The sequence below is a fragment of the Pedobacter cryotolerans genome (genome assembly GCF_005116475.1).
Taxonomy (GTDB): Bacteria; Bacteroidota; Bacteroidia; order Sphingobacteriales; family Sphingobacteriaceae; genus Pedobacter; species Pedobacter cryotolerans.
The window spans coordinates 1-183,449 of sequence record NZ_SWBO01000008.1 but is presented as its reverse complement, the minus strand read 5'-3'; the positions used below and the strand labels follow the sequence as shown (position 1 = coordinate 183,449).

Below are 183,449 nucleotides of genomic sequence, written 5' to 3'. Positions count from 1 at the left end.
TCACTTATCATTACCTCACAGCTGCCAGTAAGCAAATGGCATGAAGTGATTGGTGAAAAAACCATTGCCGACGCAATATTGGATAGGATTGTTCATGATGCCAACCGTATTGAACTCAAGGGAGAATCAATGCGGAAGAAAAGGGTGCCTGTGCAAGAAAATAGCTTCCAATAAAAAACAACTTTAAATAACTACTTTTGTTAACGCTTCTATAGCATTTGCAACGTTCGTTCGCCAGCAAATTAGGTGGTCAGTTTGCCACGGAATCACATGGTCAGTTTCTCCGAAATATACAAGCTCAGCCGAGAACTGATGGTAAATAATCCCGAGTTTTTACACTTTAGTGGTCACGGGGATGCCAATGGCATCGTGATGGAAGATCACAGCGGACTGACATGCTATGTTACTATAGATGCACTAGATCAGCTGTTAACCAATAACAGATCTGTAAAATGTATTGTGCTCAATTCGTGTTACTCCTCAGATCAGGCAAAAGCACTCTCATCAAAGGGTATTTATGTGCTGGGAAATTCAGATAGTCTGCCAAGCAATGTAGCAGAGGAATTTTCGGTAGGCTTTTACCAGGCGATTGTAGAAAGGAAAGAAGTATATCATGCCTTCGGAAATGGAACTGCCCATAGCAGATTGGCAACAGGATTCGAGGAACAGATGCTGATGAAACTTTGGTTCAACGGTGAACTAGTCTAGTTACTTGAACTGCCAGTACTGAAATTTATCAGTTTCGATATTCAATAGATTTCTGTTTTCAGGCGCATGGTTGAATCTGAAAAGCTGATAGATATCATTTATAAGGGGCGATGTGGAAGCAAAATAGCCATGCCCTAGAAACGAAGGATCCGTATTACTAGCATCAACTGTATCAATCCCGTGACAACAGGTAATGTAATCTCCAGATTCACCTAGACGGATGATTGATTTGTGAATCGACCTTGACAGTTTTAAGGCCCTATCTTCCGAAGATGCATATAGAGTAATTCTCTGAGAACATTTTTGCATCTTGGGAACTATAGTGCTCAAAAAAACTTGAACATCTATATCAGGTGCTGCGAGAATTATCTGGTTAAATATGAACTCATCAAAGAAGCCTTCTTCCTTGAGCCCCACTATCGCGTTTGTCAGCCCCCTATTGCCCATACTGTGGGCGATAACATGAATTTTTTCTGCTTTGGTTTTGGCACGGATGTCAATGAGAAAATCTTTTAGATGGCTAGAACTATACTGGATGCTTTCTTCATCGTATGGATAACTAATAACCTTGCCATCAGAGGGCCAACTGTAAGTTACTGGTGCTCCTTGAAAACCAAGATCATATGCGATCTGTGCAGTTCTCATGATGGCGTCCTGAAAATTTGTATTAAAACCATGTATGAAAACAAAAAGATCATTTTCGTCCGACAGTGTGATTCTTTCGCCCAGGCTCACAAAAAATTCATCAATATTCAATTCCGAACCCCCTAAAATCAAAAAGTGTTTATTGGGATTTTCCTGAAACTCAAACTTCCACCAGGCTGGTCTTGACAATTCTCCAATTTTTCTTTTCTTTGGAATATTGACTTCACAGATCCCATAGCTTAGCATCGAGCGTTCGCCATTATAATCTGGGAACAATTCGTCTTTGCTCTCTATCTTGCCTCTATCAGTGGCAAAGTATACAAACACAGAAGTGTTTTCCAACGGAACAGTTTTTTCGATATTGTGCTTAAGGTAAGTTCTATGGTTCGACTTTTGATGATCTCCGTCGCTCACTGAAGTCCAATCAAATTGGCTGTCACCTGTTTTGCCAAGATTGACTGTATAGGTGTTTTCAAATCCTGAAACTTTCAGTATTCTCGCTCTACTTTGCCAGATTAGATTATCGGCATGATCGATAATTTTAATATTTATCGAGGAACCCATTAATCCGTTAAAACTGACCCTCAAGGAAAGTGATAAACCTATTTGATTTGGTATCTCAAAAACATAAAAATTTTTGTTTACACGTTCAAATTTGGAAATAGGGATTTTTTCTTCATTTATAGAAAATCTAACCTCGAGTAAATCGTTTAGTTCTACTAATAAATAATATTTTTCCATCGTTTGAGCGTTATTTTTTTGAAATTATAAAAAATTACTGGTATCGCAGAATGCAAATTAAATAAAACCTTAATATCATAGACAGCTGTAAGATTTTTAATGATAGTCTTTGATGGATAGGCCAAGATCTGGCCTGGATAAAATAAGCCTTTAAAGGTTCTTCAACCTAATTGCCAATTTTTTCAACTTTTCAATTTTACGGATCTTTCCCATTCAATAATTGAGAGCTTTAGTTAAAGGTTACTTCATTTAAGACATCCTCTGACAATAATGGTTGTTTCCTAGGCTATATATCATTAGTTATTTCTCATTTTATCAGAAATCCAAATCCATCTAATAGTCTGCACTTTCAAAGCCATGGTAAACGTTTTTAATCTTGGTGGAAATTTTACGTTATCCTTTCCACTTGAACTGAATACTCATTACATCAATCTTTGTTTTGTGATATACATGTAGCATACTTATATCTTTTAACGCTGCAAATGCACTGAATTGAACGCTCGTGGTCTGATCTTTAATCAGCAGCAGCAAGCTGTGCAATTTTCTTTATTATGGTATCAACGGTAGCAGAAACACTTTTAGGCGAGCTCTTGGAAAAGATAACGCAATTGGAACAGGAAAACATAAGAGAAATTGTTGATCCTAGCTCTTTTATGAAAATCACGAACCATTTCATGGAGGCGTTGCAATCATTGGTGCTGGAAGGAAATTTCAGTGACCAACAAGAGGAAATTATGTTCTTTAAAACGGTAAAGCCCAAGTTCCGTAGCTTGCAGATCTATTATTTGACACTACAGGAAATTATTTTAAGGAAACCAAGTGGTTGCAAGAAAATCCTGGTTAAATTCTATACAGATGAGATCCGTAAGATCTGCGTTTTCCGCTGCACTAACCAGCAGTTGATCAATTATTATCATTCAGGGGCAACTGACATGGATGCCCTGCTTTTCCTGAGAAAAGTTGAGGTGCATCCCCACTGGCTGCTCAGACCAAGGCTTGAACGTGATGAACGCTTTTCAACACCTGCGGACTATCTGGTGGCAAAATTTATCGCAACGGAAAAGATCCAGACCTTTCTGTGTGCAGAACTGGCAAAACTGGAATTTCACAATCCTACCGAAAATTTTAATGGTGGTAAAAAAGAATACCGATGGACAGGGGAGGCCATTAACCTGGTTGAACTTGCCTATGGTTTGTATTACACTGGCGAAATTAACAACGGCAATGCCGGAATAGCTGAGATTGTAAGGTTATTTGAAACGACATTTAATATTGCGATAGGTAAACCTTCAAGGAGATTTGCTGAAATCAAGCAACGCAAAAGGCTAAGCAAGACCAAATACCTCGATCAAATGAAAACAGCTATTGATAAAAGAATAGATGACGACGATGAATTTGTTCCTAGACCTAATTTCAGGTAATTAGTAATGGATTGTTTATTAGGATGTTGTGTTTTTATTTTTGGGTAGTACCCAACTGGTTGCCAAACATAAAATCGAAAGCTTAGAAACTTTGCTTCATCAAACCCCAATGCAATGGTGCTTGGGAGAAAAGCAAAGAATTTATGTTGGCACAATTTACATGGCAGGAGTTTTGGCTTGCAATACTTCTACTCACCTTGCTCTGGTATTCGGGTATCATCCTGTTTTACTTCCGTAAAGAACTTAACCTATTTTTTAGCAAAGGATCACCTTTCAAAGAACCGTTTCCTCGCCGCTGGGCAGATAAGGTAGAAGAGCCTATCCAGAAATTTGAAGAACATGATGGGCTGCTGGGCGCTTCTAAACTAGCTGAAGGAACGAGTACGGTAAGTATGGGGCAAGTCAGTTTTAGAGAGGATGAAAATGCCAAATCTGAACAGCTTGGACTAATACCAGATGTACTTCAGGAGCTGAAAGAAATTTTTTCCATTCTGGAAAAAGAGGACGGTAACAAACAGGACTTTTTCAATATGATGGAAATGGTCAGGGCAAAATATGGACAGATTGGTTCCAACCCACGCATAGTTCAGATTAACCAGTTTATTGCTGAACATGCCCCATTCCACCTCTCGAAAGAAGAATTGGAAAATCTCTGGGATTAACATCTACCAATTAGCATCAAAATTTATTCTCAAGCTGTAAAATCAAAAACATTATGAAACGTCAATCCAATAATAACGGCAACCAAAATTTAGGCAAGTCTCTATTGCTATTATTTACCCTTTGTATCTACAATTTGTTGACCAGTCTGTCTCTTTTCGCCCAGGATGGAAATGCAGGGATACAGGAAGCAACCAACAAGGTAAAAGGCTATTTCGACACGGGAACCGACCTGATGTATGCCATCGGTGCAGTTGTTGGCATCATAGGGGCAATTAAAGTTTTCAATAAGTGGAATGCCGGAGAGCCTGATACCAACAAGGTAGCTGCAGCCTGGTTCGGTAGCTGTATCTTTTTGGTGGTAGTGGCAACTGTTCTTAAATCATTTTTCGGGATATAGCCATGGCCAGCGTTTATAAAATCAATAAAGGTGTAACCAGACCTATAGAATTTAGAGGCTTAAAGGCACAGTACATTGCCTATCTAGCTGTAGGACTGGTTCTATTACTCATCAGCTTTGCCATTCTCTACATTTCTGGACTGAGCCTTTTGGTGCTATTACCATTGATCATCACCCTTGGAACAACACTTTTTTTCGGTGTATTCCGCTTAAGCCACCGTTTTGGTGAGCATGGCTTGATGAAATTTTGGGCAAAACGTAGCCTTCCAAATTACTTGAAATTCCGTTCCAGACGATTGTTTACCTCGCTCAAAAGCAAATCGAATATTCCAACAACATCATTTAAAAACTAATCCAATGGTAGAAGCAAAAGACATATTGCCCATTTACAAGGTGGAGAACAACGCCATTATTTCGATGCATGGCGATGTAACCATTGGCTATAGAGTGGAGCTTCCAGAAATCTTTACCTTATCAGAAAGAGATTACGAGGCGTATCACCAGACTTGGGTAAAGGCAATTAAATTGTTACCACAGCACAGCATTTTCCTAAAGCAGGACTGGTTTACCGAAACCAAATACAAAGCTGATTATACTATTGATCGCAGTTTCCTATCCCGTAGCAGTGAGGTATTCTTCAACGAAAGACCATTTTTGGATCATGAGTGCTATATTTTCCTAACCCAGAAACCAAAAGAAAGAAAGCTTTCCAGTTCGGTATACAGTAATATTTTGCGAAAGTCCATTGTACCCAGCCAAACCATTTCTCCTATACTTTTTAAGGATTTTCTGGACAGTGCGGGGCAGTTTGAGCGCATACTGACTGATAGTGGATTTGTTGGACTAAAAAGTTTGAACGATGATGAGTTGGCTGGAACTGCAAACAAAGCTGGCATTATAGAAAGATATTGCTTTTTATTGAACAAGAATAACCAACCAATGATCCGTGATATCCACGTGAAAGATGAGATCGTAGTTGGCGATAAAAAAGTTGAACTCTACACCTTATGTGATACGGAAAATATGCCTGCACTTTGCGGAAGCCGTATCAATTATGATAAGTACAGTACGGACAGGAGTAAGTTTTCCGTTGGTTTTGCAAGTCCATTAGGTTCACTCTTAAATTGCAACCATATCTTGAGCCAATATGTTTTTGTATCAGATGTGCAGAAAACCATCAAAAGATTGGAAGCCAAAAAGCTCCGTCTACAATCCTTATCTGCCTATTCGAGAGAAAATTCAATTTCAGGAGATGCCACAAACGACTTTCTGAACGAGGCAATTGCCCTGCAACGATTACCTATCAAGGCACATTTCAATGTATTGGTATGGTCGGAAGACCAAGAAAAAAGCAGAGACCTTAAAAATCTCGTATCGTCGGCAATGGCACAGTTGGATGCGGTTGCCAAACAGGAAACCGATGGTCAAGCTCAAATCTGGTGGGCTGGACTTCCCGGAAATGCTGCCGATTTTCCTATGAACGATACCTTCGACACTTTTATAGAACAGGCAACCTGCTTTTTCAATCTGGAAACGGGCTACCGTTCTTCTCTCAGTCCATTTGGATTACGTTTAGGTGATCGTCTTTATGGTAGGCCCGTACATGTCGATATTTCTGACGAACCTATGAGGATGGGTTTTACTACCAACCGGAACAAGTTTGTTTTGGGGCCAAGTGGTAGCGGAAAATCATTTTTCACCAACCACATGGTTCGTTCCTACTATGAGCAAGGGGCTCATGTGGTATTGGTGGATGTGGGACATAGCTACAAAGGTTTGTGTGATCTGGTAGGAGGCTATTATTTTACCTACAGCGAGAGCGACCCCATTAAATTCAATCCATTTTACCTTTCTGAAGGTGATGTTTTGGACACGGAGAAAAAGGAAAGCATTAAAACGTTATTACTTGCCTTATGGAAAAAAGACGATGAAAATTTCAGGCGTTCGGAATATGTAGCCTTATCAAATGCATTGACGCTTTACTTTGCCCAACTGGCAAACAGACCTGATATTTTCCCTTGTTTCAATACATTTTATGAGTTTCTGAGCAATGAATATGTACAGGTGTTGGAAACCAGTAAGGTAAAAGATAGGGATTTTGATATCAATAATTTTCTGTATGTCCTTAATCCATACTACCGTGGAGGCGAGTTTGATTACCTGTTGAACGCATCTGAAAATCTGGAATTATTGCATCAGCCATTTATTGTAATAGAGTTGGACAATATCAAAGACCATCCGATATTATTTCCCGTGGTTACACTGATCCTGATGGAGATGTTCATTTCCAAAATGAGAAAGTTGAAGGGGATACGTAAGGTTTTGCTAATTGAGGAATGCTGGAAAGCCATTGCAAAAGAGGGTATGGCAGAATACATCAAATACCTCTTCAAAACGGTAAGAAAGTATTTTGGAGAAGCCATTGTGGTAACCCAAGAGGTAGAGGATATCATCAGTTCGCCGATTGTAAAACAGGCCATCATCAATAATTCAGACTGTAAGATTTTATTAGACCAATCCAAATACCAGAACAAGTTTGACGCCATACAGGAACTTTTGGGTCTTACAGAAAAGGAAAAGTCGCAGATACTTTCGATGAACAAAGCCAATGATCCCAAGCTTAAATACAAGGAAGTCTTTATTTCTCTCGGTGGCCAGTACAGCAAGGTTTACCGAACAGAAGTATCAACAAGCGAGTATCTCGCCTACACCACTGAGGAAAGCGAAAAGCTACAGGTTCAGAAGTATGCGCAGCAATATGGAAGCATCCAAAAGGGTATAGCGGTACTAGCAAATGAATTAAAAAATAAACAATAATCAGTTATGATAACCATTCACAAAACTGGTGCGTTTGCCTGCATCAGTGCAATCAAAAAAGTTATGAAAAAATACATGGTCATCCTTCCGGTGAGTGCCATGACGCTATTTGTATCGATACCCACAGGGGCAAATGCACAGATAGCCGTTTTGGAAGTCATCAAGGCAGGAGTAAAAAAAGTAATCAAAGCTGTAGACCTTAAGGTTCAGCGCCTACAGAACGAAACCATCTGGCTACAAAATGCGCAAAAAGTATTGGAAAACCAGCTTTCAAAATTAAAGCTGACTGAAATAGCCGATTGGACGGAAAAGCAGAAAGAACTCTACAAAAATTATTACGAAGAGCTATGGAAAGTTAAATCGGCCATTGCCTATTACAAGCGAATTAAAGACCTGACCGAAAAACAGATTGCCATTGTAGATGAGTACAAATGGGCTTGGGGCTTGTTCCAGAAAGATAAACATTTCACCGCTGATGAGCTGGAACACATGCAGAAAGTCTATTCGGGCATACTGGATGAAAGTATCAAAAATTTAGACCAGATCCTGCTCGTGGTTAATTCATTTAAAACGCAGATGAGCGATGCCAAAAGACTGGAAATCATCAGTGCTGCCGCCGCTCAGATGAATACCAACTTTAGCGACCTAAAATCTTTCAATACCCAAAATAGCCTGTTGAGCATTCAAAGGGCAAAATCGTTGGATGAGGTAACCATTTTAAAAGAATTGTATGGAATTCAATAGACAACAACAAAGTAGTTATAGCCATAAAGGTATGTCTGTATCGAAACCAATCAGCCTTTTAGGGCTTGTATTTCTATTACTTTTTGTAGGTACAAACGCTTTTGGTCAAACCTGGGGCGAATTCTTTAGCCAAAAAAAAACGCAGAAAAAATACCTGCTCGAACAACTTGTTGCTTTGAAGATGTATGCAAGCTACCTCAAGAAAGGCTATGATATTGTCGGCAGTGGAATAGGTACTGTTAGGGATATAAAGAATGGCGAGTTCAGTTTGCACAGCACCTTTTTTTCCTCGCTCAAAAGCGTTAACCCTGCCATCAGAAAAAATGCAAAAGTTTCCAGTATTATTTCTCTGCAAATATCCATCGTAAAGGCTTTTAAAAGTATTGGCGATAATGATGGACTGAAACTTTCTGACAACCAGTACATATTAGATGTAAAGGATAGGGTAACCGATGAATGCCTTGGTGACATGGAGGAACTACTGCTGGTTATTACTTCTGGAAGGCTGGAAATGAGTGACGATGAACGGATAGAAAGATTGGATAGTATTTATGAAAGGATGCGGGATAAAGCTGTATTTGTGCAAAGTTTTACAGGCGAGGTAAACCTGCTCATCCAGCAAAGAAAGAACGAACAAAAATCCATTAACCATTTAAGAGAAATTTATGGAAACAATTAGAATAATTAGAGTAAAGAGTGTAAAAAGCACTCTTTATTTAATGCTGACTTTATTTGTCATTTGCCTTTCATCTACGTTTTTTAAGCTAAAGGCACAGTCTACAGAAGTGCAGCAGCTCCTGCTAAATGTAGAAAAGCTCAGCCAATTAAAAAATATCCTTTCAGATATGAAGCGTGGATATACCATTGTCGCCAATGGATATAATGCGGTGAAAAATATTTCACAGGGCAATTTCTCCATACATGAGATATTCCTTGACGGTCTGATGCTGGTCAATCCCGAAATCAGGAAATATGAAAGGGTTGCGGACATCATCACCTATCAGCAGCAGCTGATTTCAGAATACAAATCTGCCTACAACCGTTTCAGAAATGACGACACTTTTAGTCCTGAAGAACTAAGTTACCTATCCGGTATTTATGGGCGGCTTTTCGATCAGAGCATTGATAACCTGGATGAACTTTTAACGGTGATTACCTCATCGAAATTACGAATGAGCGATGATGAACGCTTGCGGGCAATTGACCGAATTTTTCTGGATATGCAGGATAAGCTCATCTTTTTAAGAAGTTTCAACAAAGAGGCGAGCATACTGAACCTACAAAGGCAAAAAGAAAAATTGGATATCAATGCCACCAGAAGATATTATAACCAAAATTGAGCTGTGATGAAAAAAATAATTATGTTATGCATCGGGATATTTGCCTTGCTCTCGCCATTGGGCTCATATGCACAGGGCATATCGGAAACACTGGGTGGAATGCAACCCGTTCTTGACAGGGTGTACAGCGAGATGTTGCCATTATGCAGTCGGCTTATCGATGTGGGCAGGGGGATAGCTGGATTTGGTGCGCTATGGTATATCGCCAGTCGCGTATGGCGCCAGATTGCCAGTGCCGAACCCATAGATTTTTACCCATTGCTCAGACCTTTTGCATTGGGAATGGCTATCATGATATTTCCGCTGGTTATTTCAATGATGAACGGAGTGTTACAACCAACGGTTTCGGCAACGGGAAAAATGGTAAGTGATAGCAACAAAACAATAGAACGCTTGCTTAAAGCCAAGGAAGCGGCCATTAAAAAAAGCAAGCATTGGCAAATGTACGTTGGAGAAAATGGGAGTGGAGACCGTGAAAAATGGTTGAAGTATACTTTTCCGGAACAAGGTAGTGAAGGTATATTGGATGGTTTAGGGCATGATATCCAGTTTTTTATGGAGAAGCAGTCCTATAACTTCCGCAATTCCATCAAGCAATGGATGAAAGAAGTTTTTGAGGTGCTTTATGCGGCCGCTTCACTGTGCATCAATACCGTAAGAACGTTTTTTCTGATCGTTCTGGCCATTTTGGGACCTCTGGTATTTGGTTTTGCGGTATTCGATGGTTTTCAGAATACCTTAACGGTTTGGCTGGCAAGATATGTGAACATATTCTTGTGGCTTCCCATAGCTAATATCTTCGGAAGCATCTTGGGAAAGATACAGGAGAATATGTTAAAACTCGATCTTTCGCAAATCGAACAGCAGGGCGATACCTTTTTCAGCGGAACAGATACGGCTTACCTCATATTTTTGCTGATTGGCATCATAGGCTATTTTTCTGTGCCGAATGTGGCAAACTATGTCGTTCATGCGGGTGGTGGAAATGCTATCCTCCAAAAGGTAAATGCCATCATTAGTAGTACCAACAGTACGGGAATGAAAACCGCATCATCTGGAGCTGGAATGGCTGCTGATATGATGGGCAATGCTTACCGCAATATGCAGCAAGGTTTTGCCGCTTCCAGTAATGGCGATTATCTGCCAGATCAAACTCCGGGACAACATCAGCACGATAAGCTAAGCGGCAAGGATGAAAAATCATAATTATCAATAATAACACCTAATCTATTTACCCATGTTCAGTCAACTAAGAAATATAGATACCGCATTTAGGCACATTAAAAGGTTCAGTCTCTTTCTAATCATTGCCTGCATATTCATATCCGGATTTGCCATTTACAAAAGCTATGAAATGGTTGGTAATGCACAGGCAAAGGTTTACATTCTTGCTAACGGAAAAGCCATAGAAGCTTTTAGTACCGAACGAAAAAGCAACCTGCCTGTAGAGATCAGGGATCACGTAAAGATGTTCCATCACTACTTTTTTACCCTTGATCCTGATGAAAAGGTCATCCAGCGCAACATCAGCAAAGCTCTGGAACTATCAGACCAGAGCGCAAAGAAAAGTTACGATAATCTGAAGGAACAGGGTTTTTACAGCAACCTGATCTCTGCCAATATCTCACAGGAAATAACGATTGATAGTGTTCAACTTGATATTGAGCAATACCCCTATTATTTCCGATGCTATGCCACCCAACAGCTCATCCGTTCAAGTGCCACGGTAAATAGAAAACTGGTTACACAAGGGTATTTGAGAAATGTTGGACGCAGTGATAATAATCCTCATGGTTTTTTGATACAACGCTGGGAAACTCTGGAGAATAGCGACTTACCCTTAAAGCCCTAAACGTATGAAACTCTTTAGGAAAAACAGTACATCAATTGGTGGCGATGCGATCGCCGAGAAAATTGCCCAAAAGATTATCGATAGGCAAAGGATATTAGCCATTTATCTGAACAGAAAAACCAAGAACATTTCTGGCAAGTTATGGATGGCCATACTGATAGGTTTTTGTACAGCTTTTGGGAGCTATTGCATATTCCTGCTCATTAGGGCGCTAGGCTGATTTAATCAAATTCAGAAAAATCATTTAAAAATAAGATTATGGAAACAATCAACAAAAAGGACAAACGGAAACAGCTACTCATCATTCCGTTACTTATCATCCCATTTTTGGCACTGGCCTTTTATGCCATGGGCGGGGGCAAAGGTAGCGATGCAGATCTTCAAAAAGGTCATCGGGAAATCAATGCCGACCTGCCAGATGCAGCTTTCAAAAAGGAAGAGCCAACTGATAAAATGGGTTTTTATAAGCAGTCTGATACGGACAGCTCTTACATTAAAGAAATTGGAGGGGATAGTAGCTTGAATAGGATTAATGCCCGTTTATCAAGAAATGGGGACGAGCATGATATAAGAACTGATGCCATTAATCAAAAGTTGCAAGATTTGAACAAAGAGCTTAACCGGCCAGAAGAGCAACTTTCAAATCCTAATACTCAGCCAAAGGGAAGACAGGAAATATCCATTAAAAATGATGTGGACAGGTTGGAAGCCTTGATGAAAACCATGCAGTCTGGAAAAGAAGAAGACCCCGAAATGGCACAATTGAGCGGAATGATGGATAAGATTATTGCTATTCAGAACCCTGAAATCGCTCGTTCAAAAGAACAGCAAACTTTGACTAGGGACAGTCAGTTTAGGGCTGTACCAGCAACAATTGTAGAAAATCAAAAGGTGGTACAAGGAGCAACGGTTAAGTTACGATTGAGTGACAGCGTTCGGCTGAATGGTCAGTTAATTCCAAAAGGACATTTTTTGTTTGGAACCTGCAACATTACCAATCAACGCTTGTTGCTTCAAATCAAAAATATCAGACTCGGAACTTCTATTGTCCCTGTTGATCTGACAGTGTATAGTCTGGATGGAATGCCTGGTATTCCTGCACCGGAAGCTGAATTGACTGGAGCAGTCAATGGTGGTGCAGATGATGCAGTGCGAAGTATGCAGTTTCTTTCCATGGATCAGTCCCTAGGTATTCAAGCCGCTGGAGCTGGGATTGATGCCGCAAAATCCCTCTTCAGCAAAAAATTAAAGAAAATAAGGGTCAAGCTCAAAGCTGATTATCCGATACTCATCCGCATCAATAGAAAATAAGACCATGCGTCGGGACGAAAATAGCATAGCGCCAATTGTAGATTTACTAAAGGCAAGTGGATTATATGACCAAGGTGTGGAACAAAAGATTTTGGACACAATAACCTTCAGGACAGGCGAGCCAATTGAAGTAACCAGGGTATTTGAAGGAAAAGAGGTAACAATAGAACCATATCTAAATTTCTCCTATGGTCATCCAACACTCTCAAGTTACGCTATTTGGTTGCCCGATAATTATAAGGCTTACCATCATTTGGAACATGATGGGATAAATACGGTAATAATTGAACAGGAGCTAAAACAACTGCAATCAGGCTACACAAAGAGCATTTTGGACAATAGGATGATGTATAATGATCAGCAGGACAAAGTAATTTTCCAATTGGAGGAGCTTTATCGTATGGGCGAAAAACTGATGGATAAAGATTATTCAAAGGGATCGGAGATGCAGAATACAAGCACCTCGCTGATGTTAAAATATTTTACAGGGACACCAATGGAAGGCAGCATGGGCCCCAAGTGGTTGAATTGGAACGAACGGTATGAGCGTTCGGTTCTTTTTCCAATCCATATTCATATCAATCTGCCAGGAAACAGGATTAATAACAGGGAAGAACTTGAAAAACTTAGTCAAATGGCTTTTCAGAACAACCCAAAAAATCAATTTATTATGAATTTGAACAATTTGGAAAATCTCAAAGAAGAGATGAAAAATTTAGGCTTCAAGGATAAGCTCATTGAGAAAATGGAAGAGAACATGAGAAAAGATGTTCCCGAATTTACGCTTAATGATAGCGTTGCCGCAACTAAAGGGCAGGTTGATCTTGCACTTCATTTTAAGCAATCTGGACAATCCGATTTTTATTACTTCAATAAGTTTACCGTTAGCCATAACCAAGGCAAACCATTGGAAGAAGGCCAGCAGTATATGGTCATTACCAAAAATGAAGAAGGAAAAAATATCGTTAAGAAACATGAAAATGTGAGCGATGCACTTGCTTTCTTTAAGGAGCAGAAAGGTAACAGTGAACTTGCGGTAGGGAAAGATGCGGCCAATAAAGTAATGGTAGCCAGCATGGAAAATGGTAAGGTAAATTATGTAGCAAAGGAGTTCAACCGTACCTATTATGCAAGCCCTGCAACCCAGACCATTTGGCTGGAGCGTGGTAAAGGCTTTACAGCTGAACAAGCGGCCAATTTGATACAAGGTCGTTCGGTTTATCGTGATGACATGATGAATATGGGTGGGGAGACTTATAAAGCATGGATTAAATTGGATTTTGATAAGGGTAAAGACCGTTTTCAGAATTATAGTATCAACCAATACCATGATCCATCCTATGGTTTCGATATAAATAAAGTATTAGATAAGTTCAATATCAAAGAGTTGGAAGATCCTGCTAAAAGAGTGCTGCTTGAAGCATCATTGCGTAATGGCAACAGACCACTTGTAACAGTTGAAAAAGAAGGGCAGGAGGTGAAGGTGTTTTTGGAAGCCGTACCGCGTTACAGCCAGTTGAACATGTACGCAGAGAACGGTAAACCAGAAAAAAGGGAACAGTTTTTGAAAGAGACTGCACCTTCAAGTAAGCAGGAAAACACTAAAGGTCAAGAAAAAGAAATGAGCGAGAGCCAAGGCGTGAGGAGATAATTTAATATCCTAGTTTTTTGTACTTGTAGATTTAATAGATTTAAATAAAGGAATTGTTGAAAGGCAATTCAAAACCATAAAAACTTAATTTAAAATAGCATGGAAAAATTCACAGAGTTAAAGGCGCTGATTGCATCGGCAGAAGCAGATGCCACTGCATTTTTTGAAAAGAATAATAAAGCAGCTGGAACAAGGTTAAGAAATGCGCTACAGCAGACAAAAGCTTTGGCACAGGATATCCGTAACGAAGTTACCGCCAAAAAGAACGAAAAATAAACAGTAATGCTGTTTTGGTAAATGCCTGACTGGAAACGGTCAGGCATTTTTTTTGTATTTTTTTTCAGGTTTTATGCTCTTAAATCTCTTATTAAATGACAACTCAGCGGTAAAACCGCTTTGCTCGTACCTCGCTTCAGCCGATTTTCCGCATTTATGCAACAATGGCTTCGTGCCTCGCCACCGTTGCGCTTTCTGATACCTCATATCAGCATTCATCTTCCATAAACTTTTAAAAAGATCAGGGTAAAAATTCCACCTAGGCTTTTTGTTGCAAAATTTCTGAACAAGCCCTTTGACGTCAAGGCCAGGCCCTACGGGTTTGCTGAAAAAAAATCTTCCTCTCTCGCTGCGCTCGGAGCGTATTTTTTTTCGCAAAGCCTTGCCTTACAAAGGGCTTGTGTCAGGAGCGGTGGTTTAACAAAAAGCCAGGAGGCCCTGCCGACTGGATTTATAAAAAAGATAGCCACATGATAGCAACAAAGGACAGAAGCCCACCCACCCAAAGCGGTACAGCAAATAGCGACCGCCTAAACAGGACTGCCCCAATAGGGGAAATTATTCAAATCATTATCAATAAAAATTTAAAATCAAAAGTTATGAAAACTGCACAATTAAACGGTTCAGGCGTAAATGGAAAATCAGAAATTAAAACTACTCAACCTGTAAACAATGGTACAGCAAATAAGGTAGAGACAAAAGCCGAAGAGGTTAAGGACATTGCACAATCAATCGATTTAAAAAATGTGGAACAGGTAAAACCCGAAGCAGAAGCACCAAAAGTTGAACCTACCAAAATAGAAATCAAGGAACAGTTGAAAGATGAAAAACCTGCCCTTAATTTAGAAAAAACCATCAAATTGGCATTGGACTTAAACCGCCGTATCAATCAGAGAGGTAAATTATTGGAAACAATAAACACCTTGGAAGCCTTTGAGGTAGCGCAAAAAGATGATGCAGACGAAACAGATACCAACTTTTTTCAAGGCTGTACCCTTACCCTTGAAGATGATAAGGGTAGGGAGTTTACCACCAAAAACCCATTTATCATTCGTGAAGTAGCAAGCAGGGTAAATGCTTTATGCGTTGCCAAATTGGCTGAAATCGAGGGAGAGATTTTCATTCCTGCCTAATCCCAACTACGCCCTTTGCATTTTGCAGGGGGCGTTTATTCATTTATCAAATTTTAAAAAAATGAGATACGAAACTATATTTATTATGGTTCGGGTGGCAGTTCATGCCGACCATACAAATTTGGGTGAGATTGTACATGAGATAGAGACCCAATCAAAGTTAACATTAAGCGATACCGCAAATATTAACATTCTAGAAACCGAAATTTTGGTATCACGAGTGCGGAACATTAAAAATATCAACCATGGCACACAACCTAAATTATAATAGCAAGACTGAAAAACATAGTTTTTTTTCGGTCAAAGAAAAAGCCTGGCATGGATTGGGACAAATCATTACCGATTACCCAACAAGTGCAGAGGCGATAAAACATGCAGGACTAGATTATCTAGTAGCAAAAAGAAGCTTGATTACTTTTTCTGAATACATCGACCAACAGGGATTACCAAATAGTATTCCTGATATCGAAGTAGATAATTTTTATGCAAATGTAAGAACCGATACTAACGAAGTTTTAGGCATTGTCGGTAAGGATTACAATATTGTACAAAATGTAGATGCATTTGCCTTTTTTGATAGTATCGTTGGCGGAAAGGATGGGACTTTATATGAAACTGCAGGGGCTTTGGGTAAAGGAGAGCGCATTTTTATTACTGCAAAACTACCAGAATATATCCGTGTAGGTAGGGTGGACTGTATTGAAAAATATTTGTTCCTTACCTCCTCTCATGATGGTTTTGGTAGTATTACCGCATCTTTTACCCCTGTTAGAATTTGTTGCCAAAATACTTTAAATGCTGCGCTAAGGAACCATACTAATTCGATTAAGATACGTCACACCGCAAGCGCACAGGAAAGGCTAAAACAGGCGCACCAACTTTTAGGAATTACTAACCAATTGGCTAACGAATTAGAACAGGTTTTTAACCATTGGTCAAAAGTTAGGATTACGGATAGGCAGGTTAAAAGATTGGTTCAGTTGGCAATGGCTCCAAATAAAGAAATGTTAAACAACCTTAAAACCAATAAACAAGATGATTTTTCAAGTGCATATACCAATATAGTAAATAATGTTTTGGAATATGCATTAACAAGTCCGACCCAGCAGGAAGTGAGTACAAAAGGAACTGTGTTTGGTGCTTACAATGCGGTGACAGGTTATTTTCAAAATGTAAGAAATTATAAAGACGATGAAAGTAAATTCAAATCCATCATGTACGGAACTGGTTTGCAAAGAAGTCAAACCGCATTTGATTTATGTAGTAGCTTTGCTAAAAATGGCGTAGATGCTTTAAATTAAGCTGAAATAGTAAATAAATGCCCACTTCATTAATTTAATGGAGAGGGCATTTTTATGCCGGCGCCTTAAGTGCTTTGAATGTTTTTAAAGGTGATTTTTTTAATAAAATGTTGAACAAACTTTAATAATCGAAATCAGTAAATTTGAAATATGGAAATTATAAAGTCTTTATTAATATTTGTTCTGGCTGGACTGTGCGAAATAGGTGGTGGTTATCTTATTTGGCTTTGGTTAAAAGAAGATAAACCAATGTGGTTTGGTTTAATTGGTGCAATTATACTAATTGCTTACGGAGTTGTAGCAACATGGCAATCAGCAAATTTCGGTAGGGTTTATGCTGCCTATGGAGGAGTATTCATTGTTATGGCACTATTATGGGCTTGGAAAGTCGATGGTTTTAAGCCTGACAACTACGATATTATTGGAGCAGCCATAGCATTGATTGGTGTATGTATTATAATATATGCTCCAAGAACAACGTAACTAACATTTTAAGTTTTTTTATTATACTGATTTACTTGATTTACGAAATTTATTTGGTTGAATTAGAAATCATCTGATATCCTCCATTCGAATACAAATAAGAAGCCAATTGGTAATTGGCAATTGCCTCATCCGTTAGCCAACGTTCAGGAGGGATCGATTTCGAAGCTCCAGTTTTAAAATTCGGGATAAATGTGCTTAATTTCTTGTTTGGATCTAAGATTAGAAGTTTATTATTCTTGATGTAACCCAAGCTTTGATAGGTGCTGATAAATGCCCGTTGCTGCTCATCTTTCATCTTAAAAACATCCTGCCCAAAGAATTTACTTAGATAACTGAAGTTGAGCAAACCGAGTATTGAGGGGCCGATATCAATCTGCGCCACAAGTTTTTCAAATTTGCCCGGTTTGATATGTTTTGGAGCATACATAATCATTGGGATATGATATTTGTCCACAGGCAGTTCGACCTTTCCCGCACTTGATGCACAGTGATCTGCGACGATTACAAATAATGTGTTCTTAAACCAAGGCTTAAGTTTTGCTTCCCTGATAAATCTGCCAATTGCATAATCGGTATATTTTACCGCACCTTCCCGCCCGGTATGGGATGGGATGTCAATCCGTCCCTCTGGATAGGTGTAGGGGCGATGGTTGGAAACTGTCATGATCTGCGCAAAGAAAGGCTTTCCATTTTTATAATCTTTATCCAATTCCCTGAGCGACAGCGTAAAAAGATCTTCATCTGCTACGCCCCAGGTATTTTCATAATGGATTTCCTTCTCACTCAATGCATTTCTATCTGTCACTTCATAACCATTCTGTGAGAAAAACTCATTCATGTTATCAAAGTAGCCGTAACCCCCATAAATAAATCTACTGTTATAGCCTTTCGATCTAAATACACTTCCCAATGTAAACAGATTTTTATTATCCTGCCGCTTAAGGATAGACTGCCCTGGTGTTGGTGGAATACAGAGTGATAATGCTTCCAGGCCTCGAACGGTTCTTGTTCCCGATGCATATAGATTGGTAAACAGAAGTCCTTCTTTCGCAAGGGAATCCAGGTTTGGTGTAATGCCCTGCATATTGCCATAACTGCCCAAGAATTCTGCGCTCAGGCTTTCTACACTGATCATGACCACGTTCATTCTTTTTTCTACCGAATCTGATGTGATATTTCTAATCGTGTTACGGTCTCTTTGATCACCAGGTACAAACTCAAGGTTCTTTCTGATGATTGACAATGCCTTTTTTATTGGTACAGTCTTATAGAAGGTGTCATAATCCAATTGGTTGTGCCAGAATGCAAAGCCAAAATCGAACATGCCATTGCCCGAAAGCTCGTTTACATATTGGTTGCGGCTGTGATTTTTCCAGTTATGGCTGACCAAAAAATAGGTGGCAATCGGAGCAATCAAAAAAAGTAACAGAAACTTTGAACGTTTGGTAAAACGCATTGGTATGGTAGTGGATTGCCATACTTTTTCCCTCAATAAGTATGTTATCAATGTCGATACAATAACAAGTATTGTTAATAGCGTGTTGACAGGATATGACTGCCTAATGTTTCCAATTACTTCAGTGGTGTAGACCAGATAATCAACCGCAATGAAGTTATAGCGTACCGAAAATTCTTCCCAGAAAATACATTCTGAAACCGCATTGAATAGGAGCGTGATGATTACAACAAAAAAATAGGAAATCAGCAAAATCCTGTTCAGTTTTTTACCGTACCATCTGGATGGAAATATCCACAGGTAAAGAACTAAGGGAATAATTGCATAGGATGCAGCTGCCAGATCATATAATAATCCAATCACAAATACCTTTAAGAGATTGATAAAACTCCACTCAAAAGATGCAGAAGAATAGACCAATAGCGTAATCCTGGTAAGCAGGGAAGCGGTGCATAACAATATTACCGCTAGAAGTACAGGTCCAAACCTGTACTGGAATAAAGTATTCAGTTTTTTAAAGGTGTTCATTGGTATTGATATATATTGGCCGACGGCTAAAGCTAACTTTGAATTCTGGAGAGAATCTGAACTTGCCTGCTCCAACATTGCTACAGATTCTAACCGTACCCTTGTGTACATCTTTTATCCTATGGAGCTGAAATTCCTTGTTGAACTTTCAAGCAAGTTTGTAACTACACTTTTTGCTGATGAACTAAGCTTACAGCTTAGTTTTCATAGCGCCCATCATACGGGGAATGTGGTGATAGCCGCACAAGAAATCGGGGTTAAAGTTGGATTGTCTCCTGAAGAACTTGACCTTGTGACCATTGCGGCCTGGTTCCATGATACTGGTTATACCAAAGGATATGCAGGCCATGAACAATTGAGCGTAAACATCGCAAGGGATTTTTTAGCTGATAACGGACTTGATGCCCTGTATATTGAGCAGGTAACTTCTTGCATACTGGCAACCACGTATCCACAAAGCCCAAAAAACATTTTGGAGATGGTACTGTGCGATGCAGATTTCTACCATTTTTCCAGGGCCAACTATCCAACATTTGAAGCTTCACTCCGCAGGGAATGGGAAACCTGCCTGAATATACATTACACAACTGAGCAGTGGAATGCGCTCAATTTGGCGATGCTAACAAACCATGAATACTTTACTGTTTATGGTAAAACAGTTTTACAGGCCAGAAAACAGAAGAATATCGACAACCTTAAGAATACTTTAAATCATAGCTTATAGGTAAGCCTATAGCCCAACTGGTGGTGTTCGTATGCTGGCGTAAAACTCAGGTTCTGTTTCTGTCCATGCCCACCAATCCATCTTTTGATGTGGGGATAGACTAGGTAGCCCAGTTTGGTGGAAGCAATACCAAAACCTGCTCCTGCCACTACATCACTGAACCAATGTTTGTTGTTGTACAATCTCAATGTACCTGTTGCAGTTGCAACAAAATAACCTGCATAGCCAATCCATGGCGATTTATATTTAAACTCCTGGTATAAAAACTCTGCCGCGGCAAAAGCTGAAGCTGTATGCCCAGATGGGAAGGAATTATATCCCGAATCGTCCGGTCTTAAACGATGCACACCTCGTTTTACAAAATGGGTAGATAGACCCATAATGGCTGCAGAGGTTACATACAACATGGATGCGTCAAAAAGATTGTGTCTGCCTTTTATACCTGCTAGGTTTAGCCCATAAACAGCAAGTGCGGGAGCAAATTGGGCATAGTCATCAACATGGTAGGCAAATCTGGGATGGTCCTCCTGTAGTTCGGCCTTTGTGCTAAGGTCAAGTTCTTTTAAGGCGCCATGATCGTAAACTGTTGCAAATCCATAGCCCATCAGCACCACTGGAGCAATAAAATGGGTAATCTTAAATTTTTCTGGTTTGATTTCTTCGGTAATGTTTGTAACCGCTATTGGGTTTAGCCGAACATTTGAGGTGGTATCCTGTTGTTGTGCTAAACAATCAGTTGCCATTGTTGCCAACAGCAAACTGATTGTTATTTTACCTTTCCAAATGCCCATTGTTACAACTTAACAGGATTTCCGTTGGCATCAAACAAAAGATCTTTTCCTTTAATCTCTGCTTCATAGACAACCGAACCATTAGCTCTGGTAATTTTTGCTGCTTCGGTAATTTTTTGGTCTTTCAGTTTCATCTTAACTGCGGCAGGCAGTTCAGAGGCTTTCATCTCTACTTCTGATTCTACAAAAACTCCCGTTGCTGAGTAAACCTCACTTGTCTCTTTACCATTCAAGGTAAATTCAGCTTCGAAATTTGCATCCTCTTTGCTCCAACTTACTTTAGATACTTTGGCGTGTGTTTTTGAAAAAGCAGACTTAACGGCTACCGGCACTTTAGCAGCATTTAATTTTTGGGCATGGCTGGTTGTCACAACAAACATCAGCAATGCGATAACATAAACTATTTTCTTCATGGCTTTATAATTTTGATATAAAACTAGGTGTAGATTATGTAGCAATTCTGTAGCTGTGTACCAGCTTAGATCTATCTAGAATATAACCAGAAATTGGTGCCTGTTTTCAAGATGTTGGTAGGTTAGGGTAAATCCATAAAGCGTACAGATCTGCTTGCTTATGGCCAGGCCAAGGCCCGTTCCTTCAGAAGAAGCCGATTTTGAGAACCGTTCGAAAAGCTGGTTATCCAGTCCTTCGCTTTTTCCGGTATTTGAGATAGTAAGCAAACCTGCCCGTAAAACAACTTCAATGCTTCCCCCAGAATGGTTGTGCCGAATGGCATTTGAGAAAAGATTGTTCAATAGGATGTCTGCAAGATATTTGCTCATCCTTATATTACAGGGTTGCATTTCTTGTTCCAATGTCAGCCGATCTTTTTCGAAAAGTTCCTGAAACTGCAGCGCCTTATCTCGGACCAACTGCTGCATATCAATATCCTGGACATCGGAAATCAGCTTGTTTTCAATCTTGGCCAATAGCAACAATGATTGGTTCAGTTTGATCAATCTTCCGATGGCAGTATAAATGTTTTCTATTAGCGCTCCCTGTTCCGATGAAAAAGTGCCTGTCTGAAGTAGGCTGTCGAGTTTTGAATTGATGATGGCCAAAGGTGTCATCATTTCATGTGAGGCATTATCCGTGAAATTTTTAAGTTCCCGATAATCTTTCCTCACCCTGGCAGCCATCGCATTTGCCGATTCATTCAGTTCATTAAATTCATCGATCTTGGTCAGTTGAGGTCTGATTTCCTCTTTTTGGGCGATATTAAAAGCTTTCATCATACCCAGTGTTGAATAGAACGGGCTCCAGATACGCTGAAGCACGAACCTGTTGATGAGCAGCAATGAAACCAATAATAGGATGGTCACGGCCAAAGTGATCATAAAGATCAATTGGATCAAGTCTTCTGATTCTGCTCTGGATTTGCTGATGGTTACCTGATAGTTCTGCCCATTTAGATTCACGCTTGTAATCAGGCTTCTTCCAGGCTCAATTTCCTTCTCATCTTCATTATAGAATTCTGCATAATGGAAATTACGTTCGATGGTTTGTCCAGTAGTTAGCTTTTGATAAGTAACTTTTTGGTGCAGGAAATCTCCCGGAGAAAGGAGCTTACCATAATTCCTTGCATACGCTTCAATTTCCTTCTCCTCGATTACCAGATCTTTATCCAGTTTCCCAGTAAGGATAAAGTGGATGGCTATATAATAGATGACCCCGGTAATCGTCAAAATAATGAACGAGGTAATTAGGTTTGCCCTGTTATATCGCTGTGCTAATTTCATCTGTGTCTATTTATTGTTTTTATTGTCAGATGGAGCCTTTGATAATCAAAATAATAATTGTCAGGAAAGAAATGATTATTTTGACCATGTCGGGTTCATACATTCTCCAATTTGTAACCAACGCCGTACATCGATCTAATATAATCTTTAGCCCCAGCTTCTACCAATTTTTTTCGGAGGTTTTTGATGTGGGTATAGATAAAATCAAAATCATCGGACATATCGATCTCATCGCCCCAAAGATGTTCGGCAATGGCATTTTTGGTGATGACCTTGCCCTGGTTGGAAATAAAATAGATGAGCAGATCGTATTCCTTTTTAGTGAAGGTAACCAGCTTCTCTTTTATCCTTACTTCCATGGCCAAAAGGTCTAAGTTTATTTCGTTGAAGGACATTAAATTGCTTCCGCTAAAATTCTTTCTCCTTACTATGGCCATGATCCTAGCCTTCAGTTCTGAAAGATGGAAAGGCTTGACCAGATAATCATCTGCACCCATTTCCAGCCCACTTAGTTTATCATCCAGGGAATGCCTGGCGGAAATGATCAGCACACCTTCGGTTTTGTTCAGGTTTTTGATTTCGCTCAGGATCTTAAGCCCATCGCCCCCGGGAAGGGTAAGGTCGAGCAGAATGCAGTCATAACTATAAAGGTTGATCTTCTCCATGGCATTCCAATAAGTGCCTGCCACTTCACAAATGTTGCCTTCACCCTTTAGATAGGCAACAATACTTTCCCTAAGCGATTCTTCATCTTCTATGACCAATATTTTCATTAGCGTTTACTGCTTTTAATGGTAGGTGAGCTATAATTGGCATGTGCCAATATTTTTAAGAGGTATGTCAATTATGGTTCATTAAGTAAATTAACGTTTAAATTCTGTAGCAAATCAGTATTCCTATAAAATTATAACAATTGTTCCAGCTATAATAAGTGTAGCCCCAATCAGGGTCTTGATTTCGATAGGTTCTTTTAAGATCAAAAATGCCAAACCCAGTGCAATTGCTACGCTCAGTTTATCTATCGGGGCAACCTTTGAAACCTCTCCGGTTTCCAGTGCCTTGAAATAGAAGATCCATGAAAGACCAGTTGCTATCCCAGATAGCCCAAGGAATAGGAGGTTGTTCCTTGTAAGTGTCTTTAATTCGCGGACTTCTCCTGTAACCAAGATTATTCCCCAGGCAATAAAAAGGATAATGATTGTTCTTACTGCGGTTGCAAGATTTCCGCTAACCCCTTTGATACCGATTTTGGCCAAGATTGCAGTTGCAGCCGCAAAAAAAGCCGAAAGTATTGCATAAAATTTCCACATGGTGTTTTCAACTTCTAAATTCCAACAGATTTGCCTATTAACTATGTACTGAAATTACGGAATCTATTAATACCCCATAAATTTAAGTTATGATTTTTAAGAAGAAATTTTTGCTGCTCCTGTTATTGATTTTTACAGCATACTTTTCAAAAGCACAAAGTATAAAAGTAACCGTATCTGGAATTGTTAAGGATGCAAAGAACAGGGCACCGATTGAATATGCCAATGTTGTAGTTAAACAGAAAACTGATCAGAAATTTGTTACAGGTACGATTACCGACTCGCTAGGTCGTTTCAAACTGGCTGATCTTTCTGCTGGAAACTATTCGCTTGAATTTACCATTGTTGGGCATCAGAAGAAAAGCCAAGATATCACAGTTGGCTCACTAAATGCTTTTTTAGATCTGGGCGAAATCATCTTAACAGAAGATGCACAGACCCTGAATACGGTTAATGTTGTCGGACAAAGCAATGCAGATGGACTATCGGATAAAATGGATAAAAAGACCTTTACACTTGGCAATAATGTGGCGCAATCTGGAGGATCGATTTTACAGGCTATGCAAAATCTGCCAGGGGTAACCCTGCAGGATGGCAAGATCCAGCTTCGTGGAAATGACAAGGTTGCGGTTCTGGTAGATGGAAAACAGAATGCAATGACAGGTTTCGGAACCCAAACAGGCTTGGACAATATTCCAGCCTCTGCAATTGAAAAAATAGAGATCATCAATAATCCTTCTTCTAAATATGATGCGAACGGAAATGCAGGGATTATCAATATCATCTATAAAAAGAACAAACAGGAAGGCTTTAATGGAAAGATCGGATTGACGACAGGACTTGGCTCACTTTGGGAAAGAAGAGAAAATCTGCCTACCATCCGTCCTCAATTTCAGGCAACTCCAAAAATCAATCCTTCGCTCTCTCTAAATTATATGAAAAACAAGCTGAACACCTTTTTGCAGGGCGATTACCTGTACACGCAAACTTTAAATAGAAACGAATTTGCAACAAGAACCTATAGCGATGGAACAATCATCAACCAACAGGTGAAAAGGAACAGGACAACTGATTACACGACCGTAAAAACAGGAATTGATTGGAATCCCAATGAGCAGAATTCCTTAACTATCTCTGGTTATTTTAACAGGGAAAAGATTATTGATAGGGGAGATATACCGTATTTCAATGGTGAGATGCAACGGTTAAGATTGTGGCAGTTTTTAGAGGATGAAGTAAAATATACCGCTACGGGTTCGGCAAGCTATCAGCATAAGTTTTCTCAGCCTGGGCATTTGCTTAACATAGGATTTAACTATACATGGCATAGGGAAGACGAAAAATATTTCTTTACCAACATTATGCCCACTTTTACTGGTGAGGACTCTTTTGCATTGCTTTCTGATGAACATGTGGCAGATTTCAACCTAGATTACATTAGGCCTCTAAAACAGGGACGAATAGAAATGGGATTGAAGTTTAGGAGAAGAACCATTCCTACCGATATGCAGTTTTTCCCAGGGCTTAATTCACCAATCGATGTAAACGCAGGTGGTTGGGCAGATTATAAGGAAACCATTCCTGCCGCTTATGCTAATTATGTGCTAGAAACCAACCATTTTGAAATGGAAGCGGGCTTGAGATTTGAATATGTGAAAGTACAATATGATGTTAATCCCAACCACAATACCTATCAGAGCGATGGCTATGACTATGCCCGTCCGTTTCCAAATTTAAGATTGGCCTATAAAATTGATGATAACAACAAACTATCGATATTTTATAATAGAAGGGTAGACAGACCAAATGAGGTTGATATCCGTATTTTTCCAAAGTATGATGAGCCAGAACTGTTAAAGGTTGGTAATCCGACATTGCGACCGCAGTTTACAAATACCGTTGAATTAGGCTACCGTTTAAACTGGAAAAAGGGAAATATCTATTCATCTCTCTACCACAAAATGATCAATGCAACAATTACAAGGATTGCAACACAGGTTCCAGGCAACACCATCCTTTATAATATTTTCCAGAATGCTGGAAGAAGCTACCAAACAGGTGGAGAGGTTGTATTACAACAAGAATTGGCTCCTTGGTATTCATTTAATACAAGTACAGCCATTTATAAAAACAAGATCAATGCTTTTACAATAACAAATAGATATCCGGTACCAACTGTTTATAACATGGCAGAAGAAAGCATCACTTCTGGAAATTTTAAGCTCAATAACATGTTCAAACTGAAAGGGCAAGCGCAGATACAGCTTTCGGGTGTCTATTTAGCCAAGGATATCATCCCACAGGGAACAATAGGTTCGAGGTTTTTTGTGGATATGGGCATTAAAAAACAGATCCAAAAAGGAAAAGGCGAACTCTTCCTAAATGGAACAGATATTTTGGGTACACTTAAAACAAAGAGGAGCATTATTGGAAATGGTTTCACCTACAACAGTACAGATTACTTGGAAACACAGGTTTTTAGGCTAGGGTATAGCTATAAGTTTTAAGCGTTTAAGCCACAGGATTACTATGGATTTCCATTCTATTTTTCGTGTCAGTTATATAGATCACGGAAAAGGAATGGGAATTAATTTTAAGGCGTTACTGCTCAGAGTATTCGTTATTGGAGGTACAAACATAGCAAAATCACAGGTTTACGCCGTGAAAGCAGATAGCATTGAAGTTGCTAGGTGCAAATTAAATCTTCAGTAATCTCCTCTGTAAGCATTAAAAAATGCTTTAGATGTCAAAAATAATCTCCCTGATCGGTAGCTAATTGGTCTATTGAAAAGTGTTTCTCAGTTCTCCTTTTTTATCAAATAATATACTTTTTGATTCATTCATCTTTTTACCAATCCTGCTTTTCTTTACTCTGGCATATCTCTGAGTAGTGCGAATGTTCTTGTGCCCCAACATTTTACTTACATCCTCTAATGAAAAGTTTAGCACATTTAGCATCATATCGGCAAATGTGTGCCTCGCTAAATGACTATTTAAAGATCTTCCTATGTTACATATATCAGATAGTTCTTTTAAATAGGAGTTATACCTAAAGTTACTGTTTACTGGGATTAAACGGTTATACACTTTACAATAAGGATGATTTTTATACTTCTCTATTAGTTCGGCAACAATGGGAAGTACCGGAACCATCTCTGTAACCTTAGTTTTACCACGTTCTTTTACTAGCCAAGGTTCATTTTCCGCTCCAACATATTTGATGTGCTCATTACTTAGATTATAAATATCTTGATAGGCAAATCCTGTAAAGCATTGAAATATGAATGCATCCCTAACTTTAGCCAAACGATCAATGCTAATTTTCTTCCGCCATAATTTTTCTACCTCAAAAACTTCAAGAGGTATGATTTCAGGATCTTCCGAGCCACACCTGAATTTCTCGATGGGGTTTTTAGAAATCCAATTATTTGTCTCGGCTAAACTAAGAAGCTGTTTTGTATTTTTTATCTGTTTCATTGCTGCACTATCTCCCAATACAGGCGTTCTTTTTACAGCAAGGTATTTATAGAATTTTTGAGCGAATGAATATTCAATAGCTGATAGGTCACAATCGTCGACTTTGAATTCAAATTTTAAAAACTCAGCTATTTTCTTTTGAGTAGCTTTCCACTGTTTTAATGTCTCTTTTGATCGCAATTTCTTCTCTACCAATTCGCAGAAATCCTTGATATGGCCTTCAGTTAATTCTAATAATGATGGTGTTTTTTGTTCTGTTTTTTTGCCTTTATCTTTTTTGTTTTCAATTGGTAGATTCTGAAATGCATTTTTCAGCATTAATGGACTTACGCAATCATATTGGGTTTTCAATACAGTAAAATTGACTTCAAGTGAACTCTCAATGTGATTAAGGGCTGTATTGATTTTTTTTGAATCAGTTGATCTAATAACTTTTTTTGTTTCAACGTTCCAGTCTTCAATATGTACCTTTTGTGATGTTGAAAATTCTACATCTTTTCCATCTATAGAAATTCTACAGATAATAGGGGCAAAGCACTTGGAATCTGCCTTAGATTTACGGTGCCAGAATAGGATTTTTAGGGCTTGGTTACTTTTCATTTCTCAATCTTTTGGTAAAACACGTTTTGTTTGTTTTCAGATTGTTCTTCTTACTTTAAATCAATTTGATCTGGTATGACTGGTGCCCAAATTTACCGATTACAATTGGGCACCAGTTAGGGCACCAGTTTGTATGATTTAAGATGGTTTGAAATGACCTATTATTTTTTCAGAATTGCGGTTTAAAATATCTTTTAAACAGAAAAGGCGCAATCTCTTGCGCCTTTCGTGATCCCGCTGGGATTCGAACCCAGGACCACTACATTAAAAGTGTAATGCTCTACCAGCTGAGCTACGGAATCAATTAAAGCTTCGGATTAAATCGTTTGCTTTAATGCGTGCAAATATAGGGTTCTCCTTAAAGTTGTGCAAGCATTTTCTAGTGATAACTTGTACTCTATTGATTTATAAGGTGATTAATTACAAAACCATGATTTTTTATATACTCATAGGTGATTTTAAGCCAGAAATTGTTTAAAATTGTTAACCAAAAAAGCTTATAAAACATCCCGTATGCGTAAAGTTCTCTATTTTTTATATTTAGTATGCTCGTGTTTATGTAGCACTGCTCAAGAAACCCCATACCTAAATTCCAAACTTCCTTTAGAAACTCGTGTGCAAGATTTATTGAAGCGAATGACTTTAGAAGAAAAAGCTGCCCAAATGAACAGTAAAACACCTGCAATAGAACGACTAAAAATGCCAGCTTACAATTGGTGGAATGAGGCTTTACATGGCGTAGCTAGAGCAGGTTTGGCTACATCTTTTCCACAACCGATTGGTTTAGCTGCAACATTTAATATCGATGCTATTTTTACAATGGGTACAATGGTAAGTGATGAGGCAAGAGCAAAGCACCATCAATTTGTTAAAGAGGGCAATCGTGATATTTATACCGGATTAACTTTTTACTCGCCCAATGTAAATATTTTTAGAGACCCACGCTGGGGCAGAGGACACGAGACTTTTGGCGAAGACCCCTATTTAACTGGAAAATTAGGCGTAGCATTTGTAAAAAGTATGCAAGGCGATCATCCTAATTATTTTAAAACAATCACCACAGCAAAGCATTTTGCCGTACACAGCGGGCCAGAACCTAGTAGACACGAGTTTGATGCTAAACCCTTAAAAAGAGATTTATGGGAAACTTATTTACCTGCCTTTAAAATGCTTACACAAGATGGACATGTATATTCGTTTATGTGTGCCTACAATCGCCTTTATGGCAAACCTTGTTGTAGCGATACTTATTTATTAAATGATATTTTACGCAAAAAATGGGGATTTAAAGGTTTTGTAGCTACAGATTGTGGTGCAGTTTATGATTTTTTCATGTTTCATAAAACAGCAAAAGATAGTGTTGAAGCAGTGGCACAAGCTATAAAAGGAGGGGCTGATAACCAATGTTGGGGTTATGCTGGTGCAGTAATTCCCGCTATAAGGCAAGGACTTTTAAAAGAAAGCGAACTAGATACTGCTGTTGCTCGTTTGCTGAGGGCTAAATTTAAACTAGGTGTTTTTGATGATGATGATATAAACCCCTATGCAAAAATTCCTTATAGTGTAGTTAATAACCAAAAACATCAAGCTCATGCTTTACAAATGGCCAAAGAAGCTATTGTATTGCTTAAAAACAATAAACAAACATTACCACTTTCTAAAAACATTAAAAATTTAGCGGTAATTGGACCAAATGCCAATGATGCAGAAATTTTATTAGGCAATTATAACGGAGATCCAGCACACATTGTAACACCTTTAGAAGGTATTCAAAAAACATTTTCATCCACCAGTGTGAGGTATGCAAAAGGCTGCAATGTAATTGATACACCTGGTTATAACAGACAAAAAGATTTTGATGAAGCTTTAGCTATTGCAGCAAAGGCTGAAGTGATTGTTTTTATTGGTGGTATTTCTCCTAGGTTAGAAGGTGAAGAATTGAAAGTGAAAGTGCCAGGCTTTTTGGGTGGAGATAAAACTGATTTAAACTTACCAGTAATACAAACAGATTTACTAAAGGAGCTTAAAAAATTAGGTAAACCTATTGTTTTGGTATTATTAAACGGTAGCGCATTATCTATCAATTGGGAACAGCAAAATGTAGATGCTATTGTAGAAACTTGGTACGGCGGCGAAAAGGGTGGTGCCGCATTAGCGGATGTATTGATTGGTAATTACAATCCCGCAGGGCGATTACCAGTTACCTTTTACAAATCCATTGATGATTTACCAATATTTGAGGACTACAGTATGACTGGAAAAACATATAGATATGTCACTAAGCCTGTTTTATATCCATTTGGTTATGGTTTAAGTTATACTAGTTTTAAATACAGCGATTTAAAATTATCCTCTGATCAACTCGATCAGCAAAAACCGTTAAATATCAGTTTTACTGTAAAAAATACGGGCAATTTTGATGGTGATGAAGTCGTTCAACTTTACATCAGCCAGGCAGGACAAAACATGCCAGTTAAAGAATTAAAGGGTTTTAAACGCATCAATATTAAAAAAGGAGCACTACAAGAGGTGACTTTTGAATTGAAAGCTTCTGATATACAACACTATAACGAGCAGTTAGATGATTTATCAATAGTGCCTGGTAAAATTAAATTGATGATAGGTTCCTCATCTGCAGATGTGCGTTTAGCAGGAGTTTTTGATTTAAAATAGCGCTTTTATTTATTTTGGTTTTATCAAGATAATGGCAAGATCCCTTGAATATTTTTCCTTTTAGTATTTTAACTTTAAAACATTCAAACTTTTCAACATCTTTACCAAATGAAGCAAAAGGCAATATTCTTAGATAGAGACGGAGTGTTAAATCACGAAAGGCATGATTACATTTGTAGAGTTGAAGATTTTGAAGTTTTGGAATATCAAATCCCACCTTTAAAGAAATTTTACAACGAAGGTTATTTGCTTATTGTAATTACCAACCAAGGTGGCATTGCTTTAAAACGTTATACTGAAGAAGCTTTAGCAGAAATGCACCAAATTTTATTCGACACCTATAAAAAACAAGGAGTTGAATTTAAGGATGCCTACCATTGTCCACACCACCCAACCATAAACGAACCATGTTTATGCCGTAAGCCAGGTTCTGGTATGTTATTAGATGCCATTGCAAAATATGATATCGACCCAGCTTTATCTGTAATGATTGGCGATAAACCACGTGATGTAGAAGCCGCAAACGGAGCAGGAGTGAAGGGAATTTTAATCGAACCTGATGAGCAGATTAATTATGAGCAGGTTAAAGCGATTTTGGCGAGTTAAGGATTTTCGTCATTTCGAAATGAGCTTTTCGCGATTGAGAAATCTTTTATTGGGTACAAGCTCCTTTAACAAAAGCATGTAAAAGTAACAGATATCTCCTCGCTGCGCTGCGTTCGATATGACGAAACGTGTTATACTTAGTTAACAAAAACCCACTGTCATTTTGAAATGAGCTTTTCGCGATTGAGAAATCTCCTTTGAAGTGCTCAGCGAAGCTAAATCTTTTATTTTATTGAGCACAAGCTCTTTTAACAAAAGCACGTAAAAGTAACAGATATCTCCTCGCTGCGCTGCGTTCGATATGACGAAACGTGTTATACTAAAAAGAGCTTCACAAAATTGTGAAGCTCTTTTTAGTATTTTATAATAGATGAACACAAAATCCATCTTACATTTCAATTTAAAATCTATTTACCGCTTGCTTTAGCATGATCTGCTAAAAATGTAGCTAAACCGCTATCCGTTAATGGGTGTTTTAACAAAGCAGTAATTGCAGCTAAAGGAGCAGTAATTACATCAGCACCTAACTTAGCACAAGCAACAATATGTAACGGACCACGAATTGATGCAGCTAAGATTTGAGTAGGGTAGCCGTAGTTGTCAAAAATTAAACGAATATCTTCAATTAAAGTTAAGCCGTCTGTAGAAATATCATCTAAGCGACCTAAAAACGGAGAAACGTAAGTCGCACCCGCTTTTGCAGCTAATAAAGCCTGACCAGCAGAGAATATTAGTGTACAATTTGTTCTAATTCCTTTACCAGAGAAATATTTAATTGCTTTTATACCATCTTTAATCATTGGTACTTTTACCACAATTTTAGGGTTTAAAGCAGCTAAAGCTTCACCTTCTTTAATAATATTTTTATAATCGGTAGCGATTACTTCTGCACTTACATTGTCATCAACAATATCACAAATAGCTTTGTAGTGGGCAATTACATTAGCATCGCCAGTAATACCTTCTTTAGCCATTAAACTAGGATTGGTAGTTACACCATCTAAAATGCCTAAATCTTGTGCTTCTTTAATGTTATCAAGATTTGCTGTATCAATAAAAAATTTCATAATATTTAATTCTGAGTTAAAATCGGTCAAGTTTATACCCTGAAAATTTCAATTCCCCCTTCAGGGGGTTAGGGGGTGGGAAAAGAAAAAATGGGCAAGCAACTTTTATCGCACCGCTACAACCTTCTACCCTTGCTTCGTTCCCGCCCTGGGGGAGTTCAAAGGGAGCTGATCGTAAAAGACTTGCCCGCCACAAAGGTAGAAAAAGGAAGCGTTTTACAAAAAGAAATCTGCTAAATTTTAAGAATAAATCTATCTGTTTGATTGATAGTTTGTTATAATTATATTGTCCTACTGATAAATTGCTTTAATGTTCAAAAACTAGAATTAATAAGAATTTGAAAAACATTGGCAATGCTTTTCGGCAAATGCAGCCCCTCTTTTCATTCCAAGTCCCTTGATCTTCGACTACCTGCCTACCGCAGGCAGGCGCTCAGATTGACAAGGGAGCTTTCCATTTCAATAGGGTTTATAAATTAAAGTTAGTAGCATTTGGCAAGTAAAAACCCCTCATAGTCTTTCCGTCATACCCAACTCGATTGGGTATCGTAATGCAAAAGATGGTTTTGTAAACCACCGTCTTAAGATATTTTTTTGACCTAAACATGCTTTACGATTGCCAGTCGAGCTGGCAATGACGCTTAACTTTTTTGATTCCGTCATACCCAGCTCGATTGGGTATCGTAATGCAAAAGAAGGTTACGTAAACCACCGTCTTAAGATTTTTTTTTGAGCTAAACATGCTTTACGATTGCCAGTCGAGCTGGCAATGACGCTTAACTTTTTTGATTCCGTCATACCCAACTCGATTGGGTATCGTAATGCAAAAGATGGTTTTGTAAACCACCCGTCTTAAGATATTTTTTTGACCTAAACATGCATTACGATTGCAAGTCGAGCTGGCAATGACGATATGTCTATCGCAACCTATAATAGTAGCAAAACCCTTTGTAATTAAACTGGATTGAAATGGCATACTTTTCCTGTCATACTGAGCTTGTTGAAGTACAGGAAAAGATACAATGTAAAGCCAGACAAACTTCAATAGTAGTAATGTAAAACCTTTTCTAAATGCTCTATTCGCATTTCTTATGCACGAATAGTAATACATAGCATTGTAAATATGGCAATTGTTATCGATGTCAATTATCAAATTCGTAATTTAATTAACTTTAATTATCTATTACATTAATATTTCATAAAAATTTTATCAATACTGAAATTTAACAAGTTTTTTAACTATCTTAGTGTTTCCTATACACTAACTAAGACCAATACAAGTGAACCAATGAATGAACAACAAGGATTATACCGTAAAAGCTTTGAACACGATGCATGTGGCATCGGTTTCGTAGCTCATGTGAAAGGGAGAAAGTCACATCAAATTATTTCGGATGCTATTACCATTTTAGAAAATTTAGATCACCGTGGCGCTTGTGGCGCAGAACCAAATACAGGCGACGGAGCAGGAATTATGATCCAAGTTCCGCATGAATTTTTATTCGACGAATGTTTAAGAACAGGTTTCAGCTTACCTGCTTACGGCGATTATGGCGTTGGCCAACTATTTTTACCAAAGGAAATTCGTGCTCGTGAAGAATGCCGTGAGATTATTTATCGCACTGCAGAAAAACTAGGACTAGAAGTTTTAGGTTTCAGAAAAGTACAGATTGATACTACTGATATCGGCAACATGGCGCTTTCTGTTGAACCAGAAATTGAGCAGGTATTTGTTGCTAGACCTTACCACATTGCCGAAGGTGCAGATTTTGAGCGCAAACTTTTTGTTCTAAAAACTTATTTAACCAAAACAATTTACAATACAGTTGAAGGAAGTAAAGAAGATTTTTACATTGTTTCTTTTTCATCTCGTACCATTATATATAAAGGTCAGTTAACTTCCCTACAAGTTAGAACCTATTTTACAGAGCTAAGCGACAAACGTATGGTTTCGGCCTTCGGTTTGGTTCACTCACGTTTTGCTACCAATACTTTTCCGTCTTGGCGTTTAGCGCAACCATTTAGGTATATCGCCCACAATGGCGAGATTAACACCTTGCAAGGAAATTTAAACTGGTTTAGATCGAGCGTTAAATCTTTTGCATCACCATATTTTACACCAGAAGAATTGAACATGATTCTTCCAGTAATTGATGAGACGCAATCAGATTCTGGCTGTTTAGATAACGTAGTTGAATTATTATTACATGCTGGTCGTTCATTGCCACATGTTTTAATGATGTTAATTCCTGAAGCTTGGGATGGCAACGAGGATATGGATCCTATTAAAAAGGCATTCTATGAGTTTCATGCTTCGCTAATGGAGCCATGGGATGGGCCTGCTGCTATTGCCTTTACAGATGGCAGATTAATCGGTGCAACTTTAGATAGAAACGGTTTGCGTCCTTCTCGTTATGCGCTAACCAGCGATGACCGAGTAATTATGGCTTCTGAATCTGGCGCTTTGGCAATCGATCAAAGTACAGTAATCGAAAAAGGTCGTTTAACGCCGGGCAAAATGTTCGTGGTTGACATGCAACAAGGTAGAATCATCTCTGATGAGGAAATCAAACAACAAGTTTGCAGTCGCCGCCCTTATGCCGATTGGATTAACCAATATCAAATAAAATTAGAGGAATTACCAGAACCAAGGGTAATGTTTACCAACTTGGCTGAGGATTCTATATTTAAATACCAACAAGTTTTCGGTTATAGCCGCGAAGACATCGATTTATTGTTAAAACCGATGGCAATTGAAGGTAAAGAAGCAATTGGTTCGATGGGTACAGATACGCCATTGGCGATTTTATCTAAACAACCTCAACATCTGTCATCTTATTTTAAACAGTTATTTGCGCAGGTTACCAATCCACCAATCGACCCAATTCGTGAGAAAGTGGTGATGAGTTTGGCTGGATTTATGGGCAACAATGGTAATTTATTGGAAGAAAACCAAATGCAGTGCCACTGTGTGGGCATCAAACATCCAATATTAACCAATTTAGAATTAGAGAAATTACGTAGTATCGATACCGGTTTATTTCAATCTAAAACACTGCAAATGTATTTTAGAGCCGATGGCAAACCGGGTTCATTGCAAAAAGCTTTAGACCGTTTGTGTCGTTATGCGGTTGATGCGGTAGAGGATGGTTTCCAAGTAATCGTGCTAACAGATAGAGCAATTGATTCTGAACATGCGGCAATTCCATCTTTATTAGCAGTTTCTTCTGTCCACCATCACTTAATTAGAAAAGGTTATCGTGGTGCTGTGGGTATTGTGGTTGAGGCTGGTGATGTTTGGGAAGTACACCATTTTGCAACCTTGATAGGTTTTGGTGCAACGGCTGTTAACCCGTATTTAGCTTTAGAAACCATCCGTAGATTTGACGTAGAAAGCGGTATCAAACCTGAAAAATTAATCTCGAACTATATTTATGCGGTAAATAATGGCTTGTTAAAAATTTTCTCTAAAATGGGAATTTCAACTTTACAGTCTTATCATGGCGCACAAATTTTCGAAATCTTAGGTATCAATCAACAAGTTGTAAATACACATTTTACTGGTGCGGTTTCTCGCATCGGCGGATTGGGATTAGACGAAATTGCGCATGAAACGCTGATTAAACATCGTCGTAGTTTTGGACCAAAAACACAAGCAGAACCTATTTTGCCAACTGGCGGAACCTACAAATGGAGAAGACGTGGAGAGAAACATTTATTCAATCCAGAAACCATCCACTTGTTACAAAATGCCACTAGAACTAACAACTACGCCACTTTTAAAAGATATTCGAAGTTAATTAACGAGCAAACGCAACAAGCTTATACCATTCGTGGTTTATTAGAATTTGATTATTCTCGCCCTGCGATAGGATTAGAAGAGGTAGAATCTACCGAATCTATCTTAAAAAGATTTGCAACCGGAGCAATGTCTTTCGGTTCAATTTCTCACGAAGCACACTCTACTTTAGCCATTGCCATGAACCGCATCGGCGGAAAAAGCAATACCGGCGAAGGTGGCGAGGATGATATGCGTTACCAGAAAATGGAGAACGGCGATTCGATGCGTTCGGCGATTAAACAAATTGCATCGGCACGCTTTGGGGTTACAAGCAATTATTTAACCAATGCAGATGAGTTGCAGATTAAAATGGCGCAAGGTGCAAAACCAGGAGAAGGTGGTCAATTACCAGGGCACAAAGTGGATGATTGGATTGCAAAAGTTCGTCACGCTACGCCTGGAGTTGGTTTAATTTCGCCTCCGCCACACCACGATATTTATTCGATTGAAGATTTAGCACAGCTGATATTTGATTTGAAAAATGCAAATAGAGCAGCTAGAATTAATGTAAAACTGGTTTCTAAAGCGGGTGTTGGTACAATTGCAGCTGGTGTTGCTAAGGCACATGCCGATGTAATTTTGGTTTCAGGTTACGATGGCGGAACAGGTGCATCGCCTTTAACTTCTATCCAACATACGGGTTTGCCATGGGAATTAGGTTTAGCAGAAGCACATCAAACTTTGGTAAAAAACAGATTAAGAGGCAGGGTAGTGGTGCAAACTGATGGTCAGTTAAAAACTGGTCGTGATATTGCCATTGCAGCTTTATTAGGTGCCGAAGAATGGGGCGTAGCAACTGCAGCATTGGTTACCACTGGCTGTATCATGATGCGTAAATGCCATTTAAATACTTGTCCGGTGGGTGTAGCCACACAAGACCCAGATTTAAGAAAATTATTTACTGGCGATCCAGCACATGTAGTAAATCTATTCCATTTCTTGGCAGAAGAGCTTCGCGAAATTATGGCTGAGCTTGGTTTTAGAACCATTAATGAAATGATTGGTCAATCTCAAGTATTAAAAACCAGAGAAATTGCCGATGCAGATTGGAAATTGAAATATGTAGACTTATCTCCAATTTTATACAAAGAACCAGATCATGGTTTGCCATTGTACCAAACAGAATTTCAAGATCATGGATTGGAAAGTGTTTTAGATCATCAATTGATTGAAAAAGCACAACCAGCCATTTTAAATAACGAACCTGTATTTGCGAATTTTGAAGTTAAAAATACTGATCGAGCCATTGGAACGATGTTATCTAACGAGATTTCTAAAGTTCATAAAAGTGCAGGTTTGCCAGCAGACACCATTAATTTTAAATGTTTCGGCTCTGCTGGACAAAGTTTTGGGGCTTTTGCTGCTAAAGGTTTGACTTTAACCTTAGAAGGCGAAGGAAATGATTATGTTGGTAAAGGTTTATCGGGTGCAAAATTGGTTGTTTATCCTTTCAGTAACATCAATTATGTTCCCGAGCAAAATATCATTATTGGTAACGTAGCCTTGTATGGTGCAACTTCTGGAGAGTTATACATTAGAGGAAAAGCTGGTGAACGTTTCGCAGTACGTAACTCAGGCGCAACATCGGTTGTAGAAGGAGTAGGAGATCACGGTTGCGAATACATGACAGGTGGCGAGGTGCTCGTAATTGGCGATACAGGCAGCAATTTCGCTGCAGGTATGAGTGGCGGTATCGCTTGGATTTACGATGTAAGCAAAACTTTTGCTAACAAATGTAACCCAGAAATGGTTGACTTAGACCCACTACAAGCAGAAGATGAAGAACGCATTACTACACTATTAAAAAATCATATCAGATTAACCAGCAGTAGAGTTGCAGAATTTATCTTAAGCGATTGGGAAAATCAATCGGCACACTTCGTAAAGGTATTCCCTAAAGAATACAAAGCAGTTTTATTAAAACGTCAACAAGTTAAAACCAATTAAGATGGGGAAAGTTACAGGATTTTTGGAGTACGAAAGAGTTTCGCCTACCAGACAACAACCTAGCGAACGCCTAGAACATTATAACGAATTTTTAAATCCACTTCCAGCCGAGCAATTGAACCATCAAGCTGCCCGTTGTATGGATTGTGGTGTACCTTTTTGCCAATCGGGTTGCCCATTAGGTAACGTGATACCAGAATTTAATGATGCTGTTTACAAAGGCGAATGGTTAAATGCGGCAGAGATTTTATTGAGTACCAATAATTTTCCAGAGTTTACTGGCAGAATTTGTCCGGCACCTTGCGAAAGTGCTTGCGTATTGGGCATCAATAAATCTCCAGTTTCTATCGAGGAAATTGAAAAACACATTATCGAAATTGCTTTTGACAAAGGTTATATCAAAGCCAATGCACCATTAATTAGAACCGGCAAAAAAGTTGCTGTAATTGGCTCTGGACCTGCGGGTTTAGCTGCTGCAGCTCAACTGAATAAGGCTGGTCATGAGGTTACGGTTTTTGAACGTGATGATGTACCTGGTGGTTTATTGAGATACGGTATTCCAGATTTTAAACTACAGAAAGATGTAGTGGAGCGTCGCATTAAATTAATGGAAGAAGAAGGCATTGAGTTTAAATGCAATGCGAATGTTGGCGAGAATGTAGAATTGAGTACTTTATTGAGAGAATATCAAGCTTTGGTATTAGCAGGTGGCTCAACAATTCCACGTGATTTAAACTTGTCAGGAAGAGAATTGGAAGGGATTTATCCTGCAATGGATTTCTTAAAACAACAAAACAAGCGTGTTGGTGGCAGAGCTATTGAAGGCAAAGAACTAAAAGCAACTGGTAAAAATGTAATCGTAATTGGTGGTGGCGATACAGGTTCTGATTGTATTGGGACTTCTAACCGCCATGGTGCAAAATCGGTTACACAGTTTGAAATTATGCCAATGCCACCAGAAGCTAGAACAGAACACATGCCTTGGCCACAATACCCAATGTTGTTAAAAGTAACTTCTTCGCATGAGGAAGGTGCGCATAGAAATTGGGCGGTAAATACACAGAAGTTCAACGCTGATGAAAATGGCAATTTGAAATCTTTAAGTGTAATTGAAGTGCAATGGGAAATTGATGCAAATGGAAGAGCTTTAGGCTTTAAAGAAATTCCAGGAACAGAAAAAGAATATCCATGTGAATTGGTTTTATTGGCGATGGGTTTCTTACATCCTCAAAAACAAGGTTTATTAGAAAAACTAGGTGTAGAATTAGATGAACGTGGAAATGTGAAAGCAATTGAAGGTAATTTCCAAACGAATATTCCTAAAGTTTTTGCTGCCGGAGATATGCGTAGAGGTCAGTCTTTGGTGGTTTGGGCCATTTCTGAAGGTAGAGAAACCGCTAGAAAAGTAGATGAATATTTAATGGGCTACAGCAAGTTGCCATCGAAAGATGCGGTTGCTTATGCGTAAACTAGTTATGTCATCCTGAGCTCGTCGAAGGATTATTACCACATAGGCACATAGAAGACATAGGTTTTATACATCAAGTCTGTCACCCTGAGCGTAGTCGAAGGGTCTCATCCATAAATTAATAGCCGCAGATACGCAGATTTAAATCTGAGTTTCTGTGGCTTTTTTATGTTCAATAGATAGTAATTTCGAGGCTGTTTTGGGCTAGAGTGAGCCGTGGCAATCTCATTTGCAGTTTTTTAAAGCAGAATCTTCCCTTTGTGGTTCTCAGTGTACTATGTAGCAACGTTTATGAACATAAATATTTATTTTGTTAATTGTGGAAATTCCAAAGAAGAAACATCATTCATCAAAATTTCGTATATTGAATTTTAAATAATCAATAATGCATAAAGTATCCTTTTCTGTTCTATTATGCTTAGCAGCTTCTTTAAGTTCGTTTGCGCAAAAAGATTGGTCTGCTATTGAATCGGACCTTTATAGACAAATGACAGACAAGAAAATTACTACTGAGGAGTGGTCCTTTAGACTAAGAAAAGATGCAGGATATTTCGATCGGCTTAGCCTTTGGGTAGAAGATGAAAGTGAAATTTCAGATAAATCCACCGAAAAAATAAAACTATATTTTCCAGCAGATTTTAAGGTGGTAATGCCAAATGGAAATACGTTTGCAAAAGCTTACTTGTTAAATAATACAGCTGATTCAATCGAAATTGCAAGGATAGATGCTACTTTAGCTAATGTGCAGGAATATTATTTCATTAAAAATAAATGGGTAGCATTCAGAACAAATGGAACTTCGACATGTGGAAATAGTTATTTTAGCAATAAATTACCTCCCAATCGACAGCTTACCCTAGAACTAACTAATGATATTTTAACTGATGGAACAAAGAAAATACCCTATAAAATTTCTATTGTGATAGGATCTCAACAAATCGAATCAAATGTAATTACTGTTAAATTGCATGATACCCAATTAAAGAGAATGATGGAAGGTGTTTCGAAGTTAAACAACAAACTCTAAGAGGAAACCATCCCTCCAAAAGAACTACTTACTTTCTACTATAAACCTTCAGCCTACGGCAGACAAGTATTGTAGCGGCATCCTTTTTAGCTATCATCCTGATTTATAACGATTTTACATCGGTAGCCTAGTCGTAGACACCCAAAAAGATATAGCGGAAGGGCTGCACAAACCAAAAGGTACAAACATTGTTTTTCTAAAAAGCTTTGTCATTCAGAGCGTAGCGAAGAATCTCTATTGTGAACCGCTTAGAGATGCCTCATTCCTGGGAAGGAGAAACCCAGGCAGATGCTGAAATAAATTCAGCAAGGACGGACCTAATCTTTAGTTGTAAATAGACTCCTTCTAAATTGCCAAAACCTAGTAAAACAAAATTTGTTATTCCGATATTTAAAAATTATCCCATTGCATATTTAATTGTTTTCCTATGTCTGAAATTGACAATAACCAATCTGGTGATACCCGCCGTGATTTCTTAAAGAAAACTTCGCTTTTTACTGCCTTGTCTTTAACCCCTTTAACGGTTTTAAAAGCAGCAGATAACAAAGTTGATGAACGTTTTGCAGAACTTTTTGAGAAAATTCCTTTAAACCTAAAGGTGAATAATAAAGCTTATTCGCTAAAAGTTGAGCCAAGAGTTACTTTATTGGACTTATTGCGAGAAGAACTTGATTTAACCGGTACTAAAAAAGGTTGCGATCATGGACAGTGTGGGGCATGTACCGTTCATGTTGATGGGGCTCGTGTAAATTCATGTTTGAGTTTAGCAGTGATGAATGAAGGTAAAAGCGTAACTACCATTGAAGGTTTAGCCAAGGGCGAAGAATTGCATCCGATGCAAGCCGCTTTTATTAAACACGATGGTTTTCAATGCGGTTATTGCACTCCCGGACAAATTATGAGCGCTGTTGCTTGTGTACGCGAAGGTCATGCAAATTCAAAAGAAGAAATTAGAGAATACATGAGCGGAAACATCTGTAGGTGTGGTGCTTACCCTAACATAGTTGATGCGATACAAGAAGTAAAGGAGAAGGGGACAGCAATATGATAAATTTTCAATTCTTAAGAACTTCAATAGTTAAAACCGCATTAAGCTTGGTAGCTAAGGATCCAAAAGCAACTTTTATAGCTGGCGGAACAAATTTGGTTGATTTGATGAAAAGGGGCGTTACAGCTCCAGAAAAACTGATTGATATTAATCAATTACCACTCAAACAAATTGAACTAAAAAATAACATTTTACATATCGGTGCAATGGTTTCTAACTCGGCATTGGCCGAAAATGCGATCGTAAAAGAGAAGTTTCCACTATTGATGTTGGCCTTACAATCTGGTGCATCAGCACAGTTGAGAAATGTAGCTACCGTTGGCGGTAACATGATGCAACGCACCCGTTGTGGCTATTTTTACGATACTACTATGCCTTGCAATAAACGCCAACCAGGAAGTGGTTGTGGTGCAATTGGTGGTTACAATCGGATGCATGCGATATTTGGAACATCTGAAAGCTGTATTGCAGTACACCCAAGCGATATGTGTGTTGGTTTAGTTGCTTTAGATGCACAAGTGGTTATTGCAGGTGCGAAAGGCGAAAGAAAAATAAATTTTATCGATTTTCATCGTTTAGCAGGAACAACACCTGAAAAAGATAATAACATACAAAAAGGAGAATTGATCGTAAGGTTAGAAATTCCTGTAAATAATTTGAATAAGAATTTCCATTACCAAAAAGTGAGAGATCGTTCTTCGTATGCATTTGCTTTGATTTCGGTTGCTGCTGCATTGGAACTTAAAGATGATGTAATTAGCACTGTTCGCTTGGCGATGGGTGGTGTGGCGCATAAACCTTGGCGTTTAGTTGCTGCCGAAAACTTTTTGAAAGGTAAAGCAGCCACGTTAGCTAATTTTGAAGCTGCTGCCAAAATAGCCATGGAAGGTGCAAAAGCTTTCGGGGAGAATGATTTTAAACTAAAAATGGCTCCAAACACAATTATTGAAGCGTTAACTGTAGCTAAAGCCAAAGCCTAATGGATTTTTTTGTAGATGAAAACGACCGTGTAGACGGTATAGAAAAAGTAACTGGTAAGGCAAAATATTTTGCTGAATTTAAATTACCCGGATTAACTTATGGTGTTTTGGTGCCGAGCACCATTACCAAAGGGAAAATTACCGCAATAGATATCAAAGCTGCAAAAAATGCACCTGGGGTTTTAGATGTATTGTCACATTTAAACAAACCAAGTGCTGCAGGTTATGAAGCTGGAGGCGGCTCACCCATGAAAATATTTTACACGGATGAAGTGTTTTTTAACGGTCAGCCAGTGGCTTTAGTAGTTGCAGATACTTTTGAAAGAGCAACTTATGCTGCTACTTTGGTTAAGGTTAGTTATGAAAAAGCTGCCTTTAATACCGATTTTAAAAAGAGTATTGCTGATGCAAGTGTTGCTAAAAAACAAGGTCAGCCACCTTATGTAAGAGGCGTTGCTGATGCCTATAAAACTGCAGAAGTAAAGGTAGAGCAGACTTATGAAATGCCCGTTGAAACCCATAATCCGATGGAGCTACACGGAATTATTGCAGATTGGCGTACCAACGATCAAGTAACCGTTTATGCCAAAACGCAAGGCGTTAAAGCTGCACAAGCCACTATTGCCAATGTTTTTAAAATTCCGCAAGAAAACATTCAAGTAAAATCTGAATTTGTAGGTGGTGGTTTCGGCATGGCTTTGCGTACTTGGCCTTTAGAGATTGCCACAATTATGGCATCGAAACAGGTTAAACGACCTGTGAAATTGGTTATTACCCGCGACCAGATGTTTACCATGGTAGGGAATAGACCAGCAGCTTACCAAAAAATAGGTTTAGGAGCAACTAAAGATGGTAAAATTACAGGAATAACCCATACTGCTTTTGGACAAACATCAACTTATGAGAACTTTACTGAAGGTGTGGTAACCATGAGTAAATTCATGTATGCATCGGAAAATGTGAACACTAATTATTATGTTGTTCCGTTGGATATGAGCGTACCGATTTGGATGCGTGGTCCGGGAGAAGCGACTGGCGCATTTGCTTTAGAAAGTGCAATTGATGAAATGGCACACGCATTAGATATGGATCCGTTAGAATTTAGGATAAAGAATGATCCTGAAACTGATCCAATGAAAAATATACCATTTTCTAGTAAAAATATAAAGGAAGCCTATAAGTTAGGGGCTGAAAAAATTGGCTGGAACAATAGAAAAAATAAACCAGGCAGCATTACTGAAGGACCTTGGAAAATTGGTTATGGTGTAAGCATTGGAGTTTTTAACGCCAGTAGAGGTAGAGCTACAGTAAAAGGTATTTTAAATGCTAATGGATCATTAATTTTGCAAAGTGCCACGAGTGATATTGGTCCGGGAACAGGGACTGGTATGGTTTTAATAGCGAGCAGACTGATGAATATTCCGGTAGAAAAAATTACTTTCGAGTTAGGTGATTCATCTTTACCGCCAGCTCCTAGTCAAGGTGGATCTACAACACTTTCTACCGTTGGTACAGCAGTTAATGATGTGTGTGTTTCTTTAAAGGCCACGATTGCGGAACTGGCAGCAAATGCTAATATGAGTACTACATCCAACTTTGTTGAGGTATTGAAGAAAAATAACTTACCCATGATTGAGGTTACGAAACAATCTCAAGCCAATCAGCAAGGTAAAGAATACTCGATGTATTCGTTTTCCATCCACTTTGTGCAAGTAAAAGTGCATAACTTAACAGGCGTTGTTAAGGTGAGTAAAATTGTTTCAGTAGGTGATTCTGGTAAAATAATTAGTCCGAAAACAGCTCGTAGCCAAATGGTTGGTGGTGCAGTTGGTGGAATAGGTATGGCGTTAACTGAAGAAGCTTTATTGGATAACCGTTATGGTAAATATGTGAATAATAACTTTGCAGATTACCACGTACCCGTTCATGCAGATGTGCCAGAAATTGATGTGATTTTTATCGATAAGCCAGATTATATAGTAAATCCAATGGGAGCGAAGGGCATGGGAGAAATCGCTTTAATCGGCTTTGCTGGAGCAGTTGCCAATGCAGTTTTTAATGCAACAGGTAAAAGGATTAGAAGTTTACCAATTACACCAGATAAGGTTTTGGAAGGGTAAAAAATTAAGTATGTCATGTTGAGCTTGTCGAAACGTCCTTCGACAAGCTCAGGATGACAAAACTATTTATTTCTCACTCGGATTTTTCTTCCCAGCAGATAATTTTTCAATAGTTTTACCACTGCGACTTTCTAAACAAAATTTGTCATCCAGAACGCTTGAAGGATCTCTTTAAATTAAACTATAGAGATTCCTCGCAGGCTCGGAATGACAAATCATATAAAACAAAGTCGTCATCCAGAAAGAAGTGAAGGATCTCTTTTAAGTTGATTATAGAGATTCCTCGCAGGCTCGGAATGACAAATCATATAAAACAAAGTCGTCATCCAGAAAGAAGTGAACGATCTCTAAATTGATTAAATAGCAACTCTTAGAAAGCTAAGAATGAAACATTTAAATTATTTCTCACTCGGATTTTTCTTTCCAGCCGATAATTTTTCTACCGTTTTAGCGATACGACCCAATCTCGTTTTTTCTTGTTTGGCAGATAAAACCCAAAGCACATACTCTTTACGATTGGAATAAGATAAACCTTTATAGAAATTAAATGCTAAGGGTTGCTTTTTAATTTCTATATCTAAATCTTCTGGTAGGTTAATAATTTTATTAGCTACATCTATATAATTCCCATAATCACTTTTTGCAATTTCGGTATTACCTAAACCAGATCTTTTTAATTCTGATATTGGTTTAATTCTTAATGCTGTCCAAGTATCATCTATAGCTGCAGAACCGCAAGGAGTGAGGTTAAAGTTTTTTAAATCTTCCCAATTCTGCATTAAGTTTAAATCGCTAGCTAATTTAGATTTAGCTTTGGGATAGAAAATCCAACAGATGGTTTTAATGCCAATTGTTTCTATTTTAAGAGCAGATAATAATTCAGCTTTTTTAATGGCAAAAATCAATAATCCATCAAATTCGGTTTCCGTATTAAATAAGATGGCTATATCAGCAGGTATATTTCCGATTATAGCAGGAAGATTTTCTGGTGCGTTTACAACTTTAACTTTAAAGCCAGTTTTAATTTGTAGCTTTTTTAATAATTGATTTTCCATAAAATTAAGATGTAATCAAATGTATTAAAAATTGCAATAAACAAAAAAGCCACCAATTTCTTGGTGGCTCTTATATATGTACTAAATATATATTAGTAAATTGTAAACTCTACACGACGGTTTTCTTGACGACCTGCAGCGGTTTTGTTTGTAGAAATTGGTTGATCTGGACCGTAACCAGTTGCTTCAATTCTAGATGCATTTGCACCTTGAGAAACTAAATAAGCTTTTACAGCTTCGGCTCTATCTTTAGATAAACGTAAGTTTAATTCTCTTGAACCAGTTGCATCAGTATGACCAGCTAACTTTAAACTAAAATCTTTTTCCATTAATAATGAAGCAACTCTATTTAAACTTGCATAAGATTTAGAACGGATAGTTGATTTTCCTAAATCGAATTCTAAGTTTTTGATGGCATCACCAACAACTTTACGATCGGCTTCAGTAACCACAACTTTAGTTTCTTTAATAATTTGAGGTTTTGGAGTTGATAAAGGACAACCTGAACCATCAACTACTGTTCCTGAAGGTGTTCCAGCACATTTATCAAATTTGTTAGCTACGCCATCACCATCATCATCACCCATATCTTTTGCATATTGCTCTCTATCTCTTTGTGCATTTGCCTCTGCAGATGAAAGTGCTCTTCTTAATTCTTCACTTTCTGCTGCACTTTTCTTGCGCAAATCAGCTATAGCACTGTAATTTTGCAATTGAGATTTTTCTTTTTTGCCAATAGCAAATTCAATACCTGCATGTGCGTTTCCAAATCTACCTTCGTTATATACCGATTTAACAGTTGGCGAAGATTTGATAAAGTTTACATCGTAACCAAAATCAAGGTTAATACCTTTAGAAACGCCTAATTTAAATCCAACTCCAACAGGTATAAACCAACCTTCTCTGTCAGTAAATAAATTAGTTGTAGTAGAAGCTGTGGTTACATCAGCGCTTGATGACATATAACCAGCACCAGCTTTAACGTAAGGAATTAAAACCGCATTTTGATCGTTGAAACTAAAGTTTGCCACATTTAAAACAGCAGTTAATGAAGTAGCCCAGTTAATTTTATTTTCTGATCTAGAATTTGCACCTACAAAAGTTTTAACGTTACCACGTAAAACATCTGCTTGTAAGCCTAAAGCAGGTAAAATTTGTTTTTTAACGAATATGCCGTAACCAATGCTTTTAAATTCATCAGCTCTTTGGCTATCGCCACCAAAAATTGTATTTTGTGATAAAATACCAGCTTGAGCTCCAATGCTCCAAGTGCGGTAAGATTGTTTATCAAAACGAGTTGTCGTTGTTGATGTTGTTGTTTCTTGTGCTAACACTGCCGAACCTGATACGCCCAACAATGCAATCAGTAATGCAGATTTTGTAATTTTTAAGTTCATTTTTATTAAATTTTAATAGATGTGATGATTTTTATATTCTATTTACACCGCCATCTAGAAAAACCTTGCCAAAGAATATTTGACATTACATAAACTTCATGTTATCAGCTTATTAATGTATCATTGGTGATACAAGACAGGATTAACTAAAGTGTATATTTTTGTATATAATAATATACACTTTAGCTAATTAAGTACGTTTATAACTTTAGTTTTGCAAAGAAATCCCACAAAACTATTCCTGCAGAAATTACGATATTAAAGGAATGTTTTGTTCCAAATTGAGGTATTTCAATGCATTCATCTATTTTTTCCATAACTTCATCACTAACCCCATTTACTTCGTTTCCAAAAATCAACGCATATTTAAGGGTTTGATTTGGTAGATAAGTATTTAGCATCTTGCTATTTTTCGCTTGCTCTATCGCTATAATTTGATAACCATCTTTTCTTAATTGATCAATTGCGATTAACGTATCATCAAAGTGAACCCAATCTACAGAAAGCGTTGCACCTAAAGCTGTTTTTTCAATTTCACGGTGTGGAGGTTGAGCAGTAATACCACATAGTACAACTTTTTCAATAGAAAAACCATCCGCAGTGCGAAATACAGAACCAACATTGTGCATGCTTCTCACATTATCTAAAACTACTACAACTGGTAATTTTTCTTGCTCTTTAAATGCTGTAATGTCTACACGATTTAACTCGTCTAGTTTTAATTTTTTCATCTAGCAAAATTAGTTATTCAAATCATTAATCAACTAATTTTCTAACACCATCACCTATTTGATGAATATAAATCGCTGCAGGATATCCAATGGCTTTAACATAACTATCCGTTAAACGCTTAGCAAAATCTTCTTCATAACCTTTTTTAAGCAAAGCGATGGCACAACCGCCAAAACCGGCACCTGTCATTCTTGCGCCAATCACATGTTCGTATGTTGCGCAAAAATCAACTACTGCATCTAGCTCATCACCAGATACTTCATACAATTCTTTTAACGATTGATGTGAGGCATACATCAACTTACCGAAAACCTCTAACTCCCCATTGCTTAAAGCTTTAGCAGCTAAATGAACCCTGTCATTTTCTTTAACCACATGGGTTGCTCTTTTCAATATGATATCATTATCTATTAAATGACTATGCAATGCAAATTTTTCGGCAGTAAGCTCACACAAATTATTAATATTGATTTCTTGTTGAAGTGCTGCTAGAGCTTCCTTACATTCTCCAAAACGTTCATTGTATTTAGACTCTTCTAGTTTTCTTGCTTTATTGGTGTTGATAATTGCCAAAACATATTCTCCTAAATTACAATCCACCACTTTATATTTTAAACTATCACAATTTAAAACCAAGGCTTTATCAGCTTCGCCAAAAGCAACTGCAAACTGATCCATGATACCAGAGTTTACGCCAATAAAATTGTTTTCAACTCTTTTACTAAGCTTTACAAGCTCTAATTTATCTTGATTTAAATTAAAGTAATCGTTTAAAGCATAGGCTGTTAAAACTTCTATGGATGCTGAAGATGAAAGACCAGAACCAATTGGTATATTCCCGAAATACAATAAATCTAATCCGCCAGATAACCAATCTAGTTCTTGCAACTCGTTAAAAACACCAATGGGATAATTGTACCAAGCAGAGCCTACTTTTTGATAAGATTTTTGGATTTGAATGGTGGTTTCTTCTTCAAAATTTATACTACTAAATCTAATTACATTTTCATTATTTGGAGCCAAAAGTAACCATGTACCTGCAGTAATAGCACAAGGCATGACTAAGCCTCCATTGTAATCAATATGTTCTCCTATTAAATTTACTCTACCAGGTGCAAAATAAATAGCTGATGGATTTTGATTGTATTTTTCTACAAATTTTTGGCGTAACTGATCTTTCATAAAAATATTTTATTGATTTGTCATCAATTTTAGTTGTAATTTAGCAAGCAGCCAATATACAATTTATGAAAGTAAAGCAAATAAATACTGGGATTATTGTTGATAAAAAAGAGATAATTGAAGTAGAACTAAGTAATGAAAAAGGTACTAGAGTTAATATATTTAATTACGGTACCATCATTAATAAATTTATTGTAAAAAATGCCAAAGGTGATGATCAAGACATTGTTTTAGGTTTTGATACATTTGAGCAATACCTTAGCGAAGACTATTTGGCTAAATATCCATATTTAGGGGCGATAATTGGTCGCTACGCCAACAGAATTAAGGATGGCAAGTTTGAAGTTGACAGTTACGAATATCAATTAGAAAAAAATAATGGAGATGATTGCCTGCATGGTGGTAAAGTAGGTTTTGATAGAAAAGTTTGGGATGTAATTGAGGTTTCAGAACAACCTAATGCGAGTGTAACTTTTCAATATTTTAGCTTTGATGGCGAAGAGAATTTTCCAGGAGATTTGGTTATTCAATTGAAATTTGAGTTAACTAATAACAACGAACTCATTTTAACTTATCACGCAGATACAGATGAAGCAACGCCTGTAAACTTAACGCACCATAGTTATTTTAATTTATCAGCCAATGGCGAAAAAATAAATAACCATCACCATCAAATGTTTGCCACTAATTATTTAGAACAAGATGCCAATAGTGTGGTAACAGGAAAATTATTACCTGTAGAAGGTACGCATCATGATTTTAGAACTGGCAAAAATATAAGCGAGGGCTGGAATGAAGAATTAGGTTACGATCAATCTTATGTATTAGATAAAAATTATGGAGATTTAACTTTGGCAAGTAAAACAAAAGCCAAGGATAGCGGGTTATCTCTTTTAGTATATAGTACTGAACCTGTGGCTCATTTTTATACCGCTAAATATTTGGCTGTTAAAAATGGAAAAGCTGGAAAAGATTATGAAGAATTTGATGGATTTTGTGTTGAAACACAGCATCATCCAAACGCCATTAACATTCCTCATTTTCCAAACACAGTTTTACAGCCCGACGAAAACTATAGTCAAACCACAATTTATAAAATTACCTTAGAAAATTAACTCATGTTTACCATAGAACAAATACAAGCAGCCGAGGCGAAAATCAAATCTGGAGCAGATTTCCCTAACTTTATACAAGAAATTAAAGCAATGGGAGTGATTAGAAACGATGTTTTTGTAATTAACGGCATGTCTGTTTATTACGGAGACGACGACCACACTGTTCAAAGTGCACCAGCTTATGAAGATTTGATTATAGAAGAAACCTCATCAGTTGATGAATTAAAAGAAGCTTTAAAAGTTCACCAAAATGGAGCAACAGATTACATGACTTTTTGTAGGCAGGTTGCCGTTGCAGGTGTAGAGAAATGGGTAACTGATTTAAATGAAATGACGGTTAAATATTTAGATAGTGCCGGAAACGAGATGGTAATTGAGCACATTCCTCAAGCTTAATTTACAATCGCTCTAAAACCATTTTAATTGCTTTTTCAACAATTTTATTGGGTTCTTTGCTAAATTCGAAATTAACTCGGCTCGCTAAAATGGCATTTACAGATAGTGCTTTATGACCAAGTGTTTTAGCCAAAGCGTAAATTCCGGCAGTTTCCATTTCTAAATTGGTAATGCGATATTTTTCGTGTTTAAAGCTATTTAAGAGCGAGATAAAGTTTGGTACTGCATTTTTTGCTCGTACTTGTCGGCCTTGTGGTGCATAAAAACCTGGAGCTGTAATGGTAATACCTTGTTCCATATCTTTCCCAATTGTTGCTACCAAAGTATGATCTGCAGCTGTTAAATAGGGATGTAAATTTTTAATATGAGAAAAATGAGATTTAATTCCATCTAAAATACTGTGTTCATCTCCAGAAACTTCATGGATATAGTAATGCATCAAAGCATCAAAACCTAAACCATAAGAAGATGCTAAAATAGTACCCATCTCAATATCAGGCTGAACTGCTCCAGATGTTCCAATTCTAATAATATCCAGTGATTTTAATTCCTTTTTTATTGTTCTAGTTTCAAAATCAATATTTACCAATGCATCAAGCTCGTTAAAAACGATATCAATATTATCTGTACCAATACCAGTTGATAAAACCGTAACTCGTTTTTTGCCGACATAACCAGTGTGCGTGATGAATTCACGTTTGCCTTTTTTAATTTCTATCGAATCAAAATACTTACTTACTTCTGCAACCCGATCTAAATCGCCAACCGTAATAACTGTATCTGCAATATCTTCTGGTAATAAATTTAAATGGTAAATACTACCGTCTGGATTGATAATTAAATCAGCTTCTGATAATTTTTGCATAAGATTCGTCGGTTAGTTCATTGGTGTCATTTGTTCATTAGTAGATACAAAAGATATAACAAACTTAATGAAAATCATTGGTATCATCTACCATAACTCTTCATACCCAACTCGATTGGGTATCGTAATGCAGTAAAATAGATTGCAACCATTTTGAAGCATTACAATTTCCGTTTCCGGAATGAAGGTGATAACTGCTTAGTCTAAACCGTAGTTAAATACTTAATTTCAACTCCTTCAATTTTCTCCAATTTACCTAAAACCTGATTTAAATTAGATTTTCTTACTTCAAATTCAATTGAACAGTTATTGTCGAAATGTTGAGCAATAACATTTAGTGCTTCATCTTTTACAATCCGCATCACATCGTTCATCATTAAATAATCAAAATTGATTTGATAAACATCATTTACCGTTTTTGTGATAATTTCGTTTGCATTTAAAGCCTCTATCGTTGCATTTTTGTAAGCATTAATTAAGCCAGGAACCCCTAACAATGTTCCGCCAAAATAGCGAACTACCACAACTAAAACATTTGTTAAATCTGTTGATAATAAGGTGTTTAATATTGGTCTACCGGCAGTTCCAGATGGTTCTCCATCATCATTTAACTTAAATACTTTTCTATCTGTACTTATCCTAATGGCCCAGCAAAAATGCCTTGCTTTGCTGTGTTCAGCTCTTAACTTATTGATTATTTCTTTAATCTCTGCTTCACTTTTAATAGGGTAGGCATAGCCGATAAATTTACTTCCTTTGTCTCTAAAAATTCCTTCAGAAACGCTTTTAACCGTGCTATAGGTATCATCAAACAGCATGTAATTTTGATAAAGTGATGAGTACGATTGCAATTAATGCAAAAACCAATCCTGTATAATTCCATTTACTTAATCTTTCCTTAAAAACCAAAATGCCGATTAAGCTGCCAATAATAATTACACCAATATTCATTGCAGCAAACACAGTTGATGGATTTTCGGCCATTGCTCTATGGGCTTTTAAGTAAAATAGGATATTGCCAAAATTAAATAATCCTAATATGCATCCACATACAAAATTAATGAGCTGGATTTTTGTTTTTTTAGCGATGGCTAGATAAAGAATATAAGCTAATGATAATACAAATGAAATGCAAAAAATTACGAAAAGAGCAGTTGTATAGGGTATTTCGTTAAGCTGACTAACCAGTTTAAAAAGAATATCTATTACACCAAAACCTGCAAACACTAACAGTAAATATAGCCAACTATATTTGTTGTTGCTACTTGTTTGCTTTTTGTACATGGTTAATACAATGGCAACAAAACCAAAAATAATCCCTACATATTTTAAACGATCAAAATTTTCGTTAAAAATAAAATATGCCGCACAAAGTGAAATTAATAAAGATAACCTTTGTGCAATATCAGTTTTTGCTAAACCAGCCTGCCTAACCGCAAACCCTTGAAAAAGGAAAATAATTGGTAATAAAATTCCTAATGCAATATAAACTGGAGAAATTAGGCTAAAGCTTACCGAACTAAAATCTGGTTTGAAAAAGAATAAACTCAAACCAATTGCAAAAAGGTAATTCCATGTAACAGCTTGCATCACATTAATTTGATAACGTTTGGCAAGCTTTAAGAGCACACCAACGGTTACGCTGCAAATTATGCTGAGTAAAAGAAATATCATTATGATTTGTTTTGAGCTAAAATTGTTAATTGATCATCGCCCAATGGCAAATTTTCTAAAACTTTACCTTTAATTATTGGCGCTTTATAGCCTTCATTCCAAACTATTGTGGATGTAAATATTCTCGCCTCATCCCACAAGTTAGCGCTAATAAAATGATTTAAAATTTGAATACCACCTTCTATAATTACGGATTGAATATCCATTAAAAATAACTGAAAGGCAATTTTCTGCGCCAAATAGAAATGCATATCTTCCATTTGCACATAGTGGATATTTTCCATTACTTCAGTTTTTACTTCATTAAAAATGATAGTTTTAGCTTGGTCATCAAAAATATGGTTACTTAAAGGAATGTTTAAGTTTTTATCAATTACAATTCTGATAGGATTTTTACCACCCGAAATTCTACTTGTTAACTGCGGATTGTCGATTATAGCCGTGCTTTTACCTATTAAAATAGCATCTTCTTCACTTCGCCATCTGTAAGAAAGCTGTTTAGCAATAGCTCCAGTTATCCATTTTTGACTAGCATTTAACGGTGCAAAATAACCATCGGCTGTTTGTGCCCACTTTAAAATAATAAAAGGGCGTTGTTGTTTAATTCTGGTAAAAAAGTTACGGTTTAAATAACTGCATTTATCTTCTAATACACCACTAACAACCTCTATTCCTGCATTTATAAGTTTTTCAATTCCTTTTCCATTTACGGCATCAAACGGATCGGCATTTCCAATTACAACCCTTTTTACCTCGTGTTTTACCAATAAATCTGCACAGGGTGGAGTTTTTCCGAAATGAGCACAAGGCTCTAAACTAACATAAACAGTGGCATTTTTTAAAAGAGTAGGAGCTTCATCACCAAAGGTGGTTAAAACTGCATTAATCGCGTTTACCTCAGCATGTACCTCACCAATTTTTTGATGATAACCTTCTCCAATAATTTTATTTTCATGAACAATTACACAGCCAACCATTGGGTTCGGACTAACATTGCCAATGCCCAATATGGCAAGTTCTAGGCAACGTTGCATGTAAATTTCGTCGGTCATTGCTGCAAAAGTAAGCTATATTTTTCAGCCTGTAGTAATCGTAATCAGATTTTCAATCACTATTCAATTGAATATCTTTATTTTTGCAGCAAATGCAACTGAAACAAGTATCCCAAAGGTTTATCGACGAGTTAAATCTGCTTTACCAAAAAGATGAAGCCCAAGCCATATTTTTGTTAACCTTACAGCATATAAAACAGTACAGTAGAGCTGATTATATTTTAAAAAAGGAAGAAGAAATAAGTACAAATGAGCTAATAAATTTCGAAAATGCTTTAAAAGATTTGTTAGCAGAAAAACCTATTCAATATATTTTAGGCGAGACCTACTTTTACGGATTGCCATTTAAGGTAAATCCATCGGTATTAATTCCCAGACCAGAAACTGAAGAACTTGTAGATTGGATTTTGTCGGTTTTAAATAGTGATGAACAAATCGTAAATCGTAAATCAAAAACCGTAAATATACTTGATATTGGCACTGGAAGTGGATGCATTGCAATTTCATTAAAAAAGAACCTTCCTGAGGCAAAGGTTTATGCCTTAGATATTGCTGCAGATACTTTAGCAACTGCTCAGCAAAACGCAGTTTTAAATGATGTAGATGTAAATTTTATTCAAGATGATATACTTGAACCTAGATTCATTCAATCTCACATCTCAAATCTCACATCTCAAATCTCGTTAATTGTCAGCAATCCTCCTTATGTTAAAGAGGATGAAAAACCTGAAATGAACAATAACGTATTGGCTAATGAACCACACCGAGCACTTTTTGTAAGTAACCAAAATCCTTTGATATTTTATGAGGCTATTGCCAATTTCGCTCTTAAATACCTCGAAGAAAACGGCTTATTGTTTTTCGAGATCAATGAATATTTAGGTGAACAAACTGTACAATTATTAAAAGATAAAAACTTTAAAAACATTGAGTTAAAGAAAGATATGCAGGGTAAGGATAGGATGATTGGTTGTCGGAAAATCGTATAATTATGTAAATAATAGTGGTAATTTATTTTATAAAATCAATAAAAATGATGTGGATTTTTTTTACAATTTGTCATCCTGACGAAGGAAGGATCTCATTAGAGAGATTTATCGATTGAGATTCTTCGCTGCGCTCTGAATGACAAAGCTGGAAGTTTATAGTTTTTTTTAAAAATAAAATAAAGATTTATAGGTAGCTAACAAAACGTCAACGATTAGCTATCAAAGAACTCTTGAAAATTTGACACAAACCCTTCGACAAGCTCAGGGAGACATCCATTAGGATCTCGGATGAAATTGTGTTATTACGCTTTTTAAATAATCTCTATCTAAATGCGTATAAATTTCTGTTGTGGTAATACTAGCGTGCCCTAACATTTCTTGCACTGCTCTTAAATCTGCACCACCTTCAATTAAATGTGTAGCAAAAGAATGTCGCAAAGTATGTGGACTAATATTTTTATGAATGCCTGTTATTTCGGCTAGAGATTTAATCAAGTTAAAAACAGAAATTCGCGATAGCCTGCTCCCAAAGCGGTTTAAGAAAATAAAATCTTCTTGCCCTTTTTTAATAGTTAAATGCACTCGTACCTGATTAATATAAATAGCTAAAAGATGAAGAGCAACAGAACCAATAGGCACAATTCTTTCTTTATTTCCTTTACCCACAACTTTAATAAACTCACTATCTGTGTAAATATTAGAAATCCGAAGCTCAACCAATTCTGTAACCCGTAAACCACAGCCATATAGCATTTCAATAATGGCTTTGTTTCGCATTCCCTCTGGCCTGGAAGCGTCAATGGCATCAATGAGTTTATTTATTTCATCAATGTTAAGTGTATCTGGTAATTTCCGCGTAAGTTTTGGCGCTTCTAACAAAGCGGTCGGGTCTTCTTCAATAATTTCTTCTTGCATTAAATACATAAAAAATGCTTTTAAACCTGATATTACTCTGGCTTGCGTATTCGATTGCATGCCAATTTCGTTTAACCAAGTAATAAATTCTCGTAGGTTTTTAAGCGTAATTTTGTTTAAAGAAATTTCTTGATCAGTAGCTAAAAAAAACTGAATTAACTTATCTACATCATTTAAATAAGCATCAATAGAATGTTTAGAAAGCGAACGCTCTAATTTTAAATAGTCTTTAAATCCTTTTAGGTAAGATTGAAAATTCACTTAATTTATTGAGTTTTTTTTATAACATTGCAACGTTACAAATTTTAAATTACAACAAATGAAAATACAAATTATTAACGGACCAAATTTAAATCTTTTGGGTTTAAGAGAACCTAGCATTTATGGTTCAGAAGGTTTTGACAGTTATATATCGCAACTGCGAGATTTGTATTCGATTTTAGAAATTGATTATTACCAGAGCAATGTAGAAGGAGAGTTAATTAATAAATTACATGAAGTTGGTTTTTCTTATGATGGGATTATCATTAACGCTGGCGGATACACACATACTTCGGTAGCTATTGCCGATGCTATTGCTGCCATAAAAACACCTGTTATTGAAGTACATATCTCTAATATCTACGCTAGAGAAGAATTTAGGCATGTTTCTTTAACAGGCAAAAATTGTAAAGGTGTGCTTACCGGTTTTGGTTTAGATGGGTATAGATTAGCTATTGAAAGTTTATTAAAAGCCAACTAAAATGAAAAAATTTTTGATAATCGTTTTAATGTTTGTTGCTTTTTATAGCAATGCTCAAATGGCGGCACCTACTTTAAAATTAGATGATAAAGCTATTGTAAGAGATGAAGCTGGAAATATATTAAATAGCAAATTATGGCGTGCTTACAATACTACAGGCGATTATGCTTTTAAATTTAATAAAGTAAAAACTGAGTTTATTATGTACCAAATGAGCCCAGAAGAAAAAGCAAAATCGATTGAAAGAAAATTGGCTAGCATAGATAAATTGCCCAGACCAAGTTTAAGCTCGTCATTTAAAGATGGCGAAAAATTTAAAGGCGAGAGATTTGTTGACATTAATGGCAACAAATACGATTTAAGAGAATTAACCGGTAAAGTGTTAGTTTTTAATTTTTGGTTTATTAATTGTCCGCCATGCAAGCAAGAAATACCTGAGTTAAACCAAATGTATACCAAATACAAAGACAATAAAGATGTTGTGTTTTTAGCCGTTGCATTAGATGATAAATATGATTTAAAACAATTCTTAAAAACATATCCTTTTTTATATGCTATTGTGCCTGATGGTGATTTTTATGCTGAAAAGTATAGAGTTTCTTCTTACCCAACTCATTTGGTGGTAGGTAAAGACGGTTTAGTGAAATTTCATACCACCGGGTTAGCATCAAACACGGTACATTGGGTTGATAAAACTATTAAAGAACAAATTGCATTATAACTACCAAGGCAGCTGACTAAATTTTTTGATTTTTTTAACAAAATAGCTGTATACAATACTGTATTTATAAACTCCATGGTGTTGCAAAAATGGTAGTTGAGTGTTTGTTCTTTTGTTGGCAGTTTTGGTAAAATCTTTAATGAAATGATAATGTGCTTTACTAATTGCAAGTGTTAAATCTGTTTTTCCTTTAAGTAGAAACTGAAACCATGCTGCTAAGTCAATCCAAAATCTGATAAAAATTCTAAAATAAGCATCATTTTTCGGCAAGTTTTTTTGCATAATAATTAGGTTGTTTCTAAAATTGAGGTACGTTTTATAGGGATTATTTGCATCTAGAGTTCCACCACCAACGTGGTAAACTTCTGATTTAGCACAACAAACAACCATGTAGCCTAAGTTTTTTAAACGCCAACATAAATCAATTTCTTCCATGTGGGCAAAAAGGTCGGCGTCTAATCCGCCAATTTCTAGCCAAGCTTTACTTTTAATAAAAAAAGCAGCACCACTTGCCCAAAAAATTTCTATATCAGTACTGTACTGGTTTAGATCTTGTTCTACTTCATCAAAAATCCTTCCTCTACAAAAAGGATATGCATATAAGTCTAAAAAACCTCCAGCAGCACCTGCATATTCAAAATGTGTTTTGCTTTTTTGCGATTTAATTAAGGGTTGTGCAACTGCAATATTGTTATCGCTTTGCATTAAATCTATAACAGGCTTTATCCAATCTTTGGGCACTTCAACATCAGAGTTTAACAATACAAAATAATCAGCATTAACCTGAGCTAAAACATGATTGTATCCGCCAGCAAAACCATAATTTTTATCATTTGTAATTACTTTCACAGTAGGGAAGTGATTATTTACAAATAAAACCGAATTATCGGTTGATGCATTATCACCAATAATAACCTGAAGATTAGGATAATTTGAAGCTACAACGCTGGGCAAAAATTGCTCTAACCATTTTTTACCATTCCAATTTAAAATTACTACTGCTACACTCGGTTCCATATTATACAGTAAATTTCCAACGTCTGTGGCTCCACAACCAAAATGCGGGCTCTCTTTGTATGGTATTATTTAAATGATCAAATAATAAATCAGTTATTTCGTGATTTTGGGTTTCTTTTGGATTTAAACACAGTGGCACACAATTTACTTCGTAATAACCACGTTTTACACTAATCACATCAAAATAAAAAATAGGTCTATTGGTCTGCAGCGCTATTTTTTCTAAACCCAGCAATACCGCCGTTTGTTGATTTAAAAATTGAAGGGTATATTGTGTTTCTTCTCTAACTGGGGTTTGATCACTTGCAAAGCAAAACATAGTTGCTTTATTTTTTGTAGCTACAACCTGCCTCAAAGTCTGTTTCATGGGTACAAATATGTTCCCAAACTGAGTTCTCCATTTTTGAAACCATTTCTCGAAAACTCCATTTGCCAATGGTTTGTAAATTACATAAGGTGTTGCGGTAATATTTAATCCTAAAGCAAGCATACAAAGTTCCCAATTGCCATAATGGCCAGTACAAGCTAAAATACTTTCTCCTTTGTTAAAATAAGTTTCTATTAATTCTAAATCATTAAATTTTACTCTCTTGCGCAACTCTTTTTCAGAGATATTGTTCAACTTAATAATTTCAAAAATTAAATCTGTAATGTATTTATAAAATTGCTTTTCTATACTAATAATGGTTTTTAAATCCTTATCAGGAAAAGATTTTTGCAAATTTACCCGAACTACCTTACGCCTATAGCCAACAATATAGTAAAGCGGATAATACAATAAACGAGCAAAAAACAGGAGTACAGGTAACGGCAACAGCGATAAAATGTACAAAAAAAAGATACCGATGTACGAAAAGCCTTTTAGAATCATTAATTTGGGCAACTAGAATACAAACATAAAGTAACAGATGCAAAGTTCAGCAATATTTCCTCTTTTTTATCTTCCACCGGTAAGCTATTTTACAACATTAAAAGCAAATGATTTTATTTTTACAATCGAGAAAAACGAACATTTTGTAAAGCAAACTTATAGAAATAGAGCGAGTATTGCTTCGCCAGATGGCATTTTAGATTTAATGATACCAGTTATAAAAGGCTCAAAGTTTAAAACTCCAATTAAAGATGTTAAAATTAGTTACGATGCTAAATGGCAGCGTTTACATTGGCTAAGTATGCAAACCTGTTATCGCAGTTCGGCATATTTTGAGTTTTACGAAGATGGTTTGGCACCTTTTTACGAAAAAAAATATGATTTTTTGTTTGATTATAATACTGAATTACTTGCTTGGATTTTAAAACAATTGAAACAAAATCAAGCTTTATTGTTTACTAATGAATATGAAACTGAGATCCCAAAAGAAATAGATTTTAGAACCAGTTTTAATAAAAATGCAATTCATTTAGCAAATGCAAAAAACTATTTTCAGGTGTTTAGTGATAGAAATGATTTTATACCCAACTTAAGTATTGTTGATTTATTATTTAACCAAGGACCACAAGCAAAACTCTATCTATAAATTATGGCAAAGCTAAAAAAGCATAAACATAAAAAACATAGCTTTAAACTCCCTAAACCAGGCTCTAGTCCGGGGGTAGTTTTTATCGATGAAAATTCTTTAATACCACATATTAATTTATACACCTACAATGAAAATTATTATGAGGTTAAACAACTCGAAAATCTGGAAGGTTTAAGAGAACAACTGGTTGATGCCGAATATAATTATTGGATAGAAATAAAAGGTTTTAATTCCTTTAATATGTTCGAAACCCTAAATACAGATTGGGGTATTAATAAATTAGTTTTAGAAGATATTACCAGAACTTACCAAAGACCGCAATACGAAGTTTACAACTCGCATGATTTTGCAGTGAGCCGAATGTTGTTTATTGATGAAGAAAATGTTTTACAAAATGAGCAGTTGTCATTTATCTTAACATCTAATGTTTTAATCACTTTTCAGGATAAATATGAAGATTGTTTAGATGCAGTTCGCAATCGTTTAGAAGGGGGTAAAGGCAATATTCGCATTGGCGGAAGTAGTTATTTAATGTACGCCTTAATGGATTTAATTATTGATGAATACTTTTCTGTTTTAGGTATTTGGAGCGAAGAATTAGATAACATTGAGGATCGATTATTCGAAAAACCTGATCGCACAATCATGTTTGATACCCAGGCAATTAAACGAAACCTAATCACTTTAAGGCGTGTCACCTGGCCTGAGCGAGATAAAATGAACGATATTTTAAGAACCGAAAGTAAATTTATAACCGAAACTACTAAGGTTTACTTAAGAGATGCTTACGATCATTGTGTGCAAACAATAGATATGGTAGAATCATTAAAGGAGATTTCGGCAAGTAATATCGACATGTACCTGTCTATCATTAGCAATAGAATGAACGAAATAATGAAAGTGCTTACCATCATCTCTTCAATTTTTATTCCTTTAACATTTATTGCAGGCATTTACGGGATGAATTTTAGTAGGGAAGACCCAGTTACCGGCAAAGTTTTACCGCAAAACATGCCCGAACTTTACCAAGAACATGGTTATTTATATACCATGATTGTAATGGGTTTAATTGCCGTTTTACAAGTAATTTATTTTTGGCGTAAGGGTTGGTTTAAATAAGATTTAAGATGTTTTTTTGAAAAGCTAGGTTCTGTTTTTCATTGATTTTCACAGTCCTGCCATTCGCTTTATTTCGTCCCAACCTAAAGGTCGGAACTACATGTTCGCTACTGTCAGGTTTATTGAACAAAAGATTGTGCAAGAAACATGCAATTTGGCTAAAACCAATATTAATTTATCAAGTTTCATCGGTTAAAACTGGCGGTAATGATTAAAAATGTTATGTTTTTTCTTTTTTAGCGAGTTGTTCTGTGGCTTTCAATAAAATTCATAGCAACAATTTTTTGCCAAACTCTATTTATCTAGGATTTTATATTTATTAAAATACTCGTTCAATATGGACATCAATTGAGTATGATTTAATTGCATAGAACTTGAAGATAAATTAAAAGGTGAACCAAAATTTTTTATATTGAATTTCATCATCTTTTTTCGAATATTATTTTCTTCTTTATCAATCCAATAAGCTGAATTATCTACAACTATAACTACAAATTTTTGACTTTGAATTTTCAGTTCAGAAAAACCGATTATGTTTTTCCATTCAATAAATGTAGTCAGCGATTTTTTCGGATAAAGGATTAGACCTTTCTTATCGATAACAAGAATTAATTGATTTGATAAGAGTTGCCTTACTGAAATATATATACCTAATCCGAAAAATAAAATAGATATTATACCAATTGTCTTTATAAAGAAAGGATTTCTTGATCTATATCCTGTAAAAATTTCTACATTCATCAATATATAAACACCACCCAAAACAAAAAATAACGAACCAATTAATAACAATAATGATTTTTTCTTACTAGAATAAATTTCAATTCTTTCCATGTTAATGTTTTGTATCTGTTTTCATGAGGTGAATTTAACAAAATATACGTTATGCAACTTATCGAAAGCACCACTTGCTTTGTAAAATAAACCCGATTGCAGTGTATGCCATGTTAGTCTCAGCGCCTACCTGCGGTAGGCAGGTAGGCGGAGACATGGCAGCAACGTAAAGCGGGACAAAACTTGCCAAAAATTACTACCCTTGTTTTTCAAATAAAAAACTGCTTAATCGCTTTTTAAAGCCATTATTGTAACATCTCAAATGCAAATTATTTCTATCTTAGTAGCCTATGCAATCATTTGATTTAGATAAAACAGACGTTTCTAAACTAAAGCAGGCAATAAGTGGTGATAATGAACAACTTAAGGCTACGCTTGCGGAATATCATGCGTCTGAAATTGCTATTTTATTTGAGAGCTTAAACAGTGAAGACAAAGAGCGGATTATCAATTTGCTGGATGTTGAAATTGCATCGGAAGTTATTGCAGAAATGCATGAGGAATCCCATCCTGCAGAATTACTTTTACAATTACACCCAGATAAGCGAACAGAAATTGTTGAAGAGCTTGATTACGATGATGCTACGGATATTATTTCGCAACTTGATGAGCACGAGCAGCAAGAAATTTTAGAAGACTTAAACGAAGATGACGCGTCGAGTATTCGGAATTTGATGAGTTATGACGAAGAAACAGCAGGTGGTTTAATGAACACCGATGTTATTCGCATTAATTTAAACTTGTTTAAAAAAGATGCAATTGACGAAATTATAAGGCAAAGCGAAGCAATTGAAGAATTTTACACGGTTTATGTAGTTGATGATGAAAACGTATTTAAAGGTATTGTTTCTTTAAAAGATATTATTAAAGCAAAGGGCAACTCGAAAATAACCGAAATGATTAATGCTGATGTGGTTTATGTAAAGGCAGAAACCGATCAGGAAGAGGTAGCAAAGCTGATTTCGCAATATAATTTAACCAGTATACCAGTTGTTGATGATGAAATGAAACTTTTAGGCTTGGTTACATTTGATGATGTGATTGATGTTTTGGAAGATGAAAATACAGAAGATTTTCTGAAAATTTCTGGGGTTTCTGAAGATGAGGAATTAAGCGGTAATTGGATTGATGCTGTAAAATCTCGCTTACCATGGTTAATTATTAATTTAGCTACAGCATTTTTAGCATCGGCAGTAGTGCGCCATTATGAATTTGTTACCGCACAATTAACAGTGCTTTCTGCCTACATGGTTATTATTGCTGGTATGGGTGGTAATGCTGCCACACAAGCTTTAGCAGTAACAGTTAGACGTATTTCGTTATATGATTTAACTGATAATCAGGCTTATAGAGCGGTATTAAAAGAATTTACTGTTGGTTTAATTAACGGAGCTGTTACCGGCTTAATTGTTTTTGGAATAGCATTTTTCTTTGATGCAAACCCAATGCTAGGTTTAGTTATATTTTTAGCAATGACAGGTAATTTGGTTATTGCTGGCATTACTGGCTCAAGTATACCTTTGGTATTAAAACGCGTTGGTATTGATCCGGCTATTGCATCGTCTATAATTATTACGACATTTACAGACGTTTTTGGTTTTTTACTCCTTTTAGGATTAGCCAGTAAGTTATTATTATAAATTAAAATACATATAAATTAATATGCAAGCATTAAGACACGATTGGACAAAAGAAGAAATACAGGCTATTTATGATAAGCCATTTTTGGATTTGGTTTATGAAGCTGCAACCATTCATCGTGAACAAAAAGATTATAATGAAGTACAAATTAGCTCTTTAATTTCTATAAAAACTGGTGGTTGTGCCGAAGATTGCTCTTATTGCCCTCAAGCAGCCCGTTACCAAACCGATTTAGAGGTACAACCTTTAATGCAATTGGGTCAGGTAGTAAGTGCAGCTGTAAAAGCAAAAGAGGGTGGAGCATCTCGTTTATGTATGGGCGCTGCTTGGCGTGAGGTTAGAGATAACCGCGATTTTGACCGCGTGATTGAGATGGTAAAAGCGGTAAATGATATGGACATGGAAGTTTGTTGTACTTTGGGTATGCTTACAGAAACTCAGGCTCAGCGACTGGCTGATGCAGGTTTGTACGCCTACAACCATAATATTGATACTTCTGAAGAGGATTACAAAAGAATTATTTCTACCCGTACTTATGATGATCGTTTAAATACCATTAAAAATGTACGCAAAGCGAAATTAACAGTTTGTAGCGGTGGTATTATTGGTTTAGGAGAAACACCTGCAGATAGGGTAGCAATGATACAAACTTTGGCAAACTTACCACAGCATCCAGAATCTGTACCGGTAAATGCTTTGGTACCTGTTAAAGGTACGCCATTAGAAGATCAGCCACGTGTGCCAATTTGGGATATGGTGAGAATGATAGCTACAGCTAGAATTGTAATGCCTAATTCTGTGGTACGCTTAAGTGCTGGACGAAATGAAATGAGTACTTTAGAGCAAGCTTTTTGTTTTATGGCTGGTGCAAGTTCTATTTTTGCTGGCGATAAATTATTAACTACACCAAATCCGGCATTTGCCGATGATATGGTAATGTTTGAATTGTTAGGCTTAAAAACTAGAGAAGCATTTAAAAACGGTAGACCAAAAAATACGATAAAGGAAGAAGTTGTTGTATAATTATTTTAAAGTTGAAATGTTGTAAGATTGAAATGTTCAGCCTTACAACATTTCAACTCATTTAAACTGCTGTAACTCTTACCTCAATATTCCCTTTTGTGGCTTTAGAATATGGGCAAGTTTGATGAGCTAAATCTGCAATTCGTTGAATTTCATCATGTGCTAAACCTGGTATGTGTACATCTAATTCTGCCGATAAAGCAAATCCTTTACCATCCTCATTAAATGAAATTTGAACATCAACAGTAGCTTCTTCTGCTACAATTCCTTCTTTATCTGCAATGCTTTTTAATGCGCCTAAATAACATGGTCCCCATGCGGCAGCAAATAGTTGTTCTGGATTGGTTGCACCACCTTGTCCTCCCATTTCTTTTGGTCTCTTAACTTCAAAATCTAAAATTCCGTCGTTTGATTTAATGTGTCCGTCTCTTCCGCCTTGCGCAACAACCGATGCTGTATATAATTTTTCCATGGTTAATTTTTCTATTAAGACAATATAACAAACCATTGGTTAATTAGTTTCATTATAGATTAATGATTATATATTTAAGAAGATATAAATTTTAGTTTTAAGAAAAAAAAGTATTAGATTTAGTTATTCAATCATCCCTAATATTGAAAACTACTAAATTAACTCGCCTCACGCTTGTTTCCATATTAATGGCAATAAGCTTTAATATTTACGCACAAAACTGTCCCGAAAACATTGGGTTTGAAACAGGTACATTTACCAAATGGCAAACCTATACTGGTTTTGTTGAATCAAGTTTAGCTGGTAATAAAACTGTAAATAAAGTAAATGTTACAGCTGGTGCACCTTCTTTACTTAGGCACGGCATTATAAATTCAAAAACAGTTAAAGATCCTTATGGTGGTTTTTCTGTATTGGCTCCCAACGGAAGTAATTATTCGGTTAAATTAGGTAATGACGGTACTGGTAAACAAGCCGAGAGAATATCGTACTTAATAACTGTACCCAACGATAAGCCTGTATTTAATTTAACTTACCAGTATGCGGTTGTTTTTCAGGACCCTAACCATATAGAAGCAGAGCAACCTAGATTTAATGTTAAGGTATTAGACTTAAGTACAAATAGTTATATCAATTGTGCATCGTTTGAATATATTGCTACATCAAACTTACCAGGATTTAAAAAATCTAAAGTTGCTGGTGTAATTTATAAAGATTGGTCGCCAGTTTCTATTAATTTAAGTAATTACCAAGGTAAACAGCTATTAATAGAATTTACTACTGCAGATTGTACGCAAAGCGGACACTTTGGTTATGCTTATTTAGATGTGAATGAAAAATGTGAAAGCATTATTCAAGGAAACACCAATTGCGATAGCTCTGATGATGTATTATTAACCGGACCAGGCGGTTATGAGTTTTATAAATGGTACAATGCAGATAGATCTGTTTTTTATGGCGAAGGAAATTATATTACGATAAAACCCGCTTTAAAAGAGAATGACAAAGTAATACTTGATTTAATACCTTACGCAGGATTTGGTTGCACAAATACCGTTAGTACCATTATACAGAAAGGTTTTTTTGAATTGAATTTAGTGAGTGAGATTAATGCTTGTAAAGATGAAATTATTGATCTTACAGCAGAAAAATATAGAATAAACATGGCTGCTGATGTTAGCTATGAATATTTTACCGACCCTGAACTTAAAAATAGCCTGCCAAAGCCAACCGAAATTACAAAAAGCGGCACGTATTATATAAAAGCAAGAAGTATGAACGGCTGTAGCGCTGTTAAACCTATTGAGGTAATATTTATTGATATTACAAATATTGATGTACTTGCTAAAGCAACAGCTTGTGCAAACAGTTTTATCGATTTAACAAGTAATAGTATTCAAAAAAAGGTACCCGTTGGTTTAACGAAAACCTATTTTACTGATTTACAACTTACCAAAGTTATCGCTAATCCACAAAATATTACCCAAAGTGGCAGCTATTATATTCATTTCCAATCGCAATTTTGCTCGGTTATTAAAAAAGTTGATGTAGAAATTTATAAATTACCCATACTTAAGATTAGTAATCCACCAGCAGTTTGCGCACCAAATACAGTTGATATTACTACTGCTATTGTAACTCAAGGAAGCGATAATGACATTCAATTATCTTACTTTAATGATGAAAATTTAACCCTAAAAATCGATAATCCAAATGCTATTGCTAAAAGTGGCATTTATTATATTAAAGCCATCAATACCAATGGTTGCGTAGCCGTAAAACCAATTGAAGTAAAAGTTTATGAGTTGCCTAACTTAGTGATTAAAAATCCAGATCCAGTATGTGCGCCAATGGTAATTGATTTAACTGATCCAATTCTTTATACTGGTACAACAACAAATGTTAGCTATACATTTTCAGAAAAAACAAGTGGAAAAATATTAAATAATCCAAAACAAATAGATAAAAGCGGCACATATCTGGTAAGCATAAAAAATTTAAATGGTTGCGAAATAACTGAGGAGATTACCGTACAGATTAATGCTCAACCTCAATTGGTTATCAATCATCCTGCTCCAGTATTTTTAACACAAAGTGTAGATTTAACCAATCCTGATATAATTAAAGGAAGTAGTGATTATGTAAAAGTGGCTTATTGGTATGACAGTCAAATGCAAAAACCAATAGAACAAGCTAATAGAATTACCAAATCAGGTAGTTACTACATTTCTCTCACCAACTTATCAGGATGTACTATTGTTGCAGAGGTAAAAGCAGAATTGGTAAACCTTCCTAAAATTAATGTACCTACAGCGTTTACTCCATTTAAAGGAACAAATAATAAACTTTATCCTTTTATAGCTCATTTAAAAAATTTAATCAGTTTTAAAGTATATAACAAATGGGGCAATTTAGTATTCGAAACTAGCAGTGCTGAGCCAGAAAAGGGATGGAATGGCTATTTTAGAAATTCTGCACAACCTTTTGAAACCTATACTTGGGTTGCAGAAGGCATTAATTTAATTGATAAAAAGTTTAGTACAAAAGGCAATACTATTCTAATTCCATGATAAAAAACTGCCTATTCATATTGATACTTATTTTGTATTCTAGCTCTTCAAATGCTCAGGATCCTAAATTTTCGCAATATTTTGCTGCACCATTACTTTTAAACCCAGCTTTAACCGGATACTTTGATGGCGACTACAGAGTGGCGGCTAACATGAGACAACAATGGGCAAATATTGGAGCTCCTTACAATACCTACAGTTTATCTGGAGAAATAAAACTTAACGATGAGTTTTATCACGATGACATTTTTGCCATTGGGATGAGTGCTTTGTATGATGAATCGTTTAATAAATTTTTAAAAGCATCGAACTTAAGTGCTGGTTTTTCCTATTACAAATTCTTAGATCCCAATCATAACGTTAAAATTGGATTAGCTCCACAGGTTTCTTATGTTACCAAACGATTAGATTTTGACGCCTTAACTGTAGCTTCCCAATTTCAAGACGGTTCATTTAACCTTTCGTTGCCTAATTATTTAGATTTAAATAGCAATAAACTTTCTTATTTTGACTTTAATGTGGGTGCTAATATTGCTTTATCTTTAAATAAAATATCTGCCTCGCTTGGCTACGCTGCATATCATTTAACAAGGCCAAACCAATCTTTATTTAATGATTTAACAGTAAAATTACCTTACCGACACACCATAAACTTTAGCTTTAGGTATACAACCGATGATTTAGTAGATTTAAATTTTAGCGCACACCAACTAAGAGAGGGCTCAAGTCGCGATGCAATTATAGGGGCTGTAATAGGTTTTAAACCTACATTCGAATCTAAATTAAAATTAAATACCGGGCTTTGGTACCAATCAAATGGTAATTCTTTTTTCCCCTTTGTTGGTTTTGATTTTTCTACTATTTCATTAGGATTTAACTACGGCTTATTCTCTAAAAACATAGCTAATTATCAACCCAGAACTTTCGAGCTTTCTATTATTTTAAGAGATAATACTTTCACAAAATTTAAAAATACTTGCAAATTTTAAGATGAAAAAATTCTACTATTTATTTTTTAGTTTACAATTAATTACCTTTTTGTTAAAGGCTCAAGAAAAAGTAAATATTGATTATCAATACATTAGAAGCAATAATGAATACCATGCTTATGCAGTTTATATAAAATCTGATGATCAAAACAAAACTTTAGAATTTGAAGTTACATCAACTTTTTTGATGGATAAACTTACAGGTGTAAGCATTAAGAAAGGAAAAATGGATATTAAAATACCCTTTACAAAATTAGATACTGTAATTAAAACAGATGAAAACACGCTAAATAATTTGGTGATTGTTGCAAGCTTTAAAAATTTACTGAAAATGAAAATCGAATGTGAAACTGTAATTATCTTTAAATTAAACGATGAAAGAAAAATAGAGTTACCGTTTAATTTTTGCTTGGTTAAAAATAAATTAGAAAATAATTAAATCTTTAACTTCTCTGTTAATTTAAAAATATCATACGCAACTTTTTGTATGGCATCGTACTGTTCAGAGATAATCATACTTTCATTTTCTTTAAATGATACGTTTAAATTTTTTCTTCTAATTAATGGCACATTGCTAATATCATCATTGTGTACATTTAAATTACTTACAGATTGATCTATTAAATAAATCGTATTTGTAGCGATAGGTTTCAATTCATCAACAGCTAAATAAATATAAGCATGTTCTTTTTTATAGAGTGATAGTGTAGCAATGTAAGATGAAAGCAAATGATTAAGTACCGTAAATTGATGTAACTCTGTCATGTGATGTTGCTTACTTTTAGGTTCAGAAAACATTCTTTGAAACAAGGAAGCTAAGTTAGATGTACTTACATAAACTTGCTTTCTGGCCAGCTTATAATTGGTCGAATTTGGATTTGACTCAAAATAAAGTAAGGTTACTTGCTTATAATACTCCATGTTTGCCTTTAAAGTATCAATCATAGCTGTTTTAAGTTTTTCGTATTCCCAATTCGGAAACAGAGAATAACTTGCCAGTAACGCTATAGCAGAACCTATCAAAGTATCATAAATTCGCTCACGTGCCAATGAAATACTTCCCATGCCTAAAAAATCGAATAATACTAAAATGTAAGGTGTCATAAAAAGTACACTTACCACATAATTTTTGCGTTGAAAGCTGTAACTACCAATCATGCAAAATAATAAAATTAAAAAGAGTGTATTTTTATCATGCACATAAACCAAAATGCCCATTCCTATAAAAGCACCTATAACCGTACCAATTAGTCTTTGGATATTACGTTCTTTAGTTAAGCTAAAACCAGGTTTTGAAATCACGAGAATAGTTAGTAAAATCCAATAACTGTGCTCAAAATTTAAGCTTTTGGCAACAACAAAACCAATTAACATTACAATAGCCACTCTTACAGCGTGCCTAAACGTTGATGATTTAAAGGTTAAGTTCTCAAAAAACAACTTAACATCCATATTTTGTTTGTTTACAAACTTTTCTACATCAATCTCTCTGCTTTTTAAGTTCTTTTTTTCGCTTTTATTAAAATAGCCGTTTATGGTTTTTACTCTACTAACAATATTCTCAATATTTACTTCGATATTTTTTAATGCAATTAAACCTAAGGTGTTGTATTGCTGGTTTTTATTTTTTTCGAGTAGCGTAATTTTATACTTCAATTTTTCAACACCTTTTATCAATTTAGGATCTAAATAAGGCAATCCACCACTTTTTAATGAGAAGGCTACTTCATCCAAAGAGTCTGCAATTTGGTTAATTACTCTTTCATATCTTGGTAAAATACCCGCCGAGTCAAATTGCTCATGTAATTGTTTGTAATTGTAATAGGTAGACATTACTTGTTCAAATAAGTCAACCATATCAACAAAAACAAGCAACAAAAATCTGCCTTGAGGTGTAGATTCTCTTACAATTTCTCTAGTTCTAAATAATACTTCACGTACTTCGTCTTGTTTCTCATGTACATGAACCTGAAGTTGCAAAAGCTCAGCATAATTTTTTTCATAATCAGTATTCTGATGATAAAATTTTGCCTTGGCTCTTAAAAATGTGCTTACCTCTAAAATAGAATCGCTTAACATTTGCTGCACCAAACGATAAGGCCTAAGTCTGTACACGAAATAACTTAATAAAGTGTACCAAATACTACCTGCTAAAACCAAAAGGGCATAAAAAATCACTTCTTTCCATGGTCTTATATCATCAATACTTAAAACCATTATCAGTAAAACTGATGTACCAACAGCAGCAGCTCTATTTCCGTATAAAAAGAACATCGAAAAAAAGAAGCTACAAATAACAAGCAAAACACCTGTTACATAAATGTTTAGATTGGTTAAACCAACAACAATTGAGATAATAAAAAGTAGAACTGTGGTAATAACCATGGCATTTCTACGATGTACTATTGGCCCTGGAGTATCAACAACACTAATACATAAAGCACCAAGTGAAAGTGTCATCCCATATTGAAGCATACCAAACTGAGCCATTATTAAAGAGGGTAGGAGTACGCCAATTGTAATACGCAAGCCATCTGCAAAATAAGTACTTAGCAAAAAATCTTGAATGTTTCTGATTGGCTGGTTCAGCATGGCACAAAATTAACGTTTTTAGTATGGATATTGATTTTAAAAATTGATAATTTTTTGGCTGGATTAGTTTAAATAAGAATTTTACGCATCAATAAAAGTATATCTATTTTATAAAATGTGAATAAACCTAATCCACCGTTATGTTAGTAAAAGTGAGCTATTTATGTAAAATGTATACTATACGATTAGTTTAGAACATATTGAAGAATTGTAATTGTTAATAACTGATTAGTAATGGTTTATAACTTGTTAAAAAATTAGTGTAAATATTTTTGCGTATCCATTAAATAGCTGGTAAATTAGATTATATCAAAAACGAAGTACTTTGACAGTCTGAAAAATAATCCAAAACAAAAATCAAGTCGAAAGACTACAAATTTTTGGGATTAAAATGCTAAAATCAAATTCGAAATTGCATTGTAAAATGTAAATCGTTTTCAAAAACATGTTGCAAAATATGTAAATGATTAAATTAGTAACTGAATTTATTAAAGTCGAAAGATGTAAATAAATGAATGTGAAAAGGTTTAAATACCTAAAATTAATTTGATGAAACAAACTGATGAACATCGAAAGATGGAAATCATTTGATAATGGTTATCGAAAGATAAATATTGTTAAATAATAGTCGCTAAATAAACTTTTCGCAAGATTAGCCATGTTTAGCAGATTTATAGGTTGGAAAACCAGTTTAAGTTTGAAGCATATCAGACACTATCAAAATTGCCGCATTTTACGGAGTAACGCAATAAATTGATAGTTAACAAACGAGTTTAACGGTTCGAAAGAATTTTAAACTACGAGTAAGGTTAAGTACATTCAATTGATGCCATATTACAAACTAAGGTTGGTAATAAGGTTAAAACGGAGACACCAAATCGAAAGAAGAGGATCTCCGTTTTTTTATGCTTTCGATGTTAGCAAATAAACTATTTTTTTTAATTGCTAAATGCTAATTTTATGTATATGGCAAAGAAAAATCATCACGACAGCAATTCATCCACAAAAATATTTGTATTAGATACTTCAGTAATTTTATATGACCATGAAGCAGTAAATAGTTTTCAAGAACATGATGTTGCGGTGCCAATTTTGGTTTTAGAAGAACTAGATAACTTTAAAAATGGTAACGATACTCGAAATTTTGAAGCCAGAAATTTTATCAGATTAATTGATCAAGCATCTAAAAACAACTTGATTAATAAATGGTTTCCGCTTAAAAAGAATAGTTTAGGCAAGTTTAAAGTAGTTTTAGATGAGCACCCAAAGAAAATTAACGCCGAAAAATTATTCGGCGATGCCAAATTTGACAATAGAATTCTAAATGCTGCACTATATTTAAAAGAAGAAAATCCTAAACGTAAAGTTGTTTTAGTATCTAAAGACATTTGCTTACGCTTAAAGGCTAAATCGCTAAATCTGCATGCCGAGGATTACGAAACAGGTAAAATTAAAAATGCAGACGAATTATATACGGGAAGAACTGAAATATTATACTTCGACCTTAAAGTGATGAGCAGGCTGGAAAATAACGAAAAGATAAATGCTGCTGAATTAGCCATTCCAGTTATCAATTCTAATCATTTTTTTATCCTTAAAAATAAAAAGAAAAGTGTAATAGCCTTTTACAATAATTCCGATAAATCAATTCGCAAAGTAAATAATCATCCTGTATTCAACATAATTCCGCGTAATGCCGAACAATCGTTTGCAATAGATGCACTTTTAAACACCGATATTAAGTTGGTAACTATACAAGGCAATGCCGGAACTGGTAAAACATTATTAGCATTAGCTTGTGCGCTAGAACAAAGAAAAGACTTTAGACAGATTTATATTACACGACCAATTGTGCCCTTAAGCAATAAAGATATTGGTTTTTTACCTGGTGATGTTAAACAAAAAGTTGATCCTTATATGGCACCAATATGGGATAATTTAAAATTTATTAGAGAGCAGTTTAATGACGATGAAAAGATGCAATTTAAAATTGATGAACTCATCAGAACGGAGAAAATACAAATAGCTCCTTTGGCATTTATTAGAGGTAGAACAATAACTAAGATCTATTTTATAGTTGATGAAGCTCAAAATCTTACTCCTCACGAAATCAAAACGATTATATCCAGAGCTGGCGAAAACACCAAAATTGTTTTTACTGGCGATATTTATCAAATTGACACTCCGTATTTAGATTCAGAAAGTAACGGATTATCTTATCTCATAGAAAACGCAAAAAATCATCCCTTATATGCACATATTACTTTGCAAAAAGGGGAGAGGAGCGAGTTAGCAAATTTAGCTACCGATTTGCTTTAGTGATGCTTTTTTAATGCAGAAACAGCAATTATTAAAGCAAAAAAAGCTAAAACAGCGCTCAGAATAAACGGTGCGCCAGGAAAATAAATACTATTATTTTTATCAATAAAATGAGCAAAAATAAATGCCATAAAGAATGGCCCAAAGATAGCACCTAAACTTTGCATACTAGTAACTATACTTTGTATTTCACCCTGTGCATTATCTGGCACTTGATTTGAAATAATAGTTTGCATTGCTGGATTGCCAATGCCAGCCAAACAATATGGAAGAATGAAAATCATCATCATTAAACCATTTGGCGCAAATGCGAAACAAGTAAATCCAATAATGTATAATGATAGACCAAGCATAATTGCTTTTTTACTCCCAATTTTTGGTATTACAATTCTAATTAAACCGCCCTGAACAATTGCAACTACAACACCAACAACGGTAAGTGAATAACCAATCATTGTTGGGTCCCAATTAAATTTTTCTTTTACATAATAGCCCCAATTAGATTGCACAGAATGACTTGCTGTGTATAATAACAATAATGCAGTTACTAATCCAATTATTGCTGGATATTTTGAAACGCTGATTAGGGATCCAATTGAATTTGCTCGTTTCCAAGAAAATTCTCTACGTTTATCTTTCGCTAATGACTCTGGTAAAATAAAATAGCCGTAAAGCCAATTTAAAAGTGCTAATGCGGCAGAGATCATAAACGGAACTCTTAACCCCATGTTGCTAACTAAACCTCCAATAAGCGGTCCAATAATAAATCCTATTCCAAAAGCTACACCAACTAAACCGAAGTTTTGAGCTTTTTTCTCTGGCGTGCTGATATCTGCAATATAAGCCATGGCGGTTGTAAAACTTGCTCCAGCAACACCAGCGATGATACGACCTACAAATAACCAAGCTAAGGTTGGGGCAAATGATAAAAAAATGTAATCTATTCCTAAACCTAATAATGAAATTAATAAGATAGGTCTTCGTCCATATTTATCGCTTAAACCACCTACAATTGGTGCAAATATAAATTGAGCTAACGAATAAGCAACTAATAACAAACCACCGTATTCTGCTGCTTCAGCTAATGTTTTCCCAGAAATGTCTTTAATTAAATCAGGCAAAACCGGAATAATTATTCCGAAACCAATACAATCAATAAGAATAGTGATACATATAAAGCCAAGCGTAGATTTTTTGTTTTCCATTTTATTTAAAAAACAAAATTAGCTTATTTACTTAAATTATAACTTAGAAACTGATATAGTTTTTGAAATAGAATAATGTTATTAAACCATAGTATAAAACACGCAAAAACTATTAAAATTAATATAATAACAATTGTCTTATAATTAACATTATGTTAAGTTGTATCAATTAAACACCAACATCTTTTACCAACTCACAACTTTACACATTAAAATTCGTTTAATTTTCTCTTAAATTCTTGAACCCTATCTAATCTATTTTTTCTAGTGTAAATTTCGATTAGCAACTGTAAAGTATTTTTATCGTTCAAGTTTATTTCGTGTGCACGTTGTAAAATAAATTCGGCACGATTGATATGAGATATAAATTGTTTAGTCTCTTTTGATTTTAGTGCTTCATTGGCATTGTTAATGTATATTAAACCAAGTTGATACAGTGCATTAAAATAATTTCTATCTATATCCAGTGCTTTTTGGTAAGCTAATTCTGCAGCAGATTTATTATTTAACTGAGATTGCTGTAAATATCCATATAAGAAAAGTAATAATTTATTACGCTTATCTGTAATAATGGATCCTTCAATTATTTTAGTTGCTTTGTCATATCGCTCATTATCCAATAATAAATTAATATAATCATTGGTTAGAAATGGATGATATGGATTAACTGCCAAACCATCTTCGAGTGTTTTAATAGCCGCTTCGCTATCAAATTTTGACGCATAAATATTGGCCATATTTTGATATACAATAGGATTGCGTACACCGTTATCTTTGGCTCTTTTAAAATAAAGCAGCGCATCATTGTAAAGCTGTATGTTCTGCGCACATATACCCACATTAACTGCTAACGTGGTGTCTTTTGGCAAATAATCACTAACCTGTTTTAAATAGTTAAAAGCATTGGTAAAATCATTTTGCATAAACATTTTATTACCTTCATTTTGCTTTTTAATATTGATATTGTACGTTGCAGCTTTAATAAGCGATGAATTGGCCTGAAATTTATCTAATGTTGTGGCTTTTTCTAAAGCATCAGTAGCCAAGATAAAATGTTTATCTGCATTGTTATCACCATCAACCAAAGCAATGTAAGAACTTAGATATGCTTTTACCGCCCAGGTTTCTGGCCAATTTTTAGTTTTTTTATCATTCTCAGCTAGTTCAATGGCTTTAATACCCTCACCTATTATACTGAGTTGTTGTTTAATGTCTTCTTTTTTAGAAATACTAACCTGAAGTTTGCCTAAACTATTTTGTGCTAGCTGCACTTGTGTTTTTTGCGCAAATGCGTTGATGCTGGTTATAAATAATAGGTAAAATATATATTTGAAATTCATTTTAAAAGACTTATCCTACAAAAATAGTAAATTAAATTTTTATCGACCTCAATTAAGCTATTTTCACTTTACATAAAAAAAGGAAGGATTTTCATCCCTCCTTTTCTATTTTTAATTAGTTCTTTTTTGGTAAAGCGTCTAATCTTTTCTTTATTTCTTCGTAACTCTTAGTATCACCTTTAAAAGCGTATATTCTTGTTAAAATATCTAAACTAGGTTGGTGATTAGGATCTAGTTCTAAAGCTTTTGTAAAGTAAGGTAATGATTGATCAATCATTGCTACAACTTTAGCACTTTCAGCATTGTATTCTTTTACTTTTTTAGCATCAAGTTTATCTCTTTGCTTTTGAATTTCTAAAGCAGTATTAAAGTAAGTAGTACCTAATAAGTATTGATAAAGTGCATTTTTTGGATTATTTGCAATTAACTTTTGTAACGAAGCTTGCGATTTTTCGATATCGCCTCTTGAAATATAAATATCAGTTTCCATTGCAATTAAATCACCGTCATTAGGGTATTTTGCCAATGCTTCTGTTATTAAACCTAAAGCAGCCGTTGTATCTTTTAAATTAATTAAGTTTAAATTAATGATTTCCGTATAGTAATTTTTCGCATCAGGAACATTAAAACCAATCATTTTTTTAAAGTAAGTAATTGACTCAGGAAAGTTGTTATCCATTCTTGCTACAACAGCTGCATTTAAATACATTGAAGTATCAGTAGGATTAAGTTCAATCACTTCTTTAAAAGAGGCTAAGGCTGTTTTAAAATCTTTTTTGTTATATGCTCTTATAGCTCTACCAGTAACTGCATTACGAATATTTATTCTAGCAACTTCCAAATTATCTTTTTCTGTTTCTTTCGTATCAATGCTTTTAGTTTTTGCTATGGCTTCTTCAGCAATTTTTTGCTTAGCTATTGAGTTTTCATTGTTTACCGAATCTGTTACAGCAATAGATGAGGCAAATAATGCTCTATATGACCAAGCTTCTGGTAAAATACTTGATTTTTCATTAGCTATCGCTTTATCGGTATGTACTAAACCTTCATTTAGCGCCGCCATTGTTTTATCAAATTCACCTTTTCCTCCAGTAATGGTAAAAATACCCCATTTCTTTTTCGCTTCTGCAACTTCACTTTTTTGAGCATTTGCAAGTGTAGCGCTTCCTACAATTAATATACTTAAAAGTAATTTTTTCATGTTTTCTTTAATTTTTAATCTAAATTATATTAATTCTCTTCTGTTTTTTCTTCGTTGTTATCAGTATTGTTATCTTCTGAAGGAGTTTCATTCGATGGTGATGTTTTCTCTTCAGATGGCTCTTCCCCATCTACAATTTCTGCATCTTCTACCTCTTCAATATCATCTTCGTGCTCTATTTTAGCTACAGATGCAATTTCATCATTACCTTTTAAAGTAATTAAACGAACTCCTTGTGTTGCTCTACCCATTACACGTAACTCACTCACAACTATTCTAATAACAATACCAGATTTGTTGATAATCATTAAATCATCGGCATCTGTTACATTTTTAATAGCAACTAATGCGCCAGTTTTTTCAGTTACATTAATTGTTTTAACACCCTTACCTCCTCTATTGGTAACGCGATAATCATCAATGTCTGTACGTTTACCATAACCTTTTTCAGAAACTACCAATACAGTTGCTTCTGGGCTATCAATAGCAATCATACCCACAACCTCATCTTTATCATGTGCTAAAGTAACACCTCTTACTCCTGTTGCCGTTCTACCCATTGGTCTAACTGTACTTTCGTTAAAACGAATTGCCCTACCCGAACGCAGTGCCATTACAATTTCGCTGCTACCAGTTGTTAAACTTGCTTCTAATAATTGATCGCCTTCGTTAATGTTAATTGCATTGATACCATTTACACGCGGACGAGAATAAGCTTCTAAAGATGTTTTCTTAATGGTACCTTTTTTAGTACACATAATGATAAAGTTATTCTCTAAATAATCTTGATCTTTTAAGTTTTTAACCTTTATATAAGCTTTAACTTTCTCTTCTTTTGGTATGTTGATGATATTTTGTAAAGCTCTTCCTTTACTCAATCTACTTCCTTCTGGTATTTCATAAACTCTTAACCAGAAACATCTTCCCGCTTCGGTAAAGAACAACATGTAATTATGGTTAGAAGCAATTAATAAGTGCTCAATGAAATCTTCATTTCTAGAATCACTTCCTTTAGAGCCTTTACCACCTCTACCTTGCGTACGATATTCTGTAGCTGGGGTACGTTTAATATATCCTTCATGAGAGATGGTAATTACTACTTCTTCATCTTCAATGAAATCTTCCATGCTCATATCTTCTGCCGAATGAACAATCGTCGTTCTACGTTCATCGCCATATTTATCAAGCATTTCGGCTAATTCATCTTTAATAATCTGCATCCTTAAAGTTTCACTATCCAAAATTGATTTTAAATACTCGATAGTCTTCATCAACTCGGCATACTCTTCTTTAATTTTGTCTCGCTCCAGACCTGTTAATCTACGCAAGGTCATGTCTAAAATGGCTCTGGCTTGTATATCGCTCAAACCAAATTTTTCCATCAGCCCAAGTCTTGCTTCTTCAGGAGTATTTGATGCACGAATTAATTTAATTACTTCTTCAATATGATCTAAAGCAATTAATAAACCTTCTAAAATGTGAGCACGTTTTTCAGCCTCTGCTAATTCGTATTTCGTTCTACGTACAACAACTTCATGGCGGTGATCAACAAAATGGCGAATTAAATCTTTTAGGTTTAACATTTGCGGACGGCCATGAACCAACGCAATGTTATTTACACTAAAAGAAGTTTGTAAAGCGGTTTGTTTGTAAAGATTATTTAAAACGATGTTAGCATTTGCATCACGCTTAATTTCATATACAATACGTATACCGTCTTTGTTCGATTCATCTTTAATATTAGAAATGCCTTCCAATTTTTTCTCACCTACCAATTCAGCAGTACGCTCAATCATCATGGCTTTATTAACTTGGTAAGGTATTTCAGTTACGATAATTGTTTCTCTATCCTTAACCGTTTCAATTTCGGCTTTGGCACGCATTACAACACGACCTCTACCTGTTTCAAAAGCTTCTTGAACGCCCGAATAGCCATAAATAATTGCTCCAGTCGGGAAATCTGGGCCTTTTACATATTTCATTAACTCAGGGATGGTAATCTCTGTATTATCGATATAGGCAACAGTTGCGTTAATTACTTCGGTAATATTATGTGGCGCCATATTGGTAGCCATACCTACGGCAATACCCGATGATCCGTTAATTAAAAGATTTGGCACCTTAGCAGGAAGAACAGTTGGTTCTTGTAACGAATCATCAAAGTTTAGTTGAAAATCAACCGTATCTTTATTGATATCTGCCAACATATCTTCAGCCATTTTCTGGAAACGAGCCTCGGTATAACGCATGGCAGCTGGCGAATCACCATCAATTGAGCCGTAGTTACCTTGACCATCAACCATTAAATAACGTAAGCTCCACTCCTGCGCCATACGAACCATGGTCATATAAACAGAAGAGTCACCATGCGGGTGATACTTACCCAAAACCTCACCCACAATACGGGCAGATTTTTTATAAGGTTTTCCTGCTCCTAAACCTAAATCTAACATACCGTATAAAACCCGGCGGTGTACTGGTTTTAACCCGTCACGCACATCAGGCAAAGCCCTACTTACAATAACAGACATCGAATAATCGATGTAAGCAGACTTCATCTGCTCGTCTATATTTATTGAAATTATTTTGTCGTTCTCTTGATTTTCTAAATCTTCTGCCATAAATTTTTTGTGTTTTGCGTTTTGCGTGATGCAATAAGTGTTTAAAAACGCTTATCGCTAACTGCCAATCGCAATATAAATTAGGTTTTATTATAACCTTGCGAATTTAACAAAATAACCCTCAATATGCACCTATATGTGGAAAAGTTTTAGGGTTTTGAAAAATGAAGTTTTTAGGACTGATTAAGCGGAAATTTTTAATTTGGATACCCTCATCCCATGTTTTTATTCTATCAATTTGATTTGTTTAACTTTTGCTTCAACGGCTTGCTATCAGTTATCAATACCGGATTATCCTTAATTGGTAGTTTAGCAAACTTAATTACTTCGATACTTGGTACACCAAAATCTAATACCACTTTGCCTAAAATTAAATAACAACCTTTGCCCCTAAACGGATAAATAGGCGAACTGTTTGGGAAATGCGTAGTATCGAAGAAATTCCCTTCTATATCTATAAAAGTTCCGAACCACATTTTAGTGTTTTTAATAGTGTGTACTGTTTTATCGCACACAAAATTGCCCAACATTTTTACAACTTTACCTTCATGCTGCTCTAGATTTTTTGCTAAAATATCGCCGCGGTAATCTGTTTTTAATAAATCGAACATACCAAGGGTAAGCGGAAAACCCAATAATTCTAATTCTTGATAAGCATCTTCAATCTCACTATTAACCAACTCTGGTAAATTATAGGTCTTGCTTGGCGAATGAAATAGCTCTTTATCAGCTATTGCTTTTGTCTTTGAACCTAAATAATTATGCACCTCCCATAACAACTCTTTTTTGCTTTTACCTGTAAAGCGTAAAGCACCAATTCTAATCAGTATAATTGCTTGTTCTAAAGTGAGTTGTGTTCGTTTAATTAAATCTTCTAAATTAGTATATTTTCCATTATCTCTCCGCTCTTGCGGGATGATTTCAATCAACCTATTTTCTAATCCTTGAATGCCAACAAAGCCTAAATACACCTCTTCTCCATCAATGTTTACCACATTATCACTATGGTTTACGCAGGGTAAATTAACTTTTGCCCCTGTTTGCTGTAATGCATGTACATAAACCCAACGTTGGTAAAAGCCGCCATAATTATTTAGCACTGCTACCATAAATTCCATCGGATAATATGTTTTAAGATATAAACTCTGGTAACTTTCTACCGCAAAACTGGCCGAGTGCGCTTTAGAAAAACTGTAACCAGCAAAGCTGGATACCTGTCGCCAAACCTCTTTTGTTACTGTTTCATCTCTTCCTTTTTCTTTTGCTTTATCAAAAAAGCGCTGCACTAATTTATCAAATTCTATTTTAGAACGATATTTACCACTCATACCACGACGTAAAATATCCGCATCGGCCATATCTAAACCTGCGTAATGATGACAAATTCTAATTACATCTTCTTGATAAACCATTACCCCAAATGTTTCTTCTAATTGCTCTTTCATTACCGGATGCAAATATTTTACATTTTCTGGATCATGATAGCTCTGAATATATGTTTTCATCATTCCAGAACTGGCAACCCCAGGTCTAATGATCGAACTTGCAGCCACTAACGTGAGGTAATCTTCGCATGATAGCTTTTTAAGCAATTGCCGCATTGCTGGCGACTCGATATAAAAACAGCCAATTGGCGTACCTGCACTTAATTGAGCATTTAGTTTCGGGTCGTACCTAAAAGATTTAAAATCATGAATATCTACCCTTTCTTTCTTGTTTTTACGCACTAAACGAACTGCTTCTTTAATATGACCTATACCACGCTGGCTCAGGATATCATATTTATCTAAACCAATAAGTTCGGCTTCATACATATCCCATTGTACGGTTGGCATACCTTTTGGCGGTAAATCTAAAGCGGTGTAATAGGTAATCGGCTCTTCGCTAATTAAAATGCCACCTGCATGTATGGAGCGTTGGTTAGGCATTCCTTTCATCATCGTATTGATATAAAGAAGTTTATTAAAAACCACATTATCTGCATGTAAACGATCTTTTGTAGGGTCTGAAAAATCATCTATTTCTGCCTTTGGCAAACCCATCACCTTACCAATTTCTCTTATAATTGCCCGATCTTTAAAAGTGCTCATTGTACCTAAAAGTGCTGTATTTGAGCTTTGGTAGCGCTTAAAAATATAATCTTGTACATCTTCACGCTCATCCCAACTAAAATCAATATCAAAATCTGGTGGTGAAGTTCTTTTATGATTTAAAAACCTTTCAAAATAAAGATCTAATGAAATTGGATCTACGTCAGTTATTTTTAAGCAATACGCTACAATACTGTTTGCTCCAGAACCTCTGCCAACATGGTAATAACCTTTGCCCATTGCATAAGTAATCACATCCCAAGTAATTAAAAAATAGGCGCAAAAATCTAACTCAGCAATAACTTTTAGCTCTTTTTTTACTCTTGCAATGGCTTCTTTATTGTTTTTACCGTAACGATAAGTTACCCCTTCTATGGCAAGTTTAGTTAAGAGCGACAAATCATCCTTAACATTGCCAGTAAAAGTTTTTTTGTTTTTTTTGCCAAAAGTATATTCATCCATACAGCAACTTGCTAGTAATTGTTGTGTGTTTTCTACAATGAATTCATAATTTTCAAACTTTTGTTTAAGTTCATCTTCAGCTGTAAAAATTTCTTCCTCATGGCAACAATCAGCATCTTGTAGTTTTCCTAAAACTGTGCTTAAATCAATAGCCCTTAAGTATTTATGCAACCTATGTTCAAGTTTATTTTTAACTGTTACCGATTGCAAAACCACTAACTTATGCCTAATTTTTTCAATAGATTTTCCTACAATTTTATTGATCTCATTAGCTGTTATGCCTAAATATTCATTATCGTTTAATTCTTTTTTGTTACCAAAAGGAAAAACAATAAAAGCATTTTTAAACTCACTAGGTTGGTTGGGTAGCGGTAATTGATTAAGGTTGTAATAGGTTAAAAAATCATTTAACTCTTTCATTCCCTCTTTATTTTTGGCAATGCCAATATATAATAGCTGATGCGCTCTTTTAAACTCTATTCCAATAATAGGTTTAATTGGATAAGCAGATTTGGTAATGTTACCAGCTTCGTCTTTTGCATCTAACCCTTCTTTTCGACAAAGCCGAATAAATTCCATGCAACCTGTAGAGTTGTTAATGTCTGTTAATACAAATTGATGAATATTTTTAGCTCTCGCTTCAGCAATCAATGTTTCTATGTTCATTGTGCCATAACGAAGGCTATATTGAGAATGAACATTTAAAAACATATTTTTCGGTTATAGAAAACTTAGCGAAGATTAACTTTTATAAAGTTACCTCGCCAAAGCATTCATCGAGAAATAAGTTATCTACATTTTATTGATAAATCAACTTAAAATTTCGCCAACATGTTTTTCGATATTATTGCATATTGTAGCTACTGGTAAATCATTAGCATCCTCGCCAAAAGGATTTTCAATTTCTTCTGCTATTAACTCTAAACTGGCCAAAACATATAAAATAAAAGGTACAATTGGTACTACAAAATAGCCTAAACTAAAAACCCATCCTATCGGCAAGGTTAAAACATAAATAAAAATGAATTTTTTAATAAATGCGCTATAAGAATATGGTATGGGTGTATTTTTAATCCTTTCGCAACCGCCACAAATATCTGTAAATTGATTAGCGTCGTTACTTAATGTAATTAACTGCTCTTGAGAAATTCTTCCTTTAGCCTGCAACTCATAAAGCTTTATTGTTAAGCTAGTTGCAATTTGATTAGGAATATGTTTTCCTCCATCAACTTCAATTAAAAAGCTATCTTTTCCAAAATAAAGTTTCTCTCGCAAATGTTCTTTTAAGGCAAAAGCATATTTCGGGATACCATACTTAAAAAACTCATTATCTTCATTTGATAAGTTTAGTGCTTTAATTTTAATGGCAAAATTTCTACTCACGTTAGTTAAAGATCCTAGCAATCTTCTGCCTTCCCACCATCTATCGTAAGATGTATTTGTTCTAAAAACTAAAAGCATTGAGATTACAAAACCCAAAAGGTTATGCATCATACCCACATTTTTGATATATGTTGTTTCTGCTAGTTTTAAATAATTAAGCTCTAAATATGCAATGATAGCCGAAAATACTGCTATACTTAACATTAAAGGCCATAGCTTTCTAAAAGTATCTGCTTTATGAATGTGGAAGATAAAACTCACCCATTCTTTTGGATTGTAGTTGATCATTTATAGCGATTGACTAATTTTTAACAATAATTCTCCGGTTCTAAAGACATCTTCAAAACTGTTATACATTGGTACTGGACTTAAACGAATAACATTAGGTTCACGCCAATCGCCAAGTACGTTATTGGCTACTAAAGCATCAAATATTTGTTTCCCATTTGCTTTGGCAATGATAGAAACTTGAGCGCCTCGATCTTCCACTTTATCAGGTGTTATAATCTTAAACTGCTCTTCTCCTAATTCTTTATTATCTTGATTGATAATGTAAAATAGATAAGATGTTAAAGTAATACTTTTAGCTCTAAGTGCTTCTATAAAACCAGCCTTTTCAAATAATTGTAATGAGGCATGATATAAAGCCATTGGCATAACCTGGGTACAACTTACTTGCCAACCATCGGCTCCAACTTCTGGCACAAAACCTTTTTCCATCTTAAAGCGTTGTGCCTCTTTATAGCCCCACCATCCCGCAAAGCGATGTAACTTTTCATTAGTAAAATGTTTTTCGTGAACAAAAATCCCACTTATACCACCCGGGCCAGCATTTTGATATTTATAAGAACACCAGCAAGCAAAATCAACATCCCAATTGTGCAACTTTAATGGCACATTTCCAGCTGCATGAGCTAAATCAAAACCCACTATAGCACCAATATCATGTCCTGCTTTAGTTATTGCAGGCATATCAAACCATTGCCCCGTAAAATAATTAATACCTCCAAATAATACCAACGCAATTTCATCCGCATTATCTTTTATTGTATTTAAGATATCTTCAGTTCTTAATATATATTCTCCTTCTCGTGGTTTCACTTCAATTATTGCATCAGCGGGATCAAAACCATGAAAACGAATTTGACTTTCAATTGCATATTGGTCTGAGGGAAAAGCTCCACCCTCCATGATAATTTTATATTTTTTCGCCTTTGGCTGATAAAAACTAACCATTAATAAATGTAGATTTACAGTTAGCGTATTCATCGGACAAACTTCAATATCTTTTGCACCAACAATTGGAGCCATCAGCTTTTTGAGTTCTTTATGATAAAACATCCAAGGCGAATTGCCATCAAACCAACCTTCTACAGCTAAGTTCTGCCAATTATCTAGTTGCGTATTTAAAACCTGCTTTGCTACTTTAGGTTGTAAGCCTAAAGAATTGCCACACAAATAGATAAATGGCTTACCATTATGCTGTGGAAACAAGTATTCATTTCTCATTTTACCTAATGAATCATGCTGATCTAAATCTTGTGCAAATGCTAAATTGTTTTCAAAATTCATGTTCCAATAATAACAAAAAAAAGCCTAACCCTAAGGCTAGACTTTTCATCAGTAAATCATTTTATATTAAAATTTAATTTTATCATGCTCACCCATATCAGGAGTATTGCCTGTTACAATTGCTTTGAGCATTTGAAAAGCAACTACCATTTTACTTGATGAAGAATCCCAGTATTCTGCAACCGAAGGAGTAACTTTAATCAATATCAAATTCGGATCGTCTGCACCTTCTGGAAACCATGCCTTAACAAATGGCGAAAAATAAGCTTCTTTTCTAGTTTGATCATCAACTAACTCTGCTTTTCCATTAATATAGATGTAAGTGTTATTTGATGGATCGCTATAGCCTAAATTTACCTCGTTATCCTTTGATATTTCTTTAGATTTAGGAGAATATTCGTTTGTAAAAAACCAAATACTTCCATCATCTTCTATTTTTGCTGTTCCCATTGGTCTACTGTGAAAACCATCATCAGTTAATGTATTGAACATGCAAATTCTTACTTTTTCTGCCATTTCTTTAAGTATGGCTATATTTTTTTCGTTTTTCATCGCTTTTGTTTTTATACTAAACAGCAGCGCTTCTGAAAAGTTTTTTATCAAAAATAGAAATGATTAAGAATTTGGCTTGCTTACAAATTGACTTCCCTTAATGTAAAAACGCCAAGGCAATAATGCATTATCTTGTGCATAAGCTACACCCACCCTTGGAGATGCGATGATCTGAGTATTTCTGTATTTTGTTTTAACATCTTCAATCCAAACTTCATCACCTAATAAATCTTTGGCATTGAGATTTTTATCTATCCCCAAAGCTTTAGCCAGCGCCCCTGGTCCAGCAGTAATTTTAGGAGCTAAACTTTGCATGTTTCTTCTCTTAAACATAGTTGATAGACCATCTGTTGGCTCTAAACCACGAATTAAAACAGCATGAGGGCTTCCTTCTACTCCAGTAACAACGTTAAAAAGATGATGAATACCATAACACAAATATACATAAGAAATTCCTCCTGTTTTATACATGGTTGATGTTCGAGGTGTAAAACGACCATTATAAGCATGAGATGCCTTATCGATTATACCATTATAAGCTTCGGTTTCTACTATAATTCCGCCAGTTAATTCTCCATTAATTAATGTAAATAATTTTTTACCTAATAACTGCTTGGCTAAACTAATTACATCTTCTTGTTGATAAAACGAATACGGTAATTTAGGCATCTAAAAATTTAATAATTTGATTTAAATACTTGCCATCAACTTCATCAAAGTGAGCAAGATATTCGCTATCAACATCTAAAACGCCAATAATGTTTCCGTTTTGATAAACAGGCAATACAATTTCAGATTTTGAAGCAGAAGCACAAGCAATATGACCTGGAAACTCATCAACATCAGGAACAATTAGAATTTCATTTTTTAACCAAGAAGATCCGCAAACACCTTTTCCCTTTTTAATTCTGGTGCAAGCAACAGGACCTTGGAAAGGACCAAGTACTAATTCTTGTCCACCGGCTGGTGTGGCATCGTTTTTAACCAAATAAAAACCTACCCAAAACCAATTAAACTGCTCTTTTAATGCCGCACAAATATTTGCCATGTTAGCAATTTGATCAGTTTCACCATAAAGTAATGCTTCAATTTGAGGAATTAACGATTGGTATTGTTGCTCTTTACTGCCAGTTTTGGCAATTGTTAAATCTTCGGCCATGCCACAAAGTTAGTAAATGATTAAACAATTAAAATTTTGTAAGGAGTAATTAACATTTAAAAGACTAATCAACAATGGATGATAACATCCTATAAAATTATTAGCTTTGAAATTTACCAGTATAACACACAAGATGATGAACAAGAAAACCTTATTAATTACTTTAATCTTAATTGGCGGATTTATACAATTTGGCTACAACTTTAGGGAAGAAGGAATGTTTCCGCTAAGCGAAATAAGTAAAATAGATTTAAAAAAAGCGGGACTAAAAATTGAAGTCAATGAAGTCTATAATCCTAACGGGATAAGTGTGGTTGACGCGTTAGTAAATGTAGGCGGTTGCACTGGTTCTTTTGTATCTAACGAAGGATTAATTATTACAAATCACCATTGTGCTTTTAGTGCCGTACAATTAGCCAGCACACCAGAAAATGATTATTTAAATAACGGTTTTGTGGCCAAAACAAAAGAACAAGAGCTTGAAGCAAAAGGCTTAACTTGTCGAATTACTGATAGTTATGAAGATGTATCTGATAAGGTTTTAGGAGCTGTTGCGCAAATTGAAGATCCGGCTTCGAGATTACAAATGATTAATAATGCAATGAAGAATATTGCCTTAGAAGCAGAAAAAAACGATCCAAGTATTAAAGCTGAAGTATCAGAAATGTTTATAGGAAAAAGCTACGTGTTGTTTAAATACAAAACTATTTTAGATGTACGTTTAGTTTACATTCCAAATAGAAAAATTGGTGAGTTTGGTGGCGAGACTGATAATTGGGTTTGGCCTCGTCATACTGGTGATTATTCGTTTATGAGAGCTTATGTTAGTAAAGACGGTAAGCCAGCTAAATATTCAAAAGACAACATCCCTTACACACCTAAAAAGTTTTTGAAGGTAAATCCAGTCGGAACCACAGAAGAAGATTTTGTGTTTATTTTAGGCTACCCAGGTAAAACGTTTCGTCATCGCCCTGCGCAATTTATAGCTTATCAGCAAAAATATCTATTGCCCTACACTTCTGAATTATATGATTTTCAGAATGCTACTATGGAAAATGTAGGTAAAAAAGATAAAGCAACAGAACTGAAATTAGCAACTAGAATTAAAAGAAACGCCAATGTGATGAAAAATTACAGAGGTAAATTGAAAGGATTAAAAGATATTGATCTTGTTGGACAAAAAACTCAAGAAGATGCAGATTTAGCACAATTTATAAACAACAATTTAGACATTAAAGCTAGATATGGTAATTTAATGACTGATATAGACCAATTGTACAAACAGATTAATGGCGATGTTTACCGAGACATGTGGTTTGGCCAAATTTACACTTCAACAAGCTTACTTAATGTATCAAAACAAATAAATGCATTCAAAACCGAAATCGAAAAGCAACCTTCATCGCAAAAAGAAGTGTTTTTTAACAATAATATTGATAAATTAAAACAAAGTATAAATGTAGTTTATGATGCTTTTGATGTTGATGCTGACCGAAGAATTTTTAAGAAAATGATGACAGATGCAGCTGTTTTAAGTTCAAATCAAAGAATAAATGCAGTTGATAAAATAGTTAATAAAGGATCTAGCAATGAAGCTATGATTAATGATTACATAAATGACACTTTTGGCTTAACAAAGTTGAAGGATAAAAATTACGTTTTTAACAACCTTTTAAAATCAGCAAAGGCATTAAATGATTACAATGATGGATTATTGCTATTGGAGAAAGACATTGCTAAACAAATTGCAGAACTTAAACCTGAAAAAGACAGAAGAGAAGGTGTTTTAAATAAGTTAATGGGCGATTATGTAAATGTTAAAGAAAAGTTCTTGAAAAAAGACTTTATACCCGACGCCAATAGTACATTGAGATTAACCTATGGCTATGTTAGAGGTTATTCTCCTGCTGATGCAAGTTTTATGGCTCCTTACACAACGATCAAAGGAATTTTAGAAAAAGGCGCTGGCGGAAACCCAGATTTTGCTTATCCAAATATGATCAAAACACTCTGGGATCAAAAAGATTTTGGAATTTTCGCTAAAAAAGAACTGAACGATGTGCCTGTAGCATTTTTATACAATATGGATACTACTGGAGGAAACTCTGGTTCGCCGATTATGAATGCCAATGGAGAATTAATTGGGGTAAATTTCGACAGAGCTTATGGTGCTACGATAAATGATTATGCTTGGAATGAAAAATACAGTCGCTCTATTGGTGTTGATATTAGATATGTTTTATGGGTTGCATCTAAAATTGACAAGGCTGATTTTCTACTTGCAGAAATGGGAGTAAAATTATAATTATATTACAAAATTTTTGAGCAGATCATCATTAAAAAATTCAACTGATGATCTGCTAATCTAACAACAACTTAACCATAAAATAAATGAGAGTTATTGCCGAATTACCACATCCAGATTTTAAGATTACCTTATTCAATATGAACCAAAAATATATTGTAAAATTTGAACAAGGACAATTAGAACAGAGCTATAAATTATCAGAGTTAGACCTGACGGGAGGTGGAGCAAATGAAGTATTCGAGATGATGGATGATGAATTTTTAGCTACAGTTACAGAGCGATTTAAAACAATGAGATTTGATTTTTCTGCAGCCTACAAAAGACAACAGTAATTATTTATATAATCAACGTAACTCATTGTAATTTAGCACCTATAATTCATAAACAAAATTTAATTCTGAAATATTAATATTAAAAGCAGTTCTTCGGGGCTTAATTATAAATAATAAATTAAACTGAAAATATATAACTATCTGTTTATTAATCTAATAAAAAGATAAGAAGAATATTATTTGGTAAAGCTAATACGCCAAATAATTGGGAGGTTTGCCTAATTATAGCTTATTTTATTTTAATTTGTTAAGATGCAATTTCAAAATCAAATTACTGTTTTTAAAGCAAAATAAGCTTATAAATTTTTGCACTTAAAACAAAACCTCCACTCCTTTGTTGTTCGTGTAAAATCTAAATTAACATGAAAAAATATTTTTTATCAATAGCGCTAATTGGTGCAATAATACTAGGCACAAATCAATCTAAAGCTCAAGATAATTCGGTAAGAAAAGACAAATTATACACCATGAGTGGATTGGGCTTCTCTTTCCCTGTCGGAGAAACAGCTGATTATTTTAAACCTAAATTTTCAACTTCAATAGGTATAAATTTAGGCTTAGGAAATGGAGGATTATTTCTTTATCCAAAAGCAAGTTTACATGCCTATAGTTTTAATGAAATAACACCAGATGCAGGCTATAATGTTGCTTTACAAAAAGGAAGAGCTACAACATATTTACTAAACCTTGCATTAGGTTACAGAAAAATGAGTGGCAAATTTGCTTTTTATGGTTTTGCAGGTGGCGGAGGAGGAATAATTTTAACACCACGAGCTACAATAAACGCTGCAACTGCTCAAGTTGAGCTAGACAATAAAAGCAATGGAATGGGAATGATTGAGGCCGGTGCAGGCACAGAATACAACATAGGTGGAGCTGTATTATTTATAGAAACTAGTTACATGAATGGTTTTAGCAAAATACAAAACAGAAACTTTAACGCAGTACCTATAAGCGTTGGCATTAAACCTAATTTGAGCAAATTGTTCAATAAAAAATAATTTAACTTATGATGATAGTAGATTGATCAGTCGGTGCTCGGTTGTAAAATCTACTACCTCATGAAATATAACGCTACTTAGTTTTGTAGCATTTACGTTAATTACCACGTTAAATTCTGGCTCAATAATAGATGATGGCACTTTAAAAGCCAAAACACTTAAATCAGCTAATAATTGTTGACCCAGCCATTGAGAATATTCTATATCATCAGCCCAATCTTTTTTTAACTTTTTTACATCAACTTCAAAAATAAGATCGTTTGGCACTTCTATCTTCAGCAAAGCTAGATTAAGCATACTTTCCGCTCCTTTTGCGTATATAAATTTTTCTAAAAATGCTAAAGAAATATGTTCGCTAGTGTATAAACATGGTACATTTATTTCATTCCATCTTCCGCCAAATAATTTTGCGCCAATGCCTTCCCTATCGTTTATATATTTTTTATCAGCTATACGATAAACAATCATAAATTAGATATATACGCCGTAAGCCATACGACCTAACTCATTACTTATTAATTTAACACCCCAAAATGATTTAAGTGAGGCAAAGTTTAGTGTGTGCTGTAAAACCTGCTTAGAGGACGTTAGCCAATTTTTAACTTTTTCTGGCTGTACAAATAGCTCTATAGCTAAATTAGCCATATTATCTAATTGCTGAAGATGCTCAGCATATAAGCCCTCAAAAGGTTTACTATCTTTAATGTACCGCTGTAAAGTACGATCACTGATGTGTAATATATCAGCCCATTCTACTTGGCTGAATAATAATTTTTTACTTAACAACTCGAATTTGCTAACGGAAAATTCTATTAATTTAGGACTGCTAACATATAGCACCTCTGGCTCTGATGCAATAGTAAAATTACTGATATCTGGCTTGTTGTAATTGAGAGATTTCATAGTTAAACATTTTGTCTATCCAAGTTACGACATTTTTCGTATTATTCAAATTTTTATTCAAATAAATCTATAAACCAATAACCCGTTGGTATTTCGCTTCCAGTAGGATTTGGATATGTTCTTAGAACTTTCTCTCCGATGTTAAACTTAATCGGCTCTGAAAATATTGGTCCATCAAAAACAAAAGTATGAAACTCTCCATTTTCGCCGCAAGGATCTATTTCTTTTGGTAAATCATCTAAAAATGATTGATCTATTATTCTACCGCAAAAATCTTCTAAACCTGCTTGCGCACAAACCACTATTGTTTTGTAACCTAAAGTTATAAATTCATTAATTAGAGCTGAGCTATCTTTTTTCCAAAGTGGAAAAATAGCTTTTATATTATTCTTTTGGAGCTGTTTTTCACGATATTCTTTTAAATCTTCTAAAAAAATATCACCAAAAATTGAGTGGTTAATACCCTGATTTTTAAAAAAATTCATTTGGTTACCCAGTTCGGTTTCATAAACTTCCATACTCACCATTTCTGGTAATTCCAACTGAACAAGATTGAAACCTAAACTCTTGGCCTGCTTTGTTAGTAAAGAGGTTCTAACTCCATGCATCGACACTCTTTTAAAAGCTCCATTAACGGTTGTAAGCAAATATTTTACATCAAATAAATCTTCTTTTAAAATATGATGAAGTGCTAAGCAGCTATCTTTACCACCACTCCAGTTAAATACGGCTGGTATTTTATTCATTTTCAGTAAGCAGATGGTAAACTTCTTTTAATCCAGCAGTTGCTGATTTTTCTATTTTAATTATATTTTGAACGTAACCTACCGATGGGATATTTGGATCAATAATGTATTTGGGAACATCCTTTGGCACAAAATCAATCAATCCAGCTGCTGGATAAACAACCAAAGAAGTACCAATAACCATAAAAATATCTGCCTGCTCACAAATGGCAGCAGCAGTTTCTATCATAGGTACTGCTTCTCCAAACCAAACTACATGTGGTCTTAGTTGCGAACCTAATTCACAAATATCGCCATTGCTAATTGTATCGCCATTAATAGGATAAAGTAAATTAGGATTTAAATCTGATTGCGAAAAAGTGATTATTCCGTGCAAATGTGTGATTTGAGTAGATCCTGCCCTTTCGTGTAAATCATCGATATTTTGAGTGATGATGAAAACTTCAAAATCTTCTTCTAGCTGTGCTAAAATTAAATGAGATTCATTTGGCTCGGCACTTAAAACCTGCTTCCTTCTTTCATTATAAAATTGCTGCACCAAATTTGGGTTTCTCTCCCAAGCTTCTGGCGTAGCCACATCCATAATATTATATCCTTCCCATAATCCATCACTATCTCTAAAGGTTTTTAATCCGCTTTCTGCACTAATGCCAGCACCTGTTAAAACAACTAATCGCTTTTTCATTTTACTAATTTAACAAAAAACCCTTCTGCATTTTAATTACAGAAGGGTTTTAAATATAAGCTTTATTCAGCTATGCTTTACTAAGTACTAAAGCTCCATATTTAGATTTTAAAGCCTCGAAAACACCAAACATTAAAGTAGCATAACCTAAAGTACCGAATAAGAAATTACGTTCGAAAGGAATTGCTTTTACTAAGCACAGCCAAAAACCTGCTAAAGTTTGCGGGTAATAAGTAGAACCTAACCAAACACCAAAATCAGAAACAATCCAATGGATAAAAACTGCTATAAGACTAGCCCCCAATACATTTTGTACGTTAATTTTATTGATATAAAATCTACCTACTAAAACCATTAAAATAAAAGCAATGTAAGTATAGTACCATCCTTGATAAAAGCCATAATCTACTCCCATAGTTAATGTAAGACCTAAATCGCTTAAAAACAACACTAAAATTGGTAAAATAAAACCATTAACATTGTTCTTAAAATAAGCACCACCAAAAATGGCAACTGCTCCTAAACCAGAAAAATTAGCAATTAATGCAAAATCTGGAGAAAGTGGTGCTATTACTCTTTGACCAATAATAATTAGCATAAATAAAAGTAATACTGCTGTTCTGTAGCTAGACTTATTTTCCATTTGTATTTAATTTGTTTGCAAAATTAGGTTTTTAAATGCTGAATAAAAAATGACGGCTTATTTAAAGTGTAATAATTGTTATTTAAAATTAAAAGTTACACCAGCATTCATATTAAATCCCATAGTACTGTAACCAATTATCTCAGTATATTTTTCATTGGTGATATTCTTTAAATCAACAAAAACCCTCATACGTTTTTTTGCAAAGGCATATTCGCTATAAAAATTAAATAGTTGATATGAATCTAAAACTTTGTTTACCGATGGGAATGAGCTAAAATCACTATCTACTCTATCGCCTGTAAATTTGTAATTTGCACTAAAGTATAAGTTTGATGTTGCTTGTAAACCAGCATTTATGCCATAAGTATTTTTTGGCCTTCTTAATAATACATCCGAGATTAGGTTTTCATTAATTTGCTTACCTTCTACATAAGCATAATATCCATTAACTGTAAGATTTTTAAACTTTACACCTGGTTCTATTTCAAAACCTCTGTCATTTTGCTCATTTTGATTGATGTAGCCATTTGCACCATAAATGATTGCATCATCCATGTTTCTTTTAAAACCAACAACCCTTAAATTCACAATATCATTAAAGAAATTCAATGTGGTACCAACTTCGTAATTAATAGCTTTTTCTGGTTTCAGATTTAAGTTTGCGCCAAATTGACCAAATAACATATCTAATGTAGGTGCTCTAAATGAAGATGATACGGTACCAAACAATTTAATTTGATTTGTAATATTGATACTTGGTGATACAGCATAAGTAAAGTTTTCTCCATACTTATTATGTTTATTGTATCTGCCACCAATTTCTAAGTTAAAGATGCTCAAATCATGCAAAAATAAAGATGCGTATGAGCTAAATAAATTGGCCGAAGGCTGTGTTAAACCACTAACATTAAATTGAGTTACTGCAGTTGCTCTATTTTCTATACCTAAAAGAAGGTTCAGTTTTTCGTTTAAGTTTTGATTATAAAATAAATCGACAAGATTCATTTTACCTTCGTAATTACCACCGTACTGACTTATATAATTTCTCTTTGTATTTTGATGACTATAATTCAATGTAAACTTTCCTTGATTTAATAGGTAAATTGCATTTAAACCTGCATTTAAGTTTTTAGAAGTAGAAATATTGTTTGCATCAGTAAATGCATTATCGTCATAGTCAAATTTACCTTCAAAATATCTTAAAAACGGATTTAAGCTTAAACGCTTATCAAGTTTGAATGAGAAATTTGCATTTAATGCATCTTGCTTTACGCCATCTTTATCAAACGGTTGTGAGTTTGATGGCGGGTTTACTGCTTCTGAAATACCATCAGTTCTTAAATGAGAGTAGCTAAGGTTGTAGCTAAAATTATCTATTTTGCTACTTAAACCTATTTGGCCTTTGTAAGTATCATAACTTCCAGCAGTTGCTACTCCATAAACGTTATTTCCTTTTATACCATCCTTTTTTGTAATGATGTTGATTACACCCGCAACAGCATCAGAACCATAAATGGTAGATTGCCCACCTCTTAAAATTTCAACTCGCTCAATTTGATCTATAGCTAACAAGCGTAAATCAAAGGCTCCAGTTCCTGAGGGATCAGTTGCTAAAACACCATCAATTAAAATTACCGTGTAAGCACTTGCTGCACCTCTAAAGAAAACACTTTTCTCTTTACCAGCATTACTTCCAGCGCCAACAACGTTTACACCAGCTTGTAAATTTAACAACTCTGCAAGGTTACGTCCACTACTTTTCGAAAGCTCTTCGGCCGTAATAACCGTTACAACTTTACCAGTTTGCGATTGTTTTTGATCATTTTTTGTAGTTGAAATCACTACTTCTTTTAATTTTTCTGCATCTTGTGCAAAAGCGATTTTCCCAAATAGGGTTAATTGTACAAGTCCTAGACCTGCAGCAATTAGTGTTTTTTTGTTCATTGTTGTGAGTTTTATACACACAGCAAAAGAATCAGAATAGAAATGAGGTAAAAAATAGTCCCACTCCTAGCTTCAATCCCCGAAAGCTATGAAATTATAATGCTAAAGGCAGGTCTTCTGACTTACTCCCGGTTAAACTGCCTTCCCATCCCGCAGTTGCGGAAAAGTGGCAATGGATTAGTAACCGTTAATAGAGCTTACAGCTGCGGGACAGTTACGGATTTACACCGTATTCCCTTTTAATCTCGATATTACTCGAAAACCAAAAGCGGTGCAAATGTAGCTAAATATGCGATAACAGCAAATAATTATAATTTTAGCTTATAGTTTTGTCTAAAAATAACATAAAACCATATCTTTAAAACTCAAATTTTAGCTATGATAAAATTGCTCATTTGTCTATTATCAATTATTAGTTTACCTGTAATGGCGCAACAAACAGATACTACATTTTTGCAACAACTAATGCAAAGCAAACCAGAACTTTTTGCTAAAGTGTTAAACCATCCAAATAAAAATGAGGTGCAATTAATGTACACTCAAATTAATAGAGATCAAAACAATAAGCCTTCATTTAAAACATTTTCCTACAATTTTAACCCTAAAAGATATTTTTATCCTGCAAGTACCGTTAAATTGGCAGCTGTAATTTTTGCTTTAGAAAAAGCTAATTCTTTAAAAAACAAAGGTATATCAGCGTATTCTACCATGTTAACTGATAGCAGTTATCAAACACATACTAAAGTTTTAAAAGATCAAAGTGCAGCTAATGGCAAACCTAGCATCGCTCATTACATTAAAAAGATTTTGCTAACCAGCGATAATGATGCCTACAATAGATTATTTGAATTTATCGGCAGAGCAGAAATTAATGATAAGCTTAAAAAATACGGAATGGAAGATAGTAGAATTTTAAATCGTTTGGCCATAGGCGATGGTGGTGAAGCTGCTAAACATACCAATCCGATTGATTTTTATGAGGGAGAACAACTTATCTATCATCAAGATGCTCAGTATGATGAGAAAGAATACCCATTAGAACTAACAAATTTAATTGTTGGAAAAGGATATATTGATGGGGATGAGAAATTGGTTAATGAACCCTATAGTTTCGCTAATAAAAATGTTTTTACCATTGCCGATCAGCAATTGTTGATGAGGAAATTAATGATGCCTGAAGCATTTGCAAAAAAAGATAGATTTAATTTAACTCAAGAAGATTATCAATTAATCTATACCTACATGAGTAAATTACCTACCGAAAGTAAGGAACCCAAATATGATGAAAATGAATTTTGGCCAACTTATGCAAAAATGATTTATTACGGTAGAGAAAAAAATGCAGTTTTAGATAATGATATCAGGATTTTCAATAAGTATGGCGATAGCTATGGTTTTATTATAGACAACGCTTACTTTATTGATTTTAAAAACAAAGTTGAATTCTTTTTAACTGCCGTTGTACAATCTAATGAGGATGGTATTTACAATGATAGCAAGTACGAATACGAAACCGTTTGTTATCCGTTTATGAAAAACATAGGTCAAGAAATTTATAAGCATGAGCTAAATAGAACCAAAAAGCACTTGGCAGATTTAAGTACATACAAAATGGATTATTAGACATCTATTGTAGGAGCTACCCTTGCGGTTGCCCAAAACCATTGAAATTGGGTAAGGCAAGCCTTACCCCCCCTAAATTTAAACCTCATCCAACAGTTGTTGTCTTAAGGTTCCTAATTCGGCCACCTCTTCTGCCGGAAGTTCTGGAAACTTCAATTTCATACTTTGCAAAGTTTCATCAATTATTTGGCTTATTGCTAGTCTGGCGTACCATTTTTTATCTGCCGGAATTACATACCAAGGCGCTGCATCAGTTGAGGTTTCTTTTATCGTTTGCTGATAGGCATCCATATATTTATCCCATAAAGCTCTCTCCTTTAAATCACCTGCAGAAAACTTCCAATTCTTAGTTTTGTCGTCTATCCTATCTAAAAATCTTTGTTTTTGTTCATCCTTACTTACATGAAGAAAAAATTTAATGATAGTTGTACCATTGTCTACCAAATGCTTTTCAAAATTTCTGATACTCTCATACCGATTTGCCCAGAATTTTTTGTTAATTTTTTTAACATCATCAATACCAGGAATATTTTCGTTTAAAATATATTCGGGGTGAACTTTGCAAACCAATACATTCTCGTAATGTGAGCGATTGTGTATGCCAATTCTACCACGTTCTGGTAAAGCTTTGTAATGACGCCATAAATAATCGTGTTCATATTCCTCACTATTTGGCGTTTTAAAACTATACACTTGGCAGCCTTGTGGATTTAACCCAGACATCACATGTTCAATTGCACTATCTTTACCAGCAGCATCCATTGCCTGAAAAATAACCAATAAAGAATGAGAGTTTGATGCATATAGCGATTCCTGGTGTATTGACAACTCAGTTTTTACTCTTTCGAGATCTGCTTTACCCTCTTCTTTACTTAAATGACCATTGTAGGTTGTGCTGTAATCTTTAAGTGAAAATTTACCATTGGTATTGGCTAAATATTTTTTTGTATTAGTTTTCAAGGCCATAATGTTATTGAGATTTAATTTTTATTATTTTAAATATAGGCTAAAATTTAAGTAAATTAAATACGTTAATTTGTATTGATTAAAGCTAAAGTTATCTTTAACCCCACATACATCAAATAGCTCTTGTTTTGTTAAGATGTATGATTAATTAATTGCAGATATTTACTTAGATTAAAAAATTTAAAGACACAAACTACGTTTTTTTACCATCTTTAACATATGTTTCGAGAAATTAAAAATAAATACATCCGCTACTTTACCATATTTTTATATTTAGTTATTGTCTTTTTTTGCGCTCTACAACTAAATTTTTTATGGCTTTTTGGCTACTCTCCTAGCTACGCTGATATTAAAAAACCTGCACAAAGAGTTGGTTCAGAATTGTATACCGCTGACGGTGTGTTAATTGGCAGGTATTTTAAAGAAAATAGAACACCGGTAGATTTCAATCAGATTTCGCCTAGCATTATTAATGCACTTATTGCTACAGAAGATGTTCGTTTTTATAAACATTCGGGTATTGATATACAAGCAGTTGGCAGAGCTGTTGTAGGTTTAGGTCAAGATGGTGGCGCAAGTACCATTACCCAACAGTTGGCCAAAAATCTTTACAGAACAAGGTATAGTAAAGCATCTGGATTAGTAAAACACATCCCACTGGTAAGAACATTGGTATCGAAACTTAAAGAATGGATGACAGCCTTAAAACTTGAGTCTAATTACGATAAAAACGATATCATTACCATGTATTTAAATACTGTTTCATTTGGCAACAATGCTTATGGCATTAAAACAGCATCGAGAGTATATTTTGATAAGGAAGCGAAGGATTTAAAATTAAATGAAGCTGCCTTGTTGGTTGGTATGTTAAAGGGAACAAACTTATACAATCCGATTAACAACCCAGATGGTGCACTTAAAAGAAGAAATACGGTGCTAAACCAAATGAATAAATACAACTATTTAAGTAAAGATAGTTTAACAATGATTACGAAATTGCCTTTGCAACTTAAAGAAGGTAAAATGAGAGATGCAACCAGCGATGACTCTTATTTGCGTGCAGCAGTTGATAAATATTTAGAAGAATGGTGTAAAGAAAATAATTATGATTTGTACGAAGATGGCTTGAAAATTTATACCACTATCGATTCTAAACTTCAAAAATATGCAGAAGAAGCGGTAAAAGATCAAATGAGGATCATCCAAAAAAGATTTTATAACGTTTGGGGAAATGAAGATCCTTGGGAAGACTCGGAACGTAAAAAAGTTGATTATCCCGATAGGGCAAAAAGAAACTTGCCGATTTATGCCATGCTGCAAAAGAAATATAACAACAATACCGATTCGATAGATGCTTATTTTAATAAGAAAAAAGAAATGAAAATCTTTTCGCACAAAGGTGATGTAGATACACTTTTTAGTACAATGGATTCAATCCGTTATTACGGTAAAATAATGAATACCGGGATGATGACCATGGAACCTAAAAGCGGAAAAATTAAAGTTTGGGTGGGTGGTTTAGATCATAAATATTTTAAATATGATCATGTTAATCAAGCTAAAAGGCAAGCAGGTTCTACGTTTAAACCCTTTGCTTACTTGGCAGCATTAGAAAGCGGAATGAGCCCTTGCGACACTTTTATAGATAAACCTGTCAAAATTGCTTATCAGAATAAAGGTAAAACAGAATATTGGGAGCCAAAAAATGCAGATTGGAGTTATAGCTACCAAAATATGTCGTTACGTTGGGCAATGGGTAAGTCGGTAAATACCGTAACAGCTCAAGTAACCGAAAAAGTTGGTCCAGAAAATGTAGTTAAATGGGCTAATGAATGTGGCATTGATAGTAAACTAGAAGCTGTTCCTTCAGTAAGTTTAGGTCCAAATGATGTAACTGTTTTTGAAATGGTTAAAGCTTACAGTACCTTCTTAAATGAAGGTGTAAAAACCGATCCTATTTTGGTTGAAAGAATCACTGACCTAGAAGATAATTTAATTGAAGACTTTAAGCCAAAAACTAAACGTGTTTTAACTGAGGAGATTGCTTGGTTAATGTTGTATATGTTTAGAGGCGGAATGGAGGAGCCAGGAGGAACTTCGCAAGCACTTTGGGAATGGGATTTATTTAAAAAAGGTAACCAAATTGGTGGTAAAACTGGCACATCATCAGATTATGTTGACGCTTGGTACATGGGTATAACCAAAGACTTAGTAACTGGTGTTTGGGTTGGATGCGATGAAAGAACAGCACATTTTACTAACGGCGAAACTGGCGAAGGCTCTAGAACTGCTCTTCCTATTTTTGCTAAATTTATGGAGAAAGTTTACAAAGACCCAAATAGCGGATACACTTATGGCCCTTTTTCAAAACCTAAAGTTGAAATCAACATTCAATATAACTGCCCTACCCCTCGTCAGCGTATTGATACCACTACCGTTGATAGTTTAGATACAGATAGTTTGGATATGGATGAGACAATAATTGAAACACAACCAATTCTTAATCCAGAAACTGAAGTAAAAAAGGGTGAAGAGAAAAAGCCAATTGAAAATCAGCAAGTACCAGCTACAACGCCAACAACACCTCTAACTAAAAAAGAAGAAAGAGAATTACGTAGAAAGCAGCGTCAGGAAGAAAAAGAGAAAAACAAAAACAATGGTGGTTGACTGTAGTGTTACTAGCAAAACTACATTCCCAACTTTATCGTAAATTAATGCATTTAAGTCCTTAAAAATCATCATATGGATAGAAATTTTACCCTTATCAAAAAACTAATAGTAACATTACTCTTGGTTTTTGTAGCTGTTATTTCTGTAAATGCCCAATATTTTGGGCAAAATAGAGTGCGTTATAAAAATGCTGATTTTAAGGTTTTGCAAACTCCGCATTTTGAGATTTATTATTATTTAAATAATGAAAAATTATTAAAAAAGTTTGCTCAAGATGCCGAAACTTGGTATAAAATGCATCAAGAGGTTTTTAGAGATACTTTCTTTAAAAAAAATCCAATCATTTTATACAGTAACCATCCAGATTTTCAGCAAACAACAGCACTAAATGGTGAAGTTGGAGTTGGTACAGGTGGTGTTACGGAAGCTTTTAAAAACAGAGTAATTATGCCTGTTTTAGATTTAAATAGCCAAACCAGACACGTTTTAGGTCATGAATTGGTGCATGCTTTTCAATACCATGTATTGCTAGAGAAAGATTCGATGGATTTAGAAAGTGTTGGAAACACCCCACTTTGGATGGTTGAAGGTATGGCAGAATATTTATCTGTTGGTAAAAAGGATGCTTTTACATCAATGTGGATGCGAGATGCATTGCTAAATAGAGATATTCCATCCTTAAAAGACCTTACTAATTCCAATAAATATTTCCCTTATCGTTACGGACAAGCATTTTGGACATTTGTAGGTTCGCTTTATGGAGATACAACCATTGTTCCCTTATTTAAAAATACGGCTAGATATGGCTATGAAAATGCCATAAAGTATACTTTTGGTTTTGATGATAAAACTTTATCAGGATTATGGAAAAACTCTATTGAAGAACATTACAGACCATTGCTAAAAGCCGATAGCTCACAAATTAAAATATCAGGCACAAAAATTATAGATAATAAAAATGCAGGAAACATGAATGTTGCTCCTGCAATTAGTCCTGATGGGAAATACCTAGCTTTTTTATCTGAAAAGGATCTTTTTGGTATCGATTTATTTCTTGCTGATGCAAAAACGGGTCGAATTATTAGAAAATTAACTAGTCAAGTTGCCAATTCACACATTGATGATTTTAATTTCTTAGAATCCGCTGGTGCTTGGTCGCCAGATAGCAAGCAGTTTGCTTTCAGTATTTTTAGTAAAGGTAAAAATCAAATGTTGATTGTTGATGTAGCCAATGGTAATACTGTTTTGAAAACTCACATGGACAAAGTTGAGCAGTTTAGCAATTTAACATGGGCGCCAAATGGTAAGGATATTGCATTTTCAGGTATGATAGAAGGTCAAAGTGATATTTTCTCCTACAACTTAGATACAAAAATAGTATCTCAACTTACCAATGATGAGTACTCTGATTATGCGCCAAGTTTTTCTCCAGATGGCACAAAAATCGTTTTTTCATCAGATAGAGCATCAAAAGAAAGTGGTAACACGGCAGCAGTTCATCCGATGAATTTAACCATTTATGATATTGCTAATAAAACATTAAGCAACATACCAGTTTTTAAAGGTGCAAATAATTTAAATGCACAATTTAGTGGAGATAGTAAACGCATTTTCTTTTTAAGTAATAGAGATGGTTTCAGAAATCTTTACGAAGTTAATTTAGCAGATAACAATGTTAAGCAATTAACAGATTATTTTACAGGCATTAGCGGTATAACAGAGTTTTCTCCAGCAATAACGGTTTCTAGAAATGATGATATTATTTACAGCTATTATCGTTACCAACGTTATACACTTTACAATTCTCCGCTTAGCAACTTTAAAGCAAAACCTGTTGGAGCTCAAGATGTAAATTTTGATGCAGCTATTTTGCCTCCAGTAGAGAATATTGGTGTAAATATCATCAATTCTAATCTTGGTAATTTTGAGAGATTTGAGAAAACACTAACAGACTCTATGCGAGTTGTACCTTACCGAGCCAAGTTTAAATTAGATTATTTAGCAAATAGCGGTGTTGGTGTATCAACAAGCAGGTTTGGCACAGGTTTACAAGGTGGTATAATTGGTATGTTTAGTGATATTTTAGGCAGAAACCAAATCATTGGAAATTTAGCGGTTAACGGCGAGATTTACGATTTTGGAGGATTGATTGCCTATATTAATCAAAAAAGCAGAATTAATTATGGGGTTGCTGTTTCACATATTCCTTATGTAACAGGATTTAGATCTTATGGTCAATATAATCCTCAATCTAATACAGATCCTATTGATACCATTAGCACAAATATTTTAAGAACTTTTGAAGATAAAATAGATGTTTTTGCCTCCTACCCTTTTAGTAAAGTGCACAGGTTTGAAGCAGGGACTGCATTTGCTCGTTACAGTTACAGATTAGATCGCTTTAATAATTTCTATGAAAATGTAAATGGCTATCCAACTTTCTTTTTAGGCTCAAATAGAGAAAAGGTTTCAAATGCCCAAGCAACCAATGCATTAGGTATTCCGCTAGATCCTTTCACGATAATGCAAGGAAATGCATTTTTTGTTGGTGATAATACCATAAATGGACTTACATCGCCATTAGATGGTTTTAGATATCGAGTTGGTGCAGAACAGTATTTTGGAGATTTTAACTTTACTGCAGTTACAGCAGATTTAAGAAAATATTGGAGATTGAAACCTGTTACGTTAGCCGTTAGAACTTATAATTACTTAAGATTAGGCGAAGGGAGTGAAAATTTATTTCCATTATATGCTGGTTATGGATATTTAATTAGGGGTTATGAAGCTAACTCATTTTATAATAATAACAACCAATCTCAAGATAATGCCACCATTGGAATAGAACAATTATCAGGAAGTAAATTAGCTGTTTTTAATTTTGAGGTAAGATTACCATTTACTGGACCTAAAAAATTAGCACAGATACAATCTAAATTTTTGTTCTCTGATCTGAACTTATTTTTCGATGCTGGTTTAGCTTGGACAGAAAACACGAAAGTGGCTTTTAAAGGGCAGCCTACTTACCAAACAGTTCCATTAACAGATGTTCAAGGAAATCCAATACTTGATCAAACTGGAAAACAAATATTTACTCAATTTACAAATGAACGTGTACCAGCCATGAGTGTTGGTGTATCTTTAAGGGTGAATTTATTCGGTGCTTTAATTATTGAACCTTATTATGCTATACCATTTCAGCGTAAAGACTTAGCAGGAAGAGGTATTTTTGGTTTAAACTTTGCCCCAGGTTGGTAAGTTAAACTCAAATCAATAAAAAATGCGTTTCGAAAAATCGGAACGCATTTTTTTATTGAATTAGCTGACCTAAAGCCAAGTTTTTGCAGATTTCTTTGAGTTTGTAACAGCACCCTATAGAACTGAAGCTTTGTTTTCTAAACCCGGGTGAAGTGGAAATCTCCCGATTTTTCTTCGGGAATTGAAACGAAAAACGGGGCTGATTTTACCTAAGAAATACTAAAATTGCTTTTCAAAAATTTATAAAGCCTAAAAAGCAATCTTAGTTTATTCATTCTAATCTTAAATCTTCTTAGTTAAGACATGATACCTAATGGCAAGGCAACTTGCGTATTTAATCTTTTATGGTAAATGATATTTTCAAAATCTAAACCTATAGTCAAATCAATCCAATCTGGATTACAAGAACGAACAATCCTCTCCTTTTGAGCTCTTGTAAAACGGCTAACAATTTTAAAACGGCTTAAGGCTTGTTCTTCAGTTTTAAACTCCTCGAAATAAACTAATCTAGTTAATTGCTGGCCGCTATCAAAAAATAAGTTTGGCATTTGTTTATAAAAATCAAGCGTTTTAATTAAATCAGCGCTCATTCCTACGTGTAAACTAGTGCGGTTTCTGTCGGTTACGATGTAAACAAATTTTTTCATGACTTCTCGGCTTAAAGGTTAAAAACTAAATTATTTAGATAAATATTTGTACTTTCGATTAATATTACTAACTTTATTGGCACAATAATACTAACAATTTTAGTAAAAACAAATTTATTTTAAAATTATTTTTTATGTCGAACATTTCCGCCAACCTCAAATACCTTAGAAAGAAAAAAGGCCATACACAACAGCAATTCGCTGATGCTATGGAAATTAAGCGATCGTTAATTGGAGCTTATGAAGAAGACAGAGCAGAGCCAAAATATGATTTGCTAAAAGAAATAGCAGAATACTTTGATTTAACGATTGATGAATTTATTAACGAAAGCATTGATGATAAATGGAAACCTAAACCAAAAAGTCAAGGTTCTAATTTAAGAGTGCTTAGCATCTCTGTTGATCAAAATGAAAATGAGAATATAGAGCTTGTGCCAGTAAAAGCAAGTGCTGGTTATTTAAATGGCTTTTCTGATCCGCAATATGTTAAGGATTTACCAAAGTTTCAATTACCATTACCTGCTTTAAAACAAGGCACATTTAGAGCTTTTGAAATAATGGGTGATTCGATGTTGCCGATACAACCAGGAAGCGTGATTATTGGCGAATATATGGATAACTGGAATGATGTTAAAACTGGCGAAACCTATGTAATCATTAGTAGAAATGAAGGCGTTGTTTATAAGAGAGCTGGTAATAGATTTAAAGAAAATAAAGAACTTAAACTAATTTCTGATAATACAGTTTACGATCCATATTCGGTTGCAGCAGAAGATATCTTAGAAATTTGGAAAGCAAAGGCGTATATTTCTACTACACTACCAGATCCTACACCAGAGCCAACTATCGAAACTTTATCGAGCATGATGGCGCAAATGCAAAAATCAATTTCACAGCTCAATAAGAATTAACATCTTTTAACATAAGCAGATTAAACTCTTTTGGTCTTTTTTCATCTATGCTATTAAACAACCAATTTAATTTACACATGATGAAAAAATTAATTTACACAGCAGCTTTTGTAGTAATGGGTATTACTGCTAGCTACGCACAAAAACCAAATAGAGAAAATTTAACTCCAGAACAGAAAGCTGAAAAAGCAGCTACTGCGATGCAACAAAAACTAAGTTTAACTGCAGATCAGAAAGCTAAAGTTCAAGTATTAGAATTAGAGCGAATTCAGAAAGCAGAAGAATGGCGTAAAAATGATCAGGGAGCAATGAAGAATAAAATGGAAGAACGCAAAACTTACATGAAAGCTTCTAAAGAAAAAATGGATGCCATTTTAACTCCTGAGCAAAGAAAAACACTTGATGCTTCTCGTGAAGAAATGAAAGGCAAAATGAAGGAACGAATGAAAGATAGAAAAGGTGATAAAGGACCAAGAGCGCCAAGAGCAGGAAAAGGAACTCCTCCTCCACCTCCAGCAAATAATTAAAAAAAAATGCCTCGATTTGTTTAAGATCGAGGTATTTTTTTGATTAAGGATAAATTTATTAGTGCAAATATTCTGTCGAATTAAGAAATTTAGCCCAAACTTGATATCCCTCTGGGATGAGATGTAAACCATCTTTAGTTAATTCAGCCTTCAAATGATTGTCTTTATCTAAAAACTCTTGATACAAATCTATAATTGTTACCTTTTTGGCAGCTAATTTTTTAATCTCGCTATTGATGTAAAGGATATGATCATCTTTACCATAATGATTTTTGAACTTACCAAACGAAGCATTTACTGGCAATAAAGTATTAAAATAGATCTGAGTTTTTTTAGAGCCTTTTCTAATTCTGTCAATTATCAGTTTATAATTCCTTAAAATTAAACTATCAGGAATATTTCTCGAGATATCGTTTATCCCGATAAGGATAAAAACTTTTTTAGGTTTGCCATCAATTATATCTTGCAATCTTTCTAATACACCAAAGGTGATATCGCCAGAAATACCGCGATTTTTCGCCTGTGGCAGATTTAATAATTTAGCCCAATCTGTGCCTGCAGTTATGCTATTTCCTAAAAAAACATAATCTTTTTTAGATGTTTGTTCTGCTTTAAATTTGCTAACCTGCTCCACATATTTACCCGGACGATAAGTGCTATCCCATTTTGCAGTTTGGGCATTTACCTGAGTTACAATGGCTATTAAACCTAAAAGGAAAGCTATTTTCTTAAAACTAATTTTCATATCAATAAATTAATGAGACAATGGTGTTAAATTCCCTAAGTTTTTCTTTTCTCTATTCCACGTAAATGAGGTGAAGAATATGGCTAGCAAACAAGATGCAGCTATAACTACAAAACTAGCATCCCAACCTTGTTTATCTACTAACCTACCTAAAGCAGCATTCGCCAATAAATCGCCAATAAAATAACCAAACAAACCTGTTAAGCCAGCAGCCGTACCAGCAGCTTTTTTAGGAACTAAATCTATTGCTTGCACCCCAATTAACATTACTGGACCGTAGATAAAAAACCCAATTCCCCATAAAGATAAATTAATGAGTAAATGATTAGTTGCAGGCGTTAACCAATAACAAATTACAGCAATCATTGTCATTGCCATATAAATAATGGTAACTGGAGCTCTTCTGCCTTTAAAAACTTTATCACTAATAAAACCACAAAGAATGGTACCTGGTATAGCAGCAAGTTCATAACCACCAGATGCCCAAGCTGCTTCGGCTTTAGTATAAGTTTTTACTTCTTGCAAAAATGTGGGCGCCCAATTGATAATTCCATTTCTAACCAAGTAAACAAATGCATTTGCCACAGCTATAAACCATAACAATCTGTTATTTAAAACATATTGCAAAAATATCTCTTTGGCTGAAAATTCCTTTTCTTGTGTTGCGGCATCGTAACTCTTTGGATAATCATTATTATAAACGTCAATAGGCGGCAAACCAACAGATTGTGGTGTATCTCTTGTTAGTATAAAAGCTATAATAGCGAATAAAATAGCTACAAACCCCGGAAAATATAACATACCTTGATAACCAGCAAAAAGCTCGAAACCTAGTACTGTTAATGGACCAACTAAAAAGCCGCCTAAATTGTGTGCTAAATTCCAAAAAGACATTGTTCTTCCTCTTTCCCTGATCGAATACCAATGCGCTACAACTCTTCCGCTAGCAGGCCATCCCATACCTTGAAACCATCCGTTGATAAATAGAAGAACAAACATGATTGCAATTGATGATGTTGCAAATGGTACAACACCCATAAAAATCATGGTAAATGATGATAAAATTAAGCCTATTGATAGAAAGTAACGAGCATCACTCCGATCTGAAATATTGCCCATCAAAAATTTACTAAAACCATAAGCGATAGAAAGCGCTGAAGCAGCTAAACCTAACTCTCCTTTACTAAAACCTAATTTTTGCAATTCTGGTACAGCAAATGAAAAGTTTTTACGCACAAAGTAATATGCTGCATAACCCAAAAAAATACCTACAAAAACTTTTAAACGTTCTTTGCTATAGATTGATTTAACTTTATCTTCTGATAATAAGGGTTTATGTGCGGCAGGAGGTGGAAAAAGTCTAAAACTCATTTATAATTTGGTTCGGTATAGGTTTAGTGTATGATGTTTTGTTTAAAATAAATTTGGATAATCAGTTATGATACCATCAACTTTTAAAGCTCTTAAGTTGTTGATTTCTTCTTTCGTATTTACAGTCCATGGAATAACTTTAATGCCGTTTGCATGTGCTTTTTGCACTAAGCTTGCATCAACCATGTTATAATTCGGACTTAATATAAAAGGTTTATAACCTAAATCGGCCATATTCTCTTCGTAAGTTTTTTTGTTAGATACCAAGAAAGATGTTTTTACACCAGGATATTTTTTATTGATAATTTGAATAGTTCTTTTATCGAAAGATTGGATGACAACATAAGGAGTAATTTTTTTCTGCTCAATTACATCCATTAATAATTTTACGAAAACTTCTGGTGTTGGATTTACTACATTATCGCCAGCTGCATCACACTTAGTTTCAATATTATAAAATAACTGTTTTTTGTTTTTTTGTTTGATGTCTTTCTGAACCGTATCAATTAAATCTGCCAACAATGGAATATAAGTTTTGATTTTTTTCTGCTGAGGAAAGCCTTTATTGATTTTTGTACCAATATCAAAAGTTTTCAGTTGCTCGTAATCCATCTGAAAAATAGCGTACTTTTTACTGTCGGATGCAGGAATTTCTTTTCCATCGGCAGTAAGCATAAAACCCGGACTTAAATAATCGTCATGCGTTACCACAACTTTGCCATCTTTGGTTATATGTGTATCCATTTCTAAAGTGGTAATAGCAGGGTAATTCATCGCATCTTGCATGGCGATGATGGTATTTTCTGGCATTAAACCTCTTCCACCCCTGTGTGCTTCTGCGCTAAATGCTGGAAATTCTACATCCATTTTATTTTGTTTATAAGCTGATTGACTGCAAGCGGCTAATAAAGCTACACTAAAAATACTTAAAACGATATTTGATTTCATACTATAATTCTGCAATAAATTTTTCGCCAAAACGATCGGTTGCCACTACTTTTACTTTTTTAACTGATGGTTCAAAATGAGCGATAAATAAATGATCCGTCATTCGTGGTTCTGGAAAAGTTCTGCCCAATGGCAATTTATCTCCTTTGTACAATTTAACAGCAAGTGGATCAAAACCTTTTTGCTGGAGCATTTCTCCCATTGGTTTACCATCTAAAAAATATTCAACTTTCCAATTTGGATCATAATTCCAAACGTTAGCCAATAACCTTTTCTGATTGGTTAATTCATCAACATAAAGTCTAATTTGTTCTTTTTTATCAAATCCTGTAGGCTGATAATACCATTTCAATTCTGTTCCATTAACTTCGTATACGCCATAACCACTTGGCGTTCCATCTTCGCAAACAGGGCCAGTCCACCAAGCACCGCAAACCGTACCATGGTTATGTTCAAATACACCATTGGTAATCGTGTTTTGGTTATAATGCGTATGGCCAGACATGATGTGAACATTTAAGAAACCTTCTACAACCTTAAAAAAATCTGCTTTATTTTTTACGCCGCTATTTATTGGAATATGCAGTGAAATGATTACTAAAGCATCTTTAGCTATAAATTGTAAATCTTTAGCCATCCAATCTAATTGTGCCTGACTAACAAAACCATCGTAATTGCGTTCGGTTCCTAAATACCTTACATCATCTAAAACAATATAATGTGCCTTGCCTCTGTTAAATGAATAATAAGTTGGACCGTAATTTTCTTGAAAAGTTTTATCAGAGGTTTCATCTCCGCCCATGCGATAATCCATATCGTGGTTACCTAAAGCTTGAAAAAATGGAATACCCATTTCAGCAACTGCTTTATTGTAATCGGCAAATAATTCGTGGTTATCCCAAACAATATCGCCCACACAAATACCATGAACAGGAGTTTTACCCATAGATTTGATGATTTTCTTGGTATCAGGAACCGAATAAGTCATCATTTTTTCTACGTCTTTTTTATTTTTAACCTGCGGATCGGCCCAAATAATGAAATTGTGTTTATCATCATTTCTACTTAATGCTTTAAGCTCGAAGTTTAATTTTGAGGTTGCTAGTAATTTTTCATAATAATTTGCGATGTAACTTTCTGTTTTAAACTCGTAACCTGATGGTGTACTTAACCAAACAAACTTTGCTAAAGGATTTACATCGATTGTATAATTTCCATCTGCATCCGTTCTAACTACATTAAAACCATCAGATACCACAACATTTGCAATGCCCTTTCCTCTGCTAGTTATTTGACCTGATATTTTGTTATCTAAATCGAAAATCGAAGAAGAATGCGCTTTTAAGCTAACGAATAAAGTAGTAGCTAATAATCCAGATTTTTGTATAAATGATCTTCTGTTCATTTTATTAATCATTCTATATTTAAATAGCAAAGGATAGCGCAATTACTATCCTTTACTAAAATGTTTGTTGTTAATTCAATTAATTTTTAATACCGTTACACATGCTGCATTTTGCAAATCAGTAGCATTAGTAATTGTTGAAATTGTTATATCAATACACATTACATTAACAAATAAGTATTCAATGTACTTAATTAATAACTTTAGTTACATCACTTTTACCTTCAATATCAGCCAATGTTTTAGGTGTTAATACTGGTTTGTCAACTCGTAAAGAACCTACCCATTTTTTTGTAGTAGCATCATATACTCCTCCCAAATAACTAAAACTATTTACACCAGGATTAGCCCCCACTTTGGTTGTATTAGTACCCTGCATATAAAAGGGCTGAAAAGTAGCTCCATTATTTCTTTTATATCGATCGTTATCGCATATAGCATAACCAACACCACTTCCAAATAAGCTACCACCACCAGCAAAGAATACAACATCAGATGGAACAGTATTCAGATTAACTGTTGTAGTTGCAAAAACTGCAATTCCACCAGCGTTACCAGTATTAGCTAATAAATTCGTTGTTTTAGTTCCAATACCATCATCTCCATCTATGTTAGAGTATTGTTTACTCACTACCCAATTAGCATTGCTAATATCAGTTGAGCCATTGCCATTAATTAACTTATTACCCCCAACATAAAAGAAAGTGCCTTTTGCAACAGTTCCCCTTGTAATATTAAATTTATAGGTTCTTAAATCGCCAGTAGCCCAACCCTTAGTAGGAAAACCAGTTGGAGTAGAAGCTCCGGCATTATTTGTTGTGAATACACTAAAATTCTTTTGTCTAAAATCAAGATCTTGCGTAGCCATTAATTGTATATACTCATTATTTGCATCAGTACTTGAAGGGTCAGCAAAAAAACCAGTAATAATTACAGGATTTGGCCCTAAAGGAATACTTGCATCAACAGTAAGGCTAGTTGGTGTAAAATCTGACTTTACACGAGGATAAATTTGTTGCAAACCTGTTGAATTAGGAATAATTAGACCCTTAATAATAGCAGAATAGGGTAAAAATTCATTTTTAAAACTTGCATTGCTACTCACATTCATCTGAAGGTCACCAGAGCCTTCATTAAATGTTTTTATTCCTTCTAAAGTTTCGACACCTATATTTGGTTCAAAATTACAATTATAGATGATTGCTAAACAACTTTCGTAGCGTTCTGGAGATAATTTAAGATTTGAAGTTGATACTTGTGTTACTCTTAAATTTACTCCTGTTGCTTTTCTCTCAACCTTTGCTTCTGTTAACCCAGTAATTTGTAAAATACCGTTAACCCGTTTAAGTGTACCACCCTCTATATTCACATGAACAGAATCACCAGGAATGTAATTAGCTGCTGCTACACCTATATTAATTGCTATACCTCTCAAAGAATCAACACCACCGCCTAAATTTTTTGCATTCTGAACAAAAAGTAAACCTTGTGGTAAATTACCTCCAGAATGATCTGAAATAACTTGACCTTTAATATATACTGCTTCACGAGTAGCTGCTTTTGTTAGGAGAACTTCATTTCCTGTATATACTCTTCTTAAATCTAAATTTGCGATAAAGGAACTTGCAGTACCTTCAACAATATTAATATTAGTGTCTCTTTTACAAGCAGTAAAAAGTGCGATAAATACCGCAATTAGTGCTATATAATTTTTAAGATTTTTCATAACCATTTTATTTTTCGTTATTTTTTGGTCTTACTTTGTAAATATCTATGGTTTTTGCCACCAAACTAGCGTATTAATATCATCAGCGCCTTGTGTTGCTACTGCATCTTTATAATTCGTAGGGTTGGTCGATTGTGTAACGGTTGGATAAAATAGCCTAGCAGGCATTCTCCCTCCGTTTACTAAACCAGGTCCTTTTGGTAATTGAGGGTGTCCTGTACGTCTATATTCAAACCATTGTTGAAAATCTATCAAAAACATACTGTAGTATTTTTGTAGGTGTATCATTTCCATTTTACTATTATTGCCATATGTGGCATTATCTAAAGGCAAAGCTGGGTTCCATGCCAAGTTGTTGTTTGCTAAGTAAGTAACAAAGTTAGGTTGAGTTAGACTTGTTATTAAATTAGGTCTCCAATAGTTAATAGCATCTGCAATACCTTTATGATAAAAGTCACCTGCATTACCGTTTATCCAACCTTTTGCTGCTGCCTCTGCTTTAATAAAACTAAGCTCTGCTACATTCATAATAATACCTGTATAAGCATCTCTTTGTAAATTAAAAGAGTTTTTTCTAGCTGAAGTACCTGTGCCGTCTACATCTGCATCAGAGTTAAAATGTGCCAATAATGTAGTTATCGAACCTGATGTATAACCACTAGGTATACCTTCAACTCCATCAATGCTCCACCGAGATGTATATGATGGTGCATCCATATTAGTAACACAGGGATGCTGCCAAGTAACTAATCTACCTAAAAAGAAATCGCATAACGCTACCAGCCTAAAATCTGATGGACGTATGCTAGACATGAATGGTGAAGTATATAATGCTGCAGCTGCATTTGAACCAGTCCATAATATCCTACCATTGTCTCCATTAGGATTGGTAGCACTTGCATCATTATTTTGCATAACAGGATAATTCAGCGGATTAGTATCGATGATTTCCTTCATTTTTGCTGCAGCCATGGCTGATACTTCTGCCTTGCCCGAAATACGTAACAATAACCTTAAATACAAAGAGTTACCTAGTTTACGCCATTTAGCAATATCGCCTTTATAGACAGGATCGCTTTGTGGTGAAATGGCTGTACCTGTTTTAAGCAGTTCGTTAGCTTCTTCCAATTTTTTAAACAAATCCAAATAAATATCTTTTTGTCTATCAAATTTGGGTTGTAAATTATTTCTACCGTCATTGGCTTCAGTGTAAGGAATGTCGCCGTAAGTATCGGTTAATAAAGAATACACCCATGATTGCACAATAAGTGATATCCCTTGATAAGATTTATTTAAGCTTTCTGGCTTACCGGCAATAGTATATATATCCTTAATGTCTGTTAAACTTACGTACCAATTATTCCATGTATTATCAGCTTGTGTACGCCTAATATCGTACCTAAAAACCTTACCCTCAGCATCGCTCATCTCAACAGTAACCTGCATCAACTCATTATTAAAATTACGATTGCGTAGCATATTGGTTCTCATAATATTTACCAATGTAGGTGCCAAAAGCTGCTCAGGTGCTACCGTTGTTTTACCCAGAGGGTCGGTATTTACCTCATTAAAATCTTTAGTACAAGAGAAAGTCGATAAACTTAAAGTTGCTAAAAGTATATATATAATATTTTTTCTATTCTTTTCCATCATTTATAAATATTAAATGCCAATAACTAAACGTAAACCAAAGCTTCTGGTTGAAGGCAATTGGCCAACTTCAAAACCTTGCTGAATATCTGAGCCAGATAAAGTTCCAAACTCTGGGTCAAAAGCTGGCCAAGGCGACCATATAAATAAGTTACGACCGTATGCACTAAGTGTCATTTTACTGAAACCAATTCCTTGTAAAAACTTTTTACTAAAAGTATAAGTAAAGTTAGCTTCTCTAAACTTCAAATAATCTGTACTATAAACACTACCCTCCGCTTGGTTGTAACCAATAACTTCATAGTAATTTTGTACATCGGTAGCTGTTACATCGTTTACACGATAGGTACCCAAATAATTACCAGATGCATCTTTGTTTTCTACCACCCCTTTGCCAATAATACCATTGTATCTACCAGGCAATGTAAGTGTTGATTTACCAAACCTAACTAATTGGGCAATTGTCATAGAGTGTCCTACTGCACCTAATTGCGCATCAAATAACGCATTTATACTAACTTTTTTATAAGTAAAACCTGTACCAAAACTATATCTAAACAAAGGCATGGTGTTGCCTAAAAATCTAATGTTATCATCAACTCTTGGTGCTCCAGAAGTTTCATCAAATACAATTTGTCCATCTGGCGAACGTAAAAAACCATTTCCATATAAATCTCCCATACTGCCACCCACATTTGCTACAATTTGCCCTCCATTACCAAAACCACCAGTACGCAATACTACAGCACTATCAGCTAGCTCCTTTATTTTGTTACGGTTGGCAGTAAACGTACCATTTACAGTCCATGTAAAGTTATTTGATTTTATTGGTGTTGCATTCAATGCAATTTCAATTCCTTTATTATCTACACGTCCTACGTTAAATACACCTACATTATATCCAGTAGACTTATCAATTACGCGATTTAAGATTTGATTTTTTGTATTTCCAGAATAAACTGCAAAATCTAAATTTAAGCGATTTTTAAACATTTTTAAGTCCAAACCTAACTCTACCGTAGTGGTAATTAATGGTTTTAAATTAGGGTTAGGTAAAATGCTTGGGTTTGTCATTACATTACCAGGATAAACACCATTTGCTGCAATAATGTAGTTGTACTCTGTACGGTAAGGCACAGTACTACCACTACCAACCTGTGCTATTGAAGCTCTAAATTTAGCAAAGTTTACTGCCGTTGGCATTTTCCAAAAATCTGATGCTACAAAAGCTAAACTTGCTGAAGGATAGAAAAAGCCAACATTATCAGTTCTTAATAAAGTTGCTAAGGTACTGTTCCAATCTTGACGAGCTGTTAAATCTAAATATAAATAGTTTTTATATGAGAGAGATGTTGAAGCATAAAAACTATTAATTCTATAACGAGCGGTATCTGGTACGTACACCAAAGGATTTCTATTGTTATCCAATCTAAATATATTAGGAACAACTAAACCATCAGCACGTGTTTCTAATCTATTATATTCGTTACGCATTTGGCTACCACCAAGGTTTGCCGTAACTTGAAAATCTCTACCAATTTTTTTGTCATATTTTAACATGAAATCAGCATTGATTTCATAAGAGCGTACATTGTTAACACGATAAGCTCCTTGCGCCCATCCAGTTCCGTTAGCATCAAAAGGACGACTCGTTTCTCGTACATCTTTATTTAAATCGCCAGAAGCACGCACCATCAAACTTAAATCATTAGTAAACTTATAAGTAGCTTGTATATTACCCAAAAATCCATTTCTACGTTGTGCATTCAAATACTGTTCAGAAATAGCATAAGGTCCTTCTGGAAATGTTGTTGTTAGATTTGAAAATTGTTCGTATGTTTTGCCAGGAGCCCAATAATCTCTATACCAATCGGTATTTATGTTTGGTTGAGAAAAAGCAAACCAGTACATGAGAGATTGGTTACCGAAACCTGTTGTTGGCAAGTTATCACTATGTCTGTTACTATATTGTAATTTTAAATTAATACTTAGTTTTTTAGTGATATTGGTATTCGCATTAAATGCAACAGAGGTACGTTCCAATCCAGTATTTGGCACAATCCATTCGTTTTTACCATGACTAGCAGATAAACGCATACCCACCCCTTTTAAATTACCATCTAAAGTAAGCGAATTTGTTTGCTCAAAACCTGTAACAAAAAAAGCATCAATAGGATCTTCATAACCAACAAATGGCGTACGTGTTGTACCAAGCGCCTTAGTAGCAGGATCATATTGAAAAAATTGTAAACCTGCACGCAAAGACGGACCATATGCCGCACTAACTGATCCTACACCCCATTGGTAGAAATTAGTTCCATCATTACCTTGACCATATTCTGTTTGTCTTTCAGGTTTTCGGTTAACTTCATCCCAAACACTATTAGAGGTAAATGTTATACCTAATGTTTTAGAATTTTTACTTGCCGATTTAGTTGTAATAACTACAGCACCATTTGCACCACGTTGCCCATACAAAGCTGAAGCTGCCGGACCTTTTAGCACAGTTACACTTTCAATATCTTCTGAATTTAAGTCATTTAGTCCACTTCCAAAATCTACAGGCATAATATCGCCACCTGTACCGTAAGCGCCACCACCAGTAGCAGCAGTTCTTCTAGAACTACTTGAAGCTATCACTCCATCAATAACAATTAGTGCCTCATTATCTCCTGTTAGGTTATTCTCTCCACGTAAAATAATTTTATTAGAGCCTGCCGGACCACTATTACGAACTAAATTTAAACCTGCAACTTTACCAGACAAAGCATCAGTCCAGTTACTAGAAATAGCATTAGTAATCTTGGTACTGTCTAAAGTTGTAGTTGCATAACCCAAAGCACGTTCAGAACGTTTAATACCTAAGGCAGTGGTAATTACAACCTCATTTAACTGACTAGATGATTCTTTAATACGAATAACAACACTAGATTGTGCATCGCTAAATGTTCTAGAAACAGTGGTGTAACCAATCATCGAAAAACTCAATGAAGTTCCTTTTGGCACGTTGACACTAAAGTCTCCGTTTTCATTAGTTACACCAACAACCTTTCTACTATTATCTACAATAGTGATCCCTGGAATACCCTGACTATCACGATCATCTAAAACTTTACCTTTAACTGTAATGTTTTGAACAGCCGTTTGCTGCGCAAAAATTAATTGAGTAGAAGTTGTTAAAATTAAAGTAGTAATAAGCAAAAATTTAAAGCTAAATAAATAGCCATAAATCAGGTTATACTTACTAAGCTTCTGAAATTGCTTTTCCGTGTCTTCACTTTCACTTAGCAAGTGATGCCAAAGCAATGCAACATGTTGAGTAAATGTTTTGTTCATAATTAATTGATATATCCGGTTAGTTTATTGCAAATAATATAGTTTGCTACCGTTGCCGCAAAAGTAAGCAGGTAAGGTTAAGTTAATATTAACTACTCGTTAATAGTTACAAACTTTTATATTCCGATTTATTTAACTTTATGTTATTAAATATTTCGATATAAAAATATAAAAACAAATTGAAACTACTAATTAATTTTGAATATTGGGCTTAAACTTATTGCTATTAAGTAAAAACCACAATTTTAGCACAGATACGGCAAACGCTCAATTAACATTAGTACGAGCAGTTATTACCCACAGAACTTCAATTTCTGTTAATAGAAAGTTAACATGCAACAATTCTATTACAAAATAACTTTAGTTTTCGAAATGAAATTAGATGGAAGAGATATTTAAAAAGAAGCATTGCAGTTAATCTATCATGATTAACGCTTAACTGAGTAAAAATTAAGATTTAGTGTAAAACTATACAATAGTTACCGTTACACCCAAGCCCTCAAGGTGATTAACTATTTGTTGAGAGATGCCTTTATCAGTTATAATATGATCTATATCTTCTAAACCACATATTTTACCGAAGCCTCTTTTACCAAATTTTGTTGAGTCTGCAAGTACAACAGTTTTTTGAGAAACACCAATCATTTTGCGATTTAAATGAGCTTCCATCGCATTTGTTGTTGTTAAGCCATAGTCTAAATCAATTCCATCTACCCCTAAAAACAAAGTATTGAAATAAAAATCTTGCAAAACCTGCTCTGCATAAACACCCATTACAGATGAAGAACTTTTACGCAATATACCACCCAATTGTATTACCTCTATACCTGGCTCTCTAAGTAGCTCTAAAGCAATATTTAAGGCCGATGTAACCACAGTTAAATTTAAACCAGAAGGTATGTTTTTTACGAAATATAATAAAGTGGTACCTGAAGCCACTACAACAGAATCATTCTCTTTTAAAAGTTTTGTAGCAGCAAGTCCAATCTTGTTTTTTTCTATAGACTGCAATTTTTCTTTCTCGTTTACAGGCCTATCAACCGTATATGGATTATTAACTGTAGCTCCACCATGTGTTCTGAAAAGTAAGTTCTTATCTTCTAATAACTTCAAGTCTTTTCTAATGGTTACAGAAGAAACTTTAAGTTCTTTACACAATTCAACAACGTTGATATACTGATCTTTTTGAATTCTGTTCAGTATAAACTGGTGCCTTTCAGCTAAGTTCATTATCATATTTGGATTATTCTTTTGCAAAATAATAAATTATACTTTCAATTAATTGATTTTTGTAAAATTAAAATCTTTTTAATCCTTCATATTTTATATTTCGAAATGATTACTTATACTTGCTTATTGTTTCGTTTTATTATTTTTAACATTTGATGCGTAGAATTCATAATTATCGTTTAGCAGATCAACAAACATGGGATGTAATTATTATTGGTGGTGGTGCTACCGGTTTAGGAACAGCCCTAGATGCTGCAAGTAGAGGTTTAAAAACATTACTTGTAGAACAATCTGATTTTGCAAAAGGCACTTCGAGCAGAAGTACCAAATTGGTGCATGGAGGCGTACGTTATTTGGCACAGGGTGATATTGGATTAGTAAAAAGTGCACTTCGAGAAAGAGGATTATTAGAACAAAATGCATCACATCTTGTAAATAAGGAAGAATTTATCATTCCATGTTATGATTGGTTTTCTGTTGTAAAATACTTAACGGGATTAACCATGTACGACTGGTTGGCCGGAAAATATAGTTTCGGTAAATCTAAATACCTATCAAAAAAAGAAACGCTGCAATTAATGCCTGGCATTAAAGAAAAAGGCTTAAAAGGTGCTATACGCTATTTTGACGGTAAATTTGATGATGCTCGTTTGGCCATAAACATTGCTCAAACCGCTACAGAACAAGGCGCTACACTAATTAATTACATGCGGGTAATTAACTTAATAAAAGATGGCGAACAAGTTGTAGGTATTGAAGCAGAAGATGCATTAACCTTAGAAAGATTTAGGTTAAAAGGTAAAGTAGTTATTAATGCTACAGGCGTTTTTGTAGATGAAATATTAAAAATGAATAACCCTGCTGCAAAAAAAATGGTTCGCCCAAGTCAGGGTGTACACATCGTTTTAGATAAAAGCTTTTTAAACACCAATTCAGCATTGATGATACCAAAAACTGCTGATGGAAGAGTTTTATTCGCTGTGCCTTGGCATGATCATTTGTTGGTTGGCACAACAGACACTCCTTTAAATGAACATAGTTTAGAACCAAGAGCATTAAAAGAAGAAACCGAGTTTATTTTAGCAACTGCAGCATCTTATTTTACCAGAAAACCTACAGAAAACGATATTTTAAGCGTATTTTCTGGATTAAGACCTTTAGCTGCTCCAACTGATTCTAATGGTAGTAGCACCAAAGAAATCAGTAGAGATCATAAGTTAATTGTTTCGGCAAAAGGGCTAATTACCATTACAGGTGGTAAGTGGACAACTTACCGTAAAATGGCTGAAGAAACAATCGATTTAGCGATTAAACATAGTGGTTTACCTTTTCAGCCATGCGTTACAAAAGATTTAAAAATCCACGGATGTGCAAAAAGCGAAGGTGAAAACTATATGAATATTTATGGTACAGACAGCGTATTAATTAAGGAACTTTGCAAATTACAACCAGGACTAAATAAAAAATTGCATCCTAATTTTCCTTACACAGAAGCAGAAGTTGTTTGGGCAATTAGAAATGAAATGGCAGAAACTGTAGAAGATGTTTTAAGCAGACGCTTAAGAGTTTTATTTATTGATGCTGCTGCAGCAATTGAAATGAGTGAAAAGGTAGCTTATTTGTTGGCTACAGAGTTAGGAGCAGATAAAACTTGGGAAGAGAATCAAGTTAAAATATTTAATACATTAGCTTCTGGCTATGTTTATCACCAAAAGAAAAAGCAAGAAGAACCTTTTTTAGTAAGCTAAACTACCAACCAAATATAAAATATGAGCAAATATATTCTTTCTCTCGATCAGGGAACCACAAGTTCGCGAGCCATTATCTTTAACCATAACGGTGAAATTGTTGCTATTGCACAAAAAGAATTTACTCAAATTTATCCAAATGCTGGGTGGGTTGAACATGATCCAATGGAAATTTGGTCAACTCAGTTATCTGTTGCAGCAGAAGTTATTGTTAAAGCCAGACTATCTGCTTCAGATATCAATTCTATAGGCATTACCAACCAGAGAGAGACTACTGTTGTTTGGGATAGAGAAACTGGAAAACCTATTTACAATGCCATAGTATGGCAAGATAGAAGAACATCAGATTACTGCGATAGCATTAGAAAGCAAGGTTTATCAGAAAAAATACAAGAAAAAACAGGGTTGATTATCGACTCTTATTTCTCAGCCACTAAAGCCAAATGGATTTTAGAAAATGTAGATGGTGCAAAAGAAAAAGCCGAACAAGGAAAATTGGCATTTGGCACAATTGATACGTGGCTAATCTGGAATTTAACTGGCAGAAAAACGCATGTTACAGATGTGACTAATGCTTCAAGAACAATGTTATACAACATTCATGAATTAGCTTGGGATGATGAATTATTGGCATTATTTGGCATTCCTAAATCAATGCTACCCGAAGTAAAATCATCAAGTGAAGTTTATGGCGAAACTGCTGGCAGTATCTTAGCTGCTAAATTACCAATAGCAGGTATTGCTGGCGATCAGCAATCTGCCCTATTCGGACAAATGTGTACCGAAATAGGCATGGTAAAAAACACTTATGGTACTGGTTGTTTTATGTTGATGAACATCGGCAAAACACCAAAAATATCTGCAAATAACTTATTAACAACTATAGCATGGCAAATTAACGGTGAGGTAAATTATGCTTTAGAAGGAAGTATTTTTATTGGTGGTGCAGTTGTTCAGTGGCTTAGAGATGAGCTAGGCATGATTTCTCGCTCTGCGGATGTAGAAACTTTAGCTTCGCAAGTTAAAGATACTGATGGTGTGTACATTGTACCTGCATTTGCAGGTTTAGGTGCTCCACATTGGGATCAACATGCTCGTGGTACGATAACTGGACTAACTAGAGGAACAAACAAATCGCACATTGCTAGAGCTGCTTTAGAAAGTATTGCTTACCAAACTATGGATGTTTTAAAAGCGATGGAAGCTGATGCTGGTGTAGCTATTACCGAATTAAGGGTTGATGGTGGCGCTACAGCCAACAATTTATTGATGCAATTTCAGGCAGATTTGTTAAGTTGCAAAGTAATTAGACCAGAAGTTACTGAAGTTACTGCAATTGGTGCTGCATATCTTGCTGGTTTAGCTACCGGATTTTGGGATAGTATAGAACAAATTAGAGCGCAATGGAAAATTAATAAAACCTTTGTTGCCGATGAAGGAATTGACAATAAAGAAAGAATAAAAGGCTGGAAGAGAGCTGTAAAAGCAGCAAGAGTTAATGCCGAAGATTAGTTCAGTTTTCAGTTAACAATTTTCAGTTAACAAAGTCGAAATAACTATACAATCCATCAATTTAAACGATTAACCAAATATAAAATGAATGTATATTTAGCAGAATTTATTGGCACAGCGTTAATGATTTTACTAGGAAATGGCGTGGTTGCCAATGTTGTTTTAAAAGGAACAAAAGGCAACAATAGTGGCTGGATGGTGATTACGACAGCTTGGGCATTGGCAGTTTTTATAGGTGTTGTAGTTGCTGGTCCACACAGCGGTGCACATTTAAATCCAATAGTAACCTTAGGCTTAGCTATTGGGAAAGGATTTGATTGGGCATTAATGCCTGGTTATATTGCAGCGCAAATTGCTGGCGCCATGACAGGTTCTTTTTTAGTTTGGCTAATGTACAAAGATTATTTCGATGCTACTGATGATCAAGGTTTAAAAGCAGCTCCTTTTGCTACTGCCCCAGCAATAAGAAACTACAGTTCTAATCTGCTATCAGAAATTATCGGAACATTTGTTTTAATTTTTGTGATATTTTATTTTACTGATGCAAGTATGGGAACCAAAGAAGAAACTATGCCTATCGGCTTAGGTTCTTTAGGTGCTATACCTGTAGCTTTTTTGGTTTGGGTAATTGGTTTAGGTTTAGGTGGCACAACTGGTTATGCCATAAATCCAGCCAGAGATTTAGGCCCTCGTATTATTCATTCCATCATCCCGATGAAAGGTAAAGGAAGTAGTGATTGGGCTTACGCTTGGGTTCCTATTATCGGTCCAATTATTGGCTCTGCATTAGCAGCATTTGTCTATTTGGCCTTAAACATAAAGTAGTTTCTACTTTGACAAACTTATAGCCATCTAGCCTTTAGTTTGTCAAAGTTTATTAAGAAATAATTAAAGCTTACTTTTTTCATAGTTTTTTGAGCTCAGAACCCTAAAATATTAATCACAAAGCCTCAATAATCTCAAGGCTTTCTTTATTTTTGAGCGAAATGAATGAAGCAGAAAATTTTCTCGAAAGTAAATTAAAGGAAAGAACCGCAAATGGCTTGCTCAGAAAACTAGCAAGCACTTCACTCCCATTCGATTTTTGCTCAAATGATTATTTAGGGTTTGCTAAATCCGACACACTTAAGAATTTAATTCAACATCAAAGCGCCAAAATAGCAGGTTTAAATAACGGATCAGGCGGTTCACGTTTACTAAGTGGTAACCATCCTTATACAGAACAAACCGAACAATTCATTGCCAATTTCCACCATGCACAAAGTGGATTAATTTTTAACTCTGGTTATGATGCAAATGTGGGTTTATTATCTTCTATCCCACAACGTGGAGATACCATAATTACAGATGAATTGATACACGCAAGCTTAATTGATGGCGCAAGATTAAGTTATGCAGAGCGATTTAAGTTTAAACATAACGATTTAATAGATCTAGAGCACAAGCTAAAAAACGCAAAAGGCATTAAATATGTTGTTGTAGAAAGTGTTTATTCTATGGATGGAGATCTCGCACCATTAATAGAAATTAGCAATTTATGTGAGAAATTTGGAGCAAATTTAATTGTTGATGAAGCACACGCCACAGGTATTTTTGGAGAAAATGGAAATGGATTAGTAGCTCAACTCGAACTGCAAAATAAAGTTTTCGCTCGTATTGTTACTTTCGGTAAAGCAATGGGCACACACGGTGCAATAATTTTAGGAAGTGAAACGCTGAGAAATTACCTTGTAAATTTTGCTAGGTCGTTTATTTATACAACGGCCGCTCCTCTACACAATATTGTTGCGGTAAATTGTGCTTACCAGTTATTATCAAATGGCGATTTTCATGTTCAAATTCAAGAAAAAATAAAACTTTATAATCAATTAATAACTGAAATAAATTTGCCAACCGTTAAAAGTGAAAGTGCCATTCAAACCATCTTATTTTTGGGCAACGAAAAGGCGAAAGGTGCAGCCCAACAATTACAAAAAAAAGGATTTGATGTAAAGGCTATTTTAAGTCCGACTGTTGCAGAAGGAAAAGAACGTTTGAGAATTTGTCTACACATTTACAATACCGACCAAGAAATTAAAAATTTGGTTAATGAATTAAAATCATTTCAATAAATGGCTCAACAATATTTTATAACAGGAATTGGAACTGGGATTGGGAAAACGATAACAAGTGCGGTAATCACCGAAAAACTAAAAGCTGATTACTGGAAACCTATACAATCTGGAGATTTAAACCAAAGCGATAGTTTAGCGGTTGAAAATTTAATTAGCAATCCAGAAACTAAAATTCATCCAGAATTATATCGTTTAAACCAACCTTTATCTCCTCATTTATCAGCAAAGCTGGATGGAATTGAAATTGAGCTAAAGAATTTTAAACTTCCAAAAACAGAGAATAACCTAATTGTAGAGGGTGCAGGCGGATTAATGGTACCGTTAAATAGTAAAGAACTTATTTTAGATTTAATTAAACATTTAAACATTCCGGTTATTGTTGTTTCACAAAATTATTTGGGCAGTATTAACCATACTTTATTAACCATAAATACCTTAAAACAAAACAACATTAAAATTAAAGGCATCATTTTTAATGGCGATACAAATTTAGAAAGCGAAGACTACATTCTAAAATACACTGGAATTAAGCATTTAGGCAATATTCCAATGCTTAAAAATGTAGATAAATTTAATATTATCGGTGCTGGGAAAAATCTTCATTTTTAAGAAGTCGTCTTACTCGATTGGGAATCGTAATACGATATACACTTCTATTAAGCCTTTTAAAGCATTTCATTGTGGCTAATCGTGAAAAATTTTTTAGAAACCAACAGCGTTTTGTAGTGCAAAAAGAAAATAGCATATTTAAATACAAAATTAGGCAATGTCATTTCTTAAAAACCATCCTTTTGCAGTAGAAGCTAAGTTTAAAAGTACCATTGTACTTACCTATGCTTTGCCTAAAGAGCAACTTGAAGCACTTTTACCAACGTGCTTAACTTTAGATACGCATGAAAACAATTGGGCATTTGTAGCAGTTGCTTTAGTACAAACAGAAAACCTACGACCAAAAGGATTTCCAAAATTTATGGGTAACGATTTCTTTTTAGCTGGTTACCGTATTTTTGTGAGATACACCACAAATGAAGGGAAAAATCTACGTGGTTTATATATTCTAAAATCAGAAACTGATAAAAAGAAGATGGAGCTTTTTGGTAATATATTTACACATTATAACTATTCAACTATAGATATAAAATTATCAGAAATTGATGAAACTTTAAATATTTACTCAGGTAAAGGTGATTTAGATATTAATTTAAGGAAAAACGAAAATGCAGATTTACCAATAGGTAGTGTTTTTGAAGATTGGAAAACAGCTCGTAGATATGCTGGTCCGCTCCCATTTACTTTTACTTATAATGAGCAAACTAATGAAGTAACCATAATTGAAGGTGTTCGTCAAAATTGGATACCCAAACCAATAGAAGTGCTAAAAGCAAATGTAGGTTTCATTAATCAATCGAAATTTAAAGGAGCAATTTTAGCAAATGCTTTTATCAATGAAGATATTCCGTACCATTGGAAAAAAGGACGAACGGAAGTATGGAAAAACAAATAAGAAAACCTTTTCTGGGAGTTTCCAATATCATCAGATTTAACTGGCATTTTTATGCTACAGCTTTGATAATTGTTATTTCATTAACAGCTTATAGTGTTCTGTTTCCATCAAAATTTAATAGTATAATTCAAATTTTTGCCGCCTGCGTATTTTTTGCAACATTTAACTCATTATTTGCTTCCTATTATATTTACGATTGCTCTAATTTATATTCATTAAACTGGATAAATAATTTACAAGTTACACCAAACGCAGAAATTGTGAACATTAATGCAGGTTTTGATGAAACTAGTAATTTGATTCAGCAAAAATATCCAAATTCTATTTTAAAGGTTTATGATTTTTACAACCCTTTTAAACATACCGAAATCTCTATTGAACGGGCTAGAAAAGCTTACCCACCGTATCCAAAAACACAAATTATTGATACCACAAAAATCAATATACCGCATCAGAGTACTGATTTAATTTTTCTAATTTTCGCAGCTCATGAAATTAGAGACAAACAAGAGCAAATTTCATTCTTTACACAATTGAAGCCTGTTTTAGAACCAGATGGAAAAATTATTGTAGTAGAACACAATAGAGATTTTTATAATTTTATAGTTTATAACATTGGTATTTTTCATTTTTTTAGTCCAAAAAGATGGAAATCCGTTTTTAAGAATTCTGAATTGAACTTAATACGGATAGAAAAGATTACTCCCTTTATAAATGTTTATTATTTAAATTAATTAGAGATTTTTCTCAGCTACTACGGACGTGAATGTAAAAAAATAGAAAATGGAATTACACTTAAAAATAATAGGATTTATATTAATTACTCTTGCCATAGTTCATGTTATTTTCCCAAGGTATTTTGCATGGAAAGAGCAGCTAAAATCTTTGTCATTAATAAATAAGCAAATGATGTATGTGCATACTTTTTTTATTGCAGTTACAACGTTATTAATGGGAGTTTTATGCATGCTTTGTGCCGAGGAACTGGTTAACACTAGCTTTGGACAAAAAATAGCATTTGGTTTAGCTTTGTTTTGGACAATGAGGTTATTTTTTCAATTTTTTGTTTACTCAAAAGAACTTTGGAAAGGTAAAAGATTTGAAACTAGAATACATATAATTTTTTCAATTATTTGGCTTTATATAAGTGTTGTTTTTAGCTTGGTGGCTTTGAACCTTAGCTTTTAGTTTATAGCACAGTTTTAAGTTAACTAAACTGGATTGAAGCGGTATCCTATATAATTGTCATCCTGAGCCTGTCGAAGGACAATTATATAGATTTAGCGTAAAGCCAGGCTAACATTGATAGTTGCCTGAAATTGCTTTTCAAAATATATTACATAGAGATTTCTCAATAGCTTCGCTCATTTCGAAATGACGAATTGAAAAGGCACAAAAAAAGGGGAACAAATTGCTCCCCTTCTCTTAATATAGTATTTACTATTTTACTGCATCAATAATTGCTTTAAAAGCATCTTTATGGTTCATCGCTAAGTCAGCTAATACTTTACGGTTTAAACCGATGTTTTTAGCTGCCAATTTACCAATTAATTGAGAGTAAGATACACCGTGCTCACGTGCTCCAGCGTTGATACGTTGGATCCACAAACCGCGGAATTCTCTTTTCTTAACTTTACGGTCACGGTAAGCATATTGCAAACCTTTTTCTACCGTATTTTTAGCAATGGTAAATACCTTGCTTCTTGATCCCCAATAGCCTTTGGCCATATTTAGGACTTTTTTTCTTCTGCGTCTAGCAGCTACTGCGTTTACCGAACGTGGCATAGTGTGTTGTTTTTGATAAGCGGTGTTGCGTTAGCAATCTTAGTTACCGAGTACCTGGTTAAAAAATTAGTTATTTACCGATGGCAAGCATACGTTTAACGTTGCCCATATCAGCATCACTTACCAGACTTGTCTGGCCTAAGTTACGCTTACGTTTAGTACTCATTTTTGTTAAAATGTGACTTTTGTATGCGTTCTTTCTTTTGATTTTCCCTGTTCCAGTAAGCGAGAAACGCTTTTTAGCACTGGAATTGGTTTTCATTTTTGGCATAACCTTGTTTTAATTTATATATGTATTACTTCTTTGCAACTTTAGGAGCTAATGTTAAAAACATACGCTTTCCTTCTAATTTAGGCAAAAGTTCTACTTTACCTATATCTTCTAAAGCCTGAGCAAACTTTAACAATAAGATTTCACCTTGTTCTTTGTAAACAATAGCTCTACCTTTAAAGTGTACGTAAGCTCTAACTTTCTCGCCGTTTTCTAAAAAGCTAACTGCGTGTTTTAATTTAAATTGAAAATCGTGATCGTTGGTATTAGGACCAAAACGAATTTCTTTAATTACAGTTTGCTTAGCATTTGCTTTGATCTCTTTTTGCTTTTTCTTTTGTTCGTAAACAAATTTGCTATAATCGATAATACGACAAACAGGTGGAACTGCATTCGGAGAAATTTCGACTAAATCTAATTCTGCCTCATCTGCAAGTGCCAAAGCTTTTGCCAAAGGGTAAATTCCTGGCTCAACATTATCTCCAGCCAACCTCACCTCTTGAGCTCTGATGTACTGATTAATATTATGTTCTGCTTCTTTTTTCTTAAAAGGAGGACGTGGTCCCCTATTAAATCCTGGTCTTCCTAATGCCAAATGTAAATCCTGTTTAAACTGTTATTTCTTTAATAATTATTGCACTAAATTCCGCTAAAGTCATCGAACCTAAATCTCCTTCGCCATGTTTACGAACCGAAACTTTTTGCTCTTCCATTTCCTTTTCGCCTATTATCAGCATATAAGGTAATTTTTTAACTTCAGCATCTCTAATTTTCCTTCCAATCTTTTCATCTCGAAAGTCTATCAGCCCGCGAATATCGGAATTATTTAATTCATTTGAAACTTTTTTTGCATATTCTTCATATTTCTCAGAGATGGGAAGAATAATATATTGCTCTGGTGAAAGCCACAAAGGGAAGTTACCTGCACAATGCTCAATCAAAACTGCTACAAAACGTTCTAAAGATCCAAAAGGTGCTCTATGTATCATCACAGGGCGATGTTTTTGGTTATCGCTGCCTGTGTATTCCAATTCGAAACGTTCAGGTAAATTATAATCTACCTGAATTGTACCCAACTGCCATTTTCTACCCAAAGCATCCTTCACCATAAAATCTAATTTAGGGCCGTAAAATGCAGCTTCTCCCAATTCTACAACTGTTGGAAGGTTCATTTCTTCTGCAGCTTCAATTATTGCAGTTTCGGCAAGTGCCCAATTTTCATCAGAACCAATGTATTTTGCTTTGTTTTCAGGATCACGTAAAGAAACCTGAGCGATATAATTATCAAATCCTAAAGATTTGAAAACATACAATACCAGCTCAATTACTTTTTTAAACTCTTCTTTTACTTGATCTGGGCGGCAGAACAAGTGCGCATCATCTTGGGTAAAACCACGTACACGAGTTAAACCATGCAACTCTCCACTTTGCTCGTAACGGTAAACTGTACCAAATTCTGCAAAACGAACAGGTAAATCTTTATAAGAACGAGGTTTAAACTTGTACATTTCGCAATGGTGCGGACAGTTCATTGGTTTTAAGAAAAACTCCTCTCCTTCTTGTGGTGTTTTTATTGGCTGAAAACTATCCTTACCATATTTATCATAGTGACCAGAAGTTACATACAAATTTTTATGACCAATATGTGGTGTAATTACTTGCTCATAACCAGATTTTACTTGTGCTTTCGTTAAAAATTGCACCAAACGCTCACGCAAAGCAGTACCTTTTGGCAACCACATTGGTAAACCAGCACCTACTTTTTCTGAGAACATGAACAACTCTAATTCTTTACCCAACTTACGGTGATCACGCTTTTTTGCCTCCTCAATCATTAACAAATATTCTGTTAATTCGCTCGCTTTCGGAAAAGTTACACCATAAATACGTGTCAGTTGTTTTTTAGTTTCGTCACCACGCCAATAAGCACCAGCAACATTCATCAATTTAATGGCTTTAACAAAACCAGTATTTGGAATGTGCGGACCACGACATAAATCGGTAAATTCACCTTGTGTATAAAAAGTGATTTTACCATCATCTAAACCTTCTAAAAGGTCTAATTTATACTCGTCCCCTTTTTCTGTAAAATATTGTATTGCATCAGCTTTGCTAACGCTTTTTCTACTAAATTCTGCTTTTTGTTTAGCTAATTCGAGCATTTTAGCCTCAATGGCTTTAAAGTCATCTGATGAAAATTCTCTATCGCCGAAATCTACATCGTAATAAAAACCGGTTTCTATGGCAGGGCCGATACCAAATTTCGTACCCGGATAAAGTGCTTCTAAAGCTTCGGCCATTAAGTGAGCCGATGAATGCCAAAATGTAGCTTTACCAGCGGTGTCATTCCATGTTAATAATTTTACTGCAGAATCAGCTTCAATTGATCTGGTTGAATCCCAAACTTCTCCATTTACTTCTGCTGCTAAAACGTTTCTTGCTAAGCCTTCTGATATGGATAAGGCAATTTGATGAGCGGATGTGCCCTTTTCGTACTGACGAACTGAACCGTCAGGTAAAGTAATGTTAATCATCTACAACTATGATTTAAAGGTTTATAAAAAATATAGCTAAATCACCTACTACGTGATTTTATTGTGCCGCAAAGATAAAAGTTAAAAGCATTATAAAAACTAGTTTCACAAAAAAGCCCCAACAAATTGTTGAGGCTAATCAATTTCATATAATTAAACTTAATTGATAATCACACTTCTTGGTTGACCACCCTGTCTGTTTCCACCACCAGAAAATCTTTTCATCATGTTTTCCATTTTCACCTTATATTCATCTGCAGTAATTGGAGTAGCTTTTTTAGGTGCAGTAACATCTTTAGCGCTAACATTTCTATATTCGATGCTTTTTGCCATTGTAGTTTTACCTTTATTTTCAATAGCTAAAACAGTTCCTTCAGTCCAAAAATTAGGATCTGGTGAAAAGCTAAAACCAAGGTCGTTTGTATACCAAACTGCTGTTTCATCAATCACATCTTTGTCTTCACCTAAAACTTTAGCTTTACGAATAGATTTAACAATTACTTTATTACAGTTTAAACCTATGATTTTTTTGGTCTCCTCTGTTTTAACAACTTCTAAAGTTGGTGGGCCAGGTAAAAACTGCACTGCACTAATTGTTGTAGTGTTACCATTGGTTGTTGGTGCATTGTTTTGATTTCTGTTAGCCATATTAAATGCCTGAACTGGATTAGCAACTGCTAATTTTCCTTGCATCACATAAGTGGTATCGCTTAAATCGAAAACCTCTACTAATTTTTGGTCAGCAAAAGCATAATAATATTCTCTAGCGCCACCAGCTCCTCCCATACGCATCATCATACGGCCCATTCCGCCGCCACCGCCACCATTGCTATCTTCTATTTCTTCAACAGGCATGTAACTAGCATTTGTAGCCGTAAACAATAATTCGAAATTGGTTTTAACTGCTTTAGGCATACGAGCTCTCATCTCATCGCTAACTTGCATACCTGTAGCCGCCATAGTAGCAGCTGGATCTATAGTGCTTTCAAACTGAATGGCACCTGATTTTTTTTGTGCCTGAGCAGCAAATGTTAATGTTAACATGCCTACAACGGCAACGAATATTTTTTTCATTGGTATTTATTTGTTTTGATACTACAAATTTATTGTAGTTTTTAGACTTAAAATGTTAAAAAAGGTTAATTTGTTTCAACATCACTTAAGTTTTACAAACCCCTAAATCCCCTAAAGGGGACTTAAGATTATAATTTTCCCCTTCAGGGGGTTAGTGGCTAATAATCTAACCAACCATTTGCTAAAACATCTGCAATATGCATAGTTTTAATATTGATGTTGTTTTTTTTGATGTAACCATCTAAATGCATTAGGCATGATAAATCTGTTGAAATGATAAAATCGGCTTCCATTTCTAAAGCATTATTTACTTTTTGCTCAGCCATGGCTGATGAAATTGCATCGAACTTAACGGCAAAAGTACCTCCAAATCCACAACACATATCCGTATCTTTCATTTCAACCATTTCTAAACCAAGCACTTTAGATAGTAACTGGCGAGGTTCATCTTTTATTTTACATTCGCGTAAACCACTGCATGAATCATGATAAACAGCCTTACCTTCTAGTTCTGCACCAAAATAATCTCTTTTAACAATGTTGATTAAAAAATCAGATAACTCGAAGATATTAGTTTGAATGTTTCTGCATTTATTATGAACTATGGTGTTGGTAAACAAATCATTAAAACCACCTTTTACCATGCCCACACATGAAGCTGATGGTGCAACAATGTATTCGTTTTCAGAAAAATCATTTAAAAACTTATTGCCAATTTCTTTGGCATCTTCCCAGTAACCGGCATTGTAAGCAGGCTGACCACAGCAGGTTTGCTTAGCGTTATAACTTACTTGGCAACCGGCTTTTTCTAAAATTTTAATGGTATTAAAAGCAGTTTCTGGATATAATTGATCTACAAAGCAGGGTATAAATAATTCGATTTTCATTAAGCGGATGTTAAATTTGAGGCTTCCTAATTTACAATCACAGTTTTAGGCTCTACCTTTTTTAAGTGCAGCAAAAATAGTAAACCTAAAATGAAAAACACGGTTAAAGCGATAACAGAATTACGCATACCCAATTGTTCGTCGATAAAACCGAAAATAAACATACCAAAAACAAGTGCAACTTTCTCTGCCACATCATAAAAGCTAAAGAATGAGGTATGATCTGGACTTTCTTGAGGTAAAAATTTAGAATAGGTAGAACGAGATAAAGATTGAATACCGCCCATGATTAAACCAATTACTGCAGCTAAAGCATAAAATTGGTATTCGGTATGGATAAAATAAGCTGCAACACAAGAGCCTATCCAAATAATAACTACTCCTATTAAAACATTTACGTTTCCGAATTTTTTAGACGATAAATACGACATTAGCATTGCACCAGGAATAGCAACAAGCTGTAAAATCAATATGGTTGCAATTAATTTTTCTGTTGGCAGATGTAATTCCTTCTCGCCAAATATGGTAGCCACCAACATTACGGTTTGTACACCCATCGAATAAAAGAAAAATGCGAATAAAAAGCGTTTCAAATAAGCCATTTGTTTTACCTGATGCCACACCTTGTTTAATTCGTTAAATCCGCTGGTAAATACATTTTTGTTGGTTCTAAAATTCGGACTTCCCTTTGGTAAATTTTTAAATGGAATTTGCGCAAAAACCATCCACCAAATACCTACCATCAAAAATGATAGCCTAGCAGGAATTGAATCATCGGTTATACCAAACCAATCTGGCTTAAATACAAATACAAAACAGATTATTTGTAAAATGATACTACCAATGTATCCGTAGGTAAAACCTTTAGCACTTACTTTATCTTGCTGATCTACAGTTGCTATCTCTGGTAAGTATGAATTATAAAAAACCAAACTTCCCCAAAAACCTATTGCAGCAACCACGCATAAAATTACACCTAATTCTAAAGTTTCTAGCTTAAAAAAATACAAACCACAGCAAGCCAATGAACCGATATAGGTAAACATTTGCATAAATACTTTTTTGTTTCCGCGTGTATCTGCAATGGATGAAAGTATTGGCGAAAGTATGGCAATTACCAAAAAAGCAAATGACATTGAATAGCTATATAAAGCAGAGTTAACAAATTTTCTCCCAAAAAAAGTAACATAATCTATCGTTTCAGGATTTTTATCTGAAGTGATGATGGTGTAATATGCTGGAAATATGGTTGAGGTTATTACTAAATTATAAGCAGAATTTGCCCAATCGAAAAACGCCCAAGAGCGAATTGTTTTTTTGTCGTTTAACCCCAAACCCCTAAAGGGGCTTTCCTTACTAGCGTTCATATATCGTTTATGAATTTAAGATTTAAAAATAAATAAAATTATATCAAAGAATGAAATTGAATTGTTTTGTTCGTGGAGACACGAACCAAGGCGTTTAAAATGAAAACATTATTTAATCTGAACCCGTCTCAAATCTCATATCTAACTTCTCTTATCTCTCTCACAAATAATACTTTCTCCCGTCAGATTTTATTTTACCCGCATCTAATAACTCCCTTATTCTATCAATTTTTTCATTTTCATTTCCAGTTTCTATCCCATTTACCAAATCATCCAAAATGTAATGTTCGCTTTGCAATAGTGTTACAATTTCAAAATCTATTTTATCTTTCAATAGCGATGCATCTTCTACCTTCTTTTCAGCAAGGCAGATATCGCAAAACCCACATTTATCTGCATTGGTTTCGCCAAAATAATGCAGTAGTTGTTTGCTACGGCAACTTTGAGTTGATGCATAACTTAAAACAGCTTTAATTTGATCTTTTTGAATTTGTTGCCTAAGCGCAATATACTTTACATCTATATCTAAATTAATTTGATCTCTACGAGGTAAAATAAACTGCAATTGTGGCTGATCAGTTTGCGGTAAATAAGATAAAATCTGAAACTGTTGCAAGCGATTTAAGTAATCAATTACATCTTTATAAGAAAGTTTTAAACGATTAGACAAATCTGATTCTTTAATTTTTACATAACCATCAAACGCACCTCCATAACTGCGTTGAATGGTTTTAATAATCGGATCGTAAGCAGAATTCTCTATCTGAAAACGATATACATCTTCATGTGTAGCGGTAAACATAATTCGTGATTGCAAAAAAATGTTTTCTGATAAGGCGATGTACCCATCATGCTCCAAGAATTTTAAAGCAGCAATTGTTTTAATTACTCCTAAGCTAAACTTTTTACAGAAATCTGCAATATCAAATTCAAAATTTAAACCTTCGCCAGCACCAAATGCCAATTGAAAATAATTGCCTAAATAATGGTAAGTTTTTTTTATTTCATCTACAGTTGGATAGCTTTCTTTGTATTTCGCTTCGAGTATCAATTGATCTGATTTATTTGCTAAAAGCACAGCAAAAGCTCTTTTTTCATCTCGGCCTGCCCTACCAGCTTCTTGATAGTAAGCCTCTAAACTATCTGGTAAATCTAAATGAATTACAAAACGCACATTTGGTTTATCAATGCCCATTCCAAAAGCATTTGTGGCCACCATAATCCGTATTTTGTCGGTTTTCCAATCCTCTTGTTTTTTAAAACGTAGATCTTTTTCTATACCAGCATGGTAAAAATCTGCTAAAATACCATTGCGTTGTAAAAAATGTGCAACTTCTGCAGTTTCTCTACGGTTTCTTACATATACCAATCCACATCCTTTTACATTATTTGCTATTTCAATCAGTTTTTTATGTTTGTCTTCTAAATCATAAACTACATAACTTAAATTTCTACGAGAAAAGCTTTTTAAAAAAACCTGAGCATTTTTCATCTCCAATTTTTCTATAATATCTTGCTTTACAAATGCAGTTGCTGTGGCAGTTAGCGCTAAAATTGGCTTATCAGGATGTATTTCTCGAAGCTCTTTTATTTTTAAATATGGTGGCCTGAAATCGTATCCCCATTGCGAAATACAATGCGCTTCATCAATAGCAATCAAATTAACATTCATGTAAGCAATACGTTCGCGAACAATTTCCGACAATAATCGTTCTGGAGATAGATAAAGAAATTTAGTGTTTCCGTAAATACAATTATCTAATAGGATATCAATTTCACGTTTACCCATCCCGGCATAAATCGCAATAGCATTGATACCTTTTGCTTTTAAATTCTCAACTTGATCTTTCATTAAAGCAATTAATGGCGAAACAACAATGCAAATCCCATCCATTAGCATAGCCGGCACCTGAAAACAGATTGATTTTCCTCCGCCAGTTGGCAAAAGCGCTAATGTATCTTTTCCATCTAAAATAGATTGAATAATATCATCCTGTAAAGGCCTAAAATTATCGAAACCCCAATATCTTTTTAAAATTTCTGTTGCTTTCATAAAAAAGGTAGCATCAAAACTAATAAAAACGAAGCGATATTATTAAATTGCGAATTAATTAATCGAAATCCTTAAAATGAATAAATTTCTCCTCATTACTAGCTGTTTATTTCTTACGCTTTCTGCAACCGCTCAAGATAAAAAAGAAACCACAAAGTGGGATATTGAAAAATACAAAGGACCAACAAAAACCTTTACCATAAACACCGATGAAGGTACTTGGATGAACCTGGATGTTAGTCCGGATGGGCAAGAAATTGTTTTTGATTTATTGGGTGATATTTATAAAATGTCTATCAATGGTGGTCCGGCAAAATTATTGAGTGGAGGAATTGCATTTGATGTACAACCTCGTTTTAGCCCTAATGGAAAATATATTTCTTATACAAGCGATAAAAGTGACGGAGATAACATTTGGATTATGGACCGCGAAGGAGGAAATAAAAAACAAATTACCAAAGAAACTTTCAGGTTATTAAACAATGCTACTTGGATGCCAAATAGCGAATATTTTATTGCTCGTAAACATTTTACCGGCTCACGTTCTTTAGGTGCTGGCGAAATGTGGATGTATAGCATTTATGGTGGTGACGGAGTTCAGTTAACTAAAAGAAAAAATGATCAGCAAGATGCTGGAGAACCAAATGTATCGCCAGATGGCAAATTCTTATATTTTAGTGAAGATGTTTCTCCAGGTCCAAATTTCGAGTATAGCAAAGACCCTAATGGACTAATTTATGCGATTAGACAACTGGATTTAACTACGGGAAAATTAACCAATTTAATTGCAGAGCAAGGTGGTTCTGCTCGTCCGCAAATATCGCCCGATGGCAAATACATGGCTTATGTTAAACGTGTTCGATTAAAATCTGCATTATACATACAAAATATTAAAACTGGCGAGCAATGGCCATTAACGGAAGATTTAACGCACGATCAGCAAGAAACATGGGCGGTTTTTGGAGTTTACCCCAACTTTGCTTGGACGCCAGACTCTAAAAAAATTGTTTTTTACACTAAAGGAAAAATCAAACAGATTGAGTTAGATAATTTGATGATTAACGAAATTCCTTTTGAAGTTACTAGCCAACAAACGGTGCAACAGGCCGTTCAGTTTGAGCAAAAGGTGTTTAGTCCAGAAATTACTGTTAAAATGATTCGTCAACTTACTACATCGCCCGATGGCAAAATGGTGGTATTTAATGCAGCTGGTTATCTGTATAAAAAAGAAATGCCTAATGGTGTTCCAGAACGTGTTACTAATGGTTTAGATTTTGAGTTTGAGCCCAAATTTAGTCCTGATGGAAAGTTTATTGTTTATACTACTTGGAGCGATGAATTTAAAGGTGCTGTTAAAAAAACTGATATCAAATCTGGCAAAACCATCTTATTAACTGATGAAAAAGGATATTATTATGCACCAACTTTCTCAAACAAAGGCGATAAAGTTGTTTTTAGAAAAGGTAGTGGTAATGAAACTTTAGGCTTAACTTATGGTAAAAACACTGGTATTTTTGTGGTTTCTGCAAACGGTGGAGTTAAAACTTTAATAAGCGAAAGCGGTATAAAACCGATGTTTAATATTGATGATACTCGAATTTTTTTCCAAGGATATGATGCCGGTAAAAAAGCATTTAAAAGCATGGATTTAAATGGCGGTAGCGAAAGAACCCACTACACTTCACAATATGCCAATCAGTTTGTACCTAGTCCAGACGGAAAATGGATGGCATTTACTGAACTATTTAACGCCTACATCACTCCTATGGTTACAACAGGTATTCCGATGGATTTATCTGCAAACAACAAAGCTATCCCTTTGGCTAAAGTTACAAAAGATGCTGGTACTTATTTACATTGGAGCGCTGATAGCAAAAAATTACTATGGACTTTAGGTGAGCAATACTACAATCGCGAAATAAAAAATACTTTCAACTTTGTTGAAGGAGCACCACAAGTTTTACCAGAATTAGATACTGCTGGTATAGCTATTGGCTTAAAATTAAAAGCAGATGCACCAACTGGATTGTTAGCATTAAAAGGTGCTAGAATTATCACCATGAAAGGTGATGAAGTAATTGAAGAAGGTACAATCTTATTAGAAAACAATAAAATTATTGCAATTGGTAAAACTGCTGATGTGATTATTCCAGCTGATGCGAAGGTGGTTGAAGTGAACGGAAAGACAATTATGCCAGGTATAATTGATGTTCATGCGCATTTGCGTACGAGTCCAGATGGAATTAGTCCACAGCAAGATTGGTCATATTTGGCTAATTTAAGTTTTGGCGTTACCACTTCGCATGATCCGAGTAGCAATACAGAAATGGTTTTTAGCCAAAGCGAAATGCTTAAAACTGGAAGAATGATTGGCCCAAGGTTATATTCTACAGGTTCGATTTTATATGGAGCAGATGGCGATTTTAAAGTGGTAATTAATAGTTTAGAAGATGCTTTATCGCATTTAAAAAGGTTAAAAGCTGTTGGTGCATTTTCTGTAAAATCATACAACCAACCACGCAGAGACCAACGCCAGCAAATTTTAGAGGCAGCAAGACAGCTAAAAATGGAAGTTGTACCAGAGGGAGGTTCAACCTTTTTTCATAATATGAATATGGTTGCTGATGGACATACAGGTATTGAACATAGTATTCCGGTTGCACCGATCTATAAAGATGTGGTTAACTTTTGGAGCAATACCAAAGTTGCCTACACGCCTACTTTAATTGTTGCTTATGGTGGCCAATGGGGAGAAAATTATTGGTACGATAGAACTAATGTTTGGGAAAATGAGCGCTTATTAAGTTTTACGCCAAGAGCGATTATAGATGCAAGATCAAGAAGAAGAACGACATCTGAATATGGTGATTATGGACATATTGAGGTAGCAAAAGCAGTGAAACAATTATCTGACGCTGGAACAAAAGTTAACTTAGGTGCTCACGGGCAAATACAAGGTTTAGGTGCACATTGGGAACTTTGGATGTTTGTACAAGGTGGTGCAACGCCATTGCAAGCTATTCGTAATGCTACATTAAATGGCGCTTCATATTTAGGAATGGATAAAGAAATTGGCTCTTTAGAAGTTGGTAAATTAGGCGATTTAATAGTAATGGATTATAATCCTTTGGACGATATTAGAAACTCTGAAAAAATCAAATATGTAATGGTAAATGGTAGATTGTACGATAGCATGACCATGAATGAAACTGGCACCAGAGAAAAAGTTAGATCGAAATTATGGTTTGAGTTAGATAGAGGTGTGGCCTTTTCAATTCCATATAAAATGTCAGAAACTTGGACGTTTACCATACCGAATTGTGATTAGAATTTTTTTTTATAGGAATAATCCATAAAAGATCATTATAGAACGCTTTTTATAATTGTTCGATAGCAAGATCATAGTATAGTTTAAACGAAAAAGTTATGAAAAATAACACCATTGATGTTCAAGGTTTACAGATTTCAATAACCATCATTGATAATTCTGATTATATTTCATTAACAGACATTGCTCGTAATAAAAATCCAAATGAACCAAAGGATGTGGTAAAAAATTGGATGCGTTCTAGAAATGTAATTGAATTTTTAGGGTTATGGGAACAAATTAATAACCAGAAATTTAAAGGGGTCGAATTCGACTCCTTATTATTTGAAGCTGGAAGTAATTCTTTTACACTATCACCAACGAAATGGATTGAAAAAACAAATGCAATTGGAATTATTTCTAAATTGGGTAATAAAGGTGGAACTTATGCTCACAAAGATATTGCTTTCGAATTTGCCTCTTGGATATCTGCTGGATTTAAACTCTTTTTAATAAAAGAATTTCAAAGATTAAAAGATGATGAGGGAAATAGGCTAAATTTGCAATGGAGTTTTCAGCGCACACTTGCAAAAGTAAATTACCATATCCATACAGATGCAATCAAACTTAATCTAATTCCAAAAGGTATAACTGCCGAACAGAGGAGTTTCATTTATAGTAATGAAGCAGATTTATTAAACGTTGCGCTTTTTGAAAAGACAGCAAAGCAGTGGAGAGAAGAAAATCCTAATAAAAAAGGAAATATTCGCGATGAAGCTACTATTGAACAACTTGTGGTTTTATCTAATTTAGAAAGTATTAATGCCATGTTAATTGATCAAAAGCTTATTCAAGCAGATAGGTTGGATAAATTAAATCAATTAGCAATAACACAAATGAAATCCTTGATTGATAACAAGTCTATTCAAAAGTTAAAATAAAATTATATATCAAGAAAAATATCACCTCATAAAAGATTTGCAATTAAATAAGGTCGCAAAAGCATTAAATAAAAATGACTGAAATAATTCTCTTAACCTCCATCAATGCTCCTATCCAAATGGTATTTAATTGTGCAAGAAGTATAGATATTCATCAGTTATCTACCGCAAAAACAAATGAAAAGGCAATTGCGGGTAAAACAAGTGGTTTATGCGAGCTAGGTGACGAAGTAACTTGGCGAGCTAAACATTTTGGTATTTATCAAACCTTAAGTTCTAAAATAACCAAGCTAAAAGAGCCATTATACTTTCAAGATTGTATGGTAAAAGGCGCTTTTAGTTTTATCAAACATGATCATTTTTTTGAAGAAACAGATGGAATAGTTTTAATGAAAGATGTGTTTACTTATGGTGTACCTTATGGAATATTTGGGAAATTATTTAATAGAATTATTTTGAAGAAATACATGACTAATTTGCTAGTCGAAAGAAATAGAGTGATTAAGGAAGTAGCTGAAAAGCAAACTGTGTTGTGCTAATCTAATATTACCTTCAAAAATAAAATCTTAACTAGCAATCTCCATTTCCAAACCCATCATCCAATCTGTAAACATTTGCTGCTCAATTTTAATGATTTCGTTTGCATGTTTTTCCCAGTCAAGAGAGAACTCTCTTAATTGATTGAGCATCTCTTCCAGATGACCTTCTTCTTCTAAAATAATAGATTTAACTGTTACGCGACTTTGCTTAGCAGTTAAAATATCTTGGTAAATAGGATAAAGTTCATCTGCCCTAACTTCTATAGCATAAGTAACAAATAAGTAAGCAGCGAATTTTAAATCGTAACCTGATAAATTGAAATGTTGTTTTAAATACCTACAAACTTTAACATCTAGGTTGTTAAGGTAATATTTAGTGTGGTTAGGTGCTAACAACTCTGCATTGCTATAGGTTTTACATACATTTTCATCGAGCTTTGCTAACTGTTTTTTAAGGTAATAAGCATGGCGATGTTCTTCTGCAGCATGTTTTAAAATCAATAAAGTAACTTCTTCTTTATGTTCTGATGCTGATATCTTTTTAGCACCTGCATTTTCCATATAAGACAAAGTATTTAACCACTTGGAATGCAAGATATTATCGCTAACTATATTTTCTAAAACTGAGACTAATTGCATATTAAATTTCTTCTAAAGCTTGTTGTATTGAATTGTAAATGTACGCCAAATCATCATTTGAAATGACATAAGGAGGTAAGATATAAATGATGTTACCTAAAGGACGAAGGATGATCCCTTTATTTAAAAAATAATTGTAAAGTTGATCTCTTAAGCCATTTAAATAAGAAGTATCATCACCTGTTTGCCATTCTATTGCTATAATGGTTCCAGTTTGACGAATTGTTTTAACTTTTGGATGTTTTTCTATTTGCTTAAAAAACTGCTGATGCTGGTTTTCTATTCTTTTGATGTTGGCTAAAGTTTCTGGCGCTAATAAAATATCTAAACTTGCCAACGAAGCAGCACATGCCACCGGATTAGCGGTAAAGGAATGCCCGTGATATAAGGTTTTCAATTTATCTTCACTTAAAAAAGCCTCAAATATTTTATGGTTACAGGTGGTTACACCCAATGGCATAGTGCCGCCAGTTAAACCTTTACTTAAGCAAAAAATATCTGGGTTATTGCTTAGTTGTTCGCACGCAAAATAAGTTCCTGTTCTACCAAATCCCGTCATTACTTCATCGGCAATGGTTAAAATATCATTCGCTTTGCAGGCAGCTAAAAGTTCATCGAGATATTTAGCCTCATACATTAGCATTCCGCTAGCACCCAAAATTAAAGGTTCGAAAATGAAACAACACAACTGAGATTTGAGATTTGAGATTTGAGATTTGAGATTTTCAATATTACCAGCATTTGGCAAATCTATAAACTCAACATCAAACAATAACTCATTAAAAGGATTGGTAAAAATGCTTCTACCACTAACAGACATAGCGCCAAATGTATCGCCATGGTAAGCATCTTTAAACGCTAATATTTTAGTTTTTTTAGTATGTCCTGAGTTGCTCCAATACTGCAAACACATCTTCAATGCTACCTCAACAGCTGTTGAACCATTATCGGTATAAAAAACCTTTTCTTGTTTACCAGGCAATAATGGCAAAAGTCTTTCTGCTAATTGCACGGCTGGCTCATGTGTAAAACCTGCAAAAATTACATGTTCTAACTCTGTTAATTGTTTAGCAACTTTTTGTGCAATATGTGGGTGTGCATGACCATGAATATTTACCCACCAAGAAGAAACTGCATCTATATATTTATTACCATCCTCATCAAACAAATACACACCTTCTCCCCTTTTTATAGGAATTGGCTGCTGTGCATTTTTCATTTGCGTGTAAGGATGCCAGATTACCTTTTGATCTCTTTCTATTAAACTCATGTGCTATTCCTCTACTATTAAATTTTCTTTAGGCATTATGGGTTCAAATTTGTTTTTTACAAGCAACCATATAATTAGCAAAATTAATAGGATTGAACAAAAAATAGAACCCTCTATGCCAAAAGTACCACCAGATAAATATTCGTCACCAACTGGTTTAGCTGTTAGCAAACCTGGAGAATTAGTACCACTTACTTTGTAACCTAACAAAGTACCTTGCGCAAAATTCCAACTAAAATGGATACCAATTGCCCAACTTATATTTTTCTTTAACAAGGTGAAAATCGAAAATAATGCACCAGCCAAAGTAATATTCAGCATGGCTAACCAAGTAAAACCTGGATTACTCATGTGTACAAAGCCAAAAAGTAATCCGTTAATGATGATGGCAAAAAGAAAATGATATCGCTCTGCAAAAACAAATAATGGGATTGTTCTAAACATCAACTCTTCGAATACGGATACTAGTAGAAAAAATAATAAATATCCTAAAAAAACAGCAACACTAATTTTCCCTAAGCTAAAATCTACAAAGCCTAATAAAAATAATATTGCTCCTGCTATTAAAATGAGAATTAAACCGATTCCAGTACCTTTTAAAAACCCACTTAAAGCATGCTCTTTTTCAACAAAAACATCTTTAAAATTTATAGTTGGAAAAGTTTGGAACATCATCAGTAATGCTGAAATAACAACAATAACCAATGCTCCTTCTAAAACCAAATCAGATAATATAGAATCTTTTGGGATGGTGATAAACTCCATTTGAGCAATCAATCCAAATGGCAATAAACAGATAAAGATGAAAAATATAAATAGAATGATCTTTAGCAGTGGCATTATGTTATGCAGTATCCTTTCTCCCATTTCTTAAATTCTCTTTTTTAACATTTCAACTACTGTTTTATCGGTTTTAAAAGTTACATCATCAGCTTTTAAATCATCAATTTTAATCCATCTAAAAGATTGACAAGAACCTTCGTCGAAATCAAAAACTTGCGTTTTAAACTTTAATGTTAAGGGTTTTATTTCCTTTATTAAATAGTAAACACTAATTACCTGACTATCATTAAATGATGATTTTTCGTAAAAATCTGTTGTGTAAAAATGTTCGATAACTTCTATCTCGGCTGTGCATTCTTCTACAAATTCGCGTTTTAAGGCATCAATTAAACCTTCGCCTAACTCAACACCACCACCTGGAAATTTCGAAAAACACTGAGCATATTCAAACTCATCACTTACCAAAACCTCATTTCGGTTATTTATTAGCAATCCATAAACCCTTAGGTTAAAATAACTCATTGGCTAAAGTGTTTTTGGTTTTTAGTAACGTTTTCCATGTTCCAACCTATTTCTCTTTTAAAATCTTCTTGCCTTACCTTGCAGTTAGGCATTTTGCAGTAATTACAGCAAGCAGGCAAGCAAGGGTCTGCATGTATAAAAAGCTCAGTTTCATGAGATCCTGAAACATTAATCAATTGATCGATATTGGATATTTGTTGATGAACTTCATTTAAATCGAAATAATATGGAAGCGTAACATGGCAATCAATATGTAAGTCTGGACCGTACTGCTGTGCTCGCAAATTATGTACATCAATCCAACTTTCTTGTCTATTTTCTTGTAAAATCACTACAATATCTTTAACCAATTCTATGTTACTTTCATCCATTAAGCCACCAACCGATTTTCGTGTTAGCTTATAACCATTAAATACGATGTAACAACCTAAAGCAATTGATATCGCACTATCTAGCCAAAATATTTGAGTTGTATAAATAATGATAATACCGATTACTAATCCAGCACTGCTTATCGCATCAGTTAATAGATGTTTACCATCTGCTTCTAAAGTTAAAGATCTATGCCTTTTCCCAGTTTTTATTAAATAAAAGCCTATTGCCAAATTAATGATGCCTGTTATGGCTATAATTATTGCTCCATCAAAAAGTTGTTTAATTTCTTTCGGATAAAAAAAATCGTAACTAGACTTAAAAATGATAATTATTCCGGCTATACCAATTAAAACACCCTCTACAAAAGCAGAAAAAAACTCAACTTTTCCATGTCCATACGGATGATTTTCATCCTTAGGTAACGTACTTAAATAAATGCTATAAAAAGCAAATGCACTAGCAATTACATTTACAATACTTTCTGCAGCATCGGTTAAAATGGCATTAGAGTTGGTAATAAAATAAGCAACAAATTTGGCTAGCATTAAAACAATGCTCACACAAAGTGAAATTAGGATGGCTTTTTTTTTCGGCTGCAATTTTATCGATCTTGAGCCCCAAAAGTACAGTTTAACCCTGTAATTTTAATAAAAACAATCTTTTTTATTGCCTAATAGCGATTGGTTTTTATATTTGCGCAATCACAAAATTATTATGGCAGTTTTATCGCAAAGAATCAACAACTTATCAGAGTCAGCTACACTTAAAATGACCAAACTTGGTCGCGAATTAGCAGCAAAAGGAATTAACATTATTAGTTTAAGTATTGGCGAGCCAGACTTTAACACACCAGATCACGTTAAAGAGGCCGCTAAAAAAGCGCTTGATGAAAACTGGACACGTTATTCTCCAGTACCTGGCTATCCAGAATTAAGACAAGCTATTGTAAATAAATTAAAGAAAGAAAATAATTTAGATTACGATATCTCGCAAATTGTAGTATCAACTGGTGCTAAACAATCGCTATCAAATGTTATTTTAACTTTAATTAATCCAGGTGAAGAAGTAATTATTCCAACGCCTTATTGGGTTTCTTATTCAGAAATGGTAGTATTGGCCGAAGGTAAATCTGTTTATATAGATACAGATATCGAAAGCGATTTTAAAATCACACCAGAACAATTAGAAGCTGCAATTACGCCAAAAACTAAGCTTTTCATGTTCTCGTCTCCATGTAATCCTACAGGTTCAGTTTACAGCAAAGAAGAATTAGCAGGTTTGGTTAAAGTTTTTGAAAAACATCCAGATGTTTACATTTTATCTGATGAAATTTATGAGCACATCAACTTTATCGATAAACATGAATCTATAGCACAATTTGACAGCATTAAAGACCGCGTAATTATTGTAAATGGTTTTTCTAAAGCTTTTGCCATGACGGGTTGGAGATTAGGATACATTGCTGCAAATAAAGAAATTGCTGCTGCAAATGACAAAATGCAAGGTCAAACCACTTCTGGAACATGTTCTATTGCACAACGTGCTGGTATAGTGGCCTACGAGCAAGGTTTAGAAACGGTTCTTGAGATGAAAAAATCTTTTGCTAGACGTAGACAATTGGTTTTCGACTTATTAAATGAAATACCAGGTGTTAAAACCAATATGCCAGATGGAGCTTTCTATTTTTTCCCAGAAATTAGTTCTTTCTTTGGTAAAAAAGATGCAGAAGGCAATGTTATTAAAGACTCTGCAGATTTGGCTTTGTATTTATTAAATGTTGGTCACGTAGCAACAGTTGGCGGCGATTCATTCGGTAACAACAATTATATCCGCCTTTCTTACGCAGCATCAGACGAGAGCTTGGTTGAAGCCTTAAGAAGAATTAAAGAAGCATTAGGTAAATTGAGTTAAGTGCATCAATCTTCCGATGACTACTTAACTATAAAATCTTATAATGAGCACAAAAAAGAGCCTTGCAATTTTGCAAGGCTCTTTTTTTCGATAAATCTATTTGTAATTTGGCAAAGTCCACTTTAGGAGATTTAGGGGTTAAGACCTAATAGCTTCCACCGGATCTAACCTAGATGCTGCAAATGCTGGCCAAAAACCTGCAATTAATCCAATTGCAACAGACCAGCCAATTCCACTTAAAATATTTTTAAAGTAGAGAATAATCTCTACATCTACTGCGTAAGTAAATACGAGTGTTAAAATATAAACCAAACCTAAACCCAATAAACCACCCATTAAACAGAGCGCAACTGCTTCGAGCACAAATTGCAATAAAATAAAGTAATTTTTAGCACCTAATGATTTTTGTATGCCGATGATATTTGTTCTTTCTTTAACAGAAACAAACATGATATTTGCAATACCAAAACCGCCAACTAAAACCGAAAAACCACCAATAATTAGTCCTGCAATATCTACCACACCAAACATAATATCTAACTGATTACTCAACATCGTAGTTTTATTTAAAGAGAAATCATCTTCTTCACCAGGTTTTAATCGATGAATTGATCTCATCAAACCTTTCAGTTCACTTTCTACTTCTTCTAAAGCAATATTTTCTTTACCCCTAACCGTAACCTGTGGATTGTATCTTTCACTATTCACATCGAAAATTCCTTTAGCTAAATTTAATGGAATGAGCACATTTTTATCTTGAGACATGCCCATCATATCTTCACCTTCTTTTTTGTAAACACCAATAACAGTAACTCTCCTACCCATTACTTTTATTTGTTTACCTATCGGGTTACTATTATCAAATAGCCCTTCAGCTATCTCTGCACCTAAAATACAAACAGGCGAGCCATATTGACTTTCGCTCGCCGTAAAATACCTTCCGTCTTGAAATTCCAAATCCCAAGTTTTACTATATTCATGTGAGGCTGCATTTATATTTGCACCATCAACAGAATTACTTGCATATTTAATAGTTCTATTGCTGGCATTCACTTCATAGCAAACTCCAACAGCCATATCCATCCTGTCTTTTAAGCCATTGTAATCTCTTAATGATGGCTCAGGTCTGTTTACGTATTTCCACCACGGAAAATTATCATTAAAAACCCATGGCCATTTTTGTACAAATAATGTGTTAGAACCTAATTTATCAACACTGCTCTGTATTTTATCTCGCATGGTATCAACGCCTGTAGATACCGCAATAATGATAAAAATACCAATTGTTATACCCAAAAGAGATAATGCAGTTCTTAATTTATTTTGGCGTAAAGCATCCCAAGCAAACCTGAAACTCTCACCTATAAGTCTAAATATCATCATAGTATTGTTTAGACCAAATTTACCTAAAAAGGTTACAAGAGTTAGAGTATATTAATAAAAATACATTCAATTTAAAAAAATCACATTTACTATAGAGGTAAACTTCTATTTAATTTTTTTGAAGAGCAAGAGCAGTGCAAAAATTTAGGCTACACCTGCTATTCGTTTCAATCTTTTTGTATGCTGCGCATTTAAACAAAAAGTATTTACACTCCTATCAGGTCTAAAAAATTGGGCCAATGCAATTAAAACCCCTCATAGTAGTAAAAGCTTAGCCACCTAAACCTGATGGAAATGAAAAGCTTTTGTTTGATTAGGGTGAGTGAATGGGCTTAAAACAAAACTTGTAATTTACAGCAGTACTATATTAAGCTAAAAGCACTGCGTTATCTTTTCAAAATAAATTTAAAATTGAGTTAGTTCGTGTAACAGTGTAATATAAATTACAAAAAAAGAATTATAATTTGTAAATTTGCGCCCTAATTTACTACATTAATAAACATGAAGTTATCTCAATTTAAGTTTAATTTACCAGAATCGCTTTTAGCGAATACGCCTGCAGAACAAAGAGACGAAGCCCGTTTAATGGTTTTGCACAAGGATAGTGGTAAAATTGAGCATAAGATTTTTAAAGACGTTTTAGGATATTTTGATGATAAGGATGTAATGATTCTTAACAACACAAAAGTTTTTCCAGCTCGTTTATACGGTAATAAAGAAAAAACTGGCGCAACGATAGAAGTTTTCTTACTTCGCGAGTTAAACAAAGAGTTACGTTTATGGGATGTTTTAGTAGATCCTGCTCGTAAAATTCGCGTTGGCAATAAACTATATTTTGGTGATAATGATTTATTAGTTGCCGAAGTTGTAGATAACACTACATCAAGAGGTCGTACTATACGTTTCTTATTTGATGGCACAGACGAAGAATTTAGAAAAAATGTGGAAATTTTAGGTGAAACTCCACTTCCTAAATACATTAAACGTAAAGCTACAGAACAAGATAAAGAGCGTTATCAAACTATTTTTGCTAAACATGAAGGTGCTGTTGCAGCTCCAACTGCTGGTTTACACTTTAGCAGAGAGTTAATGAAACGTTTAGAATTAAAAGGTGTAGATTTTGCTGAAGTTACCTTACACGTTGGTTTGGGTACATTTAGAGCAGTTGAAGTTGAAGATTTAACTAAACATAAAATGGATTCAGAGCAATTCATCATCGAACAAAAAGATGCTGATATTGTTAACAACGCATTAGACCATAAAAGAAGAATTTGTGCAGTAGGTACAACTTCTATGCGTGCCATCGAATCTGCAGTTTCATCAAATAGAAAATTAAAATCTGCTAACGATTGGACAAGTAAATTCATCTTTCCTCCTTATGATTTTAGCATTGCAAATTGCATGATTACCAACTTTCACACACCAGAGTCTACTTTATTAATGATGGTAAGTGCATTTGGTGGTTACGAAAATGTAATGAATGCTTACCAAGTTGCGTTAAAAGAAAAATATCGTTTCTACAGTTATGGAGATGCGATGTTGATTATATAGATTGTAGAATTGAGATATGAGATTTGAGACTTAGTCAATATAAACTCATATCTCATATCTATCTTCTCACATCTCAAGAAAAATGAAATACTATGCAATAATAGTTGCTGGTGGTTCTGGCACTAGGATGCAAACCACAATTGCTAAACAATTTTTATTGCTTAAGAACAAACCCGTGCTTATGCACACTCTTTTAGCTTTTGCTAACAGTTCTTACAAACCTCAACTTATTTTAGTACTTAATGCCAACCTAGTATCATATTGGGATGAACTTTGTTTGAAACATAACTTTGATTTGCCACACCTTGTTATTGCTGGTGGCGATCAACGCTTTCATTCGGTTAGAAACGGACTGATGGCTATTAAAGATGATGGAATTATTGCTATACATGATGCAGTTAGGCCTTTAGTTAGCCATAAATTAATTGATAATGCTTATCAAACCGCCCAAGAACTAGGTAACGCAATTGCTGCAATTAAACCAAGCGACTCGGTTAGAAAGTTGCTATCTAAAACAAATAGCGAAATTGTAAATAGAGATGAATTGGTGTTGGTGCAAACCCCACAAACCTTTCATATTAACCAGTTAAGAACAGCTTATCAGCAACATTACGAACCAACATTTACAGATGATGCATCTGTAGTTGAGCGTGCTGGTTTTAAGATTAATTTAATTGAAGGAGAGAGAAATAACTTTAAAATTACCTATCAAGAAGATTTAGAGTTAGCTAATTTTTTAATCAAATAAAAAAAGAGAAACTATATAGCTTCTCTTTTTCATTAACTGCTTAGATTTATTTATGCAGCCCCTCTTATTACTTTTAAGATTACAGCAATAATTGCAATAACCAATAATGTGTGTATAATACCTCCGGTATAAAAACCTCCTAAGAAGCTGATTGCCCAAATAATTACTAATATTACTGCGATGATATAAAGTAGATTTCCCATAATTTCTATATTTTTTATATGTTTAAGCTGCTCCTCTAATTACTCTTAAGATAATAGCGATAATTGCAATTACCAATAATGTATGTATAATACCACCAGTATAATAACCTCCTAAGAAGCTAATTGCCCAAATGATGACTAAGATTACTGCGATGATGTAAAGTAGATTTCCCATGATGATTTTTTTTTAAATTGATTAATAAGTATGATTATAATTTGTTTAATTTCTAACCATTAACAACTTCAATCTCTAAATTGTTCTAGGAAATAAAAAAAGTCTCGAATTTCTTCGAGACTTTTAATTTTATGATTTTTTAGTATTCATCTTCGTTAAAGAAGAAATCATCTTTTGTGGGATAATCTGGCCAAATTTCTTCTATTGTTTCATAAGGCTCACCGTCATCTTCTAAGGCTTGTAAATTCTCTATCACCTCTACAGGTGCACCAGAACGAATACCATAATCAATTAATTCGTCTTTTGTTGCAGGCCATGGAGCGTCTTCCAAGTGCGATGCCAATTCTAATGTCCAATACATATTATTCTTATTAAATTATTCTATTTTCTATTTGCGCAAAAGTATGGTAAAAAAAATGAGCAAAACAAATATTTTTTTCCACTATTTTAAAGTCGTGGCAGCCAAACGTTTTCCTGCGTTTTAGCATCTGCACTCAGTTTTCGTGCCAAAACAAACAAATAATCGCTTAATCTGTTCAAATAGATTGTAATATTGCTGTCAACAAAACTTTCTTCTGCTAAATGAACTGTTAATCGCTCTGCTCTACGGCAAACACAACGTGCTAAATGACAATAAGATACAGTTGTATTTCCACCAGGTAATATAAAATGTTTTAGCGCTGGCAATTGTTCATTCATATTGTCCATTTCTTTTTCTAACAGCGTAATGTCAGTTGCCAAAAGATCAGGAATTTTCATTTTAGACTTTTCTGGGTCAGAGGCTAACGAAGATCCAATTGTGAATAACCTATCTTGAATTTCTTTTAAAACCGATTGATGATGAGTATCAATATCCTGACACATGATTAAACCGATGTACGAATTTAGTTCATCAACCGTACCGTAACTTTCTATTCTGAGGTGATATTTAGGAACTCGAGTACCGCCTATTAGTGAAGTTTGGCCTTTATCTCCTGTTTTAGTGTATATCTTCATATTGAGATTTGAGATATGAGACGTGAGATGTGAGATGTGAATTGTCTCAAATCTCAATACTCAAATCTATTTTAAACTATACTTTCAAAATCATCGCCTTTATCTTTTAAATGAGATAAACGTGGCGAAACTGTTTTTATGTCATCATTAATATAATCCTTTTCAATCAAACCATCACGCATCCGAACAATTCTATGGGCATGCTGAGCAATGTCTTCTTCATGGGTAACCAAAATAATGGTATTTCCTTTACTATGTATTTCCTCTAACAAACCCATAATCTCAATCGAGGTTTTGGTATCTAAATTACCTGTAGGTTCATCGGCCAATATAATAGATGGATTATTGATTAAAGCTCTTGCAACTGCCACACGTTGGCGCTGACCACCCGAAAGCTCATTCGGTTTGTGCGTAATACGATTACCTAAACCAACATTTTCTAATGCTTTTGTAGCTCTTTCATCACGCTCACGCTTACCGGCTCCGGCATAAATTAATGGCAATGCCACATTATCTAATGAGGTAGAACGTGGCAACAAATTAAACGTTTGAAAAACAAACCCTATTTCTTTATTTCTTACCTCTGCCAATTCATTATCAGTCATCTGACTTACGTTGGTGCCATTTAAAATATAATCACCTTTGCTTGGTGTATCTAAACAGCCTAAAATATTCATTAAAGTAGATTTACCAGAACCAGATGGACCCATTAAAGCAACAAATTCTCCTTTATTAATATCTAAACTTACAGATTTTAATGCATGAATAACTTCAGAACCAATAACGTATTTACGTCCAATATCTTTAATGTGGATAAGTGCTTTTTGCATTTTTGTTGCTAATTTATGTGATGTAGCCGTTCGGTTTTACCAAATCTAATAAAATCTTAACAGCTGCATTGTGTTTTGTTTTTTTAGACCACCCTACCCCTTCAATTGTTACATCAATCAGTCTATTTTTCGATAATTTTTGGCACAAAGAAATAATTTTCATTATGCTTTGCCGAGTTTTTTAAACCATCAGCAACGGTTATTTCTTGCTTTGCAACATCTTCTCGCCAAACATTAACTTCCTCGTTCATGTAAACTAATGGTTTTACACCAGTTGTATCTAGTTCATTTAACTTTTCCATAAACGTTAAAATTTTGTTCATTTCTTCAGTTAAACCACTAATTTCTTCTTCTTTTATTTCAATTCTAGCTAAATCGGCAACTTTTATAACTGTTTCTTTATCTATCGTCATTACTTTAATTTGCTATTAATTTTATTAAAAACTTCGTCTTTTAAAACATCAGCGCTTTCTGTTGCTAATATAACGGTTGAAATTGGTTCATGCACATAAACTTTTCCAATCCCAGGTTTCGTTCCATATCTTGAGCCATCATCCCACATCAAATGCCAAACATTAATGCTAACCGGCACAATTGGTATATCATGTTCAATGGCCAATCTAAACGGCCCATTTTTAAATTCATGTAATTTTGGCGGGTACAAATCATCTATTTTACCTTCCGGAAAAATGATTAAACTCATGCCATTATCTAAATTTTCTCCAGCTTTTTTAAATGCCCTAAAGGCAGAAATTTTGCTTTCTCTTGCAACAGCCACATCAATTGTGCTAAAAAACAAACCTAAAACTGGGTTTTTGGTTAACTCTTCTTTACCCATAAAATGAAAACGCCCTTTTGCAAGTAGACAGAATAAAACAATATCTAAGTTAGAGGTATGGTTTGCGCAATAAATATAAGTTTGATCTCCCAAAGGCTTTTCGAACTCAAAGCTAAAATACACCCCACATAAAGCTGTACCTAAAAAAGAGTGGATCGTTCTAAACCTATTGAGCAACAAATACCTGCTCGGTTTACGACTGCCCCAATAATATACAGGCCAAAAAAGGAAGAAGAAAAATAATATCCAGAAAATAAAATAAAAGAAGTGCAACTTCTTTAGCAGCTTAATCATTGTTTCAAAAGTACAAAATATGCTAAACCATTTTTCATTTTTTTGAAAAACTATGGCAGTAGTTTATGGCAAAAGCAGCCCCGCCCTTTGTTACAATAACCCAAAAAAGGTGAGCAGAGTAATGCTTGTGCTCGAATTGGGTTATTTTCACTTCGGTCGGGTTTATATTACAAAGTTTGTAGTTCTTTTGAATTGTTAAAAGCTAGGTGCGTGATAATGTTCTGTGTGTCACAAACCACAGTGAGGAGTACGATGGGTCGGAAAGGTAAACTCTATAACGCACTATATAAATGCAACCTATTTAGGAAAACCCGAGTTAACTAGACCCGACAAAATGTAAAGCCCGGAGGTGAGGAACGAGCCGAGGACTTGCCTGCCTGCGGTAGGCAGGAAATGATGGCGGGATTATCGTAACCGATGAGCAATGAACACGCTCTTCAAAAAAATCAAACAACCAATGAACAAATGTTGAGCAAGCGAAATCCCTACTTCTCTGGAAACCAATTTAATTTTTAAACTATAATGAACAAAAAGTAAATAATTAAATTCCATGTTTAGGTTTTTTCTTAATTTCGGCAATTATGAAAGAAACAGTAGTGAGCGGCATACGTTCTACAGGCAAATTACATTTAGGAAACTATTTCGGAGCCTTAAAAAACTTTGTACAAATGCAAAATGAGTACAACTGTTATTTTTTTATTGCCGATTTACATTCTTTAACCACTCACCCTACGCCAGCAGATTTACATGGTAATGTTAAAAATGTTTTGGTAGAATATTTGGCTTGTGGTATTGATCCAGAAGAATCAACAATCTACATACAATCTGACGTTCCAGAAATTGCCGAGTTGTATTTGTATTTGAACATGAATGCTTACATGGGCGAATTGGAGCGTAGTGCATCATTTAAAGATAAAGTTAGAGCCACTCCAGATAATGTAAATGCTGGTTTATTAACTTACCCTGTTTTAATGGCTGCTGATATTTTAATACACAAAGCCACAAAAGTACCTGTTGGTAAAGATCAAGAACAGCATTTAGAAATGGCACGTACTTTTGGTAACCGTTTCAATAGATTATATAATCAAGATTATTTCCCAGAGCCTTATGCTTTTAGCTACTCTAAAAACTTAGTAAAAGTACCAGGCTTAGATGGAAAAGGTAAAATGGGTAAATCTGAAGGTGAGGGCAATGTAATTAACTTATCAGATTCGCCAGAAGTTATTCGTAAAAAAGTAGCAAGAGCCGTTACTGATGGCGGACCAACGGCTGAGTTTCAAGAAAAACCAGAAGCGATACAGAATTTATTCGATTTAATGAAAATTGTTTCTTCTGAAGATACTTTAGCGCATTTTGATGAGCAATACAATAAAATGGCTATCCGTTACGGCGATTTTAAAAAACAATTGGCAGAAGATATGATTGTTACTACAACCCCAATGCGTGAAAAGATTAGCGAAATTGCTGCAGATACTGCTTTTTTACGACAGGTTGCCAGACATGGTGCTTTAAAAGCAAGAGAAAGCGCACAAAAAACCATTAGAGAAGTAAGAGAATTAATTGGGTTTAGAAGTTTTTAATTGATAGATTTGAGATGTGAGAAGTTAGATTTGAGAACGCTTATCTATACTCATATCTCATATCTCATATCTAATATCTCATATCTAAAAATATATGCATATAGCAATAGTTGGAAATATTGGTGCCGGTAAAACAACATTAACTAGCTTACTGGCCAAAAATTACGGATGGGAAGCTTTATATGAAGCGGTAGATAACAATCCGTATTTAGAGGATTTTTACAGCGATATGAAGCGTTGGAGTTTTAATCTTCAAATTTATTTCTTAAACAGTCGCTTTCAGCAGATTGTAGAGATTGAAACAAACAAACGCAACGTAATCCAAGATCGTACAATTTACGAAGACGCTCACATTTTTGCAGAAAATTTGCATGAAATGGGTTTAATGACTTCTCGTGATCATGATAATTATAGAGCTATTTTTAGCAATATTACCTCATTTATAAAACCACCAGATTTGCTGGTTTATTTAAGAGCTTCGGTACCAACGTTGGTAAATAATATACAACGCCGTGGTAGAGAATACGAAGCAAGTATTAGAATTGATTATTTATCGAAACTTAACGAAAAATACGAAGCCTGGATTAAAGATTATAGTTTGGGAAAACTTTTGATTTTAGATAAAGACAAACTCGATTTTACCAACAATCCTGAAGATTTGGGTATAGTTATTCAATCTATAGAAGCTGAGATTAACGGATTATTCCCCCCGACCCCATAAAAGGGGAGTTTTTAATTCGAGTAATTTTATGGCGGAAAACATGAACGATAAAAATACGAAGTCTGATTTGGAAGGTTTAGGGCTTAAAACTTTAGGCATTATTCCTGCTCGCTACGCTTCTACTCGTTTTCCGGCTAAACCCTTGGTTGATATTGCTGGTAAAACAATGATACAGCGTGTTTATGAACAAGCCAAAAAATGTGATTTGGATGAGGTTGTTGTAGCAACAGATGATGTTAGAATATCGACTGTTATTGAAGCGTTTGGTGGTAAAGTGATTATGACGAGTACCGAACACCAAAGCGGGACTGACCGTTGCGCAGAAGTGGCAAAAAAACTAACTGGATACGATGTAATTATAAACATACAAGGTGATGAACCTTTTATAGACCCTACTCAAATTGCTTTGGTTCGTTCTTGCTTTACTGATAAAAACATTCAACTAGCTACTTTAATTAAAGAAATTCATACTGATGAGGAGCTTTTTAATCCAAATATCCCTAAAGTTGTTATAAACTCAAATCAGCAAGCCATTTATTTTAGCCGCCAACCTATCCCTTACATTCGCAATGCGGAAAAGAAAGAAGATTGGGCTACTTCTCACCAATTTTACAAACATATTGGTATTTACGGATACACTACGGCAACTTTACTGGCAATTACTCAACTTAAACCTTCATCCTTAGAACTTGCCGAAAGTTTAGAACAGTTAAGATGGCTCGAAAATGGCTATCAAATCCAAACAAAAGTTACAGGCATAGAAACTATTGCCATTGATACTCCAGAAGATTTGCAAAAAATTGTTTTTTAAGATATTTTTTTATCTTAGAGCAAATTCAAATGTGCAATGAAGAAAATCTACCTATTGTCTTTTTTGTTTCTGCTTTGTTTTGCTGCTTGTAAAAATGATAAAAAAGTAGAAGCTATAACTGAAATGTCTAAAACATTTGCTTTTAGTGATACGCTTAAATTAGATACTTTTAAAGTTGCTTTGACGGGTCAAAAATCTGCCGATATGATGTTAAATTTTACCATAAAAAATTTTAATGGTAAAAAAATCTATCAAAAAAGTTTAACAGCAACGGAGCTTTTAAAAAGCTATTTAGACAGCGAGGACTTGAAAAAGGAAAATGATAAAATTGCTTTCATTAACAAACAGATTAACGCCTTTTTTACCGAAGAACACTTTCTTGAGCCTGCCGTTACCGAACAGCAAGAATTAGACACCAATACACCAGATGAAGCTTTTTACAATGAACTTAAGCAAACCCAATTTAATGGTTTTTATTATAGCTTAGGCAAAGATAAAAGTATTTATATCGCTTGGTCTACAAAAGAACAAAGAGTAAAAACCTATTATAAATGTTGTTAAGTGATTTTTACAGCATTATTTAACAAGTAATCAAAAAGATTTACTTCAGGTTTTAATCCTAATTTTTTTCTTAACCTATATCTGCTAACTTCTACTGCTCTTGGTGTAATATTTAATAATTGAGCAATTTCTTTAGATGATAAGTTTAATTTTAGGTAGGCACAAAGTTTTAAATCACTCGGACTTAAATTGGGAAAATTAACTTTTAAATTAGTTAAAAAGTTAGCATGTACATGATCAAAATGTATGGCAAATTGATTCCAATCGTTATCTAATTTTTTAGCCTCGTTAAGTAGTCTAATTACTTTCTTTAAATCGTTGGCAGTATCCTTACTTGTAGTTTCTTGCATAAGGGGCAAAAGTTCGTCGCCAATTTTAGATAACAATTTACCTCTTTGTACCAAATGCATTGTTGTAGTTGCTAGCTCTTTGTTTTTGAACTCTACATCAGCTTCCAATTGTTTTTTCTGCAGCTTAGTTATCTGTTGCTCGTTTCTTTCTATCTCTAATTGATGTTTTTGTCTTAATTTATCTTGTTGCCTTAAATGCTCTTTTTCTTGTAATTTGATTAATAAATAAACTAAACAGCTGAAAACCAAAAAATAAAAAACATAAGCTAAATTACTATTGTACCATGGTGCCGAGATTGCAAAACTATAGCTTGTAGGTTCAGATTCGTTACCCAAATTATTTCTTGCCTTGACAAAAAACGTATACTTTCCATGTGGTAAATTGGTATAATCTTTCTCACTTTTACTGCTCCATGTAGACCATTCATCATCGTAACCCTTTAATTGATAGCTATATTCTATATTTTCCTTTTGCTCAAATAGTGTTGATGCATATTCGAAATGCATGGAATTGAACTCGTAAGAAAGTTTTTTAGTTTCATTTTTTTCTTTACTGTAATATCCACCAAAAAATATACTATCAGTTTTACCAATAATTTTTATTTGTCCAAGTAGTACATTAGGTTTATAAATATTAGCGGCATACTTCCGATAATCAATATGTATTAATCCTTTATTTGCTCCTATAAATATATTCCTATCATTATATGGATATATATTTTCGAAACCAGCTAATATTTTTGCTGTAAGCTCTGGAAACTCAACTATAGTAAAGTTTTTAATATCATTTTTCTGCTTAAAATCTATTACCCCAACACGCTTTTCTGATACAAACCATACATTTCCATCCTTATCCTCAGTTAAAAGTTGAATTGATAAGTTCTTAAACATTGGTCTAAATAAAGCACTCTGATAAAATCTCTTTATGGCTGCATCATATTGGTAAATACCATCTGCAGTTGCCGCCACAATTTTTCCTTTAATTTTAAAAATATAGTTGTACAGCGTTTTCGGTAAACCATCATTTTTTGTTAATAAAGTTGTTTTAATAATCTTTTGCCTATCTGCAGATATGTCTAATTTATAAATACCCCTGTAAGGATGTGATGCCCACACACAATTTAACTGATGATCTACTGCGATAAATCTTAATGGCTCATTTAATGCTGATAGTGTACCTTTAGTACTGAATGTACCATTTTTATAATCTATTAATTCTAAGCCCGTATAAGTGCCTGCAACCACGTAATCATCTTGATTATTTTTAGATAAGGAAGCAAATAACCAAGTACCCAAACCGCTATATAATTGGCTAGCGCTATAATTATTTACCACATAACCACCATCTTCATTTGCTAATAATAAATGTTTGTTTACTTCTGTTAAACCCCAAGTTTGACCCTTTGAATTTTCGACCTCGGTAAATTTAGTTTGCAAATTGCTAAAATCTTCTGCATTTAAATCAATTGGGGCGGCTAAAAGCCCGTTAGAAGTACCGATGTAGAGTTTACTGTTAAAAATTTTGGTTGCATAACTAGAAACTTGCTTATTCCTATCGGGATAAATATGTTTAATTGCACTATTAAAAGCAATAAAAGAAATACCATCATCTAATCCTAACCATAAATTTTGGTGCTGATCTAACAATACACTTCTGATGTTATTATTATTTAAGCCTTCAGCATAAGAAAATTGTCGCTCTATTACACCTTGCTTGTTAATAACTAGCAAAGCAGAAGAAGTGGTTCCTAATGCATACAAATTTTCGTTGATCCTTAATGCACAATTAATCCTATCGTTAGCAAATACCCTATCATTAATTGTCCTTTTTTCTATGAGTTTATTCCCTTTCAATAAAAACAAACCGTCCTTTAGTGTAGTAATTAATAAGGTATCAGCACTGTATGGCAAAATTGCGGTTATTGTACTATTTAAAATCCTCTTATCATCACACTTTATTAACCATTGTCCATTTTTAAAATGTTTTAAGCCAATTTTATTTTCATGCGCAAGTATTTCTTTATTTACAACTCCTGCATATACCCATGCATTTCTAGTTATAAATACATCAATTTTATTGTTTTTAAGTCTAAAAATTTTGTTAACTGTTCTAAAGAATATTTCATCATTTAGTAAGTGTATATCCCAGATATCTGCAAACTGTCTTTCTCCTGCAGGGATTAGATTTTTGATAGAATGAAATATTAATGTTCCACTTTCATTTGGAAAAAAATAACCCAGTTCATCTTGTCCGCCTACATATATTTTTCCATCTGCACTTATTTTAACCGAGCGAACAACGGTTTTATTTGGTAACAGATACGATTTCCAATAAGCACCATTATAAGTAATTAAACCTTCGTTGTTTGCAAAGTAAAGTATGCCATTTTTGTCTTGAGTAATTCCCCAGTTTTGTGTGCCACCCCTGTATTGTAAATTACTAAAGCTGCTTACTTGTGGTAAACCTATTGGCCCTTGTGCTTTAACTGATACAATTGATAAAAAAAGGTATAAAAATAAGAAATAGAGATATCTCATTTGTGCAGACATTAAAAAGTTTATATATGGTTTATTCTTTTATTTCTTAATTAACATGAAGATAGTAAATTTTTAATTGTTGTGGTTAAACATTGCTATTTGAGTTAATTATTAAAGAAAAAAGTTGTTGTTGTATGGGTATTGTAGTAGCTAATTTTTCTCTTATCGAAATAGCTAAACTTATATTTGTTTCATAATCATTGCCAAAAATGTACAATTCACAAGTACAATAAGGTAATACTAGTAACCAAATTATAAACTTAAATTATTTGTTATGAAAGGAAAATCTACGTTCATTCTTTTGCTGTTTTCCATTTTATTTTCTTTGACCTTAAGGGCTCAGGAAATTAATGTGACAGGAAAAGTAACTTCCAAAGACGGCTCACCTATTCCAGGCGTTTCCGTTTTAATCCAAGGCAGCAGAAATGGTGTTGCAACAAACCCAAATGGAGAGTTCAGAATTGCTGTGCCTAAAGCTGGTACAAATTTAGTGTTCTCTTTAATCGGCATGACATCGCAAACGATTGCGGTTAACAACAGTCAACCAATCAATGTTATTTTATTAGATAGCATGAATGATTTAGATCAAGTTGTAGTAGTTGGTTATGGTACACAAAAGAAAAGTGTGGTAACTGGTGCTATTTCTCAGGTTAAAGCATCAGATTTAGAGAATATGCCGGTAATGCGTATTGAGCAATCATTACAAGGTAGAACTTCTGGTTTAACAATAACTACAAGTTCTGGTCAACCTGGTGACGGTGCAACATTACGAATTAGAGGTACTACTTCAATTAACAACAGTGAAGCACTATATATTGTAGATGGAGTGCAAGTTGGTGGTGGTATAGATTATTTAAATCAAGCTGACATTGAATCTATCGAAGTTTTAAAAGATGCAGCATCTGCAGCCATTTATGGTGCTAGAGCAGCAAATGGTGTAATTTTAGTCACAACTAAAAAAGGTAACCGAAATGGAAAAATGAGTGTAAATTATAACACTTATTTAGGTACACAAGCACCAGCAAGAAAGCTAGATTTATTAAATGCTACGCAGTACGCAACATTATATAATGAAGCTCAATTTGCAGCAAATCCTAATGTTGGTACTCCACGTTTTCCAAATCCATCTCAATTTGGACAAGGAACAGATTGGCAAGCAGCTGTTTTTAACAATAGCGCAAAAATTCAAAACCACGAGTTAAGCTTAAGTGGTGGTGGCGAAAAATCTACTTATTATAGTTCATTTGGCTATTTTGATCAAGATGGTATCGTGGCAACAAGTAATTCTCAGTATAAAAGATTTACTGCTCGTTTCAATTCAGATCATCAAATTACTAAAGCTATTAAATTCGGACAAACCATTGGTTACACTCGAGTGAATTCTGTAGGTGTTGGTACAAACACAGAATATGGTTCTCCACTTGGTAGAGCGATAAATATTGATCCATTAACACCAATAGTAGAAACAGATCCTGCTAGAATAAATCTACCTATTTATACTGGTAATCCAGTAGTTAGAAATGCACAAGGTTTACCTTATGGTATTTCAGAATATGCACAATCTGAAATTTTAAATCCTGTTGCAGCATTAGCTGTGGCGCAAGGTAGAGGTTGGTCTGACAAAGTTGTTGCCAATGCTTTTGTTGAAGTTGAACCAATTAAAGGTTTAAAATTAAGATCACAAGGTGGTGTAGATTTAGCTTTTTGGGGTAGTGAAGGCTTCACTCCTATTTATTACTTAAACTCTATTAACCAAACAACAATTACTTCTTACAACAGAAACTCAAACAGAGGTTTATTTTGGTCGTTAGAAAATACAATTAGCTATAATAAACAAATTAACAAGCATAATTTCACAGGGTTAATAGGTTACTCATCTCAAAAAAACAAAGGAGAAACCAATGGCGGTACAAAAGATGGTATTCCTGTAACAAATATTAAAGATGCTTCTTTGCAATTTCCAGTATCAAGAGCTAACGATGTATTTTATGGTGGTGAGTATTTAAATACTTTAAACTCTATATTCGGTCGTCTAACCTATAATTTTGACGAAAAATATTTGTTCACAGGTATTGTCAGAAGAGATGGTTCTTCACGTTTTGGTCCAAATAACAAATTTGGTTATTTCCCATCAGGTTCAGTTGGTTGGGTTGCCAGTAGAGAAAGCTTCTTCCCTCAAAACAACGTTGTAACTTTCTTAAAGTTTAGAGGTTCTTATGGTGTAACTGGTAACGATAACATTGGAGATTTCAGATATTTATCTACAGTAAGTGGTGGTAGAAACTACACTTTAGGTACTTCTGCTGGTTTAAATAACGGAGTTAGTCCAGACGCATTATCAAATCCAGATTTAAGATGGGAAGAAACTTCATCTACAGATATTGGTTTAGATGCGACTTTATTTGGCAAGTTTACCATTACTGCAGATTGGTATCACAAAAAAACTTCTGGTATGTTATTACAAATTGACGTACCTGGTTATGTAGGTAACTCTGGCCCAATTGGTAATATTGCCGATTTATCTAACAGAGGTTTCGAATTAGAACTTGGTTACAACAAACGTATGGGCGAATTTTCTTTCAGAGTTGCTGCTAATGGTTCATTCTTAACTAACAATATTGATTTCTTAGGTGATGAGAAACAATTTTTGGGTGGACAAACAGTTACCCCACAAGGTTTAGAAGTAACTCGTACAATGGTTGGCCATGCAATTGGTTCTTTCTTCGGATATAGAAGCAATGGTTTATTCCAAAATCAAGCAGAAATTAATAACTATAAAAATGCTGGCGGAGCATTAATTCAGCCAAATGCTAAACCTGGTGATATTAAATTTATCGATTTAAATGGCGATGGTTTAATTAGCGATAATGATAGAGAAATCATTGGAGACCCAACTCCAGATTTTACCTATGGTTTTACCTTAAATGCAGCTTACAAAGGATTTGATTTTGTAATGTTAGGTCAAGGAGTTGCTGGTAACCAAGTGTTTAATGCACTAAGAAGATTTGATTTACCTACTGCAAACTACACTACTGCAATTTTAGATAGATGGAGAGGCGAAGGAACAAGTAATGTAACCCCTCGTTTAACCTTACAAGACGACAATAAAAACTACAGTCGCGTATCTAGCCTATTTTTAGAAGATGCGTCTTATTTCAGAATTAAAACCTTACAAGTAGGTTATTCATTACCTACTCAATTGGTTAGCAAAGCTGGATTAAGCAAACTTAGATTTTATGTTATGGCTAACAACTTGGTTACTTTCACTAAATACACAGGTTACGATCCAGAAATTGGTGGTGGTAGTTTTGGTGTAGATCGTGGTTTTTACCCACAAGCAAGAACATTTTTTGCAGGTATAAATGTTGGTTTTTAATAAAATAAAATGATGAAAAATAAATATATCAAATGTACCATCGCAATAGTTGCGATGATGCAGATTTTCGTATCATGTAAAAAAGATTTCCTAGAGCTTACACCAAGAGGTACAGCACTAGAAGACAATTTCTACAAAAATGAAACTGAAGTAATGCAAGGTGTTATTTCTGTGTATGATGTAATGCAATGGGGCACAACAGGTGGTTACACCATGAAAATGCCACTATTAAGTGCCGCATCAGACGATAATTGGGCTGGTGGTAGTAATGCCTCAGATCAACCAAACTGGGTTGCTTATGATAACTTTAACATGGATCCAAGAATTGGCCCACAAGGGGGATTATGGAATAAAAACTTTTCAGGTATCAATCGTGCTAACTTAATTTTAAGCAAAATAGAAGGCGCTACTACTTTAAGTGCTCCCTTTAAAGCCAGAGTAACTGCCGAAGCTAAATTTTTAAGAGCTTACTTTTATTTTGATTTAGTCAGATGGTTCGGAAGAGTTCCATTAATTACAGCAGTTCTTCCTACTGCAGAACTTTATACGCAAAAACAATCAACACCAGCTCAAATTTATGCTCAAATAGAGAAAGATTTAAGAGAAGCGTATCCAAACTTGCCTGCTACTATATCTTCTGCAGAAAAAGGTAGAATTTCTCAAGGTGCAGCAAAAGCGCAACTAGGTAAAGTATTATTGTATCAAAATGACAATACAAAATTAGCAGAAGCAATAACGTTATTTGAAGATGTAAATAAAGTTGGTAATGCTTACGGTTTTTCTTTAGTACCTGTATATGCTGATATCTTTAATCCAGCTAACAAATTCAACAGCGAATCTATTTTAGAAATCCCTCACTCTAACAATGCAGCTTGGGGAGATTGGGGTTGGATTAACGGTGGTGAAGGTAACGTTGGTACCCAGTTTATCGGAATGGATAGCTATAATGGCGATACCTACTCAAGCGGTTGGGGTTTCTGTCCGGTTACATTAGATCTAGTTAATGTGATGAAAACCGATCCTCGCTTTGATGCTACTATTATTGATGGTGCAGCCTTAAAAGCTGGTGGTGCTACATACAATGCTCGTTATCAAAATACCGATTATTTCATTAAAAAATATGCGCCTTTAAAAGCATTCCGCTCTGCGAGTGGTGTAGCTGAGCAAAATTGGCCAATTAATGAAATTGAAATTAGATTAGCTGATACTTATTTAATGCAAGCAGAAGCATTGGTAAAAGCAAACCAAAACCCTACTAGAGCTAAAGAATTATTAGATGCTGTTAGAGGTAGAGTTGGTTTAGCTTCAATCCCTGCCACTTTAGATAATATTTACAACGAACGTAGATTGGAGTTGGCAACAGAAGGTCACCGTTTCTTCGATTTGGTACGTACGGGCACAGCAGTAACTGTTTTAGGTCCGGTAGGATTTAGAGCTAACAAAAGTGAATTGTTGCCAATCCCACAAACAGAAATAGATATTACCAAAGGTATTATTACTCAAAATCCAGGTTATAATTAATCATTAAAAAATGAAAACATTAAAAAGCACTATAAAAACATCAATCTGGGTAAGTTTAGGGTTGATGCTTACTTTGGGTTCTTGTAAAAAATCAGAAATTGGTGGCGAGATAGGAGCTACTCCTACTTCGGCTCAAGTTCAATTTACTGCAACCCCTACTTCAACAAATGCTAATATTATCCAATTTACCAATACATCACCTGGCTTTAAAGCCATCTGGGATTTTGGTAATGGCGCAACTGCCGAAGGTAGTACAGCTCAGGCATCTTATCCTTTAGCTGGTACATATACCGTTAAATTAACAATTGTAACTGATGGTGGTTATGCATCAAGTACCAAAACGGTAACTATTGCCACAACTAACCCAGCAATGTTAACTGATCCAGCTTTTAATTTATTATCTGGCGGATTAACAAATGCTACTGGTAAAACTTGGGTAATCGATCAAACACAAGTTGGCCATTTAGGTGTTGGTCCAATTGGCTCGCAATTTCCAGATTGGTACCAAGCAGGACCAAATGAAAAAGCAACCGATGGTTTTTACGATGATGAAATGACATTTAACATGAATGCATTGAAATACACGTATGCCAATAACGGTAATACATTTGCAAATGCATCAAATGCTGCTGGTATTGGTGGGCCAACTGGCGGAGGTGATCCATCTGTAGCCTATACGCCTGCAACTAACTTAACATGGTTAGTAACAGAAAATAACGGTGCAAAATATATTACCATCAGCAATAATGGCTTTATCGCTTATTATTTAGGCGTTTCTCAATATCAAATTTTAAGCTTAACAGCTGATGAAATGTGGTTGAGATGCTTAGACAAAGCAAATGCAGGTAACGCATGGTACTTAAAATTAATTAGAAAAGGTTATGTTAGACCAGTTGTGCCTCCTGTTCAAAAACCAATGCAAGCTGCAAATTTAACAGATGCTTTTACAGCAACTAACTCAGTAGCTTGGGGTGCAGAAAATATGGACTTCTCTAGAGGTTATACTAATCCTTTTAGAATTGGCATGAATACTTCAACAACTGTTGGATATTATGAAAAAAGATCTGGTAATGATGGTCAGTATGGAAATATGAACATTACCATGCCTTATCGATTTGATTTAACTGCTAAAAACAAAATCAGACTAAAAGTTTTTATTTCTGGAGCTAATGATTTTACTAAAGTTGAGCCAAAAGTTGCCATTAAACTTCAAAACTCATTATTAGGCGGTAACGCATGGCAAACTCAAATAGAAATCGCTAAAGTAATTGCAGTAAGTGAGCAAAATAAATGGATTCAACTAGAGTTCGATTTCTCAGCATCGGCTGCACAAACACTTTATGATAAAATTGTTATTCAATTAGGAGGCGAAGGACATCCACATCCAGGTATTTTCTATATTGATGATTTTGAATTTAATTAATATTTTAACACTCCTGTTTGGCTTAAATAACCAAACAGGAGCTAATTAAGCTACTATGAAATTTGATATAGTAAGAAAAGGTTATGCTTTAGTAGCCGTTGCAGCTGGATTTATAATGTCCTGTCAATCTTGTTCATCTGGCAAAGAAGATGAAGCAATTATTCTTCCGCCTACCCCTACTGTTATTGTAGATAAAAATTGGACTTTTGAAGCAAGTCCGTTTTGGGCTGATGAGTTTGAATATACAGGTTTACCTTTAGATACCAAATGGGATTACGATTTAGGCGGTTCTGGTTGGGGAAATAACGAAAAGCAATTGTACACCAACACATTATCAAATGTTGCCGTTGGCGGTGGATTACTTACCATTACGGCTAAAAAAGAAAATGTAAATGGTATGGCTTATACATCTACACGTTTAGTAACCAGAAACAAATTGGATGTATTGTATGGTAGAATTGAAGTAAAAGCAAAATTACCAACTGGCAGAGGCACATGGCCAGCAATTTGGATGTTACCAACTGATCGTACTTATGGCGATTGGCCAAAATCTGGTGAAATTGACATTATGGAACATGTGGGCTACGACCAAAATAAGGTTCATTTTAGTACACATACCGAAGCTTATTACTTTAAAATCAATACCGCAAAAACAAGTAGCAGAACAATTCCAGATGCGAGCACAGCGTTTCATTTGTACAGAGTAGATTGGACACCTTACGCCGTTAGAGGATATTTTGATAATGTGCTAGTATTTGAATTTGCTAACGAAGGAACAGGTTATAAAGTTTGGCCATTTGATAAAAGATTTCATGTTTTACTAAATCTAGCCGTAGGCGGAGATTGGGGTGGTGCACAAGGAATAGATGATAGTATTTTTCCACAGAAATTTGAGGTAGATTATGTTCGCTACTATAAAATGATTGAAAAGTAGAATTTAAGATATGATAATTAAATGCCTCGATCGGTAATTAGACTGCCCCTAAAAAGTTAGACACTATTTGGGGGCATTTTTTTTTAAAATTATTTAATAAAAACACTATACAATTGATTATCAATAAAATAATAATTTACACAATTAATATCCTTAAACCAGATATTTTCATACCTTTGTATCCCGTACAAAAACAATTAAAAAGGCCTTAAAACCTGCTTAATTTCACAAACTCACAAACATGACTAAGTATATTTTTGTTACGGGCGGTGTTACTTCCTCGTTAGGTAAGGGCATCATTTCCGCTTCATTAGCCAAACTTTTACAAGCGAGAGGTTATCGCGTAACCATCCAAAAATTTGATCCATATATCAATATAGATCCAGGAACTTTAAATCCTTATGAACATGGCGAATGCTTTGTTACCGAAGATGGTGCAGAAACAGATTTAGATTTAGGTCATTACGAGCGTTTTTTAAATACCCCAACTTCTCAGGCTAATAACATTACTACTGGTCGTATTTATCAAAATGTAATTAATAAAGAACGAGCTGGCGATTATTTAGGTAAAACCGTTCAAGTTGTACCTCATATAACCGACGAGATTAAACGCAATATGCGCATTTTGGGCGAAAGTGGCGATTATGATATCGTAATTACTGAAATTGGTGGTACAGTTGGCGATATCGAATCATTACCATTTGTAGAAGCCGTACGTCAGTTTAAATGGGAAGAAGGCGCTAATAATGCCATAGTTATTCACTTAACTTTAGTTCCTTATTTAGCTGCTGCAGGCGAGTTAAAAACTAAACCAACACAACATTCAGTAAAAGCATTGTTAGAATACGGCATCCAGCCTGATATTTTGGTATGCCGTACAGAACATCACATCAGTGCAGATATCCGTAAAAAAATAGCTTTATTCTGTAATGTAAACGTTAATGCAGTAATCGAATCAATCGATGCTTCATCAATTTATAGCGTTCCATTATTGATGATGAAAGAACAGTTAGATAAAACTGTTTTAGCAAAGCTGAAGTTACCTTCTAAAAACGAGCCTGACATGGAAAGCTGGAAAGATTTCTTAGGTCGTTTAAAAAATCCAACTGCTGATGTAAGAATAGGTTTAGTTGGTAAATATGTAGAATTACCTGATGCTTACAAATCAATTACCGAGTCATTCATCCACGCAGGTGCGAAAAACGAATGTAAAGTTCGTGTAGAATATATCCCATCAGAAAGCATTTATGACGATAATGTAAAAGAAAAATTAGCTCATTTACATGGCGTTTTAGTAGCACCAGGTTTTGGTAGCAGAGGTATTGAAGGTAAAATTACTGCCATTAAATATGTACGTGAAAATGAAATTCCATTCTTTGGTATTTGTTTAGGGATGCAATGTGCGGTTATAGAGTACGGAAGAAATGTATTAGGTTTAAAAAATGCCAACACCACCGAAATCGATGAAAATGCCGAACATCCGGTAATTAACATGATGGAAGAACAAAAAAGCATTACTTTAAAAGGCGGTACCATGCGTTTAGGTTCATATCCATGTGATATTAAAAAGGGAACTAAAGCATTTTCGGCTTACGGTAAACAACATATAAACGAGCGACATAGACACCGTTATGAATTTAACAACAGCTATTTAAAGCAATATGAGGATGCCGGAATGACTGCTTCGGGTATCAATCCAAACAGTAATTTAGTAGAAATTATTGAGCTTAAAAACCATCCATTTTTTGTTGGTGGACAATTTCATCCAGAATTAAAGTCAACTGTTGCAAATCCTCACCCACTTTTTGTTAAATTTGTTGCCGCTGCAATGGATCATGCCAAAAAGAAAACAATTTAATACAACGTTTAAAACAATATAATGGATAGAAATACATTTACAGGGCTCTTCCTAATTATGGTAATTATAGGAGCTTCTGTTTTTTTTATGAAGCCAAATGAGGCTGATATTAAAAAAGAAAGAGAAAGAATTACCGCCGACTCGCTAAGCAAAATTAAAGCTTCTCAAACTACTGCTAATGTAGCAGCAGTTAAACCGGCAGAAACTATTAAAATTGATACCGCTGCATTAAGTGGACCATTTGGCGCAAACTTAAACGGAACGGCACAAACAACCGTTGTAGAAAACGATATCCTAAAATTAACTTTTACTAATTTAGGTGGTAAAATTTTATCAGTTGAATTAAAAAAAGAAACTACCTACAATAACAAACCTGTTATTTTATTTAACGGTAACGAAAATAAATTTGGTTTAAATATTAATATTGATGGTAAGCTTGTAAACACAAATAATTTATATTTTACTACTGCTAATAAAACTGCAAATAGCATTAGTATGCGTGCAAATTATAGCGCTGATAAATATATTGAGTTTGTTTATGATGTAAAACCAAATAGCAACAATGTTGGCTTTAACATTAATTTAAATGGTTTAAATAAAATTGTTCAAGGTAATAATGTTTCTTTAAACTGGGAAACAACTTTACTTAAGCAAGAAAAAGACACCAAAAAAGAACAAGAACATTCATCTCCTTATTATAAATACATTGATGAAAACCCAGATCATATTGGTATGGGAGCTGATGAAAAAGAAGAATTAAAAGAAGGTAAAATTGAATGGTTCTCTTTTAAACAACAATTCTTTTCTGCAGTATTGGTTCCTCAAGTTCCATTTGAGAAAGGCGATTTAGAGGTTAAAATATTGACTGATACTGGCAAAGTAAAATGGTATGGTGCAAATATGCAAATGCCATTTAATCAATTGGCTGCTCAAAGCTATGCCATGAAATTTTATTTTGGCGACAACAAATTCGACAACCTGAAAGCGCAAGGTCAGGAAATTGAAAAACAAGTTGACATGGGTTACTGGCCTTTAAAGTACATTAACCGATTTGTTGTTTTACCAGTGTTTCAGTTTTTAGAAAGTTTTGGTTGGGGTTACGGCTTAATTATTTTGGTATTAACTGTTTTACTAAAATTAGCCATGTCGCCGTTAACTTACAAATCGTACATTTCGATGGCTAAAATGAGAATTTTAAAGCCGGAGATGGACGAAATTAAAGCTAAAGTTGGTGAAGATAATGCTACACTTTTACAACAAGAATATCTAAAACTTTATAAAAAAGTAGGCGTAAATCCATTGGGTGGTTGTTTGCCAATGTTGCTGCAGTTACCATTTGTAATGGCATTCTTCTTCTTCTTCCCTAACTTGTTCGAGTTAAGAGGCGAAAGTTTCTTGTGGATGAAAGATTTATCTACTTATGATGATTTCATTAAGTTTGGCTTTACCATTCCTTTTATTGGCGATCACTTGAGTTTAATGTGTATTTTAATGACGATTTCAACATTAATTTATACGTATTTTAATAACCAGATTTCTGGTGCAACTGGCCAAATGAAATACATTGGTTACATAATGCCCATTATCTTTTTAGGTGTATTAAATAGCTATCCATCAGGCTTAAACTACTATTATTTCTTAGCGAATATGTTTACGTTTTTACAACAATATTTGATTAGAATGATGGTTAATGACGATAAAATTCACGCAATTTTGCAAGAAAACAAGGCTAAACCACAGAGTGAAAAGAAGAAATCTAAATTTCAAGCTCGTTTAGACGATTACATGAGAACACAGGCTCAAGCAAAAACGCAAGAGAAAAAAGGTAAATAAGTTAGCAGTTATCAGTTAATAATTTTCAGTTTTGGGAGCTTAACTGCCAACTGAAAACTGAAATAAGCCGCAGAAGCGCAGATTTAAGCTGTACTTCTGCGGTTTTTTTATGCATTTTGCAATTTTGCATAGTAGCACAATATGAAGTGAATTAAACTGGATTGTAGCGGCATCTTTTTTGTGATGCTGAGTGCCTGCCTGCGATAGGTAGGTAGTCGAAGCACAAAAAAATACAGCGAAAAGCCAGACTGTCTTTAATCATGGTAGAGAAACTGCTTTTCTAATCCTTTTAAAAGCTTTATTTTGTAAAATTTGCCGTACACATACGTTATTGTCCATAAAATTTGCAATTTTTATACTTCAATAACATCAGAACCACAAACAACCCTTATTAAATCATGCAAAAAAAACTAACATTACTATTTTTATTGTTTGCAAGTGTAGCTTATGCTCAAAAAAAACCAATTGATCATAGCGTTTACGACAATTGGGAATCTGTAGGAATAAAACAAGCATCAAACGATGGAAGCTGGTCGGCTTTTAGTATTAATAAACAGGAAGGCGATGGCAGTTTATATTTCCAACAGAATCTAAGTACTCAAAAAATTACAGTACCAAGAGGTACCGGAACTGGAGGTTTTGGCGGCGGATCATCCTTATTTAGTGCGGATAGCAAATTTGCGGCTTTTACCATAAAACCTTTGTACAAAGATGTTAGACAGGCAAAAATTAAAAAGAAAAAGCCAGATGAAATGACCAAAGATACTTTGGGAATTGCAAACCTAACTACGCTAGCGGTGACTAAAATACCTAGAGTAAAATCTTATAAATTTCCTGAAAATGGTGCTGCAATTTTAGCTTATCTATTAGAAAAGCCATTAGATACCAGCAAAAAAGCAAAACCTACTGCAACGCCAGCAAGCAAAAATGATAGTGATTTATTTTTTGCTGATGAAGATGCTGGTGTAAGCGCTAGTAAAGAAGGAACAGATTTGGTGGTAAAAAACCTGAATGCTGGAACCGAACGAATTTTTAAATTTGTAACTGATTTTGCATTTAGTAAAGATGGCAAGCAATTGGTTTTTGCAAGTTCAGGTTCTGCAAAAGATAAAGCTGCACCTAAAGGTGTTTTCTTACTAAACAATACCACTGGCGTTTTAAAAACTTTGGTTAAAACTAAAGGCAATTTTAAGAGTTTTGTTTTTGATGAAGAAAGTGAACATTTAGCTTTTTTGGGAGAAATTGGTCCAGATAAACAAGAAATTAAAGATTATAATTTATACTACAACTCTCCTACTTTAGATACTGCGCAAATTTTAGTTGATGCAGATATGACCGGGATGCCGGATAAATTTGGAGTAAGTGGCGAAGGAAGAGTTACATTTAGCAAGGATGGTGAGAAATTATTTTTTGGAATAGCACCAATTAAACTTCCTAAAGACACTACTATTGTAGATTTCGAAAACGCCAAATTAGATGTTTGGGGATATAAAGATGATTATTTACAGCCAATGCAATTGAAAAATGCAGATAGAGAATCTAAAAGAAGTTATTTAACCGCAATTGATATTTACAGCACAGACCCGAAAATTGTACCACTAACCGATGCTAAACTACCTGAAGCAACGATGATTAATGAAGGTAATGCGGCGTATGTTTTAGCCTCTACAGATTTTGGCAATCGGATTGCTTCTCAATGGACAGGTGGTACTGTTCGCGATTATTACTTAGTAGATGTTAAAACTGGAGCTCGTAAAAAAATAATTGAAGGTTTAGATGGTAATGCATCAGCATCGCCAAATGGCAATTACATTATTTATTATAACGATAAAGACATGACTTGGAACACTTACCAAGTTGCTACTGGTAAAAAAACAGTGTTAAATACAGGCATGTCGGTTAAGTTTTACAACGAGGAAAATGATGTACCTGCTTTGCCTAATAGTTATGGCATAGCTGGATGGTCTGAAGATGACAAAGAAGTCTATTTATACGATAAATTCGATATTTGGGAGTTTACACCAGATGGAAAATCGGCACCAAAAAACTTTACAAATGGTTTTGGTAGAAGCAACAACTTAACTTTTAGAGTGGCAAGAACAAATCCTGACGCTAGATTTTTTACTAAAAAGGATGTTTTGTGGTTAAATACTTTTAACAACGAAACCAAACAAAATGGTTTTTATCGCAAAGCGGCCAATAGTAGCAAAGCACCAGAATTGGTAATTATGGCTCCGTTCTCTTATTCTAACTTGGTAAAGGCTAAAAATGCTGATGTATACATTTTTGATAAAGGAAATTATACAAACTCGCCTGATGTTTATGTTTCTAAAGATGGATTAAAAACAGCTGCTAAATTAAGTAATACCAATCCACAACAAGATTTGTACAATTGGGGTACTGCAGAATTGGTAAAATGGACAACACCAAAAGGATATAAATCTGAAGGAATTTTGTATAAGCCAGAAAACTTCGATCCGAATAAAAAATATCCAATGATTGTTTATTTCTACGAAAAACTTTCTGATGGGTTATATAGTTATCAAGCTCCGGCTCCTACTCCATCTCGTTTAAATATCCCCTATTTTGTAAGTAACGGCTATTTAGTTTTCGCACCAGATATTAGTTACGAAACTGGTTACCCAGGCAAATCTGCCGAAGAATTTATCAATTCTGGAGTTGAAAGCTTAAAGAAAAACGCTTGGGTTGATGGAACAAAAATAGGTATCCAAGGGCAAAGTTGGGGCGGTTACCAAGTGGCTCATTTAATTACCAGGACAAACATGTATGCGGCAGCTTGGGCAGGTGCTCCAGTTGTAAACATGACCTCTGCTTATGGTGGTATCCGTTGGGAAAGCGGTATGAACCGTCAGTTTCAATACGAAAAAACACAAAGTAGAATTGGCGCAACCTTGTGGGAAAAACCAGAATTATACATCGAAAACTCTCCATTATTCAGCTTTCCTAAAGTAAACACACCTGTTGTGGTTATGGCGAATGATGCCGATGGAGCTGTGCCTTGGTACCAAGGTATAGAAATGTTTACTGGTTTAAAACGTTTAGGCAAACCAGTTTGGTTGTTAAATTATAATAACGAAGCACACAATTTAGTACAACGCCAAAACAGAAAAGATATTCAAATTAGAGAGCAACAATTTTTTGATTACTATTTAAAAGGTGCAAAAGCTCCTGTTTGGATGGTTGGAGGAATACCTGCTACCGAAAAAGGAAAAACATGGGGCTTTGAATTAACTGACGAAAAACCTTAGTCAGTTTTCAGTTGGCAATTAGCAACATTTAAATCGTCATTGCGAGGATAGAAAAGATTACTTCATCTACTCGCAATGGCGATTTTTCTTTAAATTTGATTTCAAATGAATATCCAAACAATTTTCAGCAATTACACATCCTTCCAAGAAAGAGCATTAACCAATCGCTTTTTTAAACACAAAGATATAGTAGAATTATTAAGCTTATTACCTGATGCTTTTGAAGTTACTGAATTAGGAAAATCGGTAAAAGGAAAAAGTATTAACGCAGTTAAATGGGGAAAAGGTAAAACAAAAATCATGTTGTGGAGCCAAATGCATGGCGATGAAGCTACAGGTACTATGGCACTTTTTGATTTGTTTAACTTTTTGCAGCAGGATAATGAAACTGTACAATTGCTAATTGATAACTGCCAACTTTACATCATGCCGATGGTTAATCCTGATGGTGCAGCAATTTTTACCAGAAGAAATAGTCAGCAAATAGATATCAATCGTGATTTTTTGAATGAAGTAACACCTGAAGCAAAAATACTGAAACAATACAGGGCACAAATTAATCCAGATTTTGGATTTAACCTGCATGACCAAACTACTTTGTGGAGTGTTGATGAAACCTTAAAACCTGCAACACTTTCTTTTTTAGCACCAGCGATAGATAAACAGCTTAGTATTGATCAAACTCGCCAAAACGCAATGTTGGTAATTGCTGATATGTTTAAGGATTTACATGAAATTTTACCAGAACACATCGGTTTATTTGATGATGAATTTGAACCAAGGGCATTTGGAGATAATTTCCAAAAAGCTGGTACTTCAACAATTTTAATTGAAGCTGGTGGATACAAAAATGATCATGAAAAACAAGAAATTAGAAAGTATTACTTCGCTTCCATCCTATCGGGATTAATGTCAATAGCTACTAAAACTTACCAAATACAAAAACTAGAGAACTACTTCGCAATTCCTAAAAACAACAAGCAAATTTTTCATTATTTAATCCACAATGTGATACTAGATGGAATTGAAGTAAGCGTTGGCATCAATTACGAAGAATGTGCCACCCTCGATTGTTTAAGCACTACAAAAACATATACCATAGAAGATATTGGAGATTTAAGCTTTTGTGATGCCTACCAAACGCTTTCGAGCGAAAAATATCGAATTGAAGGACAAATACAACTATTTAAAAATGCTAATTTCAAATTATTTGATGAAGAGAAGTTGATTTTATGCTTCGAAAACGGAGAATTGATTTAAAATTTTTATACATTCAACATCTAAACATAAATTAATGGCATTAAGTAGAATTTGGTCGGGTTTTATTATCATCGCAATTGTAGTTGCTGGTGTAAAATGTTTCTTTTTCGGGCAAAGCGAAATTTTTAGCTGGATGGTGGTTGGCAAAGCCGACGATCCTACAAATCTCACAAAAGTAAATGGTATTATAGAAACCTGCTGGACCTCAGTTGAGCTGTGTTTAAAATTGATTGGTATTTTAGCCCTTTTTATGGGTTTTATGAGCATTGCAGAAAGAGCCGGTGGTATTCGATTGTTATCAAGAATAGTTGGACCATTTTTTTCTAAACTTTTTCCAGAAATCCCTAAAGGTCACCCATCTATGGGGCACATGATCATGAATTTTTCTGCCAATTTACTGGGTTTAGATAACGCTGCAACACCTTTTGGACTTAAGGCCATGGAAAGTTTGCAAGAACTTAATCCAAATAAAGAAACTGCAAGCAATTCGCAATTGATGTTTTTATGCTTACATGCAGCCGGCTTAAGTTTAATTCCGGTAAGTGTAATTGCCATTCGTGCATCACAAAACGCAACTGACCCTACAGACATTTTTATCCCTTGTTTAATTGTAACCTTTGTTGGTACAATGGCAGCTATGTTAATTGTTTCATTTAAACAAAAAATCAATCTTTTTCAACCTGTAATTATCGGTTGGATAGCTAGTATTTCTGCAATAATAGCACTTTTAGTATTATATGTTACTTCGCTAAACGCCGAAGGCATTACTTCCTTCTCGGGCATTTTAAGCAATGGATTAATATTATTGGTTTTTTTACTGATTGTTTTAGGAGGAATTTATAAAAAGATAGATGTTTTTGATGCCTTTATTGATGGTGCAAAAAACGGATTTGAAACTGCCGTAAAAATTATTCCTTATTTAGTGGGTATGTTGGTTGCCATTAGCATGTTACGTACCAGTGGAACATTTGATGTAGTAATTGCAGGTATTAAAAGTTTGTTTGTATTATTAGGCTCAGATACCCGATTTGTTGAAGCCTTGCCAACTGCTTTAATTAGGCCGTTGAGCGGCGGTGCAGCTAGAGGTATGATGGTTGATACCATGACCGCTTATGGAGCTGATTCATTTGCCAGTAAACTTTCTGGAGTTTTTCAAGGAGCATCTGATACTACCTTTTATGTTATTGCAGTTTACTTTGGTTCGGTAAGTATTAAAAACACAAGATACGCTGTTGGAGCAATGCTATTGGCAGATTTGGTGGGGGTTTGTACCGCTATTGGTTTGGCTTATTTGTTTTTTGGTAATAGTTTGTAGTCTAAATACTTAAGTTACTTCAATATTGGTTTTACTTAGCAGGACAACACTAGTTAAAAATGCAGTTATTGTATAATTACTAACATTAGTCTGCTAATGCGCTACTCCAGATAAATCCAGATCCGCGTATGTCAGGTTTAGTTTACGCAGTTAATTGGCAATTGTTTAGGTTTTACCTGCACAGTCTTTCAATATAGCCCTGTAACGACATCCTTTTTTGATGTCATCCTGATGTGTGCCGATTTTTCATCCTGAGCTTGTCGAAGGATGATCAAAAAAGATAAAATGGAAAGCAGGAACAAAGTAAATAGAAAGCAAAAGCCTTGCGCTTCAAAAAAAATCCCGCTCTAAAAAATTAGAACGGGATTTGAAAACTGTTAATTGAAAACTGCTAACTGGTTATGGTTTATCCCACCATAAATTAACATCTAAATTAACTGCCGCCGGAACATTTGCACCATTTTTAGTAGTCTCACCTGATGGATAAGCAACCCTCCTAATAAAAGTAGAAAGTGCTGCATTTGCTGGTAAAGTGAAATCTTTATATTGGTAGTTATTTCTTCTTGCGTCATTCCATGCTTCAGGATTTAGATAAGTAGCTACATATTTTTCTTTAAAAATTAGTGCCTTGGTTAAACCACCTGCACCAACAGCCACTGCAGGATTAGCTAAATATGCTGCCTTATCTACTGCAGGAACTTGCAACCTATCCATATTAGCACCGATACCAGCCAAATAAGCTGTGTATGCACGAGTTGGATTGGTTGCCAATGCAGCTTCGGCTTCGATAAACTTTAACTCGGCAAAGGTAACCAACAACAATGGAGCGGTATCACTTGTCCATGGCGAACTAATAGCAATATAGTTTTCATCCTTTACGGTATTATTATTAGGCGGATTACTACGGTTACCTGCACCGTTAACCGTACCAATATAAGCTGGGTAAGTTGGGTTACTGGGTACCGAAGTTGGATCTGTTATTTTACGAATGCGTGGATCGAAAATACCATAAGTTGTACCATTTAGATGATCAATTAGCTGCTCCGACAACCAACCACCCAAAGTTAAACTTGCATTGTTACGTGCAACCGTTGCCCAATTGTTTCTCAAAACAAATGCAGCCATTCCAGCATCATCAGCGTTTGATGTATAAGAACTAGTAACAGCGGCAAGTACATTTGTTGGATTGTAGGCTGCTTTTTTGCTGATTTTATTTAATGCTCTTGCTTTTAAAGCATAAGCAGTTTTTAACCATTTAGTCCTGTCCCCAGCGTGTATTAAATCACTAGCTGCAGCTAATTTTATAGTAGCAGTAGTTTTTGTTAATTCTACAATTGCCTCATCTAATAAAGAGTTTATAGTATTATAATTCTGTTCTTCCGTATCATATTTAGGTGTTAGAGTTGTAGGTACAAAAGCATCAGAATATGGGGCAGCACCCCATAAATCAGTCACCAAATTAAGATTGTAAGCCAATAATACATTTGCTACACCAATATACTCGCTTGAACCTTGTGCAACTGCGATAGTTCTTAAATCTTTTGTATCTGCCATGGCAAAATACAAAGCATCCCAAGTACCAGTGTAATCTACAATCTGATAAGTATCTCCGGCTGCAGAAGCGACTGGATTAGCCGTATACTGCACAAAATTATTTGTAATACTGGCCACATTAAAACTATTGATACCAGCTTTACTTGTTGCGGTACTTAATAGTGATGGTAATGATGGATTGCTAACCTGATTTGGGTTTACATTTTGATCGAAGTAATCTTTACATGAATGTAATGAAAAGACCGAAATCAAAAGGGTAAACATTATTAATTTTTGATATTTTTTCATGTCTTATATAATTAGAAACCAACATTTAATGAGAAAAGGAATGTTCTAGCACCTGGGTATGTGAAACCTGCAAAACCATCAACATTACTACCGCTATTTGTTGAGCTTGATTCTGGATCTAAGCCATAAAACGGAGTATACAAAATAATGTTGTTTGCAGTAGCTGATACCGAGGCACGTTTTATAACTTTGCTTGGTAACCATTTAGTTGGTAAGGTATAAGATAAATCTATCGTTCTCAATTTTACAAAAGAAGCATCTTGAACAAAGTTTTCTGAAACTGTTCTGTAAGAGTTACGGTAATAACCTTCAGTATAATTTACACCATCTGGTCCAACACCTTGGCCTAACCATACATTTTTTGTATTTGGTGATCCATTAGCCAATACACCATCAAACACTCTAAAATCACGTCTATCAGCAGTGTAATCTGCAATACCAAAGGCAGCATAAAAGTTTTCTAACTGATTGTACTTTTCAAGTCCGAACCTTGCATCAATAATTGTGGTTAAGGCAAAGTTTTTGTATTTAAACGTATTTGTAATACCACCTATCCAATCTGGTTGTGAGTTACCTAGTAATTTCTGACTAGCTAAAGGTGCTCTAACAGGAAAGCCATTAGCATCAATTACAATTGGACGAGATTTATCTGTACGTAATGGATCTTGCGCATCAGTACCATAATATCTTAAGTAATGCGTACCATATAAATTACCATAAGCCTCTCCTGGAATTAATTTCATGGTAACAGTAGCACCAGAATAGCCTGATTGAGAAGAATATACAATCTCATTTAAACCTTCTTTAATGCTCAAAATTTTATTTCTGTTGGCAGAGAAGTTTAAACTGGTTTCCCAAGTAAAGTTTTTGCTTTGAATTGGTGTACCTCTTAACAAAAGTTCGATACCTCTATTTCTCATGCTACCAGAATTTATACTGGCTGTAACATAACCAGTACTAGATGAAATATTGGCATTAATGATTTGATCTTTACTAATTGAATTATAGAAAGTAAAATCTAAACCAATTCTGCTTTTAAAAAATGACATTTCTAAACCAGCCTCGAACGTATTGGTAAACTCAGGAACCAAACCTGGATCACCCAAATTTGATGCTCTGGTAAAACCAGTACCACCAGCAGGCAAGCCTATATAAGGTGCATATCCTGTAGAGGTTGAATATTCCCCAGCATCTTTACCAATTTGTGCGTAAGAAAATCTTGCTTTACCGAAATTAATTACACTTGGTAGTTTAAAATGATCACTAAATACATAACTCACACTTGCAGAAGGATATATAAATGAATTATTTTGATCTGCTAATGTAGAAGTGATATCATTTCTACCAGTAAATGTTAAGAAAAGATAGTTTTTGTAGTCAATTGAAGCCTCTCCAAAAATACCCATCAATCTGTAGGTTCTTTGAGAAGGTGTAGTTGGGGTTATAATCCTCGCGTTAGAAAGTGTAAACCAATCTGGTATAGTTAAAACAGTTCCTATAACACCAACATTCTTAATTTTTCTATCGTAAAGTTCATGTCCAAGTCTAAAAGTTGCATTAAAATCGCTACCAATTTTAGTTTTAGCTGAAGCCACAAAAGTAGAATTAATAGCTCTAAAATTTGTGTTATACTCGCCAATAAAACCATCTGCGTTATCATACAAGCGCTCTCCAACTATACCTGTTGGGCCTGGTGCTGTTCTAATTCTATTATCTGAATAAGTATCAAAACCTAATCTATAATCGAAACTTAACCAAGTTGTAGGGGCATAATTAAATGCAGTACCGCCAATAAAGCGGTTTACATCATCAACCATTTTATTGGTTGCAGCTCCAAAAATAGGGTTATTAGTACCTCTCCACAACTGAGTACCATCTGGATTTAGGTAATCTTTTACATCCCATCTTCCAGAAAAATAAGATAAACTTTCTCCAAATCTATCGGCATTATATCTATCTCCGCCAGATTTTGTAAAACTCATGTTAACGGAAGTTTTAAATTTCTCGCTAATCTTAAAATCAGTATTTAAACGGCCATTGTAGCTTTTAAAACTAGTAAATGGTAACATCCCTTCTTGATCAGTATAGCCGAAAGATGAGAATACGTTTACTTTTTCGGTACCACCAGATAAAGTTAAAACATTTCTAGTCTGATGACCTGTTCTGTAAGCTCTTTCATAATTATCAAAAATCTCATCTGGATGAGTTGGGTCAATTAATTTCGCTTCAGCTATAGTAGGTCCGAATGCTGGGCCTAGTCCAATTGGTACATAAGCACCTAAAATACCTGCTGTATAGATTTTTTGAATTTCTGGTTTTTTATTGATGTTTTCTATACCATAAGTTGAACTAAAATTAACATCAAATTTACCTGATTTTCCTTTTTTAGTTGTGATAACCACTACACCATTAGAACCTCGTAAACCATAAAGTGCAGTTGCTGCACCACCTTTTAAAACACTGATAGTTTCAATATCTTCTGGATTTACATCAGTTGCTCTGTTGCTCATGTTACGTAAATCGGCTCCAGCCCCAAAAGTTGAAGTTGAATTGTCGATTAATATTCCATCGATAACAAATAATGGATCATTTGGTTTGTTAGGGTCAATTGAGTTAATACCTCTAATTCTGATTGTTGAACCCTGACCTGGAGCACCTCCTGTGCTTGAAATCTGTGCACCAGCTACCTTACCTTGCAAAGCATTTAACACATTGGTTTGCTTGTTAACGTTCAGTTCTTGAGCAGTTACGGTTTGAGCAGAATATGCCAAAGCTTTTCTTTCACGTGTAATACCGAATGCAGTAGTAACTGTTACACTTTCCAAGGTTTGAGAACTAGCTATCAGGCTTACATTGATTTCTGCTCTTGAACCAATTGCAATTTCTTGAGTAATATAACCCAAATATTTAAAAGTTAATGTCGTACCATTTGCTGGCACGTTAATGGTATAATTACCATCATTTAGCGAGGTTGTTCCCGATGAAGAGCCATTTACGAGCACACTTACACCAGGAATTGGATTTCCATCTGCCGCATCTGTAACCTTACCCTTTATTACTCTTTGGGCAAAAGTTAAATTAGCAAACAGCAAAAACCCTAATAAGAATAAGATAGATTTTCTGTTCATAGTCTGTGAATTAAGTTTAAGTTGTTTGAAATTTACAAAAAAATAACAAACATCAAACTAATTCAACAGAAATAGCATTAAAATTTATAAAATTTGAGCAACAATTTTAAGAAACAGTATATTGTTGTTCTTGGTTATGGTTAAGTGTGCCAATTATCTGATCTAACACCGTAGGATCTAAATTTGTAAACTTTGAGGAACACCATTTGTGCTTCTTTTCATCAAGCCACACACAAAATGAGTGACAATCTTCTAAAATTACAGCGTAGGTAATGTGAAAATCATCATGAATTCTCATACAAAATCCTTTAAAGGTTTTGCCTTTAACATCAAACTGGAGGTTTAAATAATCATTCAACATGGCACATTTGGTTTTAGGGTGATGTAATAACAAACCTACTAACCAATTGTTTAAGTGAAATTAAAATAATATTAAATAATTGTTTTATTCTTTAACCCACATTGAGCATATTCGAATAGCCTTTAGCAATTAATCGGTTTTTTGATGGTAAAAATATTTCGCATTGCAAATTAATGATAGTTCTACCTTGTTTTACTACTGTTGTTTTTGCAGTAATTATATCACCTACTTTCGCAGGGGCAAAGTAATCGATATTGTTATTTACAGTTGTAAATCGATGTTGAAGACCCAAAATAAAAACCGTTGCACCAATTAAATCGTCAATAATACCTGCAGTAATGCCGCCATGCAAAATACCGTAAGGGTTGGTCATTTCTTCTCTAATTACATAACTACAATGCAAGCTTCCCTTTTCTGCATTAATTAATGTGGGCTTTAGCCAATTCATGAAAGGAGATGGAGAGTTTGTAATTTCTTTACCTGTTAACGATTGGAAATTAGTTAATCGTTGTTGTGCTTCGTTATGTTCTTCCATTTTATGTTATGTTTATGGTAAATTTAATATTTATATCATTATGAGCAATTCAGTCATCACCGCTATTACAGAGTTAGATCAATCTCGTTATAAAACAAAAGTTTTTTCTGATGGACATTTAGTTTATGCAGATGAGCCAGAAAGTTTAGGTGGCACAAATGAGGGCATGACGCCTGGAGCTTTATTGTTGGCAAGTTTGGGTAGTTGCACAGCCATAACCATTAGAATGTATGCCGATAGAAAAGAGATACCACTTGAAACCATAAAAGTTGATTTAGCTATTTGCAAAGAAGAAGAAATGAGTAAAGAAACTACCATTACTAGAAAAATTGAATTTACTGGAGACATTACACAAGAACAAAGGGAAAGGTTAATGGTTATTGCAGACAAATGTCCTATTCACAAGCTATTAACCAATCCGATTAAAATCACAACAACTTAGCCGCTGTTTATACATGGTTTCTTAGATACATAAACTGAAGTTGAGCCGTACAAGTGATATCATAATATTTTGTCAGTCTGAGCCTGTCGAAGACCTTCCCAAATATCTTAAAAAAATATTATTCCTCGACAAGCACCATTGACGTTATTGGTTAAGTAACTGAAAATCAATTTTTTTTATAAAAAGATATAAGCTCCTTGTTTTGTCATTCCCTGCCTGCCAGCAGGCAGGCAACTTTGGAGGAATCTCATGGTTGGAATACAAAATTCGAGATCCTTCGCTGCGCTCTGGATGACAAAACGAGCTAAGTTAACGTCATTTATATTGATTTTTATGAAATAAATTACCCCTCAGTCTTGTAAAGGTTTAATAATTCGGTAACAGATTTTGGGTTTTTGAGTAGCATTAATTTAGTTGTTATTTTCGTTATTCCCGCTTAGTTTTGCCATCTCTGCTGGAGTTTTGCCATTGATGCCCTGATGCGGTCTTTGCTGATTATAGTATAGCATGTATTGCATCAGTTCATCTTTTAGTTCTTCTATTGTATCGAAGTCCGTTTCTTCTATCAGATCTTCCTTCAGTGTTCTCCAGAACCGCTCTACCTTTCCATTGGTCTGTGGCCTATAGGGTCTTGTGTACCTGTGTACAATATCAA

General features: G+C 34.7%; 154 protein-coding genes, 1 tRNA gene, 1 other RNA gene, 2 pseudogenes and 1 riboswitch. Of the genes and pseudogenes, 79 read left to right on the top strand and 79 right to left on the bottom strand.

Annotated features, from left to right (window positions below):
* A partial coding sequence (locus tag FA045_RS14260) for an ATP-binding protein (protein WP_169305030.1) occupies positions 1-174 on the top strand: 174 nt, incomplete at its 5' end.
* A gap of 96 nt (positions 175-270) precedes the next feature.
* Positions 271-708: a hypothetical protein gene (locus FA045_RS14255; RefSeq protein WP_136877749.1), complete on the top strand. Its 438-nt coding sequence runs from the start codon at positions 271-273 to the stop codon at positions 706-708.
* Here the strand turns inward: FA045_RS14255 and FA045_RS14250 are convergent, their stop codons facing one another.
* On the bottom strand, positions 709-2,094 hold the full coding sequence (locus tag FA045_RS14250; protein ID WP_136877748.1) for an alpha/beta hydrolase: 1,386 nt from the start codon (positions 2,092-2,094) through the stop codon (positions 709-711).
* Positions 2,095-2,645: 551 nt separating this feature from the next.
* Here FA045_RS14250 and FA045_RS14245 point away from each other — a divergent pair.
* From FA045_RS14245 to FA045_RS14160, 18 genes are all read left to right on the top strand, one after another.
* Positions 2,646-3,515 (top strand): RteC domain-containing protein, encoded by an 870-nt coding sequence (locus FA045_RS14245; RefSeq protein WP_136877747.1) that lies wholly within the window; start codon positions 2,646-2,648, stop codon positions 3,513-3,515.
* A gap of 143 nt (positions 3,516-3,658) precedes the next feature.
* Positions 3,659-4,177, top strand: coding sequence for a hypothetical protein (locus tag FA045_RS14240; protein ID WP_136877746.1), 519 nt, complete (start codon positions 3,659-3,661; stop codon positions 4,175-4,177).
* 53 nt (positions 4,178-4,230) lie between these two features.
* Positions 4,231-4,575 (top strand): DUF4134 domain-containing protein, encoded by a 345-nt coding sequence (locus FA045_RS14235; RefSeq protein ID WP_090993251.1) that lies wholly within the window; start codon positions 4,231-4,233, stop codon positions 4,573-4,575.
* A 2-nt stretch (positions 4,576-4,577) separates the two neighbouring features.
* On the top strand, positions 4,578-4,928 hold the full coding sequence (locus tag FA045_RS14230) for a DUF4133 domain-containing protein (RefSeq protein ID WP_090993252.1): 351 nt from the start codon (positions 4,578-4,580) through the stop codon (positions 4,926-4,928).
* A gap of 4 nt (positions 4,929-4,932) precedes the next feature.
* The gene (locus FA045_RS14225; RefSeq protein WP_136877745.1) at positions 4,933-7,392 is read left to right on the top strand and encodes a TraG family conjugative transposon ATPase; all 2,460 of its coding nucleotides are present in this window, start codon (positions 4,933-4,935) and stop codon (positions 7,390-7,392) included.
* 6 nt (positions 7,393-7,398) lie between these two features.
* A complete protein-coding gene (locus FA045_RS14220) occupies positions 7,399-8,136 on the top strand; it encodes a conjugal transfer protein TraI (RefSeq protein WP_225871350.1) in 738 nt (245 codons plus the stop codon).
* Complete coding sequence (locus FA045_RS14215) at positions 8,123-8,815, top strand: hypothetical protein (protein WP_225871349.1); 693 nt, start codon at positions 8,123-8,125, stop codon at positions 8,813-8,815. The genes FA045_RS14220 and FA045_RS14215 overlap by 14 nt, the downstream gene beginning before the upstream one ends.
* A 40-nt stretch (positions 8,816-8,855) precedes the next feature.
* Positions 8,856-9,476, top strand: coding sequence for a TerB family tellurite resistance protein (locus tag FA045_RS14210; protein ID WP_136877758.1), 621 nt, complete (start codon positions 8,856-8,858; stop codon positions 9,474-9,476).
* Positions 9,477-9,482: 6 nt separating this feature from the next.
* A complete protein-coding gene (gene traJ / locus FA045_RS14205; protein ID WP_136877744.1) occupies positions 9,483-10,682 on the top strand; it encodes a conjugative transposon protein TraJ in 1,200 nt (399 codons plus the stop codon).
* Between the two features lie 31 nt (positions 10,683-10,713).
* The gene (traK, locus tag FA045_RS14200) at positions 10,714-11,328 is read left to right on the top strand and encodes a conjugative transposon protein TraK (protein WP_136877743.1); all 615 of its coding nucleotides are present in this window, start codon (positions 10,714-10,716) and stop codon (positions 11,326-11,328) included.
* Between the two features lie 4 nt (positions 11,329-11,332).
* Complete coding sequence (locus FA045_RS14195; protein WP_136877742.1) at positions 11,333-11,548, top strand: hypothetical protein; 216 nt, start codon at positions 11,333-11,335, stop codon at positions 11,546-11,548.
* A gap of 38 nt (positions 11,549-11,586) precedes the next feature.
* Positions 11,587-12,639 (top strand): conjugative transposon protein TraM, encoded by a 1,053-nt coding sequence (gene traM / locus FA045_RS14190; protein WP_136877741.1) that lies wholly within the window; start codon positions 11,587-11,589, stop codon positions 12,637-12,639.
* A 4-nt stretch (positions 12,640-12,643) separates the two neighbouring features.
* Positions 12,644-14,290 carry a hypothetical protein gene (locus FA045_RS19090; RefSeq protein ID WP_225871347.1) on the top strand — a complete coding sequence of 549 codons (1,647 nt, stop codon included), beginning with the start codon at positions 12,644-12,646 and terminating at the stop codon, positions 14,288-14,290.
* 99 nt (positions 14,291-14,389) lie between these two features.
* Positions 14,390-14,566 carry a histone H1 gene (locus tag FA045_RS14180; protein ID WP_136877740.1) on the top strand — a complete coding sequence of 59 codons (177 nt, stop codon included), beginning with the start codon at positions 14,390-14,392 and terminating at the stop codon, positions 14,564-14,566.
* 470 nt (positions 14,567-15,036) lie between these two features.
* Positions 15,037-15,699: a hypothetical protein gene (locus FA045_RS14175; RefSeq protein ID WP_136877739.1), complete on the top strand. Its 663-nt coding sequence runs from the start codon at positions 15,037-15,039 to the stop codon at positions 15,697-15,699.
* Between the two features lie 61 nt (positions 15,700-15,760).
* Positions 15,761-15,967 carry a hypothetical protein gene (locus FA045_RS14170; protein WP_136877738.1) on the top strand — a complete coding sequence of 69 codons (207 nt, stop codon included), beginning with the start codon at positions 15,761-15,763 and terminating at the stop codon, positions 15,965-15,967.
* On the top strand, positions 15,945-17,000 hold the full coding sequence (locus tag FA045_RS14165; RefSeq protein WP_136877737.1) for a DUF932 domain-containing protein: 1,056 nt from the start codon (positions 15,945-15,947) through the stop codon (positions 16,998-17,000). The genes FA045_RS14170 and FA045_RS14165 overlap by 23 nt, the downstream gene beginning before the upstream one ends.
* A 150-nt stretch (positions 17,001-17,150) precedes the next feature.
* Entirely contained in the window at positions 17,151-17,483 is a 333-nt protein-coding gene (locus FA045_RS14160; protein WP_136877736.1) for a YnfA family protein, read from the top strand.
* Between the two features lie 49 nt (positions 17,484-17,532).
* Here FA045_RS14160 and FA045_RS14155 read toward each other — a convergent pair whose 3' ends face one another.
* Positions 17,533-19,305: an LTA synthase family protein gene (locus tag FA045_RS14155; protein WP_225871346.1), complete on the bottom strand. Its 1,773-nt coding sequence runs from the start codon at positions 19,303-19,305 to the stop codon at positions 17,533-17,535.
* 85 nt (positions 19,306-19,390) lie between these two features.
* Between FA045_RS14155 and FA045_RS14150 the strand changes: the two genes are divergently transcribed.
* The gene (locus tag FA045_RS14150; RefSeq protein ID WP_225871345.1) at positions 19,391-20,194 is read left to right on the top strand and encodes an HD domain-containing protein; all 804 of its coding nucleotides are present in this window, start codon (positions 19,391-19,393) and stop codon (positions 20,192-20,194) included.
* On the opposite strand, the gene FA045_RS14145 is transcribed toward FA045_RS14150, so the two are convergent.
* The 5 genes from FA045_RS14145 to FA045_RS14125 all read right to left on the bottom strand — a co-directional run bounded on the left by FA045_RS14145 (position 20,182) and on the right by FA045_RS14125 (position 24,034).
* On the bottom strand, positions 20,182-20,985 hold the full coding sequence (locus FA045_RS14145) for a phosphatase PAP2 family protein (protein ID WP_225871344.1): 804 nt from the start codon (positions 20,983-20,985) through the stop codon (positions 20,182-20,184). The two genes, FA045_RS14150 and FA045_RS14145, sit on opposite strands and share 13 nt — an antisense overlap.
* A 2-nt stretch (positions 20,986-20,987) precedes the next feature.
* Positions 20,988-21,398 (bottom strand): hypothetical protein, encoded by a 411-nt coding sequence (locus tag FA045_RS14140; protein ID WP_136877733.1) that lies wholly within the window; start codon positions 21,396-21,398, stop codon positions 20,988-20,990.
* Positions 21,399-21,473: 75 nt separating this feature from the next.
* Positions 21,474-22,724 (bottom strand): sensor histidine kinase, encoded by a 1,251-nt coding sequence (locus FA045_RS14135; RefSeq protein ID WP_136877732.1) that lies wholly within the window; start codon positions 22,722-22,724, stop codon positions 21,474-21,476.
* A gap of 95 nt (positions 22,725-22,819) precedes the next feature.
* A complete protein-coding gene (locus tag FA045_RS14130; RefSeq protein ID WP_136877731.1) occupies positions 22,820-23,497 on the bottom strand; it encodes a response regulator transcription factor in 678 nt (225 codons plus the stop codon).
* A gap of 123 nt (positions 23,498-23,620) precedes the next feature.
* A complete protein-coding gene (locus FA045_RS14125; RefSeq protein WP_136877730.1) occupies positions 23,621-24,034 on the bottom strand; it encodes an EamA family transporter in 414 nt (137 codons plus the stop codon).
* Positions 24,035-24,123: 89 nt separating this feature from the next.
* Here FA045_RS14125 and FA045_RS14120 point away from each other — a divergent pair, with 89 nt between their 5' ends.
* Entirely contained in the window at positions 24,124-26,541 is a 2,418-nt protein-coding gene (locus tag FA045_RS14120; RefSeq protein ID WP_136877729.1) for a TonB-dependent receptor domain-containing protein, read from the top strand.
* 274 nt (positions 26,542-26,815) lie between these two features.
* Here the strand turns inward: FA045_RS14120 and FA045_RS14115 are convergent, their stop codons facing one another.
* Together FA045_RS14115 and FA045_RS14110 are read right to left on the bottom strand one after the other, a co-directional pair.
* Entirely contained in the window at positions 26,816-28,111 is a 1,296-nt protein-coding gene (locus tag FA045_RS14115; protein WP_136877728.1) for a site-specific integrase, read from the bottom strand.
* A gap of 229 nt (positions 28,112-28,340) precedes the next feature.
* Positions 28,341-28,413 (bottom strand) — tRNA-Lys (locus FA045_RS14110).
* Between the two features lie 211 nt (positions 28,414-28,624).
* Between FA045_RS14110 and FA045_RS14105 the strand changes: the two genes are divergently transcribed.
* Positions 28,625-30,784: a glycoside hydrolase family 3 C-terminal domain-containing protein gene (locus FA045_RS14105; protein ID WP_136877727.1), complete on the top strand. Its 2,160-nt coding sequence runs from the start codon at positions 28,625-28,627 to the stop codon at positions 30,782-30,784.
* 108 nt (positions 30,785-30,892) lie between these two features.
* Positions 30,893-31,390, top strand: coding sequence for a D-glycero-alpha-D-manno-heptose-1,7-bisphosphate 7-phosphatase (locus FA045_RS14100; RefSeq protein WP_136877726.1), 498 nt, complete (start codon positions 30,893-30,895; stop codon positions 31,388-31,390).
* 407 nt (positions 31,391-31,797) lie between these two features.
* Here FA045_RS14100 and fsa read toward each other — a convergent pair whose 3' ends face one another.
* Both fsa and ffs read right to left on the bottom strand, forming a co-directional pair.
* A complete protein-coding gene (gene fsa, locus FA045_RS14095) occupies positions 31,798-32,457 on the bottom strand; it encodes a fructose-6-phosphate aldolase (RefSeq protein WP_136877725.1) in 660 nt (219 codons plus the stop codon).
* 89 nt (positions 32,458-32,546) lie between these two features.
* An RNA gene (gene ffs, locus FA045_RS14090) (signal recognition particle sRNA small type) lies at positions 32,547-32,646 on the bottom strand.
* 1,099 nt (positions 32,647-33,745) lie between these two features.
* Here ffs and gltB point away from each other — a divergent pair.
* From gltB to FA045_RS14060, 6 genes are all read left to right on the top strand, one after another.
* Positions 33,746-38,245, top strand: coding sequence for a glutamate synthase large subunit (gene gltB / locus FA045_RS14085; RefSeq protein WP_136877724.1), 4,500 nt, complete (start codon positions 33,746-33,748; stop codon positions 38,243-38,245).
* 1 nt (position 38,246) lies between these two features.
* On the top strand, positions 38,247-39,713 hold the full coding sequence (locus FA045_RS14080; RefSeq protein ID WP_136877723.1) for a glutamate synthase subunit beta: 1,467 nt from the start codon (positions 38,247-38,249) through the stop codon (positions 39,711-39,713).
* Between the two features lie 385 nt (positions 39,714-40,098).
* Entirely contained in the window at positions 40,099-40,740 is a 642-nt protein-coding gene (locus FA045_RS14075) for a hypothetical protein (protein ID WP_136877722.1), read from the top strand.
* Positions 40,741-41,167: 427 nt separating this feature from the next.
* On the top strand, positions 41,168-41,788 hold the full coding sequence (locus FA045_RS14070) for a (2Fe-2S)-binding protein (protein ID WP_136877721.1): 621 nt from the start codon (positions 41,168-41,170) through the stop codon (positions 41,786-41,788).
* Positions 41,785-42,768 carry an FAD binding domain-containing protein gene (locus tag FA045_RS14065; RefSeq protein ID WP_136877720.1) on the top strand — a complete coding sequence of 328 codons (984 nt, stop codon included), beginning with the start codon at positions 41,785-41,787 and terminating at the stop codon, positions 42,766-42,768. Before FA045_RS14070 ends, FA045_RS14065 begins: the two co-directional genes overlap by 4 nt.
* Complete coding sequence (locus FA045_RS14060; protein WP_136877719.1) at positions 42,768-44,888, top strand: xanthine dehydrogenase family protein molybdopterin-binding subunit; 2,121 nt, start codon at positions 42,768-42,770, stop codon at positions 44,886-44,888. The genes FA045_RS14065 and FA045_RS14060 overlap by 1 nt, the downstream gene beginning before the upstream one ends.
* Before the next feature lie 398 nt (positions 44,889-45,286).
* Here the strand turns inward: FA045_RS14060 and FA045_RS14055 are convergent, their stop codons facing one another.
* The 4 genes from FA045_RS14055 to FA045_RS14040 form a co-directional block, all read right to left on the bottom strand.
* Positions 45,287-45,943 (bottom strand): YdeI/OmpD-associated family protein, encoded by a 657-nt coding sequence (locus FA045_RS14055; RefSeq protein WP_136877718.1) that lies wholly within the window; start codon positions 45,941-45,943, stop codon positions 45,287-45,289.
* Between the two features lie 92 nt (positions 45,944-46,035).
* Complete coding sequence (locus FA045_RS14050) at positions 46,036-47,340, bottom strand: OmpA family protein (protein ID WP_136877717.1); 1,305 nt, start codon at positions 47,338-47,340, stop codon at positions 46,036-46,038.
* 200 nt (positions 47,341-47,540) lie between these two features.
* Positions 47,541-48,071: an RNA methyltransferase gene (locus FA045_RS14045; RefSeq protein ID WP_136877716.1), complete on the bottom strand. Its 531-nt coding sequence runs from the start codon at positions 48,069-48,071 to the stop codon at positions 47,541-47,543.
* Between the two features lie 25 nt (positions 48,072-48,096).
* Positions 48,097-49,254, bottom strand: coding sequence for a galactokinase (locus FA045_RS14040; protein WP_136877715.1), 1,158 nt, complete (start codon positions 49,252-49,254; stop codon positions 48,097-48,099).
* Positions 49,255-49,319: 65 nt separating this feature from the next.
* Between FA045_RS14040 and FA045_RS14035 the strand changes: the two genes are divergently transcribed.
* Complete coding sequence (locus FA045_RS14035) at positions 49,320-50,369, top strand: aldose epimerase family protein (protein ID WP_136877714.1); 1,050 nt, start codon at positions 49,320-49,322, stop codon at positions 50,367-50,369.
* A 3-nt stretch (positions 50,370-50,372) separates the two neighbouring features.
* Positions 50,373-50,765, top strand: a complete 393-nt coding sequence (locus FA045_RS14030; protein WP_136877713.1) for a DUF1398 domain-containing protein — start codon at positions 50,373-50,375, stop codon at positions 50,763-50,765.
* Between the two features lies 1 nt (position 50,766).
* Here the strand turns inward: FA045_RS14030 and FA045_RS14025 are convergent, their stop codons facing one another.
* The 4 genes from FA045_RS14025 to ribD all read right to left on the bottom strand — a co-directional run bounded on the left by FA045_RS14025 (position 50,767) and on the right by ribD (position 54,356).
* Positions 50,767-51,630: a nucleoside phosphorylase gene (locus FA045_RS14025; protein ID WP_136877712.1), complete on the bottom strand. Its 864-nt coding sequence runs from the start codon at positions 51,628-51,630 to the stop codon at positions 50,767-50,769.
* A 203-nt stretch (positions 51,631-51,833) separates the two neighbouring features.
* Positions 51,834-52,448 carry an IMPACT family protein gene (locus FA045_RS14020; protein WP_136877711.1) on the bottom strand — a complete coding sequence of 205 codons (615 nt, stop codon included), beginning with the start codon at positions 52,446-52,448 and terminating at the stop codon, positions 51,834-51,836.
* Entirely contained in the window at positions 52,438-53,304 is an 867-nt protein-coding gene (locus FA045_RS14015; protein WP_136877710.1) for an EamA family transporter, read from the bottom strand. The genes FA045_RS14020 and FA045_RS14015 overlap by 11 nt, the downstream gene beginning before the upstream one ends.
* Positions 53,304-54,356: a bifunctional diaminohydroxyphosphoribosylaminopyrimidine deaminase/5-amino-6-(5-phosphoribosylamino)uracil reductase RibD gene (gene ribD, locus FA045_RS14010; protein ID WP_136877709.1), complete on the bottom strand. Its 1,053-nt coding sequence runs from the start codon at positions 54,354-54,356 to the stop codon at positions 53,304-53,306. The genes FA045_RS14015 and ribD overlap by 1 nt, the downstream gene beginning before the upstream one ends.
* 92 nt (positions 54,357-54,448) lie before the next feature.
* Between ribD and prmC the strand changes: the two genes are divergently transcribed.
* A complete protein-coding gene (prmC, locus tag FA045_RS14005; RefSeq protein ID WP_136877708.1) occupies positions 54,449-55,345 on the top strand; it encodes a peptide chain release factor N(5)-glutamine methyltransferase in 897 nt (298 codons plus the stop codon).
* Between the two features lie 276 nt (positions 55,346-55,621).
* Here the strand turns inward: prmC and xerD are convergent, their stop codons facing one another.
* Positions 55,622-56,521 carry a site-specific tyrosine recombinase XerD gene (gene xerD, locus FA045_RS14000; RefSeq protein ID WP_136877707.1) on the bottom strand — a complete coding sequence of 300 codons (900 nt, stop codon included), beginning with the start codon at positions 56,519-56,521 and terminating at the stop codon, positions 55,622-55,624.
* A gap of 58 nt (positions 56,522-56,579) precedes the next feature.
* Here xerD and aroQ point away from each other — a divergent pair, with 58 nt between their 5' ends.
* Both aroQ and FA045_RS13990 read left to right on the top strand, forming a co-directional pair.
* On the top strand, positions 56,580-57,002 hold the full coding sequence (aroQ, locus tag FA045_RS13995) for a type II 3-dehydroquinate dehydratase (protein WP_136877706.1): 423 nt from the start codon (positions 56,580-56,582) through the stop codon (positions 57,000-57,002).
* A gap of 1 nt (position 57,003) precedes the next feature.
* Complete coding sequence (locus FA045_RS13990) at positions 57,004-57,723, top strand: TlpA family protein disulfide reductase (RefSeq protein ID WP_136877705.1); 720 nt, start codon at positions 57,004-57,006, stop codon at positions 57,721-57,723.
* Here the strand turns inward: FA045_RS13990 and FA045_RS13985 are convergent, their stop codons facing one another.
* Both FA045_RS13985 and FA045_RS13980 read right to left on the bottom strand, forming a co-directional pair.
* Positions 57,724-58,740 (bottom strand): glycosyltransferase family 2 protein, encoded by a 1,017-nt coding sequence (locus tag FA045_RS13985; protein ID WP_136877704.1) that lies wholly within the window; start codon positions 58,738-58,740, stop codon positions 57,724-57,726. It lies immediately after the preceding gene.
* Between the two features lies 1 nt (position 58,741).
* A complete protein-coding gene (locus FA045_RS13980; RefSeq protein ID WP_136877703.1) occupies positions 58,742-59,611 on the bottom strand; it encodes a lysophospholipid acyltransferase family protein in 870 nt (289 codons plus the stop codon).
* A gap of 37 nt (positions 59,612-59,648) precedes the next feature.
* Here FA045_RS13980 and FA045_RS13975 point away from each other — a divergent pair, with 37 nt between their 5' ends.
* On the top strand, positions 59,649-60,257 hold the full coding sequence (locus FA045_RS13975) for a WbqC family protein (RefSeq protein ID WP_136877702.1): 609 nt from the start codon (positions 59,649-59,651) through the stop codon (positions 60,255-60,257).
* A gap of 3 nt (positions 60,258-60,260) precedes the next feature.
* The gene (gene corA, locus FA045_RS13970) at positions 60,261-61,379 is read left to right on the top strand and encodes a magnesium/cobalt transporter CorA (RefSeq protein ID WP_136877701.1); all 1,119 of its coding nucleotides are present in this window, start codon (positions 60,261-60,263) and stop codon (positions 61,377-61,379) included.
* 294 nt (positions 61,380-61,673) lie between these two features.
* Here corA and FA045_RS13965 read toward each other — a convergent pair whose 3' ends face one another.
* Positions 61,674-62,213 carry an STM3941 family protein gene (locus tag FA045_RS13965; protein ID WP_136877700.1) on the bottom strand — a complete coding sequence of 180 codons (540 nt, stop codon included), beginning with the start codon at positions 62,211-62,213 and terminating at the stop codon, positions 61,674-61,676.
* Positions 62,214-62,503: 290 nt separating this feature from the next.
* On the opposite strand from FA045_RS13965, the gene mgtE reads away from it, so the two are divergent.
* The gene (gene mgtE, locus FA045_RS13960) at positions 62,504-63,853 is read left to right on the top strand and encodes a magnesium transporter (protein WP_136877699.1); all 1,350 of its coding nucleotides are present in this window, start codon (positions 62,504-62,506) and stop codon (positions 63,851-63,853) included.
* Between the two features lie 22 nt (positions 63,854-63,875).
* Positions 63,876-64,877 (top strand): biotin synthase BioB, encoded by a 1,002-nt coding sequence (gene bioB / locus FA045_RS13955; RefSeq protein ID WP_136877698.1) that lies wholly within the window; start codon positions 63,876-63,878, stop codon positions 64,875-64,877.
* A 61-nt stretch (positions 64,878-64,938) separates the two neighbouring features.
* Here bioB and FA045_RS13950 read toward each other — a convergent pair whose 3' ends face one another.
* A complete protein-coding gene (locus tag FA045_RS13950) occupies positions 64,939-65,349 on the bottom strand; it encodes an organic hydroperoxide resistance protein (protein ID WP_136877697.1) in 411 nt (136 codons plus the stop codon).
* A gap of 188 nt (positions 65,350-65,537) precedes the next feature.
* On the opposite strand from FA045_RS13950, the gene FA045_RS13945 reads away from it, so the two are divergent.
* Genes FA045_RS13945 through FA045_RS13935 form a run of 3 tightly spaced genes read left to right on the top strand, consistent with a single transcriptional unit; the run spans position 65,538 to position 69,347 of the window.
* Positions 65,538-67,919, top strand: a complete 2,382-nt coding sequence (locus FA045_RS13945) for a gliding motility-associated C-terminal domain-containing protein (RefSeq protein WP_205943159.1) — start codon at positions 65,538-65,540, stop codon at positions 67,917-67,919.
* Complete coding sequence (locus tag FA045_RS13940) at positions 67,916-68,908, top strand: PorP/SprF family type IX secretion system membrane protein (protein ID WP_136877695.1); 993 nt, start codon at positions 67,916-67,918, stop codon at positions 68,906-68,908. The genes FA045_RS13945 and FA045_RS13940 overlap by 4 nt, the downstream gene beginning before the upstream one ends.
* A 1-nt stretch (position 68,909) precedes the next feature.
* A complete protein-coding gene (locus tag FA045_RS13935; RefSeq protein ID WP_136877694.1) occupies positions 68,910-69,347 on the top strand; it encodes a hypothetical protein in 438 nt (145 codons plus the stop codon).
* Here FA045_RS13935 and FA045_RS13930 read toward each other — a convergent pair.
* A complete protein-coding gene (locus FA045_RS13930; protein WP_136877693.1) occupies positions 69,344-71,500 on the bottom strand; it encodes an FUSC family protein in 2,157 nt (718 codons plus the stop codon). The genes FA045_RS13935 and FA045_RS13930 overlap by 4 nt on opposite strands.
* Before the next feature lie 966 nt (positions 71,501-72,466).
* Here FA045_RS13930 and FA045_RS13925 point away from each other — a divergent pair.
* Positions 72,467-73,819, top strand: coding sequence for a PhoH family protein (locus tag FA045_RS13925; RefSeq protein ID WP_205943158.1), 1,353 nt, complete (start codon positions 72,467-72,469; stop codon positions 73,817-73,819).
* Here FA045_RS13925 and FA045_RS13920 read toward each other — a convergent pair.
* The 10 genes from FA045_RS13920 to FA045_RS13875 all read right to left on the bottom strand — a co-directional run bounded on the left by FA045_RS13920 (position 73,816) and on the right by FA045_RS13875 (position 87,404).
* Positions 73,816-75,024 (bottom strand): TCR/Tet family MFS transporter, encoded by a 1,209-nt coding sequence (locus tag FA045_RS13920; RefSeq protein WP_136877691.1) that lies wholly within the window; start codon positions 75,022-75,024, stop codon positions 73,816-73,818. The genes FA045_RS13925 and FA045_RS13920 overlap by 4 nt on opposite strands.
* A 209-nt stretch (positions 75,025-75,233) precedes the next feature.
* Positions 75,234-76,364, bottom strand: a complete 1,131-nt coding sequence (locus tag FA045_RS13915; protein WP_136877690.1) for a tetratricopeptide repeat protein — start codon at positions 76,362-76,364, stop codon at positions 75,234-75,236.
* A 115-nt stretch (positions 76,365-76,479) separates the two neighbouring features.
* Positions 76,480-77,565, bottom strand: coding sequence for a tetratricopeptide repeat protein (locus tag FA045_RS13910; RefSeq protein ID WP_136877689.1), 1,086 nt, complete (start codon positions 77,563-77,565; stop codon positions 76,480-76,482).
* Positions 77,566-77,594: 29 nt separating this feature from the next.
* Complete coding sequence (gene gyrA, locus FA045_RS13905) at positions 77,595-80,186, bottom strand: DNA gyrase subunit A (protein WP_136877688.1); 2,592 nt, start codon at positions 80,184-80,186, stop codon at positions 77,595-77,597.
* Positions 80,187-80,419: 233 nt separating this feature from the next.
* A complete protein-coding gene (dnaE, locus tag FA045_RS13900) occupies positions 80,420-83,449 on the bottom strand; it encodes a DNA polymerase III subunit alpha (protein WP_136877687.1) in 3,030 nt (1,009 codons plus the stop codon).
* A 99-nt stretch (positions 83,450-83,548) separates the two neighbouring features.
* Complete coding sequence (locus FA045_RS13895; RefSeq protein WP_136877686.1) at positions 83,549-84,409, bottom strand: bestrophin family protein; 861 nt, start codon at positions 84,407-84,409, stop codon at positions 83,549-83,551.
* Positions 84,410-85,693: a kynureninase gene (gene kynU, locus FA045_RS13890; RefSeq protein ID WP_136877685.1), complete on the bottom strand. Its 1,284-nt coding sequence runs from the start codon at positions 85,691-85,693 to the stop codon at positions 84,410-84,412. It lies immediately after the preceding gene.
* 66 nt (positions 85,694-85,759) lie between these two features.
* Positions 85,760-86,245: a pyridoxamine 5'-phosphate oxidase family protein gene (locus FA045_RS13885; RefSeq protein ID WP_136877684.1), complete on the bottom strand. Its 486-nt coding sequence runs from the start codon at positions 86,243-86,245 to the stop codon at positions 85,760-85,762.
* Between the two features lie 63 nt (positions 86,246-86,308).
* On the bottom strand, positions 86,309-86,914 hold the full coding sequence (locus tag FA045_RS13880) for a DNA-3-methyladenine glycosylase (RefSeq protein WP_136877683.1): 606 nt from the start codon (positions 86,912-86,914) through the stop codon (positions 86,309-86,311).
* The gene (locus FA045_RS13875) at positions 86,907-87,404 is read right to left on the bottom strand and encodes a GAF domain-containing protein (protein ID WP_136877682.1); all 498 of its coding nucleotides are present in this window, start codon (positions 87,402-87,404) and stop codon (positions 86,907-86,909) included. Before FA045_RS13875 ends, FA045_RS13880 begins: the two co-directional genes overlap by 8 nt.
* A gap of 136 nt (positions 87,405-87,540) precedes the next feature.
* Between FA045_RS13875 and FA045_RS13870 the strand changes: the two genes are divergently transcribed.
* The 3 genes from FA045_RS13870 to FA045_RS13860 all read left to right on the top strand — a co-directional run bounded on the left by FA045_RS13870 (position 87,541) and on the right by FA045_RS13860 (position 91,045).
* The gene (locus FA045_RS13870) at positions 87,541-89,709 is read left to right on the top strand and encodes a S46 family peptidase (RefSeq protein ID WP_136877755.1); all 2,169 of its coding nucleotides are present in this window, start codon (positions 87,541-87,543) and stop codon (positions 89,707-89,709) included.
* An 86-nt stretch (positions 89,710-89,795) separates the two neighbouring features.
* The gene (locus tag FA045_RS13865; RefSeq protein WP_136877681.1) at positions 89,796-90,044 is read left to right on the top strand and encodes a hypothetical protein; all 249 of its coding nucleotides are present in this window, start codon (positions 89,796-89,798) and stop codon (positions 90,042-90,044) included.
* A gap of 362 nt (positions 90,045-90,406) precedes the next feature.
* Positions 90,407-91,045 carry a hypothetical protein gene (locus FA045_RS13860; RefSeq protein ID WP_136877680.1) on the top strand — a complete coding sequence of 213 codons (639 nt, stop codon included), beginning with the start codon at positions 90,407-90,409 and terminating at the stop codon, positions 91,043-91,045.
* Between the two features lie 6 nt (positions 91,046-91,051).
* Here the strand turns inward: FA045_RS13860 and FA045_RS13855 are convergent, their stop codons facing one another.
* From FA045_RS13855 to FA045_RS13830, 6 genes are all read right to left on the bottom strand, one after another.
* Entirely contained in the window at positions 91,052-91,513 is a 462-nt protein-coding gene (locus FA045_RS13855; RefSeq protein WP_136877679.1) for an RES family NAD+ phosphorylase, read from the bottom strand.
* Between the two features lie 3 nt (positions 91,514-91,516).
* Positions 91,517-91,948: a hypothetical protein gene (locus FA045_RS13850; protein ID WP_136877678.1), complete on the bottom strand. Its 432-nt coding sequence runs from the start codon at positions 91,946-91,948 to the stop codon at positions 91,517-91,519.
* Positions 91,949-92,001: 53 nt separating this feature from the next.
* A complete protein-coding gene (locus tag FA045_RS13845; protein WP_136877677.1) occupies positions 92,002-92,694 on the bottom strand; it encodes a Dph6-related ATP pyrophosphatase in 693 nt (230 codons plus the stop codon).
* Positions 92,687-93,379 carry an SIR2 family NAD-dependent protein deacylase gene (locus FA045_RS13840; protein ID WP_136877676.1) on the bottom strand — a complete coding sequence of 231 codons (693 nt, stop codon included), beginning with the start codon at positions 93,377-93,379 and terminating at the stop codon, positions 92,687-92,689. Before FA045_RS13840 ends, FA045_RS13845 begins: the two co-directional genes overlap by 8 nt.
* A 70-nt stretch (positions 93,380-93,449) precedes the next feature.
* On the bottom strand, positions 93,450-94,022 hold the full coding sequence (locus FA045_RS13835) for a DUF6580 family putative transport protein (RefSeq protein WP_136877675.1): 573 nt from the start codon (positions 94,020-94,022) through the stop codon (positions 93,450-93,452).
* Between the two features lie 78 nt (positions 94,023-94,100).
* Positions 94,101-95,969 (bottom strand): TonB-dependent receptor plug domain-containing protein, encoded by a 1,869-nt coding sequence (locus FA045_RS13830; protein WP_136877674.1) that lies wholly within the window; start codon positions 95,967-95,969, stop codon positions 94,101-94,103.
* 90 nt (positions 95,970-96,059) lie between these two features.
* Positions 96,060-96,251, bottom strand: a riboswitch (cobalamin riboswitch).
* A 96-nt stretch (positions 96,252-96,347) separates the two neighbouring features.
* Here FA045_RS13830 and FA045_RS13825 point away from each other — a divergent pair.
* The gene (locus tag FA045_RS13825; protein WP_136877673.1) at positions 96,348-97,592 is read left to right on the top strand and encodes a serine hydrolase; all 1,245 of its coding nucleotides are present in this window, start codon (positions 96,348-96,350) and stop codon (positions 97,590-97,592) included.
* 78 nt (positions 97,593-97,670) lie between these two features.
* Here FA045_RS13825 and FA045_RS13820 read toward each other — a convergent pair whose 3' ends face one another.
* The gene (locus tag FA045_RS13820) at positions 97,671-98,552 is read right to left on the bottom strand and encodes a polyphosphate kinase 2 family protein (RefSeq protein ID WP_225871343.1); all 882 of its coding nucleotides are present in this window, start codon (positions 98,550-98,552) and stop codon (positions 97,671-97,673) included.
* A 225-nt stretch (positions 98,553-98,777) separates the two neighbouring features.
* Between FA045_RS13820 and FA045_RS13815 the strand changes: the two genes are divergently transcribed.
* Positions 98,778-101,225 (top strand): transglycosylase domain-containing protein, encoded by a 2,448-nt coding sequence (locus FA045_RS13815; protein ID WP_136877671.1) that lies wholly within the window; start codon positions 98,778-98,780, stop codon positions 101,223-101,225.
* A gap of 75 nt (positions 101,226-101,300) precedes the next feature.
* Complete coding sequence (locus FA045_RS13810; RefSeq protein ID WP_136877670.1) at positions 101,301-104,486, top strand: peptidase MA family metallohydrolase; 3,186 nt, start codon at positions 101,301-101,303, stop codon at positions 104,484-104,486.
* Between the two features lie 296 nt (positions 104,487-104,782).
* Here the strand turns inward: FA045_RS13810 and FA045_RS13805 are convergent, their stop codons facing one another.
* Positions 104,783-105,133, bottom strand: a complete 351-nt coding sequence (locus tag FA045_RS13805; RefSeq protein WP_136877669.1) for a GIY-YIG nuclease family protein — start codon at positions 105,131-105,133, stop codon at positions 104,783-104,785.
* Between the two features lie 134 nt (positions 105,134-105,267).
* On the opposite strand from FA045_RS13805, the gene FA045_RS13800 reads away from it, so the two are divergent.
* Together FA045_RS13800 and FA045_RS13795 are read left to right on the top strand one after the other, a co-directional pair.
* Positions 105,268-106,044 (top strand): XRE family transcriptional regulator, encoded by a 777-nt coding sequence (locus FA045_RS13800; protein ID WP_136877668.1) that lies wholly within the window; start codon positions 105,268-105,270, stop codon positions 106,042-106,044.
* Positions 106,045-106,121: 77 nt separating this feature from the next.
* Positions 106,122-106,571 (top strand): Spy/CpxP family protein refolding chaperone, encoded by a 450-nt coding sequence (locus FA045_RS13795; RefSeq protein WP_136877667.1) that lies wholly within the window; start codon positions 106,122-106,124, stop codon positions 106,569-106,571.
* A 58-nt stretch (positions 106,572-106,629) separates the two neighbouring features.
* Here FA045_RS13795 and FA045_RS13790 read toward each other — a convergent pair whose 3' ends face one another.
* The 8 genes from FA045_RS13790 to FA045_RS13755 all read right to left on the bottom strand — a co-directional run bounded on the left by FA045_RS13790 (position 106,630) and on the right by FA045_RS13755 (position 118,985).
* A complete protein-coding gene (locus tag FA045_RS13790; RefSeq protein ID WP_136877666.1) occupies positions 106,630-107,316 on the bottom strand; it encodes a GDSL-type esterase/lipase family protein in 687 nt (228 codons plus the stop codon).
* A gap of 9 nt (positions 107,317-107,325) precedes the next feature.
* Positions 107,326-108,687: a phosphoglycerate transporter protein PgtP gene (gene pgtP / locus FA045_RS13785; RefSeq protein WP_136877665.1), complete on the bottom strand. Its 1,362-nt coding sequence runs from the start codon at positions 108,685-108,687 to the stop codon at positions 107,326-107,328.
* Positions 108,688-108,729: 42 nt separating this feature from the next.
* On the bottom strand, positions 108,730-109,635 hold the full coding sequence (locus FA045_RS13780) for a glycerophosphodiester phosphodiesterase family protein (protein WP_136877664.1): 906 nt from the start codon (positions 109,633-109,635) through the stop codon (positions 108,730-108,732).
* Position 109,636: 1 nt separating this feature from the next.
* The gene (locus tag FA045_RS13775; protein ID WP_136877663.1) at positions 109,637-111,040 is read right to left on the bottom strand and encodes a calcineurin-like phosphoesterase C-terminal domain-containing protein; all 1,404 of its coding nucleotides are present in this window, start codon (positions 111,038-111,040) and stop codon (positions 109,637-109,639) included.
* A gap of 190 nt (positions 111,041-111,230) precedes the next feature.
* Positions 111,231-112,766, bottom strand: coding sequence for a DUF5689 domain-containing protein (locus tag FA045_RS13770; RefSeq protein ID WP_136877662.1), 1,536 nt, complete (start codon positions 112,764-112,766; stop codon positions 111,231-111,233).
* Positions 112,767-112,811: 45 nt separating this feature from the next.
* Positions 112,812-114,419: a SusD/RagB family nutrient-binding outer membrane lipoprotein gene (locus FA045_RS13765; RefSeq protein WP_317130576.1), complete on the bottom strand. Its 1,608-nt coding sequence runs from the start codon at positions 114,417-114,419 to the stop codon at positions 112,812-112,814.
* A 9-nt stretch (positions 114,420-114,428) separates the two neighbouring features.
* Positions 114,429-117,752 carry a SusC/RagA family TonB-linked outer membrane protein gene (locus FA045_RS13760; RefSeq protein ID WP_136877661.1) on the bottom strand — a complete coding sequence of 1,108 codons (3,324 nt, stop codon included), beginning with the start codon at positions 117,750-117,752 and terminating at the stop codon, positions 114,429-114,431.
* 468 nt (positions 117,753-118,220) lie between these two features.
* Positions 118,221-118,985 (bottom strand): DeoR/GlpR family DNA-binding transcription regulator, encoded by a 765-nt coding sequence (locus FA045_RS13755; RefSeq protein ID WP_136877753.1) that lies wholly within the window; start codon positions 118,983-118,985, stop codon positions 118,221-118,223.
* 152 nt (positions 118,986-119,137) lie between these two features.
* Between FA045_RS13755 and FA045_RS13750 the strand changes: the two genes are divergently transcribed.
* The 8 genes from FA045_RS13750 (at position 119,138) to FA045_RS13715 (ending at position 127,048) form a co-directional block, all read left to right on the top strand.
* Positions 119,138-120,730: a glycerol-3-phosphate dehydrogenase/oxidase gene (locus FA045_RS13750; protein WP_136877660.1), complete on the top strand. Its 1,593-nt coding sequence runs from the start codon at positions 119,138-119,140 to the stop codon at positions 120,728-120,730.
* A gap of 21 nt (positions 120,731-120,751) precedes the next feature.
* Positions 120,752-122,242: a glycerol kinase GlpK gene (gene glpK, locus FA045_RS13745; RefSeq protein ID WP_136877659.1), complete on the top strand. Its 1,491-nt coding sequence runs from the start codon at positions 120,752-120,754 to the stop codon at positions 122,240-122,242.
* A gap of 84 nt (positions 122,243-122,326) precedes the next feature.
* A complete protein-coding gene (locus FA045_RS13740; protein WP_136877658.1) occupies positions 122,327-123,067 on the top strand; it encodes an MIP/aquaporin family protein in 741 nt (246 codons plus the stop codon).
* A 161-nt stretch (positions 123,068-123,228) separates the two neighbouring features.
* Complete coding sequence (locus tag FA045_RS13735; protein ID WP_136877657.1) at positions 123,229-124,353, top strand: aminotransferase class I/II-fold pyridoxal phosphate-dependent enzyme; 1,125 nt, start codon at positions 123,229-123,231, stop codon at positions 124,351-124,353.
* On the top strand, positions 124,354-124,965 hold the full coding sequence (gene bioD / locus FA045_RS13730; RefSeq protein WP_136877656.1) for a dethiobiotin synthase: 612 nt from the start codon (positions 124,354-124,356) through the stop codon (positions 124,963-124,965). It abuts the gene before it with no gap.
* Positions 124,966-125,122: 157 nt separating this feature from the next.
* On the top strand, positions 125,123-125,860 hold the full coding sequence (locus FA045_RS13725) for a DUF2071 domain-containing protein (RefSeq protein WP_136877655.1): 738 nt from the start codon (positions 125,123-125,125) through the stop codon (positions 125,858-125,860).
* Positions 125,845-126,594, top strand: coding sequence for a methyltransferase (locus FA045_RS13720; protein ID WP_136877654.1), 750 nt, complete (start codon positions 125,845-125,847; stop codon positions 126,592-126,594). The genes FA045_RS13725 and FA045_RS13720 overlap by 16 nt, the downstream gene beginning before the upstream one ends.
* 49 nt (positions 126,595-126,643) lie before the next feature.
* Entirely contained in the window at positions 126,644-127,048 is a 405-nt protein-coding gene (locus FA045_RS13715; RefSeq protein WP_136877653.1) for a hypothetical protein, read from the top strand.
* 252 nt (positions 127,049-127,300) lie between these two features.
* On the opposite strand, the gene rplT is transcribed toward FA045_RS13715, so the two are convergent.
* From rplT to FA045_RS13675, 8 genes are all read right to left on the bottom strand, one after another.
* Entirely contained in the window at positions 127,301-127,645 is a 345-nt protein-coding gene (gene rplT / locus FA045_RS13710; protein ID WP_055131818.1) for a 50S ribosomal protein L20, read from the bottom strand.
* Between the two features lie 70 nt (positions 127,646-127,715).
* A complete protein-coding gene (gene rpmI, locus FA045_RS13705; RefSeq protein WP_113652647.1) occupies positions 127,716-127,916 on the bottom strand; it encodes a 50S ribosomal protein L35 in 201 nt (66 codons plus the stop codon).
* A gap of 25 nt (positions 127,917-127,941) precedes the next feature.
* Complete coding sequence (infC, locus tag FA045_RS13700) at positions 127,942-128,511, bottom strand: translation initiation factor IF-3 (RefSeq protein WP_136877652.1); 570 nt, start codon at positions 128,509-128,511, stop codon at positions 127,942-127,944.
* 13 nt (positions 128,512-128,524) lie between these two features.
* The gene (thrS, locus tag FA045_RS13695; RefSeq protein WP_136877651.1) at positions 128,525-130,450 is read right to left on the bottom strand and encodes a threonine--tRNA ligase; all 1,926 of its coding nucleotides are present in this window, start codon (positions 130,448-130,450) and stop codon (positions 128,525-128,527) included.
* A gap of 159 nt (positions 130,451-130,609) precedes the next feature.
* On the bottom strand, positions 130,610-131,524 hold the full coding sequence (locus FA045_RS13690) for a hypothetical protein (protein ID WP_136877650.1): 915 nt from the start codon (positions 131,522-131,524) through the stop codon (positions 130,610-130,612).
* A 158-nt stretch (positions 131,525-131,682) separates the two neighbouring features.
* Entirely contained in the window at positions 131,683-132,411 is a 729-nt protein-coding gene (locus tag FA045_RS13685; RefSeq protein ID WP_136877649.1) for a (Fe-S)-binding protein, read from the bottom strand.
* A gap of 26 nt (positions 132,412-132,437) precedes the next feature.
* Positions 132,438-133,778, bottom strand: coding sequence for an MFS transporter (locus FA045_RS13680; RefSeq protein WP_136877648.1), 1,341 nt, complete (start codon positions 133,776-133,778; stop codon positions 132,438-132,440).
* A gap of 160 nt (positions 133,779-133,938) precedes the next feature.
* Positions 133,939-135,831 (bottom strand): RecQ family ATP-dependent DNA helicase, encoded by a 1,893-nt coding sequence (locus FA045_RS13675; protein ID WP_136877647.1) that lies wholly within the window; start codon positions 135,829-135,831, stop codon positions 133,939-133,941.
* Between the two features lie 76 nt (positions 135,832-135,907).
* On the opposite strand from FA045_RS13675, the gene FA045_RS13670 reads away from it, so the two are divergent.
* From FA045_RS13670 to FA045_RS13660, 3 genes are all read left to right on the top strand, one after another.
* Positions 135,908-139,159: an amidohydrolase family protein gene (locus FA045_RS13670; RefSeq protein ID WP_136877646.1), complete on the top strand. Its 3,252-nt coding sequence runs from the start codon at positions 135,908-135,910 to the stop codon at positions 139,157-139,159.
* Between the two features lie 98 nt (positions 139,160-139,257).
* Positions 139,258-140,079 carry a KilA-N domain-containing protein gene (locus FA045_RS13665; RefSeq protein WP_136877645.1) on the top strand — a complete coding sequence of 274 codons (822 nt, stop codon included), beginning with the start codon at positions 139,258-139,260 and terminating at the stop codon, positions 140,077-140,079.
* 74 nt (positions 140,080-140,153) lie between these two features.
* Complete coding sequence (locus FA045_RS13660; RefSeq protein ID WP_136877644.1) at positions 140,154-140,618, top strand: SRPBCC family protein; 465 nt, start codon at positions 140,154-140,156, stop codon at positions 140,616-140,618.
* Positions 140,619-140,645: 27 nt separating this feature from the next.
* Here the strand turns inward: FA045_RS13660 and FA045_RS13655 are convergent, their stop codons facing one another.
* From FA045_RS13655 to FA045_RS13635, 5 genes are read right to left on the bottom strand one after another with little or no spacing between them, the layout of a single operon-like run.
* Positions 140,646-141,257, bottom strand: a complete 612-nt coding sequence (locus FA045_RS13655) for a hypothetical protein (protein ID WP_136877643.1) — start codon at positions 141,255-141,257, stop codon at positions 140,646-140,648.
* 1 nt (position 141,258) lies between these two features.
* Positions 141,259-142,527 carry an adenosylmethionine--8-amino-7-oxononanoate transaminase gene (bioA, locus tag FA045_RS13650; protein WP_136877642.1) on the bottom strand — a complete coding sequence of 423 codons (1,269 nt, stop codon included), beginning with the start codon at positions 142,525-142,527 and terminating at the stop codon, positions 141,259-141,261.
* A 3-nt stretch (positions 142,528-142,530) separates the two neighbouring features.
* A complete protein-coding gene (locus FA045_RS13645; RefSeq protein ID WP_169305063.1) occupies positions 142,531-143,367 on the bottom strand; it encodes a CPBP family intramembrane glutamic endopeptidase in 837 nt (278 codons plus the stop codon).
* A 30-nt stretch (positions 143,368-143,397) separates the two neighbouring features.
* Entirely contained in the window at positions 143,398-143,832 is a 435-nt protein-coding gene (locus tag FA045_RS13640; RefSeq protein ID WP_136877640.1) for an NUDIX domain-containing protein, read from the bottom strand.
* On the bottom strand, positions 143,829-144,752 hold the full coding sequence (locus FA045_RS13635) for a cation diffusion facilitator family transporter (RefSeq protein WP_394347476.1): 924 nt from the start codon (positions 144,750-144,752) through the stop codon (positions 143,829-143,831). Before FA045_RS13635 ends, FA045_RS13640 begins: the two co-directional genes overlap by 4 nt.
* Positions 144,753-144,921: 169 nt before the next feature.
* Between FA045_RS13635 and FA045_RS13630 the strand changes: the two genes are divergently transcribed.
* The gene (locus FA045_RS13630; protein ID WP_205943157.1) at positions 144,922-146,118 is read left to right on the top strand and encodes a pyridoxal phosphate-dependent aminotransferase; all 1,197 of its coding nucleotides are present in this window, start codon (positions 144,922-144,924) and stop codon (positions 146,116-146,118) included.
* A gap of 138 nt (positions 146,119-146,256) precedes the next feature.
* Here the strand turns inward: FA045_RS13630 and FA045_RS13625 are convergent, their stop codons facing one another.
* Positions 146,257-147,501, bottom strand: a complete 1,245-nt coding sequence (locus FA045_RS13625; protein ID WP_136877638.1) for an ABC transporter permease — start codon at positions 147,499-147,501, stop codon at positions 146,257-146,259.
* Positions 147,502-148,002: 501 nt separating this feature from the next.
* On the opposite strand from FA045_RS13625, the gene queA reads away from it, so the two are divergent.
* Entirely contained in the window at positions 148,003-149,052 is a 1,050-nt protein-coding gene (queA, locus tag FA045_RS13620) for a tRNA preQ1(34) S-adenosylmethionine ribosyltransferase-isomerase QueA (RefSeq protein WP_136877637.1), read from the top strand.
* Positions 149,053-149,134: 82 nt separating this feature from the next.
* Entirely contained in the window at positions 149,135-149,800 is a 666-nt protein-coding gene (locus tag FA045_RS13615) for a 2-C-methyl-D-erythritol 4-phosphate cytidylyltransferase (RefSeq protein WP_136877636.1), read from the top strand.
* Between the two features lie 50 nt (positions 149,801-149,850).
* Here FA045_RS13615 and FA045_RS13610 read toward each other — a convergent pair whose 3' ends face one another.
* The 7 genes from FA045_RS13610 to FA045_RS13580 form a co-directional block, all read right to left on the bottom strand.
* Positions 149,851-150,003, bottom strand: a complete 153-nt coding sequence (locus tag FA045_RS13610; RefSeq protein WP_136877635.1) for a lmo0937 family membrane protein — start codon at positions 150,001-150,003, stop codon at positions 149,851-149,853.
* Positions 150,004-150,025: 22 nt separating this feature from the next.
* Positions 150,026-150,178 (bottom strand): lmo0937 family membrane protein, encoded by a 153-nt coding sequence (locus FA045_RS13605; protein WP_136877634.1) that lies wholly within the window; start codon positions 150,176-150,178, stop codon positions 150,026-150,028.
* Positions 150,179-150,317: 139 nt separating this feature from the next.
* Positions 150,318-150,539 carry a DUF2795 domain-containing protein gene (locus FA045_RS13600; protein ID WP_008240955.1) on the bottom strand — a complete coding sequence of 74 codons (222 nt, stop codon included), beginning with the start codon at positions 150,537-150,539 and terminating at the stop codon, positions 150,318-150,320.
* A gap of 86 nt (positions 150,540-150,625) precedes the next feature.
* Positions 150,626-151,174: a cob(I)yrinic acid a,c-diamide adenosyltransferase gene (locus tag FA045_RS13595; RefSeq protein WP_136877633.1), complete on the bottom strand. Its 549-nt coding sequence runs from the start codon at positions 151,172-151,174 to the stop codon at positions 150,626-150,628.
* Positions 151,175-151,245: 71 nt separating this feature from the next.
* Complete coding sequence (locus tag FA045_RS13590; RefSeq protein WP_136877632.1) at positions 151,246-152,004, bottom strand: ABC transporter ATP-binding protein; 759 nt, start codon at positions 152,002-152,004, stop codon at positions 151,246-151,248.
* Positions 152,005-152,126: 122 nt separating this feature from the next.
* Complete coding sequence (gene gatC / locus FA045_RS13585) at positions 152,127-152,417, bottom strand: Asp-tRNA(Asn)/Glu-tRNA(Gln) amidotransferase subunit GatC (RefSeq protein WP_136877631.1); 291 nt, start codon at positions 152,415-152,417, stop codon at positions 152,127-152,129.
* Positions 152,417-153,136, bottom strand: a complete 720-nt coding sequence (locus FA045_RS13580; RefSeq protein WP_136877630.1) for a lysophospholipid acyltransferase family protein — start codon at positions 153,134-153,136, stop codon at positions 152,417-152,419. The genes gatC and FA045_RS13580 overlap by 1 nt, the downstream gene beginning before the upstream one ends.
* Positions 153,137-153,717: 581 nt before the next feature.
* On the opposite strand from FA045_RS13580, the gene trpS reads away from it, so the two are divergent.
* From trpS to FA045_RS13560, 4 genes are all read left to right on the top strand, one after another.
* A complete protein-coding gene (gene trpS, locus FA045_RS13575) occupies positions 153,718-154,716 on the top strand; it encodes a tryptophan--tRNA ligase (RefSeq protein WP_136877629.1) in 999 nt (332 codons plus the stop codon).
* 94 nt (positions 154,717-154,810) lie between these two features.
* Complete coding sequence (locus FA045_RS13570) at positions 154,811-155,437, top strand: deoxynucleoside kinase (protein WP_136877628.1); 627 nt, start codon at positions 154,811-154,813, stop codon at positions 155,435-155,437.
* Between the two features lie 40 nt (positions 155,438-155,477).
* Positions 155,478-156,248, top strand: coding sequence for a 3-deoxy-manno-octulosonate cytidylyltransferase (gene kdsB, locus FA045_RS13565; RefSeq protein ID WP_136877627.1), 771 nt, complete (start codon positions 155,478-155,480; stop codon positions 156,246-156,248).
* A 36-nt stretch (positions 156,249-156,284) separates the two neighbouring features.
* Positions 156,285-156,809 (top strand): hypothetical protein, encoded by a 525-nt coding sequence (locus tag FA045_RS13560; RefSeq protein WP_136877626.1) that lies wholly within the window; start codon positions 156,285-156,287, stop codon positions 156,807-156,809.
* Here FA045_RS13560 and FA045_RS13555 read toward each other — a convergent pair.
* Positions 156,806-159,697 (bottom strand): triple tyrosine motif-containing protein, encoded by a 2,892-nt coding sequence (locus FA045_RS13555; RefSeq protein WP_136877625.1) that lies wholly within the window; start codon positions 159,695-159,697, stop codon positions 156,806-156,808. The two genes, FA045_RS13560 and FA045_RS13555, sit on opposite strands and share 4 nt — an antisense overlap.
* 274 nt (positions 159,698-159,971) lie before the next feature.
* Between FA045_RS13555 and FA045_RS13550 the strand changes: the two genes are divergently transcribed.
* The 9 genes from FA045_RS13550 to FA045_RS13510 all read left to right on the top strand — a co-directional run bounded on the left by FA045_RS13550 (position 159,972) and on the right by FA045_RS13510 (position 176,486).
* Positions 159,972-163,073: a SusC/RagA family TonB-linked outer membrane protein gene (locus FA045_RS13550; protein WP_136877624.1), complete on the top strand. Its 3,102-nt coding sequence runs from the start codon at positions 159,972-159,974 to the stop codon at positions 163,071-163,073.
* A 9-nt stretch (positions 163,074-163,082) separates the two neighbouring features.
* Positions 163,083-164,594 (top strand): RagB/SusD family nutrient uptake outer membrane protein, encoded by a 1,512-nt coding sequence (locus FA045_RS13545; RefSeq protein ID WP_136877623.1) that lies wholly within the window; start codon positions 163,083-163,085, stop codon positions 164,592-164,594.
* Positions 164,595-164,604: 10 nt separating this feature from the next.
* Complete coding sequence (locus FA045_RS13540) at positions 164,605-166,017, top strand: PKD domain-containing protein (RefSeq protein WP_136877622.1); 1,413 nt, start codon at positions 164,605-164,607, stop codon at positions 166,015-166,017.
* 55 nt (positions 166,018-166,072) lie between these two features.
* Complete coding sequence (locus FA045_RS13535) at positions 166,073-166,951, top strand: glycoside hydrolase family 16 protein (protein ID WP_205943156.1); 879 nt, start codon at positions 166,073-166,075, stop codon at positions 166,949-166,951.
* Between the two features lie 241 nt (positions 166,952-167,192).
* Entirely contained in the window at positions 167,193-168,809 is a 1,617-nt protein-coding gene (locus FA045_RS13530; RefSeq protein WP_136877621.1) for a CTP synthase, read from the top strand.
* Positions 168,810-168,830: 21 nt separating this feature from the next.
* Entirely contained in the window at positions 168,831-170,642 is a 1,812-nt protein-coding gene (gene yidC / locus FA045_RS13525) for a membrane protein insertase YidC (RefSeq protein WP_136877620.1), read from the top strand.
* A 398-nt stretch (positions 170,643-171,040) separates the two neighbouring features.
* Positions 171,041-173,911: a S9 family peptidase gene (locus tag FA045_RS13520; protein WP_136877619.1), complete on the top strand. Its 2,871-nt coding sequence runs from the start codon at positions 171,041-171,043 to the stop codon at positions 173,909-173,911.
* A gap of 105 nt (positions 173,912-174,016) precedes the next feature.
* Positions 174,017-175,171 carry a M14 family zinc carboxypeptidase gene (locus tag FA045_RS13515; protein ID WP_136877618.1) on the top strand — a complete coding sequence of 385 codons (1,155 nt, stop codon included), beginning with the start codon at positions 174,017-174,019 and terminating at the stop codon, positions 175,169-175,171.
* A 34-nt stretch (positions 175,172-175,205) separates the two neighbouring features.
* Positions 175,206-176,486 carry a nucleoside recognition domain-containing protein gene (locus FA045_RS13510; protein ID WP_136877617.1) on the top strand — a complete coding sequence of 427 codons (1,281 nt, stop codon included), beginning with the start codon at positions 175,206-175,208 and terminating at the stop codon, positions 176,484-176,486.
* A gap of 399 nt (positions 176,487-176,885) precedes the next feature.
* Here the strand turns inward: FA045_RS13510 and FA045_RS13505 are convergent, their stop codons facing one another.
* The 4 genes from FA045_RS13505 to FA045_RS13490 form a co-directional block, all read right to left on the bottom strand.
* Complete coding sequence (locus FA045_RS13505; RefSeq protein ID WP_136877616.1) at positions 176,886-178,328, bottom strand: SusD/RagB family nutrient-binding outer membrane lipoprotein; 1,443 nt, start codon at positions 178,326-178,328, stop codon at positions 176,886-176,888.
* An 11-nt stretch (positions 178,329-178,339) separates the two neighbouring features.
* Entirely contained in the window at positions 178,340-181,456 is a 3,117-nt protein-coding gene (locus FA045_RS13500; protein WP_136877615.1) for a SusC/RagA family TonB-linked outer membrane protein, read from the bottom strand.
* 106 nt (positions 181,457-181,562) lie between these two features.
* Positions 181,563-181,754: a hypothetical protein gene (locus FA045_RS13495; RefSeq protein WP_136877614.1), complete on the bottom strand. Its 192-nt coding sequence runs from the start codon at positions 181,752-181,754 to the stop codon at positions 181,563-181,565.
* Positions 181,755-181,908: 154 nt separating this feature from the next.
* Positions 181,909-182,352, bottom strand: a complete 444-nt coding sequence (locus FA045_RS13490) for a PaaI family thioesterase (protein ID WP_205943155.1) — start codon at positions 182,350-182,352, stop codon at positions 181,909-181,911.
* A gap of 40 nt (positions 182,353-182,392) precedes the next feature.
* Between FA045_RS13490 and FA045_RS13485 the strand changes: the two genes are divergently transcribed.
* On the top strand, positions 182,393-182,794 hold the full coding sequence (locus tag FA045_RS13485) for an OsmC family protein (RefSeq protein ID WP_136877613.1): 402 nt from the start codon (positions 182,393-182,395) through the stop codon (positions 182,792-182,794).
* A 410-nt stretch (positions 182,795-183,204) separates the two neighbouring features.
* Here FA045_RS13485 and FA045_RS13480 read toward each other — a convergent pair.
* Both FA045_RS13480 and FA045_RS19205 read right to left on the bottom strand, forming a co-directional pair.
* Positions 183,205-183,384, bottom strand: a pseudogene (locus FA045_RS13480) (integrase core domain-containing protein); the annotation flags it as partial.
* Positions 183,369-183,449 (bottom strand): annotated as a pseudogene (locus tag FA045_RS19205) (integrase core domain-containing protein); the annotation flags it as partial. The pseudogenes FA045_RS19205 and FA045_RS13480, both read right to left, overlap by 16 nt.

Coding starts and splice junctions, on each gene's coding strand:
- FA045_RS14255 (WP_136877749.1), top strand. CDS start 271: ATGGTCAGTTTCTCCGAAATATACAAGCTCAGCCGAGAACTGATGGTA.
- FA045_RS14250 (WP_136877748.1), bottom strand. CDS start 2,094: ATGGAAAAATATTATTTATTAGTAGAACTAAACGATTTACTCGAGGTT.
- FA045_RS14245 (WP_136877747.1), top strand. CDS start 2,646: ATGGTATCAACGGTAGCAGAAACACTTTTAGGCGAGCTCTTGGAAAAG.
- FA045_RS14240 (WP_136877746.1), top strand. CDS start 3,659: ATGTTGGCACAATTTACATGGCAGGAGTTTTGGCTTGCAATACTTCTA.
- FA045_RS14235 (WP_090993251.1), top strand. CDS start 4,231: ATGAAACGTCAATCCAATAATAACGGCAACCAAAATTTAGGCAAGTCT.
- FA045_RS14230 (WP_090993252.1), top strand. CDS start 4,578: ATGGCCAGCGTTTATAAAATCAATAAAGGTGTAACCAGACCTATAGAA.
- FA045_RS14225 (WP_136877745.1), top strand. CDS start 4,933: ATGGTAGAAGCAAAAGACATATTGCCCATTTACAAGGTGGAGAACAAC.
- FA045_RS14220 (WP_225871350.1), top strand. CDS start 7,399: ATGATAACCATTCACAAAACTGGTGCGTTTGCCTGCATCAGTGCAATC.
- FA045_RS14215 (WP_225871349.1), top strand. CDS start 8,123: ATGGAATTCAATAGACAACAACAAAGTAGTTATAGCCATAAAGGTATG.
- FA045_RS14210 (WP_136877758.1), top strand. CDS start 8,856: ATGCTGACTTTATTTGTCATTTGCCTTTCATCTACGTTTTTTAAGCTA.
- traJ (WP_136877744.1), top strand. CDS start 9,483: ATGAAAAAAATAATTATGTTATGCATCGGGATATTTGCCTTGCTCTCG.
- traK (WP_136877743.1), top strand. CDS start 10,714: ATGTTCAGTCAACTAAGAAATATAGATACCGCATTTAGGCACATTAAA.
- FA045_RS14195 (WP_136877742.1), top strand. CDS start 11,333: ATGAAACTCTTTAGGAAAAACAGTACATCAATTGGTGGCGATGCGATC.
- traM (WP_136877741.1), top strand. CDS start 11,587: ATGGAAACAATCAACAAAAAGGACAAACGGAAACAGCTACTCATCATT.
- FA045_RS19090 (WP_225871347.1), top strand. CDS start 12,644: ATGCGTCGGGACGAAAATAGCATAGCGCCAATTGTAGATTTACTAAAG.
- FA045_RS14180 (WP_136877740.1), top strand. CDS start 14,390: ATGGAAAAATTCACAGAGTTAAAGGCGCTGATTGCATCGGCAGAAGCA.
- FA045_RS14175 (WP_136877739.1), top strand. CDS start 15,037: ATGATAGCAACAAAGGACAGAAGCCCACCCACCCAAAGCGGTACAGCA.
- FA045_RS14170 (WP_136877738.1), top strand. CDS start 15,761: ATGAGATACGAAACTATATTTATTATGGTTCGGGTGGCAGTTCATGCC.
- FA045_RS14165 (WP_136877737.1), top strand. CDS start 15,945: ATGGCACACAACCTAAATTATAATAGCAAGACTGAAAAACATAGTTTT.
- FA045_RS14160 (WP_136877736.1), top strand. CDS start 17,151: ATGGAAATTATAAAGTCTTTATTAATATTTGTTCTGGCTGGACTGTGC.
- FA045_RS14145 (WP_225871344.1), bottom strand. CDS start 20,985: ATGGGCATTTGGAAAGGTAAAATAACAATCAGTTTGCTGTTGGCAACA.
- FA045_RS14140 (WP_136877733.1), bottom strand. CDS start 21,398: ATGAAGAAAATAGTTTATGTTATCGCATTGCTGATGTTTGTTGTGACA.
- FA045_RS14135 (WP_136877732.1), bottom strand. CDS start 22,724: ATGAAATTAGCACAGCGATATAACAGGGCAAACCTAATTACCTCGTTC.
- FA045_RS14130 (WP_136877731.1), bottom strand. CDS start 23,497: ATGAAAATATTGGTCATAGAAGATGAAGAATCGCTTAGGGAAAGTATT.
- FA045_RS14125 (WP_136877730.1), bottom strand. CDS start 24,034: ATGTGGAAATTTTATGCAATACTTTCGGCTTTTTTTGCGGCTGCAACT.
- FA045_RS14120 (WP_136877729.1), top strand. CDS start 24,124: ATGATTTTTAAGAAGAAATTTTTGCTGCTCCTGTTATTGATTTTTACA.
- FA045_RS14115 (WP_136877728.1), bottom strand. CDS start 28,111: ATGAAAAGTAACCAAGCCCTAAAAATCCTATTCTGGCACCGTAAATCT.
- FA045_RS14105 (WP_136877727.1), top strand. CDS start 28,625: ATGCGTAAAGTTCTCTATTTTTTATATTTAGTATGCTCGTGTTTATGT.
- FA045_RS14100 (WP_136877726.1), top strand. CDS start 30,893: ATGAAGCAAAAGGCAATATTCTTAGATAGAGACGGAGTGTTAAATCAC.
- fsa (WP_136877725.1), bottom strand. CDS start 32,457: ATGAAATTTTTTATTGATACAGCAAATCTTGATAACATTAAAGAAGCA.
- gltB (WP_136877724.1), top strand. CDS start 33,746: ATGAATGAACAACAAGGATTATACCGTAAAAGCTTTGAACACGATGCA.
- FA045_RS14080 (WP_136877723.1), top strand. CDS start 38,247: ATGGGGAAAGTTACAGGATTTTTGGAGTACGAAAGAGTTTCGCCTACC.
- FA045_RS14075 (WP_136877722.1), top strand. CDS start 40,099: ATGCATAAAGTATCCTTTTCTGTTCTATTATGCTTAGCAGCTTCTTTA.
- FA045_RS14070 (WP_136877721.1), top strand. CDS start 41,168: ATGTCTGAAATTGACAATAACCAATCTGGTGATACCCGCCGTGATTTC.
- FA045_RS14065 (WP_136877720.1), top strand. CDS start 41,785: ATGATAAATTTTCAATTCTTAAGAACTTCAATAGTTAAAACCGCATTA.
- FA045_RS14060 (WP_136877719.1), top strand. CDS start 42,768: ATGGATTTTTTTGTAGATGAAAACGACCGTGTAGACGGTATAGAAAAA.
- FA045_RS14055 (WP_136877718.1), bottom strand. CDS start 45,943: ATGGAAAATCAATTATTAAAAAAGCTACAAATTAAAACTGGCTTTAAA.
- FA045_RS14050 (WP_136877717.1), bottom strand. CDS start 47,340: ATGAACTTAAAAATTACAAAATCTGCATTACTGATTGCATTGTTGGGC.
- FA045_RS14045 (WP_136877716.1), bottom strand. CDS start 48,071: ATGAAAAAATTAAAACTAGACGAGTTAAATCGTGTAGACATTACAGCA.
- FA045_RS14040 (WP_136877715.1), bottom strand. CDS start 49,254: ATGAAAGATCAGTTACGCCAAAAATTTGTAGAAAAATACAATCAAAAT.
- FA045_RS14035 (WP_136877714.1), top strand. CDS start 49,320: ATGAAAGTAAAGCAAATAAATACTGGGATTATTGTTGATAAAAAAGAG.
- FA045_RS14030 (WP_136877713.1), top strand. CDS start 50,373: ATGTTTACCATAGAACAAATACAAGCAGCCGAGGCGAAAATCAAATCT.
- FA045_RS14025 (WP_136877712.1), bottom strand. CDS start 51,630: ATGCAAAAATTATCAGAAGCTGATTTAATTATCAATCCAGACGGTAGT.
- FA045_RS14020 (WP_136877711.1), bottom strand. CDS start 52,448: ATGCTGTTTGATGATACCTATAGCACGGTTAAAAGCGTTTCTGAAGGA.
- FA045_RS14015 (WP_136877710.1), bottom strand. CDS start 53,304: ATGATATTTCTTTTACTCAGCATAATTTGCAGCGTAACCGTTGGTGTG.
- ribD (WP_136877709.1), bottom strand. CDS start 54,356: ATGACCGACGAAATTTACATGCAACGTTGCCTAGAACTTGCCATATTG.
- prmC (WP_136877708.1), top strand. CDS start 54,449: ATGCAACTGAAACAAGTATCCCAAAGGTTTATCGACGAGTTAAATCTG.
- aroQ (WP_136877706.1), top strand. CDS start 56,580: ATGAAAATACAAATTATTAACGGACCAAATTTAAATCTTTTGGGTTTA.
- FA045_RS13990 (WP_136877705.1), top strand. CDS start 57,004: ATGAAAAAATTTTTGATAATCGTTTTAATGTTTGTTGCTTTTTATAGC.
- FA045_RS13985 (WP_136877704.1), bottom strand. CDS start 58,740: ATGGAACCGAGTGTAGCAGTAGTAATTTTAAATTGGAATGGTAAAAAA.
- FA045_RS13980 (WP_136877703.1), bottom strand. CDS start 59,611: ATGATTCTAAAAGGCTTTTCGTACATCGGTATCTTTTTTTTGTACATT.
- FA045_RS13975 (WP_136877702.1), top strand. CDS start 59,649: ATGCAAAGTTCAGCAATATTTCCTCTTTTTTATCTTCCACCGGTAAGC.
- corA (WP_136877701.1), top strand. CDS start 60,261: ATGGCAAAGCTAAAAAAGCATAAACATAAAAAACATAGCTTTAAACTC.
- FA045_RS13965 (WP_136877700.1), bottom strand. CDS start 62,213: ATGGAAAGAATTGAAATTTATTCTAGTAAGAAAAAATCATTATTGTTA.
- mgtE (WP_136877699.1), top strand. CDS start 62,504: ATGCAATCATTTGATTTAGATAAAACAGACGTTTCTAAACTAAAGCAG.
- bioB (WP_136877698.1), top strand. CDS start 63,876: ATGCAAGCATTAAGACACGATTGGACAAAAGAAGAAATACAGGCTATT.
- FA045_RS13950 (WP_136877697.1), bottom strand. CDS start 65,349: ATGGAAAAATTATATACAGCATCGGTTGTTGCGCAAGGCGGAAGAGAC.
- FA045_RS13945 (WP_205943159.1), top strand. CDS start 65,538: ATGGCAATAAGCTTTAATATTTACGCACAAAACTGTCCCGAAAACATT.
- FA045_RS13940 (WP_136877695.1), top strand. CDS start 67,916: ATGATAAAAAACTGCCTATTCATATTGATACTTATTTTGTATTCTAGC.
- FA045_RS13935 (WP_136877694.1), top strand. CDS start 68,910: ATGAAAAAATTCTACTATTTATTTTTTAGTTTACAATTAATTACCTTT.
- FA045_RS13930 (WP_136877693.1), bottom strand. CDS start 71,500: ATGCTGAACCAGCCAATCAGAAACATTCAAGATTTTTTGCTAAGTACT.
- FA045_RS13925 (WP_205943158.1), top strand. CDS start 72,467: ATGGCAAAGAAAAATCATCACGACAGCAATTCATCCACAAAAATATTT.
- FA045_RS13920 (WP_136877691.1), bottom strand. CDS start 75,024: ATGGAAAACAAAAAATCTACGCTTGGCTTTATATGTATCACTATTCTT.
- FA045_RS13915 (WP_136877690.1), bottom strand. CDS start 76,364: ATGAATTTCAAATATATATTTTACCTATTATTTATAACCAGCATCAAC.
- FA045_RS13910 (WP_136877689.1), bottom strand. CDS start 77,565: ATGAAAAAATTACTTTTAAGTATATTAATTGTAGGAAGCGCTACACTT.
- gyrA (WP_136877688.1), bottom strand. CDS start 80,186: ATGGCAGAAGATTTAGAAAATCAAGAGAACGACAAAATAATTTCAATA.
- dnaE (WP_136877687.1), bottom strand. CDS start 83,449: ATGTTTTTAAATGTTCATTCTCAATATAGCCTTCGTTATGGCACAATG.
- FA045_RS13895 (WP_136877686.1), bottom strand. CDS start 84,409: ATGATCAACTACAATCCAAAAGAATGGGTGAGTTTTATCTTCCACATT.
- kynU (WP_136877685.1), bottom strand. CDS start 85,693: ATGAATTTTGAAAACAATTTAGCATTTGCACAAGATTTAGATCAGCAT.
- FA045_RS13885 (WP_136877684.1), bottom strand. CDS start 86,245: ATGAAAAACGAAAAAAATATAGCCATACTTAAAGAAATGGCAGAAAAA.
- FA045_RS13880 (WP_136877683.1), bottom strand. CDS start 86,914: ATGCCTAAATTACCGTATTCGTTTTATCAACAAGAAGATGTAATTAGT.
- FA045_RS13875 (WP_136877682.1), bottom strand. CDS start 87,404: ATGGCCGAAGATTTAACAATTGCCAAAACTGGCAGTAAAGAGCAACAA.
- FA045_RS13870 (WP_136877755.1), top strand. CDS start 87,541: ATGAACAAGAAAACCTTATTAATTACTTTAATCTTAATTGGCGGATTT.
- FA045_RS13865 (WP_136877681.1), top strand. CDS start 89,796: ATGAGAGTTATTGCCGAATTACCACATCCAGATTTTAAGATTACCTTA.
- FA045_RS13860 (WP_136877680.1), top strand. CDS start 90,407: ATGAAAAAATATTTTTTATCAATAGCGCTAATTGGTGCAATAATACTA.
- FA045_RS13855 (WP_136877679.1), bottom strand. CDS start 91,513: ATGATTGTTTATCGTATAGCTGATAAAAAATATATAAACGATAGGGAA.
- FA045_RS13850 (WP_136877678.1), bottom strand. CDS start 91,948: ATGAAATCTCTCAATTACAACAAGCCAGATATCAGTAATTTTACTATT.
- FA045_RS13845 (WP_136877677.1), bottom strand. CDS start 92,694: ATGAATAAAATACCAGCCGTATTTAACTGGAGTGGTGGTAAAGATAGC.
- FA045_RS13840 (WP_136877676.1), bottom strand. CDS start 93,379: ATGAAAAAGCGATTAGTTGTTTTAACAGGTGCTGGCATTAGTGCAGAA.
- FA045_RS13835 (WP_136877675.1), bottom strand. CDS start 94,022: ATGGAAAATAAGTCTAGCTACAGAACAGCAGTATTACTTTTATTTATG.
- FA045_RS13830 (WP_136877674.1), bottom strand. CDS start 95,969: ATGAACAAAAAAACACTAATTGCTGCAGGTCTAGGACTTGTACAATTA.
- FA045_RS13825 (WP_136877673.1), top strand. CDS start 96,348: ATGATAAAATTGCTCATTTGTCTATTATCAATTATTAGTTTACCTGTA.
- FA045_RS13815 (WP_136877671.1), top strand. CDS start 98,778: ATGTTTCGAGAAATTAAAAATAAATACATCCGCTACTTTACCATATTT.
- FA045_RS13810 (WP_136877670.1), top strand. CDS start 101,301: ATGGATAGAAATTTTACCCTTATCAAAAAACTAATAGTAACATTACTC.
- FA045_RS13805 (WP_136877669.1), bottom strand. CDS start 105,133: ATGAAAAAATTTGTTTACATCGTAACCGACAGAAACCGCACTAGTTTA.
- FA045_RS13800 (WP_136877668.1), top strand. CDS start 105,268: ATGTCGAACATTTCCGCCAACCTCAAATACCTTAGAAAGAAAAAAGGC.
- FA045_RS13795 (WP_136877667.1), top strand. CDS start 106,122: ATGATGAAAAAATTAATTTACACAGCAGCTTTTGTAGTAATGGGTATT.
- FA045_RS13790 (WP_136877666.1), bottom strand. CDS start 107,316: ATGAAAATTAGTTTTAAGAAAATAGCTTTCCTTTTAGGTTTAATAGCC.
- pgtP (WP_136877665.1), bottom strand. CDS start 108,687: ATGAGTTTTAGACTTTTTCCACCTCCTGCCGCACATAAACCCTTATTA.
- FA045_RS13780 (WP_136877664.1), bottom strand. CDS start 109,635: ATGAAATCAAATATCGTTTTAAGTATTTTTAGTGTAGCTTTATTAGCC.
- FA045_RS13775 (WP_136877663.1), bottom strand. CDS start 111,040: ATGAACAGAAGATCATTTATACAAAAATCTGGATTATTAGCTACTACT.
- FA045_RS13770 (WP_136877662.1), bottom strand. CDS start 112,766: ATGAAAAATCTTAAAAATTATATAGCACTAATTGCGGTATTTATCGCA.
- FA045_RS13765 (WP_317130576.1), bottom strand. CDS start 114,419: ATGATGGAAAAGAATAGAAAAAATATTATATATATACTTTTAGCAACT.
- FA045_RS13760 (WP_136877661.1), bottom strand. CDS start 117,752: ATGAACAAAACATTTACTCAACATGTTGCATTGCTTTGGCATCACTTG.
- FA045_RS13750 (WP_136877660.1), top strand. CDS start 119,138: ATGCGTAGAATTCATAATTATCGTTTAGCAGATCAACAAACATGGGAT.
- glpK (WP_136877659.1), top strand. CDS start 120,752: ATGAGCAAATATATTCTTTCTCTCGATCAGGGAACCACAAGTTCGCGA.
- FA045_RS13740 (WP_136877658.1), top strand. CDS start 122,327: ATGAATGTATATTTAGCAGAATTTATTGGCACAGCGTTAATGATTTTA.
- FA045_RS13735 (WP_136877657.1), top strand. CDS start 123,229: ATGAATGAAGCAGAAAATTTTCTCGAAAGTAAATTAAAGGAAAGAACC.
- bioD (WP_136877656.1), top strand. CDS start 124,354: ATGGCTCAACAATATTTTATAACAGGAATTGGAACTGGGATTGGGAAA.
- FA045_RS13725 (WP_136877655.1), top strand. CDS start 125,123: ATGTCATTTCTTAAAAACCATCCTTTTGCAGTAGAAGCTAAGTTTAAA.
- FA045_RS13720 (WP_136877654.1), top strand. CDS start 125,845: ATGGAAAAACAAATAAGAAAACCTTTTCTGGGAGTTTCCAATATCATC.
- FA045_RS13715 (WP_136877653.1), top strand. CDS start 126,644: ATGGAATTACACTTAAAAATAATAGGATTTATATTAATTACTCTTGCC.
- rplT (WP_055131818.1), bottom strand. CDS start 127,645: ATGCCACGTTCGGTAAACGCAGTAGCTGCTAGACGCAGAAGAAAAAAA.
- rpmI (WP_113652647.1), bottom strand. CDS start 127,916: ATGCCAAAAATGAAAACCAATTCCAGTGCTAAAAAGCGTTTCTCGCTT.
- thrS (WP_136877651.1), bottom strand. CDS start 130,450: ATGATTAACATTACTTTACCTGACGGTTCAGTTCGTCAGTACGAAAAG.
- FA045_RS13690 (WP_136877650.1), bottom strand. CDS start 131,524: ATGAAAAAAATATTCGTTGCCGTTGTAGGCATGTTAACATTAACATTT.
- FA045_RS13685 (WP_136877649.1), bottom strand. CDS start 132,411: ATGAAAATCGAATTATTTATACCCTGCTTTGTAGATCAATTATATCCA.
- FA045_RS13680 (WP_136877648.1), bottom strand. CDS start 133,778: ATGAACGCTAGTAAGGAAAGCCCCTTTAGGGGTTTGGGGTTAAACGAC.
- FA045_RS13675 (WP_136877647.1), bottom strand. CDS start 135,831: ATGAAAGCAACAGAAATTTTAAAAAGATATTGGGGTTTCGATAATTTT.
- FA045_RS13670 (WP_136877646.1), top strand. CDS start 135,908: ATGAATAAATTTCTCCTCATTACTAGCTGTTTATTTCTTACGCTTTCT.
- FA045_RS13665 (WP_136877645.1), top strand. CDS start 139,258: ATGAAAAATAACACCATTGATGTTCAAGGTTTACAGATTTCAATAACC.
- FA045_RS13660 (WP_136877644.1), top strand. CDS start 140,154: ATGACTGAAATAATTCTCTTAACCTCCATCAATGCTCCTATCCAAATG.
- FA045_RS13655 (WP_136877643.1), bottom strand. CDS start 141,257: ATGCAATTAGTCTCAGTTTTAGAAAATATAGTTAGCGATAATATCTTG.
- bioA (WP_136877642.1), bottom strand. CDS start 142,527: ATGAGTTTAATAGAAAGAGATCAAAAGGTAATCTGGCATCCTTACACG.
- FA045_RS13645 (WP_169305063.1), bottom strand. CDS start 143,367: ATGCCACTGCTAAAGATCATTCTATTTATATTTTTCATCTTTATCTGT.
- FA045_RS13640 (WP_136877640.1), bottom strand. CDS start 143,832: ATGAGTTATTTTAACCTAAGGGTTTATGGATTGCTAATAAATAACCGA.
- FA045_RS13635 (WP_394347476.1), bottom strand. CDS start 144,752: ATGCTAGCCAAATTTGTTGCTTATTTTATTACCAACTCTAATGCCATT.
- FA045_RS13630 (WP_205943157.1), top strand. CDS start 144,922: ATGGCAGTTTTATCGCAAAGAATCAACAACTTATCAGAGTCAGCTACA.
- FA045_RS13625 (WP_136877638.1), bottom strand. CDS start 147,501: ATGATGATATTTAGACTTATAGGTGAGAGTTTCAGGTTTGCTTGGGAT.
- queA (WP_136877637.1), top strand. CDS start 148,003: ATGAAGTTATCTCAATTTAAGTTTAATTTACCAGAATCGCTTTTAGCG.
- FA045_RS13615 (WP_136877636.1), top strand. CDS start 149,135: ATGAAATACTATGCAATAATAGTTGCTGGTGGTTCTGGCACTAGGATG.
- FA045_RS13610 (WP_136877635.1), bottom strand. CDS start 150,003: ATGGGAAATCTACTTTATATCATCGCAGTAATATTAGTAATTATTTGG.
- FA045_RS13605 (WP_136877634.1), bottom strand. CDS start 150,178: ATGGGAAATCTACTTTACATCATCGCAGTAATCTTAGTCATCATTTGG.
- FA045_RS13600 (WP_008240955.1), bottom strand. CDS start 150,539: ATGTATTGGACATTAGAATTGGCATCGCACTTGGAAGACGCTCCATGG.
- FA045_RS13595 (WP_136877633.1), bottom strand. CDS start 151,174: ATGAAGATATACACTAAAACAGGAGATAAAGGCCAAACTTCACTAATA.
- FA045_RS13590 (WP_136877632.1), bottom strand. CDS start 152,004: ATGCAAAAAGCACTTATCCACATTAAAGATATTGGACGTAAATACGTT.
- gatC (WP_136877631.1), bottom strand. CDS start 152,417: ATGACGATAGATAAAGAAACAGTTATAAAAGTTGCCGATTTAGCTAGA.
- FA045_RS13580 (WP_136877630.1), bottom strand. CDS start 153,136: ATGATTAAGCTGCTAAAGAAGTTGCACTTCTTTTATTTTATTTTCTGG.
- trpS (WP_136877629.1), top strand. CDS start 153,718: ATGAAAGAAACAGTAGTGAGCGGCATACGTTCTACAGGCAAATTACAT.
- FA045_RS13570 (WP_136877628.1), top strand. CDS start 154,811: ATGCATATAGCAATAGTTGGAAATATTGGTGCCGGTAAAACAACATTA.
- kdsB (WP_136877627.1), top strand. CDS start 155,478: ATGAACGATAAAAATACGAAGTCTGATTTGGAAGGTTTAGGGCTTAAA.
- FA045_RS13560 (WP_136877626.1), top strand. CDS start 156,285: ATGAAGAAAATCTACCTATTGTCTTTTTTGTTTCTGCTTTGTTTTGCT.
- FA045_RS13555 (WP_136877625.1), bottom strand. CDS start 159,697: ATGAGATATCTCTATTTCTTATTTTTATACCTTTTTTTATCAATTGTA.
- FA045_RS13550 (WP_136877624.1), top strand. CDS start 159,972: ATGAAAGGAAAATCTACGTTCATTCTTTTGCTGTTTTCCATTTTATTT.
- FA045_RS13545 (WP_136877623.1), top strand. CDS start 163,083: ATGATGAAAAATAAATATATCAAATGTACCATCGCAATAGTTGCGATG.
- FA045_RS13540 (WP_136877622.1), top strand. CDS start 164,605: ATGAAAACATTAAAAAGCACTATAAAAACATCAATCTGGGTAAGTTTA.
- FA045_RS13535 (WP_205943156.1), top strand. CDS start 166,073: ATGAAATTTGATATAGTAAGAAAAGGTTATGCTTTAGTAGCCGTTGCA.
- FA045_RS13530 (WP_136877621.1), top strand. CDS start 167,193: ATGACTAAGTATATTTTTGTTACGGGCGGTGTTACTTCCTCGTTAGGT.
- yidC (WP_136877620.1), top strand. CDS start 168,831: ATGGATAGAAATACATTTACAGGGCTCTTCCTAATTATGGTAATTATA.
- FA045_RS13520 (WP_136877619.1), top strand. CDS start 171,041: ATGCAAAAAAAACTAACATTACTATTTTTATTGTTTGCAAGTGTAGCT.
- FA045_RS13515 (WP_136877618.1), top strand. CDS start 174,017: ATGAATATCCAAACAATTTTCAGCAATTACACATCCTTCCAAGAAAGA.
- FA045_RS13510 (WP_136877617.1), top strand. CDS start 175,206: ATGGCATTAAGTAGAATTTGGTCGGGTTTTATTATCATCGCAATTGTA.
- FA045_RS13505 (WP_136877616.1), bottom strand. CDS start 178,328: ATGAAAAAATATCAAAAATTAATAATGTTTACCCTTTTGATTTCGGTC.
- FA045_RS13500 (WP_136877615.1), bottom strand. CDS start 181,456: ATGAACAGAAAATCTATCTTATTCTTATTAGGGTTTTTGCTGTTTGCT.
- FA045_RS13495 (WP_136877614.1), bottom strand. CDS start 181,754: ATGAGAATTCATGATGATTTTCACATTACCTACGCTGTAATTTTAGAA.
- FA045_RS13490 (WP_205943155.1), bottom strand. CDS start 182,352: ATGGAAGAACATAACGAAGCACAACAACGATTAACTAATTTCCAATCG.
- FA045_RS13485 (WP_136877613.1), top strand. CDS start 182,393: ATGAGCAATTCAGTCATCACCGCTATTACAGAGTTAGATCAATCTCGT.